Source organism: Rahnella victoriana (assembly GCF_004330295.1).
In the GTDB taxonomy this organism is placed as follows: domain Bacteria; phylum Pseudomonadota; class Gammaproteobacteria; order Enterobacterales; family Enterobacteriaceae; genus Rahnella; species Rahnella victoriana.
Map to the genome: position 1 here is coordinate 115343 of NZ_SJOJ01000001.1, position 230686 is coordinate 346028.

The window sequence follows — 230686 nt, forward strand, 5'->3', positions numbered from 1 at the left end:
TATCTCGCACGATCTGGCGACCGTCCGGCAAATCTCCCACAGCGTCTCGGTGCTGAACCGCGGGCAGCAGGTGGATTCCGGCAATGTGGAAGACGTTTTCGCCCTGCCTTCCAGCGATTACACCCGCCAGCTGATTGACGCCATACCCGGCCGCCATCGCGCCGCCTGAACCGCACACGACATTAAGAGGGACATTATGAGCAGTAAACGTCTTGGATTTTTTACCCGTCTTCTGGACAACACCAGCGCGCAGGAGCGTTACCGGCTGGCGACCGAGCAGATCATTCACGCCGAACAGTTAGGTTTTGATTCCGCATGGGTCGCGCAGCACCATTTTCACGAGGCCGAAGGCGGCCTGCCTGCGCCGCTGGTTTTCCTCGCGCAGGTGGCGGCGCATACCCGCTTTATCCGTCTCGGCACCGGCGTGATCACCCTGCCGATGGAGAATGCGTTGCGCGTCGCCGAAGACACTGCCGTGCTGGATTTACTCTCCGGCGGACGGCTTGAAATCGGTTTAGGCTCGGGCGGCACGCCGACCTCATTCCCGCCGTTTGGGCTGGAAAGTCAGGATCGCGGCACGGCGTTTGACAACAACCTGCAAACCCTGCTCACCGCCTGGCGCGGCGAACCGCTGGCGGGCACCGATAACCGCTTATATCCGGCGGTACCGCAACTGGCGAACCGCGTCTGGCAGGCGACTTTCTCGGTGGACGGCGGCGCGCGTGCCGGTAAATCCGGCGACGGGCTGATGCTTTCGCGCACCCAGCCGCGTCCGCACGATGCACCGGATTTACGTCTCGACGAGCTGCAAAATCCGATCATCGATGCCTATCTCGACGCACTGCCGGAAGGCGTAGCGCCGCGCATCATGGGATCCCGTACCGCGTTCGTCACCGAAAACGGCGATGAAGCGCGGGAACTGGCGCAAAAAGGTTTACGCCGTCAGGCCGAAAATCACCGCGCCAGCGGGCAGATTGTGCAGGGCGACACGCTGGACGATTACATCCGCGCCTTCGACGTGCATCTCGGCACGCCCGCGCAGGTGACGGCCAGTTTGCAGGCCGACAGCGCGCTGGCCCGCGTCACCGATCTGGCGTTTCAGGTGCATTCCATCGACCCGCCGCATCCGTACATTTTACGTTCCATCGAACTGATTGCCCGTCACGTTGCGCCCGCGCTCGGCTGGGTTCGCCGCACGCCGCAGCGCCGTGTTTCCACCTCTTCCGCCGATCCCTCATTATCAAGAGAAACCCTATGACGACTTATCAGACCGACCTGCTGGAAAAACTGGCTGACATCGCCCCCGGCTCAGCCCTGAAACAGGCACGCGACACCCGCGACGCCGCCACCCGTCACGCGCAGGGCAGCTACGACGCGCTGTTTACTGAACAGGATGGCGTGGATTTTTCGCTGGCTGAACGCCTGCGTTTAGCGCAAAACGTCGCACGCTGGCACGGCGATTCGCAACTGACTCAGCACTATTCCGAGCGTTTACAGGATTTGCCGGATATCGACGAAACTGCCCGCCTCGACGCCGCGCTGACGCACGGTGAACGCCTGAGTTTCAAACCGGCCAGCGCCACGCCCGCGCATTTGCAGGCACTGAAAAAAGCCGGCTGGTCGGCGGATGCGATTGTCACGCTGTCGCAACTGATCGCGTTCGTCAGCTTCCAGAGCCGCGTGCTGCGCAGCTACCGGCTGATCGGCGGCAAACCGGTGGAAAACGGCAGCAATAAACCGGTCGGCGCAGCGTTCTGGCGGACTGAACCCAATACCCACAGCGGACGCGACGCACCGCAGGCGTTTACCCAGGAAGAACTCGGCTGGGAACCGTGGATCCCGGCGAAAAAACTTGAAGAGTTTGATGATGCGCAGCAGGCGATTCTGGCGAAATTCGGCCATACGGATTCCGACTACTTCCGCCTGTTGGGCCGCAATCTGCCGGTGCTCGAACAACGCACGCTGACCGACAAAGGGATTTTCTATACCTCCGGCGGGCTGCCGCGCAAAGAGCGCGAACTGGCCGCCACGGTCGCCAGCAAAATCAACGGCTGTATTTATTGCGCCTCGGTGCATTCGCGCAAAGCCAGCCAGCTTTCCAAGCAGACGCAGGACGTCCAGCGCCTGATCGACACCCCGCCGGGCGGCATTCTCAGCAAAGAACAATCTCCCCGCTGGCAGGCCGAGATTGATTTCGCCGCCGCGCTTTCCGCCACGCCTCCGGTCGCGACGGAGCAACACATTGCGGCACTGCGCGAACAGGGTCTGGACGAACTGGAGATTGTCGATCTGGCGCAGTCTGCGGCGTTCTTCGCCTGGGCAAACCGTCTGATGTTAACGCTGGGAGAACCGTTTAATGACTGACATCTTCCGACCGCAACTCGATCATGCGGTCATCAACGTCGCCGAACAACTGAATCTGGCCGGGCAGCAGTTCCGCCGTCTGGGATTTCATCTCACGCCGCGCGGCCATCACTCGCTGGGATCCAGTAACCATCTGGCGATTTTCGGCGAAAACTATCTCGAACTGCTCGGCTATGAGCCGGGCAACGCCCACACCCGTACCGACCTGTGGCAGGCACCGCTGGGTCTGTCCGGTCTGGTGTGGAAAACGCAGGATGCGTCAGCGGTGTATGACCATCTGCAACAGCAAAACATTGCCGGTTCCGCACCGGCGGAGTTCTTTCGCCCGGTGGAACTGAACGATGGCACCTCGCCGAATGCGCGTTTTCGCACCGTACCGCTGGCCGCCAGCCGCGTGCCAAATGGCCGCAGTTTCTTTTGCCAGCATCTGACGCCGGAACTGGTATGGCGCAATGAATGGCAAAACCACCCGAACGGCGTGGCCGATATCACCGGATTTGTGATTTCTGCGGCACATCCGCAGGAGGCCGCAAAAGTGTACGGCGAGTTGTTTGGCGCACATGTCTTGCAGACCCAATCACAGGAAGTGACCCTGCGCGCAGGCCGCGCCACCGTTCGTTTTATCACACCGTCACAGGCCGCCCCGGAGTTCGGCATTGTGCCTGAAGGCGAAAACGGCAGCGCCCGGATGATCGGTCTGGAATTTGCCACACGATCGCTGGATGCGGTGTGCAATAGTCTGCGGGTGGGTGAAATCGCATTTGAAGATAACGCCTCGCAGATCACCGTGCGCGCAGCGGATGCCTCAGGCGTGGCAATTAAATTCCGGGAAGAGTGATCTGTGTTGCTCCTCCCCTTCGCAGGGGAGGAGTTATTGATTTAGCTCTGTCACTCCTTTCTCATTTACCAAGCCTTGATGCACAACAAAGCGCCGTACCCGTTCCCCTCTCTATAATCAGGCCCGTTTGTCTTCCCACTGGTAAATCACATGGCGTATGAACTCAATCTGGACTGGCCGGAATTTTTAGAGAAATACTGGCAAAAACAACCTGTTGTTATCAAAAAAGCGTTTTCCAATTTTGTCGATCCTATTTCGCCTGATGAGTTAGCGGGCCTTGCGATGGAACCTGAAGTGGACAGCCGTCTGGTGAGCCACAAAAACGGGGAATGGCAGGCGAGCAACGGGCCTTTTGAACATTTTGACGGGCTGGGTGAAACCGGCTGGTCGTTGCTGGCGCAGGCCGTGAATCACTGGCATCTGCCCGCCGCTGAACTGGTGAAACCTTTCCGCGTATTGCCGGACTGGCGTTTAGATGACCTGATGATTTCGTATTCCGTGCCGGGCGGCGGTGTCGGTCCGCATATCGACCAGTACGACGTGTTTATCATTCAGGGGATGGGCAGCCGTCGCTGGCGTGTAGGCGATGCTTTACCGATGCGTCAGTTCTGTCCGCATCCGGCTTTACTGCATGTCGATCCCTTCACGCCAATCATTGATGAAGATCTTGAGCCGGGTGACATTCTGTATATTCCACCGGGCTTCCCGCATGACGGCTTTACCCATGAAACCGCCCTCAACTATTCCGTCGGTTTCCGTGGCCCTAACAGCCGTGATTTCATCAGCAGCTTTGCTGACTATGCGCTGGAAAACGATCTGGGCGGCAATCATTACAGCGACCCGGATTTAACCCTTCGCGACCACGTCGGCAAAGTGGAAGAGTATGAACTGGAACGTGTGCGCCAGATGATGGTTGAGATGATCAGCCAGCCGGAAGATTTCAAACAGTGGTTCGGTCGTTTCGCCACCACTCCGCGCCATGAACTAGATATCGCGCCCGTTGAACCGGCCTATGAAGCACATGAAATTGTCGATGCCCTGATGCAGGGCGATACCCTGATCCGTCTGAGCGGTCTGCGTGTGCTGAACGTCGGTGAACGTTTCTTCGTGAACAGTGAAGCACTGGAAACCACCCAACATGCCGCCGCCGATGCACTTTGCCGTTACATGAGCATCGGCAAGAAAGAGCTGGGTGCCGCGTTGCAGGATCCTGAATTTGTCGCGGTGTTAACGGATTTAGTGAACCAGGGTTACTGGTATTTCGACGAGTAATCCTTCGAAAATCAAATGACAAAAGGCGGCTTCCCTGCGGAGGCCGCCTTTTTATTTATCTTATTTACGGACGGTACAGTTCGACCGGCGGTTTCATTTTCCGCTCTTCCGGCACGAACAAATCAATCTCTTCACCCAGAATATATTTGGCGCGCAGCATCGATGAGATTTTATCCATGGTCATCACGATAGCCACCAGAATCAGCGTGATAAACATCACCACATCCCAGTTCCACAGACGCATGTTTTCCGCGTACACCAGACCGATGCCACCCGCGCCAACAAAGCCAAGCACGGCGGCGGAACGGGTATTGGATTCAATCTGATACAACGAAAGTGCCAGAAATGTCGGGAAGGATTGAGTGAAAATCCCGAAACGGTGCGTCTGTAACGGGGAAGCGCCGAGCGCCCGCAAACCGCGGCTTGGTGAGCGTTCCACCGCTTCATGCCCTTCAGCATAAAGTTTGCCGAGCAGCCCCAGATCCTGCATGACAATCGCCAGCACACCGGCCAGCGGTCCCATGCCGACAGCACGCACGAAAATCAGCCCCCAGATTGCCATATCCAGCCCGCGCAGCACGTCAAGAAGGCGGCGGATAACCATTGAGACCGGCCTGAGTACTGGCGTCGACATCACATTTCGCGCCGCCAGGAAGGAAAGCGGTAACGCGAGAAAAGACGCGGTGATGGTACCGGCGAACACAATTGCCAGCGTGATGGCAATTTGCGAGAAGTAATACGTGAACGGCCATTCGGAAACGTTGTGCCAGACAAACATCCGCAGGAAATAACGTCCGACTTCCCGGGTGCCGCGTACCACTTCACTCCACGGAATGCCGAAATAACTGAAGAAATAGACGTAATACAGCGTAATCGCCAAAGCCAGTATCGCGAGATAGCGCAGATAGCGGCGTTGCGCGGCAAACAAATGTCCGTGCTGCTGCTTCAGGCTGCTGACAACATGAGGTTCAAGCGCATCAGTTAACATCAGAAAGTGCCCTCTACAACGCGTTTACGCAATTTGCCGGAAAGATAATCCATCGCCGAGACCACCAGAATAATCAGCAGCAAGGTCATGCTGACCTGGTCATAGCGATCCAGTTTGATCGAGGTCATCAGCTCCTGCCCGATACCGCCCGCGCCGACCAGTCCGAGAATGGTTGACTGGCGGAAGTTGATTTCCAGACGCATAAAGCTGTAGGACAAGAAGATCGGTTTGACCTGAGGCCACATGGCGAAGCGCATACGTTGCAGACGCCCGGCGCCGCAGGCCCGCAGACCGCGCACCGGTTTATCCGATGCGGTTTCGATGGATTCATAGAACAGTTTTGTCAGGCTGCCGACAGTGTGTAAGGTCAGTGCGATAAAGCCGGGGATAGCGCCGACGCCAAAAGCCATCACACACATCACCGCCCAGGCCAGTTCCGGCATGGTACGCAGGAAAGCCACAAAAGTCCGGATACTGAATTTTACCCATTTCGGTGAATCCGTATTGCCCGCCGCAAGAAAAGCCAGCACCACGGCCAGCGCCGTCGATAAGATGGTCGAAGATAATGCCAGCTGAATAGTTTCCCAAATCAGCGGCAACTGTATATTGAGACGATATCCCCAATATGCCAGTGATCCTTCTGTATGTCCGTCAGCAAATAATAATGACCAGTGCAATACCGGCACCGTCTGGCCGATATAATCAAAGAAACTCGGTGCGGAAACAAAAATCGTTTTTAAATTAAGCTCGGAAACATTGCCTGACCACAGATATAACAACAGCATCAGCCCTGACCAGATCAGCGTCTCCCGCTTTTGTTTACCGCGTATCTGCTGGTAATAACGATTGAAGTCTTTGTTCAAAATAATATTTCCGATTTGCAGGAGATAATCATTATTCCTCCCCCTGCGAAGGGGGAGGCCAGGAGGGGGTATTAAAAACAACAATAACGGTAAACGCTTTCGCTTTCTGAGTTGCCATTAATACCCCACCCCAACCCTCCCCTTCGCAGGGGAGGGAGCTACGGGTTAGCGACTGCCTTTGGTCAGCTCACGCTTCATATCAATAATCTGCTGATATTCAGCCAGTGACGTTTCGCCGATATGTTGTTTACCGCCAACGGCTTTTACGAAGCAGGCGTGGTCATCTTTATCCAGTTTCTTAATGGCCGAAACCAGCTTGGCTTTAAATGCCGGTGGCAAATCGCTGCGCACTAAAATCGGGCCGTTAGGGATTAACGGAGATTCCCAGATGATACGAATTTTCTTCATCAGATCCGGATGGTCCATGCGGATCATACGGTTGAATGCGCCGGAGGTATAACCGGTTTCGCGGTCGCCGATCATCGAGGCCCAGGTCACTGCGCCTTCAAACTGGCCGTTCAGTACACCCAAAATATCCTGCTCGTGACCGCCGGAGAAGGTGACGCTGGAGAAGAAGTTGTTGTATTTGTTATCCGTGGTACCGCCAAACTCTTTTTTGAAGGTCTGGTTCGGGATCAGGTAGCCGGAGGTGGAATCCGGGTCGGCAAAACCGAATGATTTCCCTTTCAGGTCTGACAATTTCTGGTACGGGCTGTCGGCTTTTACCACCACCACCGAATGATAGCCACGGGATTTGTCGGTATCGTCAATCACAATACCCACCAGATCCACGGCTTTCGGATTATTAATATAGACTGAGGCGAAAGATGACGGTGACATGCTCAATACCATATCGACTTTCTTGCCTAATAAACCCTGAATAACCCCTGAATAGTCAGATGAATTACGCAGTTTGGTATCGACGTTTAATTCTTTATCGAAGAAATCTTTTACACACTGATTATCACCGATTTGCTGGGTGGCATTCTGCCCGCCCAAAATACCTAAATTTAATTCTTTAGGGGCATCTTCTGCCATGCTGTGCATCGCGGTAAAAGAACCTGCTACGAAAACTGCCAGACGTAATAACTTCTTCATGTAATGATGACCTTGTGTAGATTGAGAGAAAGTAGAAATAAGCACTGCAAAAATAATTAACGTTATTGTTTAACTGTTTATTGCTTCGTGTTCTTCACCATATAACTGATGCAAAATGCCCTCGGTTAACTGCTCCGGATGACCGTCAAAAATAATCTGCCCTTTGGCAATGCCGATCACCCTCGTGCAGTAATCTTTTACCAGTTCCACCGAGTGCAGATTGACCATCACGGCAATATTCTCTTCACTGACTTTTTTCAGTGCATTCATGATGCGCAGGGTATTTTTCGGATCCAGCGACGCAACCGGTTCATCAGCCAGCAAAATTTTCGGGTTTTGCATCAGTGCGCGACAAATCGCCACGCGTTGCATCTGTCCGCCGGACAGGTTTTCAGCACGCTGCAAGGCATGCGGCAGCATATGTAACCATTCGAGCAGAGAGATGGCGCGGGCGCGGTCTTCATCGTCGAACTGGTTAAAGAAAGATTTGAACGTGGAAGTATGGCTGAGGCGGCCGAGCAGCACATTGGTCAGCACATCCAGACGCGGGACCAGACAAAAATCCTGAAAAATCATGCCACAACCGGAGCGCCAGCGACGCAGCGCTTTGCCCGTCAGGCCAGCCAGTTGCTGCTGTTCACCGTTTTCGTAATGACACACCACGCTGCCATCCGTTAACGGAATGGTGCCATTAAGCACATGCAGCAGCGTCGATTTACCGGCACCGGAACGACCAATCACCGCCACGAACTCGCCAGCGTGGAGGTCGAAGTTGATGTCATCCAGAACCCGCTGACCCGATTTATAGGATTTCACCAGGCCTTTCACGTCCAGCACTTTGTTCAGATGTTGTGGCCCGGTCTGAGGATATTCAGCCTGTGCCAGCTTAAGTTGAGCTTGCGCCATGATGCTGTCTCTCGGTTGCTTTCATTATCTGGCGTTCATTAAGCGCGAGTTTTATGACACATCAATGACGATTTAATGGACAGCGCATGACAAAAATGCAACAGATTAAGTGAAATTACCTAACGGATATCCCGAATGGCGTTTAACTTAATACCTGTCATTTAAGTCTATGATCAGAAGGCATCACATCAAAAAAGGAAGATGAAATGGATAATCAGTCACTCATCACCACGCTGAAAGAGATCGCCGGCAGCCGTCACGTAATAACCGGCGACAGCAACACCGAACGCTACCGTAAAGGATTCCGCTCCGGTGGCGGCAAGGCGCTGGCCGTGGTCTTTCCGCAGACCTTGTTGCAGCAATGGCAGTTGCTCAAAGTCTGCATCGCCGCCGACAAGATTGTCATTATGCAGGCGGCCAATACCGGCCTGACGGAAGGCTCAACGCCCAGCGGTGACGACTATGATCGCGACATTGTCATTTTCAGTACGCTGAAGCTGGACAAGATCCAACTGCTCGACGGCGGCCATCAGGTGATCGGTTTCCCCGGCAGTACACTCTATAAGCTGGAAAAAATCCTCAAGCCTTATAACCGCGAACCCCACTCAGTGATTGGCTCGTCGTGCATTGGCGCGTCGGTGGTCGGCGGGATTTGCAACAACTCCGGCGGCTCGCTGGTGAAGCGCGGTCCGGCATATACCGAAATGGCGCTGTATGCACAAATTGATGCGCAGGGCGAACTGCGGCTGATTAACCATCTGGGGATAAATCTTGGTGAAACGCCGGAAGAAATCCTGACGCGGCTGGAGAAAGGCGATTATCTGGAAACCGATATCCAGCATGACCAGCGTCTGGCGTCGGATCATGATTATGCCTCGCGCGTTCGTGAAGTGGATGCTGATACGCCTTCACGTTTTAATGCTGATGAACGACGCTTATTTGAAGCCTCGGGCTGCGCGGGCAAGCTGGCGGTTTTCGCTGTGCGTCTGGATACTTTTCCGGCAGAAACCCAGCAGCAGGTTTTCTATATCGGCACCAACGATACCGCCGTGCTGACCGAATTGCGCCGTCAGATCCTGCGTGATTTCGCTAACCTGCCGGTGGCCGGTGAATATATGCATCGCGATATTTTCGATATCACCGAAGTCTACGGCAAAGACACGTTCCTGATGATCGACAAACTTGGCACCGACAAAATGCCGGATATGTTTACCGCCAAAGGCAAGTTCGATGCGCACGCCAGTAAAGTCCCTTTCCTGCCGAAAAACTTCAGCGACCGTGTGATGCAGTGTCTGAGCAAAGCGCTGCCTAATCATCTTCCGCCACGGATGAAACAGTATCGTGACAAATTCGAACACCATTTACTGCTGAAAATGTCCGGCCCCGGCATTGATGAGGCCCGCACCTTTTTGACGCGATTTTTCAGCGACGGTCAGGGCGATTTCTTTATCTGTTCCGCCGACGAAGGTAAGAAAGCCTTCCTGCACCGTTTCGCCGCAGCAGGTGCCGCCGTGCGGTATCACGCGGTACATGAGAAAGAAGTGGAAGATATTCTGGCGCTGGACATCGCATTGCGTCGCAATGACCGGGACTGGTTTGAAACTTTACCGGAAGATATCGACAATCAGCTGGTGGCAAAACTGTATTACGGCCATTTCATGTGCCACGTTTTCCATCAGGATTACATTGTCAAAAAAGGGGCAAACAGCAAGGCACTTAAACACCGGATGTTAGAACTTCTCGATGCCAAAGGGGCGGAATACCCGGCTGAGCATAACGTCGGGCATTTGTATCTGGCAAAACCGCATCTGAAAGAATTCTACCGGCAGGCTGACCCGACCAACAGCTTCAATCCGGGGATCGGGAAAACCAGTAAGTTGAAAAACTGGCAGGAATAATGTCCTTCAAAAGAGGAATGGCGTAGTCGGCGCAGGCAGTTTGTTCCCGGACAGCGCGGAGGACCCGGAGCGTACATAAAGTACGTGAGGAGTCCGAGCACTGCCCGGGGGCAAAATGGCAAGTAAGATAGCCATTACGTTAAAATAACTGTGTTCCGTAACCCCACATGATCACCGTCAGAGCCAGAAGTAGCTCTAAGACCAGAACGCCCATTGCCAGTGTGGAACTGGAAAACAGGAACCCTTCGCGACGGTCGATATTGAGGAAATTCGGAATGCCGAGATACAACAGATATCCGCTGTAACACAGACCGATCAGCCCGACGAACAGGCATAACCAGACCATCGGATAAAGCGCAACGATCCCGCTGAGGAACATCGGTGTGGCAACATAACCGGCAAACACAATACAGCTGTTGAGTGTCGGACGGCTGTCATAACGACGTGCCATCGAGTAGATAATCCGCCCCATCAGTGCCACGGCGGCGAGCATCAGAACATAGAAAATAACAGCGATATAGGATGCGGTGAACATGGAAACCATTAGCTTCTCGCCGTCACCGAAATTCCAGCCAAGTTGTGTCGTACCGATAAAGGAACAGACAACCGGAATAAGCGCCATTAAAAGAACATGGTGGGAATACATATGTGAAACGGTTTCCCGTTCACGCTGGATTTGCAGCAGTTCGGAATCCGGATGGGATATCAGTCCCCAAACATGATTTGCCATGATACACCCCCTTGTACGCCGAAAGCCGCCAGCGGCGTGCAGTGATAAACCTTCGGGGATGCCCGTCAGATCAGGGCACAAGGAAGGTGGCGACCTGTTTATATTATAGTCGTTTTTGATTATTTTGCTGTTGCGGGCCGCTCATCGAAATCAGCGACAGCCCGCAACAGGACGCCCTTAGTGGATAAAGCGGGCCGCCGTAAACGTCACGCCTACCAAGACCAGCATCATGCTGATAATCCAGCGGGTCTGCTGGATCATGAGGTTATAAAACATCGCCTGCATGGCGCTTAGTGAGGCTTCAATCTTCACAAAGCGTGCATCCACTTGTTCAAACCGTTTATCGATTTGTTCAAACCTTGTATCAACTTGTTCAAAACGCTTATCGACTTGTTCGAACCGTTTATCGACTTGTTCGAACCGTTTATCGACTTGTTCAAACTGTTTATCGATATGCTTCAGTCGTTCGTCAATCCTGAGCAGATGCCCGTCAATGCGGCAGATGTTCTGTTCGGTTTTGCCGACCCGCACTCCGATATCGGTCACCGCATCAGTGAGTGTCACCATCTGATATTCCAGTTTGCCGACACGGAGATTGGTATCCGTGGCCACTTCTGTCAGGTGAGTGATCTGCTGCTCCACCTTCCCGACCCGCAGATTCAGCCCGGCAATTTCCTCGCCGTTTTTGATCCCCTGTTTTTCAATATTGTTGATCTGATTTTGCATGTGTTTTTCCATTTGCGGTTTTCCTTTGTATTCTTCCGGCCAGACTGACGCGCCCGGAAAATAGAGCATCGGATTGACGGGTGAGATATCCAGTGTGCGGAGCTGAAACATGGTTGTTGTCCCTCACGTGAGCTTTCCCTGTTTAGAAATCCTTAATTCGCAGGCATTCTGCACTGGATAAATAACCACCTCAAATCAATTTCCTTCTCGATAAACACGCGATCATTTATGTATCTATACATGCCATCGTTGCATTGTTTGGATGAATAAATACCAATGAAAAGAGCCTCTTACGAGGCTCTTTAACGGTTTAACTTTAGTGTCTGACGGTAGTGTCAGGGATTGTGCAACGCAGCTGCACCCCCCTGTCCTTGACGTGCTTTCGCGACTTCCTGTTTGCTGACAGCCGGTGCCTGATTTCCCCAGGCGTTACGGATGTAGGTACTCACATCGGCCATCTGCTGATCGGTCAGCTTCCAGCCAAATTCCGGCATATCGGCGCTGGTCGGATTGCTGGCCGTTGCCGCCCCCTGCGCACCGTTCATCAGCACATGCAGAATGTTGGTCGGCTGAGTAGCCTGAACACCGTTATTACCTTTCAGCGCAGGCACCATGTTGCGCACCCCTTCCCCTGAATTCTGATGACAGGCCGCGCAGTTATCGGCATACAGTGCCTTGCCGTTCGCCATGGCGGACGTAGCCGCTAAAGGCGCGGAACCGTCGTTACTGCCCGGCAAACTTTTCAGGTACACCGCGATGGCGTGCAGGTCAGCATCTGACAGGTGTTGCAGCGAGTTGGTGACGGCTTCCGCCATCGGACCTGCGGCCACGGTACGTGAATTCGCCCCGGTTTTCAGGTACTGAACCACCTCGTCATTACGCCAGTCGCCGATGCCCTGACGGCGGTTCCCGGTGATTTCCGGAGCGAACCAGCCCTGCAACTCTCCACCCTGCAAATGCACACCAAAGTTATCGCCGCCCAGAGGGTTTTTCGCCGTATGGCAGGAGGTACAGTGCCCCAGACCTTCCACCAGATAAGCCCCGCGGTTCCATTCAGCTGACTGCGACGGATCCGCTTTAAACGGTGCCGTATCCAGGAACAACAAATTCCAGCCAAACATCATCAGACGGATGTTATACGGGAACGGCAGGTCAGTTTTCGGGCCGTCGTAATGCACGGCAGGCACGGTATTCAGGTAGGCTTTAATGTCTTTCAGATCCTGATCGCTGACCTTGGCGTAGACGTTATAAGGCATCGCCGGATACAGATTCTCGCCGTTGATCCCTTTGCCGTTACGCACCGCATTAATGAACTGCTGATCGGTCCAGCCACCGATACCGGTTTGTTTATCCGGCGTAATGTTAGTGGCGTAGATCGTGCCGAACGGCGTGTTCAGCCCGTAGCCACCGGCAAAAGGTTTACCGCCGCCCGGCGCCGTGTGACAGGCTACGCAGTCTCCCGCCAGCGCCAGATATTTGCCGCGCTCGATGGCGGTTTTGCCGGTCATCGCTGCTGAAGGCGGTGCCTGAAACTCGCCCGACTGGCTGGCATTGTGCCAGGTTTTAAAACCAACAAAGCCCAGGCCGCCAATGACAACCACGCCCGCGATAATTGCTAATGTCTTTTTCACGCTCATGCTCAGGCCCTCACCAGCGGACCAGGCGCTTTAAGATATTGGGTTTTGATGGCTTCGGCTGCCCATAAGGTCAGCGCACCCACGGTCCCGGTCGGGTTATATCCGCCGTTGTTGGCAAAAGCGGAAGCCCCACACACAAAGACGTTATGGACATCCCAGCTTTGCAGATAACGGTTTACCGCACTGGTTTTCGGATCGTCACCCATACAGGCGCCGCCGGTGGTGTGCGAGGAAAGGTTATCCATCGGTGAGAACGGTTTGGTGGTCGGTTCCTGCCGCACAACGGTTTTTGCCCCCATAGCGTGCGCGATTTCAACCGAGCGGTCGGCCATAAATTTCGCTGACCGTTTATCGTTTTCGATCCAGTCGAACGTGACACGCAGCAGCGGCTGGCCGTGGCGGTCTTTATATTCAGGATCGAGATCGAGGAACACATCGCGGTGCGGGTAGCTGTTACCCATGCAGTAGATGTTGTTGTAGTTCTGATAGCTGTGTTTGACCGCTTTTTTCCAGTCTGCGCCCCAGCGCGGCGTACCCGGCGGAACGTTATTGGAATAGCCAATCGGACGGCCATTGGTGGAGTGCACCAGCGCCACACCGCCGCCGATGAAATCGTGATCGCTATGATCGAAGTTGTCGCCGTTGAAATCGTCAATGGCCTGCGACAGCGCACCGGCGCCGATAAACGGATTCATCATTTCATCTTCAAAGAAGAAGCCTGCACCGGACACGGTCTGATAAGCATAGTTACGGCCCACCACGCCTTCGCCGGTTTTATGATCGTACGGCTTGCCGATTCCGGAAAGCAGCATCAGACGCACGTTATCCATCTGGTAGGCAGAAATCACCACGATATCCGCCGGTTGCTCCCACACCACGCCGTCGCTGCCGATAAAGGTCACGCCGGTGGCGGTTTTTCCGTCGGCGGCTTTATTCACACGCAAGACTTCCGATTCGGTGATCACCGTGAAATTCGGGCGCTGCATTACCGCAGGCAGGATACAGGCATTCGGACTGCTTTTTGACCAGTTGCCGCAGCCAAAGAATTCGCAATATCCGCAGTAAGTGCAAGGCGCCATATTGATGCCGAGCGGATTGGTATAGGCGTCTGACGTGTTGCCAGCGGGTACGGCAAACGGGTGATAGCCCATTTCGCGGGTGGCTTTATCGAAAATCATCGACAACTGAGTGCGCTTGAGTGGTGGCAACGGATAATCGCGGCTGCGCGGCCCTTCGAAGACGTTTCCGCCTTCGATTTTTTCGCCTTTGATGTTGCCCGCTTTCCCGGAAGTCCCGGCGTAGCGTTCGAATTTATCGTAGAAAGGTTCGACGTCAGCAAAGGTAACGCCCCAGTCCTGAACCTGCATACCGTCGAGGAATTTATTCTTACCGTAACGCTCAACCGTCTGGCTGTAACTCTGAAAATCGTATGGCAGGAAGCGCCAGGTCATGCCATTCCAGTGGGTACCCGCCCCGCCGACATTCATGCCAAACTGATAGGTGTTAAATTCACGCAGCGGCAACGCCTGCTGGATCGGGTTGTTACGAAATGTCAGGGTTTCCACCGCCGTCGGCTGCATGATGGCGCGGCGGCTGACGAAACGCAGTTCGTCGGTATCGATGGTGGTCGGGAAATCATTACTGGTGTCGCGCCATGAACCGCGCTCAATCGCCACCACATTCAGTCCGGCCAGCGTCAGTTCATTCGCCATCAGCGAACCGGCCCATCCGAGGCCGACGATGACCGCATCGACCTTCTCACGTTGATTACTCATACGACATGTACTCCTGCAAAAATCAATTCAATCAATGACCGTTCGTGGGCAGTTTTATGATTTTTCGTATCGGGTCAGCATGCTGACGGGTTCGATATGTAAGTCTTCCCCACGGCGGTCGATGACATCACGGAAGTCATAACGCGCGCCGGGGAACCCGAGCATTTTCCAGCTCGCCATATCTTTGTTGCCGCCGTAGAGCGGATCGGAGAAGAACCCTTCGCGCATGTTCTGCACCAGCATGTTGAAGAACAGCGGGCCGTTGACACCTGCCAGCGGGATTTCGCCGGATTCCACGCGGCGCAGTAAATCGTCCTGCTGTTCGCCGGTGAGTTCAGTAAAGTTTTTCCCGCCATTGCGGGCTTTCGCCACCGTATTCAGCGCGGCCAGCCCCAGCCTGTAACGTTCGGCGGGCGTATCTTTGTATTGCGGCCCTGCCTGCGGTAAGCCATCCTGAATCACCGGCCCGAGGCGGTAAGTGGTCACGGCCTTGCCGTAATCGCCGCTCAGCTGGCGATCCAGAAACACCGCGCAGCCTGCTTCTTTACCGCCGATGCTCAGTTCGTCTGGCGGAATAATGCGGTCGGCCAGTGTTTCGACCAGACTGACTTCTTCGGGACTGAGAAATGTCCACTCGCCCGCTACCACCGGCTCCGGCGGACGAACCGAATGGATAATCCACGGCATACCGCCCGAGAAAATTTTGGCTTTAACCTTCAGCGCGGTGCTGAATAACAACACCGCCATCGAGGTCAGAAAATGTCTGCGTTTCACGTATTTTCTCCTGCTCACGCGCCCTGAAAGGAATGTACCCACAACAGCAATGGGCTTTCATTTTGTGACGGAGATTATACGAAGATGTTAGGTGAAAGTAAGATATTTTGAACCAACTGGTTCATACTTTAGTTATTTTAAATCAACAGGTTATTTATTTTGAATTGAGTGAGTACACTAACTAACACATTTTTACAGGCGAAAACGCCCTCCAGGCGGTTAAAAAACCGTCAATATTGAGGCAAACATTCTGCAGGAGAGATTCATGCGCATTACGTGTTTACATACGGCGGACAGCAATATTGCGGTATTTGAAACCACCGCGCAGGCTCTCGGGCTGGGTCAGCATCAGTTTCTGCACATTTCCCGCCCTGACTTGCTGGCCGCTGCCGAACAGGCAGGCGGCCTGACCGATGAAATCCGTCAGCAAACGGCGGATGTCTTGCTGGCCCTGAGTGAAAATGCTGACCGCGTGTTACTCACCTGCTCGACGCTGGGGCCTGCGGCCACGCTTGCCAGCGAAAGTGCCGCTGTGCCGGTTTTACGGGTCGATCAGGCGCTGGCAGAACAGGCCATGAAAACACCCGGTCAGGTGGTGGCGCTCTGCGCGGTAGAAACCACGCTGGAGCCAACACGTCAGTTATTTATGCTGGTGGAAAACCACCCGCTGGCACAACTTGAAATGCGGCTTGTGCCCGGCGCATGGGAAAAGTTTAAACAGGGGGATCTGGCGGGGTATTTGCAGACCATCGCGGCGGCGGCCGACGCGGAATACAGGAAAGGAGCGGCCTGCGTGGTGCTGGCGCAGGCATCGATGACCGGTGCGGCGCAGCTGACCCAAACGGGCACGCCGCTCACCAGTCCGGCCTGCGGTTTACGCGCGGCGCTGGCCTGAGTACGGCAGTCAGCAAGCAAAAAGGCAGGCAGAGACTATACTGATAAGGAATATCATTGGCTTAGCCGGATCGCCGATGACGACTGAAGAGTGTGTTAAGGAGATAACATGAAAATTATTCTGTGGATCATCGCCATCATCTTTATCGTCGGCTTACTGACCCTCACAGGGGTATTTAAACTGATTTTCTGATCATCCGCTCATTCCCTGCAAACAAAAAGTCCGGCACATGGCCGGACTTTTTCATTTTCATTAATAGCCTAAATAATTCGAGTCGCAGAAAGGCGGCAAGTAAAGAAGTCCCGATGAGCTGACATCAAGTCAGTGATTCGGGCGCCTGAGCGCAGCCAACGCATCTGCGGCTTGAAGTATGACGGGTATTTTAGTCGTCGGCTTCTTCGACGGATGGCTGCGTCTTCTGCTGCTCTTTCTGTTTGCGGTAGTTCTTAGCAATCTGCGGGACAGGCACGGTTTTGCCGGTTTCCATCCAGGTGCGCAGACGGTTGGCGTCCGCGAAAGCCGTGAATTTCCCGAAGGCATCCATGACGACCAGCGTCACCGGTTTGCCATTAATGGTGGTGCGCATGGCCAGGCAATGACCGGCTTCGTCGGTATAGCCGGTTTTCGTCAGCTGGATATTCCAGGACGGATTCATGATCAGATGATTGGTATTGCGGAATGGCAGCGCATACGCCGGATGGCTGAAGACGGCCGTTTTCTCTGCGGTGGTGCTCAGCTGGCCGATCAGCGGATAACGCTGTGAAGCCAGCAGCAGCCGCGTTAAATCGCGCGCGGTGGAGACGTTGCGTGGCGACAAACCGGTCGGTTCAACGTAATGCGTGTGAGTCATACCCAGCGATTTGGCTTTTGCATTCATCGCATTGATGAATGCGGTATAACCGCCCGGATAATGCGCGGCGAGGCTGGCTGCCGCACGGTTTTCCGAGGACATCAGTGCTAGCTGGATCATCTGGCGGCGGGTGATTTCACTGTTGAGTTTCACACGGGAGAACACACCGCGCATCTCAGGGGTATTGCTGATATCGACGTTGATGACTTCATCAAGCGGCAGATTCGCATCCAGCGTCACCATCGCGGTCATCAGTTTGGTCAGGGAGGCAATCGGCCTCACCTCATCCGGGTTACGGGAATAAATCACTTCGTGGCTTTTCAGATCCACCACCATGGCGCTGCCGGAAGCAATTTGAACAATCGGGGCGACGGCCTGCTCGTGCTTTGCAGCGATCGCAGCAGGTGCAGACAACATGCCTGTATTTAAGGCTAATAAGCTCAGAACCAGAAGACGGATTTTCACATGCATTGCTCTGTATTTAGAAAGTTGTCATAAAGTTATGTCGAAACAGCGGGCTGAATTATAAGTGAGGCGAATAGTCTTAGCACCCGCAATTTTCACTTCTATTTGTCACAAAGTCTGTCATCACCACCCGCAGTCCGTGGAATGGCGAGTAAGTGAACACTTGCGTAAGATTAGCCTGAAATGAAAAAGGGACGCTTAAAAGCGTCCCTCCAAATTCTGTCATCTCTCTGCCCGTGGAAAGACATCATGGCATCACCGGTTGATGCGTCCGGCAATTTCCTTCGACGTCTTCAGCACGCGCACTTCAGTAAATAACTCAGTCGCCTCTTCGTACTCTTTACGCAAATAGCTCAGCCACTGTTTAATACGCGCCACGTGATACAAACCGGTATCGCCCTGCTTTTCCAGACGGGTGTATTTCTGTAATAACGTCATCACGTCCGGCCACGGCATACGCGGTTCGTTGTATTTCACCACCCGGCTGAGATTCGGGATATTCAGCGCACCGCGTCCGAGCATCACTGCGTCGCAACCGGTGGTTTGCATACAGGCCTGTCCGCTGGCGTAATCCCAGATTTCCCCGTTGGCGATCACCGGAATGGTCAGCCGCTGGCGGATTTCAGCAATCGCCTGCCAGTTAATACGCTCGGGTTTATAACCGTCTTCTTTGGTGCGTCCGTGCACCGTCAGTTCGGTGGCACCGGCCTGTTGTACCGCATCGGCAATTTCAACACTGCGCGCAAGGGAATCCCAGCCGAGACGCACTTTGACCGTCACCGGCAAGTGCGCGGGAACGGCGGCGCGCATGGCCTTCGCGCCCTGATAAATCAGTTCCGGATCTTTGAGCAGTGTCGCCCCGCCGCCACTGCCGTTCACCAGCTTTGACGGACAACCACAATTGAGATCGACACCGTAAGATCCCAGTTCCACGGCGCGGGCGGCATTTTCAGCCAGCCACTGCGGATACTGACCGAGCAACTGCACGCGCACCTGAGTGCCGGACGGCGTACGGCTGGCGTGATGTAATTCCGGGCACAGGCGATAAAAGGATTTCGCGGGCAGGAGCTGATCGACCACGCGCAAAAACTCAGTGATGCACAAATCGTAGTCGTTCACTTCAGTGAGAAGTTCACGAACCAGAGGATCAAGCACACCTTCCATCGGAGCCAGTAATACGCGCATCGGGTTTCAACCTTTAAAAATGACGCGCAAGATTACCGCAAGGCCCGCCGCCGGGCAATTATCCCTGAGACAAATCGCCGTTTAATGATGTTTTCGCCCCGCCGTGCAGACGCCTGACCCGCACGGAGCGCCAGGCAATCCACACGGCCAGTAACGCAGGGAGGGCAAACAGCAGGAACATCCAGAATGCCGCGCGGGCTGCGCCGCTGTCGCCCTGATCCACACCGGCAAAGTTAGCCACCGTACCGGCTAATGCCGCGCCGAGTGCCGCCGCAAAAGACTGCACGACGGTGATCGACGCACCGGCTTTTTCGCGATCGTCTTCCGGTGCCTGTTGCAGCACGCGGGTCAGCAGATGCGGCCAGCCGAGACCAATACCAAAACCGGCCAGCGTCAGACCCAGTACCACGCCGCTGATGTTCAGCCACGCCAGACCAAACGCCACCGGCACGGTGAACAGCAATAAAAGCAGACCGGCGGCCAGGATCAGTGGTCCGAAAATAATCGCGCCGTCGGCACGGCGGCCGGTCCAGCCGGAACTCGCCACTTCACTTAATGTCCAGCCCGCGGCGGCGGCAGCCGTGATATATCCGGCCGCCAGCGGCGTCTGCCCGTGTAAATGTTGCAGCAGATACGGCACAAACAGCTCGCAGCCAAGGCCGATAATCAGCAGCGTCATCACCAGATACAAACCGTAAAGCGGTGAGGAACGGCGTAATGCGTTGCGCGGCAGCAGCCGGACATCGGCGGTAAATTCGCGGTGACGCAGAATCAAAATCATCACCACCGCGATCACAAATCCGAGCAGGTTAATCAGCCCGGAGGAAGACAGACTGCCCGCCGACACCACCAGCACCGCGCCGGTCAGCAAGGCCAGCTGCAACAGCGGCAGCGGTTCTGCCGGTTGTGTGTCGCGCTGTGATTTCGGCAGGATCCGCCACACCCACAGCCCGAACAACGAGGTGACCGGCAGCAGCAAACCGAATGCCCAGCGCCAGGCGTGCAGTTCCGCGAAAATGCCGCCCACCGCGGGGCCTACCAGCGTCGCGATACCCCACATGGCGGAAATCAGCGCCATCGCCCGCGGCCAGAGCGATTCTCTGAACAGCAGATTGATCATCGCGTAGGACAGCGCAAACAGGAATCCCCCGCCCAGCCCCTGCAATGCCCTGCCGAGCAGCAACACCGGCATGTTCGGCGCGGCGGTACAAATCGCGGCACCGGCAATAAAAATACCGGTTGCCATCAGATAACTGCCGCGTGGACCGGCGCTGCGCATCAGCCGTGCTGACAGCGCCGAGCCGAGAATGGAGCAGACGACATACAGCGTGGTGTTCCACGCATACCAGGCCAGCCCGCCGATATCCTGCACCACGGAAGGTAAAATCGTGATCACGATGTAGCTGTTGGTGGCGTAAAGCGCGACGCCCGCACTCAGGGTGATGGCGCTGCCCCGGTTTTCTGCGCTGAATAAATCCGCCCATCCGTTCTGACTTGCCGACATTTCTGTGCATCCCTTTGGTTTATGCTTTCCACACATTGAAGCGCGTAGTGGTTGTGCTATTATTAAAACAAGAAATAACTTGGAATATGTTTTGGGTAATCTAGAACCCGGCGAGGCAATATGTCAAGCAGTGACCTGGAAAATAAAAATGACGTCAGACAAAGTGTGGCAGAACGCCTGCTGACGTTGCTGAAAACCCGTGGGGAATTACAGGCCAGTGATGCCGGTCACCTTTTGGGCACCACCGGCGAGGCGGCACGCCAGCAGTTTGTGAAGCTGGCAAAAGAAGGTCTGGTGGAGGCCAAAGCCGTCTCGCAGGGTGTCGGCCGCCCGGCGCAGTTCTGGCAACTGACCGCCGCAGGCCATGCGCGTTTCCCCGATGCTCACGCCGATCTTACCGTACAACTTTTGCAGCTGATCCGGACCTCGCTGGGCGATTCCGCCCTGGATCAGCTTATCACCTCGCGGGAAAGTCAGACGCTGGAGAATTACCGGCAGGCGATGTCGGGGGCGCAATCACTGGAAGAAAAGCTGCAAAGACTGACAGCCATCCGCACGCGGGAAGGTTATATGGCGGACTGGAAAATGCAGGAAGACGGCAGCTATCTGTTTGTCGAAAATCACTGCCCGATTTGCGCTGCCGCGACAACCTGTCAGGGGTTTTGCCGGGCCGAGCGGGATGTGTTCAGCGAGGTGCTGGAAGCCAGCGTCGAGCGCACCGAGCATATTTTGCAGGGCGCACGCCGTTGTGCCTATGTGATCAGGTAAATCAGATCAGGCAGAATGCAGGCGAAAAAAAACCGCCGGTGAAGGCGGTTTGATAGCAAGTCAGCTGGAACTTATTTGTTGCCGCTGCCCGCATTGCCGGTGCGACGCTGGCCTGCGTGTGCAGGACGCGAACGTGCCGGACGGTTCTCAGCTGAACCGCGGTTTTCTGAACCACGGTTTTCAGAGGTACCGCTGCGCTGACCATTCCCGCCCTGACGCGGAGCGCCTGAACGTGGAGCACCGGAGCGCGGTGCGCCCGGACGCTGGCCCTGACGTGGCGCGCCACGACCGCCGCCGCCGCTGCCCTGACGACCATTAATGATCGGCTCAGCTTTGATGCTCGGGTCTGGCTCGTAGCCTTCCAGCGCGATGCGCGGAATTTCACGTTTCAGCAGACGTTCGATATCACGCAGCAGTTTGTGTTCATCGACACACACCAGAGAAATCGCTTCACCGGTGGCTTCCGCACGACCGGTACGGCCGATACGGTGAACGTAATCTTCCGGCACGTTTGGCAGTTCATAGTTCACCACGTGCGGCAACTGGTCGATATCCAGACCACGCGCAGCGATGTCGGTCGCCACCAGAACACGGATCGAACCGGCTTTGAAATCGGCCAGTGCGCGGGTACGTGCGCCCTGACTTTTGTTGCCGTGAATAGCGGCGGCAGTGATGCCGTCTTTATTCAGCTGTTCAGCCAGATGGTTTGCGCCATGCTTGGTACGGTTAAACACCAGCACCTGTTTCCAGTCGCCTTCACCGATCATCTGAGACAGCAGTTCTCTCTTACGCTTCTTATCAACAAAGTGAACGCTTTGTTCAATTTGCGCTGACGCGGTGTTGCGACGCGCGACTTCCACGGAAGCCGGGTTGGTCAGCAACTTGCTCGCCAGACCTTTAATCTCATCAGAGAAGGTCGCGGAGAACAGCAGGTTCTGACGTTTGGCAGGCAGTTTCGCCAGCACGCGACGGATGTCATGAATGAAGCCCATGTCCAGCATGCGGTCGGCTTCATCCAGCACCAGAATTTCAACCTGAGATAAATCAACAGCACGCTGATGTTCCAGATCCAGCAAACGGCCAGGCGTTGCGATCAGCACATCCACACCACCGCGCAGTTTCATCATCTGCGGGTTGATGCTCACACCACCAAATACCACCAGCGAACGCAGGGTCAGATATTTGCTGTAAGCCTGTACGTTTTCACCAATCTGCGCCGCCAGCTCACGGGTTGGGGTCAGGATCAGCGCACGAACCGGGCGACGTCCTTTGAATTGCGCGTTGGTATGGCTGAGCATATTGAGCAGCGGCAGGGTAAAACCAGCGGTTTTACCGGTACCGGTCTGCGCACTCGCCATCAGGTCACGACCTTCCAGCACGACAGGAATAGCCTGACGCTGAATAGGCGTAGGTTCGCGATAGCCCTGTTCTTCAACAGCACGCAAAATTTCGGCACTTAAGCCGAGGGAATCAAATGACATATAAGGAAAAGCTCCAGTCCACTCTAACCCGAACGGGGTTCGGTGCAGTTTCAAGAGTGGATGATCAGACGAGGCAAATGAGGCATTACCACGAGGATTCGGCACAAACTGCAGTGCGCCAGTTGTGGGGATAGTAGCACAGAACGCCGCCCCGCGTGAAGTTATCTGCCTTTCGCCTGTAACTGAAGGTGACAACGGTAATCTCTGCTTGCGATTTCGGGCGGCATAATCTGCCGTCATAATCCGAAACTTTGATACAGGATAATCAATTATAAACCTGATGAATGGGTTCCCACTTTTTGCGTCCCACTTCACAGATTTGATTGCTATGCTTCGGTTCTCACACTCCTCTGTCCATAAGGCTACTTCGCTGCAACATGGAAACCTGGAAAGTAAATTTAATCTCCGTCTGGCTGGGCTGTTTTTTTACCGGCATGGCGATGAGTCAGATCCTGCCTTTTCTACCGCTCTACATCGAACAGCTTGGTGTGACGTCGCATGAATCCCTGAGTTTGTGGTCAGGGCTGGTGTTCAGCGGCACGTTTCTGGTTTCCGCTATTGTTGCGCCGCTGTGGGGGAGTCTTGCGGACCGTAAGGGCCGTAAACTGATGTTGCTGCGTGCCGCACTGGGCATGGCCATTGTCATGATGTTGCAGGGATTCGCCACCAATGTCTGGCAGCTTTTTATCCTGCGTACGCTGATGGGGCTGACCTCCGGTTACATTCCGAATGCCATGGCGCTGGTCGCCTCGCAGGTGCCGCGTGATAAAAGCGGCTGGGCGCTCGGTACGCTGTCTACCGGTCAGGTGTCGGGCGTGATTATCGGCCCGCTGCTCGGCGGTTTTATGGCTGACCACCTCGGCCTGCGCACGGTGTTTTTCGTCACCAGCGGCATGTTGTTTATCAGCTTCCTGATCACCTTATTCCTGATCAAAGAGCGCGTGGTGCCGGTGACCAAAGCCAACCGGCTGAGCGGTAAAGCGGTATTTACCACGCTGCCTTATCCTTGGCTGATTGTCAGTCTGTTCGTCACCACCATGATGATTCAGCTGGCGAATGGTTCTATCAGCCCGATCCTGACACTGTTTATCCGTGAACTGTCATCGGACACCAGCAATATTGCCTTTATCAGCGGGGTGATCGCCGCCGTGCCGGGGGTTTCCGCGCTGATGGCTGCGCCCAAACTCGGCAAACTCGGCGACCGCATTGGCGCGCATCGTATTCTTATCGCCGCGCTGGTGTTTTGCTTCATTCTGTTCTGTCTGATGGCGCTGATTAATACGCCGACCCAGCTGGGTATCCTGCGTTTCATGCTCGGTTTCGGCGATGGTGCGCTGATGCCTGCGGTTCAGGCATTGCTGGTGAAATACAGCAGCGATCAGGTCACCGGCCGGATATTCGGGTACAACCAGTCATTTATGTATCTCGGAAATGTGGTCGGGCCGCTGATTGGCTCCAGTGCCTCCGCCCTGCTTGGCTTCAGATGGGTGTTTATCGTCACGGCGGTGCTGGTGTTATTTAACACCGTTCAGGTGTGGTGGAGTTTCCGGCGGGTGCCGACGGGGAGAGTGCGGGTTTGATGTGCTCCTCCCCCTGCGAAGGGGGAGGACGGGAGGGGGTTTTAAGGGCTGACACCCTTATCCCTGCACACTTCAGCATTCATTTTTTGACCTTAATACCCCACCCCAACCCTCCCCTTCGCAGGGGAGGGAGCTAATAAACCTCACCAGCCGGCATAAAAAAAGGGGCACTTCTCAGTGCCCCTTTCTCATATTTGCAATCAAAAACCCTTAACGGCGGTTGCCGAAGATCCGCAGCAACATCAGGAACAGGTTGATGAAATCGAGATACAACGTCAGTGCGCCGACAATCGAGTATTTACGGAAGTTATCGCGATCATCTGCGGACAACTGCGCACCCATATTTTTCAGCTTCTGCGTGTCGTACGCGGTCAGGCCGACGAAGATCAGCACACCGGCGTAAGAAATGATGTTCGCAAGGCCGGAGCTTTTCAGCCACATGTTCACCAGTGACGCCAGCACCAGGCCGATCAGCGCCATGAACAGCATGCTGCCGATACCGGTCAGATCCCGCTTGGTCACGTAACCGTAAACACTCATCGCACCAAACATCCCGGCGGCAACGATGAAAGTCCCGAAGATGGAATCACCGGTGTAGACCAGGAAAATACTGGAAAGCGTCAGGCCGGTCAGTGCGGAATACAGCATAAACAGACCGGTAGCGACGGTGCCGCTCAGTCGGTTCACCATGCCGGAAATCACGAACACCAGCGCCAGTTGCGCGATGATCAAACCGAAGAAAGTAATCTGGCTGGAGAAAACAAAGCTCATGATTTTTTCAGAGCCGGAAGCGTACCAGGCCACAAATGCGGTCAGCAGCAGACCACAGAACATCCAGCCATACACTTGCGCCATGTACGCCTGAATGCCGGTGTTCGCGCGTTCAACAATTGAACCGTTACTGCGTGGATATCGATCCATGATGATTACCCTTTTGCATGGAGGATGAAAAATGAGGCCAGAATGGCCTCCCGATTTTTAAAGCGTATCACAGATAGAGAGAAAAGCATGGGAGGTCTGCGTGCGGTTGAGCCGCTATTTACCAGCGCGCAGCGGCCTGTTTGTCGCTGTCGCGGGCATCAACCCAGCGGTCGCCCTCTTCCGTGGCTTCCCGTTTCCAGAACGGTGCACGGGTTTTCAGATGATCCATAATGAATTCATTGGCGTCGAATGCCATGCCACGGTGCGCACTGGTCACGCCGACAAACACGATTTCATCCCCCGGATACATCGGCCCGACGCGGTGATACACCGAGACACGTTGCAGCGGCCAGCGGGCGCGCGCTTCGGCAACAATTTCTGCCAGCGCTTTTTCGGTCATGCCCGGATAATGTTCCAGCGTTAACGCGCTGACGTGACTGCCCAGATTGTGATTGCGCACTTTACCGGTAAAAGTCACCACCGCGCCGTCGGCGTCAGATTGCGCCAGCCAGTTGTACTCGTCACCGACGCTGAACGGCGCGGCATCGACAATAATTTTCGTCTGATCCATCTCAGCCTCCGGTAACCGGCGGGAAGAACGCCACTTCATCACCCGCCGTCAGCGGATGCGCCATTGTGGTCAGCGTCTGGTTAACCGCCACCAGCAATTTGCCGGATTCCAGCGCCAGCGCCCAGCGGTCGCCGCGTGTGATCAGCGAGTTGCGTAATGCTTCCACCGTCGGGAATTCAGACGGCAGTTGCAGGCTGGCGGTGCCGGTCAGTTCACGCACCTGAGCGAAGAATAAAATGTCGATCATACTTTCACCTTACTTTCGGCTTTGGCTTCTGCGTTAAAGTCTCCGGATTTACCGCCGGTTTTTTCCAGCAGACGGATCGGGCCGATCACCATGTCTTTCTGTACCGCTTTGCACATGTCATAGATGGTCAGCGCCGCGACGGAAGCCGCGGTCAGGGCTTCCATTTCCACGCCGGTTTTACCGCTCAGGCGACAACGTGATTCGATGCGCACGCGGTTATGCTCCGGCTGGGCTTCAAGTTTCACTTCTACTTTTGTCAGCAGCAACGGATGACACAGCGGGATCAGATCCCAGGTCTTTTTCGCCGCCTGAATACCGGCGATACGCGCCGTAGCGAACACATCACCTTTATGGTGATTGCCGTTGATGATCATCGCCAGCGTGTCAGCGGCCATTTCAACAAAGGCTTCGGCACGGGCTTCGCGGACGGTTTCCGCTTTGCCGGAAACATCCACCATGTGGGCGTCACCGGACGCATTAATGTGGGTCAGTTCAGACATACTTATTTCTTCAAATGTGGAGTGAAATTGCACGGCCCCTGACGGGCGTCGAGCTGCGCTTCAATGATGTTTTCCCAGGCGGTCTGGCAGGCACGGGTGGAACCGGGCATGGCGAAAATCACCGTCTGGTTGGCAATACCGCCGATGGCACGCGACTGGATAGTCGAGGTGCCGATATCTTCGAACGACACCATGCGGAACAACTCGCCGAAGCCTTCGATTTCGCGGTCAAACAGGGGCTTCAGTGCCTCCGGCGTATTGTTACCGGCATTAAAACCGGTACCGCCGTTGATCAAAATCGCCTGAATTTTTTCATCGGCAATCCACGCGGAAACCACGGCGCGGATGCTGTAAATGTTCTCTTTAACGATTTGCTGCGCGACAACGTGATGACCGCCGTCCGTCACCGCTTCTTTCAGATAATGCCCGGAGGTGTCTTCCGCGTCGGTGCGGCGGTCGGAAACCGTCATGATCGCGACAGATAAAGGCAAAAACTCTTTACTGGCTTTGCTCATCAGTTTGCTCCTTAAACGATTGATCCCGGACTCAGCCGCCGATAAACGACAGGTTCTGAGTGATACCGGTATTGCCTTCATGCAGGAAGTGAGTTTGTTTTTTACGGCTGAGGCCGCCCTGAATGCGGTCCATCAGGTCTTCCTGCTGCATGTCGTCGGCTAATAAATCGCGCAGAGGAATGCCCTGCTCGCCGAAAAGACACAAATGCAGATTGCCGATGGCAGACACGCGCAGACGGTTACAGCTGGCGCAGAAGTCTTTTTCGTACGGCATGATCAGACCGATTTCCCCGAGGTAATCCGGATGGCTGAAGACCTGCGCCGGGCCATCGCTGCGGGAGCGAATCTGCAACTGCCAGCCCTGACGCACCAGTTGCTCGCGCAGCACTTCGCCGGATACATGGTGTTTACGGAACAGGTCGCCGCCGTCGCCGGTTTCCATCAGTTCGATGAAACGCAACTGGATCGGACGGGTTTTGATCCAGTCAAGGAAGGTATTCAGGCTGGCGTGATTCACATCGCGCATCAGCACGGTGTTGACTTTCACCTTGCTGAAACCGGCGTCAAAAGCGGCGTCGATACCGGCCATGACCTCATGGAATTTATTCTGCCCGGTGATGGCATGAAACTGGCGGGCATCCAGACTGTCCACGCTGACGTTGATGTTGGTCAGCCCGGCATCGCGCCATTGGGCAATATCACGCGCCATACGGTAGCCGTTGGTGGTCACGGCCAGGGTTTTGATGGAAGGATTTTCGCGCACGGCGGCAATGATTTCGCAGAAGTCGCGACGCAGCGACGGTTCGCCACCGGTCAGGCGCACTTTTTCCGTCCCTAAGTTAGCGAACGCGCGGCTGACCCGACGGATTTCATCGAGCGAGAGAAAACTTTTATTGCTGTGTCCGTGCGGCTTATAGCCATCCGGCAGACAATAGGTGCAACGAAAATTGCACACATCAGTGATCGACAGCCGCAAGTAATAAAACTTGCGGGCAAAAGCATCAGTTAGTTGAAGCACCTTAACACCTTTCCAAATACGGGAGATGCGGGCATTTCTGCCGTGCACCCTGGTGACTTTCGTCACGGCCAGGGTTCCATATTGTTTCTGTGGGAACATCGTCAGAAAGGCAACTTAGGAACCAGGGCTAGGAGTTGATTCATCCCGTCCATAGCGGAGCGATGATGAATACGGGGGTAACGGCCTGTATTCTAACGCCGCAAAGTCCGGATCGCCAAGATGGTTTTTCGTTATGCATTTTGATATATAACGATTTTTCGCGACAAAAGGCTGCATTTTCAATGCGAAAACCGCTTGTTTTTGAATGCGCTGAGAATGCTGCGAAGTGATAACATCTTGTTGCAAAATTAGGTAAAATCCGCCGCAAGAAACCCGTCCCCTCCCCCGATTCAGAAGGTAATTATGCGTAACCGAACATTGGCAGATCTCGACCGGGTGGTGGCATTAGGCGGAGGCCACGGGCTGGGCCGTGTGATGTCCTCCCTTTCCGCACTGGGTCCGCGTCTGACCGGCATTGTGACCACCACCGATAATGGCGGATCCACCGGCCGCATCCGCCGCTCGGTCGGCGGCATCGCCTGGGGCGACATGCGTAACTGCCTCAATCAGCTGATTACCGAGCCAAGTCTGGCGTCCGCCATGTTTGAATACCGTTTCAGCGGTCAGGGCGAACTGGACGGCCATAATCTCGGCAACCTGATGCTGCGCGCGCTGGATCATCTGACCGTGCGCCCGCTTGAAGCGATCAATCTGGTACGCAGCCTGCTGAAAGTGGATGCCGAGCTGATCCCGATGTCAGAACAACCGGTCGATCTGGCGGCGATTGATGCGCATGGTGAGCGCGTTCACGGCGAGGTGAATGTCGACAAGCTGACGCAAATCCCGCGCGAACTGCTGCTGGAACCGCAGGTGCCCGCCACCCGCGAGGCGCTACAGGCGATCGCCGAAGCCAATCTGATCCTGATTGGTCCGGGAAGTTTCTTTACCAGCCTGATGCCATTGCTGCTGATGAGCGATCTGACCAGCGCCCTGCGCCGCAGCCGCGCGCACATCGTGTATATCGGAAATCTGGGGAAAGAACTGAGCGTCGCCGCCGCCTCGCTGACGCTGGACGATAAGCTGGATATGATCGAGAAACGCATTGGCCGCCGTGCCGATGCCGCGATTGTCGGGCCGAAAGTGAAAATCGGTAAAAGTGCCGGTGAGCATTTGATTATTCAAAGCCCGCTGGAAGCCAGCGACATTCCCTACCGTCATGACCGCGATATGTTGCGGATGGCGGTGGAAGAAGCGCTGCAAAAAATGCACTGATGTCTGACGAACAGAAACACGAAAGGCCGCGCAATGCGGCCTTTTTTACGCAGACGAAACGGGGATTATTGCCAGTCTGCCAGAATGTCAGCGGTGGTTTTCACCGTCACCGGATTGCCCGGCACCGACAGCTCACGCCACACTTCGTTATGTTGCCCGATCAGTTGCTGCGCCGTGGCCTGTGTGCGGTCGCCGGTGGTATGCGCGTCTGACGCGACCGTCACGGCATAGCCTTTGCTGGCGGCCACTTTGATGGTGGTATCGACACAATAATCCGTTGCACAGCCACAAATCGTAAAACGGCTGGCGTTGAGTTCCTGCAAGACAGTTTCAAGCGTGGTGCGATAGAAAGCATCACAGGCGGTTTTGGTGACAGAAATGGCTCCTTCCGGCTGATGTAACTCAGGTATCACCTGCCAGAATTCACTGCCTTCGGTCATCTCCCCTTCAGCATGCTGAATGAAAATCACGCGCCCTGCCCGGTCGATCAGCTGGTTAATGCGCTCACTCCGCCCGCTGCGGTCATAACGCGGGGCAGCCAACACCCCGTTTTGCATATCCACCACAATAAGAACCTGTTGCTCTGCCACGATCCTTCCCCTTTAAGAAAACAATCTGAATTACTTCTTCACCAGCGGATGGTTATTCCACGGGCTGTCAGCCGCCGGTTTGGCCGTGCTGACTTTTGGCTTTTGCGGTGCCTGCGCCGACAACGGCGTGCGGCGCTTGCTGCGGGTCATATCCGGGCGCAGATGGCCTTCGATGAAATCCAGATACAGCGTTTCGACTTCCTTGCGCGCCCAGGGCGTACGACGCAGGAATTTCAGGCTGGATTTCACGCTCGGGTCGCTTTTAAAGCAGTTGATATTGACCTGCGACGCCAGCGCGGGCCAGCCAAAGTTATCCACCAGCGTTGTCAGCAGTTTTTCCAGCGTGACGCCGTGCAGCGGGTCTTTCGCTGCGCCAGGATGTTGTGGTGTATCTGTCATTGGCTCGCTCTTCGTTAAAATGTCTGGGTCATGATTTTTAAGCCGCGCAGTCTACCACCCTTCCCGTTATGAAATCGCAATAAACTGCTCGCGCAAGGCATGCAACTCGTCGCGGGTGTTGGCCGCTTCTTCGAACTCCAGATTCTGCGCGTGCGCATACATCTTGCTTTCCAGCTCTTTGATGCGCTGCTCCAGTGCTTTTGGCGTAAGCGATTTGAAGGTCTGCGCCGCTTCGGCATCGCGTTTGTCTTTGTTCTTTTTGGTCTTCGGCTGACCAAGTTGCAGGATGTCGGAAATCTTCTTGTTCAGCCCCATCGGCGTGATGCCGTTTTCGAGGTTATAGGCTTCCTGTTTGGCGCGACGACGCTCGGTTTCTTCGATGGCGCGGGCCATCGAATTGGTAATTTTATCGCCGTACAGAATCGCTTTACCGTTGAGGTTACGCGCCGCACGGCCAATGGTCTGGATCAGCGACCGTTCTGAACGCAGGAAGCCTTCTTTGTCGGCATCGAGGATCGCCACCAGCGACACTTCCGGCATATCCAGCCCTTCACGCAGCAAGTTGATGCCAACCAGCACGTCGAATTCGCCGAGACGCAAATCGCGGATGATCTCCACACGCTCGACGGTATCGATATCAGAGTGCAGGTAACGCACCTTCTCGCCGTGTTCTTCCAGATACTCGGTCAAATCCTCGGCCATGCGTTTGGTGAGCGTGGTGACCAGCACACGCTCGTTAATTGCCACGCGTTTGCGGATTTCAGACAGCAGATCATCGACCTGTGTACTCACCGGCCGGACTTCGATCAGCGGATCCAGCAGACCGGTCGGACGCACCACCTGATCAACCACATCGTCACCGGATTTCTCCAGCTCGTATTTCCCCGGCGTGGCCGAGACGTAAATACTTTGCGGTGCCAGCGCTTCGAATTCCTCAAAGCGCATCGGACGGTTATCCAGCGCCGAAGGCAGACGGAATCCGTATTCCACCAGCGTTTCTTTCCGCGAGCGGTCGCCTTTGTACATGCCGCCGATTTGCGGAATGGTCACGTGTGATTCGTCGACAATCAGCAGGCCGTCGGCGGGCAGATAATCAAACAGGGTCGGTGGCGGCTCGCCCGGCCCACGGCCGGACAGATAGCGCGAGTAGTTTTCGATACCGGAGCAATACCCCAGCTCGTTCATCATCTCGAGATCAAACTGCGTACGCTGGCTGATGCGCTGCTCTTCCAGCAGTTTATTATTCGCCAGCAGCACCTTGCGGCGGTCGGCCAGTTCAACTTTGATCTCTTCCATCGCCTGCACGATACGTTCGCGTGGCGTGACGTAGTGCGTTTTTGGGTAGATGGTGAAACGCGGCACTTCATGCTGTACCTGACCGGTCAGCGGATCAAACAGTGACAGGCGTTCGACTTCCTGATCGAATAACTCAATACGCAGCGCCAGATCGTCGGATTCGGCCGGGAAGACGTCAATGACTTCGCCACGCACGCGGAAGGTACTGCGCTGAAACGCCTGATCGTTACGGGCATATTGCAGCTCTGCCAGACGGCGCAGGATGGAACGCTGATCAATAATCATCCCTTTGGTCAGGTGCAGCATCATTTTCAGATACAGGTCCGGATCGCCCAGACCGTAGATGGCAGAAACCGACGCCACCACGATGACATCGCGGCGTTCCAGCAGGGCTTTAGTGGCAGAAAGACGCATCTGTTCGATATGTTCGTTCACAGACGCATCTTTTTCGATAAAGGTATCTGAACTCGGGACATACGCCTCGGGCTGATAATAATCGTAGTAAGAGACAAAATACTCGACGGCGTTTTCCGGGAAGAACTCTTTCATCTCGCCGTATAGCTGTGCCGCCAGCGTTTTATTTGGCGCAAGAACCATCGTCGGACGGTTGAGGTCTGCAATGACATTCGCCACCGTAAAGGTCTTGCCTGACCCGGTTACCCCCAGCAGTGTCTGGTGCGCCAGTCCGTTCTCCAGCCCTTCTTCCAGACGGCGTATCGCCTCAGGCTGATCACCTGATGGTTTAAATTCGGAATGCAGTTTGAACTCTTTACTCATGACGGGCTACCTGACTGAAGTGGGAACGTATAAGGCCGTGCGCGCTGAATGTGTGAACAGTTTGCGGAAAAACAGTATGAAAGACTTCGCGATTTTTGCCAGCCTTGATTTAACGCCGACTATAATACTGTATATAAAAACAGCTTCCAATGAATAAAAACGGCGGCGCATTTAACCGGTTGCTGCAACTGCACTTTTTTAGTGTGAATAAGAATAGGCATTCTCACCATCAGCGCCCATTTTTGCCCGGATTTTTCCTTTCATTCACTTTCTGACCACAGCTTGACGAAGTTTGACACAACGATGACGAACGAATTACCCCTGTATTGCTTTTAACTAACTCATTGATTAAAAACAACATCATCAAAAAGCTGCGAATACGGGCAAACTGAGCGCAACCCGCATGCTGACTCGTCTGTAGCAACTTTTCTTACTCTCATGCACAAGGTTATCCACAGGAATAGTGGATAAGTCTCAGCACGCCCCGCGCTGCGGGAGTTGGTAAAAAAGCGCATTTTGCTTCTTCCGGGGCTGAGAGGGCTTTTTTAGTTATTTTTTATCTTTTTTATCTCCTTATTTATGCCTATTTTGCCTAGATTTCCGGGCTGATGTTTCTTGCAAAACCCAAAAGTGCATCTCAGCAGGATTTTTCAGCTTCCTGAATGCCCAAACCTTGCACCAAAATCAGCGAGTCCGGCACTGCCGAAGTGCAGTTTTGTTTTTACCTGGATTTCCGTGAATCACAAAATCCTGACAATACTCATGAATAATCCTAAATCATCCCTGCGCCGCCTCTTAACAGCTCTGTAACCTCGTTTTTTATCACTGTCTGGTAAAACTTGGCCTGAGAGTTGCAAATTCACTCTTTGAAGAGATTTGGTGAAGGATTCCCCTGTAGATCGCGCGTACAGCGGAACATAAATGTCAGAAACATGACAGTGGCCGTCAAAATGTTGTCCGGTGAAAAGCTCCATGAGGGAGGTATGCCTGATGTTAAGTGTAAAATCCGTTAATCAGTACTATGGGCAAAAACATATTCTGTGGGATATCAATCTCGAACTGTATCGCGGTCAGTGTACGTGCCTGATCGGCCGTAACGGCGTGGGAAAAACCACGCTGGTTAACTGCATCATGGGGCATCTACCGGTGAAAAGCGGCGCGATCTCCTGGCAGTCACGGGATGAAGAGCCGCAAAGCCTGCTGAACCTGCCGGTGGAAAGTCGTGCGCAAATTGGCATTGGCTATGTGCCACAAGGGCGGCAGATCTTTTCGCAGATGAGTGTGGATGAAAACCTGCAAATCGCCATGATGGCCAGCCGGAATAAAACCCGTCGCGTGCCGGAAGAGGTGTATGACCTGTTTCCGACATTAAAGGAGATGGGGGCGCGTAAAGCGGGGGAACTGGATGAAAGCCAGCAGCAGCAACTGGCGATCAGCCGGGCGCTGGTTCAGGAGCCGGAACTGCTGATTCTGGATGAACCGACCGAGCACACCAGCGCGTCGATGGCGGCGAACATGGGCAATATCATTCACCGCCTGAACCGGGATCTCGGCCTGACCTTATTGCTGGTGGGTCATAAATTGCCGTTTATCCGCAGCGTCGCCGACCGGTTTTGTCTGGTCGATGGCGGACGCAACATCGCGCAGGGCACGCTGGCACAGCTCGACGACACGTTAGTCAAAAATTATCTGACCGTCTGACGTCTCACGCGGTGAGACGTTCGAGATCCAGATACTGACCGAGATTAACGTCCGTTCCGGCGTTCAGGTACGGGATCTCGCCCAGCAGCGGCGCGGGCAGCATGCGCGTGAGCGTCGCCATGTATGCCTGATGATGCTTCCCCGTTGCCTGCACGTCGTTGGCGATCCAGCCTGCTAACGTCAGCCCGCTATTTGCGATGGCCTGCGCCGTCAGCACCGCGTGGTTGATACAACCGAGGCGCATCCCGACCACCAGCACCACCGGTAACTGCTCGGCGATAACCCAGTCGGCAAAGGTGTAATCTGCCGTCAGCGGCGTATACCAGCCGCCTGCGCCTTCCACCACCACCCAGTCCGCCAGCGGTTCCAGATGGCGTAATCCGGCGGATAACACCTGCGGATCGATGGGCCGTTTTTCCAGTTCGCTGACGATATGCGGCGAGGTGGGTTCGATAAAGGTGCACGGGTTCACTTCGTCATAACGCAGTCCCACCGTGCTGTAAGCCTGCAAGGCCAGCGCATCGCTGTTGCGCGGCCCTTCGCCGGTCATTTCACTGCCGGAAGCCACCGGTTTATAGCCTGCTGTTTTGTGTCCGGCACGGGCGGCGGCCTGCAAAAATGCGGTAGTCGCCACAGTTTTCCCGACTTCGGTATCGGTGCCGGTAATAAAGTATTTTTGTTTCATGAAAAGCCTGGTGTTGGTTGGCTCCCTCCCCGCATTGAAATCGGTTTTTGCTCCTCCCCCTGCGAAGGGGGAGGGAGCAGACCGCGCCGGTTTCAAACCGGGGAGGAGTAATTTATCTTGGGATCAGTTCTTCGACCTGCAAAATGCCGTAGACCAGCCGGTAGTTGAGCGGCAGGATGCCGTCGCGGCGGACGTAGTGTTTTTCCAGCAATTGCAGACGCTCCCTGCCCCCCAGACCGCCGAGGCGGCCATTTTTAATGTGCGTCGCGCCGATGCCTTTCAGGGAGCGCATCAGGGACATCACATCGGGGAATTCAGCGACGTGATCGCTGAACGTCACTTCATGGCGATACGGCGCGCAGGCTTCGGCGATTTTGTCCGGCGTCAGGAACTGATTCACATGACGACGGCCATCGACTTTCATCCATGCAGCCGCCAGTTCATTAAGCGAACCCTCGGCCAGCGTGGAAAACAGCACCAGCCCGCCGTTGCGGGTGACGCGGTGCATCTCTTCCAGCGCGCGCGGCAGTGCGTTGCACCACTGCACGGCCAGATTGCTGAAACAAATATCGACAGAATTGTCGGCGAACGGCAAACGTTCGATGTCGCCCGGCACGTATTCATCGGCGGAATCCAGCTCGCGGGCACGGTTTAACATGCCTTCCGAGAGATCCAAGGCGATGACATTTTTGCCCTGCGCCCGCCAGTGACGGCTGAAATATCCGGTGCCGCAGCCCGCATCGACCACGATTTTTCCCGCATCTTGCAGATACGGCGCAGCCAGTGCCAGCAATTCCTCACCCACGTCACGCTGCAATTGTGCGGCGTTTTCATAACTGATGGCGGCGCGACTGAACGCGTCGGCCACCGCTTGTTTGTTCACTAATTCAGTGACTGCACCCATCAAGGGACTCCAGCAAAAAATCGATATCTTCCGGCTCATGCGCCGCCGTCAGGGTAATACGCAGCCGCGCACTGCCCGGAGGCACCGTCGGTGGACGGATGGCGCTGACCCATAATCCGCGTCCGCGCAAGGCGGAGGCCAGATCCAGCGCAGGCTGATTTTCACCGACAATCAGCGGCTGGATCGCCGTTTGCGAACCGGTCAGCGGATAAGGCAAACCGGCGGCACCCGCGCGAAAACGGGCAATATTGGCCGCCAGTTTATCACGCAAGCCGTCATCCTGCCGGATTCGTGCCAGCGCAGCCTGCAAGGCACACACCTGCGCGGCGGGCATCGCCGTGCTGTAAATCAGGTGACGGGCGAACTGCAACAGGTAACCGGCGGTCGCATCATCACACAACACCGCCGCGCCGCTGCAACCGAAAGCTTTACCGAATGTGACCACCAGCAGCTCCGGCCGGATGCCCTGCTGCCAGCAACTGCCGCGCCCTTCTTCACCGGTGACGCCCACACCGTGCGCGTCATCCACCATCAGCCAGCCGCCGTGGGCTGCCGTCAGTTTATGCAGGTCAGCCAGCGGCGCGGTATCGCCATCCATACTGAACACGCCTTCGGTGACTACCAGCGTTTCGCCGCTGACCGGTTTTTCCAGCAGACGTTGCAGGGAATCCGGCTGATTGTGGTGAAAACGCCGCAGTTGCGAAGGCGCATGGGCTGCAGCTTCCAGTAAAGAGGCATGGCTGAGTTTGTCCGCCAGCACGCGGTCTTGCGCCTGCATCAGCGCCGCGAGAATGGCCTGATTGGCGGCAAAACCGGAGATAAACAGCAAGGCTCGCGGATAGCCCTGCCAGTCCGCCAGTTGCTGTTCAAACTGCGCATGTGCTTCGCTGTAGCCGGTGACATGCCCGGAGCCGCCGCTGCCGACGCCGTATTTTGCTGCGCCCTGCTGCCACGCGGCGATCACATCGCGGTCCTGACTCAGACCGAGATAATCGTTACCGGAAAAGTTCAGGTAACGCCGGTCGTCCTGCGTCAGAAACCGCGCGCTGCCGCCACGGTTTGGCTGACGCACACGAAAGGCCGCCGCCTGTTTACGCGCCGCGACCGCGTCGTTAATCCGCGTTTGCCAGCTCATCCGTTATACGGCGGCGTTGTAGAACTGGTCGGTATCGGCGTGAACCAGCTGTTCGGCCAGCGCCGCCTGCTGCTGGTTATCGCCCATTTCGGTTTCAAATGACTGCGGGTTCAGCCCCAGTTTGCCGAACAGAATTAAGTCTTTGTCTTCCGCCGGGTTCGGCGTGGTCAGCAGTTTGCAGCCGTAGAAAATCGAGTTGGCACCGGCCATAAAGCACATCGCCTGCGTCTGCTCGCTCATCTGTTCGCGACCCGCGGAAAGGCGCACGTAAGATTGCGGCATCATGATGCGCGCCACGGCAATGGTACGGATAAAATCGAACGGATCGACATCGTCGTTATCGGCCAGCGGCGTGCCTTTGACTTTCACCAGCATGTTGATCGGCACACTTTCCGGCGGAACCGGCAGGTTCGCCAGCTGCATCAGCAAACCGGCGCGGTCTTTGACGGTTTCACCCAACCCGACAATGCCGCCGGAACAGACTTTAATGCCCGCGCCGCGCACTTCCGCCAGCGTATCCAGACGTTCCTGATAGCTGCGGGTGGTGATGATGCTGCCGTAAAATTCCGGCGAGGTGTCGAGGTTATGGTTGTAGAAATCCAGCCCGGCGTGCGCCAGACGCTGCGCCTGCGTGGTGTTCAGCGTGCCGAGTGTCATGCAGGTTTCCATGCCCATTTCCTTCACGCCCTGCACCATCTGCTCCAGATACGGCATGTCACGGTCGTGCGGGTTTTTCCACGCCGCCCCCATACAGAAACGGGTCGAACCGGCGGCTTTCGCCTGACGGGCGGATTCCAGCACCTGCTCAACCTGCATCAGACGTTCTGATTCCAGCCCGGTTTTGTAGCGGGAACTCTGCGGGCAATATTTACAGTCTTCCGGACAGGCACCGGTTTTGATCGACAGCAGGGTGCTGACCTGAACCTGACGCGGGTCGAAATGCTGACGGTGAATTTGTTGTGCTTCGAACATCAGCTCTAAAAAAGGCTTATCGAACAGGGCCTGAGTTTTTTCCAGCGTCCAGTGGGTGCGGGCAGTCATTGCGACTCCTTTAAAAAGTGTTCAGTTATATTTTTTTCATAATCCGTAAACCATTTTTAATTTGTTTTGGTTTACCGTCAACGTTAAAATTATTTTTTGGTTTACAACTTTGCCCCCGCAGGACTTTCTATGACACCCGCCGACATTGAATTCGATCAGCGCCACATCTGGCATCCGTACACTTCCATGACCAAACCGCTGCCCGCGTATCCGGTGGAATCGGCCTCCGGCGTGATGCTGCAACTGGCTGACGGACGCCAGCTGGTTGACGGCATGTCGTCGTGGTGGGCGGCGATCCACGGTTACAATCACCCGCAACTGAATCAGGCGGCAGTCGAACAAATCGGCAAAATGTCCCATGTGATGTTTGGCGGGATCACCCATCCTTCCGCCATTGCGCTGTCACGCCGCCTGGTTGACATGACACCCGCCGGTCTGGAATGCGTGTTTCTGGCGGATTCCGGCTCGGTGGCGGTGGAAGTGGCGCTGAAAATGGCGATGCAATACTGGCAGGCGTGCGGCGAAAAGCGCCAGACGCTGCTGACCCTGCGCAACGGCTATCACGGCGATACCTTTGGCGCGATGTCGGTTTGCGACCCGCAAAACTCGATGCACAGTTTGTATCAGGGATATCTGCCGGAGCATCTGTTCGCGGACGCGCCGCAGAGCCGTTTCGACGGTGAATGGGATGAGGCGGATATCGCACCGTTTGCCCGCCTGCTCGACGAGAATCACCGCAAAATCGCGGCCGTGATTTTAGAGCCGGTGGTACAGGGCGCGGGTGGAATGCGGATCTACCATCCGTTGTATCTCAAACGTGTGCGCAAGTTATGCGACGAATACGGCGTGCTGCTGATTGCCGATGAAATCGCCACCGGTTTTGGCCGCACCGGCAAGCTGTTTGCCTGCGATCATGCCGGGATTTCGCCGGATATTTTGTGTCTCGGCAAGGCGCTGACCGGCGGCTATATGACCCTTTCCGCCACGCTGACCACGCGCCATGTCGCGGAAGTGATCAGCAACGGCGAGGCCGGATGTTTCATGCATGGCCCGACATTTATGGGCAATCCGCTGGCCTGTGCGGTCGCCAATGCCAGCCTGCGTTTACTGGCGGAAAACCGCTGGCAGGCGCAGGTGTTCAGTATTGAGCATCAACTGAAAGCGCAGTTACACCCACTGGCGGAGCACCCTGCGGTGACGGATGTGCGCGTGCTGGGCGCAATCGGCGTGGTGGAGATGCGCCAGCCGGTAGACATGGCGCAGTTGCAGAAACACTTCGTTGCGCAGGGCGTGTGGATCCGCCCGTTCGGCAAACTGATTTACCTGATGCCGCCGTACATCATTTCCCCGCAGGAACTGGCGAAACTGACCGGCGCGATTGCCAGCGCACTGGCGGCACTTTACTGATCAGTTGGCACTGACTAACCGGTGCGACGTGGATAACAGCGCGCTCAGTTTTTCCCGGCTGAGCCGCGCTTCCTCATTAAGAAAATCAATCGCCACTTTCAGCGCAGGCGTCGGATTTTCCGGATATAACAGCGTGTAAGATGCGCCACTCGCCACGCATAACGGGAACGGCGCAATCACCCTGCCCGCCTGCAAATCGTCTTCAATTAACGTCAGATCGCCAATCGCCACACCGTAACCCTGTAAGGCCGAATTGATCGCCAGATCCAGCGTATCGAAATGCTGAGATTTTGCCGACGGCAATCCCTGCCCCCCTTCTTCCCGCAGCCACAGCAACCAGTCGCGACGGTCGCGTGTCGGATGCAGTAAGGTTTTATCAGCCAGATCGGCCACTTCCGTTTTTCCCTTACGGCGCGGCAGGAAATCCGGCGTGCAGACCGGCGTCAGCACTTCATCAAACAGATGATGCGCGCGGCGCTGCGATTCCGGCGGACGGCCAAACACCACGGCGGCATCAAAATGTTCGTTGCTGAAATCCACCCCGTGCGCGATGGACGCCGTCAGTTCAATCTGCATATCCGGCCGGTCGTTTTGCAGCTGGATCACACGCGGCAGCAGCCAGCGCATCGAACACGTCGGGCATTTAATGCGCAGGGTATCCGGATGTGAACCGACCCGTTTCAGGGCTTCGCCCATCAGCGCCAGCGCCTGCTCCACCGGCGGCAGTAACTGCGCACCGCGCGGGGTCAGCGTCAGCCCGCGAGCCTGACGTAAAAACAACGGATAACCTAGCGACACTTCCAGCCCGGTGATCTGCCGGCTGACCGCGCCCTGCGTGATGTGCAGCAGGGCGGCGGCATGCGTCAGATTCAGTGTCTGCGCCACCACCGCAAAGGTTTTCAGCACATTGAGCGAGGGCAGATTCAGCGCATTCAGGTACGACAGTTCAGGGGAAAGGGTCACAGTTACCTCAGAAAAATGATTACTCAGCCATGATCGGAGATCATGGTGAGTATGACAAATTTTCTATTGTCGGCACAGGGGAACTGTTGCTTAATCATTCAACAGCTAAATAATCAGCGCCTTGTCTCCGGAGCCACACACACCATGAAAAGCGCCCTGTCACCGCAGTCAAAATTACCTGATGTCGGCACCAATATTTTCACCGTCATCGGCCAGCTCAGCGCCGAGCACAATGCCCTGAATTTATCTCAGGGGGCACCGAATTTCTCATGTCAGCCTGCCCTGATCGACAGCGTGGCCAAAGCCATGCGCGACGGTCATAACCAGTACGCGCCAATGAGCGGCGTGACCGCCTTGCGTCATGCCCTTTCCGCCAAAGTCGAAGCACTTTATGGCTGCAAATATGACGCTGACAGTGAAGTGACGGTGATTGCCAGCGCCAGCGAAGGGCTGTATTCCGCCATCAGTGCCCTGGTGCATCCGGGCGATGAAGTGATTTATTTCGAGCCGTCGTTTGACAGTTATTCGCCGATTGTCCGTTTACAGGGTGCCACGCCGGTTGCCATCAGCCTGTCGATGGATGATTTCAGCATCGACTGGGATCAGGTAGCCAGCGCCATCAACAGCCGCACGCGGATGATCATCATTAACAGCCCGCATAATCCGACCGGTGCGATTTTCACAGATTTTGATATCGAGCGCCTGACCGCGCTGACCAAAGACACCGATATCGTGATCCTGTCCGATGAAGTGTACGAACATGTGGTGTTCGACGGTGAGCGCCACGAGAGCATGGCCTGCTATCCGCAACTGGCTGAGCGCAGCGTGATTGTCTCCTCTTTCGGCAAAACCTATCACGTCACCGGCTGGCGGGTGGGCTACTGTCTGGCACCGGCGGAACTGATGGAAGAAATCCGCAAAGTGCATCAGTTCATGGTGTTCTCCGCCGATACGCCGATGCAGGTCGCGTTCACCGAAGCGTTAGCCGATCCGCAAAGCTATCTCGGTCTGGCGGATTTTTATCAGCAGAAGCGCGATCTGCTGGCCGAAGCCCTCAGCGAATCCCGCTTTGAATTACTGCCGAGCCGTGGCAGTTTCTTTATGCTGGCGCGTTTTAGTCATTTCAGTCCGCTCTCCGACGACGACTTTGTGCTGAACCTGATCCGTGAACATCAGGTCGCGAGCATTCCGCTGTCGGCGTTTTACAGCAATAACAAACCTACCGGGCTTATCCGCCTGAGTTTCGCCAAAGATAACGACACGCTGTACGAAGGCGCGCGCCGCCTGTGTCGCGTCTGAGCCTTTTATCTGCCTGAATAACGCTGGGAATTGTGAATAATGAAAAAATTGAAAATCGCATTGCTGTTAGGTTGTGCCGCCGCGTCTTTCTCCGCGCTGGCTGACGGTTCCACGCTGAAATTTGGTCTGGAAGCACAATATCCGCCGTTCGAATCGAAAAGCGCGACCGGCGAATTGCAGGGTTTTGATATCGATCTGGGCAACGCCGTGTGCGCCGCCGCCAGCGTGAAATGCGACTGGTACGACACCTCGTTTGACGGCCTGATTGCGGCCCTGCAGGCGCGTAAATTTGATGCGATTAACTCGGCGATGAACGTCACGGAGAAACGTCGTCAGGCGATTGATTTCACCAACGTGATTTACCGTGTCCCGACCAAACTGATTGCCAGGAAAGATTCCGGCCTGCTGCCGACCACTGAGTCGCTGAAAGGCAAGCATATCGGCGTGTTGCAGGGTTCGATTCAGGAAAGCTACGCGCAGGCACACTGGGCACCAAAAGGCGTGGATATCGTCTCTTATCAGGATCAGAACCAGGTGTATCTGGACCTGTCATCCGGTCGCCTTGATGGCACCTTAGTGCTGGCCCCGGCCGGTCAGAGCGGTTTCCTGTCACGTCCCGACGGTAAAGACTATGGCTTCGTCGGCGACGCCGTGCGCGATGACAAGATCCTCGGCAGCGGCATCGCGTTTGGTCTGCGTAAAGGCGATACCCAGCTGAAAGAGAAGCTGGACGCGGCGATCGAGAAAGTGCAAAAAGAAGGCGTGGTCAAATCGCTGTCGAAGAAATACTTCGGTGATATTGATGTGAGCGTGAAGTAATTTATGCCCGCACAATTTGCGTCCCTTAATCAGATTTTGTTTAAGGGACGTCATGGGACACTATATTATTTCCCCGCATCCATATCGCAGCGCATATGATCCCATCCCTGATAATCCTTCACCTCTGGGACTTTATCCGGCAAGTTCATCCACTCGGCTTTGAATTGACTTTTTGATTCCTTAAGCCCTCTTTCGGTCATATACACCATGCCCCATGACCAACCTGGCGCACGCGGTTCAATTTTATGAGATGTGCCATCAGATGCAATATAAGGAATACCTGAACCGCCAGTAAGGATGCGCGGATCATCAAATCCCCTGGATGACATATAGAGACTTTTTTTGGTCAGTAAAAAACCCTGATCATTAATGACGGTGAAAGAAATAGCATCGTTATAGGGAGGGGCATTATCTCCGTTCGGTTCGTTAGGACCAGGAGACATTCGGGCGCTTCCTATTTCCCATGTTTTTCCATAATCTTTAGATACGGTGAAACTCCCTATCACGCCCCCCCACCAGGGGATAGCAATATATCGTTCTGATGGATGAACATATTTATGGGTGAAAATCCGGTAAAACTGGCTGGCGATTTCCGAACGTATTCCTAACTTAGTATCGATGTACCAGAGTTCCCCTTCGCAGTCCCAGCCTTTTAGTTCCAGATAGCGATGATCGTCAAAACGATAAACAATCTGCGTCGGTACCTTTTTGGCCTGCACAGCGTTAACTGCAAGTAACATCAGCAAACCTGATAATAATGTTAATCCCTTCATGACTTCCTCCTTATGCTTTTAGCTGGCTGTCACTTAATGGCGTCGGCATTTTCCATTGATTGATTTTTACCATTCCTGAACTGCCCGCAGGATAGAGTCCCATTTCGATTTCAACACGGCTACGCACATAGGGTTTTTCGCGGGGGCCATACCCATTGTCCACACCAAAATTACCAATAGGCAGCACTTGCTCAGGTTTGTTCATATGACGCTTTGTATCATCCTCAGGTAATCTTCCTGTCCGATAGTATTGTTTAGCAAATAAGAAAGGGTTCAACGGATCCCGCCAGTCGGCCCGATGGAGCAAACTTTCTCAGAACACCCCTTCCTTGTAATCGAATGATTTGCACTGTCCAATGGCCAGATCAAATGCCATAGCATGAGAAGGCGCAAATTCACTCATCACGATGGAGGAATGCTGGCTGTAGCCCACCGGATCGGTTTTCTGCCATTCCTTTTCAAGTTCTGCGCGTGACTTCAGCCAGGTAAGCTGGATCCCACGATAGTCAGGCGTGCCCGTAATAACGCCTTTAATGATTTTTTTCTCACGACTGATGCTTTCAATTGCGAGTTGTTGCTCATTGAGCACAGACCCAGGCATAAGGTCGCGGTAATCATATTTATCCAGCTGATAGACGGCCTTGTCTGTCCGGCTTAACGCCCCCGCTTTGGCAGAATAGGAAATCGTCTGGTCTGGGCTGTCGGGATCAACAGCATATTCATAATTTGACTCCTGCCCCTGTAAAACAAATTTGAAGGTTTCCGGCAACTCTTCAGCGTTGGGGATCACGTCGCGGAAATAATAGGCCGCATTCATACCCGATTCCGTGCTGAAATCGCCCAATTGCTTAATGGGATAAACAAAAGGCTGTCCATCCGGTGCTTTACCCACTTCACCATGCTGAACAAAGACGCGCTGATAAAGATTAGGGATATCCTGCGCAATCGTCTGCGGCACACCCCGCCAGCCGATGCCCTGCACATTTTGCAGTGATACGGTGTCATCATCAGCACAAAAATAGTTATACACTTTGCCGTGATTATTCCGGCTGTAACGCGGGTCAGTATGCCACTGGTTTTTCTTAGCCGACGGCAGCGCACACAGACTCTCAATGGCCGTGATTTCCTCTTCCGTGTGCTGCCCGCCTTTGTATTGTGTCGCCATCAGATTACAGAAGTTCTTAAAGGTCTTCTGTCTTGCCTCGGTAGTCTGCTGATGACCTTCCTGAAGGTTCTCACTTAGGCGGCTTTCCAGGGAATACGGAGAGTGATTCATGATCACACAGTTTGCCGGTTCTCCCCCTGCCTGCTTAACCAGCATATTTGCCAGCATGGTGATAATGGTTCCCTGACTGTGTGCGACAACGTTTATGACATCTTTTTCTGTTACGGGGTTATCCCGTATCTGCATAATTAAATCCGCCAGCCTTTGTGCGGCAAAAAACTGATAGATACGGTGCGGGTTTGGGTAAATCGGGTGTGTGTAATTGCCGCCATTCATATAAAGCGTGGCGAAGCCTACCGCAGCCAGTACCGCGCCCCCTGAACCCGGCCCTACATATCCGGAATGCAAGTTGTCGCGTTGGCAAACGTGCCACCATTTTTTGCAAAATTCGCATCCAGTGCATTTTTAAAGCTGTCATTCTGAAATTTCACGGCATTGCTGCCGTCGTTCCCCTGAGCCGCCATTTTTTTGGGGTCATCTTCCTGATAAGCGTCATAGGGAAGTTTTGCGGCGGCGTCTGAGGCTGCCAGTTCATGACGGTATCTTTGCTGATCTTTGATGTAGTCATCATGGGTGACGGGTTTATAGCCCCAGTAAAAGGGAATGACGGGTGAGCGGCCAGGGGCATCGATTTTTTGCTGCGCACTTTCATTATGCATCGGCATAAAATCCTGCCATTCATGCGCGTATAAATCGGCGCGATCAAGGCGTTTTCTCAAACCGGCGATGATGCCTTTTTCCTGGTTCTGATATGCCTCACCCACGTCATTCACACCATGTACCAAAATGACGATGCAGGGCATAGGGCGTTTAATCCCGATGTTGCAGGTCTGTGCCGCTAAACCCAGCGAGTGATGTACACCGATCTCATTAGTGGCAATGACGCGGGGTTGGTAAGGGCTGTTTTTTTTATCAGTCATGTCAAAATCCTTTTAAGTACTTATAAAAAGCAACTACGAGATACAGAAAACAATAACGCTTTTAATTTAACAGAAGGTTTAAATAAAAACCCAATGAGAGTTTACTATTATTGCCAGGCATTAAAATTCAAATGAAATATATATTATCGACTTGATTAATAATAACCACAAAAATTCAATAGAAAAATAAAAATTGAGATAATGGTACGAAAGGGATTATTGATTAATTATATGAGATATCCACATTTAGATAATATTTTAATTATTCCCTTCACCGGGAAGGGAATAAAGTGACTCAATACTCAGAATTCACAATCACTTCTTCGCCAAACACACCGGCCTGCGGCAATGGTTTATAGCTGGAGTTTGAGGCGCGCAGAACGCGAATCCCCCTCGCGCTGACGGCCTGAGCGGCAGTGATGTCGTTATCCGAATCGCCGTAAAACATTTTAATCTGCTTATCTTTCAGCCACTGGACTTTAGTGTTTTGCCCGGCTTTGTCACCGGCAAAAATCACCGGATTCACTTTGTCCTGCGGGATCTGGAAATCGTTCTGCAAGGTTTTAGTCACGGTCTCAGTTTTGGTTTCACTGCGTCCCGTCACGAAGTAAATGCTGTCGCCACGCTTAAGGTGCATAGCAATCAGGCTCTTCGCCACCTCTTTTGGCATGCTGAAATTATCCCAGCCGTTGTTCATTTTCTCCCAAAACTGCGGGTTCTTCAGATAATCCTGTTTCCCCGGAGAAAACTCCACCTGACCGCGGTAAAAGCCCGGCGAGGAGAACAGCACCGTGTCATCAATATCAAAACCTACCGCCATCGGCGGGCGGCCATTGAGGCTGTTTTCAATCTGAGCGACCGACACCCAGTGAACCGGAGCTTGCTGCGCGAGTTGTGCAACATTCACACCGGGATAAAGCGGTGCAGGCGTGGCGTCTTTAGCCATAGCAGACTGATTCAGGCTAAGCAGCAGGAAGATGGCACTCAGTGCCAGAGGAGTTTTACGCATCAGGATCCCTTTTTTATGCTTATTTATCTTGCAGGTAAAGTGGAGCAACTGGTCAAAAATCTTAACGACCATACCTGCGCAACTTCAAGATTTAAAGGAATTTTCCGGCGGATATCATAGGAAAAGATGATGGTCACATTTCCATGTAAAACCGTCTGAATTATTCAAACATGGCATAAACCGCTTCGTTCCAAAACTGTTTAGCGTCCTATACTTATTTCCAAATACATTGGCTTTTATCTTTCTTATAAGAAAACGAAAAGGAATGACCATGCCTCAGTTACAGTCTGAAAACCGCCGCATCGTGCTGGCGTCACGTCCGCACGGTAAACCTGTCGATGAAAATTTCCGTCTGGAAAAATCCCCGTTGCCGCAAGCGAAAGACGGCCAGTTATTGCTGCGCACCGTCTGGCTCTCACTCGACCCGTACATGCGTGGCCGCATGAGCGACGCGCCTTCTTACGCCGCGCCGGTGCAAATCGGGGAAGTGATGACCGGCGGTGCGGTGTCCCGCGTAGTGGAATCGAAAAGCCCGGATTTCAAAACCGGTGATTTAGTGGTCGGCAGCACCGGCTGGCAGGATTATGCCGTGGCCGATGCCAATACCGTGAAAAAACTGGAAGGTGCCGCGCTGAAACAGCCTTCCCTGGCGCTCGGTGTATTGGGCATGCCGGGCTTCACCGCGTTTATGGGGCTGCTGGATATCGGCGAGCCGAAAGCAGGGGAAACGCTGGTCGTTGCCGCAGCGACCGGACCGGTGGGTTCGCTGGTCGGGCAGATTGGGAAAATCAAAGGCTGCCGCGTGGTGGGCATCGCGGGCGGCGAAGAGAAATGCCGCTATGCGGTTGAGCATTTCGGCTTTGATGAGTGTCTCGATCACCGTGCGCCGGATCTGGATACACGCCTGAAAGCGGCCTGCCCGGACGGCATTGATGTCTATTTCGAAAACGTCGGCGGCGCGGTATTCGACGCGGTGCTGCCGCTGCTCAATACCAAAGCGCGTATTCCGCTGTGCGGGCTGGTGTCGCAATACAACGCGACCGGCCTGAAAGAGGGACAAGATCGTCTGTCGCTGCTGACCGGCACCATCCTGAAAAAACGGATGCGTATGCAGGGCTTTATTATTTTTGATGATTACGGCCACCGCTACCCTGAATTTGCAAAACAGATGAGCGAATGGTTTGAAGCCGGGAAAGTGAAATTCCGCGAAGATGTCGTGGAAGGATTAGAGAACGCACCGCAGGCGTTCTTTGGTCTGCTTGAGGGTAAAAACTTTGGCAAACTGGTCGTTCGTGTCGGTCAGGACTGATCTGTTTCACGTCAGCTGACGGCGTCCACAGGAGGTAACATGAAATTACTGATTGTATTGACATCACACGATAAGCTTGGCGAAACCGGCAAGAAAACCGGTTTCTGGCTGGAAGAATTCACCGCGCCCTACTACGAATTTCTCGATGCAGGCGCTGAACTGACACTGGCCTCGCCGAAAGGCGGACAGCCGCCGCTCGATCCGAAAAGCGATGAGCCGGACGCGCAGACCGAAACCACGGAGCGTTTCCGCAAGGATACAGACGCACAGCACGCCCTGGCCTCGACGGTCAAACTCAGTGAAGTCAGCGCGGAGGATTTCGATGCGATTTTCTATCCCGGCGGTCACGGGCCGTTGTGGGATCTGGCCGAAGACCCGCACTCCGTTGCGCTGATCCAGGCTTTCTGGGCAGCGGGCAAGCCGGTTTCTGCGGTATGTCACGCACCGGGCGTGCTGCGCGGGGTTCTGGTGGAAGACGGCACGCCGCTGGTGAAAGACAAGCGCGTGACAGGCTTCAGTAACAGCGAAGAAGACGCGGTCGGGCTGACGGATATCGTGCCTTTCCTGGTCGAAGACGAGCTGAAAAAACATGGCGGCGATTACAGTAAAGCGGCGGACTGGCGGCCTTATGCGGTCACCGACGGCAAGCTGATCACCGGCCAGAATCCGGCCTCTTCCAGAGCCGTCGCGCAGGCGTTGCTGAAAATGCTGGGCGGCGGCGAGATCGGCAAGTAATCTGACCGTTAACATTTCACCATCTGAAGAGGGTTTTATGGCTTTTACACTGACCAGTAATGATTTGCGCGACGGCGAAAAAATGCCGGAAACGCAGGTTTTTAACGGCATGGGCTACAACGGTGACAACCTGTCGCCGCATCTGGCCTGGTCCGGTGCGCCTGAAGGCACCAAAAGTTTTGTGATAACGGTGTACGATCCGGATGCACCGACCGGCTCCGGCTGGTGGCACTGGGGTGTGGCCAATATTCCGGCTGACGTCACCGAACTGCCGCAAGGCGCAGGCTCCGGCAAAGGCGGTTTACCCGCTGGCGCGGTTCAGACCCGTACCGACTTTGGTAAAGCCGGTTATGGCGGCGCAGCGCCTCCGCAAGGCGAACACCATCACTATCACTTCACCGTCTACGCCATCGATACTGAAACGCTGGAAGTCGATGAGAACGCCAGCGGCGCGTATCTCGGCTTCAACGTTCACTTCCATACTCTCGGCAAAGCATCACTGACAGTGATATACAGCTGATTCCTGTGGTATAAAAGACGCAGAAAAGGTGGTCAGTTTTTACTGGCCGCCGTTTTTTTATTGCGGCTCTGGCCGCGACATTGAAAAAAAAGAATAACCTTCTTCATCAAGGAGTCAGTCCAAGTGAAAATTTCCACCCTGTCGCGCGCGTGCGCTATCTTGTCGGCCAGCCTGATCCTGGCGGCATGTAGCAGCAGCCATGAAGGCTTATCCAGCCAGGTTGCGCCGGGCACCGCGTCACTGCCCGTGTTATCAGCGGACGAAGCGGCCAATTTTACAACGAAAAATTATCTGGCCTTTGGCGGCCCTTCTTTGCAGGTTCAGCAGCAGGGCTGGTTCCCTAAACTGGCAAGCACTGACGGCGTGAAAACCAACTTCGTGGTCGGCCCGCAGTTAGGCACCGACGGCGCAGAATATTCCAGCGTTCAGATGGCGGTAAACGCCGCGCTGGCGGTACGTAACCACGGCGAGCGTATCTTCATTAAAATCCTGCCGGGTACCTACAACGGCGCAGTTTACATTCCGGCTGGCGCACCGCCAGTGACCTTATTCGGTGCAGGCAACAGCTCTGCGGATGTGACCCTCGCACAGGGTCTGGAAGCCTCAGTAGCGCCAGCAACTTACCGTTCTACTGTCAGCCCTAACGGTCAGTTCCTGCCGGGCGATCGCGCATTCTATATGTTCCAGAATTGCGCTACTCAGACCACCGACACCATCGGTACCGGTTGCAGCGCGACTGTCTGGTCACAAAGCAACGGTCTTCAGGTGCAGAACCTGACCATCGGCAACTCCCTGCTCGATACCGTGGATGCGGGCGATCACTCCGCCGTGGCATTGCGTACCGACGGCGACAATGTGATTCTGGATAACGTGCGCCTGATTGGCCGCCAGAACACCCTGATGGTTAACACCGCCAATATCCACAACCAGATCAACAACAGCCGTTACAGCCGTGCTTACGTGCATAACAGCCTGATCGTGGGTGATGTGGATTACGTGATTGGCCGTGCAAGCGCGGTATTCGACCATGTGGAATTCCACACCGTCAGCAGCCGTGGCGTGAAACAGGCATCCATCTTTGCACCGAACACCCCGGCTATCGCGCCTTATGGTTTCCTGGTGATCGACAGTAACCTGACCGGTGACCGTGGCTTCGAGCAGGCAGCGAAAGCGAAAATGGGCCGTGCGTGGGATGCCAGTGATGCCAACAGCCAGCTGGTGATCCGCGACAGCAGCTTCGACAACAGCTATGACCAGATGAGCCCGTGGGGCGCTTCCGTCTTCTCCGGCCAGCCGTTTGTCGGCAATGTGCCGAAAGATGATAAACAACAGCGCAACGTGAATGACACCAGCTTCAACCGCCTGTGGCAGTACAACAACGTGCTGACTCAGCCTGCGAAGTAATTCAGTCTGATGTTGTGAAAAAACCGCCGGGGTTGCCTCCGGCGGTTTTTTTTGATCACAAGGAAATGTTATCGCGCTTCGTTACCAAGGCGGAACACCGACACGGTACGTTCCAGATTGACCGCCTGCTCATCGAGCGATGCTGCCGCGCTGGCAGACTGCTGAACCAGCGCCGAGTTTTGCTGCGTCACGGTATCCATTTCCGCCACCGCCAGCGCAATCTGGCTGATGCCACGACTTTGCTCGTCCGACGCCGAGGCAATCTCATGAATAATTTGTGTCACATGACGGACCGAGCCGACAATCTCTTCCATAGTGCCACCGGCTTTCCCGACCAGCACCGAACCGTTGTTGACGTTAATCACTGATTTGTCGATCAGCCCTTCGATCTCTTTCGCTGCCTGCCCGCTGCGCTGCGCCAGATTGCGCACTTCGCTGGCGACCACCGCAAAACCACGCCCCTGCTCGCCTGCGCGTGCCGCTTCCACCGCCGCGTTCAGCGCCAGAATATTGGTCTGGAAAGCGATGCTGTTGATCACCGTGGTGATTTCTGAAATCTGCTTCGAGCTGACGGTGATTTCTTTCATCACGCCCACCACATCGGCCACCAGTTTACCGCCACGCGCCGCCGTATCCGCCGCATCCGAGGCCAGCTGACTGGCCTGACTGGCGTTGTCGGCGTTCTGTTTCACCGTCGAGGTCAGCTGCTCCATACTCGCCGCCGTTTGCCCGAGCGCCGCCGCCTGCTCTTCAGTACGGGCCGACAGATCGATGTTGCCCGCCGCAATCTCACCCGAGGCGCGCGTCACCTGCGTCACGCCCTGACGGATATCGCCGATGATGCCGTGCAGGTTCTGGTTCATGGTTTCGATCGCCCGGCTCAGTTGCCCCACTTCGTCAAAACTGTGACTGGCTGAATGCGTGGAAAGATCCCCGGCGGCGATGCGTTCTGCGGTTTGCAGCGTACGGCGCAACGGCAGCGTCAGCTGACGGGTCATCCGCCACGAAATCAGCACACCGGCAATCACGGTCGCCACGATGATCACCAGCATTTCCTGAATGGTGCGCGTGACTTCGTTGTGCAGGTTATTCATCTCGTGATCGAGCAGTGTGTTCGACGCTGAGGTCAGCGCCAGCCCGGCGGCGGCCAGTTTTGCGGTAATGTCCTTGGCATCGCTGCCCGCCGGAGGATTCAGCGTTTGCTGCCAGTTTTCACGGTAATGACGGATATTTTCCGGCATGGCATCCACCAGCGGCTGATCCCGCGGATCCCATGAATAGGCTGCCACCTCGGTCTGCCGGGTTTCCAGCTTATCCAGTGCCTGTCGGTTTTCTTCAACAAATTTGGGGTCTTTGCTGGCCATGTATGACAGCCGGGTGAATTTCGCATCGCTCAGTAAATCGTTGACGGTTTTGAGCAAGGTGGCTTTTTCTGCGCGTTGGTTGATGCTGGTCAGATGGGTGATACCGGACACAGCGACAAAGGATCCCAGCAGCAACACCAGCGCAAATCCTGCGCCGAGTTTGTTAGCGATTGTGGCATGGCGAACCCGGCCAGCGATCCCTGAAAGTACATTCATTTTCTTCTCCCTGATAAACAAAAGGACTGACTCTGAAGTGGCAACGCCACCGAAGAATGAGTGAATAACGGGAGAGTTATCGACCAGTGATGTTCAACATTTAGAGGGACGTTAAAATATTTCTTATCAATAGCACGTCCGGCACAGGCAATAAAAAAGCCCCTTATTACAGGGGCTTGATCATTATTTCACAGCGGTATTATGGGTCAGTTAAAAATAAAACATTAACTAAACTCATCAGTAACCCTGTGTGATTAATGAATTTCCAGAATGCTTACCCACATCGGACCTTTACCCACGGCGTACGTTTTCAGGGTGGTCAGCTGACCGTTTTGCGGATCAATCTTCGCCACTTCGATGGCATCGGATTTCTGACCGGCAGTGATCACATACTGGCCGGTATGATCGATATTGAAACCGCGTGGCTGCGTCTGGGTGGCATGATGGCCGACCAGCTCCAGCTCGCTGCCGTCTGCTGAAACGCTCAGCACGGAAATCAGGCTGGCGGTACGATCGGAGGCATACAGGAATTTGCCGTCCGGCGTGATGTGTAAATCCGCCGCCCAGCAGGTGCCGGTGAAATCCGCAGGCATAATGCCGAGGGTCTGCACCTGACGGTATTCGCCGCTTGTCACGTCTTTCTGGTACACGTCCACGCTGCTGTTCAGCTCATTTACACAGTAGGCAAAATGATGATTCGGGTGGAATGCCATATGGCGCGGACCGGCACCGGCGACGGTTTTCAGCTCCGGCGCGTCATGCGGCGTCGCTTCACCGTTCACGCTGAAGTCGAACTGACGGATGCGGTCTTCTTTCAGTGCCGGGATCATCAGCACCTGATTCGTCGGGTCAATATTGGCTGAGTGCGGCGCCTGGATGTTTTCCAGTACCTGAGTCGGCGCCAGCGCGAGACCTTTTTCATCCAGCGGATGAATGCTGACGTTGTTAAAACTGTAGGACGCGGAGAACACAAAACGCCCCTGAAGATCGATACCCAGATGGGTCGGGCTGCCCGGCAGCGGAGCCATCGCGGCTTCTTCCAGCTGACCTTCGTGGTCGATACGGTAAGTCAGCACGCCGAATTCCGGACGCACGCCGACATACAAACGGTGGCCATCAGGATGAATCACCATCGGCTGAACCTGTCCCGGAACCTCAACGGTTTGCAGCAGGCTCAGTTCACCATTATCTGCCAGACGAAAAGCATGGATTTGCTGGCTCTCAGGGCTGGCAACATAGACGATTTGCTTCATCACATCTCCTTATTAAATCTCAATGGACAGTTATGTTTTGTAAAAGCGTAGCTCAGGTTAGCACGATAACCCAGCTCACCGGCGGCACCTTTAGTGCCGGATACGCGGTTTAATTAGCAGGCTAAAAAAGGTAACATGGCGATAATTCCCCCGATCCACCTACACTTACGATGGACTGCTCATGACTTATCGCATTATTGCGCTCGATCTCGACGGGACGCTGCTTGACCGCCAGAAACGTATCCTTCCAGAATCCCTCGCCGCACTGGCCGATGCCCGCGCGCAGGGTATCAAAGTGGTCGTCGTGACCGGACGCCATCATGTGGCGATCCATCCGTTTTATCAGGCATTGCAACTCGATACACCTGCTATCTGCTGTAACGGGACGTATTTGTATGATTATCAGGCGCGTAAGGTCTTAACCTCCGATCCGCTGGATCCGGTTAAGGCGAAAAAAGTCGTGGATTTGCTGGAGTATCACGGCATTCACGGGCTGCTGTATGTGGATGACGCGATGCTGTTTCAGCAACCAAGCGGTCATGTGAGCCGTTCTATCGCCTGGGGACAAACCCTGCCGGAACATCAGCGTCCGACGATTACTCAGGTTAACAGCCTGCGGGACGCCGCGGACGCCGCGCAGTCCATCTGGAAATTTGCCACCTCGCATCAGGATCTCGACACGCTGCATACCTTTGCGGCACAGGTGGAAAACGAGCTGGGTCTGGCCTGCGAATGGTCATGGCACGATCAGGTGGATGTCGCGAAAGGCGGCAACAGCAAAGGCCGTCGTTTGCAGGAATGGGTAGAATCTCAGGGCATGAGCATGCAGGACGTGGTGGCGTTTGGTGATAACTATAACGACCTGAGCATGTTAGAAAATGTCGGTCTGGGCGTGGCGATGGGCAATGCCGCCGATGCGATCAAAGAACGCGCCGCGCTGGTCATCGGCGACCACGAAACGCCGGGAATTGCCGACGTGATCCGCAGCAAAGTCCTCAGCTAACCCCCGCTTTATCCGCCTTCCCCTGTTAAACGGGGAAGGCGACACGTCTTTTGTGGATATCACTCCGTTTTCACTGCGGCTTTTTTTCTCGGCGCAATGATATTCCGGCGTATTAACCTGCACTCCTCATCAAAATACCGGCTCGGCCAGATCACCCACGGATGAACGCCCAGCGCGCGGGCGATCAGCATTTCCCCTTTCGGCCACGGACGTGCCAGCGCATTGGCCAGTGTCGAGGATCCTAAACCTGCTCTGCGTGAAACTTCTGCCAGCGTGGTTCTTTTTTTGCGCAGCCCGGCGATGATATCCGCCTGATGCCAGTCTTTTAATGTTCCCTTTTCCATCACTCTTCCTTTGTTGTGCCTGCAGCCAACAGAAAGCTCGACTACACTTTCCGATAACGATGTCCAGTAACTCTAAACAACAATTATGTTAAGTGATGCTAAACATAACGTCAATACAGTTTCTATGGTTATTGATGATGATCCCACACCGACTTAAATCAGCCCGCAAGAAAGCCAAACTGACGCAGGAAAAATTAGGGGTTTTAGCGGGAATTGATGAGAGCACTGCGCGTTCGCGGGTGTCGCAATATGAAAGCGGCACATACAGCCCGAACTTTGACACCATGTGTCATTTCGCCCGCGTACTGAATGTGCCGGAATGCTATTTTTATATCATTGACGATGCGTTTGCCGAAGACGTTGTGGTGCTTTACGAGGCCTTTAAGGCCGCGAAGAGCTAACGATTTACCGAGACACTTTTGATCTGCGCATACAGCCACTGGCCTGCGCGGATCATCAGCTCATCCCGCGCCCACGGCGTGATACGCGCCCAGATAATGTGATCCGCCATCGCCAGTTTCACTTCGACCTGATTGCTGACATCCAGACATTCCAGCACCTTAGCGGGCAGCACATTTCGGATGCTGCTGTTGTTGGCCGTCGGTTGCAGCACCAGTGACACATCCGTGGCATTCACGCGGATCCGCAGCGCGGTGCCGGGTTCCTCATCCACTTTGCTGATCCACAGGCGCTGATCGCCAATCGCCAGCGCTGTCATTTCATAGCGCGGATGATGTTCGAGCACGCTGACGTTGAGCACACTGCTTTGCTCTTCTTTCGGCAGCCAAGGACGCATGACATTGCTCGCCCAGACCTCTTCCAGCGTGCCCATCGCCAGCACTTTACCCGCATCCAGCACCAGCACTTTTTCCGCCAGACGAAGGATCTCATCCAGACTGTGCGTGACATACAAAATGGGGATGCTGACTTCCAGCGCCAGCCGCTCCAGATACGGCATCAGCTCGCGTTTACGCGGGATATCCAGCGCGGCCAGGGGTTCATCCATCAGCAGGATTTCCGGCGCGGTCAGCAGCGCACGGCCAATCGCCACACGCTGTTTTTCGCCGCCGGACAAGGTGAGCGGAAAGCGATCCAGCAGCGCGCCGATCCCCAGCAAACGCACAATGCTGTCGAACTGACCGCGCATCGACGGCGCCATGCCGTATTGCAGGTTGCCCTTTACCCGGTAATGCGGAAACAGGCGCGCATCCTGAAAAACATAGCCGACACGACGTTTTTCAGGCGGCAGGAAAATGCCGTTTTGCACATCCGATAAAATGCGGCCATTGAGCGTGATATGGCCAGTGTCCGGCATGGTCAGCCCGCCGATGGCATTGATCAGCGAGGTTTTGCCCGCACCGGAAAGACCAAAAATGGCGGTGATCCCCTGCGCCGGTAAGGTCTGCGTGACCTGTAATTCCAGGCTGCCCAGCGTCTGGCTGAAATCGAGTTCAAGCATGTCAGCCTCCCAGCCGGATACGGCTGCGTTTTGCCAGCCAGTCAGAAACCAGTAACGCCGCCAGTGACAGCAGGATCGCCAGCACGCAAAGCCGCGCGGCGGCCCCTTCCGCGCCCGGCGTTTCAATCAGGGTGTACATCGCCAGCGGAATGGTGCGGGTTTCGCCCGGAATATTCGACACAAAGGTAATGGTCGCGCCAAACTCACCGAGCGAACGGGCAAACGCCAGCACCACGCCGACAATCACACCCGGTACGGAAAGCGGCAACGTGATGGTGAAAAACACCCGCCACGGCGATGCGCCCAGCGTACGCGCCGCGAGCTCCAGTTTCGGGTCAACGGCCTCGAGCGACTGGCGGATAGCCCGGACCATCAGCGGAAACGCCACCACCGCCGACGCCAGCACGGCACCGTGCCAGCTAAAACTGAAACTGAAGCCAAACCAGTCGTAGAGCCGCTCGCCGATAAACCCGCGTCGCCCCATCACCACCAGCAGCAAATAGCCAATCACCACCGGCGGTAACACCAGCGGCAGATGGATAATACTGTCGAGCAGGGATTTGCCGGGAAAGCGGCAGCGGACCAGGATCCACGCCATCAGAATACCAAGCGGCAGACTGCAAACAACGGCCAGGCTCGATACTTTCAGACTGAGAAGTACCGCCTGCCACTCATATTCACTCAACATCATGTCGGTTTCTTAATCCTGAATTTATGTGTCGCAGAGATAAAATATCGGCAAAAATTTCGAAGGCTTTAGTTCCCGTCGCAGTATAGAGAATCACAGAGGGGGAAAGAAACACAGAGATGGCGCAGCTCAGGTCCGGGTAACCCGCAAGACCTGAGCTGTTTTCAGCAAAAGCGATGAATTAACCGCGTGGCGTGAAACCGTATTTTTTGAAGATTTCCGCCGCCGCAGGGGTTTTCAGATACTCATAGAAACCGCTGACTGTGGCGTTTTGATGGCCTTTGACAATCGCCATCGGGTATTCCACCGGCTTGTGGCTGGACGCCGGGAAAATACCGACCACTTTCACTTTCTTGCTGGCGACCGCGTCAGAACCGTACACAATCCCGACCGGCGCTTCTTCACGCTCAACCAGTGCCATGGCGGCACGCACGTCACTGGCGCGCGCCAGTTTAGGTTCCAGCGTGGTCCAGGCGCCAAGTTTTTGCAGCGCTTCTTTGGCATAAATCCCGGCCGGAACGTGGTCAGGGTCGCCCACCGCCAGACGGCTGTCGCCAATCAGTTTGGTCCATTCGGTTTTCTCTGAGATATCCACTTTGTCGATTTTGCTGCCAGCCGCAGAAATCAGCACCAGCTCGTTGCCCAGCAAGGTGTAGCGGGTGTTATCCACCATCTGCTGTTTGCTGATGGCGTAATCCATCCATTGCTGATCGGCAGAAATAAACATATCCGCCGGTGCGCCCTGCTCAATCTGGCGCGCCAGCGTGGAGGAAGAGGCGAAGGAAGACACGACCTGCACGCCCTTTTCTTTCTGGTACTGTGTCGCGATATCCTGCAACGCATTGGTCAGTGACGCCGCTGCAAATACGGTGATTTTGTCTGCCGCCTGCGCCTGTACACCCAGCCCTGCCACCAGAACGGTCGCGGTGAATACTTTGCCCCATTGAACTGTCATCGGTTTTCTTCGCCTTATGAAGAGATGTTACGTTATGTAAGCGTTAATATAGCGTGGCAAAAAATGATGTCATCCGTTTTTATGCATCAGGGCGGGAGAACGTGCAGTTTGTTGATCTGAACTAAAAAAAGAAAACCCGGCACAAAGGCCGGGTTCTGTGAATTTGCGTTTTCAGTGGAAACGACTCATTTAGTAATGAGGTTTCTCGCGGGATTCTTTTGAGTGCCCCACGTGGGAGATAAGGTTGAACACTTCGCCCAGTCCCCAGATCAGGCCCAGGATCACCGCGATGAATACCGGTACCATGATGGCAGCGAAAATCAAACTTTCTAATAGTTCTAACATGATAGCCTCACTCGACTGGCTGAATCGCCCGAAGGGCGATGTAGGACTTCCTGTATGAAGTCAAAACGAAAAATCAAACTGTTGCGGATAATAACAGCACGGGACTGTAATTACTTTAGCATTTAGCCAACTTGCCTGCCTGCAGGTTTAGCGGCGACAATAAGGCATGATTCTAATAAGGAAGCTACAATGCAAGCCGAAATTCTGTTAACCCTTAAACTCCAGCAACGTTTATTTGCCGATCCGCGCCGTATCGAATTGCTGCGGCAGGTGCGCCATACCGGTTCGATCAGTCAGGGCGCGAAGCTCGCCAACATCAGCTATAAAAGCGCCTGGGATGCCATCAATGAAATGAACCAGCTCGCCGATCAGACGCTGGTGGAACGCAGTACCGGGGGCAAAGGCGGCGGCGGCGCGGTACTGACCCCTTACGGCGAACGCCTGATCCAGCTGTATGAGTTACTGGCGCAGATCCAGCAAAAAGCCTTTGATGTGCTGAAAGAAGATTCCCTGCCCCTCGACAGTCTGCTGGCGGCCATTTCCCGCTTCTCCCTGCAAACCAGCGCCCGTAATCAGTTTTTCGGCACCGTGGTGGAACGCGGCCACAGCATTGTGCAGCAGCATATCGATATCCTGCTGGCCGACAGCAAAACGCAAATCCGCGCGGCGATTACTGAGCAAAGCGCCGACCGTCTGGCCCTGACGCCGGGCAAAGAGGTGCTGGTACTGATCAAAGCGCCGTGGATCACCCTCGGCTTCACCGCCGAAAATCCGCATAACGCCTTGCAGGGCAATGTGACCAGCATCCAGCGCGGTGAAAACAGCAGCGAAGTGTTGATCAAGCTGCCGAGCAGCGAAACATTGTGTGCGACCGTGGCGAACAGCAGCATCGACAAGCTGGCACTGAAAAGCGGTCAGACCGTTTTTGCCCAGTTTGATGATGACAAAGTGATCATCGCCACGTTGTGCTAAAAAAATATTCAGAATCAGGATCTTGCAAAATCAGCGTTTTCATTTTGCAGATTTGTCAATTGACTTGCAGAGGTGCAGCGCATATCCCTTATTTTATAATCATTTCAAAATGAGAGATAAAAAATGTCGTCGTTGCATATTACGCAAGGTGTTTTCCGCCTCAGCGATACCCGAACCCTCACACTTTCTGATCTGAACATTGAACAGGCCGACAGCTGGGCGTTTGTCGGCTCGAATGGCAGCGGGAAATCCGCGCTGGCTCGCGCGCTGGCAGGCGATCTGACGTTACTGAAAGGCCGCCGCGAGAACAGTTTCTGCCATATCGTGCGCCTCTCATTCGAACAGTTGCAGAAGCTGGTCGCCGATGAATGGCAGCGCAACAACACCGATTTGCTGAGCGAAGGCGAAGACGATACCGGCCGCACCACCGCTGAAATCATTCAGGATGACGTGCGGGATCCGGCGCGCTGTGCCGCCCTTGCGGCGCAGTTTGGTATTGAGAAATTGCTCGACCGCCGCTTCAAATATTTATCCACCGGCGAAACCCGCAAAACCTTGCTGTGTCAGGTGCTGATGCAAAAACCTGATTTGCTGGTGCTGGATGAGCCGTTTGACGGGCTGGACGTCAATGCCCGTGCGCAACTGGCGCAACTGCTGGAAACACTCTCCGGCGAAGGCCAGACGATGGTGCTGGTGCTCAACCGCTTCGACGACATTCCTGCGTTTGTGAAGAATGTCGGCGTGCTGGCCGATTGCACGCTGGCGTCGGTCGGTCCGCGGGAACAGGTGATGGCCGACGCACTGGTCGCGCAACTGGCGCACAGCGAAAGCCTGAATGGCATGGCGGTGCCGGAAGCGGAAGATCCCACCGGGCGCGTCAGCCCGCCCTCCGGCAGCCCGCTGATCGTACTGCGTGACGGCGTGGTGGAATATAACGATAAACCGATCCTGCATCATCTGAGCTGGCAGGTGGATCAGGGCCAGCACTGGCAGATCACCGGTCAGAACGGCGCGGGGAAATCCACCCTGCTGAGCCTGATCACCGGCGATCATGCGCAGGGCTACAGTAATGATCTGACGCTGTTTGGCCGCCGTCGCGGCAGCGGGGAAACCATCTGGGATATCAAACGCCATATCGGCTATGTCAGCAGCAGCCTGCATCTTGATTACCGCGTCAGCACCAGCGTGCGCAATGTCATCACTTCCGGCTTCTTCGATTCCATCGGCATTTATCAGGCGGTGTCCGATCGCCAGCGGTTGCTGACTTCGCAATGGCTGACACTGCTCGGTCTGGGCGGCGATGCCGGGGAATCGCCGTTCCACAGCCTGTCCTGGGGGCAACAGCGTCTGGCGCTGATTGCCCGCGCGCTGGTCAAACATCCGGCGCTGTTGATTCTCGATGAACCTTTGCAGGGGCTGGATCCGATCAACCGCCAGCTGGTGCGCCGTTTTGTCGATATCCTGATTGGCGAAGGTGACACGCAGTTGCTGTTCGTCTCACACCACGCGGAAGATGCGCCGCAGTGCATTACCCATCGTCTGAGCTTTATTCCTGACGGGGAAATCTACCGTTATCAGATCGACGCGCTGTAATCCCTTTCCGGCCTTCCGTCTGCGCAAGGCCGGCTTCACTCCTGAGCCATCAGCGCGGTGACCACGCCCGCCAGCGCCAGGATAATCATCAGGAAATACCCGTGTTCAACGCCTGCCGTTCCGGGCGACATCTTCAACAGCATGATTAACAAAGCCAGTGTGACCAGTGCGCTGAGCTGAAAAACGCCTGCATTAAGTTGTATTTCTTCACGCCGCGTCACGGCCTGAATACTGGCATCTCTGACGTGATATACCAGACCGGCACCCAGCGCGCTGAGCAACATGGCAGGCCATATCACCCACCAGAAAGGCAGCGCGTTCAGGGATAGTGCGATAATCCCCTGCCCGGTGACGAACACGCCAAATCCCGCCAGCAGACATTTATCCGCAGAAAGAGAGCGGGTTATTTTCTTTCCCGTCATATAACCGGCAGGCATCAGCAATACCACCGGGATCCCCGCCATCAGCAGATTCAGTGCCCCAAAACCATAGGCATTTTTCATCAGCCAGAGCATCAGCAGAAAGGCAGGCAGACAGACCACAGCGCCAAATGCACTTGTACACAGGCGAATCATAAAGGCAGACGAGTGACGCGAGGTACGCGGCAACAACGGGTTCGGGTTAAAACGCTCGCTGAGCAGAAAGAGCGTAAAGAAAATGGCGGTCATGCCCGCCAGGGTATGTGTCAGCGGCGTATCCAGCCCGTAATGTCCGACGCCCAGCAGGGTGAGCGCCAGACAGACCGTAAATAAAGTGCCCAGCGTGGATGCCAGCACGGGCAGGCGGGATGTCATGTTCATATTCTTCTCCTCAATCATTCTGTTCCGGTCACAAAGATGAATGAAATTCACCCTTACCGTATTGAGAAAGGAGCTTACACCGCTTATTTTAGGAGATTCAAAGTCATAGATCTCAGCCATGGATGAAAATATCTCATCATGAAAATAATCCGTTTACCGCCACTCGGTTCTCTCAGGGCTTTCGATGCGGTCGCTGCGCAAAGCAGCTTCAAGCGCGCCGCCGAAGACATCGGGGTAACCGCGACGGCGATCAGTCATCAGATCCGGATACTGGAGGAAGCGCTGGGGACGGCGGTGTTTGAGCGCAGTGCCCGCGAAGTCCGGCTGACCGCTGCGGGAAAAATTCTCAGGCAGGCAACGCGGCAGGCCTTCACCGGATTGCAGGCTGCCGTGGAAGAGATCCATCATGCCGGTTTACCGCCTGCACTGTCGCTGACCACCACGTCGAACTTTCTGACGCACTGGCTGGTGCCGCGTCTGGCCGATCTGAAACGGGTCGCGCCGGAAATGGATTTACGACTGCACACCGGCATTGAACTGGTGGATTTAACACGCAATACCGTGGATGTGGCGATCCGCTACAGCGAGACGGCCGATGAACGCCTCGATTCCACGCTGCTGTATCAGGACACTTTTGTGCTGGTCTCCGGCCCCTCACTGGCGCTGAAAACGCCGGAAGACCTGAAATCCGTGACGCTGTTTCATGTAGAAAATCGCCACATTCCGCAGCCCTCTCCCGACTGGGAAAACTGGCGCAGGCATTTTGGTCCGGCGGATCTGAACATCGACAGCGGCTTGCGTTTTACCGACGAGACCCATGCGATCCAGGCGGCGATTGCCGGTCAGGGCGTGGCGATTGTCAGCAATCTGCTGGCGCAGGATTTTATCGCCAAAGGCATTCTTTCCACGCCCTTTCCCCATCATCTTCCCGGTGCAAATTACTCTCTGGTGACCACGCCGGAGAAAAAAGACCGGCCAGATATCGTGACCCTGCGCCGCTGGCTGCTCAGCAATCTGTCGCCCGACACCGGGTTGTAGTCTGAAAAAATTAGCGAAAACCCGGATCCGTATAACGCATCGCCTTCCGTGTAAGCGATTACACAAGCCGGTCATTCCGGCTTCACCGCCGTTGCCGCTGGCTTTCTGAACCGCGCGCGCCCTCTGTCTGGTCGGGTTGAAAGGTGATAAACTGTTTGTGTAAGCGATTCCATTTTATTGGGGATGGATCACCTTTTTCAGCCTTGCAGCGTGATATCGTTGCATCAAGATAATCATCGGGGAGCTATTATGTACGTCTTAGTCACAGGTGGTAGCGGTTACATCGGCAGTCATACTTGCGTTCAATTGATTGATGCAGGCTATACACCCATCATTCTGGATAATCTTCACAACAGTAAAGTCAGCGTGCTGGAACGCATCAATACCCTGACCGGCAAAACGCCGCTGTTCTATGAAGGCGACATCCGCGACCGTGCGCTTCTCGATAAAATTTTCAGCGAACACCACATTCATTCCGTTATTCATTTCGCAGGCTGGAAAGCGGTCGGCGAATCCGTGGCGAAACCGCTGGCTTATTACGACAACAATGTCACCGGCACGCTGGTGCTGATCGAAGCGATGCGCGCGGCGGGCGTGAAAAACCTGATTTTCAGCTCCTCCGCCACGGTATATGGCGATCAGCCCAAAACCCCTTACGTCGAAGATTTCCCGACCGGCAACCCTTCCAGCCCGTACGGCCGCAGCAAACTGATGGTCGAACAAATTCTGGAAGATGTTCAGCGCGCTGAGCCTGAGTGGAGCATCACCTTACTGCGTTACTTCAACCCGGTCGGTGCCCATCCGTCTGGCCTGATGGGTGAAGACCCGCAGGGCGTGCCGAATAACCTGATGCCGTTTATCGCGCAGGTCGCGGTAGGCCGCCGTGAGTCTCTGGCTATTTTTGGCAATGACTACCCGACGCCGGACGGTACCGGTGTGCGCGACTATATCCATGTGGTTGACCTCGCTGACGGCCATCTGGCCGCGATGAAAACCCTGCACAATAAAGCGGGCGTGCATATCTACAACCTGGGCGCGGGCTTCGGTCACAGCGTGCTGGAAGTGGTGAATGCCTTCAGCAAAGCCTGCGGTAAACCGGTGAATTACAAATTTGCGCCACGCCGCGACGGCGATTTACCGGCGTACTGGGCGGATCCGACCAAAGCGGCGAAAGAGCTGAACTGGAAAGTCACCCGCACGCTGGAAGACATGGCCAATGACACCTGGCTGTGGCAGTCGAAAAACCCGCAAGGCTACCCGGACTAAGGCGCACTAAGGAAAGTTTATGACCACGTTTAACCCGATTGATCACCCACATCGCCGTTACAATCCGCTGACCGATCAGTGGATTTTAGTCAGCCCGCACCGGGCCAAACGCCCGTGGCAGGGTCAGCAGGAAGCGGTTTCTCAGGAAATCCTGCCTGCGCATGACCCGGACTGTTTCCTGTGTCCGGGCAATACGCGCGTGACCGGCGATGTGAACCCGAAATACACCGGCACCTTCGTATTTACCAATGATTATGCGGCGCTGATGCCGGATACGCCGTTTGCGCCGGAAAGCGACGATCCGCTGATGCGTGTGCAGAGCGCACGTGGCACCAGCCGCGTGATCTGCTTCTCGCCGGATCACAGCAAAACCCTGCCACAACTGTCGGTTGAGGCGCTGACGGAAATCGTCAGAACCTGGCAGGAGCAAAGCGCGGATCTGGCAAAAACCTATCCGTGGGTACAGGTTTTCGAGAATAAAGGCGCGGCGATGGGATGCTCTAACCCGCATCCGCACGGGCAGATCTGGGCCAACAGTTTCCTGCCAAACGAAGCCGAACGGGAAGACCGTCTGCAACGCGCGTATCTGCAACAACAGGGTTCGCCGATGCTGGTGGACTATGTGCAGCGCGAACTGGCTGACGGCAGCCGTACGGTGGTGGAAACCGAACACTGGCTGGCCGTCGTCCCTTACTGGGCGGCATGGCCGTTCGAAACCCTGCTGCTGCCGAAAGTGCACGTTAAACGCATCACTGAGCTTTCCGATGAACAGCGCGGTGATCTGGCCCTGGCGCTGAAAAAACTGACCAGCCGCTACGACAATCTGTTCCAGTGCTCCTTCCCGTATTCCATGGGCTGGCACGGTGCGCCATTTACTGAAGGCGACAACGAACACTGGCAGTTGCATGCCCATTTCTATCCCCCGTTGCTGCGTTCAGCCACGGTACGCAAATTCATGGTCGGCTACGAAATGCTGGCTGAGACGCAACGCGACCTGACGGCGGAACAAGCCGCTGAACGTCTGCGGGCGGTAAGTGATGTCCATTATCGTGAGGCCGGAGAAAAATAATGAAACTGAAAACCAAAACCCTGGAAATCTTCGCCGATAAATTCGGCTACCCTGCGACCATTACCATCAAGGCGCCGGGTCGCGTGAACCTGATTGGCGAACATACCGATTATAACGACGGTTTTGTGCTGCCCTGCGCCATCGATTATGAAACGGTGATCGCCTGCGCCCAGCGTAATGACCGCACGATCCGCGTGATCGCCGCCGATTACGACAACGACGAAGACAGCTTCTCGCTCGATGAACCGATCCTGCACAGCGATGCGCACCCGTGGGCCAACTATGTGCGCGGCGTGGTAAAGCATCTGATGCTGCGCAACAAAGATTTCTCCGGCGCTGATATGGTGATCAGCGGCAACGTGCCGCAGGGCGCGGGTCTGAGTTCTTCTGCCTCGCTGGAAGTGGCCGTCGGTCAGGCATTGAAATCGTTATACGATCTGCCGCTGGATGGCGTGGCGCTGGCGCTGAACGGTCAGGAAGCAGAGAACCAGTTTGTCGGCTGTAACTGCGGCATCATGGATCAGCTGATTTCCGCGCTCGGTAAGGAAAATCACTCCCTGCTGATCGACTGCCGTTCACTGGAAACCCGCGCGGTCTCTATGCCGACAAACGCGGCGGTGGTGATCATCAACTCCAACGTGAAACGCGGTCTGGTGGACAGCGAATACAACGCCCGTCGCGAACAGTGCGAAGTGGCGGCCCGTTTCTTCGGCGTGAAAGCGCTGCGTGACGTCGATCCTGCCCTGTTCTTCTCCATTCAGGATGAACTGGATCCGGTGGTTGCCCGCCGTGCGCGTCACGTGATCACTGAAAACGACCGTACGCTGGCAGCAGCAGATGCCCTGGCCAGCGGTGACCTGAAACGCATGGGCGAACTGATGGCGGAATCTCACGCGTCAATGCGTGATGATTTTGAAATCACCGTGCCGCAAATCGACAAGCTGGTTGAAATCGTCAAAGAAGTGATTGGCGATAAAGGCGGCGTGCGCATGACCGGCGGCGGCTTCGGCGGTTGCATCGTGGCGCTGGTACCGGAAGACATGGTGGATAAAGTCCGTCATGCGGTGGAACAGCAATATCAGGCGCACAGCGGCCTGAAAGAAACCTTCTACGTTTGCACCGCTTCACAAGGAGCAGGCATATGTTAAAACCTGAAAACACACAGCTGGCGCCCGATGGCCAGCCGTTTGAACAGGTGACGCTACAGAATGCGGCCGGTGCCACCGCCACATTCATGGACTGGGGCGCGACCTGGTTATCCTTCACCCTGCCGCTGGCGGATGGCACGACACGCGAGTTGCTGCTCGGCTGTCAGTCCCCGCAGGAATACATGAACCAGAGCGCGTATCTCGGCGCGACCGTGGGACGTTACGCCAACCGTATCGCCCGCGCGCAGTTTGATATCGACGGCAAACCGCATCTGGTGGTCGCGAATCAGGGCGTTCATCAGCTTCATGGCGGGCCGGAAGGTTTCCATGCGCGCCGCTGGACGATTCTGGAACAGACCGCGCAGAAGCTGACGTTCCAGCTGTTTTCGGCCGACGGCGATCAGGGTTATCCGGGCAATATGACCGCGAAGGTGCATTACCAGCTGACGGACGATAACCGTCTGGAAATTCGTTACGAAGCCACCGTGGATAAGCTGTGTCCGGTCAATCTGACCAATCATGCCTATTTCAATCTCGACGGCGAAGGCACCGATGCGCGCCAGCACAAGCTGCAACTGTTCGCTGACCGCTTCCTGCCGGTCGACAGTGACGGCATTCCCTGTGCGGATCCGACCCCGGTTGAAAACACCGGCATGAATTTCAACGCGGCAAAAACGCTGGCGAAGGATTTCCTCAAGGATCGCGATCAGCAGCGGGTGAAAGGCTATGATCACGCCTACCTGCTGAACCGCACCTGCAATACCGGCACGAATCCGGCGGCGCATTTGTGGTCCGCTGACGGCAAAGTCAAAATGACCATGTTCACCTCCGCGCCCGCCGTACAGCTCTATAGCGGCAATTTCCTCGGCGGCACACCGAACCGCAGCGGCGGCGAATATGCCAGCTACAGCGGCGTGGCGCTGGAAAGTGAATTCCTGCCAGACAGCCCGAACCACGCGACCTGGCCACAGCCCAGCTGCTGGATAAAACCGGGACAGGCGTATAAATCCGCCACCACCTATCAGTTCTTCGCGCTGTAATTTGCTCAGGACAGGGTCGCCCGGCCCTGTCTTCCTCTGTTCCGACTTGTGCGAATTTGTGACTCACGGCGCATCTGACCCGGCACATTTTCAGCTAAAGGCATTTCCCGCATCTACGCTTAGAGAGTGTCCTGCGTAAAAGGACGTTTAATAAGGAGTTCGTTATGCGTTTACCTGTTGTGTTATCCCTGCTGGCCACATTGTGCGCGGCGGGTTCCGCGCTGGCGGCCGACCCGGTGAAAGTCCCTTCCCCTGCTCAGACTGAGCAACGCCAAAAGATGACCGACTGTAATCAGCAGGCCACCACGCAGTCGCTGAAAGGCGATGAGCGAAAAAAATTCATGAGTAACTGCCTTAAAGCAGAGGCAAAAACGGACGATAAACTGAATCCGCAACAGCAGAAGATGAAAACCTGTAACGCAGACGCGGCGAAACAAGATCTGAAGGGCGATGCCCGTAAAACCTTCATGAGCACCTGCCTGAAAAAAGCCAGCTGATCCCCCGGTCTGGTGGATAAAACGCGCTGTCCGGCGAACGGTCTGCGCGTTTTGTTTTACATCGCCGCAGCAAATTCGTTATGTTTAATACAAACGGACTCCCGCGAAGCCTTCCTGACGTAGTTTCAGATTGCTGAGTGGGACGCCCAGACCCTATAATGATAACTGTTATCATTGAAAATTCAGTTAACTGAGGAGTTTAGCTATGGCTGTAACCAAGCTGGTGCTGGTAAGACACGGTGAAAGTGAGTGGAACAAAGAAAACCGTTTTACCGGTTGGCATGATGTTGACTTGTCCGAGAAAGGCCGCACTGAAGCAAAAGCTGCGGGTCAGCTGCTGAAAGACGAAGGCTTCCAATTTGATTTCGCTTACACCTCCGTGCTGAAACGCGCCATCCATACTCTGTGGAACGTTTTGGACGAACTGAACCAGCCATGGCTGCCGGTTGAGAAATCCTGGAAACTGAACGAACGTCACTACGGTGCGTTACAGGGTCTGGATAAAGCTGAAACCGCACAGAAATACGGTGACGAGCAAGTTAAACAATGGCGTCGTGGTTTTGCTGTGACACCACCAGAACTGGATCGCGCTGACGAACGTTTCCCGGGCCACGATCCGCGTTACGCTAAACTGACGGCTGCAGAACTGCCAACGACAGAAAGCCTGGCGCTGACCATTGACCGCGTTATCCCTTACTGGACTGACGTGATCAAACCACGCATCGCCAGCGGCGAGCGCGTCATCATCGCGGCACACGGTAACTCCCTGCGTGCACTGGTTAAATATCTTGATAACCTGAGCGAAGAAGAAATTCTGGAACTGAACATCCCTACCGGTGTTCCGCTGGTTTACGAATTCGACGAAAACTACAAACCCCTTAAACGTTACTATCTGGGTAATGCCGACGAAATCGCAGCGAAAGCCGCGGCCGTGGCAAACCAGGGTAAAGCGAAGTAATTTCGCGTTTTCTGCATGAAGCAGAAAGAGTTGAAGTTGAATAGGCACGCGAAAGCGTGCCTTTTTTGTCTCTGGACCTGAGGAGAAACCGATGCCCGTCAGACTCGCGTCGCCAGATGAAGCAGAAATACTTTGGGAAATAAGAAATCAGGCTATCCGCCACGGATGTAAAAATACCTATGGCGCAGACATTGTAATGGCGTGGACGCCCGAACAGATGCCTGCCGGATACCGCAAAGCTATTGCGGAGAATCCTTTTTTTGTCGCACAGGTGCACGGGCTGGACACACCCGTGGCAACAGGATTTCTGGATCTGAAAAATGGCAGTGTGGAAGCGATTTTTACGCTGCCAGAATACGAAGGGAAAGGTCTTGCCACCCAAATTCTTGCTGCCATAAAAGCAGAAGCGAAGTCGAGAGGATTCACAGCACTTACTCTGGCGTCTACGCCGAATGCCTTTGAGTTTTATAAGAAGAATGGATTCTGTCTGGTTAAAGAGAGTCTTTATCGCTCTGAGATGGCGAATGCTGATTTGCGTTGTATGGATATGCGCTGCGAACTGTGAGTCATTTTGCCCTTTTTCACCAAAGAAAAAGCCCCGCATAAACGGGGCTTCTGTACGCAGGGGGATGCGAAACTATTTAACCGCGGCGTGCTTTTACCGCACCTGCCAGGCTGCGCAGCAGCACTTCGGTATCTTCCCAGCCGATGCAGGCATCGGTCACGCTCTGGCCGTAAACCAGCGGCTCGCCGCTGTCGAGGCTCTGATTACCTTCCACCAGATGGCTTTCCACCATCACGCCCATGATGGATTGTTCGCCGCCAGCGACCTGACCGCAGACATCTTCACACACTTCCATCTGCTTTTTGAATTGCTTGCTGCTGTTGGCATGGCTGAAATCGATCATGATACGGGCTGGCAGGCCGCCTTTCTTCAGGCCTTCTTTCACTTCCTGCACATCCTGAGCACTGTAGTTTGGCTTTTTACCGCCACGCAGAATGATATGGCAGTCGTTGTTCCCGCTGGTGTTCACGATCGCGGAGTGACCCCATTTGGTGACAGACAGGAAGCAGTGCGGTGCGCCTGCGGCGTTGATGGCATCGATAGCTACTTTGATGGTGCCGTCAGTGCCGTTTTTGAAGCCCACCGGACAGGACAAACCGGAAGACAGCTCACGGTGAACCTGAGATTCTGTGGTACGCGCGCCGATTGCGCCCCAGCTCATTAAATCCGCCAGATATTGTGGCGTGATCATGTCCAGGAACTCGCCTGCAGCAGGCAGACCGGTGTCATTAATATCCAGTAACAGTTTGCGGGCAATGCGTAAACCGTCGTTAATCTGGTAGCTGTTGTTCATGTGCGGGTCATTGATCAGCCCCTTCCAGCCCACCGTGGTACGCGGTTTTTCAAAGTAAACGCGCATAACCACTTCCAGCTCGCCCTGCAATTCTTCACGCATTTTCAGCAGACGGGCGGCGTATTCTTTCGCGGCTTTCGGATCGTTAATAGAACAAGGGCCAATAACAACCAGCAGACGATCATCGTTTCCTTTCAGGATCTTATGGATGGCATTACGCGCCTGAGAGACTGTTTTTGCCGCTTTGTCAGTGGCGGGGAATTTTTCCAGAAGGGCAACCGGCGGTAATAGTTCTTTAATTTCTTTGATGCGCAAATCGTCGTTTTGATAATTCATAACTGTTCCATTCGGGTGTTCATAAGAGACAAAGCGAAACGCTGACCGCGTTCAATCTAGCCGTATTGCATGACGGTGTAAACCTGCTTTTACACTTCCGAATAGTCTCAATTTGATTTAGCACATGAATTGTTTAGCTAGTCTTTTATCAGACACATGAAAAACGACCACGGACCTTTCTGCAACAATGGAGATGAAATTATGAAAAAGCTCGCAATCATGTTACTGACCGCAACCATGGCGCTGACCACCGGTGCTGCTTTTGCTGCCGGTGAAACATCTGCCTCCGATAACAACGGCCAGGCGAATCAGTCGAATTCCCCGGGTTCAATTCAGAAAATTGCGCCTAAAAACGTGGATAACGACCAGATTAATAACACCAATAAACCTGCCGATGAGGTGAATACCCAGACGGATACCACCAAACATCATATGAGCAAAACGCAGGAACATGAGAAAACCATGTGCAAAGACGGACGCTGTCCAAACCAGACGCCGGGGACTTCCGAGTCTAAAGCCACCGGTAACTAAGCCCGTCATAAACTGCTCATTCAGGAGGAACTTCGGTTCCTCCTTCACGTTTACGCCCCTTCTTGCAACGCCTCCTGATTACGCTATTGTGATCTTCTCTGTTCATCATTCTTGTGAATATAACTATGTCTTCTACCCTGTTACCGCAGGATAAAAACAGCCGCCGGCTGCTGCTGGCCTTCCTTGTGACGGTCATTTTTATGGTTGCGGAAGTAATTGGCGGGCTGATCTCCGGCTCGCTCGCCCTGCTGGCCGATGCCGGGCATATGCTCACCGACGCCGCAGCGTTGCTGGTTGCGCTGCTGGCGGTGCGTTTCGCGAAACGTAAACCCAACTCGCGGCATACCTTTGGTTATCTGCGTCTGACCACCCTGGCGGCATTTGTTAACGCCACGGCATTGCTGGTCATCGTGGTGCTGATTGTCTGGGAAGCCATCGCCCGTTTCGTCAATCCGCAGCCCGTCATGGGCACCACCATGCTGGTGATCGCCATCGCCGGTCTGTTTGCCAATATTCTGGCGTTCTGGCTGCTGCATCAGGGTGAAGAAAAAGCCAATATCAACGTGCGCGCCGCCGCCTTACATGTGCTTGGCGATTTGCTGGGTTCGATCGGTGCCGTCGCTGCCGCGCTGATTATCATGAACACCGGCTGGACACCCATCGACCCGATTTTGTCGGTACTGGTTTCCTGTCTCGTCCTGACCAATGCCTGGCGGTTGCTGCGGGAGAGCTTCCACGAGTTGCTGGAAGGCACGCCGGAGGAAATTGATATCGATAAACTGCGCCGCGATTTATCCATGAGCATTCCGGAGGTGCGCAACGTACATCATGTGCATGTCTGGCAGATTGGCGAGCAACGGTTGATGACCCTGCATGTGCAGGTGATACCGCCTCACGATCACGACGCGCTGCTGGAACGCATCCGGCATCATCTGCTGGAGAAATGCCGTATCGGGCACGCGACCATTCAGATGGAATATGGCAGGTGTGAAGCGCCGGATTGCGGCATCAATGATGTGCCCGTCGTCAGCGCAGGTCATGATCATCACGGCCACAGCCACGCGCACCATCATCACTGATCGCGCCGCCAGCGGCAGAAAGCAAAACGCCTCCGTCACGGAGGCGTTTTTGTCAGCGCAGCATCACACTGTTTGTAGCGGCCGCGAGCCATTTTGCTTCGCGCTTTTGATCCACAGCCAGGAGCCGTTCAGCGCAATCAGCGTCAGCAGGACATATTCCAGCGCCATTGCATAAACGCCCTGATAGGCAAAGATCGCCACACTGATCACATCGATGATGACCCACAACAGCCAGTTCTCGACGTATTTACGGGTCATCAGCAGCATGGCGACAATCGACAGCACCATCATTGAGGAATCCCAGAACGGGAAAGCATCAGGCTGAAGTGCCGGCATCTGCACAGACAGGCCAAGCGCCTGCATCAGATTGACTGCCAGCAGCGTCAGCGCGGCAAAAACGCGGTCAATGTTAAATGTCATCAGCAGAATGCCCGCGATACACACCACGCCCCATACCAGCGCTTTCGTGCGCGGTAACCAGCGGATTTGCAACTCAGCCTGCTGATCGGCCGTCTGTCGGCTCCATGCGTACCAGCCATAAATATTGGCGGCAAAGAAAAAGACCTGCAGCAGCAAACTGGCGTAAAGCTGGATCTGGAAAAAGATAACCGCAAACAGCGTGACGTTGATCAGACCGAAAGGATAGTTGATCAGTTTCTCTTTGCTGGCGAACCAGATACACAGCAAGCCAAATATCGTGCCGACGGCTTCAATCCATGACAGATCGTATCCGCCTTTTCCAATCGGAATATGAACCAGAATGTTGCCGGTACTGAAAAAATCCATCATCACATGCGTTCCTTTTTGTCAGTCACAAAACCTTGCCGGTCATAAAAGAGGGGCTTACAGCGCCTTCGGTTGCGTACGCAATGTTAACTGCGCCGCGAAATCCAGCATACGGTTCAGCGGGATCAGCGATTTCACGCGTAACGCTTCATCCACCTCAATCGCATGTTCCGCTCCGCCATGTTCCAGTCCTTCCGCAATGGCTTTCAGGCCGTTCATCGCCATCCACGGACAATGCGCACAGGTGCGGCAACTTGCGCCCTCGCCTGCCGTCGGCGCTTCGAACAATTCTTTGTCCGGGCACGCCTGCTGCATTTTGTAGAAAATGCCGCGGTCAGTCGCCACAATCAGTTGCTGGTGCGGCAGGGTTTTCGCCGCCTGAATCAGCTGACTGGTGGAACCCACGGCATCCGCCATATCCACGATCGCCTGAGGAGACTCAGGATGCACCAGAACAGCGGCGTTCGGGTACAAACCTTTCATTCGGGTCAGGGCCTGCGTTTTAAACTCGTCATGGACGATACAGGCGCCCTGCCAGCACAATACATCCGCCCCCGTCTGCTTACGGACGTAATTCCCAAGGTGGCGGTCCGGCGCCCAGATGATTTTTTCCCCCAGACTATCAAGGTGTTCAATCAGCTGCACCGCGATACTGGATGTCACTACCCAATCGGCTCTGGCTTTTACGGCCGCGGAGGTATTAGCGTAGACCACAACGGTGCGGTCGGGGTGCTGATCACAAAAATCTGAGAACGCCTGTTCAGGACAGCCCAGATCCAGTGAGCATTCCGCATTCAGGGTCGGCATCAGCACGGTTTTTTCCGGGCTGAGAATTTTGGCTGTTTCGCCCATGAAACGCACGCCCGCAACCAGCAAGGTCGAGGCAGGATGCTGACTGCCAAAACGCGCCATCTCGAGGGAATCCGCCACAATGCCCCCGGTTTCTTCGGCAAGCGCCTGAATCTCAGGATCGGTGTAGTAATGCGCCACCATCACAGCATCACGTTCCTTCAGCAGTTTTTTAATCTTCTCTTTATAGAAAGATTTTTCATCTGCATTCAGAACGGCGGGTTTCGGAGGGAAAGGATAAACCGCCGCATTCAGATCCAATGTTTCGCTCATACTCGTCATCTCATTCAGTCAGGCAGCATGCCCGGAAGGCCAGAAGCCACAACAAATTCCATCCGGAAATCTGTTGGTTTTGTATGCTAAACAAAATACCGCAAAATGTAGGGAAAGTCGTCCGGATATTAGCCATAAGGCTTAAAATGTTTACTGCACTTAAAAGAGATGAGATTGCGCCGGATTGTGAGAAAGGATTTTATCGCTGCGGGGATATTTTGGGGTTCAGATGCGAAAAAAGCGCCAAAAGGCGCTTTTCTCTGAATTCTGCAATTTAGATGGCTTCACTTAAAGTGGTGGGCCGTGCTGGATTGACTCGGTTTCACCTCGCCCTGCGGGCAACGCTTGCGCGTTGTCGTCTCGCTTCGCTCGGCTCGAACCCCTGGTTCTCATCCTGCACTGCTTCACTACATTTTCCACTTTAAAAGTGGTGGGCCGTGCTGGATTCGAACCAGCGACCAATTGATTAAAAGTCAACTGCTCTACCAACTGAGCTAACGGCCCATCTAAATGCTGGGTACTTGTGGCTTCACTAATTATTCAGGGCGCATCACTTTAAAAGTGGTGGGCCGTGCTGGATTGACTCGGTTTCACCTCGCCCTGCGGGCAACGCTTGCGCGTTGTCGTCTCGCTTCGCTCGGCTCGAACCCCTGGTTCTCATCCTGCACTGCTTCACTTCATTTTCCACTTTAAAAGTGGTGGGCCGTGCTGGATTCGAACCAGCGACCAATTGATTAAAAGTCAACTGCTCTACCAACTGAGCTAACGGCCCATCTAAATGCTGGGTACTTGTGGCTTCACTAATTATTCAGGGCGCATCACTTTAAAAGTGGTGAGCCGTGCTGGATTGACTCGGTTTCACCTCGCTCTGCGGGCAACGCTTGCGCGTTGTCGTCTCGCTTCGCTCGGCTCGAACCCCTGGTTCTCATCCTGCACTGCTTCACTTCATTTTCCACTTTAAAAGTGGTGGGCCGTGCTGGATTCGAACCAGCGACCAATTGATTAAAAGTCAACTGCTCTACCAACTGAGCTAACGGCCCTTCTAAACCTACTGCATATTGCCTAAATCTCTGACAGCGTTAGCCGTTTGGAGTTGTCTGGGCAACGGCGGCATATATTACTTATTTAACTTTTCAGTGCAACTTTAATTTTCAGAAAGAGTGCTAACTGATGGCGTTTCACACACTCAAGCCCAGAAAATGCACGATATGTACATTTTCCAGACCTGAATGAAGAACTACTTTGCAGATAAACGTTTTTGAGCTTGTTTTGCCGCATCGGTATTTGGGTACTGTTTTACGACCTGCGAGAAGACGGCTTTGGCTTTATCAGCCTGACCTTTCTCCTGCATGATCACCCCAACCTTGTACATCGCGTCAGAACTTTTTGGGGACTTAGGATAATTTTTCACCACAACTGCAAAATAATACGCAGCGTCGTCTTTTTTACCCTTGTTGTAATACAACTGTCCTAACCAGTAGTTGGCGTTAGGCTGATACGTTGAATCTGGATATTTTTTAACGAAACTCTGAAAAGCCGCAATGGCTTCATCATACTGTTTCTTTTCCAGCGCCAGTGAAACAGCAGCGTTGTAGTCGCTGTTCACATCGCCTGTGCTCGCAGGGGCTTGTGCAGCACCCGCATCAGGCGTTGTCGCAGCATCACCACCAGACGCATCACCGGTTGCTGCGGCAGCGCCCGTACTGGCGGCTCCGGCGGCACCCTGGCTAAGGCTGTCCATCTGGTTAAAGATCTGCTTCTGACGATCAGCAAGCTGACCCAACTGATACTGGTTCTCCTGGATTTGACCACGAAGCGTATCCATATCACGTTGGGAATCAGAAAGTTGCTGCTGGAGTTGAGTTAATAGCTGGCTGTGAGCGTTAGAAATACGCTCCAGAGAGGTGACCCGATCTTCAATCGAGCCTGAGCCGACATCACTGATTGGCGCTTGGGCAGTAGCGGCCCATGGGACCGCTACGCCAACCAGTAACGACAGACTCAACAGGTGAGTTCTGAAGTTACTGCTCATACTATTCTCTTAGTATACCAGTACGGCACGACGGTTTTTAGCGTAAGCCGCTTCGTCATGGCCCAGTACAGCTGGTTTTTCTTTACCGTAAGAAACGATAGAGATTTGGTCAGCAGAAACGCCTTTGCCTTGCAGGTACATTTTAACAGCAGTAGCACGACGTTCGCCCAGGGCGATGTTGTACTCTGGCGTACCACGTTCGTCAGCATGACCTTCTACAGTCACTTTGTAAGACGGGTTGCTACGCAGGAATGCTGCGTGCGCGTCTAACATCTGAGCGAATTCAGAAGACACATCGTATTTGTCCAGGCCAAAGTAAACGATGTTGTTTTTCTGCAGTTCTTGCATCTGCAGGCGAGCTTGCTCTTCTGAAGACATGTTAGCGTTTTCAGTGCCTGCGCCAGAGTTCAGACCCATACCAGATTGGTCGTTGTCTGCGTTCTTGTGAGAACTACAAGCAGCTACTGCCAGTACAGGCAATGCCAGCATCAGCCCTTTCAGCACTTTGTTCAGTTGCATCTATTCGATCCTTTTATAATTTTTTGCCATACATAGTTTTTCTATGCATTACAGATACGGCGACCAGGCAGGAAATTTGACCTGTCCATCAGTTGCCGGAAGACGCGCTTTGAAGCGCCCATCAGTCGATACCAACTGCAACACGGAACCCAGTCCCTGAGAGGAGCTGTAAATTACCATTGTGCCATTTGGTGCGAGGCTAGGCGTTTCATCCAGGAACGTGTCCGTCAATGTTTGAACGGCTCCCGTTGCCAGATCTTGTTTAGCGATGTGCTGTGTACTGCTGGCGCTGCTCACCATCACCAGGAACTTGCCGTCAGTGCTGACGTCAGAGTCCTGATTTTGCGAGCCTTCCCAGGTCAGACGCTGAGGCGCACCGCCATTAATATTGACTTTATAAACCTGTGGACGACCGCCCTGATCCGACGTGAAGGCCAGATTCTGGCTGTCCGGGTACCAGGTTGGTTCGGTGTTGTTGCTGCGTCCGTTTGTCACCTGACTGATCTGACCGGAAGCCAGATTCATCACGTACAGGTTCAGGCTGCCGTCTTTAGACAAGGCGAAGGCCAGTTTGCTGCCATCAGGTGAGAATGCCGGGGCACCGTTGTGGCGTGGGAAAGAAGCAATCTGTTTGATTGCGCCGTTTGCCAGCGTCTGCACAACCAGTGCTGAACGACCGCTTTCAAAGGTGACGTAAGCCAGTTTGCTGCCATCCGGAGACCAGGCTGGAGACATCAGAGGCTCAGGGGAACGGTGAACCACGAACTGGTTGTAACCGTCGTAATCCGCCACGCGCAGTTCATACGGGAATTTGCCGCCGTTGGTCTGCACGATATACGCGATACGGGTGCGGAATGCGCCTTTAATACCGGTCAGTTTTTCGAAGACTTCGTCACTGGCGGTATGGGCGGAATAACGCAACCATTGTTTGGTCACTTTATACTGGTTTTGTGCCAGTACGGTGCCCGGCGCGCCAGAGGTGTCTACCAGCTGGTAAGAGACCACATAGCTGCCATCGGCGGCAGGCTGAACCTGGCCGATCACAACGGCATCGATACCCAGCGCGGTCCAGGCTGCAGGAGTGACTTCTGCGGCTGAGGTTGGCTGCTGAGGCATACGGGATGCATCAATAGGATTGAATTTACCGCTGTTACGTAAGTCAGCAGCAACGATACCACCCACATCTTCAGGTGGTGTACCCGGGCCAGCCCATTTGAATGGCACAACGCCAATCGGGCGAGCTGTGTCTACCCCTTGGGTAATTTCAATGCGAACTTCTGCATGTACTACAGATGCCCACATCATCAAAAGGCCGAACGCTACTCGAAATGCCTGCTTCATTGTATCTCCCTTATCTGGACGTATCTGCCCGCGATAATTTAGCAGAATTTTAACAAACCAACGCACACAAAACTAGAATTACACCCTGCAAACCATCGTAAAAATCTGAAAAGTTATCATTTTCATCTTTTATTGAGGTTTGAAATCTATCGGAGCATTTTTAAACACTTCATAGACTGCTTCAGAAGGCGGTTTAGGGAACTTCGCCTGTCGGGCGGCGGCAAGCGCAGCCTGACAAAGTGCAGGATCCCCACCTTCAGCCGACACACTGATTAATGAGCCGTCAGGGTTCATTTTAATGCGCAACGAACAGGTTTTACCTGCATAAGATGACGCGTCATAGAATCTGCTCTCGATGGCAGCCTGAATCTGGCTACCATAGTTCGCAATATCAGCACCGGATGCGCCCGCCTTTTTCTGAGTCCCCTTCCCTGACGGAGCAGAAGCGCCTCCACCTGTTGAGCCTTTCGGCGCATTTTTGGAGTCGGCCAGGCCATCAAATAAGTTATTCGCATCAGCCGCTTCCTTGGCAGCCGCAGCGGCGGCAGCCTTTTTATCTGCTGCCGCTTTCTTCGCGGCAGCAGCAGCTTCGGCTTTCTTCTCAGCAGCAGCGGCAGCTTTCGCATCAGCGGCGGCTTTGGCATCGGCATCAGCCTGGGCCTTCGCGTCAGCGGCGGCCTGAGCCTTCGCGTCAGCAGCAGCCTGCTTTTTGGCTTCTGCTGCCGCTTCTTTCTTAGCGTCAGCTTCAGCTTGTTTCTTCGCTGCGGCCGCAGCGGCAGCCGCTTCAGCCTCGGCTTGTTTTTTAGCATCCGCAGCGGCTTTTTTCTGTGCATCAGCCTGCGCTTTTGCAGCTTCTTTTGCCGCATCCGCTTTGGCCTGGGCCGCTGCTTTTGCCGCTTCCGCCTTGGCCTGCGCCGCGGCAGCTTCGGCCTGTTTCTGCTGTTCTTTCGCCTGCTCGGCGGCCTGTTCAGCTTGTTTCTGCTGCTGGGCCTGTTCCTGAGCCTGCTGCTTCGCATCTTCCTGCGCTTGCAGACGCTCTTTCTCAAGTTCTTTCAGGCGCTGCTGTTCTGCGGCCTGTTTCTGTTGCAGCTCTTCAGCCTGTTGCTCTGATTTTTTCTGACGCGCTGCGGCAGCACGTTGGGAATCAGCCTGTTGCTGTTGCTGACGGTTGTACTGATCGACCACCGCACTGGGATCAACCATTACGGCGGAGATATCGCTACCGCCACCGCCGCCACTCATGCTGGTATCTTCGTCCAGCGATCCCCAAATCAACAGGGCTATAATGATGATATGCAGAACGACCGAAACAATAACGGCGCGTTTGAGCTTATCGTTTTGTTCAGTTGCAGTTGCCTTTACCAAAATAGATTTCCCAAGACAGGATTACTAAAAACCCGGTTTCCTGCAGCCCTGTCGTACTCTTTTAGCAAGCCAGAAAATGCCGGGTTTCAAATAAGTGTTACAAATTACCTATCCTCAGATAGGTTGTGTCATCAATCCGACAGACTTCACGCCAGCCTGATGCAGCATGTTCAGCGCCTTGATGATTTCATCATAAGGCACATCTTTCGCGCCACCGATCAGGAATACCGTCTTCGGATTGGCCTGAATACGGCTGGTCGCTTCTGCGATAACCTGCTGTTCAGGCAGCTGTTCCATACGCTGATGATCCACCACAATGGTGTATTGACCGACGCCAGACACTTCAACAATCACTGGCGGGTTATCATCGCTGGATACCGTTTTAGAATCGGTTGCGTCAGGCAGATCGACTTCCACACTCTGGGTAATAATGGGTGCTGTTGCCATAAAAATCAGTAACAGAACCAGCAATACGTCCAGCAGCGGAACGATGTTGATCTCAGACTTACCTTCGCGACGGTTACGACGACCTCGTGAACGAGCCATACTCTCCCCCTTTAGTTACTGCTGGTTTCGCGAGAGAAAGCCTGACGGTGCAGGATAGCCGTGAATTCTTCCATGAAGTTATCGTAGTTTTGCTCAAGCTTGTTCACACGCTGATTCAGGCGGTTGTACGCCATAACAGCAGGGATAGCGGCAAACAGACCGATCGCGGTGGCGATCAGTGCTTCTGCGATACCCGGAGCAACCATTTGCAGCGTTGCCTGTTTCACAGAACCTAAACCGATAAAGGCGTGCATGATCCCCCAGACTGTCCCGAACAGACCGATATACGGGCTGATAGAACCGACAGTGCCAAGGAACGGAATGTGTGTTTCCAGTGATTCGAGTTCACGGTTAAAAGAGATACGCATCGCACGCGAAGACCCTTCAATCACGGCTTCAGGCGCATGGCTGTTAGCACGATGAAGACGGGCAAACTCTTTAAAACCGGAATGGAAAATTTGCTCTGCCCCGCTCAGGGTTTCGCGGCGGCCCTGGCTTTCCTGATACAGACGGGAAAGCTCAATACCGGACCAGAATTTATCTTCGAACGCTTCTGCCTCGCGGGTGGCGGCATTCAGCACCTTCGTGCGTTGAATGATGATCGCCCAGGACGCGATAGAGAAGCACACCAGGACAAGCATAATCAGCTTGACCAGGATGCTGGCCTTCAAAAATAAATCAAGAATGTTCATGTCAGTCACTGCTTAAACTCCGCGACAATAGACTTAGGAAGCGCTCGGGGCTTCATTTGGTGTGGATCAATGCATGCGATCAACACTTCTGCATAACTCAGAAGGTTTCCATGCGAATCAAGAATTCGTTGTGCAAAAGTAAGAGAAGCTCCGCGAATGGACGTAATCTCACTCTGAACATCCAGCAGGTCATCTAAGCGAGCTGGTGCAAAGTATTCGACCGTCATGCGGCGGACAGCAAAAGCGACATGTTCTCCCAGCAACTGCTGCTGGTGAAAATTGCGTTGGCGCAACATCTCTGTGCGAGCCCTTTCAAAAAAGGCGACGTATCGGGCATGGTAGACCACGCCTCCCGCGTCTGTGTCTTCGTAGTAGACACGAACCGGCCATCGGAACAACGAATTACTCACTGTACATCCCGTAATGCAATTTGACGGCACTACTATACGCAAGAGAATTGGGGTTGGGAATGGGTAGCATTGCTGGAATGAAAATAATTATGGGCCGCAGCGGCCCATAAGAAAATTACTGTAAATCTGTGTCTTTATTCAGCTAAAAAAGTACAGAAGACCCGCAGCCAGCGCAATCATTGCAAGCAAAGGTGAAAAGAATGCCTTCCAGATTGTGCGCTGTGGGCGAAATCCGAGACCGTGGATCACGCCGCTGCAGACGGCCCAAATCAGAATGATCCCATGCCAGACTTCCAGCTGACTGGTCGATGAAGCAAACATGCCCGGTTTCCAGAACACGCAGCCCGCCATGACCAGTGACATCACAAGGGAAAGGGCCCGCAAGGGGCCCTTGTCTGTGATGGCGTAAAGTTTATCCGCGATCACACTCATTATTACTTCTCTTCTTTCGCCGCTTTATTGGCTTCGCTGTGTTCAAACGCCAGCGCGGTAATGATACCGAATGAGCAAGCCAGTAAGGTGCCGAGGATCCAGGCAAAATACCACATGGTGTTCTCCTTAATACAACGAATGCTTGTTGTTCTCGATGTAGTGTTTATCGAGGCGCCCGAACATCTTGTAATACGCCCATGAGGTGTAAATCAGGATGATTGGCACAAAGATGCAGGCTACAACGGTCATCACTCTCAGCGTCAGCAGTGTGGATGTCGCATCCCACATGGTGAGGCTGGCATTCGGTTCAGTGATGGAAGGCATCACGAACGGGAACATTGTGATACCAGCCGTCAGGATCACACAGGCGATAGTCAGTGAGTTACTGATAAACGCCAGTGCCGCTTTATTCATGCGTGAGAACAGAATGGTCAGCAGCGGCAGGATCACGCCCAGTGCAGGGATTGCCCACAGACCCGGCATCTTATTGTAGTTAGCCAGCCATGCACCGGCTTCATGAGAAACCGTTTTGCGCAGCGGGTTAGACGGGCCAGCGTGATCCATCACGGAGGTCACGGTGAAACCATCAATCCCTTTCACTAACCAGATACCTGCCAGCAGGAAGCACACCATCATCACCAGCGCAGAAATCTGCGACGCGGTGCGGGTACGCAGGTGCAGTTCACCCACAGTACGCATTTGCAGATAGGTCGCGCCCTGAGTAATCAGCATGGTCAGGCTGACCAGACCGGCCAGAATGCCGTACGGGTTCAGCAGGCCAAACAGGTTGCCGGTGTAGAACAGACGCAGGTCACCGTCGATATGGAACGGCACACCCAGCAGCAGGTTACCGAAGGCCACACCGAAGACCAGAGCCGGTACGAAGCTCCCGATGAAAATGCCCCAGTCCCACATGCCACGCCAGCGCGCGCTTTCCAGTTTTGAACGGTAGTCAAAGCCCAGCGGACGGAAGAACAAGGCGCACAGCACCAGCACCATCGCGGCATAGAAGCCGGAGAATGCCGCCGCGTAAACCATCGGCCAGGCAGCGAACAAGGCGCCACCGGCGGTGATCAGCCAGACCTGGTTACCGTCCCAGTGCGGGGCGATGGCGTTGATCATCACACGGCGGTCAGTATCGGTTTTCCCGATAATGCGCACCAGAATGCCCACGCCCATATCAAATCCATCGGTGACCGCGAAGCCGATAAACAGCACGCCAATCAGCACCCACCAGATGAACCGTAAAACTTCATAATCAAACATAAGTGGACTCCCTATTACCGAGCTTGCTCAAGTGGCGCTGAAGTTTGTTCATAATGATAACGACCCGTTTTCAGGCTGCTTGGCCCCAGGCGCGCATATTTGAACATCAGGAACATTTCAGCGACCAGGAACAGGGTATACAGGCCGCAGATGAGGATCATCGACGACAGTACATCACCCACTGTCAGTGAAGAGTGCGCAACCGCAGTCGGTAACACTTCACCAATCGCCCAGGGCTGACGACCATATTCGGCCACGAACCAGCCCGCTTCGACAGCAATCCACGGCAATGGCAGACCGATGAATACCGCACGGTGCAGCCAGCGTTTCTGACCAATCTTGCCGCGCAGCACGGTGTAGAAGGACAACGCGATCAGAACGAACATCAGGATGCCGCAGGCCACCATGATACGGAAGGCGAAGTACAGCGGCAGAACGCGCGGGATAGAATCTTTGGTGGCTTTCTGAATCTGTGCGTCAGTCGCACCCGCCGGGTTGTCGGTATAGCGTTTAAGCAACATACCGTAGCCCAGATCCTGTTTGCTGTTTTCGAAATCACTGCGGACTTTCGGGTCAGTGTTGCCCGAACGCAGTTCTTCCAGCAGGGTGTAGGCTTTCATACCGTTACGGATACGGACTTCGTGTTGCGCCATCAGGTCTTTCAGACCGGTCACCGGCGTATCCACAGAACGGGTCGCAATCAGACCCAGCAGGTAAGGAATTTGAATCGAGTATTCATTTTCCATTTTGTCCTGATTTGGCATGCCGAACAGCGTGAAGCTGGCAGGCGCCGGTTGGGTATCCCACTCGGCTTCGATGGCAGCCAGTTTGGTTTTCTGCACGTCACCCATTTCGTAACCGGATTCATCACCCAGAACGATAACGGAGAGCACCGCAGCCAGACCAAAGCTTGCTGCGATAGCAAATGAACGCTTGGCAAAGCCAACGTCACGGCCTTTGAGCAGGTAGTAAGAGCTGATAGCCAGAATGAACATCGCGCCAGTCACATAACCGGACGCTACGGTGTGAACGAATTTAACCTGCGCAACCGGGTTCAGAACCAGCTCGGAGAAGCTGACCATTTCCATACGCATGGTTTCGTAGTTGAAGGTCGATGCAATCGGGTTTTGCATCCAGCCGTTCGCCACCAGGATCCACAATGCTGACAGGTTTGAGCCAAGGGCCACAAACCAGGTCACCGTCATGTGCTGAACTTTAGACAGGCGGTCCCAGCCAAAGAAGAACAGACCGACTAACGTGGATTCCAGGAAGAACGCCATCAAACCTTCGATCGCCAGCGGCGCACCGAAGATGTCTCCCACGTAATGTGAGAAATATGACCAGTTAGTCCCGAACTGGAATTCCATGGTTAAACCGGTAGCAACACCCAGCGCAAAGTTAATTGCGAAGAGTTTGCCCCAGAATTTGGTCATATCTTTATAGATTTGTTTGCCGGAAAGCACATAAACCGTTTCCATAATTGCCAGTAAAAACGCCATACCCAGCGTTAATGGGACAAATAGGAAATGGTACATGGCTGTTAAAGCAAACTGTAAACGCGACAGTTCAACGATATCAAACATCTTGACCCCTTGCTCCTCGGAGGAAGACCCCAAATTGCGATCTTTGACGAACCGGTTGCCGGAACGCCTCATGACTACCAGTATTCAAATGTGTGTAGAACAGAAATGTCAGCGTTCAGTTTGCGTAAAGCCGTCGACCAGACATTCTGAGCCCGGAAAAAGCGCGAGCAGCGGGCCTGTAACAGGCTGATGAACGGGCAAAATCACGGGGAAAAGTAAACATACAAAAAACGGATGTTACAGGACCAATATGTTACGCCAGTAATCCCACACATTAAATAGGTTTTTTAGTGACCCAAAGCGGATTTCCGTGTACAGGTCAATTTAAGACCAAAACAGCAAAAAAGCCTGTAATTGATCTGCCGCAATTTAAGCCTATCTCCTTGTTTATTTCTATAATATCCACATCAATTTCTGAAAAAATATTTCAGGATGTTAACCGTTGGTTTCACTGAGCTTTAATGGTGGCCTTATTGTTAATTAATTGTGTTTTTATAGTTGTCACTAATATCCAATTTGCTACCTTCTAAAACCCAATTATTAACCTTTTATTTCCAATGAACCTATCGTGCTGTGTTAATAAATATAGCTCAATTCAGCGAATGTTAAATATTTAGCTTAAAATAAAAAAGGCCACCCGAAGGTGGCCAACATGTCGAATCTTTTTCTTTTATAAACAGTCTTCACCCGCACCGAATTTCGCCGGTGCGGGAGGGTAAAACTTATTGCGGAAGCAATGATTTCACGGCTTCGCCGATATCGGCCAGGCTGCGAACGGTTTTCACACCCGCCGCTTCCAGCGCAGCGAATTTATCGTCAGCGGTACCTTTACCACCGGCAATGATGGCGCCTGCGTGGCCCATACGTTTGCCTTTTGGCGCAGTCACACCCGCGATATAACCCACAACCGGTTTGGTCACATGGGCTTTGATGTAGGCCGCCGCTTCTTCTTCCGCGTTACCGCCGATTTCACCGATCATCACGATCACTTCAGTCTGTGGATCTTCCTGGAACAGTTTCAGGATATCGATGAAGTTAGAGCCCGGGATCGGGTCGCCGCCGATACCGACGCAGGTAGACTGGCCGTAGCCGTAGTCGGTGGTCTGCTTAACGGCTTCATAGGTCAGCGTACCGGAACGGGAAACGATACCCACTTTGCCCGGCAGATGAATGTGACCCGGCATGATGCCGATTTTGCATTCGCCCGGGGTGATCACGCCCGGACAGTTTGGCCCGATCATCACCGCATCGCTTTGATCCAGTTTCACTTTAACCACCAGCATATCCAGCGTCGGGATGCCTTCAGTGATACAGATGATCAGTTTGATGCCTGCATCCAGCGCTTCCAGAATGGAATCTTTACAGAACGGAGCCGGAACATAAATCACAGACGCGGTAGCGCCGGTGGTTTCAACCGCTTCACGTACGGTATTGAACACTGGCAGACCCAGATGTTCAGTGCCGCCTTTGCCCGGCGTGACGCCGCCGACCATTTTGGTACCGTAAGCAATGGCTTGTTCGGAGTGGAAAGTCCCCTGGCTACCGGTGAAACCCTGGCAGATAACTTTGGTGTTCTTGTTGATTAAAATCGACATTATTTCCCCTCCACTGCCGCGACAACTTGTTGAGCCGCATTCGTCAGGCTGGTCGCTGCAATGATGTTCAAACCGCTGTCTGCCAGTTTTTTGGCACCCAGCTCAGCATTGTTACCTTCAAGACGCACCACAACCGGCACGCTGACGCCCACTTCTTCCACCGCACCGATGATACCGTCGGCGATCAGATCGCAACGTACGATACCGCCGAAGATGTTGACGAAGACGGCTTTCACTTTTTCATCAGACAGGATGATTTTGAAGGCTTCGGTCACACGTTCTTTGGTTGCGCCACCGCCAACATCCAGGAAGTTAGCCGGTTCGCCACCGTGCAGTTTCACGATGTCCATGGTACCCATTGCCAGACCGGCACCGTTCACCATGCAACCGATGTTACCGTCGAGGGCAACGTAGTTCAGTTCCCACTGCGCTGCCTGAGACTCACGGGCATCTTCCTGGCTGTAATCGCGCATTTCACGCAATTCTGGCTGACGGAACAAGGCGTTGCCGTCCGCACCCAGTTTGCCGTCGAGGCAGATCAGGTCACCAGCGGTAGTCACTACCAGCGGGTTGATTTCGATCAGCGCCAGATCGCGCTCAAGGAAGATGTTCGCCAGACCCATGAAGATCTTAGTGAACTGCTGAACCTGCTTACCGGTCAGACCCAGTTTGAAAGCCAGTTCGCGACCCTGATACGGCTGCGGGCCTGCCAGCGGATCCAGTGCCACTTTGTGGATCAGGTGTGGCGTTTCTTCTGCCACTTTCTCAATTTCCACGCCGCCTTCTGTAGACGCCATGAACACCACGCGGCGGGAGCTGCGATCAACGACCGCGCCGAGATACAGTTCTTTATCAATGTCAGTCGCGGATTCAACCAGGATCTGGTTAACCGGCTGGCCACCGGCGTCTGTCTGGTAAGTCACCAGACGTTTGCCCAGCCAGTGCTCAGCAAAAGCGCGGATCTCTTCTTTGCTTTTCACCACTTTCACGCCACCCGCTTTACCGCGGCCACCGGCATGAACCTGACATTTCACCACCCACGGACCGGCACCGATTTTCGATGCAGCCTCTTCCGCTTCACGCGGGGTGGAACAGGCGAAGCCTGTTGGTGCTGGCAGGCCGTAGCGCAGGAAAAGCTGTTTCGCCTGATACTCGTGTAAATTCATGATGTTCTATCCATTCTTATTCGGTAAGTAGGAAGGCTTATCAGGGCACAGCGAGAACTGTGCCGCAGATTTTTCGATCTCTCATCTTTCGCTGTGCCGGGACTAGACGTCCAGCAGCAGACGAGCCGGATCTTCCAGCATCTCTTTAATGGTCACCAGGAAGCCGACGGACTCGCGGCCATCCACCAGACGGTGATCGTAAGAGAGCGCCAGATACATCATTGGCAGGATCACAACCTGGCCATTCACCGCCATCGGACGATCTTTAATGGCATGCATGCCCAGGATCGCACTCTGTGGTGGGTTGATGATCGGGGTGGACATCAGGGAGCCGAAGACGCCGCCGTTGGTCACGGTAAAGTTACCGCCGGTCAGTTCTTCCACTTTCAGTTTGCCGTCACGGCCTTTGATCGCCAGCTCTTTGATTTGCTTCTCGATATCCGCCATGCCCAGCGTATCCACATCACGCAGAACCGGGGTCACCAGACCGCGTGGCGTAGACACCGCGATGCTGACATCAAAGTAGTTGTGGTAAACCACATCATCGCCATCGATAGAAGCATTCACTTCCGGGTAGCGTTTCAGCGCTTCAACCACGGCTTTCAGATAGAAAGACATGAAGCCCAGACGCACGCCGTGACGTTTTTCGAAACCATCACCGTACTGCTTACGCAGATCCATGATGGGCTTCATGTTGATTTCGTTGAAGGTGGTCAGCATCGCAGTGCTGTTTTTCGCTTCAAGCAGACGCTCAGCAACGCGTTTACGCAGACGGGTCATCGGTACGCGTTTTTCGCTGCGTGAACCCAGTGCCGGTGCAGCGCTGGTCGCGGCCGGAGCGGCGGCTGGCGCGGCGGCCGGTTTCGCGTCTTTGGCTTTCGCCAGGTGCTGTTCGATATCTTCACGGGTCAGACGACCGCCGACACCGCTGCCTTTGATCGCGCTGGCATCGAGAGAATGTTCAGCAATCAGACGGCGGATAGCCGGGCTGAGGGCGTCATTGCTCTCTTCTTCCAGTGCTGCTGTGTGGCGTGCCGCAGGAGTCGCTTCTTTATCGGAGCTTTTCTCAGTGCTTGGCTTACCGGTGCTGTTACCCGGACGGATACGCGCCAGGATCTGACGGGAAATGACCGTCGCACCTTCGTCTTCGATAATGCTGTCCAGAATACCGGCTTCACTTGCCGGGACTTCCAGAACCACTTTATCGGTTTCAATTTCTACCAGTACATCGTCACGCTCAACACTGTCGCCCGGTTTTTTGTGCCAGGTGGCAACCGTCGCATCCGCAACGGATTCAGGAAGGTCAGGGACCAGAATATCTACGCTACTCATTATAAATCCTTCTTATGTTCCATAGTGTTAACTCACGCCAACGCGTTATTTAACGTTCAGCGCATCGTTAACCAGATCTTGCTGTTGCTTCTGGTGAACGGACATGTAACCCACTGCCGGGGAAGCAGAGGCCGGACGTCCTGCGTAACGTAAAGAAGCCCCGAAAGGAATCACTTCACGGAAATTGTGCTGGCTGCAATACCACGCGCCTTGGTTCAGCGGCTCTTCCTGACACCAGACGAAATCATGAACGTGTGAGAATTTCTCAAGCACTTCCTGAATCGCTTTGTGCGGGAACGGGTACAGCTGCTCGATGCGGACAATCGCCACATCGGTTTGCTCGTTTTTGCGACGTTGTTCCAGCAGGTCGTAGTAAACCTTACCGGAGCACATCACCACGCGCTTAACCTGTTTCGGATCCAGCTCGTCAACTTCACCAATCGCGGGCAGGAAGCTGCCGTCGGCCAGTTCTTCCAGCGTAGAAACCGCCAGAGGATGTCGCAACAGTGACTTCGGTGACATCACGATCAGCGGACGGCGCATACCGCGCAGTGCCTGACGACGGATCATGTGATAAACCTGCGCCGGAGTAGACGGGATACACACCTGCATGTTTTGCTCAGCGCAAAGTTGCAGATAACGTTCCAGACGCGCGGAGGAGTGCTCCGGCCCCTGCCCTTCGTAGCCGTGCGGCAGCAACATCACCAGACCACACATGCGGCCCCATTTCTGTTCGCCGGAACTGATGAACTGGTCGATCACCACCTGCGCACCGTTGGCGAAGTCACCGAACTGCGCTTCCCAGATGGTCAGGGTGCGCGGTTCAGCCGTGGCATAACCGTATTCAAAGGCCAGCACCGCTTCTTCGGAAAGCACGGAATCCCAGACGTTGAATTCGCCCTGACTGTTATGAATATTGGCCAGCGGCACGTACACGGAACCGTTTTTCTGGTTGTGGATCACGGCATGGCGGTGGAAGAAGGTGCCGCGACCGGTATCTTCACCGGACAGACGGATCGGAATCCCTTCGTCTACCAGCGTGGCGTACGCCAGATTTTCTGCGCCGCCCCAGTCGAATTTCTTGTTCCCTTCGGCCATCTCGTTACGGTCGCCATAAATCTTGGCAACGCGTGACTGCATTTCGATCGCATCCGGCACATGGCTGACGCGACGCGCCAGTTCCTGCAGACGTTTCAGCTCGACCTTGTTCGGGTAAGGCTCGTCCCACTCATGATTCAGATACGGTGACCAGGTGAAAGTGTGCATGTCATTCTGACGCCACTCTTCCACCACGCATTCACCGGCATCCAGCGCATCGCGGTACAGGTTGACCATTTCCGTGGCATCTTCGAGGCTGGCAACGTTCTGCTCAGTCAGGACATCAGCGTAGATTTTGCGTGGCGTCGGGTGTTTCTTGATCTTGGTATACATCAGTGGCTGGGTTGCGCTTGGTTCGTCGGCCTCGTTATGGCCGTGGCGACGATAGCAAACCAGATCGATCATGACGTCACGTTTAAAGGTGTTACGGAAATCCAATGCCAGGCGGGTCACGAAAGCCACCGCTTCAGGGTCATCGGCATTGACGTGGAAAATCGGTGCCTGCACCATTTTCGCAATATCGGTACAGTAATCGGTGGAACGCGCATCTTTCGGATTCGAGGTAGTAAAACCTACCTGGTTATTGATGACGATACGCACGGTACCGCCCACTTCATAACCGCGTGCCAGCGACATGTTCAGGGTTTCCTGCACCACACCCTGACCGGTAATCGCCGCATCACCGTGAATGGTGATAGGCAGAACCATGTTGCTGCGCGCTTCGTCCAGACGATCACGACGGGCACGCACAGAACCGATCACCACCGGGCTGACGATTTCCAGGTGCGACGGGTTAAACGCCAGCGCCAGGTGAACCATCCCGCCTTCGGTTTCCACATCAGACGAATAGCCCATGTGGTATTTCACGTCACCGGTTCCGAGATGTTCTTTATGCTTGCCGGAGAATTCGTCGAACAGATCCTGAGGCTTTTTGCCCAGCACGTTGATCAGCACGTTCAGACGGCCACGGTGCGCCATACCCAGCACCACTTCGCGCGTACCGTTTTTGCCGGCATGACGGATCATGTCTTTCAGCATCGGCACCAGCGCATCGCCACCTTCCAGCGAGAAGCGTTTGGCGCCTGGGAATTTCGCGCCCAGATAACGCTCCAGACCTTCGGCTGCGGTCAGTTCTTTCAGGAACGTTTTCTTCTCATCATTGGTGAAGTTCGCACGACCGGCCACGGATTCGATACGCTGTTGGATCCAGCGTTTCTCTTCGGTGTTGGTGATGTGCATGTATTCCGCACCAATGGAACCGCAATAGGTTTGCTTCAGGGCTTTATACAGCTCGCCGAGCTGCATGGTTTCCTTGCCAATGGCAAATGAACCGACATTGAAGGTTTCCTGGAAATCAGCTTCGGTCAGATGATGGAACGCCGGATCCAGATCAGGCACATCGTCCAGTTTCCACAGGCCGAGGGGATCAAGGTTCGCGTTCTGATGACCACGGAAGCGGAAGGCGTTGATTAACTGCAACACCTTAACTTGCTTGGCATCCGTTTCCGGATCGCTGATGGAGGAATTATAACGTGACGCGTCTTTCGCCAGACGGCGGAAGTAGTCTCGTGTTTGAGAATGGAGTTGCTCTGGTTTCACACCCACTGTTGGTAGCTGTTTAAAAATCGAACGCCAGCTATCGTCAACGGAACCAGGATCGGTTAAGTAGTCTTCATAGAGTTGCTCTATGTAAGACTGGTTTGCACCCGCCAGATAGGAGGAATCCAGCCAGGCCTTCATTGCGCCGTTCTGCATCGTGATCCCTTAAGCTTTGAAGCTTTAGTTTTCGCCGTGGTTAATAATATTGACCGTGATACACCGCGGTAAAACGGTTTTCCATACTAAAACAGTTCGTTGGTTGAGCGGTTGGCTCTTCAAGGAACCTTCAGAAATCCGCCAGATGCGTGACTGATTTTTGAAGTTACCCTGCCTGTTTCTGCTGCCTTTCCGGGGTGTGTTTATCTCCCTGATTTTGACCCGGCTATCTTACTCCAGTCAGGCGCAACTTTGTTGCACTTGTTGCTACTTTGTTATTAAAAATTTAATTATTTGCTATCACTGCCTCAGTTACCACATTTGTAACTAAAGAAAGCGCAAAGCCGGTGGTATCGAAATAACAGCGGGAACCTGAGTTCCCGCTGTGCGTGGCTTATCAATCAGGCACCGCGTTGTAGCAGCATCGATTTGATATGGCCGATAGCCTTGGTCGGGTTCAGTCCCTTCGGACATACACTCACACAGTTCATGATGCTGTGGCAGCGGAATACGCTGAAAGCATCGTTCAGATCGTCGAGGCGCGATTGTGTTTCGGTATCGCGGCTGTCGATCAGGAAACGGTAAGCGGCCAGAAGGCCCGCCGGGCCGACAAACTTGTCCGGATTCCACCAGAAAGACGGACAGGACGTCGAACAGCAGGCGCAGAGAATACATTCGTACAATCCGTCCAGCTTTTCGCGGTCATCCGGCATTTGTAAATGTTCACGCGCCGGAGGATTTTTCCCATCATTCAACAAGTAAGGCTTAATCTTCTCATACTGCTTATAGAATTGTCCCATGTCTACAACAAGGTCACGGACAACCGGTAACCCGGGCAACGGACGGATAACAATTTTCTTGCTGCCGTTACGCAGTGTCGACACTGGCGTGATACAGGCCAGACCGTTTTTACCGTTCATGTTGACGCCATCGGACCCGCAAACGCCTTCACGGCAGGAGCGGCGGAACGCCAGCGTCGGATCCTGTTCTTTCAGCAAAATCAGCGCGTCGAGCAACATCATGTCGCGCCCTTCTTTGGCTTCCAGCACATAATCTTTCATGTACGGCACGTCATCGACGTCCGGGTTGTAGCGATAAATCGAAAATTCAATTTTCATAATCTGTCTCCGCTCCGCCCTAGTAAGTACGCGCTTTCGGCGGGAACGCCGCGCGAAGCTTAGGCTGCATGTTCACCTCACGGCGGGTCATGCTTTCTGTTTCCGGCTGATACAGCGTGTGGCACAGCCAGTTCGCATCATCACGCTCAGGGAAGTCGAAGCGGCTGTGTGCGCCACGGCTTTCAGTGCGGTAGTTTGCGGAGACAGCGGTAGAGAACGCGGTTTCCATCAGGTTATCCAGCTCCAGACACTCAACGCGCTGGGTATTGAATTCTGATGACGTATCGTCCAGACGGGCAGATTTCAGACGCTCGCGGATCACTTTCAGTTCTTCCAGACCTTTCGCCATCGCATCACCTTCACGGAAGACCGAGAAGTTGTTCTGCATGCACGATTGCAGGTCTTTACGGATAGCCACCGGATCTTCACCTGAACGGGTGTTGTTCCAGCGGTTCAGACGTTCCAGAGACACGTCGATGTCATCCTGAGACGCTTCACGGCTTTCGCCCTGCTCGGTAATGGATTCCTGCAGATGCATGCCCGCCGCACGGCCAAACACCACCAGATCCAGCAGCGAGTTACCGCCAAGGCGGTTAGCGCCATGAACGGATACGCAGGCGATTTCGCCGACCGCGAACAGACCCGGGATCACTTCATCCTGACCCTGTGCGTTCACACGCAGCGCCTGACCGGTCACTTTGGTCGGAATACCGCCCATCATGTAGTGGCAGGTTGGGATAACAGGAATTGGCTCTTTCACCGGATCGACGTGTGCGAAGGTACGCGACAGTTCAAGAATACCCGGCAGGCGGGATTCCAGAACGTCTTTACCCAGATGATCAAGTTTCAGTTTGGCGTGCGGACCCCACGGACCTTCACAGCCACGGCCTTCACGGATTTCGATCATAATGGAACGCGCCACCACGTCTCGACCCGCCAGGTCTTTCGCATTCGGCGCATAACGTTCCATGAAACGCTCGCCGTCTTTATTCAGCAGATAACCGCCTTCACCACGGCAGCCTTCTGTCACCAGCACCCCTGCACCGGCGATACCGGTCGGGTGGAACTGCCACATTTCCATGTCCTGTACCGGCACGCCGGCACGCAGCGCCATGCCGACACCGTCACCGGTATTAATGTGGGCGTTGGTGGTGGACTGATAAATACGCCCTGCACCGCCGGTTGCCAGCACGGTGGCTTTGGCTTTGAAGTACACCACTTCACCGGTTTCGATACAGATAGCCGTACAGCCGACGATGGCGCCGTCCTGGTTTTTCACTAAATCCAGTGAATACCATTCGGAGAAAATCGTGGTGCCGTTTTTCAGGTTCTGCTGATACAGCGTGTGCAGTAACGCGTGACCGGTACGGTCAGCCGCTGCGGCAGTTCGTGCCGCCTGCTCGCCGCCGAAGTTTTTCGACTGGCCACCAAACGGACGCTGATAGATACGACCGTCTTCAAGACGGGAGAAAGGCAGCCCCATGTGTTCGAGTTCCAGAATCGCTTCCGGCCCGGTTTTACACATATATTCAATGGCGTCCTGGTCACCGATATAGTCGGAACCTTTTACGGTGTCGTACATATGCCATTCCCAGTCATCCTCATGGGTGTTACCCAGCGCGACGGTGATACCACCCTGCGCTGACACCGTATGGGAGCGGGTCGGGAAGACTTTAGAAATCAGGGCACAAGACAGCCCCATTTGTGAAATTTGTAACGCGGCACGCATACCGGCGCCACCTGCACCGATAACGACAGCATCAAACTCTCTGACTGGCAGATTCATTTACTACGCTCCCCAAACAACAATTGTTCCGTAAAGTAGGTAAACCACTAATGTCACGACAATGGCCAGTTGCAGCACAAGCCGGACAGCTACCGGTTTCACATAGTCCGTTAACACCTGCCACATGCCGATCCACGCATGGATCAGAATCGACAGCAGCGCCAGCAGTGTGAATACTTTGGTGATGGAGGAAGAGAAGAAGCCATGCCAGACATCAAATGTCAGTTCCTGAGCCAGAACCACGAAGCCCAGAATATAGAGGATGTACAGGGTGAGGATGATGGCGGAAGCACGCAGTAACAGCCAGTCGTGCACACCATTGCGCCCTAACGCAGAAACGTTGCTTACCATACGAGGACTCCAGCCAGAATTGACAGCACGACGGTCAGACCGATTGCCACCTGGGCAGAACGGGTACCGGCAGCCAAACTCTCTTCGATATAGCCAAAATCCATCAGCAGATGGCGGATGCCACCGCAAACGTGATAGGCCAGCGCAGTGAGTATTCCCCAAAAGATGAATTTGACGAAGAAGCTATTCATGATGGCGGCAGCATGTGCAAACCCTTCAGGAGAAGAGAGAGACAGGCCTAACAGCCAGAGGAGGATACCGACGGCGACGAAGGTAATTACGCCAGAGACTCGGTGTAAGATGGACGCTATCGCAGTAACAGGAAACCGGATCGTTTGCAGATCCAGATTGACAGGTCTTTGTTTTTTCACGGTTTTGCCCACACAGCTCTTATTATTTTACTTCCTCCGGCCCGGAGCAGTATGTCAGACAGCACCCTTTCCTTCGTTCTTGTCGCTGTGGGTGCGTTGGCTGCGCGCGCTCACCCTAATCACTGACCTATGTCAGCTCATAGGGATTCGGTTGCTTGCCGTCTTCCCACAACACCAATAACTTTGGAAAGCTGAGCTAAAAGCTCATCAGTTTTCGCGCTCAAAGGACGACATCCAGTGTGCTTAAAAGGCGCGATAAACGTATTTTCGTAGCCGTAACGTAAAGGGCGAAGAAAATGATGCTGGGTGCTCCTACTTCGGATTGCCCGGAGACCTTGTAGGAGTATAGGTTGATCACATTCTTATTACAATTGCCCTACAAATGCTTTATTCACATTTCTCCGAAACAGTGAGTTAGCTCTCACTTTCCATAAAAGACACAAAATAAATTATCGAGTTTGACATTTGATCAACATTTCCATTACAAATGAGCTATCCCTATAGGACTGTGATTCTGAGCACATACCGGCTTTGCCCTCTCGCACCAAAATGGTGAAAGTTTCTGAAGAATCAGTGGATCACACAATCAACATACGGGGTCTTCCCTGATGGCCCAAGTTATGCAAAAGTGGTGATTGTGTAAATCCTCATACTCTTCACAGGTACTGAGCGACAGAACAGTAATGATTTACCGAATCGTTAACAACGATGAAACGCCGCTTGTTTGTCACAGAGCAGTCTGAGACTGCACTTCGACTCAGCTCTACGTTCCCTTCCCATTCGATCGCAGAGCTAAGGCTGACAATAATAATGACCTTACAAGGCGTCGCTTCCAGGCATTTCTGTTGTTACTGATTTTTAAAAATAAGGCGCTAAGGAGACTGTAAATGGCTGATAAGAAAGCGACACTTACCCTACAAGGTCACGACCCGATTGAACTAAACGTGCTGTCCGGCACACTGGGCCAGGATGAAGTGGATATCCGCACCCTCGGTTCTAAAGGTCTTTTCACCTATGACCCCGGTTTCACCTCTACTGCATCCTGCGAATCCAAAATCACCTATATCGACGGTGAAGAAGGCATTCTGTTGCACCGTGGTTTCCCGATTGACCAGCTGGCACAAGAATCCACGTTCCTTGAAGTGAGCTATCTGCTGCTGAACGGCGAAGTGCCGACGCAGAAACAGTTTGACGAATTCAAGACCAATGTCACCCGTCACACCATGGTGCATGAGCAAATTACCCGTCTGTTCCACGGCTTCCGTCGCGACTCTCACCCGATGGCGGTGTTGTGTGGCGTGACCGGCGCACTGGCCGCGTTTTATCACGACTCCATCGACGTCGAAAACGAACGTCACCGTGAAATCGCCGCTTACCGTCTGCTGTCCAAAATGCCGACCGTGGCCGCCATGTGTTACAAATATTCTATCGGTCAGCCGTTTGTGTATCCGCGCAACGACCTGTCTTATGCCGGTAACTTCCTGCACATGATGTTCTCCACGCCGTGTGAAGAATATAAAGTGAACCCGATTCTGGAACGCGCCATGGATCGTATCCTGATCCTGCACGCTGACCACGAGCAAAACGCGTCAACATCCACCGTGCGTACCGCCGGTTCTTCCGGCGCGAACCCGTTCGCCTGTATCGCTGCGGGCATTGCGTCCCTGTGGGGACCGGCTCACGGCGGTGCCAACGAAGCGGCGCTGAAAATGCTGGAAGAAATCAGCAGCGTGGATCACATCCCTGCTTTCGTGAAACGCGCGAAAGATAAAAATGATTCCTTCCGCCTAATGGGCTTCGGTCACCGTGTTTATAAAAACTATGACCCGCGCGCCACCGTGATGCGTGAAACCTGTCATGAAGTGCTGAAAGAGCTGGATCTGAAAGACAACCTGCTGGAAGTGGCGATGGAGCTTGAGCACATCGCGCTGAACGACCCGTACTTCATCGAGAAGAAACTGTACCCGAACGTCGATTTCTACTCCGGCATCATCCTGAAAGCGATGGGCATTCCGTCTTCCATGTTCACCGTGATCTTCGCGATGGCCCGTACCGTAGGCTGGATTGCACACTGGAGCGAAATGCATCAGGAAGGCATCAAAATCGCCCGTCCTCGTCAGCTGTATACCGGCTACGACAAACGCGATTTCCATTCTCAGCTGAAAAAATAAGTCCTCCGTAATATATAAGGCCGATGAATAACTCATCGGCCTTTTTTATTTACCATCTCCACGAATTCTTAATCGTATATTCAGACTTCTTAATAAGACTGAATATTAACACCATTAATTGACGCTTTACATTTCGTGATATATCCTCCCCAGAAATTTGTCATGTAATAAAAACGATGAGTCATTATTATGATTCCATATTAACTCGTTAGATAAAAAAACGATTAACTGGAACAGGTAATATAAACACGCCATTATTCAACACAGGACATTCTGACATGGAAGAAAATCGGAACAGCTCGCGTTCGTTTAAAAAAACATTATTATCGAGTGCTATATTAAGTCTTTTATTGCCTTCATTTTCAGCATTGGCAACCGCGACATACGCTGGCGGTGATTATGAATTTCCAAGTATTAATTCTTCCTCGACACCTGGTAATGACGGCATTGCCTATATCATCACCGATGCAGGAACAAAAGTCACCGTGGCCGGAGAAATGGCCCTTCCGGGTATTCCTGCTCCTATTCCTCTTAAATCCGTCGTTTCAACCACCGGCAACGAAGCCTATGCCTTCAATATTATTAATCAAGGTAAGCTGATACTTAACTATGCTGACGTGAGCACAACAAACTCCAGTAAGACATTTAACATAAAAAGTGGCGGCTCCGCCGAAATTTATAACGCAGATATTAGTTCAGGGAAAAATGGCAGCAGCGTTATTTATGTTTCAGATAACAATTCCACCTTGCTCGGTGATGATATTCGAATAAGTAGTGACGCGACTCAGGCGGTAGGGATTGATATTCGCGCAGGTGCTCGTGCGAATATCAGCAATGTAAATATTGAATTATTAGTTGACGGAAAAAGAGCAGTCTCTGTTGAAGAAGCATCTGCTTATATTAACGGACTCACTGTTAATCAGCAATCTTCGGGATCTCCCGAAAGTCAAAGTGCTATTTATGCCTTAGGAGGAAAAAATACCGTCATTGCTGACGTCACCATCATTGATGGCAACGTTCAATTAACAGGCACCAACAGTTCCATCGTCGATGCAAATGCCTACAGTAAGGTCAGGTTAGACGGCGGCATTTATGAGGCAAATGGCAATAATACCAGCGGATTTAACATTGCGGCGTCCAGCGCAACGTTAACAGCAAGTAACCTGCAACTGACGACACACGGCGCAAATTCCGAAGCAATAAATGCACGTGGAGATACCGGGTTAGACCATGTCACCGTCACGACTACAGGTGACAGTTCCTATGCGTTATACGTCGATTCTGGCGAATTATCAGATACACCCAATGCGCAACCGGTGACCTTGACCGGCAAAGATATGCACATCATCACAACAGGCGTCAGTTCAGCCGCGGTGGTCGCTGCCCGTACAGGGATTATGGATCTTGATGGTGCTGAGATTACAACCAGCGGAAGAAACAGTAATCTGCTGGTTGCGATGAATGATTCTACCCTTGAAGCCAACGCGGTTAAGGGGAATTCAACCGGCGAAGGTGCGTCCGCTATCCGTTCCTATGCCAACAGCCAGATGACCATCAGCAACAGCGAGTTATCGACCACCGGTGCATTAGCAAATGGCATTTATGCGCAGGGTTTTAATGCAGACCATCAGGCCGTCGTGACGCTGGATAAAAGCGTTGTCAGCAGTGCCACCAGTGAGGGAATACTCGCCGAAGGGGCAAATACTCAGATAAATGTGAATAACGGATCAACCGTGCAAAGCGGAAACGGCGTGCTGCTGAAAGCCAGGAGTTATACCAGTACCAGCACCGGTGTTACCACACAAAGCCAGATCAACTTGTCGGCCAGTGACTCTCACATGGAAGGCGAAATCATTGCCGATACCGGCAGTGTTGTGGATGTGTATCTTAACAGCGGTTCGGAATGGGAAGGGGTGACGGGCAGTACCCACAGCGTCAACATCGACGACTCCAGTCAGTGGACTGTAACGGGTGATTCCACGATTTCGCAGATGAACTCCGGCGGTACTACCCTCTTCACTCACAGCGGTAATGATTACTCTGAGCTCACCGTGAACGGCGATATGACCGGCGACGGCGTTTATCGCATCAATACTTATCTGGATGACAGTAACTCGCCGACAGACCAAATCCATGTCACTGGCGACGTGACGGGAAAGAATACCCTGTATGTCACCAGCACCGGCGGGAGCGGTAACTATACGCTGGGCAACGGTATCGAAGTGATCACCGTAGCAGGCACCAATATTCAGGGAACGGATGCCTTCGCGCTGGGTAATTCTGTTTCAGCTAACGCCTTCAACTATGGTCTGCGTAAAGGTGATATCACCACCGGTGAGGGCGAAAACTGGTACCTGAGCACCTGCACGAATTATGATTGCACCACACCGATCCCGGATCCTGATCCTATCCCTGACCCGACACCGGATGACAATCCCGACGATAATCCTGACGATGTCCCTGACGATGTTCCGGACGATATCCCTGACGATGTTCCGGATGACAACCCGGATGTGAACCCAACCCCGACGCCAACCGATGATAATCTGCCATGGCGCGAGGAAGTGCCGGGGTATATCGCCGCACCGGTGCTGAACATGCAGTACGGCTTCGATGCCATCGGCACTTATCACCAGCGTACCGGCGGCGATGTGCTGCATAAAGACGGCGCATGGGGCCGGATTGTCGGCACGCACACCGAAAATGACGCAGGCCGTTTCAGCTATGACACCGATACCTGGTTCGCGCAGTTGGGTATGGATCTGATGTGGGATAAAGACGCAGAAAACACCGAACGCAGCGCCGGTATTCTCATGACACTTGGACGCCAGAATACTGACGCGCAAGACAGTCTTCGCAACAACAACCCGCTGTATTCCGTACAAACCGGCAGTATAGACAGTGACATCTACAGCTTCGGCGGTTACTACACGCTGAAAGCGCAGGATGGCGGCTACATTGACGCGGTGGGCATGGGCAGCTGGTATAAAAACAGCTATGACAGCACGCATGATGCGGATCAGGACGGATATGGCATTGCCTTATCGGTCGAAGCGGGCAAGCCTTTTACCTTGCATGAAAATCTGAAAATTGAACCGCAGGCGCAGGTGATCTATCAGTATCTGAATCTGGACGATTTCAGCGATGGCATCAGCCATGTTTCCGGCGTCTCCACCAGCAATGCGCAGGCGCGCGGCGGTGTGCGTTTATTCCTGGATAATCCGACCTGGACGCCATACCTGACGCTGGATGCCGTCACCACGATCGGCAATGAACCGGATGTGCAAATCGCCGACAGACGCCTGAAAGCCGAATTCAGCGACAGCTGGTGGCAGAGTGGCGCAGGTCTGGCGGGTAAACTTGGTGAAAACACCACAATTTACACCGACATCCGCTACCAGAAAGGTTTCGATTCGGATATGGAAGGCTACAGCGGCAATCTGGGTGTGAAAGTCAATTTCTGACCCTGCTCTCCTTTCTTAAGGGCACTCCGGTGCCCTTTTCTTTTTATCCGCTACACCTGACACACCGGGCACCAGAAAAACGGTCGCGATGACACACTGGTTTTCATGATCGGATCACCGCAACGTTCACACGGCAGGCCCGTCCGGCCAAACACCTTAAAACGAAACAGCGCACCGTGATGCACATTTTCATCCATCGTGCCGCGTGTGGCATAGGATAATCGCGCAACCGACAAACAGGCATCCGCCAGCGCATCCAGTTCCGTTTCATTCAGTTCTTTGGGTTTATGTTCCGGCAGCAGCTTCGCCAGCCAGAGAATTTCCGCCCGCAGATAATTACCCAGCCCCGCCAGAAACGCCTGATCCAGCAGCATTCCGCCTAACTGACGGTTGCGGAATTTTGGCGAGAGTAACCGCTCACGAACCTGCGCGACCGTCAGACGCTCATCCAGCACATCCGGCCCGATACGTTGCAGGAAAGGATGCCTTTCGATATCCACCGTATCGTAAATGCCAATCTCCGACGCGCTGTAAAGCAGGATCGCCGCGTCGGTGGTTTGCAGTTTCACCCGCAGCGACCGTTTGGTTTCTTTCGCCACTTCACCGGCATTCAGTACCCGCCAGACACCGTAAAGCTGATTGTGGCTGTACAACGTCAGGCCATTGGAGAAGTGCGTCAGCAGGGCTTTTCCGCGTGTTTCAATGGCGGTGATGGTGGTTCCGCGCAACGCAGACTGATAGGGTTTCAGTGCCGGAAACGCAAACCAGGCTTCCGTCAGGGGCTTATTCACCACCGCTTCTGACAGCAAATCAGCCGCGCGCCGGATTTCAGGACCTTCTGGCATCAGTGAGTCGCACCCTCTGCAATTTTCAAATCTTGTTCCGTGTGCAGCGCGATGGCGATAGTCAGCTCAAGGGCGTTGAGGACAGTGTGTACTGACATACTTGGCGCGCCGGGATGTTGCGCAGCCTGTTCCGGCAGATAAGGAATATGGATAAAACCGCCCTTCACCACGTTGCAGGCCGGTTGCGCCAGACGGTGCATCAGGCCGTACATCACATGATTACAGACGTAGGTGCCTGCGGTCTGCGACACGGAAGCCGGAATACCCGACTCGCGCAATCCGCTGACGATGGTCTTGAGCGGCAGGGTGGAAAAATACGCCGCCGGACCGTCTGCGACAATGGGTTCGTCTACCGGCTGATGGCCGTCGTTGTCTGCAATACGCGCATCATCGACGTTAATCGCCACACGTTCGAGGCTGAAATCACATCGCCCGCCCGCCTGACCGACGCAAATCACCATTTCCGGCAGCACGTCATCAATCGCCGCATTCAGCGCATCAATCGCTTTACCAAATACGCACGGCAACTGACGGACCACAATCTGCGCACCGGATAATTCCAGATCGCCCAGTTGTTTCACCACTTCCCATGAAGGATTGACACGTTCGCCGCCAAAAGGCTCAAAACCGGTAACTAACACTTTACGCATAGGGACTCCCCGGAAACTGCAAAAATCAGCCTGCGCTGACCTGAATAGCCTGCTCATTAAACGCCGCACGCAGACGACGCGCAAAGGTCAGCGCGTGCTCACCATCACCGTGAAGGCAGACGGTATCGGCGTTAACCGGCACCCAGACGCCTTCGCGGCTGAGCACTTTTTTCTGCTGTACCATCGCCAGCGTCTGATCCAGCGCCAGTTCGTCGCTTTCGATCATCGCATCCGGCTGACTGCGCGGCACCAGCGTGCCGTTGTGCTGATAACGCCGGTCGGCAAACACTTCCTCGCGGGTGGTCAGTCCGAGACGCTCACCGGCGCGGATAAGCTCACTGCCCGCCAGCCCGACCAGACGCAATGCGGGATCGACGTCATACACCGCGCGGGCGATGGCATCCGCCAGCACGGCATCGGTCGCAGCCTGGTTGTACAGCATGCCATGTGGCTTCACATGCACCATCATTCCGCCCTGCGCACGGGTGATGGCGGCCAGCGCCCCCAGCTGATACACCACCTGCGCATACACCGTTTCGGCAGGCAGTTGCATGGCGGTGCGGCCAAAGTTTTCCCGGTCAGGGAACCCGGGGTGCGCGCCAATTGCCACGCCGTATTTCATCGCCCAGCGAACCGATTGCTGCATGGTCTGCGCGTCACCGGCGTGAAATCCGCAGGCGATATTGGCGGAGCTGACCAGTTGCAACAGCGCCTCGTCATGGGCACAGCCTTCGCCCAGATCGGCATTGAGATCAACGATCATACAACCCCCGTTTAATCTGTTCGATAAAGAGTGACTGCTCACGCAGTGCTTTCTGCGCCTCTTCCGGCGTGCATTTTACAAAGTGAACCGGCTCGCCAAGGCGGATCTGCGCCAGATTGTACAAATCGGCTTCGATGACGCAGGCGATACGCGGATAGCCGCCGGTGGTCTGGGCATCGGCCATCAGCACAATCGGCTGGCCGCCATGCGGCACCTGCACCACGCCGGGCAATAAGCCGTGCGAGAGCATTTCGCGGTCGGTTTCGCGTTTCAGGGTGTGGCCGTGCAGACGGTAACCCATGCGGTTACTTTGCGGGCTAAGCTGCCACGATGCGCGCCAGAATTCTTCCCGCGACTGCGCACTGAATTCCTGATATTCCGGCCCCGGCAGCGCACGGATGCGGTTACCGAACAGCAGCTGTTTGATGCCACCGGCAATTTTCGGATGATGGAAAGTATCGCCGGTCGGCAACATATCGCCGTCCTGCAACGGACGCCCGTGGAAGCCGCCGAAACGGGCTTTCAGATCGGTGCTGCGCGATCCCATCACTTCCGGCACATCAATGCCGCCGGAAATCGCCAGATAGCTGCGCATCCCGCGCACCGGCGTTTTCAGGGTCAGTACCTGGCCCGGCCTGACCGCATAGCGCCAGCCGGTCCAGACGTCTTTGCCGTCAAGCTGCGCGTGACAGCCCGCACCGGTCAGTGCGATCCAGCCTTCGCGGTGAAACTCGGCACTGAATTGTCCGAGGGTGATTTCCAGCCCGGCGGCATTTTCATCGTTGCCGACCAGCAGGTTAGCGATACGCAACGCCGGTGTATCCAGCGCACCGGACTGACTGACGCCCTGCTGGCGATAACCGTTGCGTCCCATATCCTGCACCGTGGTGAACATCCCGGCGCGTAAAACCTTCAGCATACGCCCTCCTTTTGCGGCACGAAACGCACGCTGTCACCCGGTAACAGCAAGGTCGGCGTCGCACGCAGCGGATCAAACATCGCCAGCGGCGTCTGCCCGATCAGCTGCCAGCCACCCGGCGTCGCCAGCGGATAAATCCCAGTCTGACTGCCGCCGATCCCAACCGAACCGGCAGGCACCGACAATCGCGGTTCGCCATGGCGCGGCGTCGCCAGCGTTTCCGGCAGACCGCCGAGATAAGGAAAACCGGGCTGGAAACCGAGAAAATACACGGTGTAAGCCGTCCCGGCATGGCATTCCACCACCTGACGCGGCGTCATGCCGGTATGGTGCGCCACGTTGTCCAGATCCGGCCCCTGCACACCGCCGTAAATCACCGGAATTTCGATCAGCCGCGATTCCGGCTCAATGGCCTCACTTTCTTCCCACCAGTTTTGCAGACGCTCGATGGCATCCAGCGCGGAACTTTGCGCCTCGGTGAGTAATACCGTCAGATTATTCATACCGGGAATGACTTCGCGTACGCCCGGATAGGTGGCGCGATCCTGTAAACGTTGCGCCAGCCCCCAAATTCGCTGCTGGCTTGTCAGCGACACCGGCGGTTCCAGCTCCAGCACTACCGCGCGTTCACCCAGCAGGTAACATCGTGCTCGTTGCACTCAGACACTCCTCAAAGAAGGGTTGTGGATCATCGGGTTATTCATCAAATCAATAGCGTGAGATTTGTTATCAGTTATGCGGGAAACAGAGTGCTGATGTCAACTCATCTGCCCGTTTGCACGGGACACTGAGGTTTCGCCCGCCGCCTGCACCTGCTACTCTCAGAAATGTTGCTGTTTTTTTAGCGTTTGGATAACGCCTTCGTTACACAATAGGGATGGCCTGTGAGAAAACCATTAGCACTCTTTTTTCCGCTCTATACCACGACATTACTGATGCTGCTGGGTTCCGGCCTGCTGACGACTTATATTTCCCTGCGTCTTTCGGCGGTTCACGTCAGCGGCGCGATGATCGGGGCAATCATTGCGGCCAACTACATCGGGCTGGTGATCGGCGGCAAAGTCGGCCACATCCTGATCGCCCGCGTCGGTCACATCCGCGCTTACGTTTCCTGTTCCGGGATCATCACTGCCGCCGTGCTGGGTCACGGCCTGACGGACATCATTCCTGTCTGGGTGGTGCTGCGCCTGATCATCGGCTTATGCATGATGGTGCAATATATGGTGCTGGAAAGCTGGCTTAATGATCAGGCGGAGGCCAACCAGCGCGGCGTGGTATTCGGCTTTTATATGGTGGCGTCTTATCTCGGCATGGCGCTCGGCCAGGTGGTGCTGATGCTCAACAGCGATTTAGGCGTCAGTACGCTGATCGTTATCGCGTTATGTTTCGCGTTGTGTCTGGTGCCGATTGCGCTGACGACGCGCACCAACGTCGGCCATATGTCTCCGGCGCCGATGGAACTGAAATTCTTTATTGGCGCGATCCCCAAAGTGCTGGCGATCACGCTGTTAATCGGCATGGTCGTCGGTTCGTTCTACGGACTCGCGCCGATTTACACCAGCCAGCAGGCACTGAGCACGCAGCAAACCGGCCTGTTTATGGCGCTGGCGATTTTCGCCGGGCTGCTGGCCCAGTTTCCGCTCAGCTGGTTGTCGGATCGCTATAACCGCAACATGCTGATGCGCATTAACGCCATTCTGCTGGCAGTGGCTGCCCTGCCGCTGGCGCTGGTCAGCCACATTTCGTTTCCGCTGCTGCTCGGTATTGGCTTTGTCGTCAGCCTGATGCAGTTCACGCTGTACCCGCTGGTCGTCGCACTGGCGAATGACATGATTGAACCGGAACGCCGCGTGTCGCTTTCCGCTTGTCTGCTGATGGCCTTTGGCGTCGGTGCCTGTATCGGCCCGCTGGCGGTTGGCGCGCTGATCCAGCCATTAGGCGGCAATATCCTTTACGCCTTTTTCGCCCTGTGTGGGGCCGGAATTGTGGCGCTGAGCCGGACGTCGAAGAAAGAAGAAGAAACCCAGATGGCCGTCGATGCGCCGGTGCCGCACATCGCCATGCCGGACAGCCTGAGCAGTTCTCCGCTCTCCCCTGCACTGAACCCGGCGTTTGACGAACAGATGATTCAGGAGACCATGCCCGCCCCGGAAAACGTGGTGGAACCGCAGGTTGAGGAAAGCGAAAACGTGGAGGAAGAAGAAGAGGAAAGCAAGTATCCACCGCAGGGCGCAGACCCTGAAGTGGATACCGGATTACAGCGGGCGTTTACCCTGCTGGAAGACAGCGTGTCTGATGAGTCATCGGATAAAATGTCTCAGAAGTGAGGGGCGTAATCGTTGCAGTCAGTTTGGATCCGGCCAGCGCACAGGGACAGGAGCGTACAGTGAGTACGTGACTGGCACGCGCACTGCCCGGATTCAAAATGGCAAAAAAGATAGCCCCTAGGCTGGGTTATCGATGTCGATAAACATAACGTCCAACCCATGTTCTGCCTGAAGCCATTCACCCAGTGCTTTCACGCCATAACGTTCGGTGGCGTGATGGCCTGCGGCGAAGAAATGCAGCCCCATTTCGCGGGCGATGTGTATGGTTTGTTCGGACACTTCACCGCTGATGAAGGCATCGACGCCAAATTCCGCCGCTTTCTGAATATAGCCCTGACCGCCGCCGGAACACCATGCCACGCGGCGGATTTCAGCCGGGGCATTCTGTGAGCTGTGCAGCACGTTGCGATCCAGCGTGACTTCAATCCGCTGGCGGAATTCCTCACCGGTCAGCGGTTTTTCCAGCTCACCGTAGGGCAGCAAAATAGCGATTTCACCCTGCACGGTGATACCGAACAGTTTTGCCAGTTGCGCGTTATTGCCGAGTTCCGGATGTCCGTCCAGCGGCAGGTGGTAGGCGTACATATTGGTGTCTGTCGCCAGCAGGGTTTTGAGACGGTTGCGTTTCATGCCACGGATTTCCGTCGGCTCGTCTTTCCAGAAATAACCGTGATGCACCAGCACCGCGTCCGCTTCAACGGCTATCGCGGCATCCAGCAGATCCTGCGACGCCGTCACGCCGGTGACCACGCGCTGTACTTCGCGACGTCCTTCGACCTGCAATCCGTTCGGTGCGTAATCTTTGTAATTGCTGATATCCAGTTTCTGGTTAATCAGCTGTTCAAGCTGGAGGTTGTTCATGGCGTTCCACTCTTCATTAAATATCGCCAGAGGATAACGCAAGCGGCGGCCCGACAACAGCCACCGGGCCGGTTAGTTAAACCATTTTCCGGCTTTAATTTCCTGCGCCTTGCCTTCACTGATCATCTTCGCCTGACTGCCCTGTGACAAATTGCGGTTAGCATCCGCCTGAGACTGGGTGACATCCGTCTGTGCAGCCTGCTGTTTGAGATCCTGCGCAATAAACTCATTTTCATGCGCGGTACGCGCCTGCAGTTGCTGCAATTCCAGTTTCTTTTTATCCACATTTAACTGTCGTAGCTGATCTTCATAATTCTGATCGCGGTGTTTATCTTTTAACCGCTCGGCTTCCCGCGCTCTGGCGCGTGCATTGGCGGCGGCAATCCGTTTATTACGCTCGGCCTCACGGTAACGGTAATAAGCCTCTTCGCGGGCCTGATAATCATCCCATCGTGCCTGCTCTTCCGCCTGCCCCTGATTTTCTGCCTGCGCGACATTCGATAATTGTTGCTGTAAATCGGCTGAAAAAACGGCAGCCGGAGACACTGAAAGGAATAACATCAGTAATACAATTTTATTTTTCATGATATCCCTTGTTTATTTTCCAGCCGGACAAGTGCTGTTTGGCTGAATACGGGTTTCATTCTTTTGCGTCATAAAGACTACCGCCAGCCCGTTAGTAAACTGGCAGGCGCGCCCGACCTGAACCGAAGTATATATTTTCGTATCATCTTTATAACTGAGGCTGACCCCTTCCACCGTATTACGGCTGTTCACCGCAGAGCCGGTGACGCCGCCAAGCGTAGCCCCGCCCACCGCGCCACCGACCGCCGCCAGATCACCGCCATGCCCCAGCGCATAGCCCGCGACACCGCCGGCGATAGCGCCCAGAACCGAGCCTACCAGCGTAGCGGTATTCCGGTTATCCTGATTATTGACCGTTATTTTGGCGGGTAAGACTGAAAGTATATTGACCGTACGCGTTTCCTGTCGCGTATTTAACTGGTCAGTGGTAAAGGTATCCGCAGCATATTGATCGGCATTAGACTGACAGCCGGTTAATAAAGCCATTAACACGAAAGATGAAACCGCTATTTTTGTTTTCACAATTATTCCCTGTGGTTTATGTTCTTTATTATCAGAACACCTTGCGGGAATAATACGGCGGAGAATTTTTACCTGCTGTCAGGATTTGTCTTTCGTCATGACGAATTCTTTACACTTAATCCATAATTCATGTTCCGAAGCCCGTTGCAGAGTTTTCATTTCTCCACAATTGACTCGGAACAATCTTAATTAAAAATCAGGCCAGAATAAGGGGGGTAACGCATCAGAATTTCAGCCGTTCACCCTGCTGCATCCGCACAAACTTCACCCCCAGATTATTGCCTTTTTCCAGCTGCGCCATGATGGCTTTTTCAGGATCGGCACCGGCCTGCAGGGTCGGTTTAACGTGGCTGATGATCACGGTCAGGTCTTTCAGTGACCCCTCGCCGCCCGCAGAGTTTTGCAGATGCGTCAGTTCTTTTAACAGCCAGTCAGGGGTGAGGTGCCCGAACAGTTTGCTGTCAGGCACACCGTCGGGATAAGAGGTTTCGATAATGATGCCTTTCAGGCGTTTGGCTTTGATTTCGTCGCCCAATACGCGCCAGACGGTATCGAGATTTTTGGATTTCTCGACCTCATCCGGGCCGGTGTCGCCGAAGAAAGCAAACGACGCATTATTGCGGCTGATCAGGATCATGCTGGAAGGCGTGCCGCCATGACTAAGCGGATAAAGGGTGCCATCCAGACCGGTCAGGCCGAGGGAGAATCGCTGTGCCGGACGCTGCTGATTCAGGCGATAGGTGCCGATGCGAAAACCGCTGCCGGAGTCGGTGAAATTCGGCCAGACGCGGCCATTGAAGTAATGCTGGCGCAGCGTGCCGATGGTATCCGCCGTGCCGTAAATCGGTTTTTTACTGTCTTCCGGCGAGCTGATGATCAGCCCCGCCAGATGGTCGAGATGGCCGTGGCTGATAAAGTATCCGCCAATCAGATTGCGGAACACCGCACCCTGCGGCGTCAGCGGCGCAGCGTTTTCTGCGGTCACCTCAGGAAAACTGCCTTTGGCCAGTCCCTGGCTGATGCCCGGCAATACCGAACCGGCATCCAGCCCGAGATACAATTTCTGATCGTCACTTTTAATCAGATACGAGGTCAGATTGCCCTCTTCCACCCCGCCGTTCACGCCCAGCGCCACCACATCGAACGCCGCAGTGGCCTGTCCCGCCCAGCACGCCAGCATCAGCGCCAGCAGGTATTTTTTCATCACATCGCTCCTTGTCGTGGTGAGAGACAAACGTCAGTCTGCCCGGTTTTTCGCGGCCTCAAAGGCGGCAAGCGTGTCTTTTCGCGCCCGCGCGTGATCAATCACCGGCAGCGGATAGTCTAGCACGCGATGATGTTTTTCTGCCCAGCGATGCGGGGTGTGAATGTCTTTTTCCGGCACATCCGACAATTCTGGCAACCAGGCCTTGATAAAACGTCCGGCTTTATCAAAGCGTTCGCCCTGCGTCGTCGGGTTGAAAATGCGGAAATACGGCGCGGCATCGGTACCGGTGGACGCGCCCCATTGCCAGCCGCCGTTGTTTGCGGCCAGATCGCCATCCAGCAGTTGCGACATAAAATAGCGTTCGCCTTCACGCCAGTTGATCAGCAAATCTTTCACCAGAAAACTGGCGACAATCATGCGCAGACGGTTATGCATCCAGCCGGTTTGATTGAGCTGACGCATTGCCGCATCGACGATGGGATAACCGGTTTTGCCCTCTTTCCATGCCTGCAAATCATCCGGCGCATGACGCCAGCGCACGTTGTCAGTCCACGCAACAAACGGCTGATGTTTGCAAAGCTTCGGCCAGGCGACGATCAGATGACGGTAAAACTCCCGCCACACCAGTTCATTCAGCCAGCCGAACGCGCCGCCGTCGGTTTTCTCCAGAACGTGCGGGCATTCCGTGCGCACACGGTTCAGACACTGGCGCGGCGACAGCACACCAATCGCCAGATACGGCGACAGCGAACTGGTGCCGTCAACGGCGGGTAAATCGCGCTGTTCGAGATAATCCTGTACCTGTTCACGACAAAAACTCCGCAGCTGATGTCGCGCGGCGTCCTCGCCAATCGCGAAGTCTTCACCGATATCTGCCAGCGGATAATCAAAGGGCATCAGCCGGTGCATCACTACTTTTCCCTGATGTTCGCGGGCTTGCGGCGCAGGCAGAGAGCGGCTGTCCGATTCGGTCAGACGGGATAAAAAGGCCCGGCGAAACGGCGTGTAAACCTTGTACATTTCATTGTTGCCGGTGGTCACGGAACCCGGCGGCAACAGCAGACTGTCGTCAAACGCATGGCAGGTGACGGATCCGCCCACGGCCATTTCTGCCGCGTCATCCCGCTGACGCTCGTTGATTTCATACTGTTTGTTGTAAAACAGCGCATCGACATTTTCGGTTTTACAGAAATCCTTCAGCCAGTCCACGCTGCCCGCAAAATCATTGCACTGATGGTAATGCAGCGGGATACCGCGTTCCGCCAGCGCATGTTGCAGTGCCTGAAGATGCTGATAAATGAACATCGCCTGCCGTGGCGCCATTTCATGCTGCTTCCACTGATCCGGCGTGGCAATAAAAACAGCAATTACGCGGGCATGCGGATCTTCACAGGCAGCATGTAACGCGCGGTTGTCGGTTATCCGCAGATCATTACGGAACCAGACTAAATGCGTGGTCATAATTTTCCTTTTAATGTCCGTATCGAAGTTTTAAGGCTTCCGGGTAAGGCTCGAAATAACGCTGATCAGCCAGATAAGCATCCGGATATTCCGACATGTAATGTTTGAGCAACGTGATGGGCGCCAGCAGCGGCTGCACGCCCTGACGGTAGCGGTCGATCAGGCCCGCCAGCTCCTGACGCTGTGGCGAACTCAGCTGTTTACGGAAATATCCCTGCACATGCATCAGCACATTGGTGTGATTACGGCGCGTGGCTTTGTGACGCAGCAGGTTCATCAGCCGCAGGCGGTATTCGTCAAAGTATTCCTCGAGGGATCCCCACTCTGCCATCGCGGCGACAAAGCGCCCCAGTTCACGGTATTCCGGCTGAGAGTGGGCCAGCAACGTCAGTTTATAACGGCTGTGAAACGCCATCAGTTTGCCGCGCGTCAGGCCGCTTTCCCGCAACTGATTCAGTTCGAAAAGCGTAAAGACCCGTTCGACAAAATTCTCGCGCAGCACCGGATCGTTGAGGCGACCATCTTCTTCCACCGGCAGCCACGGATGCTGTTTCATCAGCTCAGCGGTATAAATCCCGACACCGGCTTTTTTGGCGTCTTTACCGTTGGCGCTGTACACCCGCACCCGCTCCATCCCGCAGCTCGGGGATTTCGCGCAGACGATGTAGCCGCAAAGACCGGCCAGCGGCGCCACACGTTTTTCCGCGTATTGCTGCATTTTTTCAGTAATGTCGATGCTCTCGTCATTACTGAAGCGCATCACCACACTGTCGTTCATCTTCACCAGCCGCAGCGCCGGACGCGGCGTCGGTAAGCCGATCGCCATTTCCGGGCAGACCGGTTCAAACCGCACATACGGCGCGAGTTGCTCCACCGCAAACGCCAGACGTTTATGCCCGCCATCGAAGCGGACATTTTCACCCAGCAGGCATGCACTGATACCTATCGGAATTGTTTTCATCATTGTCTGCGCCTTGCGTTGGAAGAAGAAAAGGAAGGCGGCATTAACTCATCACCTTCACGTATAACCTTAGCACAAGTTATACATAAAAATAATGTTGTACAGGTTTATCGACAGGCAATAAAAAACCCCGTCGGGAAAACGGGGTTTCTGGCCCCTCCCCCTGCGAAGGGGGAGGATGGGAGGGGGTTTAGCAGACCGAACAACGGCTTACGCAGACTTCAAATCGTGTGTTTGACCTTAATACCCCACCTCAACCCTCCCCTTCGCAGGGGAGGGAGCTGAATTAATAAAAATCTTGTGTCGCCATCTCAGCGTGACTCAGCCACACCGGCTTATCGCTGGTTTTCATCCAGACGCGGTGTAAATAGCTGTAAAAACGGGCGCGGTCAGCGCGGAACAGCATGACCGGCAGTGCCAGAACACCGGCAGCAATAACAAAAGCGCGGCGGGCCAGTATGCGGGTCATGGTATATGGCGTGTATTCATTCATCGCGTTGCTCCTGTGAAATTTGGAAAGTTTTCGGAAACTGTAAGTTGCGAAAAATATACCGCAATTGATGAAATTTTACTACTCATCTGACCACTTAAAAGTGTAAATTTTCGCCAAATTCACCCTATTACTGTAATTGAGTTACAGAATGGTTAAATAAATACGCATTTTGAGTTTCTTTTGAGTTTCATTTTTGGTTATTTTTATACTTTTTTTACACGCACGAACCCTTTCTTTTCAGGATCTTTTCCCGCCTTTCCCTATTCTCGCCACAACATAAAAACACACCTGTGGAGGTGGATTGTGAGTGTTGGCGTAATCTGCGGCGCATTACTGGTTCTTCTGCTGCTCGGCTATCTGGTTTATGCCCTGCTGAATGCGGAGGATTTTTAAATGGCTGCGACCGGTTTCTTACTGATTGCCAGTTTTATGCTGGTGCTTTTGCTGCTGGCAAAACCACTGGGACACTTTATTGCTCAACTGATTGAAGGACAGCCCGGCGCATTTTTACAGCGCATTGAGAACGGCGTTTTACGTACCTCTGGCAGCAGCACGGCTGAAATGAACTGGTGGCAGTACGCGCTGGCGATCATGGTATTCAACATTTTGGGCATTATCGTGCTGACGGCCCTGCTGATGGCGCAGGGCGTATTGCCGATGAACCCGCAGCATTTTAGCGGGTTGTCCTGGGATCTGGCGTTCAACACCGCTGTCAGTTTCGTGACCAACACCAACTGGCAGGCGTACAGCGGCGAAAGCACGCTGAGTTATCTCAGCCAGATGGCCGGATTAACGGTGCAAAACTTCCTCTCCGCCGCCACCGGTATCGCCGTTGCCTTTGCGCTGATCCGGGCATTTGCGCGTCCTTCGGCGCAAACCATCGGGAACGCCTGGACGGATTTATGGCGCATTACGCTGTATCTGCTTTTGCCGGTCGCGTTTCTGCTGGCGCTGTTTTTCGTCAGTCAGGGCGTGCTGCAAAACTTCGAAGCCTATCAGCACATCACCACGCTGGAAGGCCTGCAACAGACGTTGCCGATGGGGCCGGTGGCCTCGCAGGAAGCGATCAAAATGCTCGGCACCAACGGGGGAGGCTTCTTTGGCGCTAACTCCGCGCATCCGTTTGAGAACCCGACCGCTCTGACCAACATGGTGCAGATGCTGGCGATTTTCATCATCCCGTGCGCGCTGTGTTTTGCGTTTGGCCGTGTGGTCGGCGACAACCGTCAGGGTCACGCGCTGGTCTGGGCAATGTCGGTGATTTTTGTGGTGTCCGTGGTGGTGGTGATGTACGCCGAACTCAAAGGCAATCCGCACTTCACCGCGCCTGGCGTCAGCAGCAATTTCAATATGGAAGGCAAGGAAAGCCGCTTCGGCATTCTGGCTTCGGCGATGTATGCGGTCGTGACGACAGCGGCCTCGTGCGGCGCAGTCAACGCCATGCACGATTCCTTTACCGCGCTCGGCGGCATGGTGCCGATGTGGCTGATGCAGATTGGTGAAGTGGTGTTCGGCGGCGTGGGTTCCGGCCTGTACGGCATGCTGCTGTTCGTCTTGCTGACGGTGTTTATTGCCGGGCTGATGATAGGCCGCACACCGGAATATCTCGGTAAGAAAATCGACGTTTACGACATGAAGATGACGGCGCTGGCGATCCTGGTCACGCCGACGCTGGTGCTGCTCGGCACCGCACTGGCGCTGGTCACCGATGCCGGTCGTGCAGGGATTTTAAACCCCGGCGCACACGGTTTCAGTGAAGTGCTGTACGCCGTATCTTCCGCCGCCAATAACAACGGCAGTGCTTTTGCCGGGCTGAGCGTCAACACACCGTTCTACAACCTGCTGCTGGCAGCCTGCATGTTCTTCGGCCGCTTCGGGGTGATTATTCCGGTGCTGGCGATTGCCGGTTCACTGGTGGTGAAAAAGCGCCAGCAGGCAGGCAACGGCACCCTGCCCACCTCCGGCCCGCTGTTTATCGGTCTGCTGGTCGGCACCGTGTTGCTGGTCGGCGCGCTGACCTTTATTCCGGCGCTGGCGCTGGGACCGGTCGCGGAACATTTGCAGGTCTGGTCCGCACAGTAATGCTGCGTAACCCGTTGAACTGATGAATATAGAGACGAAAAAAATGAGTCGTAAACAACGTGCGTTATTCGAACCTCGCCTGATCCGCACTGCCCTGCTGGATTCGGTGAAAAAGCTGGATCCCCGCGTTCAGTGGCGTAATCCGGTGATGTTCGTGGTGTATCTGGGCAGTATCCTGACCACGCTGATCTGGCTGGCGATCCTGATGCATCGCACTGACGGCAGCGCGGCGTTTACCGGCAGCGTGTCGCTGTGGCTGTGGTTCACCGTGCTGTTTGCCAACTTTGCCGAAGCCCTGGCGGAAGGCCGCAGCAAGGCGCAGGCGCAGAGCCTGAAAGGCGTGCAGAAAACCAGCTGGGCGAAAAAAATCTACGAACCGCGCCCTGAATCACCGGTGATCAAAGTCGCCGCCGATACGCTGCGCAAAGGCGATTACGTGCTGATCGAAGCGGGCGATACCGTGCCGTGCGACGGTGAAGTGCTGATCGGCGGTGCATCGGTGGACGAAAGCGCCATTACCGGCGAATCCGCGCCAGTGATCCGCGAATCCGGCGGCGACTTCTCCTCGGTCACCGGCGGGACGCGCGTGTTGTCCGACTGGCTGGTGGTTGAGTGTTCAGCCAACCCCGGCGATACCTTCCTTGACCGTATGATTGCGATGGTCGAAGGCGCGAAACGCCGCAAGACGCCAAACGAAGTGGCACTGACCATTTTGCTGGTCGCCCTGACGCTGGTGTTCGTACTGGCGACGGCCACGCTGTATCCGTTCTCGCTGTTCAGCGTTAACGCCAGCCACGCCGGTATTCCGGTCACCATTACCGTACTGGTGGCGCTGCTGGTGTGTCTGATCCCGACCACCATCGGGGGCTTGCTGTCGGCCATCGGCGTGGCAGGCATGAGCCGTATGCTGGAAGCCAACGTCATCGCCACCAGTGGCCGCGCGGTGGAAGCCGCCGGTGATGTGGATGTGTTGCTGCTCGACAAAACCGGCACCATCACGCTCGGTAACCGTCAGGCATCGCAGTTCCTGCCCGCGCCTCAGGTGACGGAACAGGAACTGGCCGATGCCGCGCAGTTATCGTCGCTGGCCGATGAAACGCCGGAAGGCCGCAGTATCGTGGTGCTGGCGAAGCAGCGTTTTAACCTGCGCGAACGCGATATTCATTCGCTGAATGCGACTTTCGTCCCCTTCTCCGCGCAGACCCGCATGAGCGGCGTCAACGTCGGTGAGCGCAGCATCCGTAAAGGTGCGGTGGACGCCATCCGCCGCCATGTGGAATCCAACGGCGGTACCTTCCCGAAAGCCGTCGATGGGCTGGTGGAAACCGTGGCGCGTAAAGGCGGCACGCCGCTGGTGGTCGCTGAGGGCGCGAAAGTGCTGGGCGTGGTCGAGCTGAAAGATATCGTCAAAGGCGGCACCAAGGAACGTTTCGCCGAGCTGCGCAAAATGGGCATCAAAACGGTGATGATCACCGGGGATAACCGGCTGACCGCTGCCGCCATCGCCGCCGAAGCGGGCGTCGATGATTTTCTGGCAGAAGCCACGCCGGAGGCCAAACTGGCGTTAATTCGTCAGTATCAGTCGGAAGGTCGGCTGGTCGCCATGACCGGCGACGGCACCAACGATGCGCCCGCACTGGCGCAGGCCGATGTGGCGGTGGCGATGAACTCGGGGACACAGGCGGCGAAGGAAGCCGGGAACATGGTCGATCTCGATTCCAACCCGACCAAGCTGATTGAAGTGGTACATATCGGTAAACAGATGCTGATGACGCGCGGATCGCTGACCACTTTCAGTATCGCCAACGACGTGGCGAAGTATTTCGCCATTATTCCGGCGGCGTTTGCGGCGACCTATCCGCAACTGAATGCGCTGAACGTGATGCATCTGACGTCGCCGTCGTCGGCCATTATGTCGGCGGTCATTTTCAACGCCCTGGTGATTGTGTTCCTGATCCCGCTGGCGCTGAAAGGCGTGAGCTATAAAGCCATGAGTGCCGCCGCGCTGTTGCGCCGCAACCTGTGGATTTATGGTGCAGGCGGTCTGCTGGTGCCGTTTGCCGGTATCAAGCTGATCGACGTGATCCTGACCGTTTTACATCTGAGCTGATTGTTGAGGAAGACCATTATGTCCGTTAAAAAAATGTCCTATGTGCGTCCGGCTCTGGTGATGACGGTGCTGCTGACGCTGGCAACCGGCGTGGTGTATCCGCTGCTGACCACCGGCGTGTCTGAGCTGGTGTTCCGCCCGCAGGCAATGGGGTCGCTGATCAAAGACAGCGGCAATAAGGTGATTGGCTCTGAGCTGATCGGGCAGAACTTTACCCGCAATGAGTATTTCCAGGGACGCCCGTCCGTTACCGCCGATTCACCGTATAACCCGCTGGCATCGGCGGGGAGCAATCTGGCAGCCAGTAATCCGGCATTGGATCAGGCGGTAAAAGACCGCGTGGCGGCGCTGCGCAAAGCCAATCCGCAAAGCCCGGCGACAGTGCCGGTGGATCTGGTGACCGCCAGCGGCAGCGGGCTGGATCCGCAGATTTCCGTTGACGCGGCGCAATGGCAGGCACCGCGCATTGCAGCCGCGCGCGGTCTGCCACTGGCGCAAGTGAATAAATTGATTGATGATAATACATCATCGCCGCTGATTGGTTTCCTCGGCCCGGACGTGGTTAACGTGCTCGGGCTGAATCTGGCGCTGGATGAACTGAAAGCTCAATAAGGATGATATGACTGACGATCGCCCCGATCCGGACAGCCTGCTGGCGCTGGCTAATGAGAAGCCCCGCGGGCAACTAAAAGTCTTTTTCGGCGCCTGTGCGGGCGTCGGGAAAACTTTTGCCATGTTGCAGGAAGCACAGCGTCTGCGCGCCACCGGCCTTGACGTGCTGGTCGGCGTGGTGGAAACCCACGGAAGGCAGGAAACGCAGGCGCTGCTGCCGGGGCTTTCTCTGTTACCGCCGAAACGCATACACCACCGTGGCCGTCAGGTGCAGGAGTTTGACCTCGACGCCGCGCTGGCCCGCCGCCCTGCCCTGATCCTGATGGATGAACTGGCGCACAGCAATGCCGCCGGTTCGCGCCATCCGAAACGCTGGCAGGACGTCGAAGAGTTACTCGATGCCGGTATCGACGTGTTTACCACCGTGAATGTTCAGCATCTGGAAAGCCTGAACGATGTGGTCAGCGGCGTCACCGGCATCATTATTCGCGAAACCGTTCCCGACCGTCTGTTTGATGACGCCAGCGAAGTGGTGCTGGTGGATTTACCGCCGGACTCCCTGCGTCAGCGCCTGAAAGAGGGCAAAGTTTACATCCCCGGTCAGGCTGAACGCGCCATCGAACATTTCTTCCGTAAAGGCAATCTGATTGCCCTTCGCGAACTTTCCCTGCGCCGCACCGCCGACCGGGTTGACGACCAGATGCGCGAATACCGTGACGATCAGGGCGTTAACCGCGTCTGGCATACCCGCGACGCGCTGTTGCTGTGTATCGGTCACGGCAGCGGTAACGAAAAACTGGTTCGCGTCGCCGCACGGCTTGCCGCGCGTCTCGGCTGCGTCTGGCACGCGGTATATGTGGAAACTCCGCGTCTGCACCGTCTGCCGGAAGGCCAGCGCCGCGCCATTTTGCATTCGCTGAAACTGGCGCAGGAACTGGGCGCGGAAACCGCCACGTTATCCGACCCGCAGGAAGAACAGGCGATTTTGCGCTACGCCCGTGAACATCGTCTGGGCAAAATCATGACCGGCCGCCGCCGTGAAAAACGCTGGAAATTCAGCGCCAGTTTTGCCGATAAACTGGCGGATATCGCGCCGGATCTCGATCTGATCGTTGTCGGACTGGAAGATGCGCCGGTGACATCGCCGCGCAAAGAACAGGACTCCCGCACCTTCGCCGACCGTTTCAGCCGTCAGTTGTGGGGGTGTGCGCTGGCCGTGGCGCTGTGTGCGGTGATCACCGTGATGTCGCAATGGCTGGTGCCAACTTTCGATCAGGCCAATCTGGTGATGGTGTATCTGCTCGGCGTGGTGATCGTTGCGCTGTTTTATGGCCGCTGGCCGTCGGTGCTGGCGGCGGTGATTAACGTCGTCAGCTTTGATCTGTTTTTCGTGCAGCCACGCGGCTCGCTGGCAGTAACAGACGCGCAATATCTGGTGACCTTCGGCGTGATGCTGATTGTCGGCATTCTGATCGGCAATCTGACCGCCGGGGTACGTTATCAGGCGCGCATCGCCCGTCACCGTGAAAAACGCGCACAGCATCTGTATGAAATGTCCAAAGGGCTGAGCCAGTCGCTGACGCCGGAAGCCATCGCGCAAACCAGCCGTCACTTTATTTCTTCCAGCCTGAATGCCAAAACCGCCATTTTGCTGCCGCAGGAAAACGGCGAGCTGGCGCAACCTGCCGGTGAAATCACGGCGATTGTGGTGGATGACGCCATCGCCCGCTGGAGTTTCGATAAGAAACTGCCTGCCGGTGCGGGCACCGATACCCTGCCCGGCGTGCCGTATCAGCTGCTGCCGCTGGTGGCGTCGGGAGAGTCGCGCGGCCTGCTGGCGGTCGAACCGCCAAATATCCGCCAGTTGCTGGTGCCGGAACAACAACGCCTGTTGCAGACCTTTACCGTGCTGATTGCCAATGCGCTGGAGCGTCTGCATCTGGCCGCCCGCGCAGAAACGGCGCGGCTGGAAACCGAGCGCGAGCAACTGCGTAACTCGCTGCTCTCCGCGCTGTCGCACGATTTACGCACGCCGCTGACGGTGCTGTTCGGGCAGGCGGAAATCCTGACGCTGGATCTGGCATCGGAAGGCTCGAAGCACGCGCCGCAGGCCAGTCAGATCCGCCAGCAGGTGCTGAGCACCACGCGGCTGGTGAACAATTTGCTGGATATGGCGCGCATTCAGTCCGGCGGATTTAACCTGCGCAAGGAGTGGCAGTCGGTGGAAGAAATCACCGGCAGCGCGCTGCGGATGCTGGAACCGGTGCTGGCGCATGACAATATTCAGATCGATTTGCCGAAAGAAATGGTGCTGGTCAATTGCGATGCCAGTCTGATCGAACGGGTGCTGATCAATCTGCTGGAAAATGCCCATAAATATGCCGGTACCGGCGCGACGATTGGCATCAAAGCCATTCCGCTGGATGAGTGGCTGGAGATTGAAGTCTGGGATAACGGCCCCGGTATTCCGGCCGGTGCTGAACAGACTATTTTTGAAAAATTCGCCCGTGGCAATAAAGAATCCGCCATTCCCGGCGTGGGGTTGGGATTAGCGATTTGTCGTGCCATTATTGAGGTGCACGACGGACGGATCTGGGCGGAAAATGGCCCCGACGGCGGTGCGCGTTTTCGTTTCAGGTTGCCGCTCGAGGCATTGCCGGAGATGGAAAGTGACATGGAATCAGACATCAACGAGGCATCGTGAGCGCATCCCCGGTAAATATTTTAATTGTTGAAGATGAAAAAGAAATCCGCCGCTTTGTGCGCACGGCACTGGAGGCGGAAGGCTTGCGGGTGTTTGAAAGCGAGACGCTGCAACGCGGGCTGATTGAGGCCGGAACCCGTAAACCGGATCTGATTATTCTCGATCTCGGTTTACCGGACGGTGACGGCCTGACGTATATCCGCGATTTGCGCCACTGGAGCGCCATCCCGATCATTGTGTTGTCGGCACGCACCCGCGAGGAAGACAAGATTGCTGCGCTGGATGCCGGTGCCGATGATTTTCTCACCAAGCCGTTTGGCGTCGGTGAACTGCTGGCGCGGGTTCGCGTGGCGCTGCGCCGTCATGCGGGCAGTTCACAGGAAAGCCCGCTGGTGACGTTTGCGGATGTGACGGTGGATTTGATCAACCGGCGCGTACAGCGGAACGGGGAAGATTGTCATCTGACGCCGATTGAATTTCGCCTGCTGGCCGAACTGCTGGCAAACAGCGGCAAGGTCATTACTCAGCGTCAGTTACTGAGCCACGTCTGGGGCCCGAACTATGTCGAACACAGCCATTATCTGCGCATTTACATGGGGCATCTGCGTCAGAAGCTGGAGGCCGACGCCACCCGGCCGCGTCATTTACTGACGGAAACCGGCGTGGGCTATCGTTTTATGCCTTAGGTTCGTCAGCTTCCGCTCTGGCTTCGCCAAATTCGGCTTCCAGGCTTTCAGCCGCCTGCTGCAAAATCGCATTCACACGCACCACCTGCTCCGGCGTTAAATCCGCACGCATCATGTTGCCGCGCAGGGCGTGGCGCAGGCGATGCATGGATTCATGGATGCCTTCCGCCAGGTTGTTTTCACGCGGACGCTGAGCGCCGGCCAGACGGGCAAAAATCACATCGACCGCCGCCTGATGCTGCGCCAGTTCCACTTTGCCCGCTTCGGTGATTTGATAACTTTTGCGGCCATTGCCGGTGGCGACAGGCTCAAGGAAATCCTGTTCTTCCAGCAGCGTCAGCGTCGGGTAAATCACGCCCGGACTCGGTACATACAGACCGGAAGAGGCTTCTTCGATGGCTTTGATCAGCTCATAACCGTGGCTCGGTTTTTTCGCCACCAGCGCCAGCAGTACGCGGCGTAAATCACCGTGTTCAAACAGACGATGTACACCCCGCTCACCGCGCCCGCCACGGCGACCTTCGCCACGTCCGCGACGTTCGCGCCCTTCTTCTCCCCGTTCTTCACCGCGATGACGGCCGTCACGACGTAACGCATGGCGCTCGCTGTGATCACCAACATCAGATTCATGACGGCAATGACCGCGATGCCCTTCTTCCCGGCTACCGTGACCGCGATGGCGGCCTTCAAACATTTTGCTAAACATATTGTATGCCCTATTTAGATATATCGAATTATTTCGATATATCTAAAGTAGATCGGTTTTCAGAAACTGGCAAGCGGAAAAACGCATTTAGATATATCTTTATTAACATCTGAACTTCCGGCAAGAAACGGGCAAAAAAAAAAGCGCTGAATAATCAGCGCCTTTGATGAGAAGCAGAGAACGGCTTATTTAGCGTCGGCAAGAACCTTGCTGACGATTTCTACCGCTTCTTTCTCGATTTGTTCACGGTGTTCAGCACCGAGGAAGCTTTCACAATAGATTTTGTAGGCTTCTTCTGTGCCGGACGGACGTGCCGCAAACCAGCCGTTTTTGGTCATCACTTTCAGACCGCCAATGGACGCACCGTTACCCGGCGCGTTGGTCAGGCGGGCGGTGATCGGGTCACCGGCCAGGGTGTCTGCTTTCACCTGTTCAGGAGAAAGTTTAGACAGCGCGGCTTTCTGTGCGTGCGTCGCAGGCGCCTGAATACGGTTGTAGCTTGGTGCGCCAAAGCGGGCCGCCAGCTCGTTGTAATGTTCCTGCGGATTCTTGCCGGTGACGGCGGTGATTTCCGCGGCCAGCAGACACATGATGATGCCGTCTTTGTCGGTTGACCACGGTGTGCCGTCGAAACGCAGGAATGAAGCCCCGGCACTTTCTTCGCCACCAAAACCGAAGCTGCCGTCAAACAGACCGTCAACGAACCATTTGAAACCGACCGGCACTTCCACCAGCTTACGGCCCAAATCTTCCACCACGCGGTCGATCATCGCACTGGAAACCAGCGTCTTACCGACGGCAACGTCTTTGCCCCACTGCGGACGGTGCTGGAACAGGTACTGAATCGCCACCGCCAGATAATGGTTCGGGTTCATCAGACCGGCAGGTGTCACGATACCGTGGCGGTCGTAATCCGGGTCGTTAGCGAAGGCCAGATCGAACTTATCACGCAGGGCCAGCAGACCGGCCATCGCCGATTCAGACGAGCAGTCCATGCGGATCACGCCGTCGTGGTCGAGATGCATGAAACGGAAAGTCTGATCGACTTCATCGTTTACCAGCGTCAGATCCAGTTTGTAATGTTCCGCGATACGCTTCCAGTATTCGATACCGGAACCGCCGAGCGGATCCACACCCAGTTTCAGGCCGGCTTTCTGAATCGCGGCCATATCCACGATATCGGTCAGCCCTTCGATAAATGGCTGCACCAGATCTTTCGCCACCAGATGACCGCTTTTCCACGCCTGATCGAGAGACTGACGTTTCACACCGGAAAGCTTAGCCGCCAGCAGTGCGTTAGCACGCTTCTCAATTACCGAGGTCAGATTGGTATCTGCCGGGCCGCCGTTGGTCGGGTTATATTTGATGCCGCCATCTTCCGGCGGGTTGTGCGAAGGCGTGATGACGATGCCATCTGCCAGCGCGCCGCCGTTGCGGTTGTGGGTCAGGATGGCGTGAGACACGGCCGGTGTCGGCGTGAATCCGTTGTCTTCCTGAACAATGACATCCACGCCATTGGCGGTCAGCACTTCCAGCACAGAGATAAATGCCGGTTCGGACAGCGCATGGGTATCTTTACCCACGTAGCACGGGCCGGTGGTGCCCTGCTCTTTACGCACTTCAGCAATTGCCTGAGCAATCGCCAAGATGTGCGCTTCATTAAAGCTGTGACGCAACGAACTACCGCGATGGCCGGACGTGCCGAATTTCACCGCGTGTGCAGTGTTAGCCGGATCCGGTTGCAGAACGTAATACTGTGACGTTAACTGCGCCACATTGATCAAATCGCTTTGCTGAGCAGGTTGCCCTGCACGGGGGTGATTAGCCACTGGCGCTTCTCCCTTACGCTGAAATTTAGAGGGTGCCGCACACTTTGTCAGTCAGTTCCGCCGGGAACTGCATGAGCTGCATGATGTGTTCGATCATGCTGCGTTTGCGACCTGTGTTGGTATTCGTAATAACCCAATACGGCGTTCCGGGAACGTGTTTAGGCTTGGTATGAATGCCGTTTTGCAGCAGGGTTTGCTGGTCACCGGCAAAATAGGTCCGCGTGCGGCCGGTCAGAGAGTCGGTCGCCGTCGCAAATTCTTTCGGGTTGAGGGTATACAAGGTCGACAGGATCAGCATAAAGCGGTTCACCGCTTTGCTTTGTTCTGCGTATTCATCGGACAGCAGCAGTTCACGGACGGCGCGGACTTTATCACGCGACGTCGGGGCTGCGGCGGCGGCAGGTTTTTCCTGCGCGACAGTGCCGGCGATAACAGAAGGGGTCACTGGCGCGGCAGGAGCGGTCTGACCGGCAGTAAACTTCAACATACGGCGTAAAATATCAGACGCGCTTTCACCGATTGCTTGCGTATGGCTGGCAATATAGCGGTAGAGTTCTTCGTCAACCTCAATAGTTTTCATCTTTATCCAGTACTGTTTTTCTACTTAATTCATTCAAAAGGATTATACAAATTTCTACGCAGTAACAAACAGAGGAATTGCGCCGCGAAGCAAAATCCAGACAACTTCCCGATTTTGCTGCATGCTGACATCAACCCGCCGGCTTCCTGATAGACAAATCCCGCTCTGGCATCTGGCAGACACTTTCTGTTTTCAAAAATTATCCGCAAGTCATGATAACCTAATGAGATTGTTTATCTGTATGAACTTCGCTATGAAATTACATTATCGCCTGCAAGAAGCTGACGTCGCTGGCAGCACCGCCCTGCCGGTTTTACTGATCCACGGCCTGTTCGGCACCCTCGATAATCTGGGCATTCTGGCCCGCGACCTGAAAAAACAGCATAACGTGTTACAGGTCGATTTGCGTAATCACGGTCAGTCAGGACGCGCCGGCGAGATGTCTTATGCCGCCATGGCGCAGGATTTAGTGGAAACGCTGGATGAGGTGGGTTTCCAAAAAATCATCGTTATCGGTCACTCAATGGGCGGAAAAGCGGCAATGGCGCTGACGGCGCTGATCCCTGATCGCATCGAAAGGCTGATCGCCATTGATGTCGCGCCGGTGGATTACCACGTGCGCCGTCATGATGAGATTTTTGCGGCAATTAACGCGGTAACCGACGCCGGACTCCGCGACCGCACCTCGGCCACTGAGTGTATGCGTGAGTATATAAAGGAAGACGGCGTGATCCAGTTCCTGCTGAAATCGTTCCAGCAGGGAGAATGGCGTTTCAACGTGCCGGTGCTGCTGAGCGAATACGACACCATTACCGGCTGGGAAGAGGTGCCGCCGTGGGATCATCCGGCGCTGTTTATCCGTGGCGGTTTATCGCCGTATGTGCAGGATGAATATCGCGATGCGATTGCCCGCCAGTTCCCGCAGGCCAAAGCGCATGTGGTGGCGGGAGCGGGTCATTGGGTGCACGCCGAAAAACCCGATGCGGTGCTGCGCGCTGTGCATCGTTTCATCGATGCAGCCTGAGGTTTAACATCCTGGGGATAAATTGTGCAAAAAGTCTGCACAACTTAGGAAGTTATCATGAAATCAGGGCAATCAGGCGTTGTGAACCCCAGGCGCGCCAGTGTATGATTGCGCGCTATAATTTTGCCACCCCGTTTTACTCACTGTGAGTCGCGGGGGGTAAATTGGGTCAGGGTTTCTTAGCCCGAAATGTGTGAAACGCTCGTCAGGAACCGGCTTGCCGTTTTCCGATGTAAAAACTTCCCTGGTTGTACCGCTACCTATGGCAAAAGAACAACTGGATCGCACGACGATTGATCTGTTCGCAGATGACCGCCGTCCTGGGCGTCCAAAAACAAATCCGCTATCCCGTGATGAACAGCTCAGGATCAATAAGCGCAACCAGTTACGCCGCGATAAAGCGAGCGGCCTGCGTCGCGTGGAGCTGAAAATGAACGCCGATGCTGTTGATATGCTCAATAAGCTGGCAGAAGAACGCAATATCAGTCGTAGCGAATTGATTGAAGAGATGCTGCTGTCGCATCTTAACGGTCATGAAGGCTGATTGAAAACGGGTAACCCTCTCAGGCTACCCGTTTGTTTTTTCTTAACTATTCCACGCTAACGCTTTTCTTCCCCCTCAGAACGTTTCCCAGTTTTCAGCACTTTTCGCCGAAAGCATGCCGGTATCCGGACGCAGTAATGGCGCGGAAATTGACTTCGCCGGACGCGATCCGACGCTGGTCACGCTGTCTTTCAGCTTGAACGTGGCGACGGCGTTGTTCAGCAATGACGCCTGTTCTTCCAGCGAAACCGCAGCCTGCGATGCCTGTTCCACCAGCGCGGCGTTCTGCTGCGTCACGCTGTCCATTTCAGTGACGGCCACCGCCACCTGGCTGATGCCTTTGCTTTGTTCATCAGACGCAGACGCGATTTCCGCCATGATATCGGTGACGTGCGTAATGGAACGCACCACTTCATTCATGGTCTGACCGGCGTTTTCAACCAGCCGCGAACCGCTGTCGACGCGGGAAACCGATTCGCTGATCAGCTGCTCGATTTCCTTCGCCGCCTGCGCACTGCGCTGTGCCAGATTGCGCACTTCGCTGGCGACCACCGCAAAACCCCGTCCCTGCTCGCCCGCACGCGCGGCTTCAACCGCGGCGTTCAGCGCCAGAATGTTGGTCTGGAAAGCGATGCTGTTAATGACCGACGTGATTTCGGCAATTTTCTTCGAGCTGCCGGAGATGTCTTTCATGGTGCTGACCACATCCGCGACGATATTCCCGCCGCGCTGCGCGGTACCGGAGGCTTCAATCACCAGCTGGCTGGCGTGATGCGCGTTATCGGCATTGTGTTTCACGGTAGCGGTCAGTTCTTCCATGCTGGCGGCGGTTTCTTCCAGCGCCGAGGCCTGTTCTTCTGTACGGGAAGACAGATCGTTGTTACCGGCTGAAATCTCTGACGCGCCCTGATAAATGTGGTTGGTACAGTTACGGATGGTTTGGACGGTATTCACCAGACTCAGCTGCATTAAGTTCAGCAACGGGATCAGCTTACCGGCACAGTTTTTACCGAACTCTTCCAGATAATGCGTCAGGTCGCCGCTGGCGATCACCGCGAAATGGTCGCGGATTTGATCCAGTGGTCTCACCAGCGCCATCACCAGATAACGGTCGGTCAGGAGTAAAATCACCAGCCCGATACCAAACGCCGTCAGCAAAATCACTTTGCCGATGGAGGTCAGATGGGTCGATTGACGTTGCGCCGCATCGAAATCAACGGCGATCTGGCCGCTGACGTTTTCCATGGACGCGCCAAAGCTGCGGCTCAGCGCAGGGACGGTTGAATTGGCGAGCTGGTTATAAGTCCCGATATCCTTGCTGCTCGCGGCGGCAAATAACGGCGTGACGCCCTGCGTGATCAGGTTGTCCCAGTTAGTGCTCAGTTCCTGAACGGCGGCTTCTTCCAGACCTGGATGCGGCGCTGTTTTAAAACTGGCCAGCGCCTGCGTCAGTCCGTCGAGGGATTGTTTCGCGGTATCAAAAATTTCCGGCCCTTTTGATGGGTCGGCCTGAAGCTGTGCGACGGCGCGGCTCAGGCGCGTCACGGTACGAAAATACTGATCATTACCTTTGTTGATCAGCGCCATATTGTTGACCAGCTCGGTACTGTTTTTGGTATTTTGCGTCAGCGTGTCAAGTGAGGAGACGGTGTAAAGGGAAACACCGGCCCACATGACGCAGAAGATGCCAAGAATCGTTAATAATGCGGCCCTGATGGTGATATTTTTTAAAAACTGCACGATATGCCTCTCTCGAAACAGGACTGTTTCTGGTCTGAGGATTGACGGGGATGCGGAGAATCAAGACAGGTAACCAGCAGGCAAGTGCCCCAGGACATGTTTGAACACCTCTCCGGGCATCGATTTCTTTATTATGTTGAGATTGCTCTCGCATCATCTATCGGCGGGATGTGCTCGAAATTTAGTATTGTGTCGACTTATTTCTCAAGTTTGCTTTTAACCTCAATAAGTTTGAGGTTTATTGGCGTTTTTGGAAAACACACAAAGGCGATAACACTTTAAAATATTGCCCGATAAACTTATTTCCCAGTCAAGAAGGCGGCCGGAAGCATATTCTCCGCCTCGCGAGTTTGCTATCATCTGCATTATTATTGCCTGCGATGCAGGGCACTTCATTTAGAACAAGAGGTTAGGTAATCTTATGGCCGTTGTAGGTATCTTCTTTGGATCCGATACAGGTAACACCGAAAACATCGCAAAAATGATCCAGAAGCAATTGGGTAAAGATGTTGCAGAGGTGCATGACATTGCGAAGAGCAGCAAAGAGGATCTGGAAAAATTCGATATTTTGCTGATCGGCATTCCAACCTGGTATTACGGTGAAGCGCAGTGTGACTGGGACGACTTTTTCCCAACGCTGGAAGAGATAGATTTCGAAGGTAAGTTGGTCGCGCTGTTTGGTTGTGGCGATCAGGAAGACTATGCCGAATATTTCTGCGATGCACTGGGTACCGTGCGCGACATCATTGAGCCACGCGGCGCGGTGATTGTCGGTCACTGGCCAACCGAAGGTTACCACTTCGAAGCATCCAAAGGCCTGGCAGACGATAAGCACTTCATTGGGCTGGCAATTGACGAAGACCGTCAGCCAGAACTGACCAACGAACGTGTTGATGCCTGGGTAAAACAGATCACAGAAGAACTCAGCCTTTCTGAAATTATTGGCTAAAAACCCTGTTGGCCCTGAGGATTTATTCTACAATTGAAGGGCCAAACTATTACTGAAATTAACAATTTAACTGCTACAAAATTGTAACTTTCAGTCGTATCAAGGTACACTGAGTTCATCTGTTTTTTCTATCGATCAAGTCGTTGCATTCCAAATGTGACCGGCACTTTGTGATCTTTATTAACAGGCTGTCGTTGACGAGAATTGGCACATTTGCGTTAAACGAAGAGACTATACGAATAATTTTGTGCCGCCGATGCCACAGGCTGCATGCCTCAACTTGATTAGCACATAGTAACAGGACTGAATCCGCATGACTGACAACAACACCGCACTGAAGAAAGCCGGCTTAAAAGTCACGCTTCCGCGCCTCAAAATCCTGGAAGTGCTGCAAGCGCCGGAAGGTCATCACGTTAGTGCGGAAGATCTTTACAAGCAACTGATTGATATGGGTGAAGAAATTGGCCTGGCGACGGTTTACCGCGTTCTGAACCAGTTTGACGACGCCGGTATTGTCACCCGTCATAACTTCGAAGGCGGCAAGTCCGTATTCGAACTGACCCAGCAACATCACCATGACCACCTGATCTGTCTGGATTGTGGCCGTGTGATTGAATTCCGTGACGAATATATTGAAGGTCGTCAGCGTGAGATTGCTAAGAAACATGGCATCAAACTGACCAACCACAGTCTGTATTTGTACGGCCACTGTGAAGCAGGCGACTGCCGTGAAGATGACTCTTTGCATAACGATAAACCTGCGCTGTAATCTGCACGGGCTTTGACTAAATTAACCGCTGAAAAGCGGTTTTTTTATGTCTGCAATCTGGCAGAGGGCAGAGGCAAAAAACCCCGGCAAGCCGGGGTTTTGATTTCTGCATCCGTGTTCTGGTGTTGAGTTACTTTTCCGGTGCGTTATTCGCTCTGATTTCCTGCCAGATTTTCCCGCAATCGGCGGCAAAGGCCTGACCGTTTCCGGTTTTACGGGCGGTAAGGCAGCGCTGATAATCCACCACGCGCACTGTCTCCTGTTCTGCAAATTGCTGGTGTGCTTTTTCCTGTTTCAGCTTGTTGAGCATCACCTGACAGGATGCCAGTTTGTCCGCATCGCCTTCCGCCGTATTGATACAGGTCCGGTAATCTTCCCGCGTTTTGGAGATTTCTGCCTGATCAGCGGTAGGTGCACAACCGGCCAGAAGCACGGACGACATCACAATCATCAGTAATTTATTCATCGACATAACGACCTCAGAAAATAGTGAATGGAGCGATGACAATGAATTTCACGTCTTTTTCATCCTGGAATATGTTGCCGTACCCGCCACTCCAGCTCGGAAGATCAGAGTGGTTGTCGTATTGGGTGTAATGCAGTTTGAACAGCGTCCCTTTGGCGCGCCCTTCCTGAATGGTATACAGCGCATCCAGACTCCAGGCGCTTTCTTTCAGGCGCTGGCTCTGATCGTAGGCCGCATTGGTGCTCGGTTTGGCATCCCACGCATAGACGTACGAACCACCGACCGCGAAGCCCGGCAGATCCCATTTCGCCAGATCATAAAGCACGCCGGCATACACGGCTTTCTCACCGTTGGCGTTGAAGTCAGAACGGTTATCCCACCACACGTCAAGACGACCGTTTGAAGAGGAATAGGTCGGGGTCATACGTTGCAGGAAGTAACCCTGATTCCCTTCGGCCTTCACCATCGTCCCTTCCAGACGCCAGTTAAACTGACCGGTGGTATAGCCGAAAGTCAGCGCCTGCAGCCATGCCAGTCCGTCATACAGACTGTTCGGATCATTCTTGTCACTGATGCGATCTTCTGCACCATAGAACTGATAGCTGGTGGTCAGCGGATTGCCCATCAGATCAATTTTGTAAGAGGCCTTGGCAAAGTACTGATCAACATAACTTTCAGCCTGACCAAATGCGCCTTCCAGCACGAAATCATTTTTAAAATCGTATTTCGCCCCGACCGAGTGAAGATAAGAAACGCCGGTCTTTTTGTCATTCTGGCGGAAATCATCCATTTCCAGATGCCACGGGGATTTGTATTCGTCGGTCCACATGTAGGAGAAGCTCAGCTCACCCGGATCACCGAAATCATGTTTATATCCGGCTTCCGCACCGCGATAGGTTCCGGGCATAAAGCTCCAGTGTGGCGCGATCAGCGTTTGTCCGGTGGGCTGAATGTAACCCGCATGTCCCCAGAATCCGCCGTATTTGAATTTACCGGCGGCCTTATACAGGCTGATGCCGCTTTTATCGCCGGAATAATCTTCGTCGTACGCGCGGTTGCTGTTGGAGAAGGCGATTTCGTTGGGGTGTCCGCTCTCGCTGCTTTCGGCCATTTCAATTGCCGTGAAAGCGGCGATATCAATACCAAACATGTCCCAGGCATAGCCGGAAGAAAAGTCGAGGTTCAGGTTAGCGGTAGAATGGGAAAGGTTGGTTGTATAGTCTTTGTAGCTGTCACTCGCCGGATCCATGTCCTTGCGGTCACGTTGACGCTGCCAGTAATACACGCCGCCGGTCAGCGTTGAATCATCAATAAAACCTGCCGCGTTGGCATCTTCAGCGAACATCATTCCGCCACCCAGTAAGGTGCCGGCCAGGGAATATATCGCAGGTTTCAGGTAAGCCGATCCTCTGCCCCTGTTACGGTGCTTGTGCATAGAGATTCCTCATGTTGACTAAAAAAACGAGCAAAACCCAAACGGGTATAAAAAGCGGCCGCCAGAGGCGTAACCGTATAAAACAGGTTTAGAATATTTTTCGCGACGCGAATTATCAATGAGTAATTCATCATTGATCGCCGAAATATGACAAAGTGCACATAAAGATGAAAAAGTGTTACAGAGGGTCTCAGGAAAGAATTAAAGCAGTGGATTAACTGAATAAATAACTAAAACAAGCAATTAAATAAAATAACCCTACAGTTTAAACGTTTCAGCAATACAACAGCTCGCGCCGTATCGTTTAAAAAGCAAGCATAGGAAATACATTAATTCGCGACGAGAAACAAAACCCATTACGATTATCACAGGCAAAAAAAAACGCAGCCGGAGCTGCGTTTTATCATCTGACACTGAAGGCTTACACGACGGGTTTGCTTTCCCAGGTATCGCGCAGGCCAACGGTACGGTTAAACACCAGATGTTCAGCGCTTGAGTAGCGGCTGTCGGCGCAGAAGTAACCTTCACGCTCGAACTGCAGGCTGATTTCAGCCTGTGCAGCCACCAGTGATGGCTCCACGAAACCGTGGGAAATCACCAGAGATTCCGGGTTGATGGTGGTCAGGAAATCTTCTGCCTGACCCGGGTTGGCGACGCTGAACAGACGGTCATACAGGCGGAACTCCGCCGGTTTGCCTTCTGACGCCGAAACCCAGTGGATCACGCCTTTCACCTTGCGGCCATCGGCAGGATCTTTGCTCAGTGTATCGATATCGTAAGAACAGAAGATCGTGGTGATATTGCCTTCTGCATCTTTCTCGATACGTTCTGCTTTGATCACATACGCATTGCGCAGACGCACTTCTTTGCCGAGCACCAGACGCTTGTATTGCTTGTTCGCTTCTTCGCGGAAATCTGCCTGATCGATATAAATCTCACGGGTAAATGGCACTTCGCGGGTGCCCATTTCCGGTTTGCTCGGGTGGTTCGGCATTTTCACCCTCTGCACGTCATCACCGGTAAAGTTTTCAATGATCACTTTAACCGGGTTGATCACCGCCATGGCGCGCGGTGCATTTTCGTTCAGATCGTCACGGATACAGGATTCCAGCGCCATCATTTCGACGTTGTTGTCTTGCTTGGTGACGCCGATACGACGGCAGAATTCACGGATAGACGCGGCGGTGTAACCACGACGACGCAGACCTGAAACAGTCGGCATACGCGGGTCGTCCCAGCCTTCCACAATCTTCTCGGTCACCAGCTGGTTCAGCTTACGCTTAGACATGATGGAGTACTCGAGATTCAGACGGGAGAACTCGTACTGACGCGGGTGGCATGGAATGGAGATGTTATCCAGAACCCAGTCGTACAGACGGCGGTTGTCCTGGAATTCCAGCGTACACAGCGAATGGGTGATCCCTTCCAGCGCATCGGAAATGCAGTGGGTGAAATCGTACATCGGATAGATGCACCATTTTTTGCCGGTCTGGTGGTGTTCTGCAAACTTAATGCGGTACAGAACCGGATCGCGCATCACGAAGAAAGGCGACGCCATATCGATTTTTGCACGCAGACAGGCAGCGCCTTCGGCAAATTCACCGTTACGCATTTTCTCAAACAGCGCGATGTTCTCTTCCACTGAACGGTCACGGTACGGGCTGTTTTTGCCCGGAGACGTCAGCGAGCCGCGGTATTCACGGATCTGATCCGGTGACAGTTCGTCAACGTACGCCAGACCTTTGTTGATCAGTTCCAGCGCATAAGCGTGCAGTTGATCAAAATAGTCTGAAGAGTAGTGAATATCACCGCTCCAGTCGAAACCTAACCACTGGACGTCGTGTTTGATCGACTCAACGAATTCGATGTCTTCTTTTGCCGGGTTGGTATCGTCAAAACGCAGGTTGCACTGCCCCTGATAGTCTTGCGCAATGCCGAAGTTCAGGCAGATAGATTTCGCATGACCGATATGCAGATAGCCATTTGGCTCAGGCGGGAAACGGGTATGAACGGTATTGTGTTTCCCGGTCGCCAGATCTTCATCAATAATCTGACGGATAAAATTTGTTGGGCGGGCTTCAGCCTCACTCATTGTGCAATTCCTCTACGCAACATTGACTCTACGGATAACCGCTTATGTTCCAACAAGCCACGTCGGGAAACAACCGTTAGTTGCATAAAATCGTGGTTATCTCTGTGCCGTCTGTTCTGAAACAATAAAAAACGGGAAGAGATCGCTCTCTTCCCGTCAGGGGACTTTTCACTGTCAGCCGTTCAGAGACGTTATTTGCCCTGAATGTCGAACAGTTTGCTCTGACCGGCGACCACAGAACCGCTGGCCAGCGCAGTCACACCGGTGTAATCATCAATATTGCTGACCACAACAGGGCTGATCATTGAGCGCGCGTGAGCGTTCAGGTAATCCAGATCCAGCTCGAGAACAGGTTGTCCGGCAGTGACCGTGGCCCCTTCTTCGACCAGGCGGGTAAAGCCCTGACCGTTCAGCGCAACAGTATCAATCCCCATATGCACCACGATTTCAGCACCGGAAGTGGTTTCCAGGCAGAACGCGTGATTGGTATTGAAGATTTTCACCACGGTACCGGCAGCAGGCGCTACCACGATTTTATCCGTCGGACGAATGGCCACGCCATCACCCACCGCTTTGCTGGCAAAGGCTTCATCAGGGACCTGATCCAGCGCCACGATGTCACCGGTGACCGGCGATACCAGCGTTTCTACCACGGTTTTCACGCTGTTGGGTACAGCCTGAGGCTTGATTTCAGACACTGGCGCAGCCGGCGTCGCCGTAGCCGCAGCAATCGGGCCTGCATTCAGTGCCGTGCGCATCGCACCGGCAATGATTTCAGCACGGGTACCGACAATCACCTGCACGCTTTGCTTGTTCAGGCGGATAACCCCTGAAGCACCCAGACGTTTTGCCAACCCGTCATTCACCAGCGCGGAGTCTTTCACGTTCAGGCGCAGGCGGGTGATACAGGCATCAATACCGGTGAGGTTTTCTGAACCGCCGATGGCACTGATATAACGACGTGCCAGAGCAACCGTTTCGTCGCCTTTATTGCCCGCAGATTCCACATCAACGTCATAACCGTCAGTTTCGTCACCGGCAACCGCCAGCTCACGACCCGGCGTCAGCAGGTTGAATTTCTGAATGGTGAAACGGAACACCACATAGTAAATCACGAAGAACACCAGACCCTGAGGGATCAGCATGTACCAGTGAGTCGCCAGCGGGTTACGGGAAGACAGCACCATATCCACCAAACCTGCGCTGAAGCCGAAACCGGCAATCCAGTGCATGCTTGCGGCGATGAAGACCGAAATACCGGTCAGCACGGCGTGGATAACATACAGAACCGGCGCAACGAACATGAAGGAGAATTCCAGCGGTTCGGTGATACCCGTGAAGAAGGAAGCGAAAGCGGCAGCCATCATGATACCGGCAACTTTTGCCTTGTTTTCAGGACGTGCGCAGTGGTAAATCGCCAGCGCCGCACCCGGAAGACCGAACATCATGATCGGGAAGAAGCCCGCCTGATAACGACCGGTGATACCCACAACCGCTTTACCTGCCTGGATAGATTCCTGGCCGCCAAGGAAGTTAGGGATGTCGTTAATGCCTGCCACGTCAAACCAGAACACGGAGTTCAGGGCGTGATGCAGACCGACCGGGATCAGTAAACGGTTGAAGAAAGCATAGATACCGGCACCGGCAGAACCGAGTTGCTGGATGTGCTCACCGAAGGTCACCAGACCGTTGAAGATCAGAGGCCAGACATACATCAGAATGAAGGCAACGATGATCATCAGGAAAGAGGTGAGGATCGGCACCAGACGACGACCGCTGAAGAAAGACAACGCTTTCGGCAACTCAACGTGGCTGAAGCGGTTGTACAACTCAGCGGAAATGATACCGACTAAGATACCGACGAACTGGTTATTGATTTTACCAAATGCCGCCGGCACCTGGTCTAACGGGATCTTCTGAATCATTGACACGGCTGCTGGCGAACACAGCGTGGTCAGCACCAGGAAACCGACAAAACCGGTCAGTGCAGCCGCACCGTCTTTGTCTTTGGACATGCCATACGCCACACCGATCGCAAACAGTACGGACATGTTTTCGATGATAGCGGAACCCGATTTAATGAAAAATGCCGCCAGTGCATTGTCTCCACCCCAGCCCACAGGGTCGATCCAATAACCGACACCCATAAGAATGGCGGCGGCTGGCAACGTAGCGACTGGCACCATCAATGCCCGGCCAATCTTTTGTAAATAACTCAGTATATTCAACATTCCCCCTACTCGCCCGTAAGCGAATCACCTAAGTAGTTTAATTAGTATGTTTACTACCTTTTACATTTACCGTTCCGATTTAACCAACTGCGATTGCGAGTGTAAAAAGATTATTTCGTATCGCAAATTAAAACCTCTCTTTTTGTGAGAATCGTCACCAAAAAGAGGTCATAACATGCCATTACACTGGTCAAGACACCAAACTTATTTTATCATTAAAAAAATCCAGACGGCATTGTGCCAGTCATAAACCGCTGCGGTGGTTTACGCTTAACAAGACCGCCTTTGAACCGACGAACTTCGTTTTTGCTTTGACTACGGATATCCGCAGTCCCTGACCTTGCAGGAAGGCGGCAATCGAGTGGATCCCGATGAGCTTACACAGGTAAGTGATCCGGGTGAGCGAGAGCAGCCAACGCCCCTGCAACGTCAAGAACAAAGGATATCAACAGTATATTCAATATTCTGAAAAACTAGAGGTATGTGATGAGACTTATTCCTTTAAACACCACCACTGAAGTTGGCAAATGGGCTGCACGTCATATCGTTGAACGTATCAATGCTTTCAAACCCACTGCCGACCGCCCGTTTGTTCTGGGCTTACCTACCGGTGGTACCCCGCTCGAAGCGTATAAACATTTAATCGCCATGCATAAAGCAGGCCAGGTTAGCTTTAAGCACGTTGTTACCTTCAATATGGATGAATATGTTGGTCTGCCGCAGGAACACCCTGAGAGCTATCATACCTTCATGTACAAAAACTTCTTTGACCACGTTGATATTCCACGCGAAAACATCAATCTGCTGAATGGTAATGCGCCAGACGTCAACGAAGAATGCCGCCAGTACGAAGCAAAAATTAAGTCTTACGGCAAAATTCACCTGTTCATGGGTGGCGTGGGCAACGACGGTCATATCGCATTCAACGAACCGGCGTCTTCTCTGGCTTCCCGCACCCGCATCAAAACCCTGACGCATGAAACCCGCATCGCGAACTCACGTTTCTTCGACAACGATGTCTCCCAGGTGCCAAAATACGCCCTGACCGTTGGCGTGGGCACGCTGCTGGACGCAGAAGAAGTGATGATTCTGGTGACCGGCCACGCGAAAGCGCAGGCGCTGGAAGCGGCGGTAGAAGGCAATATCAACCACATGTGGACCATCAGTTGCCTGCAATTGCACGCAAAAGCCGTTATGGTGTGCGACGAACCGTCCACCATGGAACTGAAAGTCAAAACTGTTAAATATTTCCGCGAGTTAGAAGCGGAAAATATGAAAAATCTTTAATTAACTGAGTCCCCGAAAGCATTTGAGTTGCAGCAAGGCGGCAACTGAACGAATCTCCGCGAGCTTACTGAAGTAAGTGACCGGAGTGAGTAAAGGTAGCCAACGCCGCTGCGGCTCAAAGGATAAAGGGGAATGGGGGCATGATGTACGCATTAGTGAACTGCCGGGTTTATACCGGTCATGACGTTCTGGATAACCACGCGGTAGTGATTGCGGATGGCAAAATCGAACGTGTCTGCCCGGTGAGTGAATTGCCGGCGAATGTGGAAACCCGCAGTCTGGACGGCGCCATTCTTGCCCCCGGATTTATCGATCTGCAACTGAACGGTTGTGGCGGCGTGCAGTTCAACGATTCACTGGAAGCGATTTCCGTGGAAACGTTAGAAATCATGCAGAAAGCCAATGAAAAATCGGGCTGTACCAGTTTCTTACCGACGCTGATCACCTGTAGCGATGACTACATGAAACACGGTATCAGCGTGATGCGTACCTATCTGGAAAAATATCCGAATCAGGCGCTCGGTCTGCATCTTGAAGGGCCGTACCTCAGCCCGGAGAAAAAAGGCACGCATAATCCGGCCTTTATTCGTCTGCCAGACAGCGCCATGATCGATTTCCTGTGCGCCAATGCGGATGTCATCAGCCAGCTGACGCTCGCGCCAGAACAGGTTGAAGCGAAATATATCCGCCAGTTGCGCGACGCCGGTATTGTGATTTCCGCAGGCCACTCAAATTCAACTTACGCACAGGCGCGTGAAGGTTTCGCGGCCGGTATCAGCTTCGCCACGCACCTTTATAATGCAATGCCTGCCATCACCGGCCGTCAGCCTGGCCTGATTGGTGCAATCTTCGATACGCCGGAAGTCTATACCGGAGTGATTGCTGACGGCCTGCACGTCGACTGGGCGAATATCCGCAACGCGAAAAAGCTCAAAGGCGAGAAGCTGGTGCTGGTCACTGACGCCACTGCGCCCGCAGGTGCGAATATTGATGAGTTCATTTTTGCCGGTAAAACAATATACTACCGTGACGGACTCTGTGTGGACGAAAACGGAACACTGAGCGGCTCTGCCCTGACAATGATTGAAGCGGTGCAAAACAGCGTCGAACATGTCGGGATTGCGCTGGATGAAACGCTGCGTATGGCATCGCTTTATCCGGCACGCGCCATTGGTGTTGACAGCCAACTGGGCAGCATTGAAGCAGGTAAAGTCGCCAACCTCACCGCGTTCACTCATGATTTTAAAATCACAAAAACTATCGTTAATGGTGACGAAGTTTAATTGAGCGGATAACAGCATTGATGACAACTGGCGGACAGCAGGCACAAATCGGCAACGTTGATCTGGTTAAGCAGTTAAACGGCGCGGCGGTTTACCGCCTGATTGACCAACAAGGTCCCATCTCGCGCATTCAGATTGCCGACATGAGTCAGTTAGCGCCCGCCAGTGTGACCAAAATTACCCGACAATTACTTGAGCGCGGGCTGATTAAAGAAGTCGATCAGCAGGCTTCCACCGGTGGTCGCCGCGCCATTTCTATCATCACAGAAACCCGCCCTTTCCATACTATCGCCGTGCGTCTTGGCCGCCATGACGCAACGATTACGCTCTACGATCTCAGCGCCAAATCACTGGCGGAACAACATTACGCCCTGCCGGAACGCACTCAGGAAACGCTGGAGAACGCGCTCTTTGAGGCCATCCGTCAATTTATTGAGCTGAACCAGCGCAAGATCCGCGAGCTGATTGCCATTTCCGTCATCCTCCCCGGTCTGGTGGATCCGAATAAAGGTATCGTGCGCTACATGCCGCATATCAGCGTCGGCGCATGGAAATTAGTGGATGCGCTGGAAGCAAAATTTAAAGTCACCAGTTTTGTCGGTCACGATATCCGCAGTCTGGCGCTTGCCGAGCACTATTTCGGTGCAACCCGCGACTGTCAGGACTCCATTTTGGTTCGTTTACACCGTGGTACCGGTGCCGGGATCATCGTTAACGGGCAGATTTTTCTCGGCAGTAACGGCAACGTCGGTGAAATCGGTCATATCCAGATCGACCCGCTGGGCGAACGCTGTCATTGCGGAAATTTCGGCTGTCTGGAAACCGTGGCCGCGAACGCCGCCATCGAAAACCGCGTGCGCCATCTGCTGACACAAGGCTACGCCAGTAAGCTCAGCCTCGATGACTGCTCTATTTCCGCGATCTGCAAAGCAGCCAACCGCCACGATGCGCTGGCGACGGAAGTGATTGAACACGTGGGCCGCCAGTTGGGCAAAGGCGTGTCGATCGCGATAAACCTGTTTAATCCGCAAAAAGTCGTGATTGCCGGTGAAATTACCGAAGCGGATAAGGTCCTGCTTCCGGCCATTCAGAACTGCATTAATGCGCAGGTTCTGAAAGATTTCCGCCGTAATTTACCGGTTGTGACGTCAGCCCTGAATCATCAGTCAGCCATTGGCGCATTTGCCCTGGTCAAACGGGCGATGCTCAACGGGGTTCTGTTACAGCGCCTGATGGAAAACTGAGGCGTGCTATAGTATCTGGCTGTCAGAAAGGGGACTGAAAATGTGGGTTTGGAAATCATGACAATAAAGAACGTAATTTGTGACATTGATGGCGTGCTGATGCACGACAATACCGCAGTACCCGGCGCCGATCGTTTTCTGGCCCGGATCCAGGAACAGGGAATGCCTTTGGTCATTCTCACGAACTACCCTTCCCAGACAGCACAGGATCTGGCAAACCGCTTCGGCGCCGCCGGTCTCGACGTCCCTGAAAGTGCCTTTTTCACCTCTGCGATGGCGACTGCTGATTTCCTCAAACGTCAGGAAGGCAAAAAAGCCTATGTCGTGGGTGAAGGCGCGCTGATCCACGAACTGTATAAAGCCGGTTTCACCATTACCGATATCAACCCTGATTTCGTGATTGTTGGCGAGACCCGTTCATACAACTGGGACATGATCCATAAAGCCGCGTATTTCGTGGCAAACGGTGCGCGCTTTATCGCCACCAATCCTGATAATCACGGGCACGGTTTTGTCCCTGCCTGTGGCGCGTTGTGCGCGCCTATCGAGAAGATTACCGGCCGCCAGCCATTCTACGTCGGCAAGCCAAGCCCGTGGATTATCCGCTCGGCGCTCAATAAAATGCAGGCGCATTCCGAAGATACCGTCATTGTGGGCGACAATCTGCGTACCGACATTCTGGCAGGCTTTCAGGCAGGTCTGGAAACCATTCTGGTGCTGACCGGCGTGTCCACCCTCAATGATATTGAAGGTATGCCTTTCCGTCCGACATGGATTTACCCTTCCGTGGCCGATATCGACGTCATTTAATCTTTTTCCTAAGCATTTGAAAACGAGCCCGGATTGCTATTCAGGCTCGTTTTTTTTCGTCTTGCTGACTGATTTTTATCCACTTTTCCCTTTTTTTGAATCCTCGTCAATTTTTCACGCTTAAATTAATAATCCACTAATAAAATCACCATAAAACTGAGAATTCGTTAAAGATCACCGGTCATCAACCAACTATTTATCAGAAGAGCGTTAAACCGCTTGCACAACATAGGGGTTATGACGCATTTTCATAGTCAGCAACGCAACAACGCCGACTGAAATTGCAGGAACGGCAACGTTGATCCTCATTCGTAATCATAAAAATGACAGCCAGAGAAACGTCGTTAGGGAGAAAGTAATATGTGTTCAATTTTCGGTGTGCTCGATATCAAAACTGACTCCGTCGAGCTGCGCAAAAAAGCGCTGGAACTGTCGCGCCTGATGCGTCACCGCGGACCCGACTGGTCCGGTGTGTTTGCCAGCGATAAAGCGATTCTGTCGCATGAGCGCCTGTCCATTGTCGACGTGAACAACGGCGCACAGCCTCTTTACAACGCAGCACACACTCACGTTCTGGCTGTTAACGGCGAAATCTACAACCATCAGGCCCTGCGTGCTGAACTGGGCGACAAATATGCGTTCCAGACCGCGTCTGACTGCGAAGTCATTCTGGCGCTGTATCAGGAAAAAGGCCCGGAGTTCCTCGATGAACTGCAAGGCATGTTCGCCTTTATTCTGTATGACACAGAAAAAGACGCCTACCTGATTGGCCGTGACCATTTAGGCATTATCCCGCTGTATATGGGTTATGACGAACACGGCAACATGTATGTGGCGTCAGAAATGAAAGCGCTGGTGCCGGTTTGCCGCACCATCAAAGAATTCCCGGCAGGCAGCTATCTGTGGAGCCAGGACGGTGAAATTCGCGAATACTACCAGCGCGACTGGTTTGACTTCGAAAACGTCAAAGACAACGTCACTGACGCAGCCGCATTGAAAGATGCGCTGGAAGAATCGGTGAAAAGTCACCTGATGTCTGACGTACCTTATGGCGTGTTGCTGTCCGGTGGTCTGGATTCCTCCGTGATTTCCGCCATCACCAAGAAATTTGCCGGTCGCCGTATCGAAGATAAAGATCAAAGCGAAGCCTGGTGGCCGCAGTTGCACTCTTTTGCTGTCGGTCTGGAAGGTTCACCGGATCTGCGTGCCGCGCAGGAAGTGGCAAACCATTTGGGCACCGTGCACCATGAAATTCATTTCACCGTGCAGGAAGGTCTGGATGCGATCCGTGACGTGATTTATCACATCGAAACTTACGATGTCACCACGATCCGTGCCTCCACTCCGATGTATCTGATGTCGCGTAAAATCAAAGCGATGGGCATCAAGATGGTGTTGTCTGGCGAAGGCGCTGACGAAGTGCTGGGTGGCTATCTGTATTTCCACAAAGCGCCAAACGCCAAAGAATTCCATGAAGAAACCGTGCGTAAATTGCTGGCGCTGCACATGTATGACTGTGCGCGTGCCAACAAAGCGATGTCCGCCTGGGGTGTTGAAGCCCGCGTACCGTTCCTGGATAAAAAATTCCTCGACGTCGCCATGCGTATCAACCCGAAAGACAAGATGTGCGGCAACGGCAAGATGGAAAAACATATCCTGCGTGAATGTTTCGAGTCTTATTTGCCACACAGCGTGGCATGGCGTCAGAAGGAACAATTCTCTGACGGCGTTGGTTACAGCTGGATCGATACCTTAAAAGAAGTGGCATCCCAGCAGATCACTGACCAACAGCTCGAAACGGCGCATTTCCGCTTCCCGTATAACACGCCGACATCTAAAGAAGGCTACCTGTACCGGACGATTTTTGAAGAACTGTTCCCGGTTCCAAGCGCCGCAGAATGCGTGCCTGGTGGCCCGTCAGTGGCCTGTTCTTCTGCGAAAGCCATTGAGTGGGATGAAGCGTTCAAAAACATGGACGATCCTTCTGGCCGTGCGGTTGGCGTGCATCAGTCCGCTTACAAATAAACGATTTACCGGTCAATCTCCTTGTTGCAAACGGGCCTTCTCAGGCCCGTTTTTTTATGCGTAAAGCCAGTAAAAATAATGTCTTTTGCCCAATTAATCACCAGAGTGGTTATAAGCCAGACAAATGGACGCCATCAGGCCTTTTTCTCCAAAAAAGGTGTTGACGCAAAACGGTCATATACGCATAATGCGCCCCGCAACGCCGATGAAGGTTGCGCGAAAAAAGATGGCTACGTAGCTCAGTTGGTTAGAGCACATCACTCATAATGATGGGGTCACAGGTTCGAATCCCGTCGTAGCCACCATCTTTTTTGCGGGAGTGGCGAAATTGGTAGACGCACTAGATTTAGGTTCTAGCGCCGCAAGGTGTGCGAGTTCAAGTCTCGCCTCCCGCACCATTTCATAGAGTCGGCAGCACAGTTGGGGTATCGCCAAGCGGTAAGGCACTGGTTTTTGATACCAGCATTCCCAGGTTCGAATCCTGGTACCCCAGCCATACTTCTTTCTGTATAATTGGTAAGCACTTGAAATTTATTATTAAGTTAGTTAAATTAGTGCTTGAAGTTTTGAAGTAAGTCAGTAAAATTTGGCTACGTAGCTCAGCTGGTTAGAGCACATCACTCATAATGATGGGGTCACAGGTTCAAATCCCGTCGTAGCCACCATTTTACTTGCAGTACACTGCTCAAAAGGTAGTGAGAAACAAAATTGGGGTGTCGCCAAGCGGTAAGGCTCTGGTTTCTGATACCAGCATACCCAGGTTCGAATCCTGGCACCCCAGCCACATTAAGAAAGCCCGCCTCGTGCGGGCTTTCTGCTATTTGTCGTTTCGTCAGCAAAAAACAAAAGGCAAACCGATATTTCGCGGTTTGCCCGGAACACATTAAATCCCTAAGGCATATTTCAGGGCTTTGGTCTTCAGCCCCCCGGCACGCTGTGCCGCCATCAGCGCAAGATTTCGCAAGGCTTTTACCGGCGGCAGGTCATTGCTGAACGCGGTATAGAACAAATCCATGCCGCTTTGCATCAGTAAATTGTCCAGACGGCGCTGACGCTGATAACGTAACAACACTTTTTCGCTGCTCCACGCTTCATCATGATCACGCGCCTTCTCCAGTACGGATAACAAGGCTTCCACGTCACGGTATCCCAGATTCACGCCCTGCCCTGCCAGCGGATTGATGGTATGCGCCGCGTCCCCTACCAGCGCCAGCCCCGGTAACACGTACCGCTGAGCGTGACGGCGTACCAGCGGGAAGGCACCGGCATTGAGCGCCTTCACCGCCCCCAGTCGTGCGGGGAAAGCCTGCATCACTTCTGACGTGAGCTGTTGCATATTCAGTGTTTTCAGATAACGGATACGCTGCGGACTGTCATACCAGACCAGAGAGGCCTGATGGCCGGAAAGCGGCAGGAATGCCCGCGGGCCGGAAGGGAAAAACTGCTGCCACGTTACATCCTGATCCGGCGTGGCGGTCTCGACATTGATCAGCATGCAATGCTGGCGGTATTCCCAGCCATCCACACCAATCCCGGCCAACTGCCGCACCAAAGAATTTGCGCCATCGGCAGCCACCACCAAAGGTGCGCGCAATAATTCCCCCGTGGTCAGTTGCAGTGACCAGGTTTTATCATCGTGTTGCAAAAGATGGCGTAACTTTGCCGGACAAAAGCGGGTCAGACTGGTGAATGCGTCGAACTGCTGCCACAACGCAGCCTGGAGCACCGGGTTTTCTACCATAAACCCGAGTTCAGGCAACCCAAGCGATTGCGCGTCAAACTTCACATCAGAGCCATCCACTTCCCAGGTTTCCAGACGGCGGTAAGGCACCGCGCGCATTGCCGCTACCGCATCCCACGCACCCAGCTTTTGCAGGAAGCGCACAGAGGCGCAACCAATGGCAGAGATACGTAAATCAGTGGGAGCAGAGGGGTCAAAGACAGCGGGTTGTGCATTTTCCACCAGCGCGACCTGTAGCCCCTGTTGTGCCAGCCCCAGCGCGGCGGCGGCACCGACCATGCCTCCCCCGACAATTACTGCATCAAATGTCTTCTCAGAATGATTCATTTTATTCCGGCTTTCTGTTCAGTTCATTATGCGAAGTGTACCGGATTTTTGTGCCCGCATCAGGGTCTAAGCTGCTTTCCTGCACTGGTCAGCACCGGAGGGAGGGTTTACAATAGCGCCCCAGAACCATGCTATGCACTGCGGCACTGCCGATCTAACGTTCCCCGTATTGAGTACTGACACGCTGATGACTAAAAAACTGCACATAAAAACCTGGGGCTGCCAGATGAATGAATACGATTCATCCAAAATGGCCGATCTTCTCGACAGCACCCACGGTTACCAGCTGACGGATAACGCTGAGGAAGCAGATATTCTGCTGCTGAATACCTGCTCGATCAGGGAAAAAGCACAAGAGAAGGTGTTCAGCCTGCTCGGACACTGGAAGTTACTGAAGAAGAAAAACCCAAACATCATCATCGGCGTCGGTGGCTGTGTCGCTTCACAGGAAGGCGAAATGCTGCGCAAGCGTGCGCCTTGTGTCGATATCGTCTTCGGCCCGCAAACCCTGCACCGCCTGCCGGAGATGGTGAATCACGTCCGAGGCACCAAAAGCCCGGTAGTCGATATCAGCTTCCCTGAAATCGAAAAGTTTGACCGGCTGCCGGAACCGCGCGCCGACGGTCCGACCGCTTTTGTCTCCATCATGGAAGGCTGCAACAAATATTGCAGCTTCTGCGTCGTGCCTTATACGCGCGGTGAAGAAGTCAGCCGCCCGTGCGATGACGTGCTGTTTGAAGTGGCCCAACTGGCCGCGCAGGGCGTGCGTGAAGTCAACCTGCTGGGCCAGAACGTCAATGCCTATCGTGGTGACGCGTTTGATGGCGGCGTCTGTACCTTTGCCGAATTGCTGCGTCTGGTCGCTGCCATTGACGGTATCGACCGAATCCGTTTCACCACCAGTCATCCGGTGGAATTTACCGACGACATTATTGACGTCTACAAAGACACGCCTGAAGTGGTGAGCTTCCTGCATTTGCCAATCCAGAGCGGTTCAGACCGCATTCTGACGATGATGAAGCGCCCTCATACGGTGCTGGAATACAAATCCACTATCCGTAAGCTGCGCGCCGCGCGTCCTGATATTCATTTCAGTTCCGATTTCATCATCGGTTTCCCCGGCGAAACGAATGATGATTTCGAGCGCACGATGGATTTGATCACCCAGGTGAATTACGACGTCAGTTTCAGCTTCATCTATTCCCCTCGTCCGGGGACACCTGCCGCCGATATGGTGGATGATGTCAGCATGGACGAGAAGAAACAGCGTCTGGCGCTGTTACAGGACCGGATCACTCAGCAGGTTATGCGTTTCAGCCGCGCCACGCTGGGCACCGTTCAGCGCATTCTGGTGGAAGGGACATCCCGCAAGGACATTATGGAACTGACGGGCCGTACCGAATGTAACCGCGTGGTCAATTTCGAAGGCACGCCGGATATGATTGGTAAGTTCGTGGATGTCGAGATTGTCGATGTCTATGCCAACTCGCTGCGCGGTGTGGTTGTCCGTACCGAAGAACAGATGGCACTGCGTCTGCATGAATCGCCGCAATCGGTCATTAAACGCACCCGTAAAGAAAATGAATTGGGCGTTGGAATGTTTCAACCCTGAATCATCAGAATGATGCATGACCTGATCTCGACAGGGCGCTACGGCGTCCTGTTTCTTTTGAGATTTTCGCTGATACCTTCATCCCAAGGGTTTAATTTTCCAGCAAAGGCCGCATATCCGGATGAAGGTGCCTGCAACTGCCGCCACGACGCAGCATATTTTGCCAAGGGCATGTATTATTAACTCAGGTATGGTTGACGGCTGAAAGCAGTAATCAGCCGGGTGTTTCATAAAACGTACCCGAAATAATTCGGGTTGCAGAAACGCGGCAAATTCGGGTGAGTGAATGCAGCCAACGCCTCTGCAGCGTGAAGTATGAAGGGTAAACTGGTCCCAAGTGACCCAAAGGATTCGTTTGAACGTTGTAACACAAGAGCTTTTACTGGAGCCCGAAGACAACCAGCGTTTGCTGAGCCTGTGCGGGCCGTTTGATGACAATATCAAACAACTGGAACGCCGGTTGGGCGTTGAAATCAACCGTCGTGATAACGCGTTTAAATTGGTCGGTAAGAGTCTGCCTGTTGCGGCAGCCGCCGACATCCTGCGTGATTTATACGTAGACACTGCGCCGCTGCGCGGTGAAATCCAGGATATCGATCCTGAAAAAATCCATCTGGCGATCAAAGAAAGCCGGGTGCTGGAACAAACGGCCGAAAGCGTGCCGGATTTCGGCAAGGCCGTCATCATCAAAACCAAACGCGGGATGGTGAAGCCGCGTACGCCAAATCAGGCGCAGTACATTGCCAACATTCTCGACCATGACATCACCTTCGGCATTGGCCCTGCGGGTACCGGTAAAACCTACCTCGCGGTGGCTGCTGCCGTCGATGCGCTGGAACGTCAGGAAGTGCGCCGCATTCTGCTGACCCGTCCTGCGGTAGAGGCCGGTGAAAAACTGGGCTTCCTGCCGGGCGATCTCAGCCAGAAAGTGGATCCTTATCTGCGCCCGCTGTATGACGCCTTGTTTGAAATGCTTGGCTTCGAGAAAGTGGAAAAACTGATTGAGCGCAACGTGATTGAGGTCGCCCCGCTGGCTTACATGCGTGGCCGTACGCTGAACGACGCCTTTATTATTCTTGATGAAAGCCAGAACACCTCTATCGAACAGATGAAGATGTTCCTGACCCGTATTGGCTTTAACTCCAAAGCGGTGATCACCGGCGACGTCACGCAAATCGACTTGCCGCGCCATCAGAAATCAGGTTTGCGCCATGCGATTGAGGTGCTGTCCTCCGTCGAAGAACTCAGTTTCAACTTCTTCCACAGTGAAGACGTGGTGCGCCATCCGGTAGTTGCACGCATCGTTGTCGCCTATGAGGCCTGGGAAGAAGAAGACCAAAAACGCCGCGATGCCATTGCCGCAGAGCGTAAACAAGAACATCAGTCCAACGCCACACAACAGGTCAGTCAATGAATACGGTAATCCTCGATTTACAAATTGCCTGCGAAGATGCAGCAGGTTTACCGTCAGAAAATGACTTTCAGAAATGGCTGGAAGCGGTGTTGCCGCAATTCCAGGAAGAATCGGAAGTGACCATCCGTCTGGTCGATATCCCTGAAAGCCATGAGCTTAATATGACTTATCGTGGCATGGATAAGCCGACCAACGTGTTATCCTTCCCGTTCGAAGCACCTCCGGGTATGGAGATGCCGCTTCTCGGTGACCTGATTATTTGTCGTCAGGTCGTCGAGAAAGAAGCGAAAGAGCAGGAAAAAGACCTTCTGGCCCACTGGGCGCATATGGTGATCCACGGCAGTTTGCATTTGCTGGGCTATGACCATATCGTTGACGAAGAAGCCGAAGAGATGGAATCGATTGAAACTGAAATCATGCAGGGCCTGGGTTATCCGGATCCGTATATTTCAGAAAAAGAAGATCACTGAGTATCGCAGTCAACTCGCTTAACGCCTGCCTGATAAGGTTTTAATCCGCAGGCGTTTCGCATAATTTTCACTAACCACGAGTAAAAAAAACCAAACGCCATGAGCGATGACCATTCACAAAATAGTGACAGCCCCAGTCCCAAGAAGGGCTTCTTTTCCCTTATCCTTAGCCAGCTTTTTCACGGTGAACCTAAAAACCGTGGTGATCTGGTTGAGCTGATCCGTGATTCAGAACAAAACGATCTGATCGACCCCGATACCCGTGACATGCTGGAAGGCGTGATGGATATCGCCGAGCAGCGCGTCCGGGACATCATGATCCCGCGTTCACAAATGATCACGCTTAAACGCAATCAGCCGCTGGAAGAGTGCCTCGATGTGATCATCGAATCCGCACACTCACGCTTCCCGGTGATCAGCGAAGATAAGGATCACATTGAAGGCATCCTGATGGCCAAAGACCTGCTGCCGTTTATGCGCTCAGCGTCTGAGCCATTCAGCATCGATAAGGTGCTGAGAACCGCAGTCGTGGTTCCTGAAAGCAAACGCGTTGACCGCATGCTGAAGGAATTCCGCTCCCAGCGTTACCATATGGCGATTGTCGTTGATGAATTTGGCGGCGTCTCCGGTCTGGTCACTATCGAAGATATTCTCGAACTGATCGTCGGCGAAATTGATGATGAGTACGACGAAGCGGAAGATCTGGATATCCGCCAGCTCAGCCGCCATACCTATACCGTCCGCGCGCTGGCACCGATTGAAGATTTCAATGAAGTGTTCCAGACCCATTACAGTGACGACGAAGTCGATACCATTGGCGGTCTGGTGATGCAGTCATTCGGCCATTTACCGGCACGTGGCGAAAGCATTGAAATTGACGGTTACCTGTTCAAGGTTGCGATGGCAGACAGCCGCCGTATCATTCAGGTTCACGTAAAAATACCGGACGACGCGCCGCAACCGATACTGGAAGAATAATTACTCCATGGCAATTGCCTCTTTATATCAACGCCAGCGGGTTCGCGCCCTGCTGGCGCTCTTTTTCGGTGCCTGTGGCACGCTGTCATTTTCCCCTTATGACTTCTGGCCTGCGGCGATTATTTCGCTGTGCGGCTTGCTGGCATTAACGCTGGATCGCCGCCCGGCGCAGGCCGCGCTGCTCGGCTTCTTCTGGGGAATGGGGCTGTTTGGCAGCGGCGTCAACTGGGTGTATGTCAGCATCGCCACCTTTGGCGGCATGCCTGAAGCCATTAACCTTTTCCTTGTCGTTTTGCTGGCGGCCTATTTGTCGCTGTACACGATGCTGTTTGCGGGCTTGTTCAGCAAACTGTGGCCAAAAACCACCTGGTGGAAACTGGCACTTGGTGCACCGGCATTGTGGCAAATAACCGAATTCCTGCGCGGCTGGGTACTGACCGGTTTCCCGTGGTTGCAGTTTGGCTACAGCCAGATCGACGGCCCGCTGAAAGGTCTTGCGCCGATCACCGGCGTTGACGGCATTACCCTGTTACTGACCTCGCTGAGCGGTCTGATTGTGTATGCCGTCTGTCAGCGCCGTTGGACGCCGGGGATCGTTGCCGTCGTCATGCTACTGTTGCCATGGCCGCTGCGTTACATCCACTGGTATCAGGAACAGCCGGACAAAACCGTCGATGTGGCGCTGGTTCAGGGCAATATTCCGCAATCCATGAAATGGGATCCGAAAGCGCTGGAAAGTGCCTTACAGACCTATCTGGATCTCAGCCGTCCGTACGTCGGCAAATCCAGCATGATCATCTGGCCGGAATCAGCGATTTCCGACATTGAGTCCGATCAGCAGGGTTTCCTGAGCATGGTGGATAATATCTATCGCGCACACGGCACCCAGCTCATTACCGGCATTATTGATGCCCGCCGTAATGAAGAAGGCATGAAGGTCTATAACAGCGCCATCGTGCTCGGCGGTGAACAGCCGTATCACTATCCGGACGAGAATCGCTTCAACAAACACCATCTGGTGCCTTTCGGTGAGTTCGTGCCGCTGGAAGCCCTTCTTCGCCCGCTGGCACCGTTCTTCGATTTACCGATGTCCGGGCTGACCAGCGGTGAATACGTGCAGAAACCGCTGTTTGTCAGCGGACTCAATATGACCACGGCGATTTGTTATGAAGTGGTGTTTGGCGAACAGGTGCGTGACAATCTGCGTCCGGACACCAATTTCCTGCTGACGATTTCCAACGACGCCTGGTTCGGACATTCGATTGGTCCGTGGCAGCACTTCCAGATGGCGCGTATGCGTTCACTGGAACTGGGCCGCCCGTTACTGCGCAGCACCAATAACGGCATTACCGCTGTGGTGAATGCTCAGGGTGATGTGACCCATGAAATCCCGCAGTTTACCCGTCAGGTGCTGAACGTGAAGGTCACGCCAACGACCGGTATGACACCTTACGCCCGCGCTGGCTGGTGGCCGGTGTGGTTTGCTACGCTTGTCATGGCGGCGGTTGCGCTGTGGCTGGCTCGTCGCAAATCCTGAGTCATGCCCTTTCTTCGTTAACACAGGCACCTTTTGGGGTGCCTGTTCTTTTTTGTCGCACCGCTTATCGCCCTCCTCTGCCCCTCCCTTTTACCTGCTGTTGATTGTCACAACTGCCGCATTAAGCCCTGCCGATTTAACCGCTTATGAAGTTAAATCAGGCCATCTGGCACGACTCTTGCTACATCTGATTGAAAGATATCTGTTTAGTGATTTTTTTTGACGTCATGCATCATTTTGATACAAAAAGGCTGCTCCTCATGCACTTTATCAGTGCATAGCCATTTGATTGCTTTGATTTGGTGCGCGTCTCGTCTCAAAAAAGAAACAATATGGTTTCATAATATTCACATTCAGCTATTTTCTAGCTTCATATGACGAGGCATTAGTACTTTCTGATCCCAGAGTTTGGATCCCTAATGACAGCAAGGAGTTGGACATGCAATTGCGCAAATTGGCGTTATCAGTACTGTTGGCAAGCGTTACCGTAAGCAGCTTTGCTCACGCAGAAGAACTGACCGGCACCCTGAAAAAAATTAAAGACAATGGCGTTATCGTTGTGGGTCACCGCGAATCCTCAGTGCCATTCTCCTACTACAACAATGAACAGAAAGTCGTCGGTTACTCACAGGACTATTCTGACGCCATCGTTGATGCAGTGAAGAAGAAACTGGACCTGCCAAACCTGCAGGTCAAAATGATGCCGATCACCTCACAGAACCGTATCCCGCTGCTGCAAAACGGCACCTACGATTTTGAGTGTGGTTCAACCACCAACAACCTGGAACGTCAGCAACAGGCGGCCTTCTCAGACACCATCTTCGTGATCGGTACGCGTCTGCTGGTGAAAAAAGGCTCAGACATCAAAGATTTTGCTGACCTGAAAGGCAAGACCGTGGTGGTGACCTCCGGGACAACCTCTGAAGTGTTGCTCAACAAGCTCAACGAAGAGAAAAAACTGGAAATGCGCATCATCAGCGCGAAAGACCACGGTGACTCTTTCCGTACACTGGAAACAGGCCGCGCCGTTGCCTTCATGATGGATGACGCTCTGCTGGCGGGTGAACGTGCGAAAGCCAAGAAACCAGACAACTGGGAAATCGTCGGCACACCGCAATCCAAAGAAGCATACGGCTGCATGATGCGTAAAGACGATGCGGAATTCAAAAAACTGGTGGATGACACCATTGTGAAAGCTCAGTCCTCGGGCGAAGCCTCTAAATGGTTTGAAACCTGGTTCAAAAAACCGATCCCTCCGAAAAACCTGAACATGAACTTTGAATTGTCTGATGACATGAAAGCCCTGTTCAAAGCGCCTAACGATAAAGCGCTGTAAGAAATACCAGACAGACGGGTATAACCAAGAGAAGTGTAGTTAAAGTATAAGGCTGGCCCACCAGCCTGTGATGATGCAGACCGGATGCGGGGTGGTCGTTCCCCACCCCGCGTTTTCCTCTTTTTATTCACGCGGATTACGTCATCACTCAGAGGGTAATTTATTACCCGTTTTACGGAGTTTTTATGTCAATAGATTGGAACTGGGGCATCTTTTTGCAACAAGCCCCCTTCGGTAATACCACCTATCTGGGCTGGATTTGGAATGGATTTCAGGTCACTGTCGCATTGTCGATTTGTGCATGGATTATCGCCTTCTTCGTCGGCTCTCTGTTCGGTATTTTACGTACCGTCCCCAACCGTATTCTCTCAGGCATTGGTACCTGTTACGTCGAACTGTTCCGTAACGTGCCATTGATTGTGCAATTCTTTATCTGGTATCTGGTGGTGCCTGAACTGCTGCCTGAAAATATCGGCATGTGGTTTAAATCCGAACTGGCGCCTGACGTGCAGTTCTTCACCTCATCCGTGATTTGCCTTGGCTTGTTCACCGCCGCCCGCGTGTGCGAACAGGTACGTGCGGCGATCCAGTCCCTGCCCAGCGGACAACGCAACGCCGGACTGGCGATGGGCCTGACGCTGCCGCAAACCTACCGCTATGTGCTGTTACCCAATGCTTACCGTGTGATCGTGCCGCCGATGACCTCAGAGATGGTCAACCTGGTGAAAAACTCCGCCATCGCCTCGACCATTGGTCTGGTCGATATGGCCGCACAAGCCGGTAAATTGCTGGATTACTCGGCGCATGCCTATGAATCATTCACAGCCATCACCGTTGCTTATGTCCTTATCAATGCCGTCATCATGCTGCTGATGCATTTCGTAGAACGTAAAGTCCGCCTGCCGGGCAACATGGGAGGGAAATAAGCATGCATGAATTTGACTGGAGTTCTATTGGTCCCGGCCTGCCCTATCTGTGGCAAGGCATGGTCATCACGCTGAAGATCACGTCGCTGGCGATTGTTGTCGGTATTTTGTGGGGAACCTTGCTGGCGGTCATGCGCTTATCAACGTTCAAACCGCTCAGCTGGTTTGCCTCGGCGTACGTCAATGTGTTCCGTGCCATTCCGCTGGTGATGGTGCTGTTGTGGTTTTATCTGATTGTGCCGGGCTTTCTGCAAAAAGTACTCGGGCTGTCGCCTAAAACCGATATCCGCCTGATTTCTGCGATGGTGGCGTTTGCCCTCTTTGAAGCGGCCTATTATTCAGAAATTATTCGTGCCGGGATCATCAGCATCGCGCGCGGCCAGTCCTCCGCCGCTCTGGCGCTGGGCATGACCCAATGGCAATCCATGAAGCTGGTCATCCTGCCGCAGGCTTTCCGTGCCATGGTGCCATTACTGCTGACGCAGGCCATTGTGCTATTCCAGGATACCTCACTGGTGTATGTACTGGGCCTCGCAGACTTCTTCCGCAGTGCCTCTAACATTGGCGACCGTGACGGTACGCTGGTGGAGATGGTGCTGTTTGCAGGACTTATTTACTTTGTTATCAGCCTTTCCGCTTCCTTGCTGGTGCGTTATTTGAAGAAAAGGACCGTTTCATGATTTCACTGAAGAATGTTTCTAAATGGTACGGGCACTTTCAGGTGCTTACCGATTGCAGCACCGAAGTTAAAAAAGGTGAAGTTGTGGTGGTGTGCGGGCCGTCAGGCTCCGGGAAATCGACGCTGATCAAAACCGTAAACGGACTGGAACCTGTTCAGAAAGGCCAAATCCTGGTCAACGGGACGCCGGTCAATGACAAGAAAACCAACCTGGCGCAACTGCGTGCCAAAGTCGGCATGGTTTTCCAGCATTTCGAACTGTTCCCGCACCTGTCTATCATCGATAACCTGACGCTGGCGCAGGTCAAGGTATTGAAACGTGATAAAGCGGCAGCGAAAGATAAGGGCCTGAAGTTATTAGATCGCGTCGGTTTATCCGCCCACGCCAATAAATTCCCCGGTCAGCTTTCCGGTGGTCAGCAGCAGCGTGTGGCGATTGCCCGTGCGTTATGCATGGATCCGATCGCCATGTTGTTTGACGAACCGACGTCAGCACTGGATCCGGAAATGATCAACGAAGTGCTGGATGTGATGGTTGAACTGGCCAACGAAGGCATGACGATGATGGTCGTGACCCACGAAATGGGCTTCGCCCGTAAAGTGGCCAACCGCGTGATTTTCATGGACGAAGGCAAGATTGTGGAAGATCGGAATAAAGACGATTTCTTCAATAATCCGGAATCCGATCGTGCGCGTGACTTCCTGGCGAAAATCCTGCACTAAGACATTGAAGAAAACCTGCTCCGCGTCTGCGGGGCAGGTTGCTGAAGTTTAAGGTTCGAACGGACGGCGTGAGAATTCGGTGTTGCCACATTTCGGGCATTTGCTCAGAATTTCCGGCGTATATACCGCCAGGTGGAAATGACAATTTTCACACACCAGATTTCCTAATCCGACCACTTCCCCGCTGTGATAAATCCCATGATGGCTCACATCCTTGAACACTTCTTTCCATTCAAGCTGGGTTTTATCGGTCATGTCCGCCAGCTCTTTCCACAAACTCTCTTTAATCACCCGCAGGAAGACACTGTCTGTGCCGTCATCTTCCGCCACTGCCTGCTGGCTTTCTTCATAACTGCGGGCAAATTCATGCAAATCGCGGCGTACTGCTGAGGTTAACTGCTCAATCTGGATTTCCGTCAACTTGCCCTCTTCCTGCAACCTGACGCGGGCATCCTGCACCAGCGCGCTGATATCACGTTCCCCATTTTTTATCCGTTCGGTCAGTGATGTCACCAGCTGACGGTAAGATTGCGTAATATTGCTCATATTTCCTCTCCTTGAACTGTCATAACCATTTTCACGGCGGGAGCGCACTGTCTTTATTTTAGTCGTAAATCCCTGATCCGTGGCGCAGATTATCCCGGGCTGGCTCGCAGATTATGAATATTGCGCCAGAAGAGGACAGAAATCCCCTTTAGCCTTCGCTGAGTGTTGTTGCGCCAACCCCTTATCAGCTATGCTATGCGGATCTTTTGATTAAAACTTTTTGAGCTACAGGCGTAGCTGTTTTCACTCACAGGACCACCGGCCGCCATGCAAGAGCAATACCGTCCAGAAGACATCGAGTCACACGTTCAGCTTCACTGGCAAGAGAAGCAAACCTTCAAAGTTACCGAACAGCCTGGTAAGGAGAAATATTACTGCCTCTCCATGTTGCCTTACCCGTCAGGTCGTCTCCATATGGGACACGTGCGCAACTACACCATCGGTGACGTGATTTCCCGTTATCAGCGCATGCTCGGTAAAAACGTCCTGCAGCCTATCGGCTGGGATGCATTCGGCCTGCCGGCTGAAGGTGCTGCGGTGAAGAACAACACAGCCCCTGCGCCGTGGACTTACGAAAATATCGAATACATGAAGAACCAGCTTAAATTGCTGGGCTTCGGCTATGACTGGGATCGTGAAGTCGCGACCTGTAAGCCTGACTATTATCGCTGGGAACAATGGTTCTTCACCAAGCTTTACGAAAAAGGCCTGGTTTATAAGAAGACCTCCGCTGTGAACTGGTGTCCGCACGACCTGACCGTTCTGGCGAACGAACAGGTGATCGACGGCTGCTGCTGGCGCTGCGATACCAAAGTTGAGCGTAAAGAAATTCCTCAGTGGTTCATCAAAATCACCGATTACGCCGATCAGTTGCTGAACGATCTGGACACGCTGGAAAGCTGGCCGGAGCAGGTGAAAACCATGCAGCGTAACTGGATTGGCCGTTCCGAAGGTGTGGAAATCACTTTCGACGTGGCTGACAGTGACGAAAAAGTCACGGTTTACACCACCCGTCCTGATACCTTCATGGGCGCGACCTATGTTGCGGTGGCTGCGGGTCATCCGCTGGCGCAACGGGGCGCACAGAACAATCCTGCCCTAACCGATTTCATCGACGAATGCCGTAACACCAAAGTTGCCGAAGCAGAAATGGCAACGATGGAGAAAAAAGGGATGGCAACCGGTCTGTATGCGATCCACCCGCTGTCTGGTGAGAAGCTGCCAATCTGGGCTGCCAACTTCGTGCTGATGGAATACGGTACCGGCGCAGTGATGGCCGTGCCTGGCCACGACCAGCGCGACTGGGAATTCGCCACCAAATACGATCTGCAGATCAAGCCGGTTATCCTGAATCTGGACGGCAGCCAGCCTGACGTCAGCGCAGAAGCGATGACGGAAAAAGGCACGCTGTTCAACTCCGGTGAATTCGATGGTCTGAACCACGAAGACGGTTTCAATGCCATTGCCGATAAACTGGTTGCTCAGGGTGTCGGTCAGCGCAAAGTGAACTATCGCCTGCGCGACTGGGGCGTCTCCCGTCAGCGTTACTGGGGCGCACCTATCCCGATGATCACGCTGGAAGACGGCACCGTTATTCCGACACCAGAAGATCAGCTGCCGGTTATTCTGCCGGAAGATGTGGTGATGGATGGGATCACCAGCCCGATTAAGGCCGATCCAGAGTGGGCAAAAACCACGGTTAACGGTATGCCGGGTCTGCGTGAAACCGACACCTTCGACACCTTCATGGAATCCTCCTGGTATTACGCGCGTTACACCTGCCCGCAATACGACGAAGGGATGCTGGATCCGGCTGCGGCCAACTACTGGTTGCCGGTCGATCAGTATGTCGGTGGCATCGAACACGCCATCATGCACCTGATGTATTTCCGCTTCTTCCACAAACTGATGCGTGATGCCGGTCTGGTGGACTCTGACGAGCCTGCCAAACGACTTCTGTGTCAGGGTATGGTGCTGGCGGATGCCTTCTACCACACCGGCAGCAACGGCGAACGTATCTGGGTTTCCCCGACGGATGCCACTGTTGAGCGTGACGAGAAAGGCCGCATCACCAAAGCCACCGATCCGCAAGGTCGCGAGCTGGTTTATGCCGGCATGAGCAAGATGTCCAAGTCTAAAAACAACGGCATCGACCCGCAGGTCATGGTGGATAAATACGGCGCAGATACGGTGCGTCTGTTTATGATGTTCGCTTCTCCGGCAGAAATGACGCTGGAATGGCAGGAATCCGGGGTTGAAGGGGCGAACCGCTTCCTGAAACGTGTCTGGAAACTGGCTTACGAACACACAGAAAAAGGCCCGGTTGCTGCTCTGGATGTGGCTTCACTGAATGAAGCGCAAAAAGATTTGCGTCGCGACCTGCACAAAACTATCGCCAAAGTGACCGATGATATTGGCCGTCGTCAGACCTTCAACACCGCGATCGCTGCGGTAATGGAACTGATGAACAAACTGGGCCGTGCACCGCAAGAGACCGAACAGGATCGCGCGTTGTTGCAGGAAGCCCTGCTGGCCGTCGTCCGTATGCTCTATCCGTTCACGCCACACGTTTGCTTCAGCCTCTGGCAGTCACTGAAAGGCGAAGGCGATGTGGATACTGCGCCGTGGCCTCAGGCTGATGAAAAAGCCATGGTGGAAGATTCCAAACTGGTGGTTGTACAGGTGAATGGTAAAGTGCGTGCTAAAATCACCGTAGCCGCTGATGCTACCGAGCAACAAGTGCGCGAGCGTGCGGCAGAAGAACATTTGGTCGCAAAATATCTGGATGGGGTTACGGTTCGCAAAGTAATCTACGTCCCGGGCAAACTGCTTAACCTGGTGGTAGGTTGAGTCAAGGAGGATCTGTGCGACATCGTATAGTGACACTGCTGCTGACCGCAGCAGTGATGGTTACCGCAGGCTGTGGCTTCCATTTACGTGGAAAAACCAATGTGCCTGACGAACTGCGAACTATCGTTCTGGACAGTGCGGATCCTTATGGTCCGCTGACGCGTGATATTCGTACTCAGTTACGTCTTTCCAATGTGACCATCGTTGATGATCCGACGGGTCTGCGTAAGGATATACCGTCACTGCGCATTGCCGGAGAAACCAGCGGTAAGAGTACGGCGTCCATCTTCCAGGACGGTAAAACCGCTGAATACCAGATGAAGATGAGCGTCAATGCGACCGTTCTGATGCCGGGTAAAGATATTTACCCGCTTCATGTGACGGTGTTCCGTTCATTCTTTGACAACCCGTTAACGGCGCTGGCAAAGGATAATGAAGAAGACATCATCAAAGAAGAAATGCGTCAGCAGGCGGCACAGCAACTGATCCGTAAACTTCTGACGGTACATGCTTCAGAACTGCATAAAGCCGAAGAAGTCGATGGCAAAGTCGAAGTGATTACGACGGGTTCATCGGCCAGCCAGGCTTCTGATGCGGCTACCACCACGTCGTCTGATACGTCCGTATTATCAACGACACCGGCCAGCACTTCCGCACAATGATCCGAGTTTATCCGGAACAACTTGCCGCGCAGCTCCGTGAGGGGCTGCGCGCTTGTTATTTGCTGTGTGGAAATGACCCGCTGCTTCTCCAGGAAAGTCAGGACAGCATCCGTAAAGCGGCTCAGCACGCTGACTTTCAGGAACATTACACCTATGTGCTCGACAACCATACCGAATGGGACTCGATCTTCAGTATCTGTCAGGCACTGAGTCTCTTTGCCAGCCGTCAGACACTGATGCTGATCCTGCCTGAAAACGGCCCCACGGCGCCGATGGCAGAACAGTTACTGAAACTGACGACCCTTTTGCACGACGATATCCTGTTACTGTTGCGCGGTACTAAGCTGACCAAAGGGCAGGAGAACAGCGCGTGGTTTAAGGCGCTGAGTGATAAAGGCGTTTTTGTCAGTTGTCAGACACCTGAACAGGCACAACTTCCGCGCTGGGTGACCCGCCGGGCCAAAGAGTTGTCCCTTGAGCTTGATGAGCCAGCCAATCAGCTTTTGTGTTATTGCTACGAAGGTAACCTGCTGGCATTAGCGCAGTCTCTGGAGCGTCTTTCCCTGCTCTATCCGGATGGAAAACTCACGCTGCCGCGCGTCGAAGAGGCGGTCAATGACGCTGCACACTTCACGCCGTATCACTGGCTGGATGCGATCCTTGCCGGAAAAAGTAAACGTGCCTGGCATATTTTACGACAGCTGCAACAGGAAGACAGCGAACCGGTTATTTTGCTGCGCACCGTGCAACGCGAACTTCTGATGCTGCTGAATCTGAAACGAAAAATGGATACCATACCGCTGCGCACGCTGTTTGATCAGCAAAAAGTCTGGCAAAACCGGCGCGCGCTGGTGACGCAGGCTGTGCAACGTTTGTCGGCTGAGCAACTGTCGCTGGCGGTGCGTTTACTGACGCAAATGGAAATCACCCTGAAGCAGGATTACGGTCAGTCCGTATGGTCTGAGCTGGAAAGCCTCTCCATGTTATTGTGCGGCAAACCGTTACCCACCCTGTTTACCGGTTCGGATTTGTATTGAAGCAGGAGAACAGTATGCCGCAGAGCACTCCACATTCCCCTTCTGCATCGCTGCTGGCTTTTTTTGGCGGAACCTTCGATCCCATTCATTATGGTCATCTGAAACCCGTTGCCAGTCTGGCAGAACAAGCCGGATTTGAACGTGTGGTTCTGTTGCCCAATAATGTTCCTCCACACCGCCCGCAGCCTGAAGCAACCCCCCAACAGCGTCTGGAAATGGCCAGACTTGCCGTGGCGGGTAATCCGCTGTTTACCGTTGATCCGCGCGAACTGGCGGTTGAAACGCCCTCCTATACCATTGAGACACTTGCAACGTTACGTAAAGAACATGGCGATAATTGCCCGCTGGCGTTTATCATTGGCCAGGATTCGTTACTGACGCTTCACAAGTGGCATCGCTGGGAGTCGTTACTGGATTTCTGTCATATCGTGGTGATGGCGCGGCCGGGCTATCAGGAGCATCTTGATACACCGGCACTTCAGCACTGGTATGACACGCACCGGGTGACCCATCCCGATGCGCTGAAGCAAAAACCGGCCGGATTCATTTATCAGGCCAATACACCGCTGCTGAATATTTCGGCAACTGAAATTCGTGAGCGCCGTCATGCGGGGCTTGATTGCTCAGATTTGCTGCCTTTCGCCGTTGAACGCTATATAGAATCACAGGGCTTGTACCGCCAGTAGCTAACGCGTGCTATACTGCGCCGCTTAATTTCGGCTCCCGATAACGCTGCGAAACTAACCGATACAATGTATTGATTATTCACTGTTTTCAGGTGTTTTCCGGACAACCGCTATGTTTATCCATCATGAGATTGCCCGTTGCTTCGGTGCCACACCGGCGATCATCTCGTGAGGTCAATTGTTTCAAACATCCCCAGGGGGAACCTTTGCAAGGTAAAGCGCTCCAAGATTTTGTTGTCGATAAAGTCGATGACCTGAAAGCACAAGACATCATCGCGATTGATGTTAAAGGTAAATCCAGTATTACTGACTGCATGATCATTTGCACCGGCACCTCAAGCCGCCACGTCATTTCTATCGCCGGACATCTGGTTGAAGAAGTGAAAGCGGCAGGTATGGATGCGATGGGTGTGAAAGGCATTAACGAAGCCGACTGGGTCGTGGTTGATCTGGGCGAAGTAATTGTCCATGTAATGCAGGAAGAAAGCCGCCAGCTGTATGAGCTTGAGAAACTCTGGGGCTGATGCGTGAAGCTGCAACTTGTCGCCGTCGGCACAAAAATGCCTGACTGGGTACAAACCGGTTTTAACGATTATCTGCACCGTTTCCCTAAAGACATGCCGTTTGAACTGACTGAAGTTCCGGCCGGGAAACGTGGGAAAAATGCAGATATCAAACGCATTCTTGAAAAAGAAGGCGAGCTGATGCTGGCTGCCGTCGGTAAGGGAAATCGCATTGTGACGCTCGATATTCCGGGCACACCGTGGGAAACCCCGCAACTGGCGCAACAACTGGAACGCTGGAAACAGGACGGGCGCAATGTCAGCCTGTTAATCGGCGGACCGGAAGGGTTGGCGCCGGCCTGTAAAGCCGCAGCGGAACAGAGCTGGTCGCTCTCGCCGTTGACACTTCCTCACCCGCTGGTTCGGGTTCTGGTCGCGGAAAGTCTTTACCGCGCCTGGAGTATTACCACTAATCATCCATACCACCGCGAATAACGGGTGGTGAATGTCAGCAACATGAATTAAGTAGTGGGATGAAAATAGATCGTAACCCTTTTCGCGACTATACGGCTGAATCAGCCCTCTTTGTGCGCCGTGCACTGGTGGCGTTCATCGGCATTCTGCTACTTAGCGGCGTCTTAGCCTTTAATCTCTATAATCTGCAAATAGTCCGTTTTCAGGATTACCAAACCCGTTCTAATGATAACCGTATCAAGCTGGTGCCCATCGCGCCCAGCCGCGGGATTATCTACGATCGCAATGGCACCCCGCTGGCCCTGAACCGCACCATTTACCAGCTGGAACTGGTGCCGGAAAAAGTGGACGATTTGCAGGCCACGCTTGAAGGTCTCAAGCCGATTGTCGATCTCACCCCGGAAGATATCGATAACTTCAAAAAAGAGCGCCAGCGTTCACGACGCTTTACCTCTATTGCGGTCAAAACGGCCCTGACGGAAGTTCAGGTCGCGCGTTTCTCCGTCAATCAGTTCCATTTCCCCGGCGTTGAAGTCAAAGGCTATCAGCGTCGCTATTACCCGTACGGTTCTGCACTGACGCACGTCATCGGCTATGTGTCGAAAATCAATGATCGTGACGTTGAGCGTCTGGATAAAGATGGCATTCTGGCCAACTACGCCGCCACACACGATATTGGCAAGCTGGGCATCGAGCGTTATTACGAAGACACGCTTCATGGCAAAACAGGCTATGAAGAGGTTGAGGTCAATAACCGCGGGCGCGTCATCCGCCAGTTGCACGAAGAGCCACCGCAGGCCGGTAAAGACATTTACCTGACCATTGACCTGCCGTTGCAGAAATACATTGAAGAATTGCTGACCGGCAGCCGTGCCGCCGTCGTGGTCACCGATCCGCGCGATGGCGCGATCCGTGCGCTGGTCTCCAACCCGAGCTATGACCCGAACCTGTTCGTGGATGGCATATCGAGCAAAGATTACAGCGGCTTGTTAAACGATCCGAACAAACCGCTGATCAACCGGGCGACGCAGGGGGTTTACCCGCCAGCGTCGACGGTGAAACCTTATATTGCCGTCTCCGCACTCACCTCTGGTGTGATCACCAAAAACACCTCCCTGTTTGATCCGGGCTGGTGGCAGTTGCCGGGTTCTGATAAACGCTACCGTGACTGGAAACACTGGGGTCATGGCCGCCTGAACGTCACCAAATCCCTTGAGGAATCGGCCGATACCTTCTTCTATCAGGTGGCCTATGATATGGGCATCGACCGGCTGTCAGAATGGATGGGCAAATTCGGATACGGTCATTACAGCGGCATCGATTTGTCGGAAGAGCGCAGCGGCAATATGCCAAACCGCGACTGGAAGTTTAAACGCTTCAAGAAACCCTGGTATCAGGGTGACACCATTCCGGTGGGGATCGGTCAGGGCTACTGGACCGCAACGCCAATACAAATCATGAAAGCCATGACCACCCTGATTAACGACGGCAATGTGAAAACGCCGCATTTGTTGCTGAGCACGAAAGTGGAAGGGAAGCAGGTCCCTTATCAGCAGCAGGAAACCACCCAGATTGGGGATATCCATTCCGGTTACTGGGAAATTGCCAAAGACGGCATGTACGGCGTGGCTAACCGGCCGAACGGCACCGCACGCAAATATTTTGCCGATGCCCCTTACAAAGCGGCGGCAAAATCCGGTACCGCACAAGTTTACGGTTTGAAAGCCAATGAAATCTATAATGCGCATAAGATTGCAGAGCATCTGCGCGACCACAAACTGATGACCTCGTTTGCCCCGTTCGACAAACCTACGGTGGCGGTGGCTGTCGTTCTGGAGAACGGCGGTGCAGGTCCGGCAGTGGGGACGATTTCGCGGCAGATACTCGACCATATTTTACTGGGCGACAACACGACACAATTACCGGCTGACGCGCCTGCGCCGCCGGGAACCGAAGGTGATTAACCGTCAATGACTGAGAACCAACAAAAAAGATCATTGTGGTCGAAAATGCATATCGACCTGACGATGCTGCTGATCGTGCTCGCCCTGCTGACGTACAGTGCGTTCGTGATGTGGAGCGCCAGCGGTCAGGATATGGGCATGATGGAACGTAAAATTGGCCAGATCCTGATGGGTCTGGTGATCATGCTGATCATGGCGCAAATTCCGCCGCGCGTGTATGAAAGCTGGGCACCGTATCTGTATATTTTCTGCGTCTTCCTGCTGGTGCTGGTGGATGCTTTCGGCAGTATCAGTAAAGGCGCGCAACGCTGGCTGGATCTGGGGATCATCAAATTCCAGCCGTCGGAACTGGCAAAAATCGCCGTACCGCTGATGGTCGCGCGTTTTATCAACCGCGATGTCTGCCCGCCCTCCCTGAAAAATACCGCGATTGCGCTGGCACTGATCTTCATCCCTACCCTGCTGGTGGCCGCACAGCCCGATCTGGGTACGTCGATTCTGATTGCCGCCTCCGGTTTATTTGTGCTGTTCCTTTCCGGTATGAGCTGGAAACTGATCGCCGTTGCCGCCCTTCTGGTTGCCGCGTTTATTCCAATCCTGTGGTTCTTCCTGATGCATGATTATCAGCGCGACCGCGTCATGATGTTACTGGATCCGGAAAGCGATCCGCTGGGTGCGGGCTATCATATTATTCAGTCGAAAATTGCCATCGGCTCAGGCGGACTTTCCGGTAAAGGCTGGCTGCACGGCACCCAGTCACAGCTGGAATTCCTGCCTGAACGTCATACCGACTTTATCTTCGCCGTGCTCGCCGAAGAACTGGGGCTGATTGGCGTACTGGTGCTGCTGGGACTGTACTTATGTCTCATCATGCGCGGTCTGGTGATCGCCGCCCATGCGCAAACCACGTTTGGCCGCGTGATGTCCGGCGGGCTGATGCTGATCCTGTTCGTTTATGTGTTTGTTAACATCGGCATGGTCAGTGGCATTGTCCCGGTAGTTGGGGTACCTTTGCCTCTGGTCAGCTATGGCGGGTCAGCACTCATCGTGCTAATGGCAGGGTTTGGTATCGTCATGTCGATACATACTCATCGAAAAATGTTGTCGAAAAATTTATAGAGGTGAGCAATGCGTAAGGAGTGGCTTGGAGCTGTCATTATCGGTTTGCTGTTAAGTGGCTGTGCCACTGACGATGTTCAGCAACAACAACCGGCACCGCAGCAAGCCTACAACGGCCCTGTGGTAGAAATCGGCGGGGCTGATCCGCGTTACGAACCTTATAATCAGGGCACGATGCAGGATTATACCGTTAACGGTAAAACCTATAAAATCATCAAAGACCCGTCTAACTTCTCGCAGGTGGGACAAGCAGCCTGGTACGGTCAGGAAAATGGCGGCAATATGACCGCCATCGGCGAAGAGTTCGACCCTTCAGCCATGACCGCCGCGCATCCGACCTTGCCAATCCCAAGTTATGTGCGTGTCACCAACATGGCGACCGGCCGTATGCTGGTGGTGCGTGTGAATGACCGTGGCCCTTACGTGCCGGGCAAAATTATTGATTTGTCACAGGCGGCGGCCGATCGTCTGAATCTGACCAACAGCACCAAAGTCCGCATCGATTTTATCAACGTGGCACCTGACGGCACCCTGTCCGGTCCGGGTACGATTGGTACGACCGTTGCCAAACAATCTTACGCCCTGCCGTCACGTCCAAGTTTAGGTGCCAGCAGCATGGGCACACCGACGCTGAGCGCTCAACCGGTCGATACCTCAGATGTCCGTCCGATCAGCAACAGCACCCTGAGCAATCCGAATGCTGCGCCTTTAACCAATGACGAAGATAACAACGGCACCGTAGCCTCTGCGCCAGCAGCGACCACGATGTCCGGTAGCAGCGGCGGCGGCTTTCTGAGCGCTCCCACTCCGCTGCGTCAGGGCGTGTTAGAAGGCAGTGAACCGGTGGCTGCGCCCGTCGCCGTCGCCAGTGCCGCACCGGTAGCCGCGTCTGCGGCCTCCGCAGCGCCCGCGCATACCACCGCCATCCCGAGCTCAGGTTTTATGGTGCAGGTTGGCGCGCTGAGTAACCCGCAGAACGCACAGTTGTGGCAAAAAAGCCTCAGCCAGCGTTTCTCCGTGCCGGGGAAAGTGCAGGCCAACGGCAGCACCTATCGCGTGCAGCTTGGTCCGTTCAGCACCCGCCAGCAGGCCGAACAGCTGAAACAGCGACTGGCCAGCGAAGCCCAGCAGCAGTCCTTCGTCACTGCCAGCATGTAATCTGAATACGGGGCTGCGGCCCCGTTCTTATAAGTGCTCTGTCTTATAAGGACTTTGTCTTATAAGTAAAAGTCAGTAAGCGCCGGTAATCGAAGATGTCTGACTTATGACTCTTCTGCTATAGTGGCGCACGTTTATCACTTACTCCCACGGATGTTGTTGTCCCGATCATGAAACTTGTAAATACTTCACGTTTAGTCAAAAGCCTCGCATTTGGCACCGTCATCACTTTTAGTGCAGCGTCCGCCTATGCCGACGATGTTAATTTAAAAACAATGATCCCGGGCGTTCCGCAGATTGATGCTGAAGCCTATATCCTGATCGACTACAACTCCGGCAAAGTTCTGGCAGAAATGAATGCCGATGCACGCCGTGATCCGGCCAGCCTGACCAAAATGATGACCAGTTATGTCATTGGTCAGTCCATCAAAGCCGGAAAAATTTCGCCGACAGACATCGTCACCGTCGGTCAGGATGCCTGGGCAACCGGTAATCCGGTGTTCAAAGGCTCTTCCCTGATGTTCCTCAAACCTGGCGATCGCGTCCCGGTTTCTGAGCTGAACCGCGGCATTATCCTGCAATCCGGTAACGACGCCTGCGTGGCAATGGCTGACCATGTCGCCGGCAGTCAGGATGCCTTCGTTGCCATCATGAACAATTACGTGAATGCCCTTGGCCTGAAAAATACCCATTTCGGCACCGTTCACGGCCTTGATGCAGAAGGTCAGTACAGCTCAGCCCGCGATATGGCGCTGATCGGTCAGGCATTGATCCGTGATGTACCGGACGAATACGCCACCTACAAAGAAAAAGAATTCACCTTCAACAATATCCGCCAGATGAACCGTAACGGTTTGCTGTGGGATAACAGCCTGAGCGTTGACGGCATCAAAACCGGTCATACGGAATCAGCGGGCTATAACCTGGTGGCTTCCGCGACAGAAGGCCAGATGCGTCTGATCTCTGCGGTGATGGGCGGTCATACCTACAAAGGCCGCGAAGTTGAAAGTAAAAAACTGCTGACCTGGGGCTTCCGTTTCTTCGAAACCGTTTCTCCGCTGAAAGCCGGTAAAGAATTTGCCTCTGAACCTGTGTGGTTCGGCGATACCGACCGCGTTGCACTGGGTGTTGAGAAAGATGCTTACCTGACGATCCCACGCGGTCGCATGAAAGATCTGAAAGCCAGTTATGTGCTGAACACGCCGGAACTGCATGCGCCGCTGCAGAAAAATCAGGTGGTCGGTTCAATCAACTTCCAGCTTGATGGCAAAACCATTGATGAGCGTCCGCTGGTGGTCATGAACGAAGTGAAAGAAGGCGGTTTCTTCGGTCGCATCGTGGATTACATCAAGCTGATGTTCCACCACTGGTTTGGCTAAGTTGCCTGCTTGAAAAAGTTTGCAACAATCCCCATATAATCGGTATAGATTATGGCTCCCGCTTCGGCGGGAGTTATACTTTCAGAGACTACACTAAATACGCTGTACAACACGCTGGAGTGCACATGAAAACCAAACTGAACGAACTGCTCGAATTCCCTTGCACCTTTACCTACAAAGTAATGGGCCTGGCACAACCCGAGCTGGTGGACCAGGTTGTGGAAGTCGTGCAACGCCATGCGCCTGGCGATTACAATCCTCAGGTAAAACCGAGCAGTAAAGGGAATTACCACTCCGTTTCAATTACGATCACTGCCACCCACATCGATCAGGTCGAAACCCTGTACGATGAGCTGGGCAATATCGAAATTGTCCGCATGGTGCTGTAAGCCCTTTCTGACCGACCCGCGCGAGAGCAAGCCTGTCGCGCGTTTCTCCCTCCCCTGATGACGATAACTGCCGTGCAATCACAAAATCCGCAAGAACGTATCGTACTGCGCCAGCTTGGCCTGCAACCTTATGAGCCGGTTTCTCTGGCGATGCACCATTTCACTGAACACCGCAACGCCGACTCGCTGGATGAAATCTGGCTGGTTCAGCATCCGCGCGTCTTCACGCAGGGTCAGGCGGGTAAAGCCGAACACGTACTGATGCCCGGTGACATTCCGGTGATCCAGAGCGACCGTGGCGGTCAGGTGACTTATCATGGTCCCGGCCAGCAGGTGATGTATGTAATGGTCGACCTGAAGCGGAAGAAATTGGGTGTCCGTCAGTTAGTGACCGCTATCGAACAAACGGTTGTCGATACGCTGGCCCATTTTTCCATTGATGCCTATCCGCGCGCCGATGCGCCGGGCGTCTATGTTGACGGTAAAAAGATTTGCTCGCTCGGGCTGCGCATCCGCAAAGGCTGCTCGCTGCACGGTCTGGCGCTGAATATTGATATGGATCTGGAGCCTTTCCACCGTATCAATCCCTGTGGTTATGCCGGCCTTGAAATGACACAAGCCAGCCGCGAAAAACCGGGACTGACCGTGGATCAGGTGATGCCCGTACTGGTGAAATCGTTCAACCATCGTCTGGATTACCAGCAGGTTGATTATCTCCCCTGGCAGCTTGAACATTACGCCCCTTCCGCGCCATGACGTTGATTCTGACGCGCTGACGCGTAAGCCGGGAAAGCCCTTCACACTGACAGGAATGTTTTATGGATGATAACGATATTAATGCCAGTCTGAACAAGCTTCGCAATCTCGACCTGAATCTGCTGACTGTTTTCGAGGCGGTCTATCTGCACAAAGGCATTGTGCATGCTGCGAAAGCACTGAATCTGACGCCATCGTCGGTCAGTCAGTCTATTCAGAAATTACGCAATACCTTTCCTGACCCGTTGTTTATCCGCAACGGTCAGGGCATCAGCCCGACGGCGTATGCCAACAATCTGCATACGCATATCAGTCAGGGACTGAATGCCATTCTCACCGGTCTGGATTTCTCTCAGGACAATGATAAATCCCGCGTTCTGACCATCAGCTGTTACCCTTTCGCCGCACTGATTACTTTTCCGGTGATCCTGAAAGTCCTGGAAAAAATCAATATCAACTACTCGCTGAAACATCTGCCGCTGACGGATCCCGAAGAGACGCTGGTGCAGCACCGTGCGGATTTGGTGATCGACACGGGGCCGCTGTTCAACAGCACGCTTAAAGGCATCCGGCTGATGTCGGACAGCACGGTTTTTGTGTGCAGAAAAAACCATCCGACGCTGAGTAAAACCCTGAGTGTGGAACAGGCGCTGACCACGCCACAAACCATGCTGATAACCGATGCCAGCGAACTCAGACGCATGCAGTTTGAGATCAGCGAAGCCCTGCCGGAGCGCCCTGTCGCCTTCACCAGTTATAACGGGATCAATATTCTTTCCATGGTGTCCGGCACCGATTTGCTGGGGATCCTCCCCCGGAAAATGGTCGAACTCTTCAAAGACACTTTCCCCGTTGAGATCCTCGAATGCGAAGTGCCGTCGCAGTCATACGACATCATGATGTATTACAACAAAATGGTCAGCGGCGATAAGACGCTCAGCATGATTATCGACGCCATCAGTCAGGCATTCGCGGCACTGGAAAACCCTCCGGCGGAATAATGCTCGCTGCGAAAAAATATTTACACACCATTAACACCCTCTGTCGGGTGACCCTGAACTGATATAAAAACTAATATTTTCAATAAACTAACGTCAGTTACTGGTCGTTTTTTCGAGAATTATTCTTATTTAACGTTAAAAAATTGCAGCATTTAGCACATCCGGCCATGACGAAGGGCTGAACGTAGGGATGCTTCAATGATATAATTTCCGCATTATTTCTACTTTTTTTGATGAATCAGCCAGTTCATTGAATGTCCTGAAAAAACTCGGGTATCGAGTGACAAACCTGGAAGCTGCAAGATTATGAGTAAACCGATTCAGATGGAACGCGGCGTTAAATACCGCGATGCAGATAAGATGGCGTTAATTCCGGTGAAAACCGTGGTCAGTGACCGGCAGGAAATGTTACGTAAGCCGGCATGGATGAAAATCAAATTGCCTGCCGACTCAACGAAAATTCAGGGCATTAAATCCGCATTGCGCAAGAATGGCCTGCATTCCGTTTGTGAAGAAGCCGCCTGCCCTAACCTTTCCGAATGCTTTAACCACGGCACCGCGACCTTCATGATCCTGGGCGCTATTTGTACCCGTCGCTGCCCGTTCTGCGACGTGGCACATGGCCGCCCGACCGCACCCGACACCAACGAGCCGGAAAAACTGGCACAGACCATCTCGGATATGGGACTGCGTTATGTGGTGATCACCTCGGTTGACCGCGATGATCTGCGCGACGGCGGTGCTCAGCACTTTGCTGATTGTATTACGGCAATCCGCGCGAAAAACCCGACCATCAAAATCGAAACGCTGGTGCCGGATTTCCGTGGCCGTATGGATCGTGCGCTGGACATCCTGAATGCCAGCCCGCCGGATGTGTTCAACCACAATCTGGAGAACGTGCCGCGTGTTTACCGTCAGGTTCGTCCGGGCGCTAACTACGAGTGGTCGCTGACCTTGCTGCAACGCTTCAAAGAAGCGCATCCGGAAATCCCGACCAAATCGGGTCTGATGGTGGGTCTGGGTGAAACCAACGAAGAAATCATTGAAGTGATGCGCGACCTGCGTCGTCATGGCGTGACGATGCTGACCCTCGGCCAGTACTTACAGCCAAGCCGCCATCACCTGCCGGTGCAGCGTTATGTCAGCCCGGAAGAGTTTGACCAGATGAAAGAAGCGGCGATGGAAATGGGCTTTACCCATGCTGCCTGCGGTCCGTTCGTGCGTTCTTCTTACCACGCCGACCTGCAAGCCAAAGGTCTGGAAGTGAAGTAATATCTCGTTACGACTTCGTCGCAAAACAAAAAAGGTTGTTCGCAAGAACAACCTTTTTTATGCCCGGAAAACGTGAGCGAATAAGCAAGACTCAGTCTTTGTGCTCTACGCGCTCAGCAGGTTTTTCTTCTGCTGTGGTTTTTTCAGCCGGCGCCGGGTCATCATTCATGGCTTTCTTGAAGCCACGCAGTGCCGCACCCAGGTCGCCGCCCAGAGAACGCAGTTTGCTGGTACCGAACAACAGAACGATCAGCACGCCGACCACCAACAATTTAGTAATACTTAGACCTTCCATACATACCTTCTTTACACTGAGTGCTGGAAAACAGCAGTGACAATTTGCCGTTATTAACGGCCATTCGCGACGTTAATACAACCCGAAAATGTAACAGAACGGATCCAGAACTGTGCGCATTGTGACCAGAGTGAGCTATTATGAGCGTGAACAGCACGCTCATAAAGGACTTCTGTCTTTATTTACCGCAAAACCGCGTCAAATTTGATTTCGACCAGATTTACTAGCCCGGGTTAACACACCCTGTAATGAGAACCGATGCCGAAAAAGCTTCATACGACTCTGGTTAACGATACTCATCATTCCGGACTGCGTTTCGCGAAACGGACTTATCTTCCCCGCATCGTCGGAATGGGCACAGGATGCTTCTGTGTCGGTTCGGTGATGATTGAACAGACGACGCCGGGCTGGCTGTGGTTGCTGCTGTTCCTCAACGGATTCATCTGGCCGCACATCGCGTACTGGAAAGCCAGACGCTCATCCGCGCCTTTCAAAAGTGAGATCCACAACCTGCAGGGGGATGCCATTTTCGGCGGTCTGTGGATTGCCGTCATGGGCTTCAACGCCCTGCCCTCGGCGACCATTTTCGCCATGATGGGCATGAACAATATCTCTGCCGGAGGCAAAACTTTGTTCTTCCGCTGCGTCATCGCGCAGGTCACGGTCGCGCTGTCGGTCTTATTCCTCGCTGACCTTCCCTTCCGCCCGGAAACCACTCCGTTCCAGCTGTATCTTTGTCTGCCGATGATCATGATTTACCCGATTTTCCTCGGCAACGTCACCTACCGGACATCGCGCCGTCTGGCGGAACATAAGCAGGCGATCATGCAAATCAGCGTCCGTGATGGTCTGACCGGTTTGTATAACCGCCGTCACTGGGAATCTCTGCTGCAAAATGAGCTGGAAAGCTTCCGCCGTTACCGGCACAAAACGACGCTGATCCTGATCGACATCGATCACTTCAAGGCGATTAACGATAACTACGGCCACAGCGTCGGCGATCAGGCGATTATTTTGCTGGCGCAGGAGCTACAGCAAACCATGCGTACGGCGGATATTATCGGGCGTTTCGGCGGGGATGAATTTGCCGCGATCCTGCCGCACAGTACCCAATTGCAGGCAAAGCGGGCGATGGAGCGTCTGCAAAGCCGTCTGGCAAACAGCCTGTTCCCGCAGCATCCGCAATTGCAGATCCACATCAGTGCAGGTATTGCTGAATGCGATGACGCGCAGGAAACGCCGACACACTGGCTGAATGCCGCCGACCATGCCTTATATGAGGCGAAAAAAAACGGGCGAAACCGGGTCGAACTGGCGGGATAACGCCCCGCCCTCCCGGTTTCAGCCCGCCGTCAGATCAGATAAAACGGCTCAGAAATGCCTGGGTTCTCGGATGCTGCGGATTGACTAACACCTCATCCGCCGCGCCCTGTTCGACCACCACACCGCGATCCATAAACACCACGCGGTCTGCCGCCTCTTTGGCAAAACCAATCTCATGCGTCACAACAATCATCGTCAGCCCCTGCTGCGCCAGATCCCGCATGGTGCCCAGCACTTCGCCCACCAGTTCAGGATCGAGCGCCGACGTCGGCTCATCGAACAACATCAGTTTAGGCTTCACCGCCAGCGCGCGGGCGATAGCCACACGCTGTTGCTGGCCGCCGGAAAGATGGCGCGGATAGGCATCGGCTTTATCGCTCAGTCCCACTTTTTGCAGCAGTTCACGGGCATACTTTTCCGCTTCCTGACGGCTTTCCTTGTGGACGCCCACCGGGGCTTCAATGATGTTCTGCAACACGGTCATGTGCGGATAAAGGTTGAATTGCTGGAACACCATACCGATATCGCGGCGCTGACGCGCAATCGCCCGTTCAGACAATTTATGCAGCCGTTCGCCACGCAACTCATAACCGATCTGCTCACCGCCGACCATGATCGAGCCGCGATCGATATCTTCCAGATGGTTAATGCAGCGCAGGAATGTCGATTTACCGGAGCCGGACGGCCCGAGGATCACCACCACTTCGCTGGGTTTTACCTCCAGATCGATACCTTTTAAAACCTCGTTATCGCCATAACTTTTGTGCACGTTACGGGCCACCACCAGAGAAGTCTGGGCGGAGTCAGCGGATATTTGACTCATAAGTCCTCCTTTCGGGCCAGGCCGGGTGAATTAATGATCGGCACCGCTTTATCTTCAGTCGTGTTCTGACGCCGTTTGACATTAGGTAACGTCCGGCGCGTGCCACGGGAATAATAACGCTCAATGGCGGACTGACCGAGGTTGAGCAAAGAGGTGATAAACAGATACCAGATCACCGCCACCATCAGCATCGGCACCACTTCAAAGGTGCGGTTATAGACGGTTTGTACGGAATACAGCAAATCCCCCATGGCGATCACACTGACCAGCGACGTGGCTTTAATCATGCTGATCAGCTGGTTGCCGGTCGGCGGAATGATCGAGCGCATGGCCTGCGGAATGATGATCCGGCGTAACGCGCGACCCCGGCTCATGCCAAAGGCTTGTGCGGTTTCCGCCTGACCGTTATCCACCGACAGCAAACCGGCACGAATGATTTCCGCCATATAGGCCGCTTCATTGAGTGCCAGACCGGCAATCGCGGCCGTCAGCGGCGTGATCAGATCATTGGTATTCCAGCTCATGTATTCCGGGCCGAACGGGATCCCCAATACCACACGCGGGAACAGCGTCGACATGTTGTACCAGAACAGTAACTGCACCAGCAGCGGCGTACCGCGGAAGAACCAGATATACAGCCCCGCCAGTCTGCGCAGCAACATGCTGTCAGACAACCGGGCGATAGCCAGCATCAGCCCGATGAACACGCCGAGCAACATCGACACCACGGTCAGGCCGAGCGTGACGCCCAGACCTTTGATCACCGACCCTTCCGTAAACCACTGCGCGACAACGTGCCATTCAAAATTCTCGTTGTGCGACACCGCCCAGATCACATCGGCGGCAATCAGCAGCACCACTATCCAGGCAATCCAGCGGCCGTAGTGACGCGGTGCGTGGGAAAACTCAACGTTACGTCGTGGATCCTGCGTATAGTCGTCCTTGACTGCCGGCGTTGAACTATACGTTTTATCAGTCATTTAGCCTGCGCCTTTGCCAGGTTGATGCCCGGAGCAGAAATCATATTGCCTTCCAGCCCCCATTTTTTCATGATGATGGCGTACGTGCCGTTATCGAACAGTTTCTGATAACCGGCAAGAATGGCATCACGTACCGGTGAATCTTTCGCCACCACCGTGCCCTGGAAAATATCGCCAAAACCGTTGGATTTGCCGGTGCCGGTCAGTTCAAGCTGGCCGTTGGCTTTTTCCACAAAGTACGTCAGCGGGGCCTGAGAAGAGAAGAACGCATCGGAACGGTTAGAACGCACGGCCAGAATCGACGTCGGCTGATCAGAGAAAGATTGCACGGTGACCGCCGGTTTGCCGTCTTTGACACACACCTCAGACTGCTTGCGGATCACCTGCTCAGCCGAGCCGCCCGCCATCACGGCAATGCGTTTACCGCAGGTGTCATCGAGTGAATTGATTTTTTCCGGGTTACCTTTACGCACACCGAACACCACGTACTCTTTGACGAAATCGATGAAATCATTTTTCGCCTGACGGTCAGGGTAGTCGCCAATCGGGCCGATGCCCATCTGATAGCGTCCCGCAGCCATGCCGCTGAGAATGCCTGACAAGCCGCTCACAGAAGCATGCTCAATTTTGACACCCATGACTTCCGCCAGCGCGTGCGCCAGATCGGCACTCGCCCCGTCCAGACCGTTGGCACCGGTCACGATTTCATACGGAGGGAATGAGCCATTGTTCACAGAGGTCATCACACCTGATTTCTGAATATCCGCAGGTAATTTAGCGTGGATCGCCGGATCCATCGTCTGAGTCGGGATCGTCACATTTTCAGCAGCAAAGGCGTTTATGGAAGATACGGAAAGTAATGCAGCGGTCAGTACAGCAGCCTGACGAAGTTGTTTTGCCATCATTCTCTTATTTCCTCTGTGTAAAAAGTCGGTCTGTGAGTTTATGAATGTTGTGGTTTTATAGTGAGTACCTTCCGTGGCGAATTTCCGGGTAGTTCTTTTTCATCGTTCACGCGTTCCCTGGTGAGGGCGCGGTACTGCCTGAGCGTTAAGGCAGCCGTTGAGGACCGGCTGCACACAGGCTCAGTCGTGACGCAGTTGCGGCAAACCAAAACGGCGGTTCGCCAGCACCGGCAACACTTTTCTGGCATGCGCCAGACGATCTTTCTCCAGCTCAGCAAACACCAGCGCCGGGGCTTCTGCTGCGCGGGCAATGGCCACACCCAGCGGATCGACCACCATGCTGTTGCCGATATTGCGCTCGCCACATTCGCCCACGGCCACCATATACGCGGTGTTTTCCAGTGCGCGTGCCGTGACCAGCACTTCCCAATGCATTTCTTTCAGCGGGCCTTTCACCCACGCGGCGGGCAGTACCAGAACGTCGGCCCCGTCGAGCACCAGCCGGCGCGCCAGTTCCGGGAAACGGACGTCATAGCAAGTCATCAGGCCGACGTTAAAGCCCGCAACATTCACCAGCGGCGGAACGTCGTCCCCTGCGGTGACGTTTTTTGATTCCTGCGAGGAAAACGCATCGTAAAGATGCAGCTTCTGATATTCAGAAATAATCTCGCCATTACGGATTGAAATCAGGACGTTATAGGCACGACCTTGCGGAGCGGGCGTATGCACGCTCATCATGGTGGTCATCTGATTACCGCGACTGGCCGCCAGCAACTGGCTGACGAACGGGCCATCTAGCGGTTGCGCCGCTTTCAGTACCAGATCCGGATCGGTGATATCGCGTGCCAGAATACCTTCCGGCAGCACCAGTAAATCCACGCCCGCTTCCAGAGATTTCGCCATCAGTGAAAGACAGGTTTCCACGTTCGCTTCCCATTCGCGGGAAACGGCAAACTGACCTAATGCAACTTTCATTTTTACTCCCCTGTCGCTGAGTATGAAACGCGATTGGTTAAGTGTTACTGAGCAAAGTTCGGGAACAACTCCTGCGGCGTCAGGCGGTTAGCCGTCAGCCCCTGCGCATGCAATTCCTGCGCAAAATCGTCGATCATCTTTTCATTGGCGGCGAAACCGTTTGCGTTCCAGTCCGCCGGTAAATCCACCACCGTGCGGCGCAGATCGTCCAGCAACCATGGCGTGGTGTCGGCGTATTTTGCGCGCTTATCCATCCACATCTGATAAGAGCGATCGATGATGTCGCTCAGCGCCTGCGGCAGCCACGGATGTTCTTCCGCCAGCGCCGGTTTGATCGCCAGCAGGTGAATGCCGGGGATGTAACCGACGCGGTTAAAATAGGCCAGTTCAGCAGCGCGGAAATCCGGCTGGAACTGACGGAAACCAGAATCCGGCTTAAAGAAACCGTCAGGCATAAACGGCGTAAATACCGCGTCCAGCCAGCCTTCCTGCAATAATTCCATCATCGGACGCTCTTCCGGCACCGCTTCGATACGCCCTTCACGGCCAAAACCGGCCAGACGATCGACAATCGGATGCGATGCGGTCAGGCGGCCGACATACCAGTTAGCGTCTTCGATGCCCACACCTTCCAGCGCCAGCAGCGTGCGGGTCCAGGTATTGCCTGAATCCTGCCAGCCGGTCAGGCCGATACGTTTACCGGCCAGCTGAGAAAGTTCGGTCAGCGGGCTGTCTTCGCGGGTGATGATGCAACGCTGACGGAAGCCGCGCATCAGGAAATGCGGTATCGCCAGCAGATCAGATTCGCCCCGCGCACGCCCTTGTGCATAACGGCTGAAAGAGACTTCACCCGCATCGTATTTGTCGCTGGTGCCAAGGTTATCGACCAGCGTGCCCACACGGTCTATCTCAAGATTAAACCCTTCCGGTTTAAGATCGCCTAACGCCAGCGGCGTAAAATAATCCCAGTCACGAACTGCCAGCCTGATGGTAATCGTCACATCTTTCCCCTTAAGTGTCAGCATGGTTGATATGCAGAAAAACAACGGTGCGTTTACAAATTTTCCTGAAAACACACCCATTTCTTTCACGAAGGCCCTCATCTTTACGGCAATGTGATTATTTTATCGCCTCCGTTGGCTAAGTTTGATACTAATGGCATAAATTAATATGTACAATAGAATCTTTGTTACTGAACAAAAGGCGAAAAAATGGCAGAAAACCTCCTCGAAAAAACGCTGGATGCGCAATGGTTAGCCACCCGGTTACAGGATCGTTCCATGCGGGGAATTGCGATTGAAACAGCGGCGATGATCCGATCCGGCGTGATCGAGATTGGTACCCATCTGCCTGCGGTGCGTGAACTGGCGCAGGCGCTCGGGGTCAGTCCGGCCACGGTTTCTGCCGCCTGGGGGCAGTTGCGACGTCAGAAAGTGATCGCCGGACGCGGACGCAACGGCGTCTGGGTATGTGGCGATATGCTGTCGCCGCGCCCGGCCCGCTTTGAAAAAATCGGTAATTTTGGCGAGCATATTATTGCCGATCTGGCGCTGTCATCGCCCGATCCGGCGCTGCTGCCCGACCTGCGCGACGCCATGCAGCACGGTGTCGGCGCGGATAACCTGAACAGCTATCAGCGTGAGGCCATCGCCCCATCGTTGCTGGCAGCGGCAAAACAGGACTGGCCTTACGATGCCCCGGCGTTTATGAGTGCGGACGGCGGATTTGACGGCATGAACCTGACGCTGCAAACCCTGCTGATGCAGGGTTCGGTGGTGGCGATTGAAGACCCGACCGCCACCCGTCTGCTGGATATGCTGGATAACCTGGGGGCGCAGGTGATCCCGGTGAAGTGCGACGAATTTGGCCCCACGCCGGAATCCCTCAGTCAGGCGCTGCTGAAAAATCCGTCCGCCTTTATTTTTCAGCCGCGCACGCACTCGCATTGCGGCCATGCCCTCAGCGCAGAACGTTATGCTGCGCTGGCCGATATTCTCAGCCAAAGTCATACCCTGATTATTGAAGATGACGGCATCGGCCAGTTGTCGCGTTACGCCCCGCTCAGTATGGGCAGCCGGTTGCCGGACCGCACGGTGCATGTCCGTTCCTATTCGAAAGCTTACGGGCCGGATTTACGTCTGGCAGTGATTTCGGGTTCAACGGATTTAATCAAACAAATCAAATCATTCCGTAACTTCGGGGCGGGCTGGTCGAGCCGTATTTTGCAGGAGGCACTGGCGTGGCTGATCAACGATCCAAAGACGCAGGAAGGCATTGCGCACGCCAAAAGCGTGTATGCTCAGCGCCGTAAAGCCATGTCCGATGCCCTGCGTATCCGTGGCGTCACTATCCCGGAACGCGACGGGCTGGCGATGTGGATCCCGGTGCCTTCAGAGCAGTTCGCACTGGTGACCATGGCCGCACGCGGTATTGCGGTGCTGCCCGGCGAGCGGAGCCGCATCGGGCCGGGGCAGTTTATCCGTATCAGTACCAGTCAGGTAAAACCGGAGCAGGTTGACCTGATCGCCGACGCCATTGTGCTGGCGCTGGATGCCTGATCACTCAGCATTTTTTGAGCAGATATTTGGGGGATTCTTCGTACTGCGCCCGCGCATAAAAATGGTGGGCGCGGACGCGGCGGGTATGGCTGTGAACTTCCATGCGGTCGCAGCCACGTTCTGCCGCCAGACGTTCGGCTTCATCCAGCAATGCCTGGCCGATACCGCCGCCACGCGACAGGTCGCTGACACACAAATAGCTGATGCGACAAAATTCTCCGGCCAGCGCGATCTGCGGAATAAAATGCAGCGAGATGAACCCGACGGCTTTCCCGTCCGCTTCGGCGACCAGCAGACGGCTGTCCGGGTTTGCCGCCATTTTCACCACCCGTTCCGCGATCGCTTCCGGCGTATTGGGATAATCCAGATCGCCCAGTAATTGCGCCAGAACCGGCGCATCGGACGCCATACCTTCTCTGATCAATATGCCTTTATCCTCGTAAAATGTTGTTTCAGTCTCACGGCTACACAAGCCTGAATGCGCGGGGTAAACTTAGCGCCCGGCCCTTGGCGAATTCATCTGTTTTTTTAAGGCATTCCTATGTTTAGCACCTTACTTGCAGTCTTTATTGGTGGCGGTATTGGCAGCGTTGTGCGCTGGTATGTCAGTCTGAAAATGAACGGCATCAGCCCGGTGCTGCCAGCCGGTACGCTGACCGTCAATCTGGTCGGTGCCTTTATCATCGGTCTGGGTATCGCCATTTTCACCCGCCTGACCCATATCGACCCGGTGTGGAAACTGCTGATCACCACCGGTTTCTGCGGCGGCCTGACCACCTTTTCCACCTTCTCTCTGGAAGTGGTGTACATGCTTCAGGATGGCCGCTTCGGTGCCGCCCTGCTGAACATGGCGCTGAATCTCGCCGGTTCGCTGGTCATGACCTTACTGGCCTTTGCGCTGGTCAGCTGGTACACCGCGCACTGATCTTAATGTTTCCTTCATGTTCCTTACCGATAATAGCCTCAATTCATGTCAGTTTATAAATTGAGGTTCCTATGTTTTCTGCTCCAAAAACGTCTTCTGAATTCCTGACTGTCGCCCTGTGCCTCTTCACTGTCATGGCCTTTTTGCAGGCTTATCTGTCATAGCGGCCCCGCAAAATGACGCGGGTCAGGCTGAAATGAAACGTCACTTTTTATTCCATTCATAATACAAATATTTACCTGTCTCTCCATATTGCCTATAATTGAGAATGATCGTTCACAATCATTATTGGCAACCGACCAGGTATCTCATGCTTCCCCCACAACAATGCACCAAAGACGCGCGCATCAGCGCACGACGCGACCAGATCATTGCCGCCGCCCGCCTGTGTTTTCGCAAACACGGCTTTCACGGGGCGGGGATGGCTGAAATCGCTAAAACGTCACTGCTGAGTGTGGGGCAAATTTACCGGTACTTCGCCAATAAAGACGCGATCATTGAGGAAATTGTCCGGCGCATCGTGATGAAGAAAATCCGCCTGATGACCGGCAATGCGCATAATTTGCAGCAGGTCGCCCATAATCTGGCGCACCGGCGGATCGGCAATTTGAGCGCACCTTATAAAGAAGAACAGTGCACCGAACAAAAAGAGCAGGCAGAAATTGACCACGCGCTGATGCTGGAAGTGGCCGCAGAAGCCACCCGCAATCCCGCCGTGGAAAAAATCTGGCGCGACTCTGAAAAACAATTGTTCAACGAAGCAAAATCTCTCCTCAGTGCCACTTTCCCGCAGTTTTCTGATGCCGAAATGACGGCGAAAGTGGAGTCTTTAGCGGTGATTTGTGAAGGCACCGCATTTCGTCGCATGACAACTGTTCACGCCGACGCGGAGCTTCTGGAAGCCTTATACCATCGCTACTTTCAGGATCTCTTCGAAACGGATTTAACCACCAGCAAAGCGGAATAAACATTTACCATGAGCGCTCATCTGCAAGAAAAACGCCTCGGTTATGCCCTGGTCCTCGGCTCACTCGCCGCTCTCGGACCTTTATGCACAGATTTATATTTACCGGCGCTGCCGGAAATGGCGGGCGACCTGAATACGTCGACGGCCAGCGCGCAGCTCAGCCTGACCGCCGGTTTACTCGGCCTCGGTTTCGGCCAGTTGCTGTTCGGCCCGCTGAGCGATCGCTACGGCCGTATGCGCCCTTTATTGTGGTCACTGGCCTTATTGCTGGCCGCCTCTGTCTGGTGCGCGGTAGCGCAGGACATCAATCAGCTGATAGTCGCCCGTCTGTTACAGGGCATTGCCGGTGCGGGCGGCGCGGTACTGTCGCGCGCCGTGGCCAGGGATCTGTATAACGGGCATGAACTGACCCGCTTTTTTGCCCTGCTGATGCTGGTGAACGGGCTGGCGCCGATTGTCGCGCCGGTACTGGGTGGCGCGATGCTGAACTGGATGAACTGGCGGGGCATATTCGGCGTACTGGCCTTAATCGCCATTTTGCTGTTCAGCTTCTCCTCGCTGAAACTGCACGAAACCTTAGCGCCGGAACGCCGGGCGCAGGGCGGGATCCTCAGCATGTTAGGCTCGGTATTTGGCCTGCTGAAACACCGTCCCTTTATGGGGCTGTGCCTGACGCAGGGCTTTATCATGGCGGGGATGTTTGCCTATATCGGTGCATCGCCGTTCGTTCTGCAACAGATTTACCATCTCAGCCCGCAGATGTTCAGCCTGTGCTTCGCCATTAACGGTATCGGACTGGTGATTTCCGCGCAGGTCTCAACCCGCCTGAGCCACCATTTCGGCGAAATGGCACTGGTCAAAGCCGGTTTATGCATCGCGGCCATAGCCTCGGTGGCGCTGGTGATTTCCGCCAGTCTGAATGCCCCGCTGGTCATGCTGCTGATCCCGCTGTTCTTCTCGGTGATGGTGATCGGCATTATCGGCCCGAATGCCGGGTCGCTGGCGATGCAAAGTCAGGGGAAAAATGCAGGCAGCGCCTCGGCTCTGCTGGGCGTGTGTATGTTTGCTCTGGGCGCGGTTGCGGTGCCGGTGACCGGCTTTGGCAACCATCCGGCGTTGTCGATGGGGCTGACGATCCTCGGTTGCTACGCCATTGCCATCCTGATGTTTGTCACGCTGGTGCGTAAAGCAGAATAACGCTGGCGGATAACAGGCAAAAAAAAACCCGCTTCGGCGGGTTTTTTAGAATTCGGCTAAAGTCAGATAGCGATAACGTTAGCAGCCGACGGGCCTTTGGCACCATTGGTGATTTCGAACTCTACGCGCTGGCCTTCAGCAAGGGTTTTGAAACCGTTGCTGGAAATAGCAGAGAAATGAACGAAAACATCTTTGCTGCCATCTTCAGGGGTAATGAAACCAAAACCTTTTGATTCATTGAACCACTTAACGCTACCTTTAATCTTAGACATCAAACTTACCTTTACGTGAATGTTGGACACAAAATGTGTGTCAAATACAGTACAGCAACAGATTTAACTTTTGTCCAGAATTCTGATAGCAATAAGCGATAAACCTCTCACTCCTGGCATTTTGTTGCCGTTTTCTGCTGCCAGATTGCCCTTCTGAATCGTATAACATCAGTCAGTTAGAAAAACGAATCGTCGTCGTTGTTGAAATCATCCGTATCAAAGTCGTCATTTCCGAAACCCAAATCCGCGTTGTCATTACGCAGTGACGCGTCTTCCCACGACGGCTGATTGCTGTCGAACCCCTGACTGTTATCGAGGAAGCTGCTGTCGGCAGGATTGAGATCCTGCACCGGCGGTTCTTCGATAATGTTGACGATTTCCTGCGGCTGGCTGTGGTGGAACATGCCGGTCAGCATATCCGCCAGCACCACACCGCCCGCCACGCCTGCGGCGGTACGCAATGCGCTGCCCAGAAAACCCGGCTGCTGAGGTGCAGCCTGTGCCGGTGCCTGCTGTTGCGGCTGTTGGGCATATTGCGGCTGTTGTGGCTGAGCCCCCCATCCCTGCGTGCCGGGGATCGGCTGACTGCCCTGCGACGCCGGACGTTGCGGCGCAGGCTGTGACGCACCGCCGCCAAACAACCCGGCCAGGAATCCGCTGCTTTGCGGTTTGGCGGTCTGCGCCTGCTGTTGCAGTTGTTCGACCTGCTGTTGCAGTTCCTGCACCTGGGCGTTCAGTTTGGTCAGCGCGGCTTCCTGAATAATCATCGCCTGCGCCATGTAATACGGGGCAGACGGCTGCTGACGAATATGGGCCTGAATCACACGTTCAGCTTCCGCATCACGCGGTGCCGTATTGGACTCAGCCTGTTGCAAGCGACTAAAAAGCCCGTCAATTAAACGCTGTTCTTCAGATTGCATAAATTCACCTTGTTGATGTGTCGTACCACGCCAGTCGGCGTTATGCAGATACAGTAATACAGTTAGATTTTTGTATGAATTAACGGAGTGTCAACAAATGTGACGGAGGTAAAGTTTGTGCAGAAGGCATACCACGGGGGTTGAAAACCCGCCTGCGTGACCACAGACGGGCGGGTCTCAGGGCTTATTTTTTCGCAGACCAGCCGAGGATCAGATCCTGATCCGGCAGGTTGGTGTAGTTGCGCACGATATCGTGGTAAGTCTTCGCCGGATCGACGTTTTTAAACTGCTGCGGATAGATAAACTTCGCCAGATATTCCATCCCGACAATGTTGTACGGGTGGTTGTAGAACTGGTGATAAATCGCATACACGCGTTTGTCGCTGACGGCCGGGATCTGCGCCACGCCGGTACGGTGAGTCAGCACCGCGACTTCTTTATTAATGCTGGCTTCATCTGCGCCATACCCGAACGGCAGAATATGCGTCACGGAACCGCCTTTCGGACGCGCTGAGCCGGTCATGATGTACACGTCAGGCTTCATGCTGATCACCTGCTCCAGCGAAACCGTGCCCGATGCGCCCGGCAGCAATGTCGAGCCGATGTTATTGGCGCCAACCGCCTGGATCAGTTTGCCCCAGCCCGCATTACCGTGGGTAAAGCAGCAGGAATCATCGCGACCGGCAATCGGCTCAATGAACACATTTGGCCTGGTTTTAACGGCAGACACCGCTTTCTGAATAGCGTCAAAATGCTGGTTATAGAAGGTGGTATAGGCGCGGGCATTGTCTTCCTGATCCATCACCTGGCCGAGCAGTTCGATGCTCGGGGCGGTATTTTTGGCCGGATCCAGTTCGTAATCCAGGAACACCACCGGAATATGCAACGCCGCCAGTTTATCCAGCACGCCTGCCTGCGCCAGCGAATCTTTCGCACGCAACTGCGCCACCATCAGATCCGGTTTTTTGGCGATCACGGTTTCCAGATCCACCTGCCCTTTATCGCTGAATCCCATATCAAGGATTTTAGCGGATTCCGGCCATTTGCTTTTCAGCATGTCCCAGGTGCCGCTGTCGGTTTTTTTCAGCAGGTTATTCCAGGCCACCACATGCTGGAACGGGTTGGCTTTGTCCAGCACGGCCAGCGCCAGCAGATCACGGCCATCCTGTAAAATTACCCGTTGCGGGGCTTTATCGATCGTGACTTGCTGGCCGGACATATCCGTCACAGTCAGCGGATAGGTGGTGGCAAAACTGGCAAAGGAAGTGGCCATCAGGCCGGCAACTGACAGCACGCGAGCGGTGTTCTTTAACATGCGATTACCCGAAAATGAGAATGAATAAGAAATGATTTTGATAATTGTTATCAACTGGAGCCGAAATAATAAACAAGGAATGATTAGCGGGGCAACGTTTTTACGGTGATTCAGCGCGGATAAAACATGTCGAAATATGAACGGGATACCGCGAGGGTATCCCGTTCAGGGTCAGTCAGCAGCTTAACGTGCTCAGTGGCGGCCGAGGGTATGCATCAGGAATTCACTGACCATCACCCGCTTAAACGCCGACTGTTTTTTGTCAGCAGCGGCGCTGTGACCGCCGTCGGTATTCTCGTAGAACCAGACATCCGGGATGCCCAGCGCCTGCATTTTCGCTGCCATTTTACGCGCATGGTCAGGCCCGACACGGTCATCGCTGGTGGCCGTAGAGAACAACACCGGCGGGTATTTTTTTGCCGGATCGATATTGTGATACGGCGAAAATTCGCGGATAAACGCCCACTCTTCCGGTTTCTGCGGGTCGCCGTATTCCGCAATCCACGACGCGCCAGCCGAGATTTGCGTATACCGGTACATATCCAGCAGCGCCACTTCACAGACAATCGCACCGAACAGTTCCGGGTAGCGCGTCAGCATATTGCCGACCAGTAAACCGCCGTTGCTGCCGCCCTGCGCCGCCAGATGGGCCGGAGACGTGATCTTACTGGCGATCAGCGCCTTCGCCACGGAGGCGAAATCTTCATAGGCGCGCAGACGTTTTTCCTTCAGCGCCGCTTTGTGCCATTCCGGCCCGTATTCGCCCCCGCCGCGGATATTCGCCACCACAAACACGCCGCCGCGATCCAGCCACGACACGCCACTGACGCCGAGATAATACGGGTCAAGCGAGACTTCAAAACCGCCGTAGCCATAAAGCAGGGTCGGATTTTTGCCGTCGTACGCCACGTCTTTGCGGCAGACCACGAAATACGGCACGCGGGTGCCGTCGTCGGAGACCGCGAAATGCTGGCTGACCTGATACGCTGACGCGTCAAAATGCGACGGATCTTGTTTCAGCAGTTCGGCTTCCACCTCCGCGCCGTTATCCAGATTACCAAGCGACAAACTGGCCGGTTGCAGGAAGCCACTGACACTCATGAAATATTCATTGGTGTCGTCATCCACGCCCCACGCATTGATTTTGCTCAGTTCCGGCACGTTGCCAAACGGCTGACGCTGCCAGCCGCCGTCTTTTGGCGTCAGTACTTCCAGCCGGTTGGACACATCGCGGGTGATGCTGAGAATAATGTGATCACGGGTGTAAGAATAACCGTTGAGCTGGTCACGGGTTGCCGTGACGCCGCTGAGGGAAGCATGAGCAGAAGGCATAAACAGCGGCTTCAGCGTACGATCACCGGCCATAAAGGCATCAAAATTCATGGTCAGCAGCGAACCGGAAGGCCAGCTTTCACCGTTTACCTGCCATTCGCTGGAAGGCTGGATCAGGATCCATTCCCGCCAGGTACTGAATTTGGCATCCGTCGGCAGATCGATTTTGACCAGGTTTTTGCCGTCATCAAGCAGGAACACTTCGCGGTGATAGAAGTCGATCACCCGAACGACGTAACTGTGCTCGAAGCCTTTCATGGCATCGCGATAACCCGCCGCCAGCATGTCGGTTTTCTCCGCGCTGAACACGGTGACCGCGTCAGAGAGCGGCGTACCGCGCTGCCAGATTTTGACGATGCGCGGGTAACCCGAATCAGTCAGGGATCCTTCTCCAAAATCGGTCGCGACAAATAAATGGTCGCGGTCAATCCAGCTGATACGGCTTTTCGCGACCGGCAGACAGAACCCGCCGGGAACGAAATCCTGGGTGACTAAATCAAACTCGCGCACTTCTGATGCATCTCCCCCGTCGGGTGAGAGCATTAACAATGCACGGTCAAAATCCGGCTTCAGATTCAGGAAGCCATGAAACACCCAGTCCTTGCCTTCGGCTTTGCCCAGCGCATCAATATCCAGCACGGTTTGCCATGCCGGTTGTGCTTTGCGGAATTCATCCAGTGTGGTTTTACGCAACAACCCTTTTGGATTCTGCGCATCCTGCCAGAAGTTGTACCAGTCATGCCCGCATTTCCACACACCGGGGATGTGATCCGGTGAGTTCAGACCTTCCAGCACTTTCTCCCGCAACGGTTCGAAGTCCTTGCCCTGCGTAAAGGCTTTCAGCGTGATGGCATTTTGCCCGCGCGCCCATTCCAGCGCTTTTTCGTTGCGTAAACCTTCCAGCCAGATGAAATCATCCTGCGGCGGGGTCATTGAGTCAGTTGTCATATCATTCTGCTCCTTCAGTGAAAACAGCCGTTCTTAAAAGGGTCTTCTGAATAAACGCTAAGCGCAGTGTCGCGCATCGTTTACCGGATTTATTGCACCAGGATGCCCTGGATCAGGCTGGCTTTGACAATCGTCACCTGCGGGATATTCAGCGCCTGCATAAAACCTTCCACCAGCAGCAAATTACTGACATCCGTGGCGCGGTATTCGCCCGTAAGTTCGCTGTCCCCTTTCCATACCTGATTTTTCGACACGCGTTCAACATCGGCCAACGTGTAGGTATTGTCCTTCGGATGCAGCTGATCTTTCAGCGAAAAACCGTGCACACCGCCGATTCCGATCACCCGGCGGGTTTGCGCATCCTGTTTGATTTGCGGGCTGACGTGCGTGCGGGCGTAGAAATTCACGTAACGCAGAACCGTATTGCGCAGCGAGCCAATCGGGTTGGGCGAGGCGGCTTTATCCAGTGCCTGATTTTTCAGTACGCTGATAATGAATTCTTTTAACGTCACAGACGCCAGTCTGCCCTGATAAATATCCGTCACCGGCTGACCATTTTGCTCACGCAGGGCGGTCATTTGCATCGAGCCTCCGCCGATATCCCAGACCAGCAGATCCTGATTTTTAATGGTGTTGTCATGCAGCGCCGCTTTCGCCGACAGGAATCCCAGCTCCGCTTCCTGCTCCTGAGAAATCACCCGCAACTGGATGTGCGTCTGCTGATTGAAACGGTCAATCACCTGCTGACCGTTGGCCGCCGAACGAAACACGGCCGTGGCGACGCCGGTAATGCGCTGCGGATGGAAAGTGCGGGCTTTATCGACCATCTCTTTCAGCGCCGTCACGCCTTGCTGTTGCATGGCTTCGCTGATGTGGTTGTTGCCGGATTTGCCCAGGTCGTCATTAAAGCCCAGCGGCCGTTGGTCTTCATACAGCACTTTTCCCAGCTGATGCTGGCAAATATCCACCTGCGCCACCTGAATTTTGGTGGTACCGGATCCCATGTCAATTCCCGCGCGGGTTTCGATACATTGACTGGCCAGCGAGGAAAAGGTGCTTAACGCGAACAGCGTACCGAGAAAACCCTTCATCCAATAATGCATGTCGTCCTGCCCCTGAAAAATATAAGAAAAGTAGAAAGTACTCAGGAATACCCGCTTTATAGCGTTGAGTTCAAGTCTTTTTAATTTCCGTTTACGCTCTGAATAACCTTTCTAAAAGAGTGAGATCTCGTTTAATTAATTCATTCTGCGATCCGTACGCAAGCCCGTCTTGCTTTTTGTGAGTCAGTTCAAGCATTCAAATAACAGGAACGCCTATAAAGAAATCATTACTTTGTCATGACAAAAAATGACAGGGATTTGAGGTAGAAAAGGGAAACGAAAAATCAGGCAGCCACAGGAAAGGAGTGAGAATATGGAATGGAAAATCATAGACATCCTGAGTATCCCGCAAACCGGACTGAAATATATCTGCATTCAGGCGTTTAAAAATCTGAAGCTGATTTTGTCCGTGGATAATGATTTCACCCTGCACACCGGCGATACCTTAGAGATCACGCCGGAGGGCTATTCACTGAACCGTCATCAGGCGCAGAGCCTGAAAATTCACCGCATGATGCCGTATTGTCAGCAACGCTGGCAGTCGCTTTCGGTGCAGTAAATGTGTGTAATCAGACACCTTAAATAGAAAAGCCGGTATTCAGAACACCGGCTTTTTTTTGCATTTTCCGGCTTTTAGTCAGACGTTTTATTGTGCTCACGTCGCCGGTCAGAAATACCGTCATGGTCACCGAATTGCTGCTCAGGCACATCCCGCCAGCGGTCTTTGCGCGTCGCTTCGTATTCCTGATTCAGCGGATAATAAATCCGGTTTTCCGGTTTATTCGCCTCGCCCACCACCAGCAGACGAATTTCCTCGTCCGTATTATTGATAAAGGTGTGGCAGATGCCGGTTCCGTGCGGAAACCCCACGGCATCGCCCGGTTTAAGCCGGTGCAGGTGGCCGTTGATCCAGGCATCCGGCGTGCCTTCCAGCACGTAGACAAACTCATCTTCTGAACTTTCTGCGTGCGCGTAACAGGTACGCCGCCCCGGCAACAAACGTTCGTGGTGAATGCCAATTTTCGTCAACCCGAGCGCCCTGCCAAGCGGCGCGCCGAAGGACATCCGTTCGTCATCACCGGCATAACCGCTGTCATCCGGGCTTTCGAGTTCGCGCCAGTGACGGATGAAATCAGGTCTTTCCATGTGCATGTTTCCTCGGATAAAGGGACGACGTCTCAGTCTCAGTACAGCGACGGTGACGGTGACGTGGTCGCCGGTTGCAGCGAATACGGGCTTTGCTGCGTCTGAGACGTCTGTTTCGGCAGACAGGCAAATCTTATGTGCACCTTCTCGCCGTCATTACTTTCGCCCAGCGTCTGGAATTTACCGGTACAAAACGTGAAGATCTTTTTGTAGGTATCCGCACGACGCTGACGTTCAAGAATTGAAAAAACGGACGTGGTATAGCTCGCCTCGCCTTGCGCAAATGCCGCATCATAATTCGCCGGACGATAGGTTTCGTCTCCCACCGGCTTATCAATCGATGAACACCCTGCCAGCACACCCGCTATGGCTACCGCTGCTACCATCATTATTGTGATATTTTTCATTGATCATCCAGGATAAACGGTGAATTCACTTCATTGTAGCTGAGCCGCGAGTTCCGCCCGGCCCACACTGCCAATACTGTTCTTGCCATTTTTTTTGACGTTCACTAATGCGCGCTCTGCCGCCGCCAGCCACTGATTGTAATTCTCATGATGTCTGGACGTCGCCACCCCGATACTCAGCGAGCACTGGAAACCCGAGTCTTGCGACAAACGGATCTCTGAGGTTTTCAGTAATAACCGGTAACCCACGGCATAGGCTTCCTCTTCGGAGACGCCCGGCAGGATCACCACAAATTCATCGCCGCCCAGAATAGCCGGGAAATCATTTTGCCCGGTTTCATGGCGCAAAATCGCTGACACGGATCGCAATACATAATCCCCCGCCTCGCGCCCGAATAAGTCATTCACCATCTTAAGATCATCCACGCCCAATACCATCAGGCAGGATAAATCATGTTTCGAACGTTCAAATTCCAGCATCAGCCGCCGGTCAAGTAAACGCCGGTTTGGCAGCCCGAGGAACGGATCCATCAGCGCCGCCTTTTCCAGCTCATGTTGTTTATCGCGCAGCTTGCGGGAGATGGAATAATTGGCGGCGCTGAAGGCAATAATATAAATAGTCGACAGCGGCAGCGTCAGCCACAGCGTCCGGTCGGTGACGACGGGATAAAAAGGCATTCCCGCCGCCAGCCAGCAAAGGAGAAAACCAGCGCAATAAAACAGCGCGGCACGGCGCAGCAAATGCCAGCCACCGGCAGAGAAACGGTCGGCAATCAGAATAGACGTAATAATGGCCGACGGCAGCGGGCACACGCCCATCAGCGCCACCCATGCGCCGCCTGCGATGGCGTCAAACGCCAGATTTCTGAACTCGGCCTGATTAGGATGTTTTGCGCGATGGGAAATCAGCATCGCGACATGCGGCCAGACAAACGCATTCAGCGCCAGCAGACATATCGGTATCCAGGAAACCTGTCGTTCGAGCAGAACGGAAAGCACCGGAAAAAAGCAGAGGAAAGTGCCGAGCATGCGCATCAAATACATTCGCTTTAAAAAGCGATCCGAACGCTCACGCACGAAACTCTCACCCGGAGAATAATAAGGCATACCGATACGACTCTGTAGTTGATGTCTGTTTATATTAGTCGAGTTAGTGATTACAGGGCTACAGAAAGCGGCGGTTTTAATGCGTCGAATAACGGGGCTTTTTAACCGTAAATAAAACAGGTGAGCGGTTAGCCGGATAATTTAGGATAAAAAAACGGCCACCCAAAGGGCAGCCGTTTGCAGACATTAACGTGTGACTTTACATTATCTGGAATACTGCACGTCCGTCACTTTTTCCATCCACTCTACCGGGCTGCCGTTCAGGGATTCGGCAATCGCGATGTGCGTCATGGCATTCTCAGGGGTTGCGCCGTGCCAGTGTTTCACCCCTTCCGGGATCCACACGATATCGCCGACGTTCATTTCACGGATTTCGCCGCCCTCTTCCTGTAACCAGCCGCGACCCTGCGTAATGATCAACGTCTGACCCAGCGGATGGGTGTGCCAGGCGGTACGGGCGCCCGGCTCAAAGGTCACGGTCGCCCCGCCCACACGGGCAGATTCAGTGCCGCTGAACGGCGAGTCGATACGCACCTTACCGGTGAAGTAACTTTCAGGACCGTTCTGAGAAGGCACAGAACCGCTTCGGGTAATTTTCATTTTGTCAGTCATTTCATTCTCCGCTGCGGCAACCGCCGCTGGAATAGTCATCGTAATACAGACTGTAGCGCCATTCGTTTGTTGCGACTATATAGCTGAATACGCAAGGAGCTATGAATTAAACTCATTAATAGCCCCTTCAGCCCTTACTCTTCGCTCTGGCCGGGCGTCCCGGCGAAACGCCGGCGCACCACCACGAAGAACACCGGCACAAAGAAGATGGCCAGTAACGTGGCTGAAATCATTCCGCCCATCACGCCGGTTCCGACCGCGTTTTGTGCGCCGGAACCCGCGCCGTTGCTGATCGCCAGCGGCAGGACGCCGAGGATAAACGCCAGCGACGTCATCAGGATCGGCCGCAAACGCATCCGCACCGCGTCAAGCGTGGCTTCCAGCAGCGGTTTGCCTTCTTTCAGCATCAGGTCATTGGCGAATTCGACGATCAGAATGGCGTTTTTCGCCGCCAGCCCGATGGTGGTCAGCAGGCCGACCACGAAATACACATCGTTATTCAGCCCGCGCAGGCTGGTCGCCAGCAACGCGCCCACCACGCCAAGCGGAACCACCAGCATCACCGAGAACGGGATCGACCAGCTTTCATACAGTGCCGCCAGACACAGGAACACCACAACCAGCGAGATGGCATACAGCGCCGGTGCCTGTTCACCGCTCATGCGTTCCTGATACGACATGCCGGTCCAGTCATGACCCATCCCCGCAGGCAGTTGCCCGGCCAGTTGTTCCATCAGCGCCATGGCTTCGCCGGAACTTTTACCCGGCGCAGGCTGCCCGAGGATCTCCAGTGAAGACAGTCCGTTATAGCGTTCCAGACGCGGCGAACCATACACCCATTTCGCCGTCGAGAAGCTGGCAAACGGCACCATTTTCCCGTTAGTCGCGCGCACAAACCAGTTATTGAGATCGTCCGGCATCATGCGGTAAGGCGCATCACTCATGACATACACTTTTTTCACGCGGCCATTATCGACGAAGTCGTTCACGTAACTGCCGCCCCAGGCCGCCGACAAGGTGGTGTTGATATCCGACAGCGATAACCCCAGCGCCCTGGCTTTTTCCTGATCAATCGTCACTTTGTATTGCGGCATATCTTCCATGCCGTTTGGCCTTACCGCCATCAGCACATCCGGATGCTGCGCTGCCAGCGCCAGCAACTGATTACGCGCCTCAAGCAGTTTCTGATGCCCCAGATTGCCACGGTCGATCAGTTCAAAATCGAAACCAGTGGCATTTCCCAGCGCGATAATCGGCGGCAGGTTGAACGCCACGACGGTGCCGTCGAGGATTTTTGAAAACGCCGCGTTGGCACGCTGAACGATCGCCGTCACGTTGTTGGCGTCACCGGCACGCTCGCGCCAGTCTTTCAGGCCGATAAAGGCGATACCGACGTTTTGCCCGCGTCCGGCAAACCCGAAACCGTTAACGGTGAGGACATTCGCGACATTACGGTTTTCGTCATTCATATAGTGTGCAGTGATGGCGTCGAGCACTTTCTGCGTCCGCTCCTGCGTGGCACCCGCCGGTAAAATGGCCTGCGTCGCCAGCACGCCCTGATCTTCATCAGGTAAAAACGAGGTCGGCAGACGCATAAACATCACCACCATGCCTGCCACAATCAGCAGATAAATGACGATGTAACGCCCGGTACTTTGCAAAATCCGCCCGACCGAGGACGTGTAATGCTGCGTACTCTGGTCAAACTTACGGTTGAACCAGCCAAAGAAACCGGTGGTTTTCCCGTGGCTACCCTGCGCCACCGGTTTAAGCAACGTGACGCACAATGCGGGCGTCAGGATTAATGCCACCAGCACCGACAAGGCCATCGCAGACACAATCGTTATCGAGAACTGACGATAAATCACGCCGGTGGTGCCGCCGAAAAAGGCCATCGGCACAAAGACCGCCGACAGCACCAGCGCGATACCCACCAGCGCGCCCTGAATTTGCGCCATCGATTTTCGTGTCGCCGCTTTAGGCGACAGGCCCTCTTCGGCCATCACGCGCTCAACGTTTTCCACCACCACGATCGCATCATCCACCAGCAGCCCGATGGCGAGCACCATGCCGAACATCGTCAGCGTGTTGATGGTAAAACCGCAGGCGGCGAGAATGCCAAACGTCCCCAGTAACACCACCGGCACGGCAATGGTCGGGATCAGCGTCGCCCTGACGTTTTGCAGGAACAGGAACATCACCAGAAACACCAGCACAATGGCTTCGAACAGCGTTTTCACCACCTCATTAATCGAGATTTTGATAAACGGCGTGGTGTCGTAGGGATAGACCACCTGCAAACCGTCCGGGAAGAACGGCCGCAGTTGTTCCAGTTCGGCGCGCACCGCCGCCGCCGTATCCAGCGCATTGGCTCCGGTCGCGAGCTGGATCCCCAGTGCCGACGCCGGTTGCCCGTTAATTTTCACCACGAACTGATAATCTTCCCCACCGCGCTCAATGCGGGCAACATCGCGCAGCCGCACCTGCGAACCGTCGGCATTCACCTTCAGCAAAATGTCGCCAAATTCTTCCGGTGAGATCAGCCGCGTTTGCGCGATGAGCGAGGCATTCAGTTGCTGTCCCGGCACCGGTGGCGCACCGCCGATTTGTCCGGCGGCAACCTGCGCATTCTGGGTGTTCAGCTCGCTGATCACATCCACCGGCGTCAGCTGATAATTATTCAGTCTGGCCGGATCCAGCCAGATACGCATGGCGTATTGCGAACCGAAGATCTGCGTATCCCCCACACCGTCGATACGGCTGATCGGATCTTTAATATTCGAACCGACGTAGTCCGAAATATCCTGCTGGGTCATGGTGTGATTACTGTTCACAAAACCGACCACCATCATAAAGGTGCTGGACGATTTACGGACGGTGATCCCCTGTTGCTGCACTTCCGACGGCAATAACGGCGTCGCCAGTTGCAGTTTGTTCTGCACCTGAACCTGCGCGATATCCGCGTCGGTGCCGGTTTTGAAGGACAGCGTCAGTTGCAGCGTGCCCGACGAATCGCTGGTTGAGGACATGTACATCAGCCCGTCGAGGCCATTCATGTTTTGCTCAATCACCTGCGTCACGGAGTTCTGCAACGTGGTGGCATCCGCGCCCGGATATTGTGCGCGGATCTGGATCGCCGGTGGCGCTACGCTGGGATACTGTTCGACAGGCAGATTAATGATTGAGATCGCCCCTGCCAGCATGACGATAATGGCGATCACCCAGGCAAAAATAGGCCGATCGATAAAGAATTTAGACATGATTTCCGCGTTCCCTGATTAAGACCTGGCTGGCTGTTCGTGGGCAGAAACAACATCACCCGGTTTGACTTTTTGTACGCCGGACACCACCACGCGCTCGCCCGCCGCCAGTCCTGACAGCACCTGCCACTGATCGCCAAAGGCTTTGCCTGTGATGACATTTTTCAGTGCCACTTTGTTATCCGTGCCAACCACCAGCGCCGTCGCATCTCCCCGCGGGTTGCGGGTAATCGCCACCTGTGGCACCAGTAACGCCGACGGAGCAACGCCCTCTTCAAGCCGCGCACGCACGAACATTCCCGGCAATAACCGGTACTGAGGGTTCGGGATCAGCGCGCGCAAGGTGATGGAGCCGGTGGTTTCGTCCACCGTCACGTCGGAGAATTCCAGCGAACCTTTCGGCGCATACGCGCTGCCGTCAGAGAGCAGCACGGTAACTTCAGCTTTGCCTTCCACCTGACGCAGCTGGCCGCCGGACATTTCCTGACGCAGACGCAGGAATTCATCCCCCGACTGCGTGACATCGACATACAAGGTATCGAGCTGCTGAACCGTCGCCAGCGCCGTGGTTTGGGCGTTTTGCACCAGCGCGCCTTCGGTGACGGAGGAGCGGCCAATACGCCCGGAAATCGGTGACGTCACACGGGTATAACCCAGATTGATACGCGCGGATTTCACCGCCGCTTTTGCGGCAACCATTGCCGCCTGCGCCTGTTGCGCCGTGGCCTGCGCCTGATCGAAATCCTGCTGACTGATGTAATGCGTGCCGGTCAGCGGACGGTAACGGTTCACCGTGGTGACGGCGATGCGCGCACTGGCTTCAGCCTGTGCCAGTGCGCCCAGCGCGTTATCCAGCGTCGCCTGATAGGGCGCGGGATCAATCTGGTACAACGCCTGTCCGGCAGTCACATCGCTGCCTTCGGTGAAAAGACGTTTTTGTATGATGCCGGAGACCTGCGGGCGCACTTCTGCCACCCGCAGCGCCGAGGTTCTGCCCGGCAATTCGGAGGTCATATTCAGCGGTGCGGTGCTGAGTTTCACGACATTGACGTCAGGTAATGCAGGCTGGCCCGACGCGGCGTTTTTACCGCTGTCACAGCCGGCAAACACTACACTCCCGGATAAAAGACAAAGCACTGCCAAAGGCCTGATGCGCCCCAAATTATTCATGGTTTCCCACCTCAATATTCCCATCTGGTTATTCACTCAATCAGTGAATTTGCGTTAAATAAAAACAAAATCAAAAAGTACGTCAGTAATTAATCATTACGCAGGTTGTGACTGATGCATTCTGCGATATGCCTGCGGCGGCAAATGGTATTTGCGCGAAAAGGTGCGGGAAAAAGATTGTTGCGAGTCGTACCCGTACTTAAAGGAAATATCAATTACCGCATTTTTTGTGTGGAGAAGTTCATTCGCCGCTAATTCGAGTTTTCTGTCGCGAATATAATTGCCCAGCGTTTCACCGATGACCTGCTGAAACATTCTTTGTAAATGCCATTTTGAATAGCCTGATTTTTCAGCAACATCGCTGATTTTCAACGGCTTATCAATATGTTCATCTATCCACCCGATCAGGGAGTCAATAACGTCTTTATGCATCACAAGCGTCCTCTTAAAAATAGCGTAATGAGTGCGCGATTCGACACGGGATCACACGTGGTTTGTTTTCAAAACGGCAGCTGATTTCAATCGGAAACTGAAAATGACAGCAGTGACAGAGGCGTGGATAAGATTAAATGTGACCGGGATAGTCATCACTCTTATGGGGCGATAATAGCATCCGGAATACGCGGTAATAAGACGCTAAATTATGATTGCCGTTATGAATCTCATTCACTAATCCGGCATCAATAGGCGTCGCTTACGAAAGATGAACTGATTATAATCCGCTCAGTAATGGGTAATGACAATCGGATCCGGCATGTTAAAAGAGAATTTCAACGATTTAATTTCTTTCCTCGTCGTGGCGAGGGAGCGCAGTTTTACCAAAGCGGCGGCAAAACTGGGGGTTTCACAATCGGCACTCAGTCATTCAATCCGGGGTCTGGAAGAACGGCTGGAGCTGCGGTTGCTGACCCGCACCACCCGCAGCGTTGCCCCGACGGAAGCCGGTGAAAAAATGGTCGCCAGCCTCGGCCCGCGCTTTGCAGAAATAGAATCTGAACTGGAGGCGTTAAGCGAGATGCGCGAACGCCCGGCAGGGAATATCCGCATTACCGCCGGCGAACACGCGGTGGATTCCATCCTGTGGCCGGTATTAAAAAAATTCCTCGCCGAATACAGCGATATTAATATCGAAATCATTCTGGATAATGCGCTGACAGATATTGTGACAGGCCGCTTCGACGCCGGAATTCGTCTCGGGGAACAGGTCGCCAAAGACATGATCGCCCTGCGTATCGGGCCTGAAATGAGCATGGCGGTGATCGGTTCCCCCGCGTATTTCGCCAGGGAAGGTATTCCCTTAACGCCGCAGGAATTACAAAGCCACCGCTGCATCAATATGCGTCTGCCGACCATGGGCGGGATTTATGCGTGGGAATTTGGTCAGGATGGACGGGAATTAAAAGTACGCGTCGACGGACAGTTAACCTTTAACAGCCTGCGGCAGAGAATTGATGCGGCGGTTAACGGCTTCGGTCTGGCGTATGTGCCGGAAGATTCCGTGGCATCGGACATCGCCAGCGGAAAGTTAATACGGGTATTGCAGGACTGGTGTGAACCTTTCCCCGGCTATTATTTGTATTATCCCAGCCGCAAACAACACACCACCGCGTTTGCTTTATTGCTGGATGCGCTGCGATATAAAGAACCGTCATAACGATCACTATTTGATCAAAATCCCCAAAAAGTGTGCTGATACTTATTTCAGGAAGATAATTAATTGATTTAGATTACATTGTGTTTCATGCTGTGCGCACTTTAAGAAATATTGTACTTTTTGCATTTGCAGCCCGCCTGGAGCGGGCTTTTTTATGTCTTGTTTCTCAAAGCATGAATATTTTTTGATTAGGAATTTCTTTAGCGAATGACGCGACAGGGATTGCCGCAGGCCACCGCCCCCGCCGGAACGGATCGCGTGACCACGCTGCCTGCCCCGACAGTACAGCCATCACCCAGAGTGACGCCCGGCAGAATGATACACCCTCCGCCGATCCAGACATCGTTACCGACAGTCACCGGCCGCGCGCTGCCGATATGTTCACGACGTATCTCAATATCCAGCGGATGTTGCGCCGTATAAATTTGCACATCGGGGCCAATAAAAACGTTATTGCCTATCGTGACCGGCGCGCAATCGAGTAAGACAAAGTTAAAATTAACAAAAACATTATTTCCGAGCACGGTATTGATACCGTAATCAATGCGCATGCCTTTTTCAAAATGCACATTACTGCCCACCTGACCAAATATTTTTCTGATCAGTGCGTCCTTTTCTGCGGTTTGTCGTGCGCTCAGCGCATTAAACGCATCCACTTTATCGCGGGTCTGATAACGAATTTCACGTAATTCCTCATCATTGATCTGATAATCCAGCCCGCTGGTCATTTTCGTTAGCTCACGCATATACCGCTCCCTGATGATTGTTTGCTTTGCGGATAACCATTGTTCCGCACTTACTGCCCGATATCGCGCAGCTTCTTCCCTGCCGCGCCGATATTGTCCATCAACGTCAGAAAAGTTGCGCCGATCATCATAGTAAAGATCCCGTTGGTGGTGGTCGAGCAGGTGATATCAAAATCGCGACGTTGTAACGGCTGGATTTCAGAACATAGGATCCACACCACCGGCGCGGCGCTCATCATCGCCGCAAATGACCCTGGTATTTTTCAGCGGATACTCCGCCATTTTTGCCACATCGATTGCTTTTATACTGCTCTTTGCGAGACGTCTTCCAGATCTGAATACAACTCCCTGTAAATGCATCCAGCCTGTTTCTTTGTTCCGGCGGCAGGAATAAAGTCTCCTTGCTGCGGCAAAATCCGCAGCCGGAATTAGCGTTCCGAAAGACATAACTAGGCGACATTGTGTAATAATGCCGCGCACTTTGATTCACTCTAAATAATGGTGGCTCAGGTGGGGGCTTCGAAAGAAGCACCGGTTTTCCTAGTGTGTCCGGTACGCTAACCCCGTCTGAGCTGCCACCCAAGTTTAGCGTCTTGTGTTGCAGTCATTTAATCATCTAGGAGCTTTTAAAATGACGAACACCGAAACTGCATTAACAGAAAACTCAATTACCGTCTTCCGCTCACTGATCGCAGAGCTGGAATTCAGTCACTTTGAAGATGCCCAGCTTTACGATCTCAGCGCGCTGGCCTCAGACTCTGCCGAAGGATTGTGTCATGGTCTGCTTTGCCTGAGCGAAGGGCTGGAGAATGGCGAGATCGTCCCGCCGGAAGGTATCCCGCAGATCAGCGCCTATCTCAAGGCGACCGCGCATTTAGTGCCGGTGCTGTTTGAGCTGAGTGAACGGGCGAATGACGGGCTGGCAAAAGGCAGAGCACCGTCTGTTTTCACCCTGTAAGCGTCACGGTCAGCATGAAGGCAGGAACAGGCTATTCCTGTCTTCGCTTCATACCCTTCCCCGCCAGCACCGCCGCCATTACCATAAACAAATGGCCTTCCGCTGAATCGAGCAGGAAGGCGTTGAATAAGTGGCAGGCCATATAGGCACTGAGTACCGCGATCATCAGGTTGCGGATGGCGACCGGCTGCCGCCAGGCTTCGCGGTAGCAATACGCCATCCAGACAAAAAACAATGCCAGCCCCGTCAGGCCGGACTGTACGGCTTCCAGCAGGTACTGATTATGCGGATTATTAACCTGATAACCGGTATCCGGATTGCCGTACCAGAAACTGCCCGCGCCGTTCCCGAACCACGGCGAGTGTTTTATCAGCCGCAGCGATTTCTGGACAAACGCCGTGCGTTGCCCCATCGATGTTTTGCAGGCGTCGTAAGCATCGCCACCGGTCAGCGACAGACAATGGTGTATTTCTGCCACGCCGAGCACCACGCGTTCCGCCGCACGGTTGGGAATCAGCACCACCACGCAAATCACACACACCCCGCATGCCATCACGGCCAGACGCTGACGCCATCCCGAAGACAGCAACAGCCAGACGCCGGTGCCAACGACCAGCGCGACATAACCGGTGCGGCCTAATACCAGAAACAGCACGTCATAACTGGCCAGCACGACCAACACAGCATAGCCCGGTCGTCTGATCCCCCGATGGGCAAAGGCCCTCGACAGCCACAGCAGCGCCGCCAGCGCCATAAAGAAATTCTGCGTGATGTGCAGTTTAAAAACCGTCGGGTTCAGCGGACTGATATGCCCGATCGACAGGGGAAGAAGACCGGCCGCCAGACTGAGCAGCAATATCACGCCGTTTGCCAGTAAAAATCCGCTGACAAACCGGTTAAACGCCGCCGGGACGTTAAGGAAAAACAGCGCCAGCGGCAGGACATACAACAGCTTTTTGTACTTCTCCACCATCTCCGCGCCGTAATCCTGCGGTTGCAGAAAAACAGAACAGGCCAGCAGAGTGAACATCAGCGCAGGCAACCACACCAGCGGATGCCGGATGAGTCTGCGCAGATTTTTCCCGTCACGCTGCCAGAGAACACATAACAAAATGCTCCCCAGCGCAAGATGCATCAGGGCATTGGAGACCGGCAACGACACGCCCAGCATAAAAGCCGCCGCGTTATCCGGTCGGATAAGATGACGACGGGCAGTGGAAGATGCAACAGCAGGAACGGGTGGGATCATGATCAACTCATTTCAGGTAAACAATTTTGTGATGTTGCCGGGCGGATCACCGGTGCGTTGAGCAATGCCAGACGGCGGGAAACCGCGGTAATCACATCCGCCACCGGAATGGCATCGAGGTATCGCTCCGCCGTACCGGTATCAATGTCCTCCGGCGACGGCAGCGGACGATAATTGCCTGCCCAGATCAGCGTGTGAGGTGCCTGCCAGGGATGCCATTGTCTGAGATTGCTGGGGCCAAAAAGGACAACAGAAGGTGTTTGCAGTGCGGCGGCCATATGCATCGGCGCGGAGTCCACGCCGATAAACAATTTGGCGCGGTCAATCAGTACCGCCAGTTCAGGCATGTCCAGTTTTCCGGCCAGATTGATAATGTCCTGCGGATAAAGACAGCCATCAAGGATCTGCCGGACAGTGTCGCGTTCTCCGGCGGAAGGGCCACCGGTGATCACCACCTTTTCGCCACGCTGCATCAGGTGATCAATCAGTTTGCTGTATGAGGCCATCGACCAGTTTTTGAATGCCCAGCGTGCAGATGGCTGGATCACGATATAGTCGGTAAGCGGTATTTTCCCGCACAACCGCGCCAGATGATCAACGTCCCTCTGCCGGCAGGCCATCGTGACATCCGTAACCCTGTCGCGTAATGCCAGCGGCTGCAAAATGCTCAGGTTATTCATGACGGTATGTTGCGAAGCGTGCCGGGCGGTATCCACCAGCGCCGAGTGGCAAAACCGCCATAAAAGATTGTCACGCCGGGGATAACGAAAACCGATGCTGAATTTGGGATGAAGCTGGTAACAGTAAAATGCCGCCCGCCATTGATCTGACAGGTTGAGGATCAGATCGTAATGCCGTCCGCGCAAACTGTTCAGCAGCGCCCTCTCGCCGCGATATTGCTGCCTAAGCCCCTGTTGTTTCAGCGTCCGGTCAACGGTATAGGTGAGGTATAACGCCTTATTTCCCGCCAGCATCACCTCCGTGCCGCCATACACCAGCACATCAATCAGGGCGTGCGGATAGTTCGCTTTTAATGTGCTGATTAAGGGCGTGATCAGTAGCACATCACCAAAATGGCGGAGTTTTATCACCAGAATACGTGCCGGCGGGTCACGGTCCGGCAAGTCAGGGGAAAACACGATTTCTTCTCTGATGTCCATTTCAGTATCCATTCCGTCATGTCAAAAAAAGCGCAAAGCAATACCTTCCGACAGCAATCGAAATAATGTGAATCTCATAAGGTAAACACTTAATAAAGCGCGGCGATCTTATCGGCATAGAAAACAAAAAGATAATTGGTTAAACAGATCGAATTGATCAGACTGATCGGTGACAACGATCAATCCATTACTCTTTATATGGGTTTGTGTAACGGAATGATTTAAGAGGAATGTTTAACGGTAAGCGGCGGGAGGATCCACGCGCTGGCCTCAGTTCGCTTTGCGAAAGGTTTTCCAAATCTGTTGGCTTTTCGGCAGGCACCGAATAGGATCTGGCGTCAGGATTACCCTTATTTTCCACATTGGCAGTGATAAAGGTTCATCAATAATGACAACTCAGACATCTGGAAAGACGGCTCCGGCAGGGGCAATTTTTAGCGCCGACGGTTTGCAATTTCTCAATAAGCTCGCCCGGAACAACACCCGTGACTGGTTTAAAGCGAATCAGGATGAATACGAGAATACGCTGAGAACGCCCGCGCTGAAGTTTATCGAACACATGCAACCAGAGATTGTTGCCATTTCCCCGAGACTGACTGCCGTGTCTAAAAAAGTGGGTGGCAGCCTGATGCGCCCGCAACGCGACAGCCGTTTCAGCAAAGATAAAACGCCTTACAAAACCAATGTCGGCATTCAGTTTCGTCATTTTCAGGGGAAAGATGTTCACGCGCCCGGCCTGTATGTGCACATCGCCGAAGACGGTTGTTTTATTGCCGCAGGGATCTGGCATCCGGAATCGAAAGCGTTAAACGCGATCCGCGCCTGTATTGATGAGAATCCCAATGCTTATCAGAAAGCCCTGAAGACATTGCACGATAACGGTTTTGTGATGGATGGCGACAGCCTGAGCCGTCCGCCAAGAGGCTATGATAAAAACCATCCGCTGTTAGCTGAATTAAAACGCAAAGATTTTATCGCAATTAAAAACATCGCCTTTGAAGAGTTGTGCCGGTCGGATGTTGTTGAGTTTTGTGCTGAGCAGTTCAGACATTGCGCGCCGTTAATGGCTTATCTGTGTTTTGCCCTTGAGCTGGATTTCTAACGCCTCACGGTCAGGCTTTTTTGAAGGCTTCCGGTGGTGACCTGCCGCTGGTAAAGTAAACAACCGATACTGAAATGTGACCAGAAGGGAATTCGGTGTGACCGGACGCATTGATTACCAGATTGAAAAATATCGTTTTACTGAAACCACTGAATCCCCTCGCCTTATCCAGCAATGGAAAGATGTGATTGCCGAATGTCAGGAGAATAAGGCGGGTGCAGAGGAGCGTCTGCGAATTGCGCTGCTGAACGTCGATTACGTCACCAGCTTTGAGCTTCCTTTCCGGCTTCTGCTGACCCGTGCGCCGCAACTCATTGACCGTGTGCGCGATGAGTTGCAACTCAGCCAGAAAAACGTCCTGTTTAATGGCAAGCGTTTCGGCTGTGTCTACAGCCTGAAAATGGATCTGGGCGGGATACCGGACGAATTTCAGTACCATCTTGCCACCCGTATCCGGCGCATTGACGCGGCAGGCATCAATGAAGCCCCTTACCGGCAGATAGCGCAACAAACCAAAGCACCGCGCGATCGTCTCCGGTTAGCGCTCGAAGCCGGGCTGGAGGTCAATCCTCTGGACGGCCTGTTCTGGTTCGGGCTTCAGCGTATTGCTGCAGATGTCCTCCGGCTGAGAAAAACGGGGATGCCGGTCGCCACGTCTGAGGTTGAGGTATTTGATACCCTGACGGGGACGACAAGGCCGGTTCCGGCGTACAGGCTGAAAGTGTAGATATGCTGTCACTACGATGAATTTTAAGAATATTGTTTATCTGCTGTTAGCCTTAGCCGCTGCGGGCAGCGCATGCTTACCGCATCCGTTTGTGATGTGGTTCCTGATCGTCAATCTGCTGACGCTGGTGTTCTACGGTATAGACAAGCGGGCGGCGTATAAAGCGAGAAGCAGGGTGCCGGAATTTACGTTGCTGCTGCTGGGTGTTGCCGGTGGCTGGATGGGAGCGATTGCCGGTCAGCAGCTTTTTCGGCATAAAACACAAAAACAGCCCTTCAGAACCTGGTTCGCCATCAGTGTGATAGTGAATCTGGTGATAGTGGCGGGTGTGAGCTGGCTGATTAGAGATTTTTTTCTTTGAAATGGTACGCCCTACAGGGCTCGAACCTGTGACCTACGGCTTAGAAGTTTTAATAATAGTCCAACAAATCATTAACTTACCGCATGTAGCCTCACTCACACGTCTCAACATGCAAAAAGATGACAAACCTTGTTAAGGCTTGCCATTCCTTATACGTCCCATCTTTGTCTCACCCTTTCAACATGAAGTTATCCAGACTGTCATCAAACTCCATGATTCCCTCCTGGTTGCCCCTCGTCACTATTAAATACTCCATTCCTCGCCTGAGCGATACCGGCTCCTCGATAACAAACCCAAACCAGTCATCGTAAACCTGACCAAGCCAATACCCTCCACCATGCTCTTTGAGGTGCTGGAAGAAAACGTATGTGTCCGGCTTTGCCAGAAGAATGTGTAAATCTTCTGAGTATCTAATCAACCTGGAGCGCTTTCATGGACGAAAAATCCCTCTATGCCCATACCTACTGCGGATGCATTAGAAAAGCTGGCGATTGTTCTGCATGTCACTTCTGACTTTCTCTTATTCCAACCGGGCGAACGTGAACCTGAAGATGATGTGAAGTTACGTTTTGAAGCGCTGGCGGCGAGACCTGTCGAAGACCAGGAAATGGCTAAAGCGGTACTTGATGCGGTGATTGTAAAAAGCCAGATCACACAGAACGTGGCGCGCGTCAGCAAAGCGACGGCTAAAGTAAAGGACTAATGTAATTAGCGCGGTCAGTCAGTGTTACTAGCAGTGACTGACCGCTCACCACCACCAACTAGGCATGAGTTGATCATTACTGAACATGTTTCTACGTCATTACCCGCCACACTCCAAGCACGTCAGAGTATTGTGTTACCGCCCTAACCACGGACTGCGCGATCCGTATCCACAGATCCCCCTCAAGGGGCACTGGCTCGGGCATTTACCACCGGGCAGAAGCTTGAGGTGATCACGCAGCCGGGACAGCTGATCATCCGGCTAGCGGCTGAGGAGTGACCCGCTGGCGTATAAAGTAAAATCCCGGCTCGGTGGCCGGGATTTATTAATACTCAGAGTGATAAATAATATTATAACTGTCTCCAAGTTCTTCTTGAAGAAGACGCGCTAGTTTATGACCATCGTCAATAAATTGTTTTTCTTCCTCTTTGCTTTCAAAACCAGACGAAGCCGGATCATCTATATTGAGTATGGCATCATACCGTTCGGCCCATTCTCTAAGTCTATATTTTAATTCCGAAGATATTGGAAATTCTTCTGGCGAAATATCTCCATGGTCTTCTGTGGAAATATTCCATAATGGATGACATTGATAATCAGCCATTAATTTTATTTTTCTCATTTCACTGCCCCCCGTAAATTAGCACCTACGATATACCCGTTATTACCTACAGTGACAGCAATATTGTATCTTTTGCCATTTATCACGGTTTCATAGATTGGGCGACCAGTGCCAGTCCCTTGATAACCAACTATTTTACCATCAGGCACAGCTTTCATTACCACATCCGGAATACGTGCTTCTGACACACCTATTTGTGCAAATTGGCTACCATGCTCCTCGACAATATGCTGCAAACCTGCTTTAGAACTACCTTTTTCAAGGAAAATAATTTTCCCGCTGGAATCTTTTGCCGCACTAACAATGTTTTCAGGTGTAAATTTAATACCCTGAGTTGACATTTCTTTAAACAATGATTTAGTCGTGAAGCTATTTTTTGCTATAAGAACAAGATCTTTACCCAGTACTCCAAGTGAAGCCACTGCGGCCTGGTTTTCTGGATCTGATATAAACGTCGCAAATTTCGTCCAAGCAGGACTATTAACATCTATTTTTTCCAGATCTTGTGCATTCCAGTATTGAACATAGATTTTAGCTTGCTCATCAGTCATCACGTCCGCACCAGGCAAATTTCCTACCCATTCTGGACGCTGTGCCATTTCCGAACCCATCTCAATGATCGGTTTGTCAACGTTCTGACAAAGCAAAGGATTCTCAGCGCATTTAGGATCGAGGGTTGCACTTTGCTCGTCACTGACTTTCTTCCACTTATCAATCACTGCCGTACAGTCACCACCGGAAGCTTTGCAACTCTGCATTTCTTTATCAAAAGCGAGTCCTTGATCTGCGCTTAGATAGTTATTCTCAACCGCAGTCTTCCCTGCAATCCCCGCAGTACCGGCTGCAACAGACGAATTCCCCGCCACGCCGCCTGCCAGTCCTGCGGCCAGCGTGCTCAAGGCACTCACATTCGCCTTTTGCTCATTCGTCAGGTTTTCCGGTTTTACTCCCGGATACAGCTCTTTCGCAATCAGCTGCGCCGCCAGTTCGCCGGTCGCCGCACCCGCTGCGCCTCCGGTCACGGAGCCGCCCTGCAGATAGGCAACTACCGCGCCGGCAAGGGCGTGCCCCGTAATATTCTCAGCCTGGTTAACGTTGCCTTTGGCGTCTGTGGTCGCCGCCTTCACCGCCAGAGACAGATAAGGGGCCAGCCCGCCCGCCAGCGCCTGGCTCATGTCGCCACCGGTTAAGCCTGCCAGCGCGCCTGATATCGCCGTGCCCGCCGTCCAGAACGGGCTGCCGATGCCGTATTTCTGCTCAGCAGCAACGTTTTCCGGTGAGTTCTCCAGCATCTTCTGCTGGTCGGCAGGCGAGGCATTGTTGTACTCCGCCGTGCCTGACAATCTTGCGAGTGCGTCACTTCGTGCATTCACCTGCGCCTGCATGACCACATTCTGCATCGTCTGGACGCCCACCTGGCTGATAGCCTGCGCCACGGCCTGATTTTCTTCTATTTTCTGCTTGTCGAAAATTTTATCGATATGCCCGTTGGCGTTCTCCGTATCACGGCTCAGCGTACTCACATCCTGCGTTTGCTGGCCGGTATCACGCACCGTAATGCTGCCATCAGCAACCGCTGAACGGGAGGTGCCCGATGCGCTGCCGCTGGCATTGGTCATCACCGGCAGCACACCCCCTGCATTGTGCCGCACGTCCCCCTGGTCTTTACTGGATGAGAAACCGGCGCTGACCCCGACGCTGCTGGCACTGTAGTTTGCCTTGTTCTCGATATCGTCCCAGCCCAGCGTCCCGGTATTCAGGCTGTTATTTGCCGCATCAGCCGTCGAGGCAATAACAGCGCCGTTCAGTTGTGTATGGTCACCGACGTAGATGTCATAGCCCTCATTACCGGCAAACAGCCCGCTCTGGTCGCCGACGCTGGCGTATTCACTTTGGGTTTTAGACTTGCTCATACTCAGGGAAGCGGAGCCCGTCATCGACCCAAAGGTGAAGCTGAATCCACCGCTGATGCTGTGCTGTTTACTCTGGTAATCGTCGGAATCCTGCTGACTGGTGAGCGTCAAATCACGCCCGATATTTGCCGTGATTTTATCGCCCAACGCCTGCGCTCCGGAGAGTACGGTGTCACGCCCGCTGCTTAACATCAGGTTATCTTTGGCATTTACGCGGGTATTGACGTATTCCGTCGTTTCACCGTCCGAGGAACCTTTCGCAGCATACCCATTACCCTGTACCCCAATGCCGGTTTCCTTACCCAGTGAGATATGCGCGCCGACACTCCAGCCGTTTGAACTGTCTTTACTCGTCTGTTTGCTGTTATTCGTCGCGGCCTGCAATAGCAGATCGTTCTGCGCAGCAAGCGTGACTTTATTTCCCGTCACACCGCTGCCGGTGATAGTGATATCACCGCTTTGCCCGTTGGCACCTGTCGAAACGATGGCAACATTACGTCCACCGGTAATCGTGCTGCCAGTGACCTGATTTTGTTCCAGTTCGGAAGTGGATTTACTTTTACTCGCACCGATATTGACCTGCAACTGGACCAGGTTGCCATCCACTTTGCCATTCATCAACTGAGACGCCTGCGTTACGGTCCCGTCCATCGAGGACATCCAGCCCTGCTCCACCGCCTGCACGCCATACAGTGCTTTCATTCGGCCGTCGCCGGTCTGTGAGGCCTGTTTGGCAATGCTGGTGAGCGACAACAGCGCATCCGTCACCGGGCTCGACAGCGAGACCGTCAGGCCGCTTTGTTTCTGCTCGTAGATTTGTTTGCGGGTCAGCATGTCATTGCCGGGGTCCACCGTGACCGAGCCACCAACGATGTTGACGTCATTTTTAGCGATCACATCCGAGCCACCGATATGCGCCTGTTCACCGGCAATCAGATTCACGTTGCCGCCGGTGCTGCCCACGGCACTGCTGCTCTGGCTCTGGGTGGTGCCGTCCTGATTGATTTGCTGGCGCGAGGATTTGCTGCCGAACGTCACGCCCAGACCGCCGCCGCTGAACATGCCGCTGGCTTTGGTCTCACTCAGGCGATAACTGGATTGTTCCTCTGTGGCGGCGGTAATGCTGAGGTCTTTCCCCGCCTTCAGCGTCACATCTCCGTCACCGACCACGGACGAGCCTTTCACCGTCAGGTCTTGCCCGGCAACAATTGACACCTTGTCGCCACTCAGCTGCGAGGCTTTCTCTGTGGTGGCATAGTCCTCTGCAACGGTATGCGTGGTCGTGCCGGAGAACAGGTGTTTTTTGGTTTTGGTCTTCTCGTCGTAGCTGTACTGGCTTTCCTGCGCGGTGGTGATATTCACGTCGCGACCGGCGTTCAGGGCCAGGTCGCCGGTGGCCTGTACTTGCGCGGCCTGTGTCGTAATGTCACGCCCGGCGGCAATCGTGGTGCTTCCGCCGCTGACCACCGCTGTCCCTTCCTGCCCGACATTTTCACGGATACTCACGCTTTTGCTGCCGTGGGTTTCGCTGTAGGTGCTGGTCTGCTGCGCGTTCAGGTTGACGTCGCGACCGGCGCTGAGTGAGGCGTTGAGGTCGGCGGTCAGCTGCGCCGCCTGCGAGTTAAGGTCGCGACCGGCGCTGAGCGTCAGGTCGCCGCCGCTGCTCACCACCGTGCGGGTGGCGTTGTTGTCGTCAACCTGGTTTTTACCGCTGCTCTGATGGCTGCTCTGGTCCATCGTGTTGAGGTTGATGTCGTTGGCCGCCGCCAGCGTGGCGTCCCCTTTGGCGGTGACGGCGCTGCCTGCGTGGTCTCCGGCAGATCTCGAAGACCATTCGTTCAGCAGGATTTTGAGTGCGCCAGCGATGTTTTTTAAAGTCAACGTCTGACGGAGTTTGAAGATTTAATTGGGATGTTGGGATTATGCAGAATTATGGGCAGGGACGTCTATTCAGTGTGCATTTCAAAACGTGGAAGAGACGTGTTTTGGGTGTGCTAATATCTCAGGCATCACACCCATGGCAAACATAATTAGGGCAATCATGGACAGCAAGATGCTTAACGAAATAAGTAAATTTCTAAGTTATATTTTACGTCATAAACCTGACACCATCGGATTGCAACTTGATGTAGAAGGCTGGGCAGATATCAATTCTTTGATTCTCGGCGCGGCGAAAGAAGGCCGCGTACTTGATCAGGCAATAATTCAGACAGTAGTAAATAGCAGTGATAAGAAACGTTTTACTCTCTCCGAAGATGGCCAGCGTATTCGTGCAGTTCAGGGACATTCTACACCAGACGTGAACCTTCAACATATGGAGAAAAAACCGCCAGAATTCCTCTACCATGGCACTGCAACACGCTTTTTTGAATCTATTCTTCAGCAAGGATTGATTGCAGGTTCACGTCACCATGTGCATCTATCACAAGACATAACCACAGCCGTAGCTGTCGGACAGCGATATGGAAAGCCTGCGGTGCTAAAAGTTGAAGCCCTGCGGATGCACCAACAGGGATTCAACTTTTTTCAGGCTGAGAATGGCGTATGGTTAACGAACCATGTCCCCAATTTTTTCATATATCAGGAATAGCCATTGTCTTTGTCTTCGACTTGCTCGGCTTTATAGCGGGAAGACTCTTCTTTGGCAGCACTAAACCATTCAGAGAAACCAGAATAAGACAAATTATCCCAAGGACTTAACTTCGGTTTTGAATAATCATAAATCCGGACACCCGTAGTGCCATCCTTACCTCCCCCATCAAAACAAGCAAGAACAACCCAGCCATCATTATACAGCCCTGACTCATCTTGAATAATTGCAAAGGGAACCAGGGCAGCCCCCGAAAACTTCAAAAGCATCGAGCTGTAATAAAAAAGAGATGTCGCCATATCTTTCGATAGAAGCCGCCAAGGCTCTATATCTAAAAACTCATCAGCTAAAACCACATCTAAGTAATCAACAGGGAATTCAAAACTATTGGGTAAAATTGGAAGGTCGTACAAAAAAGGCTTCATTATTTAGCACCTCCAGAAATACGTGGTGGTTCTGTTGAACCGTAAGGATTAGAAGTAGAAAACCCCCCTGACTGTTTGTTTATACGACCAGTAATGGCCTCACCCCAAGTATTAAAATTCTGCCACCCTCTAGCCTCTTGAATAGCTGGCGTCAATGGATCATCAAATCCACGGACGCTAGCTTTAACGTCGATCCCCGCCTCTCTGGCCGCGGCAATTCGAGTGTTATCCATGCTAGTCAGCTTGCCATCAGGCATTTTAACGACGTCAACTGGATCACCTTTCCAACCATTAGTCCGCATGCTTTGTACCAAATCGTCGTATGTGTAATTTTTACCCGTGTCTCGGTCAGTTTTATTGAATGAAAAGCTATTTTGCGAGAACCGAATATCATCCGCCGCATGGAATGTGACACTGCCAGCGCCTTTTGCACCCACATCGGCAGTAACTGACGTCGCTTTTCCTACTCCGCCAATCCCCGCCGCGCCCACCTGCGTCAGGCCGTAAATCCCTTCCGAGTACTGTGGAGAGACTCCCAACCCTTCCAGCAAATACGCACCGCTGGTTTTCTGGTTGACACCAGACAGGAAGGTGTTAAAGCCTGCATTAGCCGTATCTATCCCTGAGGCTGCCAGATAACCGCCTGCCAGGCAAGCTACACCCGCGGTGGTCGTGCATATTGCTGCCCCACCCACCGCCTGGAGTTCCCCGGCGGTAAATTGCGTCAGGCCACCTATACGCGTCCCCACACCGTAGTGGGATAGCGCATCCCCGGTTTGATCACTAACCGAATACCCGAACATCGGCAAACTGGCGCTGTCGATTTGGAATGGGGTATAGAGAAAGTGCTTGGTCAGGATGGCGATGTAATCATCGTAGCCAGTGGTCAGCGGCATGGTGATTACAATGGAATTAATAAGGATTTCTTCCGCCCTATCCGCTCACCTGAAGATGTGGCAAGGGATGAGGCTATAGAGCAGATGATTTCAATCTTGAACGAAGGAACATCTACACAAGATGATGCTCGTGATATCTACGACGCCATCTCAGCAGGCAAAATCCCCGGTGTAAAACTGGAGTAGACATGACCGAGGCAGAAAGAAACGCCCTGCGCTCCGCTGCGCGAAGATGTAGCGACGAACTCCACTCAGCAATAGCAGCAAATCCCAAAGCACCCTTCGACACCCTATCCGGTCCCATCATTAAAAAACACCATCAGCCGATTTCTCCCGCATACAGCCTGGCTCTGTTCATGTGGACTATTGGCTGCATCAATGGTCAGTTTGAAGAGAGGTAAGCATGGCAGATATCCGCATGGATGATGTGCTATTCGACCTGCCTGAAGCATCAGCGTTTCTCAAGAAATCCCCCCGCACCGTTCGCCAGTTAATTAAGGCTGGAAAGCTCATGGCCGGCAAGTCCGGAGCAAATGGTGGAGGGCGATTCGAAATCCTGAAGTCAGCATGTCTTGAATATATCCACAATCAGCAACACAATCAGGCCGTGAATGCAGGAGCCAGCCATACAGAGAGGAATACTGCATGGGGCTCAAACAAAGGTACGGCAACTGGTACTGTGATTTCGTTCGCCCGAACGGCGAAAGAGTTAGACGCGGCCTTGGCACGTCAGACAAGAAGCAAGCGCAGGAGCTCTTCGATCAGCTAAAGGCCGAAGCATGGAGAGTCGATAAGCTCGGTGAGATAGCCGAGCACACATTTGATGAAACTTGCCTGCGCTGGCTGACGGAAAAGGAACATAAGCGATCACTGGACGATGACAGGGCGAAGATTGAATTCTTCCTGGGTCATTTCTCCGGAAAGCCGCTATCCAGCATTACTGAGGATAAGGTGATGAAAGCGGTGGCAAGGATGCCTAACAGGAAGCACAAGCAGATATGGGAATCGCGCAGGGATGCAGCTCTGAGGAAAGGTAAGCCAGTCCCTGAGTACAAAGAGAAGATGATTTCAGCGGCCACGCGCAGCCAATACCTTTCATTCATTCGCGGATTATTTCGGATCGCCGCCGATGAATGGAAGTGGCTAAGCAAGGCACCTGTCATCAAGACGAGAAAGCCAATCTCCCGCCGCGTCAAATGGCTGACACGCGAAGAAGCATTAACGCTCATAGAATGCATGCCGGACAGCTTCAAACCGATTGTGATCTTCGCGCTGGCAACTGGACTGCGCAGGTCTAACATTTTGGATTTGGAATGGTCGCAGATTGATATGCAGAGGAAGGTTGCATGGATACATCCGGAGAACGCCAAAGCGGGCAAGGCTATTGGCGTCGCACTGAATGATACCGCATGCAAAGTTCTGAAAGAGCAGATTGGTCGTCACAACAAGTTCGTGTTTGTCCATAACTCAGCATGGCACCGCGCTGATGGAACAAAGACTGCTGAGGTGAGAAAGATGCGCGTTGATGATAACACGGCTTGGAGGACTGGTTTAAAGCGGGCAGGAATTACAGATTTCCGTTTCCACGACCTGAGGCACACTTGGGCAAGCTGGCTAGTTCAGGCCGGAGTGCCACTTTCTGCATTGCAGGAAATGGGAGGCTGGGAATCTATCGAAATGGTACGCAGGTATGCACACCTGTCACCAAATCACCTGACCGAGCACGCACGCAAAATCGATGACGTTATGGCGATTCATGTCACTAATCTGGCACTTTTGGATTTTGATGGTGAAGTGAAGAAGGCTTAACCACTTGATTTATAATGGTACGCCCTACAGGGCTCGAACCTGTGACCTACGGCTTAGAAGGCCGTTGCTCTATCCAACTGAGCTAAGGGCGCATTGCGTGTCCCTTTCGGGAGCGTTGCGGGTTCGGATTATACGGGCAGACCGGGATGAGTCAATGGCTTTCGAACTCACTGCTTAATGCCTGAACAATTTGCAGATATTCCCGGGCTGCCTTGCAACGTTATGTGATCAGTATCGGCTATTTTTCGGATTTCAGCGCGGCAGCAATAACCCGCGCAGACGCATGATAAGCCACACCTTCGTAAGCCGTCAGTTCCGGTTGCAGCGTCTGTACGATGCCTTTTTTGCCGATAACGGCAGGCTGACCGATATAGACGTTCAGTTCTTCATCCAGAGCGGACACGGGATAAATGCTGTGCGCATCGGACAAAATCGCATCCACCAGCCGCGCTGTTGCCGTCGCGATACCAAAACTGGTCCAGCCCTTCCCCTGCAAAATCTCCCAGCCACCGCCGCGTACGGCATCGTCCATTTTTGCCCAGTCGACGTCACGATCGCCCGCCAGCTCCGCAACCGGACGGCCGCCGAGCGTCACGGTGCTCCAGGCGACAAACTGTGATTCGCCGTGCTCGCCCATCACATAGCCGGTCACGCTTTTCGGATCGACACCGAAAAACTCGCCGACCACGCGTTTCATGCGCGCGGTGTCCAGCGACGTGCCGGTGCCGAACACCTGGGTATCCGGGAAGCCGCTGGTCTGCTGAATAATCTGGGTAATGACATCGCACGGGTTGGTGATATTAACAATCACGCCGCCAAAGCCGCTGGCGACCACGCGGGGAATGACCTCACGCACGGCGGCGCGGGTCTCGGCGAGTTCTTCGAGACGGTCTTCGCGCAGTAAGGTTTTCGGGCCGACGGCGATCACCAGCACATCGGCGTCATGCAGTTCGTGGTAATCATTGGCAATCACCTGCACCCGGGAGGCTGTCAGCGAGGCCATATCGCGCAGTTCCAGCGCCTGACTGGCCGCCTTCGGTTCATTTTCATCCAGCAAGACAATCACGTCACACAAGCCCTGCGTGACCAACGAGAATGCAACGTCAGCGCCCACATGGCCGGCACCGATGATCCCCACTTTGCGTGTCATTTATCGCTTTCCTTATGATTTAAAAAGAGTCATCTCTAAAATAGACACTTTTTTCGCCACTGTCTCAGGTTAAATTCTCACCCGCCCGTCATAAGTTATTCGCATTCAACGCCTGACAGCGTGCGCGGCTTCTGACAAAATAGGCGCATCCCCCTGCATTTATTAATTGATGGATTTTATCCCTGATGGCAGCAAAGATTATTGACGGTAAAACGATTGCGCAGCAAGTCAGAAGCGAAGTTGCGGCGCGTGTTCAACAACGACTGGCAGAAGGAAAACGTGCGCCCGGGCTGGCCGTGGTGCTGGTCGGTGAAAACCCGGCGTCACAGATTTATGTCGCCAGCAAACGCCGCTCATGCGAAGAAGTCGGGTTCATCTCGCGCTCTTACGATTTACCGGCCACCACCACTGAAGGTGAGTTGCTGGATCTGATCGAAAAACTCAATAACGACAGCGAAATCGACGGCATTCTGGTTCAGCTTCCGCTGCCTGCCGGTATCGATAACATCAAAGTGCTGGAACGTATTCACCCTGACAAAGATGTCGATGGCTTCCACCCGTATAACGTTGGCCGTCTGTGCCAGCGTGCGCCGACGCTGCGCCCTTGTACGCCGCGCGGCATTGTGACGCTGCTGGAGCGTTACGGCATTGATACCTTCGGGCTGAACGCGGTGGTGATCGGCGCGTCCAATATTGTTGGGCGTCCGATGAGCATGGAACTGCTGCTGGCCGGTTGCACGACGACCGTCACCCACCGGTTCACCAAAAATCTGCGCCACCATGTTGAGAACGCCGATCTGGTGGTGGTGGCGGTCGGTAAACCGGGCTTTATTCCCGGCGAATGGATTAAACCGGGCGCGATTGTCATTGATGTCGGTATTAACCGTCTGGAAAGTGGTAAAGTTGTCGGCGATGTGGAATATGATGCCGCCGCTGAGCGCGCTTCCTTTATCACACCGGTGCCGGGCGGCGTTGGCCCGATGACGGTCGCGACGCTGATTCAGAATACCTTGCAGGCGTGCGAGGAATATCACGACATCAGCGCCAGTAAGCCTTAAACAATTTGCACTACACAATAAGTCAGGAACACATGGAAACTTTCTTTCTCGAAAAACACCCGCACGTAGAACTGTGCGACCTGCTCAAATTTATGGGCTGGTGTGACAGCGGCGGTACCGCGAAAGCGGTGATTGCTGAAGGCCAGGTCAAGGTCAACGGCAAAGTTGAAACCCGTAAACGCTGCAAAATCGTTGCTGATCAGAACGTTGAGTTCGCCAGCAACAAAGTCGTGGTGAAAGCGTCCGCGTAATTTTACGGCGCCGATGCACTGCAAAAGAAAATGCCCTGCAAGCGAAAGCTCACAGGGCATTTTTTTATCCTCAGCGCGGGCGCCTTACTGCTGTGTCACCCACAACACCGGCCATTCGCCGCCGCTGCTGTACCCGTCACAGGCTGGCTCTGAAGCAAACGCCGCCAGCCGGAACTGTTTACCATCAAACACCCAGCGCGAGGAGACGCCACAATCGCCGACACCGCGCCCTTTATCGTAAGTGGAGAGCATGCCGGTTTTCGGGTCAAAGTCAGCGTTAATCAGTTCCGGCGCCCCGTCGTCTTCGCCCAGTTTGAACGGCATGGTCAGCGCCAGATCGTCCATTTTATAAGGTGTCTGACGCGAGACCAGAAAACCTAACGCATAGAGGTTATAGGCGCCCATGTCGCAGTTGACGGTCATCAGCACCTTGTCATTGCTCAGGGCAAAAATATGCACTTCGCGTTCGGAAGGGTCGAGACTGCAATCGTTATTTTCAATGGTCGTCGCGGCATTCTGAGTAATGGCGGAAATCTCAGAGTCAGATAATGCATGCGGTTCGCTGAAACGCGGAAGCACCGGTGTCGCCGGGATCGGCGGAACGCTGCTGGCAGGCTTTGAGCCGCGGCTTATCCACGCCGTTTTGCTGCCGACGCGCCCCTGCTGTGCATCAATCGCCAGCAGCGCGGCTTTGATGCCTTTCAGGGAAATCGCCGGTCTGACCGGCTGAGACGGATCCGTTTTACCCGCCAGCTGGATGCTGCTGCCTTCGCGGATCGCGGCGATAAAATCATTCACCACCAGACGGTTAGTGGTGGACAGGTGTTTTTTGCTGACATCCCATTCGCGGTGATTGAAGCTCAGCGTTTTACCGTTCATCTGCAGGCGGTTAGCCACCGGCGCTTCCGTCGTCTGTTCCTCACTGTTGCGCTGGAAATCAATGCTGACCGAGGCTTTGCCCTCCGGTCCGGCTTCACGGGTAATTTTCATCACCAGTTCCTGCCCGTCCTGTGAATTGCGGGCGGTACAGTGATTCAGGTTATCGCAGCTCAGTTGCCAGTCGTTATACATCGCCTGTAACGGCTCGGCCTGCGCGTTAAAAGCCAGCATTCCGGCCAGCAGGCATAAAGGGGCGGTTATCCATCTGCACATCATGATTTTCAGCTCTTTTCGACATTATCTTTCTGATAATAGCGTAACCGTCGCCACGACACTGCCAACAATGCAGCATTTTTTATTCGAAATTAGAAAGAGATACCCGGCCGGATTTGTTTTTTCGCAGACAATAATTTTTCATGACATATCAAATCCCAGAATGGTGACGCAGGGAAACTTTCAGTACACTGGCTGAGCCTATAACAAACAATAATGGCGCAAAGGATAAGATTCTTTTCTCTGGGAGATGCGGATGAAGTTATGGATATGGCTGATAGCGGTGCTGTCACTGCCCGCGCTGGCTGAAGAGCCGCCGCTGGTGTACACCGGTACGCTGGGCAAAACCAGCATTGTGGTCGAACTGGATTTAAACAAACCTGACGAGGTCACAGGCCGTTATTTCTACCAGAAATATCGTCTGGATCTGCCGCTGAACGGTACGCTTGACGGTCAGGATCTGAAACTTCAGGAAGGGCTGGATGATTTTGACGATACGCCGCGCCCTGAACTTTCACTGACGAAAGATGAAAACGGCGGCTGGCAAGGCAGCTGGACTAACCCGCAGGGCAAAACATTACCTGTGACGTTGAAACCGGCGCAACTCCCGGCGACGGCGGCGGACGACGGTTATCTCAGTTCGCTGATCCACACCGATCCGTACGAGTATTTGCGTTTATCCGCACTGGAACTGAAAGCGGGAAAAAGCGAAAACTTTATGAGTTATCAGTTGCAATGGTGGACTGAACCGCAATCGAAAATCAGTTTCTTTGAGATTATTTCCGGTTATCCGGAAGCCAGCCTGCCGGCGATTAATCAGAAACTGCGCGCCCGCCTGTGGCAGGAAGTCAGTGGCTGGCATGCCTGTATGCTCGGCGCGAGCCGTTTTGGTCAGGGCGAGTACCGGCAGACCGTCACGCCGGAATACCTGAGTACCGACGTGGTCAGCATCAGCGTATTTACGACTTATGACTGTGGCGGTGCGCATCCTGATTTCGGTGAAGCTCCCGTCAATCTGAATGCGAAAACCGCTGACACCCTGACGCTGGAAGACGTGGTCTGGGTCGGCGAAGGCGCGCCGTTCCATTATCTGAACACGGAAGATCACGCGCTTACCGGCAAAAACGATGTCGATTTCGACACCTTTGCACAATACCGCGAAAAGGCGTGGGCGCCGTGGCTGGTCAAACAACTGACCGCCGCCTATCCGCAGCAGATGAAGAAACCGACTGAAGAAAGCGATGATGATTGCGACTATTCGGATCCGTCGGTGTGGCAGTTCCCGGCATGGTATTTCACGCAAAAAGGGCTGTATTTCGATCCGACCTTTGCCCGTGTCTTACGCTCATGCGAAAGCCCGGAATGGTCCGTACTGCCGTGGTCAGCCATGAAAGGTCATGCAGGCAGTACCGCCATCAACATGGAACACTGAGACAACAAAGGCACCGCCGGTGCCTTTTTCTTTGGTACGTTTCGCGACTCTTTTATGCCAGCCAGCCCTGAATCTGCGCGTATTGCAGCAGCATGATGGTTTTGCCATCTTTGATGCGACCGTCTTTGATCATCGCCAGTGCCTCGCTAAACGGCACTTCCAGCACGTCGATATCTTCGTCTTCCACCCCGCCACCGGCGTTCTGACGCTGTGACTCATCGTATTCTGCCGCAAAAAAATGCACGATTTCGGTCACGCTGCCCGGCGACATATAAGCTTCAAACAGTTTATCGACCTTGCCCACCGCAAAACCGGTTTCTTCGATGGCTTCTTTACGGATGCAGTCTTCCGGTGAATCGTTATCCAGCAGACCGGCGCAGGTTTCCAGCAACATACCGGTCGGGTTGCCGTTGACGTAGGTCGGCATACGGAACTGTTTGATCAGCAGCACGGTTTTTTTAGGGCGGTTATAGAGCAGGATGGTCGCGCCGTTTCCCCGGTCATACACTTCGCGGGATTGCGGCTGACGTTCGCCATTACGTTTGATTAAATCGTAGGTGTATTTGCGAAGAACATACCAGTTATCAGAGAGTAACTGGTTTTGAACGTTTTCGATTCTGGATGACTTGCCATCAGATGACATAAAGCGTGCCTCCGCTCAGAAGTGGTGAGAGAAGCCAGACATCATAGCGGCATTACACCGCGTCCGCCAGATTCAGCCGTGCTCAATCGCACGCAGAAGCTGTTCGCGGTGACGCTCAATCCATTTTGCATCCAGCGGCCCCCAGCTTGAGAGCTGATAGTAACCGTCATTGTTACGCACGCCCTGCTGGATAAATTCCAGTTCGACGCCCATTCCCGGCAGCGCTTTCAGCACATCCTGCAAGGTACGACGCGGCCAGCCGGTGATTTCCATCAGTTTCGGTACGTTCGGTTTTGGCTCATTATCCAGCAGCCAGCAAAGATAGAGACGGCGGGCGAATACCGAATTTAACATCAAACTCATCTGAACGGCTCCAGTGTGGGATAGACGACTGCGTGTCATAAAAAAGCAGGCAGTGAAAGCGTAGACGGTTTCAGCGAACCCGTCTGAGAGATAACCCTGTGTGCGGGGAGGCTTTTTTACATTATCTCCTTTATTTCTCCACGTTTTATGCAAGATGAACAGGTAAAGTGCATTGACGTAGAATACTACTCTAACACTTGCTCAGTCCCGCCGGGACAGTACCGCCTCTGAGAAGACACCGTCTCAGGGGATTTTTTTGTCAGATTCTGACGTTCTGTTTATTTGCTGATGTTAGTCACTCCCGCCTGAGTGACAACGAGGTTCCTGAAGCATGGCTAACTTTTTTATCGATCGCCCAATCTTTGCCTGGGTTTTAGCGATCATCATTTCGTTGTCCGGCGCACTCGCGATTTACTTTTTGCCGGTTGAGCAATATCCCGATCTGGCGCCGCCGAATGTCAGGATCTCCGCCACCTATCCCGGCGCATCAGCACAAACATTAGAAAATACCGTCACGCAGATTATCGAGCAGAACATGACCGGCCTCGATAACCTGATGTACATGTCCTCGCAAAGCAGTAACGACGGTAAATCACAAATCACCCTCAGTTTTACCGCCGGAACCGATCCGAATGAAGCGTTGCAACAGGTGCAGAACCAGCTGCAACAGGCACTGAAACGTCTGCCGCAGGATGTGCAGACTCAGGGCGTGACGGTGTCGAAAACCGGGGATACCAACCTGATGATGGTGGCGTTTGTTTCCACCGACGGCAGCATGGATAAGCAGGATATCGCCGACTATGTGGCCTCCAATATTCAGGATCCGCTGAGCCGCGTGCCGGGCGTCGGCAGCATCGATGCTTACGGTTCACAATACGCCATGCGTATCTGGCTCGACCCGGACAAGCTGAATAATTACCAGCTGACCACCGCCGATGTGGTCACGGCGATTAAAGCGCAGAACAGTCAGGTGGCGGTCGGCCAGCTCGGCGGTGCGCCGTCGGTGGATTTTCAGGCGCTGAATGCCACCATTAATGCGCAGTCGCAGTTACAGACGCCGGAACAGTTCCGTCAGATCACACTGAAAGTGAATCAGGACGGTTCGCAGGTCAAACTCGGCGATGTCTCCACCATTGGCCTTGGCGCAGAAAACTACAGTCTGCTCAGCCGCTATAACGGACAGGCCGCGTCAGGGATGGGCGTCAAACTGGCGTCCGGAGCCAACGAACTGCAAACCGATAAACTGGTGCGCGCCCGTCTTGAAGAACTCTCGCATTATTTCCCGCACGGGCTGAAAGCCGAAGTGGCGTACGAAACAACGCCTTTCGTGAAAGCGGCGATCACCGATGTGGTGAAAACGTTGTTTGAAGCCATCGTGCTGGTGTTCCTGGTGATGTATCTGTTCCTGCAAAATTTCCGCGCGACGCTGATCCCGACGATTGCCGTGCCGGTGGTGTTGCTGGGCACCTTCGCCGTGCTGCATCAGTTCGGCTACAGCATCAACACCCTGACGATGTTCGCGATGGTGCTGGCGATCGGCCTGCTGGTGGACGACGCCATTGTGGTGGTGGAAAACGTCGAGCGCGTGATGAGCGAAGAAGGTCTCAGCCCCAGAGAGGCCACGCGAAAATCGATGGGGCAAATCCAGAGTGCGCTGGTCGGTATCACCATGGTGCTGTCGGCGGTGTTCGTGCCGATGGCGTTCTTTGGCGGCACCACCGGCGCGATTTACCGCCAGTTCTCCATCACCATTGTCTCCGCGATGGTGCTGTCGGTCTTTGTCGCCCTGACACTGACCCCGGCGCTGTGCTCAACCATTCTCCAACCCATCGCGCAGGGACATCATCACGGCAAACGTGGCTTCTTCGGCTGGTTCAACCGCATGTTTGACCGCAACGCCCGTCGCTATGAAAACGGTGTGGCGCGGGTGCTGCGTAACAGCCTGCGTTACATGCTGGGCTATGCCGCGCTGGTCGCGGCGCTGGCGGTCATGTTTATCAAGTTGCCGACCTCATTCCTGCCGCTGGAAGACCGGGGTGTGTTTACCGTTCAGGTACAGCTTCCGCCAGGCTCAACGTTGCAACAGACGCAAAAAGTGGTGGAAAAGGTCGAGAAGTATTTCCTGACCGACGATAAAAAAGATGTGCTGTCGGTGTTCTCCACCATCGGTGCCGGTCCCGGCGGCAACGGCCAGAACGTCGCCCGAATGTTTGTGCGTCTGACCCCGTGGGATGAACGCACCGGCGCTGACGACTCCTCCTTCGCGCTGATCGAACGGGCGACCAAAGCCTTTAATAAGATCACCGAAGCCCGTGTTATCGCCAGCAGCCCGCCCGCCATCAACGGCCTCGGCAGCGCCACCGGCTTTGATATGGAATTGCAGGATCACGCCGGACTGGGGCATGACGCGCTGATGGCCGCACGCGATCAGTTACTGGACATGACGTCGAAAGACAGCAACCTGACCCGCGTCCGTCACAACGGTCTCGATGACAGCCCGCAGTTGCAGATTGATATCGATCAGGTGAAAGCGCAGGCGCTGGGCGTCGCCATCGCCGATATCAACAGCACGCTGAGCACCGCGTGGGGCTCAACCTACGTCAACGACTTCGTTGACCGTGGCCGCGTGAAGAAAGTCTACGTGCAGGCCGGCGCGCAATACCGCATGTTGCCGGACGATATCAACCGCTGGTATGTGCGCAATTCCGCCGGCACCATGGTGCCCTTCTCGGCGTTTGCCACCTCTTACTGGCTGACCGGCTCGCCACGTCTGGAACGTTACAACGGCTATTCCGCGCTGGAAATTGTCGGTGAACCGGCGACCGGCATCAGCAGCGGGACAGCGATGGATGATATGGAAAAACTGGTGGCTAAATTGCCGGTGGGGATTGGTCTGGAATGGACCGGTCTGTCGTATCAGGAAAGGCTGTCTGGCTCACAGGCACCGGCGCTGTATGCCATTTCGCTGTTAGTGGTCTTCCTGTGTCTGGCCGCATTGTATGAGAGCTGGTCCATTCCGTTCTCCGTGATGCTGGTGGTGCCGCTCGGCGTGCTCGGCGCGGTGATTGCCACCTGGATGCGCGGGCTGGAAAACGATGTGTATTTCCAGGTCGGGATGCTGACCATCATCGGTCTGTCGGCGAAGAACGCCATTCTGATTGTCGAGTTTGCCAATGATCTGAATGTACGCGGAAAAGAGTTGCTGGAAGCCACGCTCGAAGCCTCCCGAATGCGTCTGCGACCGATCCTGATGACTTCACTGGCCTTCGTGTTTGGCGTACTGCCCATGGCGACCAGTATGGGTGCCGGTTCGGGCAGCCAGCACGCGGTAGGGACCGGGGTGATCGGCGGAATGATTTCGGCCACCGTGCTGGCGATCTTCTTCGTGCCGCTGTTCTTTGTGCTGATCCGCCGTCGCTTCCCGGGTAAAACGCCTCATCCGGTGATTGCCGATATCGTGGAAACCGTGCCAGACGGCCACAAATAACGGCCAACAAAAAAGGCGTTAATGTGAATTAACGCCTTTTTTATTATTGATTTACTGGCTGTGAGAATCGTCGCTAAATAGGACGTAATGGTCTTCCTGAACAAACGCTTTTTATAATGACGTGCTGACAGTGAGAATAAATCGTTTCATTGCTTTGTCGGTAACGATGTGGGGCAATTACGCTTTCAACATACGGTCGATAAAGTCTTTCCAGTTGCCTAACTCTTGCTCTAACATTTTACTCCCCTTGATTGGACACGGGCATTATACGTTTAATTTTTGACCGTGTAAAAACGCCGTTATTATTTTTTAAGCACGATCACAATCCCGCCCCGTCTGGATCCCGCCGGCGTTTTGCCTCATTATGTGTCTTATCCTTACGCCCGTTAACAGACGGGGGAAAAGTTCTTATTTTACTGACAGGTTACGTTTTTCTATGGCAACGACTTCCGCTCCAGGTTCTTTTATTCTCTACGGCATAAAAAATTGCGATACCGTTAAAAAAGCCCGCCGCTGGCTGGAAGAAAATGCGGTTGACTACCAGTTTCATGATTACCGGGTCGAAGGGCTGGATGACACGTTGTTGCAGACCCTGTTGAACAAACAAGGCTGGGAAGCGATGCTCAGCACCCGTGGCACAACGTGGCGCAAACTTGATGACGCCACGCGCGCAGCCTGCGATAACGAAGCCAGCGCCAAAGCCGTGATGCTTGAACAGCCCGCAGTCATCAAACGCCCGTTTTTACTGGCTCCGGACGGCCAGTCTCTGCTGGGATTCAAACCCGAAAGCTATCAGCAATTCCTTGCACAGGTGAAATAACATGAGTTGTCCGGTTCTCGATTTAGCCCAACAGTTAATCCGCCGCCCTTCCCTCAGCCCGGACGATGCAGGCTGTCAGGACATTATGATTGCCCGCCTCGAAGCCATTGGTTTTCACGTTGAGCCGATGCATTTTGGCGATACGCTGAATTTCTGGGCAACCCGTGGCGAAGGCCAGACGCTGGCTTTCGCCGGACACACCGACGTCGTGCCAACCGGCGATCACAAACTGTGGGTCACCGGCCCGTTTGAACCGACCCTGCGCGACGGCATGTTGTACGGTCGTGGCGCGGCAGATATGAAGGGTTCACTGGCGGCGATGGTGGTGGCAGCGGAACGTTTTGTCGCCGCGAACCCGAATCATCAGGGGCGTCTGGCGTTTCTTATCACTTCGGATGAAGAAGCCAGCGCCGTCAACGGCACCGTCAAAGTGGTTAACGCGCTGATGGCACGTCACGAGCGCCTCGATTACTGTCTGGTCGGCGAGCCTTCAAGCACCACCCGCGTCGGTGATATCGTCAAAAACGGCCGCCGCGGTTCCATGACCGCTAATCTCCACGTTCATGGCGTTCAGGGCCACGTCGCTTATCCGCATCTGGCAGATAATCCGGTACACCGCGCCATGCCTGCGCTGAACGAACTGGTGGCGACCGTCTGGGATAATGGCAACGAATTTTTCCCGCCGACCAGCATGCAAATCGCCAACATCAACGCCGGTACCGGCAGCAATAACGTCATTCCCGGCGAACTCTATGTGCAGTTCAATTTCCGTTTCAGCACCGAACTGACCGATGACATCATCAAACAGCGCGTGGCGGAATTGCTGGATCGCCATAACCTGCAATACACCCTGAACTGGGTGGTGTCCGGTCAGCCGTTCCTGACATCACGCGGTGCGCTGGTGGATGCCGTGGTCAATGCCGTGCGTCACTACAGTGAAATCACGCCGGAGCTGCAAACCACCGGCGGCACTTCCGACGGGCGTTTTATCGCACTGATGGGGGCGCAGGTGGTCGAACTGGGGCCGGTCAACGCCACCATCCACAAAATCAATGAATGCGTCCATGCTGCCGATTTGCAGGTGCTCAGCCGCATGTATCAGCGCATTATGGAACAGCTGGTCGCATGATCAGCCCCGAAATGCTGACCGGGCGCTCTGCCGCGCATCTGGTGACTCTGGGCGACGGCCCGCACCGCTTGCAGCAAGACGCGGCGCTGGCATTCGAAAAAATGCGTCAGGCCGCGCGTCAGGCCGGATTTGATTTGCAACCCGCCAGCACCTTTCGTGATTTCGATCGGCAACTGGCTATCTGGAATGGCAAATTTCGCGGCGAGCGACCAGTATTAGATAAGAACAGTCAGCCGGTGGAGATCAGCTCACTGACCACACCGGAACGTTGTGAACTGATCTTGCGCTGGTCGGCGTTGCCGGGCGCAAGCCGTCACCACTGGGGCAGCGATCTGGATGTGTACGATCCTTCGCGCTTACCGGCGGGTCAGTCCCTGCAACTGGAGCCGTGGGAATATGAAGAAGGCGGATATTTTTATCCGCTTAACCAATGGATGACAGCCCACATGGCGGAATTTGGTTTTTACCGGCCGTATGCCAAAGACCGTGGCGGCGTGGCTGTCGAGCCGTGGCACCTGAGTTTTCGTCCGCTGGCGGCGGAGTGCGAGAGATTGCTCACTCCGCAGGTATTAATCAGCGCCTGGGCCGGGAAAGACGTGGCCGCCGCTGACTGGTTAGCCCGTCAGATGCCGGTCCTGTTCCCGAGATTTATCGCCCTCTTACCCCTTTAAGGAGCGCACCATGGAGTGGATTAAAGATTACTGGTGGATCGTTCTGATCATTCTGGTCGGCATGTTCATCAGCGGAATCAAAGAGCTGAACCGCGTAGATGTGAAGAAATACCTGAAAGATAAACCCGAAATCCCGCCACATCGCGACAACAATGCGCAGTGGGATGACGAGGATGACTGGCCAAAGAAAAAGTAATGTCCCTGCGGTAATTCCTCTGCGTTAATCAATATTAGTCGGCGGGTAATGTAGCCATTCTCCGCCGATTGACTTTCTCTCCTCCCGTTATCATGCAACGTGAAACCGATGCACGGAGAGAACAAGTCCTTTGCAAACACTACACATCCCCCACCCTGATCAGGCCGTGTCTGGCGATCCCGACACGTCGCAATTTCTGGGGCTGGCACCTTTTTTACGCATGAGTATTGCGGGCGACGAATGCACGGCCATCGCGCAGGATCTGGTGACCCGCGCTCAGCAAAATCCTGACGACGCCGTGCTGTGGATGAATTTGTCCACCGTCATGCTGTGCCTGCAACGCACCGAACTGGGGCTGACGATCCAACATCAGGCGCTGGCGATGCAGCAGGTTTATACCCTGAACGCCGCGCTCAGGCCCGCCAAAGTCCGCGTGCTGATGCTGATGGTGCCCGGGATCTTGTCGGCCAATGTGCCGCTGGATTGCCTGCTGGAAAACAGCGACGTCGAGCTGATTTATTACTACATCACGCCGGATGCGCCGTTCGAAGCGCCGATCCCGGAACACGATTTGCTGATGGTGGCGATCAGTGCCACTGACGACAATCTGTTCCTGTTACAGCAGCTTGAAAATGTCACCCGCCAGTGGCCGGTGCCGGTGATTAACGCGCCGCAACATATTCCGAATTCTGAACGCCATACCGCCAGCCGCCTGTTGCAGAACAAGCCGGGTCTGGTGATTGCACAGGCGCATCCGGTGACGTTTTCGGCGCTCACTGCGGTTGCGGCAGGCGAAACCACACTGCGCGATGCGCTGGCGGACAGCGATTATCCGGTGATCCTGCGCCCTGCGGGTTCGCACGGCGGTCACGGTCTGGAAAAAATCACCCGCCGGGAAGAACTGGCGGACTACCTGACCCGTGTACAGGTGGACGATTATTTTCTGTCGCAGTTTATCGATTACAGCAATGAAGACGGCCAGTTCCGCAAGTACCGTATTTCGCTGATCGACGGCGTGCCTTACGCCTGCCATATGGCGATTTCCTCTCACTGGATGGTGCATTACGTTAACGCGTTCATGTACGAAGACCCGAAAAAGCGTGAGGAAGAAGCCGCATTCCTGAATCACTTCGCCGCATTCGCCCGCCGTCATCAGCAGGCATTACAGGCGATTTACGACACCACGCAGCTCGATTATCTCGGCATCGATTGCAGCGAAACCCCGGACGGCGAATTGCTGGTCTTTGAAATTGATCCGGCAATGGTCATCCACGCGATGGATCTGGAAGTGATGTTCCCGCACAAACAAATCCATATGAATAAAGTTAAAACAGCATGTCGCGATCTGTTGTTATCCCGTGCCTTTGCGCACACCGACACATCAGCTGATGCGTTAAAAGGACAAGCATAAACATGATTTCACGTAACGCCCTGAACTTCTCCGGTGGCCCCGGCGCATTGCCGGAAGTCGTTCTCGCACAGGTTGAAGCGGCGATCAAAGAAGTCCCGGAAGTGGGCCTGTCGATCCTCGGCATCAGCCACCGTTCGGACTGGTTTGCTTCCATTGTGGAAGAAACTGAAAACAACATCCGCACCCTGCTCGGGTTGTCGAAAGATTTCCATATCCTGTTCCTGCAGGGCGGCGCGACGCAGCAGTTCTCGATGGTGCCGATGACCTTGCTGCGCGGTCAGAAACATGCCGCAGAATATCTCGATACCGGTTACTGGAGCAGTAAAGTGGTCACCGAAGCGCGTCGCGAAGGGCCGGTAAAAGTGTTGTGGAGCGGCGAGTCATGCGGATTTAACCGTCTGCCCACGGACGACGAACTGGCGTTTTCGCCGGACGCGCCGTATCTGCATTACGTCTCGAATGAAACGGTGGAAGGCTTACAGTTCCAGCGTGTACTGGGCCGTGACGATGTTCCGCGCGTCTGCGATATGTCCTCTGATTTCCTGTCCAAACCCTGCGATGCCAATAAGTTTTCGGTGATCTACGCCCACGCGCAGAAAAACATCGGCCCGGCGGGCGTCACCATCGTGCTGGTGCACGATACCGTGGTGAAAGCCTCTTCCGATGAACTGCCGTCATTCCTCAACTACCGCCGTCAGGTGGAATCGCATTCCAACCTCAACACGCCGCCGGTGTTTGCGATTTACGTGGTGCTGCTGGTGACCCGCTGGTTACTTAACGATGTCGGCGGTCTGGACAATATGGAACAGACTAACCGCCATAAAGCCGAACTGTTGTACGCCATGCTGGATAACAGCGACGGTTTCTACAATGGCTGGAGCAGCAAAGCGGACCGTTCACAAATGAACGTCGCCTTTAAACTGCCTGATGAAACGCTGGAGAAGAAATTCCTGGCGGAAAGCCATGAAGCCGGTTTCTCAGGGCTGGCGGGTCACCGCGCAATTGGCGGTATCCGTGCGTCAATCTACAACGCCCTGTCGCTGCCAGCGGCTGAAAAGCTGACGAACTTTATGGATGATTTCATGCGGAAAAACCGCGCGTAACCGCCATCCGGCAGACATAAAAAAACGCCCCCGGTTGTGATGCAGCCGGGGGCGTTCCTTTTTAAAAATCTCGACAAAATCAGCGCAGATGTGATTTCGGCTCATAATTCTGTAAATGAGCAATGGCGGTGTTGATCATATGCGAATCCAGTCCGTGGGCCATACCGGCCTGCAAATCCAGAGTACAGTCACAGCCCAGAGACTTCAGGCGTTCTGCCGCGCTTTTGGACTGGAACGGATTGATCACCGGATCCTGCTCGCCATGAATGAAATGCACAACCGTACCGGCGGCGATCGGTTTTTCAGGCAGGGAGGAAAAACGGCCGCTGAACGCGATAATGCGCGACGCCAGATGCTCTTCCACTTTCGTCGATTCCAGCGCCATGATGGTGCCCTGCGAGAAGCCAACTAAGGTGGTGTGCTCCGGCGTAACCCCGGTTTTCTGCTGCCAGTCACGGACAATCTGCACAAACGCAGGCATCGCGGCATCCACACGCGGCTGGCGATTTTGTTCAGTCACACCCTGTACAGAAAACCACTGGAAACCCCGGCCAAAATCACAGATATCCGGACTGCCGACGCTGATCACCTGCGCCTGCGGAAAGGAAACAGCGAAAAACTTACCGATTTCCCCCATGGAAATCGGGTTATCACCCACGCCATGAAACAATAAAATCAGCTGGTTAGCCCTTTCTTCCGGCTGCTGGACGATAATCTGTTCTGAGCTCATGGCTCTCTCCCGTTGTCGATGTATGGGTTCACTATACGCCGCCTGCCGGTCAGTGAAATCGGGTTTTATTGAACGAGTCTTTCCATTTTTTGCAATGAAACCGCGGCGTTATCCGGCAATGCCCGCCTCGTTCAGCGCCTGCTGCGCTTCCTCACGCCAGCGCGACACCAGCGCCTTACGCCCGGAAAGCCGCAAACGTTGCACGATATCGGCCACGCTTTGCCCCTGTTGCAGAGACGCGCGCAACGCGGTCAGCGGCAATGCGCTGTGCAGCAATACGCGGTTCAGCGCAGGCAGGCTGCTTTCCAGCGGACGATGTGCAAAGGCAAAACCGCTCAGTTCACGCCAGTCCGCCGCATCAGGCTGCGTTTCCCCGCCGGGATCCAGCGGCAGGGTTAACGCCACCTGCGGCGCCAGCCAGCGCCAGTCACGGTTGAGCTGAGATTCTGCACTCTCTGCCAACGCCCGCCCCGCCGCACTCAGCGGTAATATTGCCATCGCGGCATAACATCCGCTGCTCGCTTCTTTCTGCATGCTGATGCGCACCAGCCGGAATCCGGCCTGTTGCCACAATGCAGCCAGATCCGGCGTATAGCCAAAACTGACTGACAGGAAATCCAGCCCTGCCTGCTGCGCACGCTGTTTTTGCTCTGCTAACAACTGCCGGGCAATGCCCTGACGGCGAAACGCCGGATGCACCGCAATCCGGCTGACACGCCGCGAATGCATCACGGCCGCCTCCGGGAAACCCGCATGGGCAGCCAGAGACTGCGCCACCAGATTGCCACGCGGACGTCGCCTGCCCGCCCAGACGTCCTGCGCCAGTGCCGGACTCAGCCCGCCTTCATCCACCAGCCACAACGCGCCGGTCAGTGTGCCATCCTGTCGTGATGCGCTAAACGTCATGCCCGGCGCATCCAGCAGACGGCGCAGATCCAGCGGTGACGTGCGGTAATGCGCGCTGGTCAGCAGCCCGTAGAAATCCCGCAACAGCGCCGGTTCGCTCAGCCAGTCGTCCGCGTTGATCGGGACTATTTCCGGGATCCCGACTGTTTTCTGCGCATCGGGCAGGTGCTCGTCAAACAGCAATAATTCGCTGATCAGCGGCTCAAGCGTATCGGAAGATGACCAGCGGACCGGTGCGTCCAGACGCAGGTCATGCCACTGCGGCAAAGACGCACAAAATTTCAGTAAGAATCCGCGCCCGGTGCCTTCGTAACCTTCCACCGTGGTGGTCAGCAATACCCGTGGAAAAGCGGCAATCATCTCTGTCAGCATCGGGGCGGGGATCGCGGCCGCCTCATCGATAATCAGCCAGTCAGCGCCGGTCACCGCCCCTTCGCGGCACAGCGACAGCAACGCATCGGGCGCGATAAAACGGGCAGAGTCTGCGGGCTGATTAAGTATCTGGCTGGCCGACGCCTTAGCCGGGGCCGTCACCCAACAGGTGCCCGGCCACTGGCGGATCAGCATGCCCGCCAGCGTCGATTTGCCACGGCCACGCGGCGCGGTCAGTACCCACACGCCGGATTGCGCCTGCATCAGCTGATGCAAAATCTGCGATTGTCCCGGCGTCGGCTGGCCGTCGGGCGGCTGCCAGTCCGGCGCATCAGGCAGGGGCGCGATGTCGCACGATCCCCCCTGACGGCAGATCGTGACGCTGTGGTGGTGTTCCAGCAATGACTGTAAACGGCGGATAAAACGCGGCGTCGGGATTGCCTGTGGCTGTTCGCTCCAGCGCAGGCTGTCGGCGTCGGGCTGATCTGCCCAGACCAGCCATGACGGCACCAGCAGGATCAGCCAGCTTCCGGCTGTCAGCGTGCCTGACAAAGCCGCCAGCGCCTCCACGTTCAGGCCGTGACGGGCATCAAACACACCGTGAAAAATATCCTGTCCGAGCAGGGTGTGCGCCGCAGAGGGCGCGCAGGAAGTGACATCAGCGGGGGGTGAATCGCTCAGCCAGCGCCAGTCGCCGGGGTGCCGGGCAGAAAACAGCACGGCCTGTTGTTCACACCACTGCGCATCGCCACTGAACACCAGCAAACGCCGGACGCCCTGACGCTGCATCTGTTGCTGTCGCGACGTCGCTGACATATCAGGTTTTCCCGACAATCATCGATAACAGACCGGCAGCAATCAGCGGCCCGACCGGCACACCTTTAAACAGCGCCACGCCGAGCACGGTGCCCACCAGCAACCCCGCCACCAGATGCGGCTGCGTGCCCATCAGCGTCAGGCCGCGTCCGCCCAGCCACGACACCAGTACGCCGACCAGAATGGCGGCTATCGATTTCCAGTGGAAGAAGGAGTGGACGACGGTACTGGCGCTGATTTTGCCGCTGGCAATCGGTGCCATCACGCCAATGGTCAGAATAATAATGCCGATGGTCAGGCCGTATTTTTCTATCCACGGGAAAAAGCTGTTCAGCGGGGTGATGCGTACCGTGAGAAGGAAAAACATGGCGAGGGTGACGGCGCTGTTATGGCTGATAATGCCCAGTCCGGCGAAGACAAGTAAGATCAAAAGGGTTGGATCGAGAAAAGCCATGGCGTTCCCAGCGGTTCAACATGAAAGATAAAAGAGAGGCTCAGGGAGCCTCTCTGGATCGGTCATTGATTATTGAACAGTTTTTCGCAGCAGACCAGAGCTTATTGCCACTTAATCAGCGGCTGGCGAAGGTGTTGCACTGGTCAGGATTGCCGGTATCAAATCCGCGTTTGAACCAGGTGTAACGCTGCTGCGACGTGCCGTGGGTAAAGCTGTCCGGCACGACGCGGCCCTGACTTTGCTGTTGCAGCCTGTCATCACCGATGGCCTGTGCGGCATCCAGCGCTTCTTTCAGATCCCCCTCTTCCAGAACATTTTGCTGCTGCATTGCGTGTCCCCAGACCCCGGCGTAACAGTCAGCCTGTAATTCCATTTTGACTGACAGCTGATTCACCGCGGCCTGCGATGCGCCCTGTTGCAGCTGGCGGACCTTACGCTCGGTGCCCAGCAGATTCTGCACATGGTGGCCCACTTCGTGCGCCACCACATACCCCTGGGCGAAATCACCGCCCGCGCCGAGCTTATCCTGCAATTCCTGATAAAAAGAGAGATCGATATACACCGTGCTGTCCGCCGGGCAATAGAACGGCCCCATCACCGACTGACCGGTGCCGCATCCGGTGCGGGTCGCGCCACGGTACATCACCAGTTTCGGCTCGCGGTAAGTCATGCCCTGCTTCTGGAAAATCTCTTTCCAGGTGTCTTCGGTCGAGGCGAGGATCACTGAGGTAAATTTTGCCTGCTCGTCATCTTTCGGGCTGATGGATTGCGACTGCGTTTGCTGCTGCATGCCGCCGGACTGGCCGCCGTCGATGAGCGGCGTCAGGTCGATGCCGTAATATCCGGCCACCAGTACCACGATGATGATCACGATGCCGCTTTTGCCACGGATAGGCAGGCGCATTCCTCCGCCGCCTGAACCGCCGCCGTTAGATCCCTGTCCGCGTCTGTCTTCTACATTGTCGCTTTCACGACGCCCTTGCCAACGCATACTCCACCTCCAGACTGTTTTTTTAAGACTAGCCAGCGCACACGGTTAATACCATCCGCGAAAGGACGTAATTTTAGTGACGAAGGGATTAAATGAAAGGAATCAGTGTGAAAACAGCAAAATTAAATGCAGGGAAGAGAACGGGTGACGGAGGCCATCACCCGTTAAGTGCGCACCGCGTAAACGATTGCGCAGTCTGGCTAAAAAAAAGAAACCGGGCTTAGTCCAGTTTCACACCGATACGGTGAGCGACTTCTTCATACGCTTCGATCAGGCCACCCAGACTCTGGCGATAACGGTCTTTGTCCATCTTGTTCAGGGTTTCTTTATCCCACAGGCGGCTGCCGTCTGGTGAGAACTCATCACCCAGCACCACTTCGCCGTTGAACAGACCGAATTCCAGTTTGAAATCGACCAGGATCAGGCCCGCATCGTCAAACAGTTTGCTCAGCACGTCGTTGGCTTTGTAGCTCAGCTCTTTCATGCGCGCGAGGTTTTCTTCGTTCACCCAGCCAAAGGTCTTGCAATAAGATTCGTTGACCATCGGGTCGTGCATGGCGTCGTTTTTCAGGAACAAATCGAACAACGGCGGGTTCAGTTCCAGACCTTCTTCAATGCCCAGACGTTTTACCAGCGAACCAGCAGCACGGTTACGGATCACGCATTCAACCGGGACCATATCCAGTTTTTTCACCAGCACTTCGGTGTCAGACAACAGGCGTTCCATTTGGGTTGGAATACCGGCTTCTTCCAGCTTAGCCATGATGAAATGGTTAAATTTGTTGTTAACCATGCCTTTACGGTCGAACTGCTCAATACGCTGACCATCCAGTGCTGACGTATCGTTACGGAACTCCAGTACCAGCAGGTCCGGGTTTTCGGTGGTGTAGACGGTTTTCGCCTTGCCGCGATACAACTCAGCTAACTTTTGCATCTTTACTTACTCCAGTGGAAAAAACAGATGTAAAAAGGGGCCGTAGCCCCTTGGTATTATTTTGCACTACTCTGGCTAAACGCGGCCTGCATGACCGCCACCATCGCGTCGTTCTGCGACTGGCTGAGAGCATGTCCTTTCGGATCAAGGAACTGCAAGCTACTGCGGTTGTCGAGGTCGCCAACCTGAAGTTTGTAATCACCGGAGCTGAGGCCCGGATCTTTCGCACCCAGTGTCTGCCACGCATCGTCGTTCAGCGGTTTATAGCTGACGGACAATGTGCCTTGCGGACGGCTGCTGTCGGTCACTTTCATACCCGCTTTGGTCAGGGCATTTGGCAGGCGATCCCACACAACGCCGTAGTTAGCACGGACAATCAGCACCGGCAGACCGGTATCATCAGCACCGCTCTGCACGTCAATTTCACCCACACGACGGTTGTCGAGGCGAGCCTGCGTATCCTGCTGCACTTTATCCAGGCTGGCCGTGATGGAGTTCATCATCTGGCTGTTGTAACGCTGGATTTCAGCAGAAGACGTCACCGGTTTGTCCTGCTGTTTCAGTTCAAGCGTTTTCACGGTCAGGGCTAACTGGTAGCTCTGCTGTTTCACGCTGAC

At 54.1% G+C, this 230686-nt stretch carries 220 protein-coding genes, 9 tRNA genes, 3 other RNA genes, 3 pseudogenes and 1 riboswitch (2 of these 236 cut by a window edge); of the genes and pseudogenes, 106 read left to right on the forward strand and 129 right to left on the reverse strand.

Annotated elements, in window-relative coordinates; translation table 11 throughout:
• The 5 genes from EYY67_RS00565 to EYY67_RS00585 form a co-directional block, all read left to right on the forward strand.
• A protein-coding gene (locus EYY67_RS00565) for a dipeptide ABC transporter ATP-binding protein (protein WP_131692596.1) crosses the window boundary here: on the forward strand, positions 1-169 show its 3' portion. It extends 1433 nt beyond the left edge of the window; only the last 169 of its 1602 coding nucleotides appear in the window; the start codon falls outside the window, past its left edge; it ends in the stop codon at positions 167-169.
• A gap of 27 nt (positions 170-196) precedes the next feature.
• Positions 197-1258: a putative FMN-dependent luciferase-like monooxygenase gene (locus EYY67_RS00570; protein WP_131692597.1), complete on the forward strand. Its 1062-nt coding sequence runs from the start codon at positions 197-199 to the stop codon at positions 1256-1258.
• The gene (locus EYY67_RS00575) at positions 1255-2364 is read left to right on the forward strand and encodes an alkylhydroperoxidase domain protein (RefSeq protein ID WP_095921280.1); all 1110 of its coding nucleotides are present in this window, start codon (positions 1255-1257) and stop codon (positions 2362-2364) included. Before EYY67_RS00570 ends, EYY67_RS00575 begins: the two co-directional genes overlap by 4 nt.
• Positions 2357-3202, forward strand: a complete 846-nt coding sequence (locus EYY67_RS00580; RefSeq protein WP_131692598.1) for a VOC family protein — start codon at positions 2357-2359, stop codon at positions 3200-3202. Before EYY67_RS00575 ends, EYY67_RS00580 begins: the two co-directional genes overlap by 8 nt.
• Positions 3203-3352: 150 nt before the next feature.
• Positions 3353-4474 carry a ribosomal protein uL16 3-hydroxylase gene (locus EYY67_RS00585; protein WP_131692599.1) on the forward strand — a complete coding sequence of 374 codons (1122 nt, stop codon included), beginning with the start codon at positions 3353-3355 and terminating at the stop codon, positions 4472-4474.
• Positions 4475-4538: 64 nt separating this feature from the next.
• Here EYY67_RS00585 and phnE (EYY67_RS00590) read toward each other — a convergent pair whose 3' ends face one another.
• The 4 genes from phnE (EYY67_RS00590) to phnC all read right to left on the reverse strand — a co-directional run bounded on the left by phnE (EYY67_RS00590) (position 4539) and on the right by phnC (position 8329).
• Positions 4539-5462 carry a phosphonate ABC transporter, permease protein PhnE gene (phnE, locus tag EYY67_RS00590; RefSeq protein WP_131692600.1) on the reverse strand — a complete coding sequence of 308 codons (924 nt, stop codon included), beginning with the start codon at positions 5460-5462 and terminating at the stop codon, positions 4539-4541.
• The gene (gene phnE / locus EYY67_RS00595; RefSeq protein WP_131692601.1) at positions 5462-6325 is read right to left on the reverse strand and encodes a phosphonate ABC transporter, permease protein PhnE; all 864 of its coding nucleotides are present in this window, start codon (positions 6323-6325) and stop codon (positions 5462-5464) included. The genes phnE (EYY67_RS00590) and phnE (EYY67_RS00595) overlap by 1 nt, the downstream gene beginning before the upstream one ends.
• 165 nt (positions 6326-6490) lie before the next feature.
• A complete protein-coding gene (phnD, locus tag EYY67_RS00600) occupies positions 6491-7423 on the reverse strand; it encodes a phosphonate ABC transporter substrate-binding protein (protein WP_095921276.1) in 933 nt (310 codons plus the stop codon).
• 69 nt (positions 7424-7492) lie between these two features.
• On the reverse strand, positions 7493-8329 hold the full coding sequence (phnC, locus tag EYY67_RS00605) for a phosphonate ABC transporter ATP-binding protein (RefSeq protein WP_095921275.1): 837 nt from the start codon (positions 8327-8329) through the stop codon (positions 7493-7495).
• A 206-nt stretch (positions 8330-8535) separates the two neighbouring features.
• Here phnC and dld point away from each other — a divergent pair, with 206 nt between their 5' ends.
• Positions 8536-10227, forward strand: a complete 1692-nt coding sequence (gene dld, locus EYY67_RS00610) for a D-lactate dehydrogenase (protein WP_131692602.1) — start codon at positions 8536-8538, stop codon at positions 10225-10227.
• Between the two features lie 139 nt (positions 10228-10366).
• Here the strand turns inward: dld and EYY67_RS00615 are convergent, their stop codons facing one another.
• The 5 genes from EYY67_RS00615 to EYY67_RS00635 all read right to left on the reverse strand — a co-directional run bounded on the left by EYY67_RS00615 (position 10367) and on the right by EYY67_RS00635 (position 15869).
• A complete protein-coding gene (locus EYY67_RS00615; protein WP_119826542.1) occupies positions 10367-10957 on the reverse strand; it encodes a Yip1 family protein in 591 nt (196 codons plus the stop codon).
• Between the two features lie 177 nt (positions 10958-11134).
• Complete coding sequence (locus EYY67_RS00620) at positions 11135-11794, reverse strand: hypothetical protein (RefSeq protein ID WP_131692603.1); 660 nt, start codon at positions 11792-11794, stop codon at positions 11135-11137.
• Between the two features lie 224 nt (positions 11795-12018).
• Positions 12019-13320 carry a c-type cytochrome gene (locus EYY67_RS00625; RefSeq protein WP_131692604.1) on the reverse strand — a complete coding sequence of 434 codons (1302 nt, stop codon included), beginning with the start codon at positions 13318-13320 and terminating at the stop codon, positions 12019-12021.
• Positions 13321-13322: 2 nt separating this feature from the next.
• On the reverse strand, positions 13323-15095 hold the full coding sequence (locus EYY67_RS00630; RefSeq protein ID WP_131692605.1) for a GMC family oxidoreductase: 1773 nt from the start codon (positions 15093-15095) through the stop codon (positions 13323-13325).
• Positions 15096-15149: 54 nt separating this feature from the next.
• On the reverse strand, positions 15150-15869 hold the full coding sequence (locus EYY67_RS00635) for a gluconate 2-dehydrogenase subunit 3 family protein (protein WP_095921269.1): 720 nt from the start codon (positions 15867-15869) through the stop codon (positions 15150-15152).
• A gap of 265 nt (positions 15870-16134) precedes the next feature.
• Here EYY67_RS00635 and EYY67_RS00640 point away from each other — a divergent pair, with 265 nt between their 5' ends.
• Both EYY67_RS00640 and EYY67_RS24960 read left to right on the forward strand, forming a co-directional pair.
• On the forward strand, positions 16135-16764 hold the full coding sequence (locus EYY67_RS00640; protein ID WP_131692606.1) for an aspartate/glutamate racemase family protein: 630 nt from the start codon (positions 16135-16137) through the stop codon (positions 16762-16764).
• 108 nt (positions 16765-16872) lie between these two features.
• A complete protein-coding gene (locus EYY67_RS24960) occupies positions 16873-16956 on the forward strand; it encodes a small membrane protein YohP (RefSeq protein ID WP_019105993.1) in 84 nt (27 codons plus the stop codon).
• Positions 16957-17146: 190 nt separating this feature from the next.
• On the opposite strand, the gene pbpG is transcribed toward EYY67_RS24960, so the two are convergent.
• The 3 genes from pbpG to EYY67_RS00655 form a co-directional block, all read right to left on the reverse strand.
• Positions 17147-18085: a D-alanyl-D-alanine endopeptidase gene (gene pbpG / locus EYY67_RS00645; protein ID WP_165497927.1), complete on the reverse strand. Its 939-nt coding sequence runs from the start codon at positions 18083-18085 to the stop codon at positions 17147-17149.
• A 249-nt stretch (positions 18086-18334) separates the two neighbouring features.
• On the reverse strand, positions 18335-19264 hold the full coding sequence (gene dusC, locus EYY67_RS00650; protein WP_131692607.1) for a tRNA dihydrouridine(16) synthase DusC: 930 nt from the start codon (positions 19262-19264) through the stop codon (positions 18335-18337).
• Positions 19265-19322: 58 nt separating this feature from the next.
• Positions 19323-20768, reverse strand: a complete 1446-nt coding sequence (locus EYY67_RS00655) for an MFS transporter (RefSeq protein ID WP_131692608.1) — start codon at positions 20766-20768, stop codon at positions 19323-19325.
• 120 nt (positions 20769-20888) lie between these two features.
• Between EYY67_RS00655 and EYY67_RS00660 the strand changes: the two genes are divergently transcribed.
• Positions 20889-21536 (forward strand): helix-turn-helix transcriptional regulator, encoded by a 648-nt coding sequence (locus EYY67_RS00660; RefSeq protein WP_095921261.1) that lies wholly within the window; start codon positions 20889-20891, stop codon positions 21534-21536.
• A 71-nt stretch (positions 21537-21607) separates the two neighbouring features.
• Here EYY67_RS00660 and rhlE read toward each other — a convergent pair whose 3' ends face one another.
• Positions 21608-23017, reverse strand: a complete 1410-nt coding sequence (rhlE, locus tag EYY67_RS00665; protein ID WP_095921260.1) for an ATP-dependent RNA helicase RhlE — start codon at positions 23015-23017, stop codon at positions 21608-21610.
• Positions 23018-23394: 377 nt separating this feature from the next.
• On the opposite strand from rhlE, the gene mdtG reads away from it, so the two are divergent.
• Positions 23395-24597: a multidrug efflux MFS transporter MdtG gene (gene mdtG, locus EYY67_RS00670; RefSeq protein WP_095921259.1), complete on the forward strand. Its 1203-nt coding sequence runs from the start codon at positions 23395-23397 to the stop codon at positions 24595-24597.
• 210 nt (positions 24598-24807) lie between these two features.
• Here mdtG and EYY67_RS00675 read toward each other — a convergent pair whose 3' ends face one another.
• From EYY67_RS00675 to moaA, 6 genes are all read right to left on the reverse strand, one after another.
• Positions 24808-25518: a Bax inhibitor-1/YccA family protein gene (locus EYY67_RS00675; protein WP_013576373.1), complete on the reverse strand. Its 711-nt coding sequence runs from the start codon at positions 25516-25518 to the stop codon at positions 24808-24810.
• Between the two features lie 118 nt (positions 25519-25636).
• On the reverse strand, positions 25637-26089 hold the full coding sequence (gene moaE / locus EYY67_RS00680) for a molybdopterin synthase catalytic subunit MoaE (protein ID WP_095921258.1): 453 nt from the start codon (positions 26087-26089) through the stop codon (positions 25637-25639).
• A gap of 1 nt (position 26090) precedes the next feature.
• Positions 26091-26336 (reverse strand): molybdopterin synthase sulfur carrier subunit, encoded by a 246-nt coding sequence (gene moaD, locus EYY67_RS00685; protein ID WP_095921257.1) that lies wholly within the window; start codon positions 26334-26336, stop codon positions 26091-26093.
• Entirely contained in the window at positions 26333-26836 is a 504-nt protein-coding gene (gene moaC, locus EYY67_RS00690; protein WP_095921256.1) for a cyclic pyranopterin monophosphate synthase MoaC, read from the reverse strand. Before moaC ends, moaD begins: the two co-directional genes overlap by 4 nt.
• Positions 26837-26838: 2 nt before the next feature.
• Positions 26839-27351 carry a molybdenum cofactor biosynthesis protein B gene (gene moaB / locus EYY67_RS00695; RefSeq protein WP_095921255.1) on the reverse strand — a complete coding sequence of 171 codons (513 nt, stop codon included), beginning with the start codon at positions 27349-27351 and terminating at the stop codon, positions 26839-26841.
• Between the two features lie 31 nt (positions 27352-27382).
• The gene (moaA, locus tag EYY67_RS00700) at positions 27383-28369 is read right to left on the reverse strand and encodes a GTP 3',8-cyclase MoaA (RefSeq protein WP_095921254.1); all 987 of its coding nucleotides are present in this window, start codon (positions 28367-28369) and stop codon (positions 27383-27385) included.
• Positions 28359-28515: riboswitch (molybdenum cofactor riboswitch) on the reverse strand. (Overlaps the previous gene by 11 nt.)
• Positions 28516-28771: 256 nt before the next feature.
• Between moaA and EYY67_RS00705 the strand changes: the two genes are divergently transcribed.
• Positions 28772-29680, forward strand: a complete 909-nt coding sequence (locus EYY67_RS00705; RefSeq protein ID WP_095921253.1) for a gluconeogenesis factor YvcK family protein — start codon at positions 28772-28774, stop codon at positions 29678-29680.
• Between the two features lie 65 nt (positions 29681-29745).
• Here EYY67_RS00705 and EYY67_RS00710 read toward each other — a convergent pair whose 3' ends face one another.
• The 3 genes from EYY67_RS00710 to uvrB form a co-directional block, all read right to left on the reverse strand.
• A complete protein-coding gene (locus EYY67_RS00710; RefSeq protein WP_131692609.1) occupies positions 29746-30270 on the reverse strand; it encodes an isochorismatase family protein in 525 nt (174 codons plus the stop codon).
• A 30-nt stretch (positions 30271-30300) separates the two neighbouring features.
• Complete coding sequence (locus EYY67_RS00715) at positions 30301-30669, reverse strand: VF530 family protein (RefSeq protein ID WP_095921251.1); 369 nt, start codon at positions 30667-30669, stop codon at positions 30301-30303.
• Between the two features lie 66 nt (positions 30670-30735).
• Positions 30736-32742: an excinuclease ABC subunit UvrB gene (gene uvrB, locus EYY67_RS00720; protein ID WP_095921250.1), complete on the reverse strand. Its 2007-nt coding sequence runs from the start codon at positions 32740-32742 to the stop codon at positions 30736-30738.
• Positions 32743-33732: 990 nt separating this feature from the next.
• Between uvrB and EYY67_RS00725 the strand changes: the two genes are divergently transcribed.
• The gene (locus EYY67_RS00725) at positions 33733-34443 is read left to right on the forward strand and encodes an ABC transporter ATP-binding protein (RefSeq protein WP_095921249.1); all 711 of its coding nucleotides are present in this window, start codon (positions 33733-33735) and stop codon (positions 34441-34443) included.
• Positions 34444-34447: 4 nt separating this feature from the next.
• Here the strand turns inward: EYY67_RS00725 and bioD are convergent, their stop codons facing one another.
• From bioD to bioB, 4 genes are all read right to left on the reverse strand, one after another.
• Complete coding sequence (bioD, locus tag EYY67_RS00730; protein ID WP_131692610.1) at positions 34448-35128, reverse strand: dethiobiotin synthase; 681 nt, start codon at positions 35126-35128, stop codon at positions 34448-34450.
• A gap of 112 nt (positions 35129-35240) precedes the next feature.
• Positions 35241-36032, reverse strand: a complete 792-nt coding sequence (bioC, locus tag EYY67_RS00735) for a malonyl-ACP O-methyltransferase BioC (RefSeq protein WP_095921247.1) — start codon at positions 36030-36032, stop codon at positions 35241-35243.
• Positions 36016-37167, reverse strand: a complete 1152-nt coding sequence (bioF, locus tag EYY67_RS00740; RefSeq protein WP_119826563.1) for an 8-amino-7-oxononanoate synthase — start codon at positions 37165-37167, stop codon at positions 36016-36018. Before bioF ends, bioC begins: the two co-directional genes overlap by 17 nt.
• Before the next feature lie 3 nt (positions 37168-37170).
• Entirely contained in the window at positions 37171-38208 is a 1038-nt protein-coding gene (bioB, locus tag EYY67_RS00745; protein WP_013576387.1) for a biotin synthase BioB, read from the reverse strand.
• Positions 38209-38337: 129 nt separating this feature from the next.
• Here bioB and bioA point away from each other — a divergent pair, with 129 nt between their 5' ends.
• On the forward strand, positions 38338-39615 hold the full coding sequence (gene bioA, locus EYY67_RS00750; protein ID WP_131692611.1) for an adenosylmethionine--8-amino-7-oxononanoate transaminase: 1278 nt from the start codon (positions 38338-38340) through the stop codon (positions 39613-39615).
• Here the strand turns inward: bioA and EYY67_RS00755 are convergent, their stop codons facing one another.
• Positions 39616-40578, reverse strand: coding sequence for a LysR substrate-binding domain-containing protein (locus tag EYY67_RS00755; RefSeq protein WP_131692612.1), 963 nt, complete (start codon positions 40576-40578; stop codon positions 39616-39618).
• A gap of 144 nt (positions 40579-40722) precedes the next feature.
• Between EYY67_RS00755 and EYY67_RS00760 the strand changes: the two genes are divergently transcribed.
• Together EYY67_RS00760 and EYY67_RS00765 are read left to right on the forward strand one after the other, a co-directional pair.
• Complete coding sequence (locus EYY67_RS00760; RefSeq protein ID WP_131692613.1) at positions 40723-41877, forward strand: methionine aminotransferase; 1155 nt, start codon at positions 40723-40725, stop codon at positions 41875-41877.
• 39 nt (positions 41878-41916) lie between these two features.
• On the forward strand, positions 41917-42696 hold the full coding sequence (locus EYY67_RS00765; RefSeq protein WP_131692614.1) for an ABC transporter substrate-binding protein: 780 nt from the start codon (positions 41917-41919) through the stop codon (positions 42694-42696).
• Positions 42697-42761: 65 nt separating this feature from the next.
• On the opposite strand, the gene EYY67_RS00770 is transcribed toward EYY67_RS00765, so the two are convergent.
• The 5 genes from EYY67_RS00770 to aphA form a co-directional block, all read right to left on the reverse strand.
• Complete coding sequence (locus EYY67_RS00770) at positions 42762-43469, reverse strand: T6SS immunity protein Tli3 family protein (RefSeq protein ID WP_131692615.1); 708 nt, start codon at positions 43467-43469, stop codon at positions 42762-42764.
• A gap of 10 nt (positions 43470-43479) precedes the next feature.
• Positions 43480-43746, reverse strand: a complete 267-nt coding sequence (locus EYY67_RS24630; RefSeq protein ID WP_242675550.1) for a hypothetical protein — start codon at positions 43744-43746, stop codon at positions 43480-43482.
• Between the two features lie 36 nt (positions 43747-43782).
• A complete protein-coding gene (locus tag EYY67_RS24635) occupies positions 43783-45042 on the reverse strand; it encodes a T6SS effector phospholipase Tle3 domain-containing protein (protein WP_242675551.1) in 1260 nt (419 codons plus the stop codon).
• On the reverse strand, positions 45024-45614 hold the full coding sequence (locus tag EYY67_RS24640) for a T6SS effector phospholipase Tle3 domain-containing protein (protein WP_242675552.1): 591 nt from the start codon (positions 45612-45614) through the stop codon (positions 45024-45026). The genes EYY67_RS24635 and EYY67_RS24640 overlap by 19 nt, the downstream gene beginning before the upstream one ends.
• Positions 45615-45909: 295 nt before the next feature.
• A complete protein-coding gene (gene aphA, locus EYY67_RS00780; RefSeq protein ID WP_119827432.1) occupies positions 45910-46623 on the reverse strand; it encodes an acid phosphatase AphA in 714 nt (237 codons plus the stop codon).
• A 271-nt stretch (positions 46624-46894) separates the two neighbouring features.
• Here aphA and EYY67_RS00785 point away from each other — a divergent pair, with 271 nt between their 5' ends.
• The 4 genes from EYY67_RS00785 to EYY67_RS00800 all read left to right on the forward strand — a co-directional run bounded on the left by EYY67_RS00785 (position 46895) and on the right by EYY67_RS00800 (position 50591).
• Positions 46895-47932 carry an NADP-dependent oxidoreductase gene (locus EYY67_RS00785; RefSeq protein WP_095921241.1) on the forward strand — a complete coding sequence of 346 codons (1038 nt, stop codon included), beginning with the start codon at positions 46895-46897 and terminating at the stop codon, positions 47930-47932.
• A 39-nt stretch (positions 47933-47971) separates the two neighbouring features.
• On the forward strand, positions 47972-48667 hold the full coding sequence (locus EYY67_RS00790; RefSeq protein ID WP_119826571.1) for a type 1 glutamine amidotransferase domain-containing protein: 696 nt from the start codon (positions 47972-47974) through the stop codon (positions 48665-48667).
• Between the two features lie 37 nt (positions 48668-48704).
• On the forward strand, positions 48705-49187 hold the full coding sequence (locus tag EYY67_RS00795; RefSeq protein ID WP_095921239.1) for a kinase inhibitor: 483 nt from the start codon (positions 48705-48707) through the stop codon (positions 49185-49187).
• Between the two features lie 123 nt (positions 49188-49310).
• Positions 49311-50591, forward strand: a complete 1281-nt coding sequence (locus tag EYY67_RS00800) for a putative acyl-CoA thioester hydrolase (protein WP_131692616.1) — start codon at positions 49311-49313, stop codon at positions 50589-50591.
• 68 nt (positions 50592-50659) lie between these two features.
• Here the strand turns inward: EYY67_RS00800 and EYY67_RS00805 are convergent, their stop codons facing one another.
• Positions 50660-52171 (reverse strand): methyl-accepting chemotaxis protein, encoded by a 1512-nt coding sequence (locus EYY67_RS00805; RefSeq protein ID WP_131692617.1) that lies wholly within the window; start codon positions 52169-52171, stop codon positions 50660-50662.
• Positions 52172-52425: 254 nt separating this feature from the next.
• A complete protein-coding gene (gene pgl / locus EYY67_RS00810) occupies positions 52426-53424 on the reverse strand; it encodes a 6-phosphogluconolactonase (protein WP_131692618.1) in 999 nt (332 codons plus the stop codon).
• A 181-nt stretch (positions 53425-53605) separates the two neighbouring features.
• Between pgl and EYY67_RS00815 the strand changes: the two genes are divergently transcribed.
• Positions 53606-54427, forward strand: a complete 822-nt coding sequence (locus tag EYY67_RS00815) for a pyridoxal phosphatase (RefSeq protein ID WP_131692619.1) — start codon at positions 53606-53608, stop codon at positions 54425-54427.
• A 59-nt stretch (positions 54428-54486) separates the two neighbouring features.
• Here the strand turns inward: EYY67_RS00815 and EYY67_RS00820 are convergent, their stop codons facing one another.
• A complete protein-coding gene (locus EYY67_RS00820) occupies positions 54487-54771 on the reverse strand; it encodes a helix-turn-helix domain-containing protein (RefSeq protein ID WP_095921234.1) in 285 nt (94 codons plus the stop codon).
• A gap of 137 nt (positions 54772-54908) precedes the next feature.
• Here EYY67_RS00820 and EYY67_RS00825 point away from each other — a divergent pair, with 137 nt between their 5' ends.
• Positions 54909-55172, forward strand: coding sequence for a helix-turn-helix domain-containing protein (locus tag EYY67_RS00825; protein ID WP_095921233.1), 264 nt, complete (start codon positions 54909-54911; stop codon positions 55170-55172).
• On the opposite strand, the gene modC is transcribed toward EYY67_RS00825, so the two are convergent.
• The 4 genes from modC to EYY67_RS00845 form a co-directional block, all read right to left on the reverse strand.
• Entirely contained in the window at positions 55169-56230 is a 1062-nt protein-coding gene (modC, locus tag EYY67_RS00830; protein WP_131692620.1) for a molybdenum ABC transporter ATP-binding protein ModC, read from the reverse strand. The genes EYY67_RS00825 and modC overlap by 4 nt on opposite strands.
• Position 56231: 1 nt before the next feature.
• Complete coding sequence (gene modB / locus EYY67_RS00835; protein WP_095921231.1) at positions 56232-56921, reverse strand: molybdate ABC transporter permease subunit; 690 nt, start codon at positions 56919-56921, stop codon at positions 56232-56234.
• A 178-nt stretch (positions 56922-57099) separates the two neighbouring features.
• Positions 57100-57873, reverse strand: a complete 774-nt coding sequence (gene modA, locus EYY67_RS00840) for a molybdate ABC transporter substrate-binding protein (protein ID WP_095921230.1) — start codon at positions 57871-57873, stop codon at positions 57100-57102.
• A gap of 189 nt (positions 57874-58062) precedes the next feature.
• The gene (locus tag EYY67_RS00845) at positions 58063-58218 is read right to left on the reverse strand and encodes an AcrZ family multidrug efflux pump-associated protein (RefSeq protein WP_015698087.1); all 156 of its coding nucleotides are present in this window, start codon (positions 58216-58218) and stop codon (positions 58063-58065) included.
• 189 nt (positions 58219-58407) lie between these two features.
• Here EYY67_RS00845 and modE point away from each other — a divergent pair, with 189 nt between their 5' ends.
• The gene (gene modE / locus EYY67_RS00850) at positions 58408-59190 is read left to right on the forward strand and encodes a molybdenum-dependent transcriptional regulator (RefSeq protein WP_131692621.1); all 783 of its coding nucleotides are present in this window, start codon (positions 58408-58410) and stop codon (positions 59188-59190) included.
• Between the two features lie 123 nt (positions 59191-59313).
• On the forward strand, positions 59314-60783 hold the full coding sequence (modF, locus tag EYY67_RS00855) for a molybdate ABC transporter ATP-binding protein ModF (RefSeq protein WP_131692622.1): 1470 nt from the start codon (positions 59314-59316) through the stop codon (positions 60781-60783).
• A 35-nt stretch (positions 60784-60818) separates the two neighbouring features.
• Here modF and EYY67_RS00860 read toward each other — a convergent pair whose 3' ends face one another.
• Positions 60819-61583 carry a hypothetical protein gene (locus tag EYY67_RS00860; RefSeq protein ID WP_131692623.1) on the reverse strand — a complete coding sequence of 255 codons (765 nt, stop codon included), beginning with the start codon at positions 61581-61583 and terminating at the stop codon, positions 60819-60821.
• Between the two features lie 138 nt (positions 61584-61721).
• On the opposite strand from EYY67_RS00860, the gene EYY67_RS00865 reads away from it, so the two are divergent.
• From EYY67_RS00865 to EYY67_RS00900, 8 genes are all read left to right on the forward strand, one after another.
• Positions 61722-62621 carry a LysR substrate-binding domain-containing protein gene (locus EYY67_RS00865; protein ID WP_131692624.1) on the forward strand — a complete coding sequence of 300 codons (900 nt, stop codon included), beginning with the start codon at positions 61722-61724 and terminating at the stop codon, positions 62619-62621.
• 249 nt (positions 62622-62870) lie between these two features.
• Complete coding sequence (galE, locus tag EYY67_RS00870; RefSeq protein WP_095921227.1) at positions 62871-63887, forward strand: UDP-glucose 4-epimerase GalE; 1017 nt, start codon at positions 62871-62873, stop codon at positions 63885-63887.
• Between the two features lie 19 nt (positions 63888-63906).
• Positions 63907-64956: a galactose-1-phosphate uridylyltransferase gene (gene galT / locus EYY67_RS00875; RefSeq protein WP_095921226.1), complete on the forward strand. Its 1050-nt coding sequence runs from the start codon at positions 63907-63909 to the stop codon at positions 64954-64956.
• Positions 64953-66104, forward strand: a complete 1152-nt coding sequence (galK, locus tag EYY67_RS00880) for a galactokinase (protein ID WP_195817016.1) — start codon at positions 64953-64955, stop codon at positions 66102-66104. The genes galT and galK overlap by 4 nt, the downstream gene beginning before the upstream one ends.
• On the forward strand, positions 66098-67144 hold the full coding sequence (galM, locus tag EYY67_RS00885) for a galactose-1-epimerase (protein WP_119826588.1): 1047 nt from the start codon (positions 66098-66100) through the stop codon (positions 67142-67144). Before galK ends, galM begins: the two co-directional genes overlap by 7 nt.
• 164 nt (positions 67145-67308) lie before the next feature.
• On the forward strand, positions 67309-67641 hold the full coding sequence (locus tag EYY67_RS00890; protein ID WP_095921223.1) for a PsiF family protein: 333 nt from the start codon (positions 67309-67311) through the stop codon (positions 67639-67641).
• 205 nt (positions 67642-67846) lie between these two features.
• Entirely contained in the window at positions 67847-68599 is a 753-nt protein-coding gene (gpmA, locus tag EYY67_RS00895; protein ID WP_095921222.1) for a 2,3-diphosphoglycerate-dependent phosphoglycerate mutase, read from the forward strand.
• 91 nt (positions 68600-68690) lie between these two features.
• On the forward strand, positions 68691-69164 hold the full coding sequence (locus EYY67_RS00900; protein WP_095921221.1) for a GNAT family N-acetyltransferase: 474 nt from the start codon (positions 68691-68693) through the stop codon (positions 69162-69164).
• 76 nt (positions 69165-69240) lie between these two features.
• Here EYY67_RS00900 and aroG read toward each other — a convergent pair whose 3' ends face one another.
• Positions 69241-70293 carry a 3-deoxy-7-phosphoheptulonate synthase AroG gene (aroG, locus tag EYY67_RS00905; protein WP_095921220.1) on the reverse strand — a complete coding sequence of 351 codons (1053 nt, stop codon included), beginning with the start codon at positions 70291-70293 and terminating at the stop codon, positions 69241-69243.
• A gap of 201 nt (positions 70294-70494) precedes the next feature.
• Here aroG and EYY67_RS00910 point away from each other — a divergent pair, with 201 nt between their 5' ends.
• The gene (locus EYY67_RS00910; protein ID WP_095921219.1) at positions 70495-70824 is read left to right on the forward strand and encodes a protein YbgS; all 330 of its coding nucleotides are present in this window, start codon (positions 70495-70497) and stop codon (positions 70822-70824) included.
• Positions 70825-70949: 125 nt separating this feature from the next.
• On the forward strand, positions 70950-71903 hold the full coding sequence (gene zitB, locus EYY67_RS00915) for a CDF family zinc transporter ZitB (protein WP_131692625.1): 954 nt from the start codon (positions 70950-70952) through the stop codon (positions 71901-71903).
• A gap of 63 nt (positions 71904-71966) precedes the next feature.
• Here zitB and pnuC read toward each other — a convergent pair whose 3' ends face one another.
• From pnuC to sdhC, 27 genes are all read right to left on the reverse strand, one after another.
• A complete protein-coding gene (pnuC, locus tag EYY67_RS00920; protein WP_095925087.1) occupies positions 71967-72689 on the reverse strand; it encodes a nicotinamide riboside transporter PnuC in 723 nt (240 codons plus the stop codon).
• A 57-nt stretch (positions 72690-72746) separates the two neighbouring features.
• Positions 72747-73811 (reverse strand): quinolinate synthase NadA, encoded by a 1065-nt coding sequence (gene nadA / locus EYY67_RS00925; RefSeq protein ID WP_131692626.1) that lies wholly within the window; start codon positions 73809-73811, stop codon positions 72747-72749.
• A gap of 294 nt (positions 73812-74105) precedes the next feature.
• Positions 74106-74225, reverse strand: a non-coding RNA gene (locus EYY67_RS00930) — RtT sRNA.
• A gap of 14 nt (positions 74226-74239) precedes the next feature.
• Positions 74240-74315: transfer RNA gene (locus EYY67_RS00935), tRNA-Lys, on the reverse strand.
• Between the two features lie 58 nt (positions 74316-74373).
• A non-coding RNA gene (locus EYY67_RS00940) (RtT sRNA) lies at positions 74374-74493 on the reverse strand.
• 14 nt (positions 74494-74507) lie between these two features.
• Positions 74508-74583 (reverse strand) — tRNA-Lys (locus EYY67_RS00945).
• 58 nt (positions 74584-74641) lie between these two features.
• Positions 74642-74761, reverse strand: a non-coding RNA gene (locus EYY67_RS00950) — RtT sRNA.
• A gap of 14 nt (positions 74762-74775) precedes the next feature.
• Positions 74776-74851, reverse strand: a tRNA-Lys gene (locus EYY67_RS00955).
• A 197-nt stretch (positions 74852-75048) separates the two neighbouring features.
• Entirely contained in the window at positions 75049-75843 is a 795-nt protein-coding gene (cpoB, locus tag EYY67_RS00960; RefSeq protein ID WP_095921215.1) for a cell division protein CpoB, read from the reverse strand.
• 9 nt (positions 75844-75852) lie between these two features.
• A complete protein-coding gene (gene pal / locus EYY67_RS00965) occupies positions 75853-76362 on the reverse strand; it encodes a peptidoglycan-associated lipoprotein Pal (RefSeq protein WP_095921214.1) in 510 nt (169 codons plus the stop codon).
• Positions 76363-76410: 48 nt separating this feature from the next.
• Entirely contained in the window at positions 76411-77703 is a 1293-nt protein-coding gene (gene tolB, locus EYY67_RS00970; RefSeq protein ID WP_131692627.1) for a Tol-Pal system beta propeller repeat protein TolB, read from the reverse strand.
• A gap of 129 nt (positions 77704-77832) precedes the next feature.
• On the reverse strand, positions 77833-79068 hold the full coding sequence (tolA, locus tag EYY67_RS00975; RefSeq protein ID WP_131692628.1) for a cell envelope integrity protein TolA: 1236 nt from the start codon (positions 79066-79068) through the stop codon (positions 77833-77835).
• A gap of 114 nt (positions 79069-79182) precedes the next feature.
• Positions 79183-79614 carry a colicin uptake protein TolR gene (tolR, locus tag EYY67_RS00980; protein WP_013576429.1) on the reverse strand — a complete coding sequence of 144 codons (432 nt, stop codon included), beginning with the start codon at positions 79612-79614 and terminating at the stop codon, positions 79183-79185.
• A gap of 11 nt (positions 79615-79625) precedes the next feature.
• Positions 79626-80315: a Tol-Pal system protein TolQ gene (gene tolQ / locus EYY67_RS00985; protein WP_013576430.1), complete on the reverse strand. Its 690-nt coding sequence runs from the start codon at positions 80313-80315 to the stop codon at positions 79626-79628.
• Positions 80312-80716, reverse strand: a complete 405-nt coding sequence (ybgC, locus tag EYY67_RS00990) for a tol-pal system-associated acyl-CoA thioesterase (RefSeq protein WP_131692629.1) — start codon at positions 80714-80716, stop codon at positions 80312-80314. The genes tolQ and ybgC overlap by 4 nt, the downstream gene beginning before the upstream one ends.
• A 138-nt stretch (positions 80717-80854) precedes the next feature.
• On the reverse strand, positions 80855-81148 hold the full coding sequence (gene ybgE / locus EYY67_RS00995; RefSeq protein WP_095921210.1) for a cyd operon protein YbgE: 294 nt from the start codon (positions 81146-81148) through the stop codon (positions 80855-80857).
• A gap of 2 nt (positions 81149-81150) precedes the next feature.
• Positions 81151-81264 carry a cytochrome bd-I oxidase subunit CydX gene (gene cydX / locus EYY67_RS01000; RefSeq protein WP_013576433.1) on the reverse strand — a complete coding sequence of 38 codons (114 nt, stop codon included), beginning with the start codon at positions 81262-81264 and terminating at the stop codon, positions 81151-81153.
• A 10-nt stretch (positions 81265-81274) separates the two neighbouring features.
• Entirely contained in the window at positions 81275-82414 is a 1140-nt protein-coding gene (cydB, locus tag EYY67_RS01005; RefSeq protein ID WP_095921209.1) for a cytochrome d ubiquinol oxidase subunit II, read from the reverse strand.
• Between the two features lie 14 nt (positions 82415-82428).
• Positions 82429-83997, reverse strand: a complete 1569-nt coding sequence (gene cydA, locus EYY67_RS01010; protein WP_119826602.1) for a cytochrome ubiquinol oxidase subunit I — start codon at positions 83995-83997, stop codon at positions 82429-82431.
• 722 nt (positions 83998-84719) lie between these two features.
• Positions 84720-85592, reverse strand: a complete 873-nt coding sequence (gene sucD, locus EYY67_RS01015; RefSeq protein WP_095921207.1) for a succinate--CoA ligase subunit alpha — start codon at positions 85590-85592, stop codon at positions 84720-84722.
• Positions 85592-86758 (reverse strand): ADP-forming succinate--CoA ligase subunit beta, encoded by a 1167-nt coding sequence (sucC, locus tag EYY67_RS01020; RefSeq protein WP_095921206.1) that lies wholly within the window; start codon positions 86756-86758, stop codon positions 85592-85594. Before sucC ends, sucD begins: the two co-directional genes overlap by 1 nt.
• A 102-nt stretch (positions 86759-86860) precedes the next feature.
• Entirely contained in the window at positions 86861-88090 is a 1230-nt protein-coding gene (odhB, locus tag EYY67_RS01025; protein ID WP_095921205.1) for a 2-oxoglutarate dehydrogenase complex dihydrolipoyllysine-residue succinyltransferase, read from the reverse strand.
• 45 nt (positions 88091-88135) lie between these two features.
• A complete protein-coding gene (sucA, locus tag EYY67_RS01030; protein WP_095921204.1) occupies positions 88136-90943 on the reverse strand; it encodes a 2-oxoglutarate dehydrogenase E1 component in 2808 nt (935 codons plus the stop codon).
• A 401-nt stretch (positions 90944-91344) separates the two neighbouring features.
• Positions 91345-92061: a succinate dehydrogenase iron-sulfur subunit gene (locus EYY67_RS01035; RefSeq protein WP_013576440.1), complete on the reverse strand. Its 717-nt coding sequence runs from the start codon at positions 92059-92061 to the stop codon at positions 91345-91347.
• 19 nt (positions 92062-92080) lie between these two features.
• Positions 92081-93847, reverse strand: a complete 1767-nt coding sequence (gene sdhA / locus EYY67_RS01040) for a succinate dehydrogenase flavoprotein subunit (RefSeq protein WP_131692630.1) — start codon at positions 93845-93847, stop codon at positions 92081-92083.
• A gap of 3 nt (positions 93848-93850) precedes the next feature.
• The gene (sdhD, locus tag EYY67_RS01045) at positions 93851-94198 is read right to left on the reverse strand and encodes a succinate dehydrogenase membrane anchor subunit (RefSeq protein ID WP_095921202.1); all 348 of its coding nucleotides are present in this window, start codon (positions 94196-94198) and stop codon (positions 93851-93853) included.
• Complete coding sequence (gene sdhC / locus EYY67_RS01050; RefSeq protein ID WP_015698116.1) at positions 94192-94581, reverse strand: succinate dehydrogenase cytochrome b556 subunit; 390 nt, start codon at positions 94579-94581, stop codon at positions 94192-94194. The genes sdhD and sdhC overlap by 7 nt, the downstream gene beginning before the upstream one ends.
• A gap of 875 nt (positions 94582-95456) precedes the next feature.
• Between sdhC and EYY67_RS01055 the strand changes: the two genes are divergently transcribed.
• Positions 95457-96740: a citrate synthase gene (locus EYY67_RS01055; RefSeq protein ID WP_095921201.1), complete on the forward strand. Its 1284-nt coding sequence runs from the start codon at positions 95457-95459 to the stop codon at positions 96738-96740.
• A 485-nt stretch (positions 96741-97225) separates the two neighbouring features.
• Positions 97226-100204: an autotransporter family protein gene (locus tag EYY67_RS01060; RefSeq protein WP_242675553.1), complete on the forward strand. Its 2979-nt coding sequence runs from the start codon at positions 97226-97228 to the stop codon at positions 100202-100204.
• A gap of 50 nt (positions 100205-100254) precedes the next feature.
• On the opposite strand, the gene nei is transcribed toward EYY67_RS01060, so the two are convergent.
• Genes nei through pxpB form a run of 5 tightly spaced genes read right to left on the reverse strand, consistent with a single transcriptional unit; the run spans position 100255 to position 104040 of the window.
• A complete protein-coding gene (gene nei, locus EYY67_RS01065; RefSeq protein WP_131692632.1) occupies positions 100255-101049 on the reverse strand; it encodes an endonuclease VIII in 795 nt (264 codons plus the stop codon).
• The gene (pcp, locus tag EYY67_RS01070) at positions 101049-101699 is read right to left on the reverse strand and encodes a pyroglutamyl-peptidase I (protein ID WP_119826608.1); all 651 of its coding nucleotides are present in this window, start codon (positions 101697-101699) and stop codon (positions 101049-101051) included. Before pcp ends, nei begins: the two co-directional genes overlap by 1 nt.
• A gap of 25 nt (positions 101700-101724) precedes the next feature.
• Positions 101725-102462, reverse strand: a complete 738-nt coding sequence (gene pxpA, locus EYY67_RS01075; RefSeq protein ID WP_131692633.1) for a 5-oxoprolinase subunit PxpA — start codon at positions 102460-102462, stop codon at positions 101725-101727.
• Positions 102452-103381 (reverse strand): 5-oxoprolinase subunit PxpC, encoded by a 930-nt coding sequence (gene pxpC / locus EYY67_RS01080; protein ID WP_095921196.1) that lies wholly within the window; start codon positions 103379-103381, stop codon positions 102452-102454. Before pxpC ends, pxpA begins: the two co-directional genes overlap by 11 nt.
• On the reverse strand, positions 103375-104040 hold the full coding sequence (gene pxpB, locus EYY67_RS01085; RefSeq protein ID WP_131692634.1) for a 5-oxoprolinase subunit PxpB: 666 nt from the start codon (positions 104038-104040) through the stop codon (positions 103375-103377). Before pxpB ends, pxpC begins: the two co-directional genes overlap by 7 nt.
• Positions 104041-104316: 276 nt before the next feature.
• Here pxpB and EYY67_RS01090 point away from each other — a divergent pair, with 276 nt between their 5' ends.
• Positions 104317-105708 carry an MFS transporter gene (locus EYY67_RS01090; protein ID WP_229921006.1) on the forward strand — a complete coding sequence of 464 codons (1392 nt, stop codon included), beginning with the start codon at positions 104317-104319 and terminating at the stop codon, positions 105706-105708.
• Positions 105709-105825: 117 nt separating this feature from the next.
• On the opposite strand, the gene EYY67_RS01095 is transcribed toward EYY67_RS01090, so the two are convergent.
• The 7 genes from EYY67_RS01095 to EYY67_RS01125 form a co-directional block, all read right to left on the reverse strand.
• Positions 105826-106569 carry a type 2 GTP cyclohydrolase I gene (locus EYY67_RS01095; protein WP_095925086.1) on the reverse strand — a complete coding sequence of 248 codons (744 nt, stop codon included), beginning with the start codon at positions 106567-106569 and terminating at the stop codon, positions 105826-105828.
• A gap of 72 nt (positions 106570-106641) precedes the next feature.
• On the reverse strand, positions 106642-107154 hold the full coding sequence (locus tag EYY67_RS01100; protein WP_229920941.1) for a DUF5384 family protein: 513 nt from the start codon (positions 107152-107154) through the stop codon (positions 106642-106644).
• Positions 107155-107166: 12 nt separating this feature from the next.
• Positions 107167-107640: a hypothetical protein gene (locus EYY67_RS01105; RefSeq protein WP_095925084.1), complete on the reverse strand. Its 474-nt coding sequence runs from the start codon at positions 107638-107640 to the stop codon at positions 107167-107169.
• Between the two features lie 259 nt (positions 107641-107899).
• A complete protein-coding gene (locus tag EYY67_RS01110) occupies positions 107900-108880 on the reverse strand; it encodes an MBL fold metallo-hydrolase (RefSeq protein WP_131692636.1) in 981 nt (326 codons plus the stop codon).
• A 33-nt stretch (positions 108881-108913) separates the two neighbouring features.
• The gene (gene phrB, locus EYY67_RS01115) at positions 108914-110344 is read right to left on the reverse strand and encodes a deoxyribodipyrimidine photo-lyase (protein ID WP_119826614.1); all 1431 of its coding nucleotides are present in this window, start codon (positions 110342-110344) and stop codon (positions 108914-108916) included.
• Between the two features lie 10 nt (positions 110345-110354).
• Entirely contained in the window at positions 110355-111308 is a 954-nt protein-coding gene (locus EYY67_RS01120; RefSeq protein WP_131692637.1) for a YbgA family protein, read from the reverse strand.
• A 283-nt stretch (positions 111309-111591) separates the two neighbouring features.
• Positions 111592-111798, reverse strand: a complete 207-nt coding sequence (locus EYY67_RS01125; RefSeq protein ID WP_095921190.1) for a YbfA family protein — start codon at positions 111796-111798, stop codon at positions 111592-111594.
• Positions 111799-112101: 303 nt separating this feature from the next.
• On the opposite strand from EYY67_RS01125, the gene EYY67_RS01130 reads away from it, so the two are divergent.
• Genes EYY67_RS01130 through kdpE form a run of 6 tightly spaced genes read left to right on the forward strand, consistent with a single transcriptional unit; the run spans position 112102 to position 119992 of the window.
• Entirely contained in the window at positions 112102-112191 is a 90-nt protein-coding gene (locus EYY67_RS01130) for a K(+)-transporting ATPase subunit F (RefSeq protein ID WP_071823630.1), read from the forward strand.
• Positions 112192-113880 carry a potassium-transporting ATPase subunit KdpA gene (kdpA, locus tag EYY67_RS01135; protein ID WP_131692638.1) on the forward strand — a complete coding sequence of 563 codons (1689 nt, stop codon included), beginning with the start codon at positions 112192-112194 and terminating at the stop codon, positions 113878-113880. It abuts the gene before it with no gap.
• A 43-nt stretch (positions 113881-113923) separates the two neighbouring features.
• Positions 113924-115990, forward strand: a complete 2067-nt coding sequence (gene kdpB, locus EYY67_RS01140) for a potassium-transporting ATPase subunit KdpB (RefSeq protein ID WP_131692639.1) — start codon at positions 113924-113926, stop codon at positions 115988-115990.
• 33 nt (positions 115991-116023) lie between these two features.
• Positions 116024-116602, forward strand: a complete 579-nt coding sequence (gene kdpC, locus EYY67_RS01145; protein ID WP_195817015.1) for a potassium-transporting ATPase subunit KdpC — start codon at positions 116024-116026, stop codon at positions 116600-116602.
• Between the two features lie 7 nt (positions 116603-116609).
• Entirely contained in the window at positions 116610-119306 is a 2697-nt protein-coding gene (gene kdpD / locus EYY67_RS01150) for a two-component system sensor histidine kinase KdpD (protein WP_119826623.1), read from the forward strand.
• Complete coding sequence (gene kdpE / locus EYY67_RS01155) at positions 119303-119992, forward strand: two-component system response regulator KdpE (RefSeq protein WP_095921184.1); 690 nt, start codon at positions 119303-119305, stop codon at positions 119990-119992. Before kdpD ends, kdpE begins: the two co-directional genes overlap by 4 nt.
• Here the strand turns inward: kdpE and EYY67_RS01160 are convergent.
• The 3 genes from EYY67_RS01160 to seqA form a co-directional block, all read right to left on the reverse strand.
• Entirely contained in the window at positions 119982-120698 is a 717-nt protein-coding gene (locus EYY67_RS01160) for a PadR family transcriptional regulator (protein ID WP_095921183.1), read from the reverse strand. The genes kdpE and EYY67_RS01160 overlap by 11 nt on opposite strands.
• Before the next feature lie 185 nt (positions 120699-120883).
• Positions 120884-122527: a phosphoglucomutase (alpha-D-glucose-1,6-bisphosphate-dependent) gene (gene pgm / locus EYY67_RS01165; RefSeq protein ID WP_095921182.1), complete on the reverse strand. Its 1644-nt coding sequence runs from the start codon at positions 122525-122527 to the stop codon at positions 120884-120886.
• A gap of 25 nt (positions 122528-122552) precedes the next feature.
• Positions 122553-123107, reverse strand: a complete 555-nt coding sequence (gene seqA / locus EYY67_RS01170; RefSeq protein WP_095921181.1) for a replication initiation negative regulator SeqA — start codon at positions 123105-123107, stop codon at positions 122553-122555.
• 241 nt (positions 123108-123348) lie between these two features.
• On the opposite strand from seqA, the gene ybfF reads away from it, so the two are divergent.
• Both ybfF and ybfE read left to right on the forward strand, forming a co-directional pair.
• Positions 123349-124131, forward strand: a complete 783-nt coding sequence (ybfF, locus tag EYY67_RS01175) for an esterase (protein WP_131692640.1) — start codon at positions 123349-123351, stop codon at positions 124129-124131.
• Between the two features lie 262 nt (positions 124132-124393).
• The gene (ybfE, locus tag EYY67_RS01180) at positions 124394-124675 is read left to right on the forward strand and encodes a LexA regulated protein (protein WP_015690259.1); all 282 of its coding nucleotides are present in this window, start codon (positions 124394-124396) and stop codon (positions 124673-124675) included.
• A 75-nt stretch (positions 124676-124750) separates the two neighbouring features.
• Here ybfE and EYY67_RS01185 read toward each other — a convergent pair whose 3' ends face one another.
• Positions 124751-126415, reverse strand: a complete 1665-nt coding sequence (locus tag EYY67_RS01185; protein WP_119826629.1) for a methyl-accepting chemotaxis protein — start codon at positions 126413-126415, stop codon at positions 124751-124753.
• 421 nt (positions 126416-126836) lie between these two features.
• On the opposite strand from EYY67_RS01185, the gene fldA reads away from it, so the two are divergent.
• Both fldA and fur read left to right on the forward strand, forming a co-directional pair.
• Positions 126837-127364, forward strand: a complete 528-nt coding sequence (gene fldA, locus EYY67_RS01190; protein WP_095921178.1) for a flavodoxin FldA — start codon at positions 126837-126839, stop codon at positions 127362-127364.
• Positions 127365-127677: 313 nt separating this feature from the next.
• Positions 127678-128133 (forward strand): ferric iron uptake transcriptional regulator, encoded by a 456-nt coding sequence (gene fur / locus EYY67_RS01195; protein ID WP_095921177.1) that lies wholly within the window; start codon positions 127678-127680, stop codon positions 128131-128133.
• A gap of 130 nt (positions 128134-128263) precedes the next feature.
• On the opposite strand, the gene chiQ is transcribed toward fur, so the two are convergent.
• From chiQ to nagE, 4 genes are all read right to left on the reverse strand, one after another.
• Entirely contained in the window at positions 128264-128599 is a 336-nt protein-coding gene (chiQ, locus tag EYY67_RS01200) for a ChiQ/YbfN family lipoprotein (protein WP_165497928.1), read from the reverse strand.
• A 13-nt stretch (positions 128600-128612) separates the two neighbouring features.
• Positions 128613-130034 carry a chitoporin ChiP gene (chiP, locus tag EYY67_RS01205; protein WP_095921175.1) on the reverse strand — a complete coding sequence of 474 codons (1422 nt, stop codon included), beginning with the start codon at positions 130032-130034 and terminating at the stop codon, positions 128613-128615.
• 421 nt (positions 130035-130455) lie between these two features.
• Positions 130456-132126 (reverse strand): glutamine--tRNA ligase, encoded by a 1671-nt coding sequence (glnS, locus tag EYY67_RS01210; protein WP_119826633.1) that lies wholly within the window; start codon positions 132124-132126, stop codon positions 130456-130458.
• A gap of 191 nt (positions 132127-132317) precedes the next feature.
• On the reverse strand, positions 132318-134354 hold the full coding sequence (gene nagE, locus EYY67_RS01215; RefSeq protein WP_095925083.1) for an N-acetylglucosamine-specific PTS transporter subunit IIBC: 2037 nt from the start codon (positions 134352-134354) through the stop codon (positions 132318-132320).
• Positions 134355-134843: 489 nt separating this feature from the next.
• Here nagE and nagB point away from each other — a divergent pair, with 489 nt between their 5' ends.
• The 10 genes from nagB (at position 134844) to EYY67_RS01265 (ending at position 141790) form a co-directional block, all read left to right on the forward strand.
• Positions 134844-135644, forward strand: coding sequence for a glucosamine-6-phosphate deaminase (gene nagB, locus EYY67_RS01220; protein WP_095921172.1), 801 nt, complete (start codon positions 134844-134846; stop codon positions 135642-135644).
• Positions 135645-135787: 143 nt separating this feature from the next.
• Positions 135788-136927 carry an N-acetylglucosamine-6-phosphate deacetylase gene (gene nagA, locus EYY67_RS01225; RefSeq protein WP_119827444.1) on the forward strand — a complete coding sequence of 380 codons (1140 nt, stop codon included), beginning with the start codon at positions 135788-135790 and terminating at the stop codon, positions 136925-136927.
• A 20-nt stretch (positions 136928-136947) separates the two neighbouring features.
• Positions 136948-138171, forward strand: a complete 1224-nt coding sequence (nagC, locus tag EYY67_RS01230) for a DNA-binding transcriptional regulator NagC (RefSeq protein WP_095921171.1) — start codon at positions 136948-136950, stop codon at positions 138169-138171.
• Positions 138172-138228: 57 nt separating this feature from the next.
• Positions 138229-138981 (forward strand): HAD-IIA family hydrolase, encoded by a 753-nt coding sequence (locus EYY67_RS01235; protein WP_095925081.1) that lies wholly within the window; start codon positions 138229-138231, stop codon positions 138979-138981.
• Between the two features lie 360 nt (positions 138982-139341).
• Entirely contained in the window at positions 139342-141006 is a 1665-nt protein-coding gene (gene asnB, locus EYY67_RS01240) for an asparagine synthase B (RefSeq protein ID WP_095921170.1), read from the forward strand.
• A 228-nt stretch (positions 141007-141234) separates the two neighbouring features.
• Positions 141235-141311 (forward strand) — tRNA-Met (locus EYY67_RS01245).
• An 8-nt stretch (positions 141312-141319) separates the two neighbouring features.
• A tRNA-Leu gene (locus EYY67_RS01250) sits at positions 141320-141404 on the forward strand.
• A 23-nt stretch (positions 141405-141427) separates the two neighbouring features.
• Positions 141428-141502, forward strand: a tRNA-Gln gene (locus EYY67_RS01255).
• A gap of 92 nt (positions 141503-141594) precedes the next feature.
• Positions 141595-141671 (forward strand) — tRNA-Met (locus EYY67_RS01260).
• Between the two features lie 44 nt (positions 141672-141715).
• Positions 141716-141790: transfer RNA gene (locus EYY67_RS01265), tRNA-Gln, on the forward strand.
• 99 nt (positions 141791-141889) lie between these two features.
• Here EYY67_RS01265 and ubiF read toward each other — a convergent pair.
• Positions 141890-143074, reverse strand: coding sequence for a 3-demethoxyubiquinol 3-hydroxylase (gene ubiF / locus EYY67_RS01270; RefSeq protein ID WP_131692641.1), 1185 nt, complete (start codon positions 143072-143074; stop codon positions 141890-141892).
• Between the two features lie 187 nt (positions 143075-143261).
• Between ubiF and miaB the strand changes: the two genes are divergently transcribed.
• From miaB to EYY67_RS01315, 9 genes are all read left to right on the forward strand, one after another.
• The gene (gene miaB / locus EYY67_RS01275; RefSeq protein ID WP_131692642.1) at positions 143262-144686 is read left to right on the forward strand and encodes a tRNA (N6-isopentenyl adenosine(37)-C2)-methylthiotransferase MiaB; all 1425 of its coding nucleotides are present in this window, start codon (positions 143262-143264) and stop codon (positions 144684-144686) included.
• A gap of 337 nt (positions 144687-145023) precedes the next feature.
• Positions 145024-146100 (forward strand): PhoH family protein, encoded by a 1077-nt coding sequence (locus EYY67_RS01280; RefSeq protein ID WP_095921167.1) that lies wholly within the window; start codon positions 145024-145026, stop codon positions 146098-146100.
• The gene (gene ybeY / locus EYY67_RS01285) at positions 146097-146570 is read left to right on the forward strand and encodes an rRNA maturation RNase YbeY (RefSeq protein WP_131692643.1); all 474 of its coding nucleotides are present in this window, start codon (positions 146097-146099) and stop codon (positions 146568-146570) included. The genes EYY67_RS01280 and ybeY overlap by 4 nt, the downstream gene beginning before the upstream one ends.
• A gap of 99 nt (positions 146571-146669) precedes the next feature.
• Complete coding sequence (corC, locus tag EYY67_RS01290) at positions 146670-147548, forward strand: CNNM family magnesium/cobalt transport protein CorC (RefSeq protein ID WP_095921165.1); 879 nt, start codon at positions 146670-146672, stop codon at positions 147546-147548.
• Between the two features lie 7 nt (positions 147549-147555).
• Positions 147556-149085 carry an apolipoprotein N-acyltransferase gene (gene lnt, locus EYY67_RS01295; protein WP_131692644.1) on the forward strand — a complete coding sequence of 510 codons (1530 nt, stop codon included), beginning with the start codon at positions 147556-147558 and terminating at the stop codon, positions 149083-149085.
• A gap of 439 nt (positions 149086-149524) precedes the next feature.
• A complete protein-coding gene (locus EYY67_RS01300; RefSeq protein WP_095921163.1) occupies positions 149525-150421 on the forward strand; it encodes an amino acid ABC transporter substrate-binding protein in 897 nt (298 codons plus the stop codon).
• Positions 150422-150606: 185 nt separating this feature from the next.
• Complete coding sequence (locus EYY67_RS01305; RefSeq protein ID WP_095921162.1) at positions 150607-151347, forward strand: amino acid ABC transporter permease; 741 nt, start codon at positions 150607-150609, stop codon at positions 151345-151347.
• Positions 151348-151349: 2 nt separating this feature from the next.
• A complete protein-coding gene (gene gltK / locus EYY67_RS01310) occupies positions 151350-152027 on the forward strand; it encodes a glutamate/aspartate ABC transporter permease GltK (RefSeq protein ID WP_095921161.1) in 678 nt (225 codons plus the stop codon).
• Positions 152024-152749 carry an amino acid ABC transporter ATP-binding protein gene (locus EYY67_RS01315; protein ID WP_095921160.1) on the forward strand — a complete coding sequence of 242 codons (726 nt, stop codon included), beginning with the start codon at positions 152024-152026 and terminating at the stop codon, positions 152747-152749. The genes gltK and EYY67_RS01315 overlap by 4 nt, the downstream gene beginning before the upstream one ends.
• Before the next feature lie 48 nt (positions 152750-152797).
• Here the strand turns inward: EYY67_RS01315 and EYY67_RS01320 are convergent, their stop codons facing one another.
• Positions 152798-153295, reverse strand: coding sequence for a zinc ribbon-containing protein (locus EYY67_RS01320; protein WP_095921159.1), 498 nt, complete (start codon positions 153293-153295; stop codon positions 152798-152800).
• A 267-nt stretch (positions 153296-153562) separates the two neighbouring features.
• On the opposite strand from EYY67_RS01320, the gene leuS reads away from it, so the two are divergent.
• From leuS to lipA, 14 genes are all read left to right on the forward strand, one after another.
• A complete protein-coding gene (gene leuS, locus EYY67_RS01325; RefSeq protein WP_131692645.1) occupies positions 153563-156145 on the forward strand; it encodes a leucine--tRNA ligase in 2583 nt (860 codons plus the stop codon).
• A gap of 14 nt (positions 156146-156159) precedes the next feature.
• Complete coding sequence (lptE, locus tag EYY67_RS01330) at positions 156160-156807, forward strand: LPS assembly lipoprotein LptE (RefSeq protein WP_131692646.1); 648 nt, start codon at positions 156160-156162, stop codon at positions 156805-156807.
• A complete protein-coding gene (holA, locus tag EYY67_RS01335; protein WP_131692647.1) occupies positions 156804-157844 on the forward strand; it encodes a DNA polymerase III subunit delta in 1041 nt (346 codons plus the stop codon). Before lptE ends, holA begins: the two co-directional genes overlap by 4 nt.
• 14 nt (positions 157845-157858) lie before the next feature.
• Positions 157859-158530: a nicotinate-nucleotide adenylyltransferase gene (gene nadD, locus EYY67_RS01340; protein ID WP_131692648.1), complete on the forward strand. Its 672-nt coding sequence runs from the start codon at positions 157859-157861 to the stop codon at positions 158528-158530.
• A 206-nt stretch (positions 158531-158736) separates the two neighbouring features.
• Positions 158737-159054, forward strand: coding sequence for a ribosome silencing factor (gene rsfS, locus EYY67_RS01345; RefSeq protein WP_095921154.1), 318 nt, complete (start codon positions 158737-158739; stop codon positions 159052-159054).
• Between the two features lie 3 nt (positions 159055-159057).
• Complete coding sequence (gene rlmH / locus EYY67_RS01350; protein ID WP_112287631.1) at positions 159058-159528, forward strand: 23S rRNA (pseudouridine(1915)-N(3))-methyltransferase RlmH; 471 nt, start codon at positions 159058-159060, stop codon at positions 159526-159528.
• A gap of 38 nt (positions 159529-159566) precedes the next feature.
• The gene (mrdA, locus tag EYY67_RS01355) at positions 159567-161471 is read left to right on the forward strand and encodes a peptidoglycan DD-transpeptidase MrdA (RefSeq protein WP_095921152.1); all 1905 of its coding nucleotides are present in this window, start codon (positions 159567-159569) and stop codon (positions 161469-161471) included.
• A 6-nt stretch (positions 161472-161477) separates the two neighbouring features.
• On the forward strand, positions 161478-162590 hold the full coding sequence (mrdB, locus tag EYY67_RS01360; RefSeq protein WP_095921151.1) for a peptidoglycan glycosyltransferase MrdB: 1113 nt from the start codon (positions 161478-161480) through the stop codon (positions 162588-162590).
• A 9-nt stretch (positions 162591-162599) separates the two neighbouring features.
• Positions 162600-163748 (forward strand): endolytic peptidoglycan transglycosylase RlpA, encoded by a 1149-nt coding sequence (gene rlpA, locus EYY67_RS01365; RefSeq protein ID WP_095921150.1) that lies wholly within the window; start codon positions 162600-162602, stop codon positions 163746-163748.
• 170 nt (positions 163749-163918) lie between these two features.
• Positions 163919-165127: a D-alanyl-D-alanine carboxypeptidase DacA gene (gene dacA, locus EYY67_RS01370; RefSeq protein ID WP_095921149.1), complete on the forward strand. Its 1209-nt coding sequence runs from the start codon at positions 163919-163921 to the stop codon at positions 165125-165127.
• A 125-nt stretch (positions 165128-165252) separates the two neighbouring features.
• Positions 165253-165516, forward strand: a complete 264-nt coding sequence (ybeD, locus tag EYY67_RS01375; RefSeq protein WP_095921148.1) for a DUF493 family protein YbeD — start codon at positions 165253-165255, stop codon at positions 165514-165516.
• A 57-nt stretch (positions 165517-165573) separates the two neighbouring features.
• Positions 165574-166272 (forward strand): lipoyl(octanoyl) transferase LipB, encoded by a 699-nt coding sequence (gene lipB / locus EYY67_RS01380; RefSeq protein WP_095921147.1) that lies wholly within the window; start codon positions 165574-165576, stop codon positions 166270-166272.
• Between the two features lie 62 nt (positions 166273-166334).
• A complete protein-coding gene (locus tag EYY67_RS01385) occupies positions 166335-167273 on the forward strand; it encodes a YbeF family transcriptional regulator (RefSeq protein ID WP_131692649.1) in 939 nt (312 codons plus the stop codon).
• Positions 167274-167579: 306 nt separating this feature from the next.
• Positions 167580-168545, forward strand: coding sequence for a lipoyl synthase (lipA, locus tag EYY67_RS01390; protein ID WP_095921145.1), 966 nt, complete (start codon positions 167580-167582; stop codon positions 168543-168545).
• Between the two features lie 91 nt (positions 168546-168636).
• Here the strand turns inward: lipA and tatE are convergent, their stop codons facing one another.
• On the reverse strand, positions 168637-168840 hold the full coding sequence (gene tatE / locus EYY67_RS01395; protein WP_095921144.1) for a twin-arginine translocase subunit TatE: 204 nt from the start codon (positions 168838-168840) through the stop codon (positions 168637-168639).
• Between the two features lie 258 nt (positions 168841-169098).
• Between tatE and EYY67_RS01400 the strand changes: the two genes are divergently transcribed.
• Positions 169099-170163 carry a diguanylate cyclase gene (locus EYY67_RS01400; protein WP_131692650.1) on the forward strand — a complete coding sequence of 355 codons (1065 nt, stop codon included), beginning with the start codon at positions 169099-169101 and terminating at the stop codon, positions 170161-170163.
• Between the two features lie 34 nt (positions 170164-170197).
• Here the strand turns inward: EYY67_RS01400 and EYY67_RS01405 are convergent, their stop codons facing one another.
• The 5 genes from EYY67_RS01405 to EYY67_RS01425 form a co-directional block, all read right to left on the reverse strand.
• Positions 170198-170986, reverse strand: coding sequence for an amino acid ABC transporter ATP-binding protein (locus tag EYY67_RS01405; protein ID WP_095921142.1), 789 nt, complete (start codon positions 170984-170986; stop codon positions 170198-170200).
• Positions 170983-171966 carry an amino acid ABC transporter permease gene (locus EYY67_RS01410; protein WP_131692651.1) on the reverse strand — a complete coding sequence of 328 codons (984 nt, stop codon included), beginning with the start codon at positions 171964-171966 and terminating at the stop codon, positions 170983-170985. The genes EYY67_RS01405 and EYY67_RS01410 overlap by 4 nt, the downstream gene beginning before the upstream one ends.
• Positions 171963-172871: an ABC transporter substrate-binding protein gene (locus EYY67_RS01415; protein WP_095921140.1), complete on the reverse strand. Its 909-nt coding sequence runs from the start codon at positions 172869-172871 to the stop codon at positions 171963-171965. The genes EYY67_RS01410 and EYY67_RS01415 overlap by 4 nt, the downstream gene beginning before the upstream one ends.
• A gap of 180 nt (positions 172872-173051) precedes the next feature.
• Positions 173052-173846: a deaminated glutathione amidase gene (locus tag EYY67_RS01420; RefSeq protein ID WP_095925080.1), complete on the reverse strand. Its 795-nt coding sequence runs from the start codon at positions 173844-173846 to the stop codon at positions 173052-173054.
• Between the two features lie 44 nt (positions 173847-173890).
• Positions 173891-174847 carry a substrate-binding domain-containing protein gene (locus EYY67_RS01425; protein WP_095925298.1) on the reverse strand — a complete coding sequence of 319 codons (957 nt, stop codon included), beginning with the start codon at positions 174845-174847 and terminating at the stop codon, positions 173891-173893.
• Positions 174848-175057: 210 nt separating this feature from the next.
• On the opposite strand from EYY67_RS01425, the gene EYY67_RS01430 reads away from it, so the two are divergent.
• The gene (locus EYY67_RS01430) at positions 175058-176404 is read left to right on the forward strand and encodes an aminotransferase class I/II-fold pyridoxal phosphate-dependent enzyme (protein ID WP_131692652.1); all 1347 of its coding nucleotides are present in this window, start codon (positions 175058-175060) and stop codon (positions 176402-176404) included.
• 4 nt (positions 176405-176408) lie between these two features.
• On the opposite strand, the gene EYY67_RS01435 is transcribed toward EYY67_RS01430, so the two are convergent.
• Complete coding sequence (locus EYY67_RS01435; RefSeq protein ID WP_131692686.1) at positions 176409-176831, reverse strand: GNAT family N-acetyltransferase; 423 nt, start codon at positions 176829-176831, stop codon at positions 176409-176411.
• 114 nt (positions 176832-176945) lie between these two features.
• Here EYY67_RS01435 and crcB point away from each other — a divergent pair, with 114 nt between their 5' ends.
• The 3 genes from crcB (at position 176946) to EYY67_RS01450 (ending at position 179493) form a co-directional block, all read left to right on the forward strand.
• Positions 176946-177329: a fluoride efflux transporter CrcB gene (gene crcB, locus EYY67_RS01440; protein ID WP_119826661.1), complete on the forward strand. Its 384-nt coding sequence runs from the start codon at positions 176946-176948 to the stop codon at positions 177327-177329.
• A 310-nt stretch (positions 177330-177639) separates the two neighbouring features.
• Positions 177640-178296 carry a TetR family transcriptional regulator gene (locus EYY67_RS01445; protein WP_131692653.1) on the forward strand — a complete coding sequence of 219 codons (657 nt, stop codon included), beginning with the start codon at positions 177640-177642 and terminating at the stop codon, positions 178294-178296.
• 9 nt (positions 178297-178305) lie between these two features.
• Positions 178306-179493, forward strand: coding sequence for a multidrug effflux MFS transporter (locus tag EYY67_RS01450; RefSeq protein ID WP_131692654.1), 1188 nt, complete (start codon positions 178306-178308; stop codon positions 179491-179493).
• Between the two features lie 62 nt (positions 179494-179555).
• Here EYY67_RS01450 and cspE read toward each other — a convergent pair whose 3' ends face one another.
• The 5 genes from cspE to EYY67_RS01475 all read right to left on the reverse strand — a co-directional run bounded on the left by cspE (position 179556) and on the right by EYY67_RS01475 (position 185383).
• Positions 179556-179765, reverse strand: a complete 210-nt coding sequence (gene cspE, locus EYY67_RS01455; protein WP_009636912.1) for a transcription antiterminator/RNA stability regulator CspE — start codon at positions 179763-179765, stop codon at positions 179556-179558.
• 176 nt (positions 179766-179941) lie between these two features.
• The gene (locus tag EYY67_RS01460; protein ID WP_095925074.1) at positions 179942-180685 is read right to left on the reverse strand and encodes a DUF2076 domain-containing protein; all 744 of its coding nucleotides are present in this window, start codon (positions 180683-180685) and stop codon (positions 179942-179944) included.
• A 184-nt stretch (positions 180686-180869) separates the two neighbouring features.
• The gene (locus EYY67_RS01465) at positions 180870-182000 is read right to left on the reverse strand and encodes an ABC transporter substrate-binding protein (RefSeq protein WP_131692655.1); all 1131 of its coding nucleotides are present in this window, start codon (positions 181998-182000) and stop codon (positions 180870-180872) included.
• 192 nt (positions 182001-182192) lie between these two features.
• Complete coding sequence (locus tag EYY67_RS01470; RefSeq protein ID WP_131692656.1) at positions 182193-184280, reverse strand: prolyl oligopeptidase family serine peptidase; 2088 nt, start codon at positions 184278-184280, stop codon at positions 182193-182195.
• Positions 184281-184369: 89 nt separating this feature from the next.
• Entirely contained in the window at positions 184370-185383 is a 1014-nt protein-coding gene (locus tag EYY67_RS01475; protein WP_119826671.1) for a Ppx/GppA phosphatase family protein, read from the reverse strand.
• Between the two features lie 313 nt (positions 185384-185696).
• On the opposite strand from EYY67_RS01475, the gene EYY67_RS01480 reads away from it, so the two are divergent.
• Entirely contained in the window at positions 185697-185942 is a 246-nt protein-coding gene (locus EYY67_RS01480) for a hypothetical protein (protein WP_095925070.1), read from the forward strand.
• Positions 185943-186016: 74 nt separating this feature from the next.
• Here EYY67_RS01480 and EYY67_RS01485 read toward each other — a convergent pair whose 3' ends face one another.
• From EYY67_RS01485 to EYY67_RS01515, 7 genes are all read right to left on the reverse strand, one after another.
• Entirely contained in the window at positions 186017-186529 is a 513-nt protein-coding gene (locus EYY67_RS01485; protein ID WP_195816822.1) for a cupin domain-containing protein, read from the reverse strand.
• 38 nt (positions 186530-186567) lie between these two features.
• The gene (locus EYY67_RS01490; RefSeq protein ID WP_119826673.1) at positions 186568-186936 is read right to left on the reverse strand and encodes a hypothetical protein; all 369 of its coding nucleotides are present in this window, start codon (positions 186934-186936) and stop codon (positions 186568-186570) included.
• A 30-nt stretch (positions 186937-186966) separates the two neighbouring features.
• Complete coding sequence (locus tag EYY67_RS01495) at positions 186967-188043, reverse strand: diguanylate cyclase (RefSeq protein WP_131692657.1); 1077 nt, start codon at positions 188041-188043, stop codon at positions 186967-186969.
• 204 nt (positions 188044-188247) lie between these two features.
• Positions 188248-188643, reverse strand: a complete 396-nt coding sequence (locus EYY67_RS01500) for a (R)-mandelonitrile lyase (protein ID WP_119827448.1) — start codon at positions 188641-188643, stop codon at positions 188248-188250.
• 146 nt (positions 188644-188789) lie between these two features.
• Positions 188790-191915 carry an efflux RND transporter permease subunit gene (locus EYY67_RS01505; protein ID WP_119826677.1) on the reverse strand — a complete coding sequence of 1042 codons (3126 nt, stop codon included), beginning with the start codon at positions 191913-191915 and terminating at the stop codon, positions 188790-188792.
• 18 nt (positions 191916-191933) lie between these two features.
• Positions 191934-193085 carry an efflux RND transporter periplasmic adaptor subunit gene (locus EYY67_RS01510; protein WP_131692658.1) on the reverse strand — a complete coding sequence of 384 codons (1152 nt, stop codon included), beginning with the start codon at positions 193083-193085 and terminating at the stop codon, positions 191934-191936.
• A 96-nt stretch (positions 193086-193181) separates the two neighbouring features.
• Entirely contained in the window at positions 193182-193517 is a 336-nt protein-coding gene (locus EYY67_RS01515; RefSeq protein ID WP_095925064.1) for a helix-turn-helix domain-containing protein, read from the reverse strand.
• 322 nt (positions 193518-193839) lie between these two features.
• On the opposite strand from EYY67_RS01515, the gene EYY67_RS01520 reads away from it, so the two are divergent.
• A complete protein-coding gene (locus EYY67_RS01520) occupies positions 193840-194739 on the forward strand; it encodes a LysR family transcriptional regulator (RefSeq protein ID WP_095925296.1) in 900 nt (299 codons plus the stop codon).
• 200 nt (positions 194740-194939) lie between these two features.
• On the opposite strand, the gene EYY67_RS01525 is transcribed toward EYY67_RS01520, so the two are convergent.
• Positions 194940-195485: a sugar O-acetyltransferase gene (locus tag EYY67_RS01525; RefSeq protein ID WP_131692659.1), complete on the reverse strand. Its 546-nt coding sequence runs from the start codon at positions 195483-195485 to the stop codon at positions 194940-194942.
• A 77-nt stretch (positions 195486-195562) separates the two neighbouring features.
• A pseudogene (locus EYY67_RS01530) lies at positions 195563-195721 on the reverse strand (MFS transporter); the annotation flags it as partial.
• A 395-nt stretch (positions 195722-196116) separates the two neighbouring features.
• Between EYY67_RS01530 and EYY67_RS01535 the strand changes: the two are divergent.
• A complete protein-coding gene (locus EYY67_RS01535; RefSeq protein WP_095925062.1) occupies positions 196117-196443 on the forward strand; it encodes a hypothetical protein in 327 nt (108 codons plus the stop codon).
• A gap of 31 nt (positions 196444-196474) precedes the next feature.
• Here EYY67_RS01535 and EYY67_RS01540 read toward each other — a convergent pair whose 3' ends face one another.
• Both EYY67_RS01540 and rfaQ read right to left on the reverse strand, forming a co-directional pair.
• Positions 196475-197614, reverse strand: coding sequence for an O-antigen ligase family protein (locus tag EYY67_RS01540; RefSeq protein WP_242675557.1), 1140 nt, complete (start codon positions 197612-197614; stop codon positions 196475-196477).
• Positions 197615-197694: 80 nt separating this feature from the next.
• Positions 197695-198852, reverse strand: coding sequence for a putative lipopolysaccharide heptosyltransferase III (gene rfaQ, locus EYY67_RS01545; RefSeq protein WP_242675554.1), 1158 nt, complete (start codon positions 198850-198852; stop codon positions 197695-197697).
• 388 nt (positions 198853-199240) lie between these two features.
• On the opposite strand from rfaQ, the gene EYY67_RS01550 reads away from it, so the two are divergent.
• From EYY67_RS01550 to EYY67_RS24905, 5 genes and pseudogenes are all read left to right on the forward strand, one after another.
• Complete coding sequence (locus EYY67_RS01550) at positions 199241-199954, forward strand: DUF2461 domain-containing protein (RefSeq protein ID WP_095925059.1); 714 nt, start codon at positions 199241-199243, stop codon at positions 199952-199954.
• Positions 199955-200051: 97 nt separating this feature from the next.
• Positions 200052-200681 (forward strand): ECs1377 family protein, encoded by a 630-nt coding sequence (locus EYY67_RS01555; RefSeq protein ID WP_131692662.1) that lies wholly within the window; start codon positions 200052-200054, stop codon positions 200679-200681.
• Between the two features lie 16 nt (positions 200682-200697).
• Complete coding sequence (locus EYY67_RS01560) at positions 200698-201042, forward strand: DUF1294 domain-containing protein (RefSeq protein WP_131692663.1); 345 nt, start codon at positions 200698-200700, stop codon at positions 201040-201042.
• A gap of 451 nt (positions 201043-201493) precedes the next feature.
• Positions 201494-201745 (forward strand): XRE family transcriptional regulator, encoded by a 252-nt coding sequence (locus EYY67_RS01570; protein WP_119826691.1) that lies wholly within the window; start codon positions 201494-201496, stop codon positions 201743-201745.
• 129 nt (positions 201746-201874) lie between these two features.
• Positions 201875-202024: pseudogene (locus EYY67_RS24905) on the forward strand (SymE family type I addiction module toxin).
• A gap of 46 nt (positions 202025-202070) precedes the next feature.
• On the opposite strand, the gene EYY67_RS01580 reads toward EYY67_RS24905, so the two are convergent.
• Entirely contained in the window at positions 202071-202367 is a 297-nt protein-coding gene (locus tag EYY67_RS01580) for a hypothetical protein (protein ID WP_131692664.1), read from the reverse strand.
• Positions 202364-206161 (reverse strand): hemagglutinin repeat-containing protein, encoded by a 3798-nt coding sequence (locus tag EYY67_RS01585; RefSeq protein WP_131692665.1) that lies wholly within the window; start codon positions 206159-206161, stop codon positions 202364-202366. The genes EYY67_RS01580 and EYY67_RS01585 overlap by 4 nt, the downstream gene beginning before the upstream one ends.
• A gap of 136 nt (positions 206162-206297) precedes the next feature.
• On the opposite strand from EYY67_RS01585, the gene EYY67_RS01590 reads away from it, so the two are divergent.
• Positions 206298-206870, forward strand: coding sequence for an RNA 2'-phosphotransferase (locus tag EYY67_RS01590; RefSeq protein WP_242675555.1), 573 nt, complete (start codon positions 206298-206300; stop codon positions 206868-206870).
• On the opposite strand, the gene EYY67_RS01595 is transcribed toward EYY67_RS01590, so the two are convergent.
• Both EYY67_RS01595 and EYY67_RS24810 read right to left on the reverse strand, forming a co-directional pair.
• Positions 206861-207295, reverse strand: coding sequence for a hypothetical protein (locus EYY67_RS01595; protein ID WP_013575348.1), 435 nt, complete (start codon positions 207293-207295; stop codon positions 206861-206863). The genes EYY67_RS01590 and EYY67_RS01595 overlap by 10 nt on opposite strands.
• Positions 207295-208191 (reverse strand): hypothetical protein, encoded by an 897-nt coding sequence (locus tag EYY67_RS24810; protein ID WP_131692666.1) that lies wholly within the window; start codon positions 208189-208191, stop codon positions 207295-207297. Before EYY67_RS24810 ends, EYY67_RS01595 begins: the two co-directional genes overlap by 1 nt.
• 188 nt (positions 208192-208379) lie before the next feature.
• Between EYY67_RS24810 and EYY67_RS01605 the strand changes: the two genes are divergently transcribed.
• The 3 genes and pseudogenes from EYY67_RS01605 to EYY67_RS01610 all read left to right on the forward strand — a co-directional run bounded on the left by EYY67_RS01605 (position 208380) and on the right by EYY67_RS01610 (position 210000).
• Positions 208380-208592, forward strand: coding sequence for a hypothetical protein (locus EYY67_RS01605; RefSeq protein ID WP_131692667.1), 213 nt, complete (start codon positions 208380-208382; stop codon positions 208590-208592).
• A gap of 17 nt (positions 208593-208609) precedes the next feature.
• Positions 208610-208726: pseudogene (locus EYY67_RS24965) on the forward strand (helix-turn-helix domain-containing protein); the annotation flags it as partial.
• Positions 208727-208836: 110 nt separating this feature from the next.
• Complete coding sequence (locus EYY67_RS01610) at positions 208837-210000, forward strand: tyrosine-type recombinase/integrase (protein WP_131692668.1); 1164 nt, start codon at positions 208837-208839, stop codon at positions 209998-210000.
• 15 nt (positions 210001-210015) lie between these two features.
• Here EYY67_RS01610 and EYY67_RS01615 read toward each other — a convergent pair.
• A tRNA-Arg gene (locus tag EYY67_RS01615) sits at positions 210016-210092 on the reverse strand.
• Positions 210093-210238: 146 nt separating this feature from the next.
• Positions 210239-211150 (reverse strand): L-lactate dehydrogenase, encoded by a 912-nt coding sequence (locus EYY67_RS01620; protein WP_131692669.1) that lies wholly within the window; start codon positions 211148-211150, stop codon positions 210239-210241.
• Between the two features lie 185 nt (positions 211151-211335).
• Here EYY67_RS01620 and folD point away from each other — a divergent pair, with 185 nt between their 5' ends.
• Positions 211336-212208: a bifunctional methylenetetrahydrofolate dehydrogenase/methenyltetrahydrofolate cyclohydrolase FolD gene (gene folD / locus EYY67_RS01625; RefSeq protein WP_095925051.1), complete on the forward strand. Its 873-nt coding sequence runs from the start codon at positions 211336-211338 to the stop codon at positions 212206-212208.
• A gap of 32 nt (positions 212209-212240) precedes the next feature.
• Positions 212241-212459, forward strand: a complete 219-nt coding sequence (ybcJ, locus tag EYY67_RS01630) for a ribosome-associated protein YbcJ (RefSeq protein WP_095925050.1) — start codon at positions 212241-212243, stop codon at positions 212457-212459.
• An 84-nt stretch (positions 212460-212543) separates the two neighbouring features.
• Here ybcJ and EYY67_RS01635 read toward each other — a convergent pair whose 3' ends face one another.
• Positions 212544-213614, reverse strand: coding sequence for a DUF1176 domain-containing protein (locus EYY67_RS01635; protein ID WP_233432902.1), 1071 nt, complete (start codon positions 213612-213614; stop codon positions 212544-212546).
• 253 nt (positions 213615-213867) lie between these two features.
• Here EYY67_RS01635 and EYY67_RS01640 point away from each other — a divergent pair, with 253 nt between their 5' ends.
• Positions 213868-215043: a hypothetical protein gene (locus EYY67_RS01640; RefSeq protein WP_131692670.1), complete on the forward strand. Its 1176-nt coding sequence runs from the start codon at positions 213868-213870 to the stop codon at positions 215041-215043.
• 52 nt (positions 215044-215095) lie between these two features.
• Here the strand turns inward: EYY67_RS01640 and nudK are convergent, their stop codons facing one another.
• Together nudK and EYY67_RS01650 are read right to left on the reverse strand one after the other, a co-directional pair.
• Positions 215096-215686 carry a GDP-mannose pyrophosphatase NudK gene (gene nudK, locus EYY67_RS01645; protein WP_095925047.1) on the reverse strand — a complete coding sequence of 197 codons (591 nt, stop codon included), beginning with the start codon at positions 215684-215686 and terminating at the stop codon, positions 215096-215098.
• Between the two features lie 72 nt (positions 215687-215758).
• Positions 215759-216049 carry a winged helix-turn-helix domain-containing protein gene (locus EYY67_RS01650; protein ID WP_095925046.1) on the reverse strand — a complete coding sequence of 97 codons (291 nt, stop codon included), beginning with the start codon at positions 216047-216049 and terminating at the stop codon, positions 215759-215761.
• Positions 216050-216380: 331 nt separating this feature from the next.
• Between EYY67_RS01650 and acrD the strand changes: the two genes are divergently transcribed.
• Complete coding sequence (gene acrD, locus EYY67_RS01655) at positions 216381-219536, forward strand: multidrug efflux RND transporter permease AcrD (protein WP_095925045.1); 3156 nt, start codon at positions 216381-216383, stop codon at positions 219534-219536.
• A gap of 177 nt (positions 219537-219713) precedes the next feature.
• Here the strand turns inward: acrD and ypfM are convergent, their stop codons facing one another.
• Positions 219714-219773: a protein YpfM gene (ypfM, locus tag EYY67_RS24910; RefSeq protein ID WP_152328030.1), complete on the reverse strand. Its 60-nt coding sequence runs from the start codon at positions 219771-219773 to the stop codon at positions 219714-219716.
• A gap of 199 nt (positions 219774-219972) precedes the next feature.
• Here ypfM and EYY67_RS01660 point away from each other — a divergent pair, with 199 nt between their 5' ends.
• The 6 genes from EYY67_RS01660 to EYY67_RS01685 all read left to right on the forward strand — a co-directional run bounded on the left by EYY67_RS01660 (position 219973) and on the right by EYY67_RS01685 (position 224866).
• Positions 219973-220356 carry an ArsC family reductase gene (locus EYY67_RS01660; RefSeq protein ID WP_131692671.1) on the forward strand — a complete coding sequence of 128 codons (384 nt, stop codon included), beginning with the start codon at positions 219973-219975 and terminating at the stop codon, positions 220354-220356.
• Between the two features lies 1 nt (position 220357).
• Positions 220358-221485, forward strand: a complete 1128-nt coding sequence (dapE, locus tag EYY67_RS01665; RefSeq protein ID WP_119826703.1) for a succinyl-diaminopimelate desuccinylase — start codon at positions 220358-220360, stop codon at positions 221483-221485.
• Positions 221482-222156, forward strand: coding sequence for a M15 family metallopeptidase (locus EYY67_RS01670; RefSeq protein ID WP_119826705.1), 675 nt, complete (start codon positions 221482-221484; stop codon positions 222154-222156). Before dapE ends, EYY67_RS01670 begins: the two co-directional genes overlap by 4 nt.
• 10 nt (positions 222157-222166) lie before the next feature.
• Positions 222167-222352, forward strand: a complete 186-nt coding sequence (locus EYY67_RS01675; RefSeq protein WP_095925041.1) for a YpfN family protein — start codon at positions 222167-222169, stop codon at positions 222350-222352.
• Positions 222353-222482: 130 nt separating this feature from the next.
• On the forward strand, positions 222483-223763 hold the full coding sequence (locus tag EYY67_RS01680) for an ATP-grasp domain-containing protein (protein WP_131692672.1): 1281 nt from the start codon (positions 222483-222485) through the stop codon (positions 223761-223763).
• Positions 223764-223765: 2 nt separating this feature from the next.
• Positions 223766-224866, forward strand: coding sequence for a phosphoserine transaminase (locus tag EYY67_RS01685; RefSeq protein WP_131692673.1), 1101 nt, complete (start codon positions 223766-223768; stop codon positions 224864-224866).
• A 79-nt stretch (positions 224867-224945) separates the two neighbouring features.
• On the opposite strand, the gene ypfH is transcribed toward EYY67_RS01685, so the two are convergent.
• The 6 genes from ypfH to bamC all read right to left on the reverse strand — a co-directional run.
• A complete protein-coding gene (gene ypfH / locus EYY67_RS01690; RefSeq protein ID WP_095925038.1) occupies positions 224946-225596 on the reverse strand; it encodes an esterase in 651 nt (216 codons plus the stop codon).
• Between the two features lie 108 nt (positions 225597-225704).
• On the reverse strand, positions 225705-227690 hold the full coding sequence (locus tag EYY67_RS01695; protein ID WP_131692674.1) for a tRNA(Met) cytidine acetyltransferase TmcA: 1986 nt from the start codon (positions 227688-227690) through the stop codon (positions 225705-225707).
• A gap of 1 nt (position 227691) precedes the next feature.
• A complete protein-coding gene (locus EYY67_RS01700) occupies positions 227692-228144 on the reverse strand; it encodes a DUF441 domain-containing protein (RefSeq protein WP_095925036.1) in 453 nt (150 codons plus the stop codon).
• Between the two features lie 115 nt (positions 228145-228259).
• Positions 228260-229135: a KPN_02809 family neutral zinc metallopeptidase gene (ypfJ, locus tag EYY67_RS01705; protein ID WP_095925035.1), complete on the reverse strand. Its 876-nt coding sequence runs from the start codon at positions 229133-229135 to the stop codon at positions 228260-228262.
• A 220-nt stretch (positions 229136-229355) separates the two neighbouring features.
• Positions 229356-230069, reverse strand: coding sequence for a phosphoribosylaminoimidazolesuccinocarboxamide synthase (purC, locus tag EYY67_RS01710; protein WP_015698209.1), 714 nt, complete (start codon positions 230067-230069; stop codon positions 229356-229358).
• A gap of 56 nt (positions 230070-230125) precedes the next feature.
• Positions 230126-230686, reverse strand: partial view of an outer membrane protein assembly factor BamC gene (gene bamC, locus EYY67_RS01715; protein WP_095925034.1) — the 3' portion only. The gene runs 519 nt beyond the window's last position; only the last 561 of its 1080 coding nucleotides appear in the window; the start codon falls outside the window, past its right edge — the gene reads right to left on this strand; it ends in the stop codon at positions 230126-230128.

Coding starts and splice junctions, on each gene's coding strand:
- EYY67_RS00570 (WP_131692597.1), top strand. CDS start 197: ATGAGCAGTAAACGTCTTGGATTTTTTACCCGTCTTCTGGACAACACC.
- EYY67_RS00575 (WP_095921280.1), top strand. CDS start 1,255: ATGACGACTTATCAGACCGACCTGCTGGAAAAACTGGCTGACATCGCC.
- EYY67_RS00580 (WP_131692598.1), top strand. CDS start 2,357: ATGACTGACATCTTCCGACCGCAACTCGATCATGCGGTCATCAACGTC.
- EYY67_RS00585 (WP_131692599.1), top strand. CDS start 3,353: ATGGCGTATGAACTCAATCTGGACTGGCCGGAATTTTTAGAGAAATAC.
- phnE (WP_131692600.1), bottom strand. CDS start 5,462: ATGTTAACTGATGCGCTTGAACCTCATGTTGTCAGCAGCCTGAAGCAG.
- phnD (WP_095921276.1), bottom strand. CDS start 7,423: ATGAAGAAGTTATTACGTCTGGCAGTTTTCGTAGCAGGTTCTTTTACC.
- phnC (WP_095921275.1), bottom strand. CDS start 8,329: ATGGCGCAAGCTCAACTTAAGCTGGCACAGGCTGAATATCCTCAGACC.
- dld (WP_131692602.1), top strand. CDS start 8,536: ATGGATAATCAGTCACTCATCACCACGCTGAAAGAGATCGCCGGCAGC.
- EYY67_RS00615 (WP_119826542.1), bottom strand. CDS start 10,957: ATGGCAAATCATGTTTGGGGACTGATATCCCATCCGGATTCCGAACTG.
- EYY67_RS00620 (WP_131692603.1), bottom strand. CDS start 11,794: ATGTTTCAGCTCCGCACACTGGATATCTCACCCGTCAATCCGATGCTC.
- EYY67_RS00625 (WP_131692604.1), bottom strand. CDS start 13,320: ATGAGCGTGAAAAAGACATTAGCAATTATCGCGGGCGTGGTTGTCATT.
- EYY67_RS00630 (WP_131692605.1), bottom strand. CDS start 15,095: ATGAGTAATCAACGTGAGAAGGTCGATGCGGTCATCGTCGGCCTCGGA.
- EYY67_RS00640 (WP_131692606.1), top strand. CDS start 16,135: ATGCGCATTACGTGTTTACATACGGCGGACAGCAATATTGCGGTATTT.
- EYY67_RS24960 (WP_019105993.1), top strand. CDS start 16,873: ATGAAAATTATTCTGTGGATCATCGCCATCATCTTTATCGTCGGCTTA.
- pbpG (WP_165497927.1), bottom strand. CDS start 18,085: ATGCATGTGAAAATCCGTCTTCTGGTTCTGAGCTTATTAGCCTTAAAT.
- dusC (WP_131692607.1), bottom strand. CDS start 19,264: ATGCGCGTATTACTGGCTCCGATGGAAGGTGTGCTTGATCCTCTGGTT.
- EYY67_RS00655 (WP_131692608.1), bottom strand. CDS start 20,768: ATGTCGGCAAGTCAGAACGGATGGGCGGATTTATTCAGCGCAGAAAAC.
- EYY67_RS00660 (WP_095921261.1), top strand. CDS start 20,889: ATGTCAAGCAGTGACCTGGAAAATAAAAATGACGTCAGACAAAGTGTG.
- rhlE (WP_095921260.1), bottom strand. CDS start 23,017: ATGTCATTTGATTCCCTCGGCTTAAGTGCCGAAATTTTGCGTGCTGTT.
- mdtG (WP_095921259.1), top strand. CDS start 23,395: ATGGAAACCTGGAAAGTAAATTTAATCTCCGTCTGGCTGGGCTGTTTT.
- EYY67_RS00675 (WP_013576373.1), bottom strand. CDS start 25,518: ATGGATCGATATCCACGCAGTAACGGTTCAATTGTTGAACGCGCGAAC.
- moaE (WP_095921258.1), bottom strand. CDS start 26,089: ATGGATCAGACGAAAATTATTGTCGATGCCGCGCCGTTCAGCGTCGGT.
- moaD (WP_095921257.1), bottom strand. CDS start 26,336: ATGATCGACATTTTATTCTTCGCTCAGGTGCGTGAACTGACCGGCACC.
- moaC (WP_095921256.1), bottom strand. CDS start 26,836: ATGTCTGAACTGACCCACATTAATGCGTCCGGTGACGCCCACATGGTG.
- moaB (WP_095921255.1), bottom strand. CDS start 27,351: ATGAGCAAAGCCAGTAAAGAGTTTTTGCCTTTATCTGTCGCGATCATG.
- EYY67_RS00705 (WP_095921253.1), top strand. CDS start 28,772: ATGCGTAACCGAACATTGGCAGATCTCGACCGGGTGGTGGCATTAGGC.
- EYY67_RS00715 (WP_095921251.1), bottom strand. CDS start 30,669: ATGACAGATACACCACAACATCCTGGCGCAGCGAAAGACCCGCTGCAC.
- uvrB (WP_095921250.1), bottom strand. CDS start 32,742: ATGAGTAAAGAGTTCAAACTGCATTCCGAATTTAAACCATCAGGTGAT.
- EYY67_RS00725 (WP_095921249.1), top strand. CDS start 33,733: ATGTTAAGTGTAAAATCCGTTAATCAGTACTATGGGCAAAAACATATT.
- bioD (WP_131692610.1), bottom strand. CDS start 35,128: ATGAAACAAAAATACTTTATTACCGGCACCGATACCGAAGTCGGGAAA.
- bioC (WP_095921247.1), bottom strand. CDS start 36,032: ATGGGTGCAGTCACTGAATTAGTGAACAAACAAGCGGTGGCCGACGCG.
- bioF (WP_119826563.1), bottom strand. CDS start 37,167: ATGAGCTGGCAAACGCGGATTAACGACGCGGTCGCGGCGCGTAAACAG.
- bioB (WP_013576387.1), bottom strand. CDS start 38,208: ATGACTGCCCGCACCCACTGGACGCTGGAAAAAACTCAGGCCCTGTTC.
- bioA (WP_131692611.1), top strand. CDS start 38,338: ATGACACCCGCCGACATTGAATTCGATCAGCGCCACATCTGGCATCCG.
- EYY67_RS00760 (WP_131692613.1), top strand. CDS start 40,723: ATGAAAAGCGCCCTGTCACCGCAGTCAAAATTACCTGATGTCGGCACC.
- EYY67_RS00765 (WP_131692614.1), top strand. CDS start 41,917: ATGAAAAAATTGAAAATCGCATTGCTGTTAGGTTGTGCCGCCGCGTCT.
- EYY67_RS00770 (WP_131692615.1), bottom strand. CDS start 43,469: ATGAAGGGATTAACATTATTATCAGGTTTGCTGATGTTACTTGCAGTT.
- EYY67_RS24640 (WP_242675552.1), bottom strand. CDS start 45,614: ATGACTGATAAAAAAAACAGCCCTTACCAACCCCGCGTCATTGCCACT.
- aphA (WP_119827432.1), bottom strand. CDS start 46,623: ATGCGTAAAACTCCTCTGGCACTGAGTGCCATCTTCCTGCTGCTTAGC.
- EYY67_RS00785 (WP_095921241.1), top strand. CDS start 46,895: ATGCCTCAGTTACAGTCTGAAAACCGCCGCATCGTGCTGGCGTCACGT.
- EYY67_RS00790 (WP_119826571.1), top strand. CDS start 47,972: ATGAAATTACTGATTGTATTGACATCACACGATAAGCTTGGCGAAACC.
- EYY67_RS00795 (WP_095921239.1), top strand. CDS start 48,705: ATGGCTTTTACACTGACCAGTAATGATTTGCGCGACGGCGAAAAAATG.
- EYY67_RS00805 (WP_131692617.1), bottom strand. CDS start 52,171: ATGAATGTACTTTCAGGGATCGCTGGCCGGGTTCGCCATGCCACAATC.
- pgl (WP_131692618.1), bottom strand. CDS start 53,424: ATGAAGCAAATCGTCTATGTTGCCAGCCCTGAGAGCCAGCAAATCCAT.
- EYY67_RS00815 (WP_131692619.1), top strand. CDS start 53,606: ATGACTTATCGCATTATTGCGCTCGATCTCGACGGGACGCTGCTTGAC.
- EYY67_RS00820 (WP_095921234.1), bottom strand. CDS start 54,771: ATGGAAAAGGGAACATTAAAAGACTGGCATCAGGCGGATATCATCGCC.
- EYY67_RS00825 (WP_095921233.1), top strand. CDS start 54,909: ATGATCCCACACCGACTTAAATCAGCCCGCAAGAAAGCCAAACTGACG.
- modC (WP_131692620.1), bottom strand. CDS start 56,230: ATGCTTGAACTCGATTTCAGCCAGACGCTGGGCAGCCTGGAATTACAG.
- modB (WP_095921231.1), bottom strand. CDS start 56,921: ATGATGTTGAGTGAATATGAGTGGCAGGCGGTACTTCTCAGTCTGAAA.
- modA (WP_095921230.1), bottom strand. CDS start 57,873: ATGACAGTTCAATGGGGCAAAGTATTCACCGCGACCGTTCTGGTGGCA.
- EYY67_RS00845 (WP_015698087.1), bottom strand. CDS start 58,218: ATGTTAGAACTATTAGAAAGTTTGATTTTCGCTGCCATCATGGTACCG.
- modE (WP_131692621.1), top strand. CDS start 58,408: ATGCAAGCCGAAATTCTGTTAACCCTTAAACTCCAGCAACGTTTATTT.
- modF (WP_131692622.1), top strand. CDS start 59,314: ATGTCGTCGTTGCATATTACGCAAGGTGTTTTCCGCCTCAGCGATACC.
- EYY67_RS00860 (WP_131692623.1), bottom strand. CDS start 61,583: ATGAACATGACATCCCGCCTGCCCGTGCTGGCATCCACGCTGGGCACT.
- EYY67_RS00865 (WP_131692624.1), top strand. CDS start 61,722: ATGAAAATAATCCGTTTACCGCCACTCGGTTCTCTCAGGGCTTTCGAT.
- galE (WP_095921227.1), top strand. CDS start 62,871: ATGTACGTCTTAGTCACAGGTGGTAGCGGTTACATCGGCAGTCATACT.
- galT (WP_095921226.1), top strand. CDS start 63,907: ATGACCACGTTTAACCCGATTGATCACCCACATCGCCGTTACAATCCG.
- galM (WP_119826588.1), top strand. CDS start 66,098: ATGTTAAAACCTGAAAACACACAGCTGGCGCCCGATGGCCAGCCGTTT.
- EYY67_RS00890 (WP_095921223.1), top strand. CDS start 67,309: ATGCGTTTACCTGTTGTGTTATCCCTGCTGGCCACATTGTGCGCGGCG.
- gpmA (WP_095921222.1), top strand. CDS start 67,847: ATGGCTGTAACCAAGCTGGTGCTGGTAAGACACGGTGAAAGTGAGTGG.
- EYY67_RS00900 (WP_095921221.1), top strand. CDS start 68,691: ATGCCCGTCAGACTCGCGTCGCCAGATGAAGCAGAAATACTTTGGGAA.
- aroG (WP_095921220.1), bottom strand. CDS start 70,293: ATGAATTATCAAAACGACGATTTGCGCATCAAAGAAATTAAAGAACTA.
- EYY67_RS00910 (WP_095921219.1), top strand. CDS start 70,495: ATGAAAAAGCTCGCAATCATGTTACTGACCGCAACCATGGCGCTGACC.
- zitB (WP_131692625.1), top strand. CDS start 70,950: ATGTCTTCTACCCTGTTACCGCAGGATAAAAACAGCCGCCGGCTGCTG.
- pnuC (WP_095925087.1), bottom strand. CDS start 72,689: ATGGATTTTTTCAGTACCGGCAACATTCTGGTTCATATTCCGATTGGA.
- nadA (WP_131692626.1), bottom strand. CDS start 73,811: ATGAGCGAAACATTGGATCTGAATGCGGCGGTTTATCCTTTCCCTCCG.
- cpoB (WP_095921215.1), bottom strand. CDS start 75,843: ATGAGCAGTAACTTCAGAACTCACCTGTTGAGTCTGTCGTTACTGGTT.
- pal (WP_095921214.1), bottom strand. CDS start 76,362: ATGCAACTGAACAAAGTGCTGAAAGGGCTGATGCTGGCATTGCCTGTA.
- tolB (WP_131692627.1), bottom strand. CDS start 77,703: ATGAAGCAGGCATTTCGAGTAGCGTTCGGCCTTTTGATGATGTGGGCA.
- tolR (WP_013576429.1), bottom strand. CDS start 79,614: ATGGCTCGTTCACGAGGTCGTCGTAACCGTCGCGAAGGTAAGTCTGAG.
- ybgE (WP_095921210.1), bottom strand. CDS start 81,148: ATGAGTGTGATCGCGGATAAACTTTACGCCATCACAGACAAGGGCCCC.
- cydX (WP_013576433.1), bottom strand. CDS start 81,264: ATGTGGTATTTTGCCTGGATCCTCGGCACCTTACTGGCTTGCTCATTC.
- cydB (WP_095921209.1), bottom strand. CDS start 82,414: ATGTTTGATTATGAAGTTTTACGGTTCATCTGGTGGGTGCTGATTGGC.
- cydA (WP_119826602.1), bottom strand. CDS start 83,997: ATGTTTGATATCGTTGAACTGTCGCGTTTACAGTTTGCTTTAACAGCC.
- sucD (WP_095921207.1), bottom strand. CDS start 85,592: ATGTCGATTTTAATCAACAAGAACACCAAAGTTATCTGCCAGGGTTTC.
- sucC (WP_095921206.1), bottom strand. CDS start 86,758: ATGAATTTACACGAGTATCAGGCGAAACAGCTTTTCCTGCGCTACGGC.
- odhB (WP_095921205.1), bottom strand. CDS start 88,090: ATGAGTAGCGTAGATATTCTGGTCCCTGACCTTCCTGAATCCGTTGCG.
- sucA (WP_095921204.1), bottom strand. CDS start 90,943: ATGCAGAACGGCGCAATGAAGGCCTGGCTGGATTCCTCCTATCTGGCG.
- EYY67_RS01035 (WP_013576440.1), bottom strand. CDS start 92,061: ATGAAAATTGAATTTTCGATTTATCGCTACAACCCGGACGTCGATGAC.
- sdhA (WP_131692630.1), bottom strand. CDS start 93,847: ATGAATCTGCCAGTCAGAGAGTTTGATGCTGTCGTTATCGGTGCAGGT.
- sdhD (WP_095921202.1), bottom strand. CDS start 94,198: ATGGTAAGCAACGTTTCTGCGTTAGGGCGCAATGGTGTGCACGACTGG.
- EYY67_RS01055 (WP_095921201.1), top strand. CDS start 95,457: ATGGCTGATAAGAAAGCGACACTTACCCTACAAGGTCACGACCCGATT.
- nei (WP_131692632.1), bottom strand. CDS start 101,049: ATGCCAGAAGGTCCTGAAATCCGGCGCGCGGCTGATTTGCTGTCAGAA.
- pcp (WP_119826608.1), bottom strand. CDS start 101,699: ATGCGTAAAGTGTTAGTTACCGGTTTTGAGCCTTTTGGCGGCGAACGT.
- pxpA (WP_131692633.1), bottom strand. CDS start 102,462: ATGATCGTTGATCTCAATGCCGATCTGGGCGAAGGCTGTGCCCATGAC.
- pxpC (WP_095921196.1), bottom strand. CDS start 103,381: ATGCTGAAGGTTTTACGCGCCGGGATGTTCACCACGGTGCAGGATATG.
- EYY67_RS01090 (WP_229921006.1), top strand. CDS start 104,317: ATGCTGCTGGGTTCCGGCCTGCTGACGACTTATATTTCCCTGCGTCTT.
- EYY67_RS01095 (WP_095925086.1), bottom strand. CDS start 106,569: ATGAACAACCTCCAGCTTGAACAGCTGATTAACCAGAAACTGGATATC.
- EYY67_RS01100 (WP_229920941.1), bottom strand. CDS start 107,154: ATGAAAAATAAAATTGTATTACTGATGTTATTCCTTTCAGTGTCTCCG.
- EYY67_RS01105 (WP_095925084.1), bottom strand. CDS start 107,640: ATGGCTTTATTAACCGGCTGTCAGTCTAATGCCGATCAATATGCTGCG.
- EYY67_RS01110 (WP_131692636.1), bottom strand. CDS start 108,880: ATGAAAAAATACCTGCTGGCGCTGATGCTGGCGTGCTGGGCGGGACAG.
- phrB (WP_119826614.1), bottom strand. CDS start 110,344: ATGACCACGCATTTAGTCTGGTTCCGTAATGATCTGCGGATAACCGAC.
- EYY67_RS01120 (WP_131692637.1), bottom strand. CDS start 111,308: ATGATGAAAACAATTCCGATAGGTATCAGTGCATGCCTGCTGGGTGAA.
- EYY67_RS01125 (WP_095921190.1), bottom strand. CDS start 111,798: ATGAATGAATACACGCCATATACCATGACCCGCATACTGGCCCGCCGC.
- kdpA (WP_131692638.1), top strand. CDS start 112,192: ATGGCTGCGACCGGTTTCTTACTGATTGCCAGTTTTATGCTGGTGCTT.
- kdpB (WP_131692639.1), top strand. CDS start 113,924: ATGAGTCGTAAACAACGTGCGTTATTCGAACCTCGCCTGATCCGCACT.
- kdpC (WP_195817015.1), top strand. CDS start 116,024: ATGTCCTATGTGCGTCCGGCTCTGGTGATGACGGTGCTGCTGACGCTG.
- kdpD (WP_119826623.1), top strand. CDS start 116,610: ATGACTGACGATCGCCCCGATCCGGACAGCCTGCTGGCGCTGGCTAAT.
- EYY67_RS01160 (WP_095921183.1), bottom strand. CDS start 120,698: ATGTTTAGCAAAATGTTTGAAGGCCGCCATCGCGGTCACGGTAGCCGG.
- seqA (WP_095921181.1), bottom strand. CDS start 123,107: ATGAAAACTATTGAGGTTGACGAAGAACTCTACCGCTATATTGCCAGC.
- ybfF (WP_131692640.1), top strand. CDS start 123,349: ATGAACTTCGCTATGAAATTACATTATCGCCTGCAAGAAGCTGACGTC.
- ybfE (WP_015690259.1), top strand. CDS start 124,394: ATGGCAAAAGAACAACTGGATCGCACGACGATTGATCTGTTCGCAGAT.
- fldA (WP_095921178.1), top strand. CDS start 126,837: ATGGCCGTTGTAGGTATCTTCTTTGGATCCGATACAGGTAACACCGAA.
- fur (WP_095921177.1), top strand. CDS start 127,678: ATGACTGACAACAACACCGCACTGAAGAAAGCCGGCTTAAAAGTCACG.
- chiQ (WP_165497928.1), bottom strand. CDS start 128,599: ATGAATAAATTACTGATGATTGTGATGTCGTCCGTGCTTCTGGCCGGT.
- chiP (WP_095921175.1), bottom strand. CDS start 130,034: ATGCACAAGCACCGTAACAGGGGCAGAGGATCGGCTTACCTGAAACCT.
- glnS (WP_119826633.1), bottom strand. CDS start 132,126: ATGAGTGAGGCTGAAGCCCGCCCAACAAATTTTATCCGTCAGATTATT.
- nagB (WP_095921172.1), top strand. CDS start 134,844: ATGAGACTTATTCCTTTAAACACCACCACTGAAGTTGGCAAATGGGCT.
- nagA (WP_119827444.1), top strand. CDS start 135,788: ATGTACGCATTAGTGAACTGCCGGGTTTATACCGGTCATGACGTTCTG.
- nagC (WP_095921171.1), top strand. CDS start 136,948: ATGACAACTGGCGGACAGCAGGCACAAATCGGCAACGTTGATCTGGTT.
- EYY67_RS01235 (WP_095925081.1), top strand. CDS start 138,229: ATGACAATAAAGAACGTAATTTGTGACATTGATGGCGTGCTGATGCAC.
- asnB (WP_095921170.1), top strand. CDS start 139,342: ATGTGTTCAATTTTCGGTGTGCTCGATATCAAAACTGACTCCGTCGAG.
- ubiF (WP_131692641.1), bottom strand. CDS start 143,074: ATGAATCATTCTGAGAAGACATTTGATGCAGTAATTGTCGGGGGAGGC.
- miaB (WP_131692642.1), top strand. CDS start 143,262: ATGACTAAAAAACTGCACATAAAAACCTGGGGCTGCCAGATGAATGAA.
- ybeY (WP_131692643.1), top strand. CDS start 146,097: ATGAATACGGTAATCCTCGATTTACAAATTGCCTGCGAAGATGCAGCA.
- corC (WP_095921165.1), top strand. CDS start 146,670: ATGAGCGATGACCATTCACAAAATAGTGACAGCCCCAGTCCCAAGAAG.
- lnt (WP_131692644.1), top strand. CDS start 147,556: ATGGCAATTGCCTCTTTATATCAACGCCAGCGGGTTCGCGCCCTGCTG.
- EYY67_RS01300 (WP_095921163.1), top strand. CDS start 149,525: ATGCAATTGCGCAAATTGGCGTTATCAGTACTGTTGGCAAGCGTTACC.
- EYY67_RS01305 (WP_095921162.1), top strand. CDS start 150,607: ATGTCAATAGATTGGAACTGGGGCATCTTTTTGCAACAAGCCCCCTTC.
- gltK (WP_095921161.1), top strand. CDS start 151,350: ATGCATGAATTTGACTGGAGTTCTATTGGTCCCGGCCTGCCCTATCTG.
- EYY67_RS01315 (WP_095921160.1), top strand. CDS start 152,024: ATGATTTCACTGAAGAATGTTTCTAAATGGTACGGGCACTTTCAGGTG.
- EYY67_RS01320 (WP_095921159.1), bottom strand. CDS start 153,295: ATGAGCAATATTACGCAATCTTACCGTCAGCTGGTGACATCACTGACC.
- leuS (WP_131692645.1), top strand. CDS start 153,563: ATGCAAGAGCAATACCGTCCAGAAGACATCGAGTCACACGTTCAGCTT.
- holA (WP_131692647.1), top strand. CDS start 156,804: ATGATCCGAGTTTATCCGGAACAACTTGCCGCGCAGCTCCGTGAGGGG.
- nadD (WP_131692648.1), top strand. CDS start 157,859: ATGCCGCAGAGCACTCCACATTCCCCTTCTGCATCGCTGCTGGCTTTT.
- mrdA (WP_095921152.1), top strand. CDS start 159,567: ATGAAAATAGATCGTAACCCTTTTCGCGACTATACGGCTGAATCAGCC.
- mrdB (WP_095921151.1), top strand. CDS start 161,478: ATGACTGAGAACCAACAAAAAAGATCATTGTGGTCGAAAATGCATATC.
- rlpA (WP_095921150.1), top strand. CDS start 162,600: ATGCGTAAGGAGTGGCTTGGAGCTGTCATTATCGGTTTGCTGTTAAGT.
- dacA (WP_095921149.1), top strand. CDS start 163,919: ATGAAACTTGTAAATACTTCACGTTTAGTCAAAAGCCTCGCATTTGGC.
- ybeD (WP_095921148.1), top strand. CDS start 165,253: ATGAAAACCAAACTGAACGAACTGCTCGAATTCCCTTGCACCTTTACC.
- lipB (WP_095921147.1), top strand. CDS start 165,574: ATGACGATAACTGCCGTGCAATCACAAAATCCGCAAGAACGTATCGTA.
- EYY67_RS01385 (WP_131692649.1), top strand. CDS start 166,335: ATGGATGATAACGATATTAATGCCAGTCTGAACAAGCTTCGCAATCTC.
- lipA (WP_095921145.1), top strand. CDS start 167,580: ATGAGTAAACCGATTCAGATGGAACGCGGCGTTAAATACCGCGATGCA.
- tatE (WP_095921144.1), bottom strand. CDS start 168,840: ATGGAAGGTCTAAGTATTACTAAATTGTTGGTGGTCGGCGTGCTGATC.
- EYY67_RS01400 (WP_131692650.1), top strand. CDS start 169,099: ATGCCGAAAAAGCTTCATACGACTCTGGTTAACGATACTCATCATTCC.
- EYY67_RS01405 (WP_095921142.1), bottom strand. CDS start 170,986: ATGAGTCAAATATCCGCTGACTCCGCCCAGACTTCTCTGGTGGTGGCC.
- EYY67_RS01410 (WP_131692651.1), bottom strand. CDS start 171,966: ATGACTGATAAAACGTATAGTTCAACGCCGGCAGTCAAGGACGACTAT.
- EYY67_RS01415 (WP_095921140.1), bottom strand. CDS start 172,871: ATGATGGCAAAACAACTTCGTCAGGCTGCTGTACTGACCGCTGCATTA.
- EYY67_RS01420 (WP_095925080.1), bottom strand. CDS start 173,846: ATGAAAGTTGCATTAGGTCAGTTTGCCGTTTCCCGCGAATGGGAAGCG.
- EYY67_RS01430 (WP_131692652.1), top strand. CDS start 175,058: ATGGCAGAAAACCTCCTCGAAAAAACGCTGGATGCGCAATGGTTAGCC.
- crcB (WP_119826661.1), top strand. CDS start 176,946: ATGTTTAGCACCTTACTTGCAGTCTTTATTGGTGGCGGTATTGGCAGC.
- EYY67_RS01445 (WP_131692653.1), top strand. CDS start 177,640: ATGCTTCCCCCACAACAATGCACCAAAGACGCGCGCATCAGCGCACGA.
- EYY67_RS01450 (WP_131692654.1), top strand. CDS start 178,306: ATGAGCGCTCATCTGCAAGAAAAACGCCTCGGTTATGCCCTGGTCCTC.
- cspE (WP_009636912.1), bottom strand. CDS start 179,765: ATGTCTAAGATTAAAGGTAGCGTTAAGTGGTTCAATGAATCAAAAGGT.
- EYY67_RS01460 (WP_095925074.1), bottom strand. CDS start 180,685: ATGCAATCTGAAGAACAGCGTTTAATTGACGGGCTTTTTAGTCGCTTG.
- EYY67_RS01465 (WP_131692655.1), bottom strand. CDS start 182,000: ATGTTAAAGAACACCGCTCGCGTGCTGTCAGTTGCCGGCCTGATGGCC.
- EYY67_RS01470 (WP_131692656.1), bottom strand. CDS start 184,280: ATGACAACTGACTCAATGACCCCGCCGCAGGATGATTTCATCTGGCTG.
- EYY67_RS01475 (WP_119826671.1), bottom strand. CDS start 185,383: ATGCATTATTGGATGAAGGGTTTTCTCGGTACGCTGTTCGCGTTAAGC.
- EYY67_RS01480 (WP_095925070.1), top strand. CDS start 185,697: ATGGAATGGAAAATCATAGACATCCTGAGTATCCCGCAAACCGGACTG.
- EYY67_RS01485 (WP_195816822.1), bottom strand. CDS start 186,529: ATGGAAAGACCTGATTTCATCCGTCACTGGCGCGAACTCGAAAGCCCG.
- EYY67_RS01490 (WP_119826673.1), bottom strand. CDS start 186,936: ATGAAAAATATCACAATAATGATGGTAGCAGCGGTAGCCATAGCGGGT.
- EYY67_RS01495 (WP_131692657.1), bottom strand. CDS start 188,043: ATGCCTTATTATTCTCCGGGTGAGAGTTTCGTGCGTGAGCGTTCGGAT.
- EYY67_RS01500 (WP_119827448.1), bottom strand. CDS start 188,643: ATGAAAATTACCCGAAGCGGTTCTGTGCCTTCTCAGAACGGTCCTGAA.
- EYY67_RS01505 (WP_119826677.1), bottom strand. CDS start 191,915: ATGTCTAAATTCTTTATCGATCGGCCTATTTTTGCCTGGGTGATCGCC.
- EYY67_RS01510 (WP_131692658.1), bottom strand. CDS start 193,085: ATGAATAATTTGGGGCGCATCAGGCCTTTGGCAGTGCTTTGTCTTTTA.
- EYY67_RS01515 (WP_095925064.1), bottom strand. CDS start 193,517: ATGCATAAAGACGTTATTGACTCCCTGATCGGGTGGATAGATGAACAT.
- EYY67_RS01520 (WP_095925296.1), top strand. CDS start 193,840: ATGTTAAAAGAGAATTTCAACGATTTAATTTCTTTCCTCGTCGTGGCG.
- EYY67_RS01525 (WP_131692659.1), bottom strand. CDS start 195,485: ATGCGTGAGCTAACGAAAATGACCAGCGGGCTGGATTATCAGATCAAT.
- EYY67_RS01535 (WP_095925062.1), top strand. CDS start 196,117: ATGACGAACACCGAAACTGCATTAACAGAAAACTCAATTACCGTCTTC.
- EYY67_RS01540 (WP_242675557.1), bottom strand. CDS start 197,614: ATGCTGGGCGTGTCGTTGCCGGTCTCCAATGCCCTGATGCATCTTGCG.
- rfaQ (WP_242675554.1), bottom strand. CDS start 198,852: ATGGACATCAGAGAAGAAATCGTGTTTTCCCCTGACTTGCCGGACCGT.
- EYY67_RS01550 (WP_095925059.1), top strand. CDS start 199,241: ATGACAACTCAGACATCTGGAAAGACGGCTCCGGCAGGGGCAATTTTT.
- EYY67_RS01560 (WP_131692663.1), top strand. CDS start 200,698: ATGAATTTTAAGAATATTGTTTATCTGCTGTTAGCCTTAGCCGCTGCG.
- EYY67_RS01570 (WP_119826691.1), top strand. CDS start 201,494: ATGCCCATACCTACTGCGGATGCATTAGAAAAGCTGGCGATTGTTCTG.
- EYY67_RS01580 (WP_131692664.1), bottom strand. CDS start 202,367: ATGAGAAAAATAAAATTAATGGCTGATTATCAATGTCATCCATTATGG.
- EYY67_RS01590 (WP_242675555.1), top strand. CDS start 206,298: ATGGCAAACATAATTAGGGCAATCATGGACAGCAAGATGCTTAACGAA.
- EYY67_RS01595 (WP_013575348.1), bottom strand. CDS start 207,295: ATGAAGCCTTTTTTGTACGACCTTCCAATTTTACCCAATAGTTTTGAA.
- EYY67_RS24810 (WP_131692666.1), bottom strand. CDS start 208,191: ATGCCGCTGACCACTGGCTACGATGATTACATCGCCATCCTGACCAAG.
- EYY67_RS01605 (WP_131692667.1), top strand. CDS start 208,380: ATGACCGAGGCAGAAAGAAACGCCCTGCGCTCCGCTGCGCGAAGATGT.
- EYY67_RS01610 (WP_131692668.1), top strand. CDS start 208,837: ATGGGGCTCAAACAAAGGTACGGCAACTGGTACTGTGATTTCGTTCGC.
- EYY67_RS01620 (WP_131692669.1), bottom strand. CDS start 211,150: ATGACACGCAAAGTGGGGATCATCGGTGCCGGCCATGTGGGCGCTGAC.
- folD (WP_095925051.1), top strand. CDS start 211,336: ATGGCAGCAAAGATTATTGACGGTAAAACGATTGCGCAGCAAGTCAGA.
- ybcJ (WP_095925050.1), top strand. CDS start 212,241: ATGGAAACTTTCTTTCTCGAAAAACACCCGCACGTAGAACTGTGCGAC.
- EYY67_RS01635 (WP_233432902.1), bottom strand. CDS start 213,614: ATGATGTGCAGATGGATAACCGCCCCTTTATGCCTGCTGGCCGGAATG.
- EYY67_RS01640 (WP_131692670.1), top strand. CDS start 213,868: ATGAAGTTATGGATATGGCTGATAGCGGTGCTGTCACTGCCCGCGCTG.
- nudK (WP_095925047.1), bottom strand. CDS start 215,686: ATGTCATCTGATGGCAAGTCATCCAGAATCGAAAACGTTCAAAACCAG.
- EYY67_RS01650 (WP_095925046.1), bottom strand. CDS start 216,049: ATGAGTTTGATGTTAAATTCGGTATTCGCCCGCCGTCTCTATCTTTGC.
- acrD (WP_095925045.1), top strand. CDS start 216,381: ATGGCTAACTTTTTTATCGATCGCCCAATCTTTGCCTGGGTTTTAGCG.
- EYY67_RS01660 (WP_131692671.1), top strand. CDS start 219,973: ATGGCAACGACTTCCGCTCCAGGTTCTTTTATTCTCTACGGCATAAAA.
- dapE (WP_119826703.1), top strand. CDS start 220,358: ATGAGTTGTCCGGTTCTCGATTTAGCCCAACAGTTAATCCGCCGCCCT.
- EYY67_RS01670 (WP_119826705.1), top strand. CDS start 221,482: ATGATCAGCCCCGAAATGCTGACCGGGCGCTCTGCCGCGCATCTGGTG.
- EYY67_RS01675 (WP_095925041.1), top strand. CDS start 222,167: ATGGAGTGGATTAAAGATTACTGGTGGATCGTTCTGATCATTCTGGTC.
- EYY67_RS01685 (WP_131692673.1), top strand. CDS start 223,766: ATGATTTCACGTAACGCCCTGAACTTCTCCGGTGGCCCCGGCGCATTG.
- ypfH (WP_095925038.1), bottom strand. CDS start 225,596: ATGAGCTCAGAACAGATTATCGTCCAGCAGCCGGAAGAAAGGGCTAAC.
- EYY67_RS01695 (WP_131692674.1), bottom strand. CDS start 227,690: ATGTCAGCGACGTCGCGACAGCAACAGATGCAGCGTCAGGGCGTCCGG.
- EYY67_RS01700 (WP_095925036.1), bottom strand. CDS start 228,144: ATGGCTTTTCTCGATCCAACCCTTTTGATCTTACTTGTCTTCGCCGGA.
- ypfJ (WP_095925035.1), bottom strand. CDS start 229,135: ATGCGTTGGCAAGGGCGTCGTGAAAGCGACAATGTAGAAGACAGACGC.
- purC (WP_015698209.1), bottom strand. CDS start 230,069: ATGCAAAAGTTAGCTGAGTTGTATCGCGGCAAGGCGAAAACCGTCTAC.